General features: G+C 65.2%; 198 protein-coding genes, 5 tRNA genes, 1 other RNA gene and 1 riboswitch (1 of these 205 only partly in view). Of the genes, 76 read left to right on the top strand and 128 right to left on the bottom strand.

Going from position 1 to position 210,858, the window contains the following annotated elements; all coding sequences use genetic code 11:
• Positions 1 to 51: 51 nt before the first annotated feature.
• Positions 52 to 795, bottom strand: a complete 744-nt coding sequence (locus ACFQNJ_RS08515; RefSeq protein WP_382256029.1) for a hypothetical protein — start codon at positions 793 to 795, stop codon at positions 52 to 54.
• 166 nt (positions 796 to 961) lie between these two features.
• Between ACFQNJ_RS08515 and ACFQNJ_RS08510 the strand changes: the two genes are divergently transcribed.
• From ACFQNJ_RS08510 to ACFQNJ_RS08455, 12 genes are all read left to right on the top strand, one after another.
• Positions 962 to 2,482, top strand: a complete 1,521-nt coding sequence (locus ACFQNJ_RS08510) for a 3-hydroxyacyl-CoA dehydrogenase (RefSeq protein ID WP_382256026.1) — start codon at positions 962 to 964, stop codon at positions 2,480 to 2,482.
• Positions 2,483 to 2,520: 38 nt separating this feature from the next.
• The gene (locus ACFQNJ_RS08505) at positions 2,521 to 3,300 is read left to right on the top strand and encodes an oxepin-CoA hydrolase, alternative type (protein WP_382256023.1); all 780 of its coding nucleotides are present in this window, start codon (positions 2,521 to 2,523) and stop codon (positions 3,298 to 3,300) included.
• Positions 3,301 to 3,390: 90 nt separating this feature from the next.
• Positions 3,391 to 4,110: a Crp/Fnr family transcriptional regulator gene (locus tag ACFQNJ_RS08500; protein ID WP_374639876.1), complete on the top strand. Its 720-nt coding sequence runs from the start codon at positions 3,391 to 3,393 to the stop codon at positions 4,108 to 4,110.
• A gap of 124 nt (positions 4,111 to 4,234) precedes the next feature.
• Complete coding sequence (locus ACFQNJ_RS08495; protein WP_374639877.1) at positions 4,235 to 5,320, top strand: phosphotransferase; 1,086 nt, start codon at positions 4,235 to 4,237, stop codon at positions 5,318 to 5,320.
• A gap of 56 nt (positions 5,321 to 5,376) precedes the next feature.
• Entirely contained in the window at positions 5,377 to 6,636 is a 1,260-nt protein-coding gene (locus ACFQNJ_RS08490) for an acyl-CoA dehydrogenase family protein (protein WP_382256018.1), read from the top strand.
• Between the two features lie 47 nt (positions 6,637 to 6,683).
• A tRNA-Pro gene (locus ACFQNJ_RS08485) sits at positions 6,684 to 6,760 on the top strand.
• A 63-nt stretch (positions 6,761 to 6,823) separates the two neighbouring features.
• Positions 6,824 to 6,900: transfer RNA gene (locus ACFQNJ_RS08480), tRNA-Arg, on the top strand.
• A gap of 244 nt (positions 6,901 to 7,144) precedes the next feature.
• Positions 7,145 to 8,332: an ABC transporter substrate-binding protein gene (locus tag ACFQNJ_RS08475; RefSeq protein WP_382256016.1), complete on the top strand. Its 1,188-nt coding sequence runs from the start codon at positions 7,145 to 7,147 to the stop codon at positions 8,330 to 8,332.
• Between the two features lie 87 nt (positions 8,333 to 8,419).
• Positions 8,420 to 9,283 (top strand): branched-chain amino acid ABC transporter permease, encoded by an 864-nt coding sequence (locus tag ACFQNJ_RS08470; protein WP_382256048.1) that lies wholly within the window; start codon positions 8,420 to 8,422, stop codon positions 9,281 to 9,283.
• Between the two features lie 16 nt (positions 9,284 to 9,299).
• Positions 9,300 to 10,286 carry a branched-chain amino acid ABC transporter permease gene (locus ACFQNJ_RS08465; protein ID WP_382256013.1) on the top strand — a complete coding sequence of 329 codons (987 nt, stop codon included), beginning with the start codon at positions 9,300 to 9,302 and terminating at the stop codon, positions 10,284 to 10,286.
• Complete coding sequence (locus ACFQNJ_RS08460; RefSeq protein ID WP_382256010.1) at positions 10,283 to 11,044, top strand: ABC transporter ATP-binding protein; 762 nt, start codon at positions 10,283 to 10,285, stop codon at positions 11,042 to 11,044. The genes ACFQNJ_RS08465 and ACFQNJ_RS08460 overlap by 4 nt, the downstream gene beginning before the upstream one ends.
• A 2-nt stretch (positions 11,045 to 11,046) precedes the next feature.
• The gene (locus ACFQNJ_RS08455) at positions 11,047 to 11,760 is read left to right on the top strand and encodes an ABC transporter ATP-binding protein (protein ID WP_382256008.1); all 714 of its coding nucleotides are present in this window, start codon (positions 11,047 to 11,049) and stop codon (positions 11,758 to 11,760) included.
• A 1-nt stretch (position 11,761) separates the two neighbouring features.
• Here ACFQNJ_RS08455 and ACFQNJ_RS08450 read toward each other — a convergent pair whose 3' ends face one another.
• Positions 11,762 to 12,541, bottom strand: a complete 780-nt coding sequence (locus ACFQNJ_RS08450; RefSeq protein ID WP_382256006.1) for an IclR family transcriptional regulator domain-containing protein — start codon at positions 12,539 to 12,541, stop codon at positions 11,762 to 11,764.
• A 145-nt stretch (positions 12,542 to 12,686) separates the two neighbouring features.
• On the opposite strand from ACFQNJ_RS08450, the gene pobA reads away from it, so the two are divergent.
• Entirely contained in the window at positions 12,687 to 13,874 is a 1,188-nt protein-coding gene (pobA, locus tag ACFQNJ_RS08445) for a 4-hydroxybenzoate 3-monooxygenase (protein WP_382256003.1), read from the top strand.
• Positions 13,875 to 13,944: 70 nt separating this feature from the next.
• Positions 13,945 to 14,874, top strand: coding sequence for a CoA transferase (locus ACFQNJ_RS08440; protein WP_382256001.1), 930 nt, complete (start codon positions 13,945 to 13,947; stop codon positions 14,872 to 14,874).
• 62 nt (positions 14,875 to 14,936) lie between these two features.
• Here the strand turns inward: ACFQNJ_RS08440 and ACFQNJ_RS08435 are convergent, their stop codons facing one another.
• Positions 14,937 to 15,449, bottom strand: a complete 513-nt coding sequence (locus ACFQNJ_RS08435; RefSeq protein WP_382255998.1) for a bacteriohemerythrin — start codon at positions 15,447 to 15,449, stop codon at positions 14,937 to 14,939.
• Positions 15,450 to 15,658: 209 nt separating this feature from the next.
• Entirely contained in the window at positions 15,659 to 17,998 is a 2,340-nt protein-coding gene (locus tag ACFQNJ_RS08430; RefSeq protein ID WP_382255995.1) for a YgiQ family radical SAM protein, read from the bottom strand.
• 229 nt (positions 17,999 to 18,227) lie between these two features.
• On the opposite strand from ACFQNJ_RS08430, the gene ACFQNJ_RS08425 reads away from it, so the two are divergent.
• From ACFQNJ_RS08425 to ACFQNJ_RS08410, 4 genes are all read left to right on the top strand, one after another.
• Complete coding sequence (locus ACFQNJ_RS08425; RefSeq protein WP_382255992.1) at positions 18,228 to 18,782, top strand: bactofilin family protein; 555 nt, start codon at positions 18,228 to 18,230, stop codon at positions 18,780 to 18,782.
• Between the two features lie 79 nt (positions 18,783 to 18,861).
• Positions 18,862 to 20,538 carry an ExeA family protein gene (locus ACFQNJ_RS08420; protein ID WP_382255989.1) on the top strand — a complete coding sequence of 559 codons (1,677 nt, stop codon included), beginning with the start codon at positions 18,862 to 18,864 and terminating at the stop codon, positions 20,536 to 20,538.
• Between the two features lie 24 nt (positions 20,539 to 20,562).
• Complete coding sequence (locus tag ACFQNJ_RS08415; RefSeq protein WP_382255987.1) at positions 20,563 to 21,234, top strand: general secretion pathway protein GspB; 672 nt, start codon at positions 20,563 to 20,565, stop codon at positions 21,232 to 21,234.
• A gap of 12 nt (positions 21,235 to 21,246) precedes the next feature.
• Positions 21,247 to 21,888 (top strand): ABC transporter ATP-binding protein, encoded by a 642-nt coding sequence (locus ACFQNJ_RS08410; RefSeq protein ID WP_382255984.1) that lies wholly within the window; start codon positions 21,247 to 21,249, stop codon positions 21,886 to 21,888.
• A 19-nt stretch (positions 21,889 to 21,907) separates the two neighbouring features.
• Here ACFQNJ_RS08410 and ACFQNJ_RS08405 read toward each other — a convergent pair whose 3' ends face one another.
• A complete protein-coding gene (locus ACFQNJ_RS08405; RefSeq protein WP_382255981.1) occupies positions 21,908 to 23,233 on the bottom strand; it encodes a M16 family metallopeptidase in 1,326 nt (441 codons plus the stop codon).
• A gap of 16 nt (positions 23,234 to 23,249) precedes the next feature.
• A complete protein-coding gene (locus tag ACFQNJ_RS08400) occupies positions 23,250 to 24,650 on the bottom strand; it encodes a M16 family metallopeptidase (protein ID WP_382255978.1) in 1,401 nt (466 codons plus the stop codon).
• A gap of 65 nt (positions 24,651 to 24,715) precedes the next feature.
• On the opposite strand from ACFQNJ_RS08400, the gene ftsY reads away from it, so the two are divergent.
• Positions 24,716 to 25,774 (top strand): signal recognition particle-docking protein FtsY, encoded by a 1,059-nt coding sequence (gene ftsY / locus ACFQNJ_RS08395; RefSeq protein ID WP_382255975.1) that lies wholly within the window; start codon positions 24,716 to 24,718, stop codon positions 25,772 to 25,774.
• Positions 25,775 to 25,808: 34 nt separating this feature from the next.
• Here ftsY and ACFQNJ_RS08390 read toward each other — a convergent pair whose 3' ends face one another.
• Together ACFQNJ_RS08390 and ACFQNJ_RS08385 are read right to left on the bottom strand one after the other, a co-directional pair.
• Positions 25,809 to 25,994 carry a zf-HC2 domain-containing protein gene (locus ACFQNJ_RS08390; RefSeq protein ID WP_382255973.1) on the bottom strand — a complete coding sequence of 62 codons (186 nt, stop codon included), beginning with the start codon at positions 25,992 to 25,994 and terminating at the stop codon, positions 25,809 to 25,811.
• Between the two features lie 26 nt (positions 25,995 to 26,020).
• Positions 26,021 to 26,596: a sigma-70 family RNA polymerase sigma factor gene (locus ACFQNJ_RS08385; protein ID WP_382255971.1), complete on the bottom strand. Its 576-nt coding sequence runs from the start codon at positions 26,594 to 26,596 to the stop codon at positions 26,021 to 26,023.
• Between the two features lie 74 nt (positions 26,597 to 26,670).
• Here ACFQNJ_RS08385 and ACFQNJ_RS08380 point away from each other — a divergent pair, with 74 nt between their 5' ends.
• The 9 genes from ACFQNJ_RS08380 (at position 26,671) to ACFQNJ_RS08340 (ending at position 34,036) form a co-directional block, all read left to right on the top strand.
• On the top strand, positions 26,671 to 27,204 hold the full coding sequence (locus tag ACFQNJ_RS08380; RefSeq protein ID WP_382255968.1) for a TlpA family protein disulfide reductase: 534 nt from the start codon (positions 26,671 to 26,673) through the stop codon (positions 27,202 to 27,204).
• 133 nt (positions 27,205 to 27,337) lie between these two features.
• Positions 27,338 to 27,616 (top strand): BufA1 family periplasmic bufferin-type metallophore, encoded by a 279-nt coding sequence (locus tag ACFQNJ_RS08375; RefSeq protein ID WP_382255966.1) that lies wholly within the window; start codon positions 27,338 to 27,340, stop codon positions 27,614 to 27,616.
• Between the two features lie 36 nt (positions 27,617 to 27,652).
• Entirely contained in the window at positions 27,653 to 28,531 is an 879-nt protein-coding gene (gene bufB / locus ACFQNJ_RS08370; RefSeq protein WP_382255964.1) for an MNIO family bufferin maturase, read from the top strand.
• 13 nt (positions 28,532 to 28,544) lie between these two features.
• Complete coding sequence (locus ACFQNJ_RS08365; protein WP_382255962.1) at positions 28,545 to 29,399, top strand: HvfC/BufC family peptide modification chaperone; 855 nt, start codon at positions 28,545 to 28,547, stop codon at positions 29,397 to 29,399.
• Entirely contained in the window at positions 29,396 to 29,893 is a 498-nt protein-coding gene (locus ACFQNJ_RS08360) for a DoxX family protein (protein WP_374642933.1), read from the top strand. The genes ACFQNJ_RS08365 and ACFQNJ_RS08360 overlap by 4 nt, the downstream gene beginning before the upstream one ends.
• Positions 29,894 to 29,966: 73 nt before the next feature.
• Positions 29,967 to 31,145 carry an ABC transporter substrate-binding protein gene (locus tag ACFQNJ_RS08355; protein ID WP_382255959.1) on the top strand — a complete coding sequence of 393 codons (1,179 nt, stop codon included), beginning with the start codon at positions 29,967 to 29,969 and terminating at the stop codon, positions 31,143 to 31,145.
• Positions 31,145 to 32,794: an ABC transporter permease gene (locus ACFQNJ_RS08350; protein ID WP_382255958.1), complete on the top strand. Its 1,650-nt coding sequence runs from the start codon at positions 31,145 to 31,147 to the stop codon at positions 32,792 to 32,794. The genes ACFQNJ_RS08355 and ACFQNJ_RS08350 overlap by 1 nt, the downstream gene beginning before the upstream one ends.
• Entirely contained in the window at positions 32,791 to 33,441 is a 651-nt protein-coding gene (locus ACFQNJ_RS08345) for an ATP-binding cassette domain-containing protein (protein WP_382255956.1), read from the top strand. Before ACFQNJ_RS08350 ends, ACFQNJ_RS08345 begins: the two co-directional genes overlap by 4 nt.
• Positions 33,431 to 34,036, top strand: coding sequence for a CDP-alcohol phosphatidyltransferase family protein (locus tag ACFQNJ_RS08340; protein WP_382255954.1), 606 nt, complete (start codon positions 33,431 to 33,433; stop codon positions 34,034 to 34,036). Before ACFQNJ_RS08345 ends, ACFQNJ_RS08340 begins: the two co-directional genes overlap by 11 nt.
• Here ACFQNJ_RS08340 and phhA read toward each other — a convergent pair.
• The gene (phhA, locus tag ACFQNJ_RS08335) at positions 34,018 to 34,914 is read right to left on the bottom strand and encodes a phenylalanine 4-monooxygenase (RefSeq protein WP_382255952.1); all 897 of its coding nucleotides are present in this window, start codon (positions 34,912 to 34,914) and stop codon (positions 34,018 to 34,020) included. The genes ACFQNJ_RS08340 and phhA overlap by 19 nt on opposite strands.
• A gap of 2 nt (positions 34,915 to 34,916) precedes the next feature.
• Entirely contained in the window at positions 34,917 to 35,246 is a 330-nt protein-coding gene (locus ACFQNJ_RS08330) for a 4a-hydroxytetrahydrobiopterin dehydratase (RefSeq protein ID WP_382255949.1), read from the bottom strand.
• Between the two features lie 201 nt (positions 35,247 to 35,447).
• Between ACFQNJ_RS08330 and ACFQNJ_RS08325 the strand changes: the two genes are divergently transcribed.
• On the top strand, positions 35,448 to 36,389 hold the full coding sequence (locus tag ACFQNJ_RS08325) for a lysylphosphatidylglycerol synthase transmembrane domain-containing protein (protein ID WP_382255946.1): 942 nt from the start codon (positions 35,448 to 35,450) through the stop codon (positions 36,387 to 36,389).
• Here ACFQNJ_RS08325 and ACFQNJ_RS08320 read toward each other — a convergent pair.
• The gene (locus ACFQNJ_RS08320; protein WP_382255944.1) at positions 36,319 to 37,683 is read right to left on the bottom strand and encodes a TIGR04283 family arsenosugar biosynthesis glycosyltransferase; all 1,365 of its coding nucleotides are present in this window, start codon (positions 37,681 to 37,683) and stop codon (positions 36,319 to 36,321) included. The two genes, ACFQNJ_RS08325 and ACFQNJ_RS08320, sit on opposite strands and share 71 nt — an antisense overlap.
• Positions 37,680 to 38,723, bottom strand: coding sequence for a hypothetical protein (locus ACFQNJ_RS08315; protein WP_382255941.1), 1,044 nt, complete (start codon positions 38,721 to 38,723; stop codon positions 37,680 to 37,682). Before ACFQNJ_RS08315 ends, ACFQNJ_RS08320 begins: the two co-directional genes overlap by 4 nt.
• A 65-nt stretch (positions 38,724 to 38,788) precedes the next feature.
• Here ACFQNJ_RS08315 and ACFQNJ_RS08310 point away from each other — a divergent pair, with 65 nt between their 5' ends.
• From ACFQNJ_RS08310 to ACFQNJ_RS08300, 3 genes are all read left to right on the top strand, one after another.
• Entirely contained in the window at positions 38,789 to 40,951 is a 2,163-nt protein-coding gene (locus ACFQNJ_RS08310; protein WP_382255939.1) for an FAD-dependent oxidoreductase, read from the top strand.
• Between the two features lie 105 nt (positions 40,952 to 41,056).
• Complete coding sequence (locus ACFQNJ_RS08305; protein ID WP_382255936.1) at positions 41,057 to 41,734, top strand: DUF3047 domain-containing protein; 678 nt, start codon at positions 41,057 to 41,059, stop codon at positions 41,732 to 41,734.
• A 7-nt stretch (positions 41,735 to 41,741) separates the two neighbouring features.
• The gene (locus ACFQNJ_RS08300; protein ID WP_382255933.1) at positions 41,742 to 42,902 is read left to right on the top strand and encodes an FAD-dependent oxidoreductase; all 1,161 of its coding nucleotides are present in this window, start codon (positions 41,742 to 41,744) and stop codon (positions 42,900 to 42,902) included.
• On the opposite strand, the gene ACFQNJ_RS08295 is transcribed toward ACFQNJ_RS08300, so the two are convergent.
• The gene (locus tag ACFQNJ_RS08295) at positions 42,895 to 43,365 is read right to left on the bottom strand and encodes an RT0821/Lpp0805 family surface protein (RefSeq protein ID WP_374642908.1); all 471 of its coding nucleotides are present in this window, start codon (positions 43,363 to 43,365) and stop codon (positions 42,895 to 42,897) included. The two genes, ACFQNJ_RS08300 and ACFQNJ_RS08295, sit on opposite strands and share 8 nt — an antisense overlap.
• Positions 43,366 to 43,563: 198 nt before the next feature.
• Between ACFQNJ_RS08295 and ACFQNJ_RS08290 the strand changes: the two genes are divergently transcribed.
• Positions 43,564 to 44,775 carry an HD-GYP domain-containing protein gene (locus ACFQNJ_RS08290; RefSeq protein ID WP_382255930.1) on the top strand — a complete coding sequence of 404 codons (1,212 nt, stop codon included), beginning with the start codon at positions 43,564 to 43,566 and terminating at the stop codon, positions 44,773 to 44,775.
• Positions 44,776 to 44,796: 21 nt separating this feature from the next.
• Here ACFQNJ_RS08290 and ACFQNJ_RS08285 read toward each other — a convergent pair whose 3' ends face one another.
• Positions 44,797 to 45,960, bottom strand: a complete 1,164-nt coding sequence (locus ACFQNJ_RS08285; RefSeq protein WP_374642904.1) for an acyl-CoA dehydrogenase family protein — start codon at positions 45,958 to 45,960, stop codon at positions 44,797 to 44,799.
• Between the two features lie 110 nt (positions 45,961 to 46,070).
• Here ACFQNJ_RS08285 and ACFQNJ_RS08280 point away from each other — a divergent pair, with 110 nt between their 5' ends.
• The 7 genes from ACFQNJ_RS08280 to ACFQNJ_RS08250 all read left to right on the top strand — a co-directional run bounded on the left by ACFQNJ_RS08280 (position 46,071) and on the right by ACFQNJ_RS08250 (position 53,594).
• The gene (locus ACFQNJ_RS08280; protein WP_382255927.1) at positions 46,071 to 47,276 is read left to right on the top strand and encodes an acetyl-CoA C-acetyltransferase; all 1,206 of its coding nucleotides are present in this window, start codon (positions 46,071 to 46,073) and stop codon (positions 47,274 to 47,276) included.
• 21 nt (positions 47,277 to 47,297) lie between these two features.
• The gene (locus ACFQNJ_RS08275) at positions 47,298 to 49,457 is read left to right on the top strand and encodes a 3-hydroxyacyl-CoA dehydrogenase NAD-binding domain-containing protein (protein WP_382255925.1); all 2,160 of its coding nucleotides are present in this window, start codon (positions 47,298 to 47,300) and stop codon (positions 49,455 to 49,457) included.
• A 4-nt stretch (positions 49,458 to 49,461) separates the two neighbouring features.
• Complete coding sequence (fabG, locus tag ACFQNJ_RS08270) at positions 49,462 to 50,205, top strand: 3-oxoacyl-ACP reductase FabG (protein ID WP_382255922.1); 744 nt, start codon at positions 49,462 to 49,464, stop codon at positions 50,203 to 50,205.
• A gap of 153 nt (positions 50,206 to 50,358) precedes the next feature.
• The gene (locus tag ACFQNJ_RS08265; protein WP_382255920.1) at positions 50,359 to 51,984 is read left to right on the top strand and encodes a sensor histidine kinase; all 1,626 of its coding nucleotides are present in this window, start codon (positions 50,359 to 50,361) and stop codon (positions 51,982 to 51,984) included.
• Positions 51,981 to 52,370, top strand: coding sequence for a response regulator (locus ACFQNJ_RS08260; protein WP_382255917.1), 390 nt, complete (start codon positions 51,981 to 51,983; stop codon positions 52,368 to 52,370). The genes ACFQNJ_RS08265 and ACFQNJ_RS08260 overlap by 4 nt, the downstream gene beginning before the upstream one ends.
• 28 nt (positions 52,371 to 52,398) lie before the next feature.
• Positions 52,399 to 53,004 (top strand): chromate transporter, encoded by a 606-nt coding sequence (locus ACFQNJ_RS08255; protein ID WP_382255915.1) that lies wholly within the window; start codon positions 52,399 to 52,401, stop codon positions 53,002 to 53,004.
• Positions 53,004 to 53,594 carry a chromate transporter gene (locus ACFQNJ_RS08250; protein WP_382255913.1) on the top strand — a complete coding sequence of 197 codons (591 nt, stop codon included), beginning with the start codon at positions 53,004 to 53,006 and terminating at the stop codon, positions 53,592 to 53,594. The genes ACFQNJ_RS08255 and ACFQNJ_RS08250 overlap by 1 nt, the downstream gene beginning before the upstream one ends.
• Positions 53,595 to 53,600: 6 nt before the next feature.
• Here ACFQNJ_RS08250 and ACFQNJ_RS08245 read toward each other — a convergent pair whose 3' ends face one another.
• From ACFQNJ_RS08245 to ACFQNJ_RS08235, 3 genes are all read right to left on the bottom strand, one after another.
• Positions 53,601 to 54,836, bottom strand: coding sequence for a Yip1 family protein (locus ACFQNJ_RS08245; RefSeq protein ID WP_382255910.1), 1,236 nt, complete (start codon positions 54,834 to 54,836; stop codon positions 53,601 to 53,603).
• Positions 54,837 to 54,934: 98 nt separating this feature from the next.
• The gene (gene rlmB / locus ACFQNJ_RS08240) at positions 54,935 to 55,678 is read right to left on the bottom strand and encodes a 23S rRNA (guanosine(2251)-2'-O)-methyltransferase RlmB (protein ID WP_382255907.1); all 744 of its coding nucleotides are present in this window, start codon (positions 55,676 to 55,678) and stop codon (positions 54,935 to 54,937) included.
• Positions 55,679 to 55,710: 32 nt separating this feature from the next.
• Positions 55,711 to 56,400: an ABC transporter ATP-binding protein gene (locus ACFQNJ_RS08235; RefSeq protein WP_374640532.1), complete on the bottom strand. Its 690-nt coding sequence runs from the start codon at positions 56,398 to 56,400 to the stop codon at positions 55,711 to 55,713.
• Positions 56,401 to 56,450: 50 nt separating this feature from the next.
• On the opposite strand from ACFQNJ_RS08235, the gene ACFQNJ_RS08230 reads away from it, so the two are divergent.
• Complete coding sequence (locus tag ACFQNJ_RS08230) at positions 56,451 to 57,080, top strand: arylesterase (RefSeq protein ID WP_382256045.1); 630 nt, start codon at positions 56,451 to 56,453, stop codon at positions 57,078 to 57,080.
• 18 nt (positions 57,081 to 57,098) lie between these two features.
• Positions 57,099 to 58,169, top strand: coding sequence for a tRNA 2-selenouridine(34) synthase MnmH (gene mnmH, locus ACFQNJ_RS08225; RefSeq protein ID WP_382255905.1), 1,071 nt, complete (start codon positions 57,099 to 57,101; stop codon positions 58,167 to 58,169).
• Here mnmH and ACFQNJ_RS08220 read toward each other — a convergent pair.
• The 21 genes from ACFQNJ_RS08220 to ACFQNJ_RS08120 form a co-directional block, all read right to left on the bottom strand.
• Positions 58,158 to 59,351 carry a cystathionine beta-lyase gene (locus ACFQNJ_RS08220; RefSeq protein WP_382255902.1) on the bottom strand — a complete coding sequence of 398 codons (1,194 nt, stop codon included), beginning with the start codon at positions 59,349 to 59,351 and terminating at the stop codon, positions 58,158 to 58,160. The genes mnmH and ACFQNJ_RS08220 overlap by 12 nt on opposite strands.
• A 91-nt stretch (positions 59,352 to 59,442) precedes the next feature.
• On the bottom strand, positions 59,443 to 59,967 hold the full coding sequence (locus ACFQNJ_RS08215; RefSeq protein ID WP_374640529.1) for a phosphoribosyltransferase: 525 nt from the start codon (positions 59,965 to 59,967) through the stop codon (positions 59,443 to 59,445).
• Between the two features lie 55 nt (positions 59,968 to 60,022).
• Positions 60,023 to 61,411, bottom strand: coding sequence for an adenylosuccinate synthase (locus ACFQNJ_RS08210; RefSeq protein ID WP_382255899.1), 1,389 nt, complete (start codon positions 61,409 to 61,411; stop codon positions 60,023 to 60,025).
• 15 nt (positions 61,412 to 61,426) lie between these two features.
• Positions 61,427 to 62,590, bottom strand: a complete 1,164-nt coding sequence (locus ACFQNJ_RS08205) for an ATP phosphoribosyltransferase regulatory subunit (protein WP_382255897.1) — start codon at positions 62,588 to 62,590, stop codon at positions 61,427 to 61,429.
• A gap of 105 nt (positions 62,591 to 62,695) precedes the next feature.
• Positions 62,696 to 62,884, bottom strand: coding sequence for a DUF2065 domain-containing protein (locus ACFQNJ_RS08200; protein ID WP_382255895.1), 189 nt, complete (start codon positions 62,882 to 62,884; stop codon positions 62,696 to 62,698).
• A gap of 13 nt (positions 62,885 to 62,897) precedes the next feature.
• The gene (gene hflC, locus ACFQNJ_RS08195) at positions 62,898 to 63,791 is read right to left on the bottom strand and encodes a protease modulator HflC (protein WP_382255892.1); all 894 of its coding nucleotides are present in this window, start codon (positions 63,789 to 63,791) and stop codon (positions 62,898 to 62,900) included.
• A gap of 23 nt (positions 63,792 to 63,814) precedes the next feature.
• The gene (hflK, locus tag ACFQNJ_RS08190) at positions 63,815 to 65,158 is read right to left on the bottom strand and encodes an FtsH protease activity modulator HflK (RefSeq protein ID WP_382256043.1); all 1,344 of its coding nucleotides are present in this window, start codon (positions 65,156 to 65,158) and stop codon (positions 63,815 to 63,817) included.
• Positions 65,159 to 65,264: 106 nt separating this feature from the next.
• Complete coding sequence (hflX, locus tag ACFQNJ_RS08185) at positions 65,265 to 66,449, bottom strand: GTPase HflX (RefSeq protein WP_382255889.1); 1,185 nt, start codon at positions 66,447 to 66,449, stop codon at positions 65,265 to 65,267.
• A gap of 61 nt (positions 66,450 to 66,510) precedes the next feature.
• Complete coding sequence (gene hfq, locus ACFQNJ_RS08180) at positions 66,511 to 66,780, bottom strand: RNA chaperone Hfq (protein WP_374640545.1); 270 nt, start codon at positions 66,778 to 66,780, stop codon at positions 66,511 to 66,513.
• A 67-nt stretch (positions 66,781 to 66,847) separates the two neighbouring features.
• Complete coding sequence (der, locus tag ACFQNJ_RS08175; protein ID WP_382255886.1) at positions 66,848 to 68,200, bottom strand: ribosome biogenesis GTPase Der; 1,353 nt, start codon at positions 68,198 to 68,200, stop codon at positions 66,848 to 66,850.
• 37 nt (positions 68,201 to 68,237) lie between these two features.
• Entirely contained in the window at positions 68,238 to 69,374 is a 1,137-nt protein-coding gene (gene bamB, locus ACFQNJ_RS08170) for an outer membrane protein assembly factor BamB (RefSeq protein ID WP_382255883.1), read from the bottom strand.
• A 2-nt stretch (positions 69,375 to 69,376) separates the two neighbouring features.
• Positions 69,377 to 70,045: a YfgM family protein gene (locus ACFQNJ_RS08165; protein ID WP_382255880.1), complete on the bottom strand. Its 669-nt coding sequence runs from the start codon at positions 70,043 to 70,045 to the stop codon at positions 69,377 to 69,379.
• Positions 70,046 to 70,104: 59 nt separating this feature from the next.
• Positions 70,105 to 71,406: a histidine--tRNA ligase gene (hisS, locus tag ACFQNJ_RS08160; RefSeq protein WP_382255878.1), complete on the bottom strand. Its 1,302-nt coding sequence runs from the start codon at positions 71,404 to 71,406 to the stop codon at positions 70,105 to 70,107.
• A 59-nt stretch (positions 71,407 to 71,465) separates the two neighbouring features.
• The gene (gene ispG / locus ACFQNJ_RS08155) at positions 71,466 to 72,734 is read right to left on the bottom strand and encodes a flavodoxin-dependent (E)-4-hydroxy-3-methylbut-2-enyl-diphosphate synthase (RefSeq protein WP_382255876.1); all 1,269 of its coding nucleotides are present in this window, start codon (positions 72,732 to 72,734) and stop codon (positions 71,466 to 71,468) included.
• A 26-nt stretch (positions 72,735 to 72,760) separates the two neighbouring features.
• Positions 72,761 to 73,651 (bottom strand): RodZ domain-containing protein, encoded by an 891-nt coding sequence (locus ACFQNJ_RS08150; RefSeq protein ID WP_382255873.1) that lies wholly within the window; start codon positions 73,649 to 73,651, stop codon positions 72,761 to 72,763.
• Complete coding sequence (gene pilW / locus ACFQNJ_RS08145; protein WP_382255870.1) at positions 73,644 to 74,435, bottom strand: type IV pilus biogenesis/stability protein PilW; 792 nt, start codon at positions 74,433 to 74,435, stop codon at positions 73,644 to 73,646. The genes ACFQNJ_RS08150 and pilW overlap by 8 nt, the downstream gene beginning before the upstream one ends.
• Before the next feature lie 56 nt (positions 74,436 to 74,491).
• Complete coding sequence (rlmN, locus tag ACFQNJ_RS08140; RefSeq protein WP_382255867.1) at positions 74,492 to 75,658, bottom strand: dual-specificity RNA methyltransferase RlmN; 1,167 nt, start codon at positions 75,656 to 75,658, stop codon at positions 74,492 to 74,494.
• Between the two features lie 19 nt (positions 75,659 to 75,677).
• Positions 75,678 to 76,103: a nucleoside-diphosphate kinase gene (gene ndk, locus ACFQNJ_RS08135; protein ID WP_374640514.1), complete on the bottom strand. Its 426-nt coding sequence runs from the start codon at positions 76,101 to 76,103 to the stop codon at positions 75,678 to 75,680.
• 91 nt (positions 76,104 to 76,194) lie between these two features.
• Positions 76,195 to 77,367, bottom strand: coding sequence for a pseudouridine synthase (locus ACFQNJ_RS08130; RefSeq protein ID WP_382255863.1), 1,173 nt, complete (start codon positions 77,365 to 77,367; stop codon positions 76,195 to 76,197).
• Positions 77,333 to 78,025, bottom strand: coding sequence for an SMC-Scp complex subunit ScpB (scpB, locus tag ACFQNJ_RS08125; RefSeq protein WP_382255860.1), 693 nt, complete (start codon positions 78,023 to 78,025; stop codon positions 77,333 to 77,335). Before scpB ends, ACFQNJ_RS08130 begins: the two co-directional genes overlap by 35 nt.
• Positions 78,026 to 78,126: 101 nt before the next feature.
• A complete protein-coding gene (locus tag ACFQNJ_RS08120; RefSeq protein WP_382255857.1) occupies positions 78,127 to 79,116 on the bottom strand; it encodes an RluA family pseudouridine synthase in 990 nt (329 codons plus the stop codon).
• Positions 79,117 to 79,192: 76 nt separating this feature from the next.
• Between ACFQNJ_RS08120 and ACFQNJ_RS08115 the strand changes: the two genes are divergently transcribed.
• Both ACFQNJ_RS08115 and ACFQNJ_RS08110 read left to right on the top strand, forming a co-directional pair.
• Positions 79,193 to 79,990, top strand: a complete 798-nt coding sequence (locus ACFQNJ_RS08115) for an outer membrane protein assembly factor BamD (protein ID WP_382255854.1) — start codon at positions 79,193 to 79,195, stop codon at positions 79,988 to 79,990.
• Between the two features lie 165 nt (positions 79,991 to 80,155).
• On the top strand, positions 80,156 to 80,914 hold the full coding sequence (locus ACFQNJ_RS08110) for a PP2C family protein-serine/threonine phosphatase (RefSeq protein WP_382255851.1): 759 nt from the start codon (positions 80,156 to 80,158) through the stop codon (positions 80,912 to 80,914).
• Positions 80,915 to 80,980: 66 nt separating this feature from the next.
• Here the strand turns inward: ACFQNJ_RS08110 and zapE are convergent, their stop codons facing one another.
• From zapE to ACFQNJ_RS08075, 7 genes are all read right to left on the bottom strand, one after another.
• On the bottom strand, positions 80,981 to 82,078 hold the full coding sequence (zapE, locus tag ACFQNJ_RS08105) for a cell division protein ZapE (protein WP_374640507.1): 1,098 nt from the start codon (positions 82,076 to 82,078) through the stop codon (positions 80,981 to 80,983).
• Between the two features lie 13 nt (positions 82,079 to 82,091).
• Complete coding sequence (gene lpdA / locus ACFQNJ_RS08100) at positions 82,092 to 83,519, bottom strand: dihydrolipoyl dehydrogenase (RefSeq protein WP_382255847.1); 1,428 nt, start codon at positions 83,517 to 83,519, stop codon at positions 82,092 to 82,094.
• Positions 83,520 to 83,582: 63 nt separating this feature from the next.
• Positions 83,583 to 84,842, bottom strand: a complete 1,260-nt coding sequence (gene odhB, locus ACFQNJ_RS08095; RefSeq protein WP_382255844.1) for a 2-oxoglutarate dehydrogenase complex dihydrolipoyllysine-residue succinyltransferase — start codon at positions 84,840 to 84,842, stop codon at positions 83,583 to 83,585.
• 89 nt (positions 84,843 to 84,931) lie between these two features.
• Positions 84,932 to 87,811, bottom strand: coding sequence for a 2-oxoglutarate dehydrogenase E1 component (locus tag ACFQNJ_RS08090; RefSeq protein WP_374640504.1), 2,880 nt, complete (start codon positions 87,809 to 87,811; stop codon positions 84,932 to 84,934).
• Positions 87,812 to 88,111: 300 nt separating this feature from the next.
• Complete coding sequence (locus ACFQNJ_RS08085) at positions 88,112 to 88,486, bottom strand: ArsR/SmtB family transcription factor (protein ID WP_374640544.1); 375 nt, start codon at positions 88,484 to 88,486, stop codon at positions 88,112 to 88,114.
• A gap of 127 nt (positions 88,487 to 88,613) precedes the next feature.
• A complete protein-coding gene (locus ACFQNJ_RS08080; RefSeq protein ID WP_382255841.1) occupies positions 88,614 to 90,521 on the bottom strand; it encodes a propionate--CoA ligase in 1,908 nt (635 codons plus the stop codon).
• Positions 90,522 to 90,658: 137 nt separating this feature from the next.
• A complete protein-coding gene (locus ACFQNJ_RS08075) occupies positions 90,659 to 91,264 on the bottom strand; it encodes an isochorismatase family protein (protein ID WP_382255839.1) in 606 nt (201 codons plus the stop codon).
• Between the two features lie 195 nt (positions 91,265 to 91,459).
• On the opposite strand from ACFQNJ_RS08075, the gene ACFQNJ_RS08070 reads away from it, so the two are divergent.
• On the top strand, positions 91,460 to 92,005 hold the full coding sequence (locus ACFQNJ_RS08070; protein ID WP_382255837.1) for a C40 family peptidase: 546 nt from the start codon (positions 91,460 to 91,462) through the stop codon (positions 92,003 to 92,005).
• A 110-nt stretch (positions 92,006 to 92,115) separates the two neighbouring features.
• On the opposite strand, the gene lpdA (ACFQNJ_RS08065) is transcribed toward ACFQNJ_RS08070, so the two are convergent.
• Genes lpdA (ACFQNJ_RS08065) through aceE form a run of 3 tightly spaced genes read right to left on the bottom strand, consistent with a single transcriptional unit; the run spans position 92,116 to position 98,333 of the window.
• The gene (gene lpdA, locus ACFQNJ_RS08065) at positions 92,116 to 93,951 is read right to left on the bottom strand and encodes a dihydrolipoyl dehydrogenase (protein ID WP_382255834.1); all 1,836 of its coding nucleotides are present in this window, start codon (positions 93,949 to 93,951) and stop codon (positions 92,116 to 92,118) included.
• A 12-nt stretch (positions 93,952 to 93,963) separates the two neighbouring features.
• Positions 93,964 to 95,622: a dihydrolipoyllysine-residue acetyltransferase gene (gene aceF / locus ACFQNJ_RS08060; RefSeq protein WP_382255833.1), complete on the bottom strand. Its 1,659-nt coding sequence runs from the start codon at positions 95,620 to 95,622 to the stop codon at positions 93,964 to 93,966.
• A gap of 17 nt (positions 95,623 to 95,639) precedes the next feature.
• Positions 95,640 to 98,333, bottom strand: coding sequence for a pyruvate dehydrogenase (acetyl-transferring), homodimeric type (gene aceE / locus ACFQNJ_RS08055; RefSeq protein WP_382255832.1), 2,694 nt, complete (start codon positions 98,331 to 98,333; stop codon positions 95,640 to 95,642).
• Between the two features lie 160 nt (positions 98,334 to 98,493).
• Here aceE and ACFQNJ_RS08050 point away from each other — a divergent pair, with 160 nt between their 5' ends.
• The 3 genes from ACFQNJ_RS08050 (at position 98,494) to folD (ending at position 102,603) form a co-directional block, all read left to right on the top strand.
• On the top strand, positions 98,494 to 101,052 hold the full coding sequence (locus tag ACFQNJ_RS08050; RefSeq protein WP_382255829.1) for a PAS domain-containing sensor histidine kinase: 2,559 nt from the start codon (positions 98,494 to 98,496) through the stop codon (positions 101,050 to 101,052).
• Positions 101,049 to 101,675, top strand: a complete 627-nt coding sequence (locus tag ACFQNJ_RS08045) for a response regulator transcription factor (protein WP_374640497.1) — start codon at positions 101,049 to 101,051, stop codon at positions 101,673 to 101,675. Before ACFQNJ_RS08050 ends, ACFQNJ_RS08045 begins: the two co-directional genes overlap by 4 nt.
• Positions 101,676 to 101,745: 70 nt before the next feature.
• A complete protein-coding gene (gene folD / locus ACFQNJ_RS08040) occupies positions 101,746 to 102,603 on the top strand; it encodes a bifunctional methylenetetrahydrofolate dehydrogenase/methenyltetrahydrofolate cyclohydrolase FolD (RefSeq protein ID WP_382255827.1) in 858 nt (285 codons plus the stop codon).
• A gap of 3 nt (positions 102,604 to 102,606) precedes the next feature.
• Here the strand turns inward: folD and ACFQNJ_RS08035 are convergent, their stop codons facing one another.
• The 21 genes from ACFQNJ_RS08035 to rpsB all read right to left on the bottom strand — a co-directional run bounded on the left by ACFQNJ_RS08035 (position 102,607) and on the right by rpsB (position 123,962).
• Positions 102,607 to 103,083, bottom strand: coding sequence for a DUF4149 domain-containing protein (locus tag ACFQNJ_RS08035; RefSeq protein WP_382255824.1), 477 nt, complete (start codon positions 103,081 to 103,083; stop codon positions 102,607 to 102,609).
• Between the two features lie 5 nt (positions 103,084 to 103,088).
• Positions 103,089 to 103,565, bottom strand: coding sequence for a transcription elongation factor GreA (gene greA / locus ACFQNJ_RS08030; RefSeq protein ID WP_374640493.1), 477 nt, complete (start codon positions 103,563 to 103,565; stop codon positions 103,089 to 103,091).
• A 156-nt stretch (positions 103,566 to 103,721) separates the two neighbouring features.
• Positions 103,722 to 107,006 (bottom strand): carbamoyl-phosphate synthase large subunit, encoded by a 3,285-nt coding sequence (gene carB, locus ACFQNJ_RS08025; RefSeq protein ID WP_382255821.1) that lies wholly within the window; start codon positions 107,004 to 107,006, stop codon positions 103,722 to 103,724.
• Positions 107,007 to 107,033: 27 nt separating this feature from the next.
• Positions 107,034 to 107,396 carry a hypothetical protein gene (locus tag ACFQNJ_RS08020; RefSeq protein WP_382255819.1) on the bottom strand — a complete coding sequence of 121 codons (363 nt, stop codon included), beginning with the start codon at positions 107,394 to 107,396 and terminating at the stop codon, positions 107,034 to 107,036.
• A gap of 14 nt (positions 107,397 to 107,410) precedes the next feature.
• Positions 107,411 to 108,571, bottom strand: coding sequence for a glutamine-hydrolyzing carbamoyl-phosphate synthase small subunit (gene carA, locus ACFQNJ_RS08015; RefSeq protein WP_382255817.1), 1,161 nt, complete (start codon positions 108,569 to 108,571; stop codon positions 107,411 to 107,413).
• Between the two features lie 229 nt (positions 108,572 to 108,800).
• Positions 108,801 to 109,583 (bottom strand): TrmH family RNA methyltransferase, encoded by a 783-nt coding sequence (locus ACFQNJ_RS08010; RefSeq protein ID WP_382255814.1) that lies wholly within the window; start codon positions 109,581 to 109,583, stop codon positions 108,801 to 108,803.
• Complete coding sequence (gene rnhB / locus ACFQNJ_RS08005) at positions 109,580 to 110,209, bottom strand: ribonuclease HII (protein ID WP_382255811.1); 630 nt, start codon at positions 110,207 to 110,209, stop codon at positions 109,580 to 109,582. Before rnhB ends, ACFQNJ_RS08010 begins: the two co-directional genes overlap by 4 nt.
• Entirely contained in the window at positions 110,181 to 111,332 is a 1,152-nt protein-coding gene (gene lpxB, locus ACFQNJ_RS08000; RefSeq protein ID WP_382255808.1) for a lipid-A-disaccharide synthase, read from the bottom strand. Before lpxB ends, rnhB begins: the two co-directional genes overlap by 29 nt.
• Entirely contained in the window at positions 111,332 to 112,126 is a 795-nt protein-coding gene (gene lpxA / locus ACFQNJ_RS07995; RefSeq protein ID WP_382255805.1) for an acyl-ACP--UDP-N-acetylglucosamine O-acyltransferase, read from the bottom strand. Before lpxA ends, lpxB begins: the two co-directional genes overlap by 1 nt.
• 16 nt (positions 112,127 to 112,142) lie before the next feature.
• Positions 112,143 to 112,583, bottom strand: coding sequence for a 3-hydroxyacyl-ACP dehydratase FabZ (fabZ, locus tag ACFQNJ_RS07990; RefSeq protein WP_374640485.1), 441 nt, complete (start codon positions 112,581 to 112,583; stop codon positions 112,143 to 112,145).
• A complete protein-coding gene (lpxD, locus tag ACFQNJ_RS07985) occupies positions 112,580 to 113,632 on the bottom strand; it encodes a UDP-3-O-(3-hydroxymyristoyl)glucosamine N-acyltransferase (RefSeq protein ID WP_382255802.1) in 1,053 nt (350 codons plus the stop codon). Before lpxD ends, fabZ begins: the two co-directional genes overlap by 4 nt.
• Positions 113,633 to 113,644: 12 nt before the next feature.
• The gene (locus tag ACFQNJ_RS07980; RefSeq protein ID WP_374640542.1) at positions 113,645 to 114,103 is read right to left on the bottom strand and encodes an OmpH/Skp family outer membrane protein; all 459 of its coding nucleotides are present in this window, start codon (positions 114,101 to 114,103) and stop codon (positions 113,645 to 113,647) included.
• A gap of 59 nt (positions 114,104 to 114,162) precedes the next feature.
• Complete coding sequence (bamA, locus tag ACFQNJ_RS07975) at positions 114,163 to 116,463, bottom strand: outer membrane protein assembly factor BamA (RefSeq protein WP_374640483.1); 2,301 nt, start codon at positions 116,461 to 116,463, stop codon at positions 114,163 to 114,165.
• 13 nt (positions 116,464 to 116,476) lie between these two features.
• Positions 116,477 to 117,841, bottom strand: coding sequence for an RIP metalloprotease RseP (gene rseP, locus ACFQNJ_RS07970; protein ID WP_382255799.1), 1,365 nt, complete (start codon positions 117,839 to 117,841; stop codon positions 116,477 to 116,479).
• A 58-nt stretch (positions 117,842 to 117,899) separates the two neighbouring features.
• Positions 117,900 to 119,087 (bottom strand): 1-deoxy-D-xylulose-5-phosphate reductoisomerase, encoded by a 1,188-nt coding sequence (gene ispC / locus ACFQNJ_RS07965; RefSeq protein ID WP_374640481.1) that lies wholly within the window; start codon positions 119,085 to 119,087, stop codon positions 117,900 to 117,902.
• Positions 119,084 to 119,920, bottom strand: a complete 837-nt coding sequence (locus ACFQNJ_RS07960) for a phosphatidate cytidylyltransferase (protein ID WP_382255796.1) — start codon at positions 119,918 to 119,920, stop codon at positions 119,084 to 119,086. The genes ispC and ACFQNJ_RS07960 overlap by 4 nt, the downstream gene beginning before the upstream one ends.
• On the bottom strand, positions 119,913 to 120,662 hold the full coding sequence (gene uppS, locus ACFQNJ_RS07955; RefSeq protein WP_382255793.1) for a polyprenyl diphosphate synthase: 750 nt from the start codon (positions 120,660 to 120,662) through the stop codon (positions 119,913 to 119,915). Before uppS ends, ACFQNJ_RS07960 begins: the two co-directional genes overlap by 8 nt.
• Before the next feature lie 36 nt (positions 120,663 to 120,698).
• Positions 120,699 to 121,262 (bottom strand): ribosome recycling factor, encoded by a 564-nt coding sequence (gene frr / locus ACFQNJ_RS07950; RefSeq protein WP_374640477.1) that lies wholly within the window; start codon positions 121,260 to 121,262, stop codon positions 120,699 to 120,701.
• A gap of 47 nt (positions 121,263 to 121,309) precedes the next feature.
• Positions 121,310 to 122,020, bottom strand: a complete 711-nt coding sequence (gene pyrH / locus ACFQNJ_RS07945) for a UMP kinase (protein WP_374640476.1) — start codon at positions 122,018 to 122,020, stop codon at positions 121,310 to 121,312.
• A gap of 181 nt (positions 122,021 to 122,201) precedes the next feature.
• Positions 122,202 to 123,095, bottom strand: coding sequence for a translation elongation factor Ts (gene tsf, locus ACFQNJ_RS07940; RefSeq protein ID WP_374640475.1), 894 nt, complete (start codon positions 123,093 to 123,095; stop codon positions 122,202 to 122,204).
• Between the two features lie 114 nt (positions 123,096 to 123,209).
• Positions 123,210 to 123,962 carry a 30S ribosomal protein S2 gene (rpsB, locus tag ACFQNJ_RS07935; protein ID WP_382255789.1) on the bottom strand — a complete coding sequence of 251 codons (753 nt, stop codon included), beginning with the start codon at positions 123,960 to 123,962 and terminating at the stop codon, positions 123,210 to 123,212.
• A gap of 257 nt (positions 123,963 to 124,219) precedes the next feature.
• On the opposite strand from rpsB, the gene ACFQNJ_RS07930 reads away from it, so the two are divergent.
• Positions 124,220 to 125,446 carry an NAD(P)/FAD-dependent oxidoreductase gene (locus ACFQNJ_RS07930; RefSeq protein ID WP_382255786.1) on the top strand — a complete coding sequence of 409 codons (1,227 nt, stop codon included), beginning with the start codon at positions 124,220 to 124,222 and terminating at the stop codon, positions 125,444 to 125,446.
• A gap of 49 nt (positions 125,447 to 125,495) precedes the next feature.
• Positions 125,496 to 127,058, top strand: a complete 1,563-nt coding sequence (locus ACFQNJ_RS07925) for an NAD(P)H-hydrate dehydratase (RefSeq protein WP_382255783.1) — start codon at positions 125,496 to 125,498, stop codon at positions 127,056 to 127,058.
• A gap of 11 nt (positions 127,059 to 127,069) precedes the next feature.
• Here ACFQNJ_RS07925 and ACFQNJ_RS07920 read toward each other — a convergent pair whose 3' ends face one another.
• The gene (locus ACFQNJ_RS07920; protein ID WP_382255780.1) at positions 127,070 to 127,621 is read right to left on the bottom strand and encodes a YggT family protein; all 552 of its coding nucleotides are present in this window, start codon (positions 127,619 to 127,621) and stop codon (positions 127,070 to 127,072) included.
• Positions 127,622 to 127,694: 73 nt separating this feature from the next.
• Positions 127,695 to 129,959 carry a ribonuclease R gene (gene rnr, locus ACFQNJ_RS07915; RefSeq protein ID WP_382255777.1) on the bottom strand — a complete coding sequence of 755 codons (2,265 nt, stop codon included), beginning with the start codon at positions 129,957 to 129,959 and terminating at the stop codon, positions 127,695 to 127,697.
• Positions 129,960 to 130,007: 48 nt separating this feature from the next.
• Between rnr and ACFQNJ_RS07910 the strand changes: the two genes are divergently transcribed.
• A tRNA-Leu gene (locus ACFQNJ_RS07910) sits at positions 130,008 to 130,092 on the top strand.
• Positions 130,093 to 130,238: 146 nt separating this feature from the next.
• Positions 130,239 to 130,323 (top strand) — tRNA-Leu (locus tag ACFQNJ_RS07905).
• 94 nt (positions 130,324 to 130,417) lie between these two features.
• Here the strand turns inward: ACFQNJ_RS07905 and rimO are convergent.
• From rimO to ACFQNJ_RS07880, 5 genes are all read right to left on the bottom strand, one after another.
• On the bottom strand, positions 130,418 to 131,803 hold the full coding sequence (rimO, locus tag ACFQNJ_RS07900) for a 30S ribosomal protein S12 methylthiotransferase RimO (protein ID WP_382255774.1): 1,386 nt from the start codon (positions 131,801 to 131,803) through the stop codon (positions 130,418 to 130,420).
• 51 nt (positions 131,804 to 131,854) lie between these two features.
• Positions 131,855 to 132,400, bottom strand: coding sequence for a polyhydroxyalkanoate synthesis repressor PhaR (gene phaR, locus ACFQNJ_RS07895; RefSeq protein WP_374640466.1), 546 nt, complete (start codon positions 132,398 to 132,400; stop codon positions 131,855 to 131,857).
• A gap of 162 nt (positions 132,401 to 132,562) precedes the next feature.
• A tRNA-Val gene (locus ACFQNJ_RS07890) sits at positions 132,563 to 132,639 on the bottom strand.
• A gap of 30 nt (positions 132,640 to 132,669) precedes the next feature.
• Complete coding sequence (locus tag ACFQNJ_RS07885) at positions 132,670 to 134,991, bottom strand: RelA/SpoT family protein (protein WP_382255770.1); 2,322 nt, start codon at positions 134,989 to 134,991, stop codon at positions 132,670 to 132,672.
• 17 nt (positions 134,992 to 135,008) lie between these two features.
• Complete coding sequence (locus ACFQNJ_RS07880) at positions 135,009 to 135,929, bottom strand: alpha/beta fold hydrolase (protein ID WP_382255768.1); 921 nt, start codon at positions 135,927 to 135,929, stop codon at positions 135,009 to 135,011.
• Between the two features lie 65 nt (positions 135,930 to 135,994).
• Between ACFQNJ_RS07880 and ACFQNJ_RS07875 the strand changes: the two genes are divergently transcribed.
• A complete protein-coding gene (locus ACFQNJ_RS07875) occupies positions 135,995 to 136,765 on the top strand; it encodes a 3-hydroxybutyrate dehydrogenase (RefSeq protein WP_382255765.1) in 771 nt (256 codons plus the stop codon).
• 31 nt (positions 136,766 to 136,796) lie between these two features.
• Here ACFQNJ_RS07875 and ACFQNJ_RS07870 read toward each other — a convergent pair whose 3' ends face one another.
• Positions 136,797 to 137,546, bottom strand: a complete 750-nt coding sequence (locus ACFQNJ_RS07870) for an SIMPL domain-containing protein (RefSeq protein ID WP_382255762.1) — start codon at positions 137,544 to 137,546, stop codon at positions 136,797 to 136,799.
• Positions 137,543 to 137,860, bottom strand: a complete 318-nt coding sequence (locus ACFQNJ_RS07865; RefSeq protein ID WP_374640461.1) for a hypothetical protein — start codon at positions 137,858 to 137,860, stop codon at positions 137,543 to 137,545. Before ACFQNJ_RS07865 ends, ACFQNJ_RS07870 begins: the two co-directional genes overlap by 4 nt.
• 165 nt (positions 137,861 to 138,025) lie before the next feature.
• Between ACFQNJ_RS07865 and ompR the strand changes: the two genes are divergently transcribed.
• Positions 138,026 to 138,757, top strand: coding sequence for an osmolarity response regulator transcription factor OmpR (ompR, locus tag ACFQNJ_RS07860; protein WP_374640460.1), 732 nt, complete (start codon positions 138,026 to 138,028; stop codon positions 138,755 to 138,757).
• Complete coding sequence (locus ACFQNJ_RS07855; protein WP_382255757.1) at positions 138,757 to 140,211, top strand: sensor histidine kinase; 1,455 nt, start codon at positions 138,757 to 138,759, stop codon at positions 140,209 to 140,211. Before ompR ends, ACFQNJ_RS07855 begins: the two co-directional genes overlap by 1 nt.
• 19 nt (positions 140,212 to 140,230) lie before the next feature.
• On the opposite strand, the gene ispF is transcribed toward ACFQNJ_RS07855, so the two are convergent.
• Positions 140,231 to 140,728 (bottom strand): 2-C-methyl-D-erythritol 2,4-cyclodiphosphate synthase, encoded by a 498-nt coding sequence (gene ispF / locus ACFQNJ_RS07850; protein WP_382255754.1) that lies wholly within the window; start codon positions 140,726 to 140,728, stop codon positions 140,231 to 140,233.
• Positions 140,725 to 141,444: a 2-C-methyl-D-erythritol 4-phosphate cytidylyltransferase gene (gene ispD, locus ACFQNJ_RS07845; protein ID WP_382255751.1), complete on the bottom strand. Its 720-nt coding sequence runs from the start codon at positions 141,442 to 141,444 to the stop codon at positions 140,725 to 140,727. Before ispD ends, ispF begins: the two co-directional genes overlap by 4 nt.
• Positions 141,445 to 141,526: 82 nt before the next feature.
• Here ispD and mfd point away from each other — a divergent pair, with 82 nt between their 5' ends.
• Together mfd and ACFQNJ_RS07835 are read left to right on the top strand one after the other, a co-directional pair.
• A complete protein-coding gene (mfd, locus tag ACFQNJ_RS07840; protein ID WP_382255748.1) occupies positions 141,527 to 145,018 on the top strand; it encodes a transcription-repair coupling factor in 3,492 nt (1,163 codons plus the stop codon).
• 117 nt (positions 145,019 to 145,135) lie between these two features.
• On the top strand, positions 145,136 to 145,642 hold the full coding sequence (locus tag ACFQNJ_RS07835; RefSeq protein ID WP_382255746.1) for a DUF4405 domain-containing protein: 507 nt from the start codon (positions 145,136 to 145,138) through the stop codon (positions 145,640 to 145,642).
• Positions 145,643 to 145,649: 7 nt separating this feature from the next.
• Here ACFQNJ_RS07835 and ACFQNJ_RS07830 read toward each other — a convergent pair whose 3' ends face one another.
• Complete coding sequence (locus ACFQNJ_RS07830) at positions 145,650 to 146,267, bottom strand: NAD(P)H-dependent oxidoreductase (RefSeq protein WP_374640454.1); 618 nt, start codon at positions 146,265 to 146,267, stop codon at positions 145,650 to 145,652.
• Positions 146,268 to 146,338: 71 nt separating this feature from the next.
• Here ACFQNJ_RS07830 and ACFQNJ_RS07825 point away from each other — a divergent pair, with 71 nt between their 5' ends.
• From ACFQNJ_RS07825 to ACFQNJ_RS07815, 3 genes are read left to right on the top strand one after another with little or no spacing between them, the layout of a single operon-like run.
• Positions 146,339 to 146,941 (top strand): TetR/AcrR family transcriptional regulator, encoded by a 603-nt coding sequence (locus ACFQNJ_RS07825; protein WP_382255743.1) that lies wholly within the window; start codon positions 146,339 to 146,341, stop codon positions 146,939 to 146,941.
• Positions 146,942 to 146,948: 7 nt separating this feature from the next.
• Positions 146,949 to 147,674: a phosphoserine phosphatase SerB gene (gene serB, locus ACFQNJ_RS07820; RefSeq protein ID WP_382255740.1), complete on the top strand. Its 726-nt coding sequence runs from the start codon at positions 146,949 to 146,951 to the stop codon at positions 147,672 to 147,674.
• A gap of 58 nt (positions 147,675 to 147,732) precedes the next feature.
• Complete coding sequence (locus tag ACFQNJ_RS07815; protein ID WP_382255737.1) at positions 147,733 to 149,040, top strand: DEAD/DEAH box helicase; 1,308 nt, start codon at positions 147,733 to 147,735, stop codon at positions 149,038 to 149,040.
• Here ACFQNJ_RS07815 and ACFQNJ_RS07810 read toward each other — a convergent pair.
• Together ACFQNJ_RS07810 and ACFQNJ_RS07805 are read right to left on the bottom strand one after the other, a co-directional pair.
• Complete coding sequence (locus tag ACFQNJ_RS07810; protein ID WP_382255734.1) at positions 148,977 to 149,312, bottom strand: DUF6172 family protein; 336 nt, start codon at positions 149,310 to 149,312, stop codon at positions 148,977 to 148,979. The genes ACFQNJ_RS07815 and ACFQNJ_RS07810 overlap by 64 nt on opposite strands.
• 92 nt (positions 149,313 to 149,404) lie before the next feature.
• Positions 149,405 to 149,713 carry a hypothetical protein gene (locus ACFQNJ_RS07805; RefSeq protein WP_374640449.1) on the bottom strand — a complete coding sequence of 103 codons (309 nt, stop codon included), beginning with the start codon at positions 149,711 to 149,713 and terminating at the stop codon, positions 149,405 to 149,407.
• A gap of 77 nt (positions 149,714 to 149,790) precedes the next feature.
• Here ACFQNJ_RS07805 and ACFQNJ_RS07800 point away from each other — a divergent pair, with 77 nt between their 5' ends.
• On the top strand, positions 149,791 to 150,420 hold the full coding sequence (locus ACFQNJ_RS07800) for a 3'-5' exonuclease (protein ID WP_382255731.1): 630 nt from the start codon (positions 149,791 to 149,793) through the stop codon (positions 150,418 to 150,420).
• On the opposite strand, the gene ACFQNJ_RS07795 is transcribed toward ACFQNJ_RS07800, so the two are convergent.
• A complete protein-coding gene (locus tag ACFQNJ_RS07795) occupies positions 150,412 to 150,630 on the bottom strand; it encodes a DUF3820 family protein (RefSeq protein WP_374640447.1) in 219 nt (72 codons plus the stop codon). The two genes, ACFQNJ_RS07800 and ACFQNJ_RS07795, sit on opposite strands and share 9 nt — an antisense overlap.
• Complete coding sequence (locus ACFQNJ_RS07790; protein ID WP_382255728.1) at positions 150,627 to 151,451, bottom strand: alpha/beta fold hydrolase; 825 nt, start codon at positions 151,449 to 151,451, stop codon at positions 150,627 to 150,629. Before ACFQNJ_RS07790 ends, ACFQNJ_RS07795 begins: the two co-directional genes overlap by 4 nt.
• Positions 151,452 to 151,652: 201 nt before the next feature.
• Here ACFQNJ_RS07790 and ACFQNJ_RS07785 point away from each other — a divergent pair, with 201 nt between their 5' ends.
• Positions 151,653 to 152,651: a porin gene (locus ACFQNJ_RS07785; RefSeq protein ID WP_382255725.1), complete on the top strand. Its 999-nt coding sequence runs from the start codon at positions 151,653 to 151,655 to the stop codon at positions 152,649 to 152,651.
• 63 nt (positions 152,652 to 152,714) lie between these two features.
• On the opposite strand, the gene ACFQNJ_RS07780 is transcribed toward ACFQNJ_RS07785, so the two are convergent.
• Positions 152,715 to 153,917, bottom strand: coding sequence for an aminotransferase-like domain-containing protein (locus tag ACFQNJ_RS07780; protein WP_382255723.1), 1,203 nt, complete (start codon positions 153,915 to 153,917; stop codon positions 152,715 to 152,717).
• Positions 153,918 to 154,061: 144 nt separating this feature from the next.
• Here ACFQNJ_RS07780 and nth point away from each other — a divergent pair, with 144 nt between their 5' ends.
• Positions 154,062 to 154,697 carry an endonuclease III gene (nth, locus tag ACFQNJ_RS07775; protein WP_382256039.1) on the top strand — a complete coding sequence of 212 codons (636 nt, stop codon included), beginning with the start codon at positions 154,062 to 154,064 and terminating at the stop codon, positions 154,695 to 154,697.
• A gap of 7 nt (positions 154,698 to 154,704) precedes the next feature.
• On the opposite strand, the gene ACFQNJ_RS07770 is transcribed toward nth, so the two are convergent.
• From ACFQNJ_RS07770 to ACFQNJ_RS07695, 16 genes are read right to left on the bottom strand one after another with little or no spacing between them, the layout of a single operon-like run.
• A complete protein-coding gene (locus tag ACFQNJ_RS07770) occupies positions 154,705 to 155,973 on the bottom strand; it encodes a DUF445 domain-containing protein (RefSeq protein WP_382255721.1) in 1,269 nt (422 codons plus the stop codon).
• A gap of 25 nt (positions 155,974 to 155,998) precedes the next feature.
• The gene (locus ACFQNJ_RS07765; RefSeq protein ID WP_382255718.1) at positions 155,999 to 156,553 is read right to left on the bottom strand and encodes a histidine phosphatase family protein; all 555 of its coding nucleotides are present in this window, start codon (positions 156,551 to 156,553) and stop codon (positions 155,999 to 156,001) included.
• Complete coding sequence (locus tag ACFQNJ_RS07760) at positions 156,550 to 157,362, bottom strand: adenosylcobinamide-GDP ribazoletransferase (protein ID WP_382255715.1); 813 nt, start codon at positions 157,360 to 157,362, stop codon at positions 156,550 to 156,552. Before ACFQNJ_RS07760 ends, ACFQNJ_RS07765 begins: the two co-directional genes overlap by 4 nt.
• A gap of 12 nt (positions 157,363 to 157,374) precedes the next feature.
• A complete protein-coding gene (gene cobT, locus ACFQNJ_RS07755) occupies positions 157,375 to 158,433 on the bottom strand; it encodes a nicotinate-nucleotide--dimethylbenzimidazole phosphoribosyltransferase (RefSeq protein WP_382255713.1) in 1,059 nt (352 codons plus the stop codon).
• Between the two features lies 1 nt (position 158,434).
• Positions 158,435 to 159,898 carry a cobyric acid synthase gene (locus ACFQNJ_RS07750; protein ID WP_382255710.1) on the bottom strand — a complete coding sequence of 488 codons (1,464 nt, stop codon included), beginning with the start codon at positions 159,896 to 159,898 and terminating at the stop codon, positions 158,435 to 158,437.
• Positions 159,895 to 160,893: an aminotransferase class I/II-fold pyridoxal phosphate-dependent enzyme gene (locus ACFQNJ_RS07745; protein ID WP_382255708.1), complete on the bottom strand. Its 999-nt coding sequence runs from the start codon at positions 160,891 to 160,893 to the stop codon at positions 159,895 to 159,897. Before ACFQNJ_RS07745 ends, ACFQNJ_RS07750 begins: the two co-directional genes overlap by 4 nt.
• Entirely contained in the window at positions 160,890 to 161,864 is a 975-nt protein-coding gene (gene cbiB, locus ACFQNJ_RS07740; RefSeq protein WP_382255705.1) for an adenosylcobinamide-phosphate synthase CbiB, read from the bottom strand. Before cbiB ends, ACFQNJ_RS07745 begins: the two co-directional genes overlap by 4 nt.
• An 18-nt stretch (positions 161,865 to 161,882) precedes the next feature.
• The gene (locus tag ACFQNJ_RS07735; protein WP_382255702.1) at positions 161,883 to 162,275 is read right to left on the bottom strand and encodes a DUF1636 family protein; all 393 of its coding nucleotides are present in this window, start codon (positions 162,273 to 162,275) and stop codon (positions 161,883 to 161,885) included.
• Positions 162,276 to 162,303: 28 nt separating this feature from the next.
• Positions 162,304 to 162,873, bottom strand: a complete 570-nt coding sequence (gene cobO, locus ACFQNJ_RS07730; protein WP_374640025.1) for a cob(I)yrinic acid a,c-diamide adenosyltransferase — start codon at positions 162,871 to 162,873, stop codon at positions 162,304 to 162,306.
• A 12-nt stretch (positions 162,874 to 162,885) separates the two neighbouring features.
• Positions 162,886 to 163,677 carry an ABC transporter ATP-binding protein gene (locus ACFQNJ_RS07725; RefSeq protein ID WP_382255699.1) on the bottom strand — a complete coding sequence of 264 codons (792 nt, stop codon included), beginning with the start codon at positions 163,675 to 163,677 and terminating at the stop codon, positions 162,886 to 162,888.
• Positions 163,674 to 164,753, bottom strand: coding sequence for a FecCD family ABC transporter permease (locus ACFQNJ_RS07720; protein WP_382255696.1), 1,080 nt, complete (start codon positions 164,751 to 164,753; stop codon positions 163,674 to 163,676). Before ACFQNJ_RS07720 ends, ACFQNJ_RS07725 begins: the two co-directional genes overlap by 4 nt.
• Positions 164,750 to 165,634 (bottom strand): ABC transporter substrate-binding protein, encoded by an 885-nt coding sequence (locus ACFQNJ_RS07715; RefSeq protein WP_382256037.1) that lies wholly within the window; start codon positions 165,632 to 165,634, stop codon positions 164,750 to 164,752. The genes ACFQNJ_RS07720 and ACFQNJ_RS07715 overlap by 4 nt, the downstream gene beginning before the upstream one ends.
• A 5-nt stretch (positions 165,635 to 165,639) precedes the next feature.
• A complete protein-coding gene (cobU, locus tag ACFQNJ_RS07710; RefSeq protein ID WP_382255693.1) occupies positions 165,640 to 166,215 on the bottom strand; it encodes a bifunctional adenosylcobinamide kinase/adenosylcobinamide-phosphate guanylyltransferase in 576 nt (191 codons plus the stop codon).
• Positions 166,208 to 167,029: a cobalamin-binding protein gene (locus tag ACFQNJ_RS07705; protein WP_382255691.1), complete on the bottom strand. Its 822-nt coding sequence runs from the start codon at positions 167,027 to 167,029 to the stop codon at positions 166,208 to 166,210. The genes cobU and ACFQNJ_RS07705 overlap by 8 nt, the downstream gene beginning before the upstream one ends.
• Positions 167,026 to 168,348, bottom strand: a complete 1,323-nt coding sequence (locus ACFQNJ_RS07700; protein ID WP_382256034.1) for a cobyrinate a,c-diamide synthase — start codon at positions 168,346 to 168,348, stop codon at positions 167,026 to 167,028. The genes ACFQNJ_RS07705 and ACFQNJ_RS07700 overlap by 4 nt, the downstream gene beginning before the upstream one ends.
• A 41-nt stretch (positions 168,349 to 168,389) precedes the next feature.
• A complete protein-coding gene (locus ACFQNJ_RS07695; protein WP_382255688.1) occupies positions 168,390 to 170,255 on the bottom strand; it encodes a TonB-dependent receptor domain-containing protein in 1,866 nt (621 codons plus the stop codon).
• Positions 170,256 to 170,328: 73 nt separating this feature from the next.
• Positions 170,329 to 170,561, bottom strand: a riboswitch (cobalamin riboswitch).
• Between the two features lie 53 nt (positions 170,562 to 170,614).
• Between ACFQNJ_RS07695 and ACFQNJ_RS07690 the strand changes: the two genes are divergently transcribed.
• The 4 genes from ACFQNJ_RS07690 to ACFQNJ_RS07675 all read left to right on the top strand — a co-directional run bounded on the left by ACFQNJ_RS07690 (position 170,615) and on the right by ACFQNJ_RS07675 (position 172,380).
• Entirely contained in the window at positions 170,615 to 170,845 is a 231-nt protein-coding gene (locus tag ACFQNJ_RS07690; protein WP_374640019.1) for a DUF904 domain-containing protein, read from the top strand.
• Positions 170,842 to 171,240 carry a cell division protein ZapA gene (locus ACFQNJ_RS07685; protein ID WP_382255686.1) on the top strand — a complete coding sequence of 133 codons (399 nt, stop codon included), beginning with the start codon at positions 170,842 to 170,844 and terminating at the stop codon, positions 171,238 to 171,240. Before ACFQNJ_RS07690 ends, ACFQNJ_RS07685 begins: the two co-directional genes overlap by 4 nt.
• Before the next feature lie 95 nt (positions 171,241 to 171,335).
• A non-coding RNA gene (ssrS, locus tag ACFQNJ_RS07680) (6S RNA) lies at positions 171,336 to 171,516 on the top strand.
• A 48-nt stretch (positions 171,517 to 171,564) separates the two neighbouring features.
• Entirely contained in the window at positions 171,565 to 172,380 is an 816-nt protein-coding gene (locus ACFQNJ_RS07675; protein ID WP_382255683.1) for a sulfite exporter TauE/SafE family protein, read from the top strand.
• A gap of 142 nt (positions 172,381 to 172,522) precedes the next feature.
• On the opposite strand, the gene rraA is transcribed toward ACFQNJ_RS07675, so the two are convergent.
• Entirely contained in the window at positions 172,523 to 173,032 is a 510-nt protein-coding gene (gene rraA, locus ACFQNJ_RS07670) for a ribonuclease E activity regulator RraA (RefSeq protein WP_382255681.1), read from the bottom strand.
• Positions 173,033 to 173,293: 261 nt separating this feature from the next.
• On the opposite strand from rraA, the gene ACFQNJ_RS07665 reads away from it, so the two are divergent.
• The 4 genes from ACFQNJ_RS07665 (at position 173,294) to ACFQNJ_RS07650 (ending at position 178,931) form a co-directional block, all read left to right on the top strand.
• Entirely contained in the window at positions 173,294 to 173,758 is a 465-nt protein-coding gene (locus ACFQNJ_RS07665; RefSeq protein WP_382255678.1) for an SWIB/MDM2 domain-containing protein, read from the top strand.
• A 264-nt stretch (positions 173,759 to 174,022) separates the two neighbouring features.
• The gene (locus tag ACFQNJ_RS07660; RefSeq protein WP_382255675.1) at positions 174,023 to 175,798 is read left to right on the top strand and encodes an adenylate/guanylate cyclase domain-containing protein; all 1,776 of its coding nucleotides are present in this window, start codon (positions 174,023 to 174,025) and stop codon (positions 175,796 to 175,798) included.
• 98 nt (positions 175,799 to 175,896) lie between these two features.
• Positions 175,897 to 176,898, top strand: a complete 1,002-nt coding sequence (locus ACFQNJ_RS07655; RefSeq protein ID WP_382255672.1) for a phosphatase PAP2 family protein — start codon at positions 175,897 to 175,899, stop codon at positions 176,896 to 176,898.
• Complete coding sequence (locus tag ACFQNJ_RS07650; protein ID WP_382255670.1) at positions 176,895 to 178,931, top strand: hypothetical protein; 2,037 nt, start codon at positions 176,895 to 176,897, stop codon at positions 178,929 to 178,931. The genes ACFQNJ_RS07655 and ACFQNJ_RS07650 overlap by 4 nt, the downstream gene beginning before the upstream one ends.
• Before the next feature lie 21 nt (positions 178,932 to 178,952).
• Here ACFQNJ_RS07650 and ACFQNJ_RS07645 read toward each other — a convergent pair whose 3' ends face one another.
• The 4 genes from ACFQNJ_RS07645 to ACFQNJ_RS07630 form a co-directional block, all read right to left on the bottom strand.
• The gene (locus ACFQNJ_RS07645; RefSeq protein WP_382255667.1) at positions 178,953 to 179,591 is read right to left on the bottom strand and encodes a Crp/Fnr family transcriptional regulator; all 639 of its coding nucleotides are present in this window, start codon (positions 179,589 to 179,591) and stop codon (positions 178,953 to 178,955) included.
• Positions 179,592 to 179,603: 12 nt separating this feature from the next.
• Positions 179,604 to 180,311: a helix-turn-helix transcriptional regulator gene (locus ACFQNJ_RS07640; protein ID WP_374640010.1), complete on the bottom strand. Its 708-nt coding sequence runs from the start codon at positions 180,309 to 180,311 to the stop codon at positions 179,604 to 179,606.
• A gap of 131 nt (positions 180,312 to 180,442) precedes the next feature.
• Complete coding sequence (locus tag ACFQNJ_RS07635) at positions 180,443 to 182,140, bottom strand: thiamine pyrophosphate-binding protein (protein WP_382255665.1); 1,698 nt, start codon at positions 182,138 to 182,140, stop codon at positions 180,443 to 180,445.
• 35 nt (positions 182,141 to 182,175) lie between these two features.
• Positions 182,176 to 183,411: an MFS transporter gene (locus ACFQNJ_RS07630; protein ID WP_382255662.1), complete on the bottom strand. Its 1,236-nt coding sequence runs from the start codon at positions 183,409 to 183,411 to the stop codon at positions 182,176 to 182,178.
• A gap of 206 nt (positions 183,412 to 183,617) precedes the next feature.
• Between ACFQNJ_RS07630 and ACFQNJ_RS07625 the strand changes: the two genes are divergently transcribed.
• A complete protein-coding gene (locus tag ACFQNJ_RS07625) occupies positions 183,618 to 183,857 on the top strand; it encodes a hypothetical protein (protein WP_382255659.1) in 240 nt (79 codons plus the stop codon).
• Between the two features lie 14 nt (positions 183,858 to 183,871).
• Here ACFQNJ_RS07625 and ACFQNJ_RS07620 read toward each other — a convergent pair whose 3' ends face one another.
• From ACFQNJ_RS07620 to ACFQNJ_RS07565, 12 genes are all read right to left on the bottom strand, one after another.
• Complete coding sequence (locus ACFQNJ_RS07620) at positions 183,872 to 184,366, bottom strand: PaaI family thioesterase (protein ID WP_382255656.1); 495 nt, start codon at positions 184,364 to 184,366, stop codon at positions 183,872 to 183,874.
• 58 nt (positions 184,367 to 184,424) lie between these two features.
• Entirely contained in the window at positions 184,425 to 185,846 is a 1,422-nt protein-coding gene (locus ACFQNJ_RS07615) for a coniferyl aldehyde dehydrogenase (RefSeq protein WP_382255654.1), read from the bottom strand.
• Positions 185,847 to 185,905: 59 nt separating this feature from the next.
• Positions 185,906 to 188,317 carry a DUF1631 family protein gene (locus ACFQNJ_RS07610; RefSeq protein ID WP_382255652.1) on the bottom strand — a complete coding sequence of 804 codons (2,412 nt, stop codon included), beginning with the start codon at positions 188,315 to 188,317 and terminating at the stop codon, positions 185,906 to 185,908.
• Positions 188,318 to 188,521: 204 nt separating this feature from the next.
• Positions 188,522 to 191,131 (bottom strand): ATP-dependent chaperone ClpB, encoded by a 2,610-nt coding sequence (gene clpB / locus ACFQNJ_RS07605; protein ID WP_382255649.1) that lies wholly within the window; start codon positions 191,129 to 191,131, stop codon positions 188,522 to 188,524.
• 100 nt (positions 191,132 to 191,231) lie between these two features.
• Positions 191,232 to 191,984 carry a GNAT family N-acetyltransferase gene (locus tag ACFQNJ_RS07600; RefSeq protein ID WP_382255646.1) on the bottom strand — a complete coding sequence of 251 codons (753 nt, stop codon included), beginning with the start codon at positions 191,982 to 191,984 and terminating at the stop codon, positions 191,232 to 191,234.
• 15 nt (positions 191,985 to 191,999) lie between these two features.
• A complete protein-coding gene (locus tag ACFQNJ_RS07595) occupies positions 192,000 to 192,485 on the bottom strand; it encodes a molybdenum cofactor biosynthesis protein MoaE (protein WP_382255643.1) in 486 nt (161 codons plus the stop codon).
• Between the two features lie 2 nt (positions 192,486 to 192,487).
• Entirely contained in the window at positions 192,488 to 192,745 is a 258-nt protein-coding gene (gene moaD, locus ACFQNJ_RS07590; protein ID WP_382255640.1) for a molybdopterin converting factor subunit 1, read from the bottom strand.
• Positions 192,746 to 192,766: 21 nt separating this feature from the next.
• Positions 192,767 to 194,062, bottom strand: a complete 1,296-nt coding sequence (locus ACFQNJ_RS07585; protein ID WP_374639999.1) for a molybdopterin molybdotransferase MoeA — start codon at positions 194,060 to 194,062, stop codon at positions 192,767 to 192,769.
• 43 nt (positions 194,063 to 194,105) lie between these two features.
• The gene (gene mobB / locus ACFQNJ_RS07580; RefSeq protein ID WP_374639997.1) at positions 194,106 to 194,639 is read right to left on the bottom strand and encodes a molybdopterin-guanine dinucleotide biosynthesis protein B; all 534 of its coding nucleotides are present in this window, start codon (positions 194,637 to 194,639) and stop codon (positions 194,106 to 194,108) included.
• Positions 194,640 to 194,653: 14 nt separating this feature from the next.
• Complete coding sequence (gene thrC, locus ACFQNJ_RS07575) at positions 194,654 to 196,087, bottom strand: threonine synthase (protein WP_382255637.1); 1,434 nt, start codon at positions 196,085 to 196,087, stop codon at positions 194,654 to 194,656.
• A 1-nt stretch (position 196,088) separates the two neighbouring features.
• Positions 196,089 to 197,411, bottom strand: a complete 1,323-nt coding sequence (locus ACFQNJ_RS07570; protein WP_382255634.1) for a homoserine dehydrogenase — start codon at positions 197,409 to 197,411, stop codon at positions 196,089 to 196,091.
• A 107-nt stretch (positions 197,412 to 197,518) separates the two neighbouring features.
• Positions 197,519 to 198,745: a pyridoxal phosphate-dependent aminotransferase gene (locus ACFQNJ_RS07565; RefSeq protein ID WP_382255631.1), complete on the bottom strand. Its 1,227-nt coding sequence runs from the start codon at positions 198,743 to 198,745 to the stop codon at positions 197,519 to 197,521.
• A gap of 176 nt (positions 198,746 to 198,921) precedes the next feature.
• On the opposite strand from ACFQNJ_RS07565, the gene ACFQNJ_RS07560 reads away from it, so the two are divergent.
• The 3 genes from ACFQNJ_RS07560 (at position 198,922) to ACFQNJ_RS07550 (ending at position 201,883) form a co-directional block, all read left to right on the top strand.
• Positions 198,922 to 199,302 carry an Mth938-like domain-containing protein gene (locus ACFQNJ_RS07560; RefSeq protein ID WP_382255628.1) on the top strand — a complete coding sequence of 127 codons (381 nt, stop codon included), beginning with the start codon at positions 198,922 to 198,924 and terminating at the stop codon, positions 199,300 to 199,302.
• Positions 199,303 to 199,457: 155 nt separating this feature from the next.
• A complete protein-coding gene (locus tag ACFQNJ_RS07555; protein WP_374639992.1) occupies positions 199,458 to 199,934 on the top strand; it encodes a peroxiredoxin in 477 nt (158 codons plus the stop codon).
• A 188-nt stretch (positions 199,935 to 200,122) separates the two neighbouring features.
• On the top strand, positions 200,123 to 201,883 hold the full coding sequence (locus tag ACFQNJ_RS07550) for a PhoH family protein (protein WP_382255626.1): 1,761 nt from the start codon (positions 200,123 to 200,125) through the stop codon (positions 201,881 to 201,883).
• Between the two features lie 39 nt (positions 201,884 to 201,922).
• Here the strand turns inward: ACFQNJ_RS07550 and dnaB are convergent, their stop codons facing one another.
• The 8 genes from dnaB to ACFQNJ_RS07510 all read right to left on the bottom strand — a co-directional run bounded on the left by dnaB (position 201,923) and on the right by ACFQNJ_RS07510 (position 207,822).
• Positions 201,923 to 203,356 (bottom strand): replicative DNA helicase, encoded by a 1,434-nt coding sequence (gene dnaB, locus ACFQNJ_RS07545; RefSeq protein WP_374639990.1) that lies wholly within the window; start codon positions 203,354 to 203,356, stop codon positions 201,923 to 201,925.
• Positions 203,357 to 203,549: 193 nt separating this feature from the next.
• Positions 203,550 to 204,002: a 50S ribosomal protein L9 gene (gene rplI / locus ACFQNJ_RS07540; protein WP_374639989.1), complete on the bottom strand. Its 453-nt coding sequence runs from the start codon at positions 204,000 to 204,002 to the stop codon at positions 203,550 to 203,552.
• Positions 204,003 to 204,015: 13 nt separating this feature from the next.
• Positions 204,016 to 204,297, bottom strand: coding sequence for a 30S ribosomal protein S18 (rpsR, locus tag ACFQNJ_RS07535; RefSeq protein WP_234264856.1), 282 nt, complete (start codon positions 204,295 to 204,297; stop codon positions 204,016 to 204,018).
• A gap of 12 nt (positions 204,298 to 204,309) precedes the next feature.
• The gene (gene priB / locus ACFQNJ_RS07530) at positions 204,310 to 204,597 is read right to left on the bottom strand and encodes a primosomal replication protein N (RefSeq protein ID WP_374639988.1); all 288 of its coding nucleotides are present in this window, start codon (positions 204,595 to 204,597) and stop codon (positions 204,310 to 204,312) included.
• A 22-nt stretch (positions 204,598 to 204,619) separates the two neighbouring features.
• Positions 204,620 to 204,985 carry a 30S ribosomal protein S6 gene (gene rpsF / locus ACFQNJ_RS07525; protein WP_374639987.1) on the bottom strand — a complete coding sequence of 122 codons (366 nt, stop codon included), beginning with the start codon at positions 204,983 to 204,985 and terminating at the stop codon, positions 204,620 to 204,622.
• Positions 204,986 to 205,110: 125 nt separating this feature from the next.
• A complete protein-coding gene (locus ACFQNJ_RS07520; protein WP_382255620.1) occupies positions 205,111 to 207,231 on the bottom strand; it encodes a sodium:solute symporter family protein in 2,121 nt (706 codons plus the stop codon).
• Positions 207,228 to 207,491: a DUF4212 domain-containing protein gene (locus ACFQNJ_RS07515; RefSeq protein ID WP_374639984.1), complete on the bottom strand. Its 264-nt coding sequence runs from the start codon at positions 207,489 to 207,491 to the stop codon at positions 207,228 to 207,230. Before ACFQNJ_RS07515 ends, ACFQNJ_RS07520 begins: the two co-directional genes overlap by 4 nt.
• Positions 207,492 to 207,525: 34 nt before the next feature.
• Entirely contained in the window at positions 207,526 to 207,822 is a 297-nt protein-coding gene (locus ACFQNJ_RS07510) for a hypothetical protein (protein WP_382255617.1), read from the bottom strand.
• Positions 207,823 to 207,961: 139 nt separating this feature from the next.
• Between ACFQNJ_RS07510 and ACFQNJ_RS07505 the strand changes: the two genes are divergently transcribed.
• Positions 207,962 to 209,836, top strand: a complete 1,875-nt coding sequence (locus ACFQNJ_RS07505; protein WP_382255614.1) for a putative nucleotidyltransferase substrate binding domain-containing protein — start codon at positions 207,962 to 207,964, stop codon at positions 209,834 to 209,836.
• An 18-nt stretch (positions 209,837 to 209,854) separates the two neighbouring features.
• Here ACFQNJ_RS07505 and ACFQNJ_RS07500 read toward each other — a convergent pair whose 3' ends face one another.
• Positions 209,855 to 210,858 carry the 3' end of a 3'-5' exonuclease gene (locus ACFQNJ_RS07500; protein ID WP_382255612.1) on the bottom strand. 1,195 nt of this gene lie beyond the right edge of the window, so only the last 1,004 of its 2,199 coding nucleotides appear in the window; the start codon falls outside the window, past its right edge — the gene reads right to left on this strand; its stop codon occupies positions 209,855 to 209,857.

Below are 210,858 nucleotides of genomic sequence, written 5' to 3'. Positions count from 1 at the left end.
CGGCCGAAAGGGTCGACAACGGGGCGCGAATCGGCCCTCGAATGACCCGAATCACGCCGCAGTTGCCGCCATCTGAAAACTCGCGCATCTGCACTCGTCGCAACGAGCGTTGTGCAGACCTTCCCTAGCCTCATTGAGCACCTCTTCGGGAGAAGCATTGATGGCTCTCCACAGCGCCACCGCAGCCTGTCTGGCCTGCTCGTCGGTGGCTGGCTCGGTCAGCAGCATCGGCGAGATGCGCAGCACCGGATCACGATCGGTGTTCAGGCTCAGATCGAGAGGCTCGAGCTCCAGACGGGGCCGGGAGGCAGCCGCCGGCGCTGGCGCGCGGGGTTTGCGCACCACACTCGCCGGCTTAGAGGGCTCTGCCGAGCCAGTTGCCGACGCGCTCCCTCGCCGCGGCCTCGGAGGAACATCCGCCGAAGGCCGCCCTGCAGCCATCGGGGACGCCTGCGGGGAAGGCACAGACACCACCGGCGCCGCAGGCGCCGCCCCACCCGAGGCGTCGGCAGCCACCTGCGCTGGAGTGACCGGATCGGCCAAGAGCACATAGCGGCGGGAATAAGGCGCCGCGCAGCCCGCCTTGAGATGAATGGTGACGAAGGGCTCGTTGACGGGTACCGACGTCTGGATACGCAAGGACAGGTCCGCGTCGGGCGTGACCCGCTGTGTGCCGATGGTGACCTGCGTCACCAGCGTTTCACCGAAGAAGACTTCCGGCCGGATGCAGAGGCTGTCTTCGCTCTCGCCGGGCGCCAATGAAGCCTGGATGCGGACATCGAGCGGGCGTCCCATGACTGCGGCTCCACTGTGGCGGCCCAGCGTGACCGCCGGACTGCTCAGCGCAGTTGATAGCAAAATAGAGCCCAGCCAGAAATGGCGCACGTCAGATGTCCTTCCTTGTCGTGTTGGAACATTTTGTCATAGCTTGCGGCGCTTACCCGTTAACTAATACTTTGATATGAGCCCTATTTTCACCACAGTTGGGGTCGTCGGTACCGGCGCCATGGGTCGAGGCATCGCCCAGATGGCCGCCCAGGCCGGCAGCCAGGTGCTGCTGTTCGACATCCAGGCAGGCGCAGCCGAACAGGCGCGCACCGCACTCCGCACCACTTGGAACAAACTGGAGGAAAAAGGCAAGATCACCCCCGGCCAGTCCGAGAGGTGGGCGTCCCAGCTGCAGGTGACTGCTGCCTTGGGCGATCTCGCACCCTGCCGGCTGGTGGTGGAGGCCGTGGTTGAAAAGCTGGAGCTCAAACGCAGCCTGTTTGCCGACCTGGAAGGCATCGTGGCAGAAGATGCGGTCCTGGCCACCAACACCTCATCGCTGTCGGTGACCGCGATTGCCGCCCACCTGCGCCGGCCGGAGCGTTTTGCCGGCTACCACTTCTTCAATCCGGTGCCACTGATGCGGGTGGTCGAAGTGATTGCCGGGTTGAAAACCAGTGCCCAGGTCTGCCAGGCGCTCACAGACTACTCACGTCAGTATGGGCATACCCCGGTCACGGCTCAGGACACCCCGGGCTTCATCGTCAACCACGCCGGTCGTGGCTACGGCACGGAGGCTCTGCGGGTACTGGGTGAGCGGGTGAGCGACGTCGCGACCATCGACCGGATCCTGCGTGATCAGATGGGCTTTCGTCTGGGGCCTTTCGAGCTGATGGACCTGACGGCACTGGATGTGTCCCACCCGGTGATGGAGTCCATCTATCACCAGTACTATGAGGAGCCGCGGTACCGGCCCAGCGTCATCACGGCCCAGCGACTGGCCGGTGGCGTCGTCGGCAAGAAGGTGGGTGAGGGCTTTTACCGCTACCCCGAGGGCGTGGCCGAAGTGCCCCTCGAGCCTTCCGTGCCCGTGGTCCATGAGATGCCTCCGGTCTGGGTGTCCCCCAAGGCTGCCCGGCGTCAGGAGCTGTACCAGTTGCTCAAGCAGTTCGGTGCCAGCATCGAGACGGGCGCAGCACCCTCCTCGAACGCCCTGATCCTGGTGGCGCCGCTGGGACTGGATGTGACCACGCTGGCCGCGGTCGAGCGGCTGGACGCCACCCGCACGGTGGGCATCGACATGATGCTGGAGGACGGGGCCACCAGGCGACGCGTGCTGGCCACCAACCCGGCCACCCGCCCCGACATGCGTGATGCGGCCCACGCGCTGTTTGCCCGCGACGGCAAGGCCGTGAGCGTGATCCGCGACAGCGGCGGCTTTGTGACCCAGCGGGTGGTGGCGACCATTGTCAACATCGCTGCCGACATGTGCCAGCAGGGCATCTGCACGCCGCAGGACCTGGAGCTGGCGGTCACCCTTGGTCTGGGCTACCCCATGGGGCCCCTGGCCATGGGCGACCGCATCGGTCCCACCAACGTGCTGGAGATCCTGTTCAACCTGCAGACCGTCTACGGTGATCCCCGCTATCGCCCGTCACCCTGGCTGCGCCGACGCGGCGCACTGGGCCTGAGCCTGACACACGAAGAGATCTGAGACAGCGACCCACATACACCCCGAGGAGACACAAACACATGGGCGCCAGCCTCAAGACACACAGCCAGGGTCAGACCCTGGTGCTGACCATCAGCAACCCCGAGCACCGCAACGCGCTGGGACCGGACATCTATGCCGCCGGGGTGGAGGCCCTGTCGGTGGCGGAGTCGAACAGCGATGTCCGTTCGGTGGTCATTGCCGGCGAGGGCTCGCACTTCTGCGCCGGGGGCAACCTGCAGCGCCTGCTGGGCAACCGACAGCAGCCACCTCAGGTTCAGGCAGAGAGCATCGAGGGCCTGCACAACTGGATCGAGACCATCCGCGCCTTCCCGAAACCGGTGATCGCGGCCGTGGAAGGCGCCTGTGCCGGTGCCGGCTTTTCACTCGCGCTGGCCTGCGACCTGATCGTGGCGGCGCGCGATGCGGTGTTCGTGATGGCCTACAGTAACGTGGGGCTCTCACCGGACGGGGGCACCACCTGGAGCCTGATGCATGCCCTGCCCCGCGCCACCGCCATGCAGCTGTTGCTGGCTGGCGAACGGATCGACACGGGTCGTCTGCATCAACTGGGCGTGGTGACGCAGGTGAGTGATCCGTCCGCGGCCTTGGGCGATGCGCTGGCCCTGGGCGAAAAGCTCAATGCCCGTGCGCCCAATGCGATGGCCAGCATCAAGGAGTTGGCCAATGACGCCGTGACTGCGCCCCTGCACCAGCAGCTGGCGGCGGAGCGCGACCACTTCGTCCGCAACCTGCACCACGCCAATGGTGGCGAGGGGATTCAGGCTTTCCTGGATCGACGGCCCGCCCTTTACCGCTGAAGCTTCAGCCACAGTACTCAGATCAACCCGGAAGCCCAGGCGTCCCAAGGGCGACAGCCTGGTCACTTTCAGTCACTCAAAAGACAGCCAATGGATGAGCCGATTCTGACAATGGAAGAACGTGAAGCGATCAATGGTGGTCGCTGGTTCCAGAGTCTTTCCCCTTCCCTGCGACACGACATCCTGCGATGCGCCTACGTCAAGCGATTCAAGGACGGCGACCTGATCGTTGCCCGGGGCGAACCACCGTCGGAATGGACGGCGGTCGCCAAGGGTGCGGTGCGGGTGAGCTCGACCTCGCTGTCGGGCAAGCAGATCACCCTGACCTATGTGGAGCCGGGTGTGTGGTTCGGCGACGTGGCGATGTTCGACGGGGACCGACGCACGCACGACGCCTACGCCCACGGCCCGACGACGCTGCTCTGCGTGTCCCGCAACGATTTCCAGAAGATCCTGACCGTGCATGTGGAGCTGTACGAAGCGCTGATGCGCCTGCAGGCACGGCGTATCCGCACGCTGTTCGGACTGGTCGAGGACCTGAACACCCTGCCCCTGCGGGCTCGCCTGGCCAAGCAGCTGCTGCACCTGATGCGCAGCTACGGGGTCCCCTGCCTGTCCGACAGCAACGAGATGCGCATCGGCCTGCAACTGGCCCAGGAAGAGCTGGCCCAGTTGCTGGGGGCATCGCGCCAGCGCGTGAACCAGGAGCTCAAGTCGATGGAACGCGAGGATGCGATCCGCATCGAGCAAGGCGGCCTGGTGATTCGCAACCGCGACATGCTGATGCGCATCGCCGAAGCCGAAACCTGACATCCCGGCGGCGGCCGGGCTACACGGTGGCAGGAAATCGATTCCCAGCCACTTCCCTGAACCCACAGGCCGCCTCCCGCGGGACGTCACGTCCAGCCCGGGTGGGCCTGAGCCCTACCCGAGCATGAGCGACAACCAGCAATTCACCGGCACCCGTCCGGTCTCCGACCAGCACGCTTTCGACGTGGCAGCCTTGCAGTCCTGGCTGCAGCAGCACCTGCCCGGGTTTGCAGGACCTTTGAGCGTCGAGATGTTCAAGGGCGGCCAGTCCAATCCCACCTACAAGCTGTTGACGCCGGGCAAGGCCTACGTGATGCGCGCCAAGCCAGGACCGGTGGCCAAGCTGCTGCCGTCCGCGCACGCCATTGAGCGCGAGTTCCGCGTCATGAGCGCCCTGCGCCAGACCGACGTTCCGGTGGCCCAGATGCATGTGCTGTGCGAGGACGAGTCCGTCATCGGACGCGCCTTCTACGTGATGGAGTGCGTGGAGGGTCGCGTGATGTGGGACCAGTCGCTGCCCGGCATGAGCCGGGAGCAACGCGGGGCCATCTACGACGAGATGAACCGCGTCATGGCGGCGCTGCACTCGGTGCGCCCCGACGCGATCGGGCTGTCCGACTACGGCAAACCCGGCAACTACTTCGAACGGCAGATCGGTCGGTGGAGCAAGCAGTATGTGGCCTCCATCACGCAGCCGATTGCGGCCATGGACCAGCTCATGGAATGGCTGCCCCGCAACATTCCCGCCATGGCCCGGGACGAGTCCCTGGTGTCCATCGTGCACGGGGACTACCGGCTGGACAACCTGATGTTCCACCCCACCGAGCCGAAGGTGCTAGCCATCCTGGACTGGGAGCTGTCCACACTGGGTCATCCCTTGGCCGATTTCAGCTACCACTGCATGGCCTGGCACATTCCGCCGGGTGCCTTCCGGGGCATCGGGGGTCTGGACGTCCAGGCGCTGGGCATTCCCACCGAAGACGCGTACATCGCCCGCTATTGCGAGCGCACAGGCTTTGCCACCCCTGAGCAGCTGCGGGCCGACTGGAACTTCTACCTCGCCTACAACCTGTTTCGCCTGGCCGCCATCCTGCAAGGCATTGCCAAGCGGGTCGAGATGGGCACGGCCTCCAGTGCCCAGGCTGTCAGCTCAGCTGCCGGCGCCAGGCCGCTGGCTGAACTGGCCTGGTCCTTTGCCCAGCGTCTTTGACACGCCACCTCACCGAATCTCTCCCGGCGCCTGCCTCTCATCACAAGGAAACCACCATGCATTTCGACTACACCGACAAAGTCAAGGACATGCGCACGCGCCTGCTCGCTTTCATGGACGAGCACATCTACCCGAACGAGGGGCGCTTTTTTGCCGAGATCGCCGCCAACCGCGCCAAGGGCAATGCCTGGATCCCGACCACCATCATCGAAGAACTCAAGCCCAAGGCGCGTGAAGCCGGACTGTGGAACCTGTTCCTGCCGATGTCCAAACGGGCGCCGGAGGGTCTGAGCAACCTTGAATACGCACCCATGTGCGAGATCATGGGCCGAGTGCCTTTCGCGGCCGAGGTGTTCAACTGTTCGGCACCGGACACCGGCAACATGGAAACACTGGAGCGTTATGCCAGCGAGGAACTCAAGGACGAGTGGCTGGAGCCCCTGCTCAAGGGGGAGATCCGCTCGGCCTTCCTGATGACCGAGCCGGCGGTGGCCTCGTCGGATGCCACCAACATCCAGTGCGAGATCCGCCGGGATGGCGACCACTATGTCATCAACGGCCGCAAGTGGTGGTCGTCGGGTGCCGGCGATCCGCGCTGTGCGGTCTACATCGTCATGGGCAAGACCAACCCCGACGCCCCGCGCCATTCCCAGCAGAGCATGATCGTGGTGCCGGCCAACACGCCCGGCATCGAGGTGGTGCGGCCGTTGAGCGTGTTCGGATACGACGATGCGCCCCACGGTCACATGGAAGTGGTGCTCAAGGATGTGCGCGTCCCGGTGGGCAACCTGCTGCTGGGCGAAGGCCGCGGTTTCGAGATTGCCCAGGGGCGCCTGGGCCCGGGACGCATCCACCACTGCATGCGCTCGATCGGCGCGGCTGAGCGCGCGCTGGAACTGATGTGCAAACGTCTGAACCAGCGGGTGGCTTTCGGCAAACCGATTTCCGCCCAGTCCGTCTGGCATGAGCGCATCGCCGACGCCCGCTGCAAGATCGAAATGGCCCGTCTGCTCACCCTCAAGGCGGCCTACATGATGGACACGGTTGGCAACAAGGTGGCCAAGGCCGAAATTGCGATGATCAAGGTCGTGGCCCCGAACATGGCCTGCGAGGTCATCGACATGGCCATCCAGGCCCATGGCGGCGGCGGCGTGAGCGACGATTTCCCGCTGGCCTATTCTTACGCCAACCAGCGCACCCTGCGCCTGGCCGACGGCCCGGACGAGGTGCATCGCCAGGCGATTGCCAAGCTGGAACTGGCCAAGCACATGGCCATTCGTGCCGATGTGGACATGCCGGTGACGCGGGGCTGCTGAGGCTTCGGGAAGCGCCTCCTCCAGTCGGGTACAATCGATAACTTAGTCGGAGCGTAGCGCAGCCTGGTAGCGCATCTGCTTTGGGAGCAGAGGGTCGCGAGTTCGAATCCCGCCGCTCCGACCACCCCATAACGAAAGGCCCACATCCGTGGGCCTTTCGTCCTTCACGGCACAGCATCGTGTCCGTCTGCCCGTAGCTCAACTGGATAGAGCAGCTGCCTTCTAAGCAGCAGGTCGGGGGTTCGAGTCCCTCCGGGCAGGCCACCCCCTCCCCCATCACCAGACACACCCGAGCCTGACAAGGGTTTGTCCTGAGTTGCCGCCAGCAAATGTGCAATATAGTGCATTTAACAAATTGCACTATAGCGCATTCCTCTGTAGCGCAATGCCTGTTGATTTTGTTTACCCATCAATGATTGATGCTTGAAGTACGGGTAATTCACTATCGCCAGAACAGGCCTTTGGGGCCTACAGTGAATCGATCAAACACAACCACAGGAGACAGACCATGACGACCCGCCGCCTAGTCATCACCCGCAGTGCTGCCGTGATCGGAGCCGCCTCGACCGGGCTGTTGCTGCCCGAACTGGCACGCGCCCAATCCGACAAGGTCAGGGTGGGCTTCATGCTGCCGTACACCGGCACCTTTGCCCAGCTGGGGGTGGCCATAGAAAATGGCTTTCGGATGGCCCTGAACGAACAGGGTGGCAAGCTCGGCGGGCGTGAGGTGGAGTTCTTCAAGGTCGACGACGAATCCAACCCCGCCAAAGGCATCGAGAACGCCACCCGACTGGTCCAGAGGGACAAGGTGGACGTACTGGTCGGCACCGTGCACTCGGGCGTGCAGATGGGCATCCACAAGGTCGCGCGCGACACCGGTGTGCTCAACCTGATTCCGAACGCAGGCGTGCACGTGGCCACCCGCCAGCAATGCTCTCCCAACGTGTTCCGCACGTCGTTCTCGAATTCGCAGCCGACGCTGGCGCTGGGCAAGCCCATGATGGAACGCGGCCACAAGAAGGCGGTCTGGATCACCTGGAACTACGCTGCCGGCGATGAGGCCTTCGAGGGTTTCGAGAAGAGCTACACCGAAGCTGGCGGCACCATCATCAAGAAGCTGGGACTGCCGTTCCCCAACGTGGAATTCCAGGCCCTGCTGACCGAGATCGCCTCGCTCAAGCCCGATGCCGTGGCCTGCTTCTTTGCAGGCGGCGGTGCCGCCAAGTTCCTGCGCGACTACCACGCCGCCGGGCTGTCCAAGAGCATCCAGCTCTATGGCTCGGGCTTCCTCACCGAAGGTGTGCTGGAAGCAGCCGGGGAAGCCGCCAACGGCGTGCTGACCACCATGCACTACAGCGATTCGCTGGACACCCCGCGCAACAAGCAGTTCCGCCTGGAGTACGCCAAGACCTTCAAGCTTCAGCCCGATGTCTATGCGGTTCAGGGCTACGACACCGGTCTGTTGCTGGTCAAGGGTGCCAACGCCGTCAAGGGTGATCTGTCCAACAAGAAGGCGCTGTATGCCGCCATGGAAGGCGCCGAGATCGACAGCCCCCGTGGCAAGTGGACCATGAGCAAAGCCCACAACCCGATCCAGGACATGTACCTGCGTCGCGTCGAAAACAAGGAAAACAAGGTGATCGGCATTGCAGCCAAGGCTGTGGCCGACCCGGCGACCGGTTGCCGCATGGGCTGACCACGCCCCGCCCTGTGCCTCCTCGTGCCCACGCGCCCCGTCTCCGGGGTGCTGTGGGGATTGCTGCGCCTTTGCACCCTCCACCTGATGGATTTCGCCAACTTCCTGATCCAGCTGCTCAACGGCGTCCAATACGGGTTGCTGCTGTTCATGCTGGCCGCCGGCCTGACGCTGATCTTCGGCATCATGGGGGTGGTCAACCTGGCCCACGGCAGCTTCTACATGCTGGGCGCCTACATGGCCTGGTTCTTCACGGCCCAGTTCGACAGCCTCGTGCTCGCCATCCTGCTGGGAACCGTCCTGGCCGTGGTGTTTGGCTGGCTGCTGGAGTGGGGGCTGTTTCGCTTCTTCTACCACCGCGACCACCTGGACCAGGTGCTGCTGACCTTTGGCCTGATCTACATTTTCGAGGAAGTGCGCTCCATTCTCTGGGGTGATGACGTGCACGCGGTGCAGGTGCCCGAGCTGCTGAACTGGTCGATCCCGCTCACAGACACCCTCTCCTACCCGGTCTATCGCCTGGTGATGTCAGGGATCTGTGTATTGCTGGCTGTGGCGCTGTACCTGCTGATCAGCAAGACGCGGCTGGGCATGAAGATCCGCGCGGGGGCCTTCAATCGGGAAATGGCCGAGGCGCTGGGCATCAACATCCGTCTGATTCACGGCGTGGTGTTTGCGCTGGGCGTGGGCCTGGCTGCGATCGCCGGCATGATCGCCTCGCCCATTTCCAGCGTGTATCCGGGCATGGGCAGCTCGGTGCTGATCATGTGCTTTGTGGTGGTGGTCATCGGGGGGATCGGGTCGGTGCGTGGTGCCCTGGTGTCAGCCCTGCTGGTGGGTCTGGTCGACACCTTTGGCAAGGTGCTGGTGCCTCAGCTGGCTGGCATGGCGGTCTACATGCTGATGGCCGGCGTACTGCTCTACAAGCCCGAAGGGCTGTTCAAACAGTGAAAACGGACCGCATCCGATGAGCTCCCCCAAAGCCACCCTTGAAAAACTGCCGCGCGGTGTCCAGGTCTTGCTGGGCCTGGGTGCCCTGGCGCTGGCCGCCTTTCCGTTCGTCCCCATGGAAGGGCGTGACTTCTACCTGCAGATGCTCACGCAGATGATGATCCTGGCCATCTTCGCCATGAGTCTGGACCTGCTGCAGGGCGTCACCGGACTGGTGTCGCTGGGCCACGCCGCCTACTTCGGGTTGGCAGGCTACGCGCTGGCCTTCCTCACGCCAGCGGACAACCCGATTTCTTTGTGGTGGAGCCTGCCCCTGGCGGCCGCCGCTTCGGGCCTGGCGGCCCTGGTGATCGGCTTCTTCGTGGTCCGTACCCACGGCATCTATTTCATCATGGTGACGATGGCATTCGCCCAGATGATCTACTTCCTGTTCTTCGACAACAAGGCACTGGGCGGCTCGGATGGCATCTACGTCTACTTCAAGCCGGACGCCACCGCAGTGGGTCTGGACCTGGAGGACAAGACGCACTTCTACTACTTCACGCTGGTGGCACTGATCGGTGTCTATCTGCTGCTGCGCCGGATCCTGTTTTCGCCGTTCGGCCGCGCGCTCTCGGGCATCCGCGTCAACGAGCACCGCATGCGGGCCGTCGGTTTCGGCACTTTCGGCTACAAGCTGGCGGCCTTCACGCTGGCGGGCACGCTGGCCGGTGTCGCGGGTTACCTGTGGGCGGCACAGACCGGATTCGTGAATCCTGAGCTGATGGGGTTTCACATGAGCGCCCACGCCATCATGATGGTGATTCTGGGCGGCATGGGCAATTTTGCGGGAGCCATCGTGGGGGCCTTCGCGTTCGAATACGTGATGCATTTCTTCAAGGACCTGACCAAGCACTGGCAACTGCTGATGGGCACCTTCATTGTGCTGGTGGTGATCGTGGCGCCCAGGGGCCTGCTGGGCCTGGGTGAGCGCTTCGCTGCACGCAAGGGAGATCAGCCATGAGCGAGCTGCTGCTGTCTGCCCAGCACCTGACCAAGCGCTTTGGCGGTCTGGCTGCGGTCAACGACGTGTCGGTGGATCTGTACCGGGACCGGATTCATGCAGTGATCGGACCCAATGGTGCCGGCAAGTCCACGCTGACCAACCTGTTGTCCGGGGACCTCCCGCCGACGGCCGGGAGCATCCGACTCAATGGCGAGGAGACCGCCGGGCATGCTCCCGAATCCATTTCCCGGATGGGGCTGGGGCGCAGTTACCAGAAGACCAACATCTTCCTGCCCTTCACCGTGTGGGACAACGTTCGCCTGGCTGCCCAGTCGCGCGAGCGGCATTCTCCCTGGAACCCGCTGCACTGGGTCAGTTCGGCCCGTGGCCTGACCCGTGTCAACGAGCGGTGCGAGCGGGCCATTGAGCTCGCAGGCCTGACGCAACGGACCCACACGGTGGCGGCCACCATCAGCCATGGTGAGCAACGTCAGCTTGAAATTGCGATGACCCTGGCCACCGAGCCGACCGTGCTGCTGCTGGATGAGCCGCTGGCCGGCATGGGACAGGCCGAGGCCGAAAGCATGGTGGCACTGCTGCAGCGCCTGAAGAAGGATCACGCCATGATGCTGGTGGAGCACGACATGGATGCGGTGTTTGCGCTGGCGGACCAACTTACCGTGATGGTCAACGGACAGGTCATCGCCAGCGGTTCGCCGGTGGAGGTGCGCAACGATCCGCTGGTGCAGGCGGCGTATCTGGGGGAGGAGCACTGATCATGAGCACTCCCCTGATCCAAACCAGCGGCCTGAACACCCACTATGGGGCCAGCCACATCCTTCGGGGCATCGATTTCACGGTGGCCCAAGGCCAGACCATTGGCCTGATGGGGCGCAACGGCATGGGCAAGACCACCCTGCTCAAGTCCATCATGGGCATCGTCAAGCCCAGTGGTGGCAGCGTCGATATCAAAGGCAGGAACATGACCGGGGCCTCGCCCCATGACGTGGCGCGCATGGGCATTGCCTATGTCCCGGAGGGCCGGGGCATCTTCGGCAACCTCAGTGTCAAGGAAAACCTGCAGATGGCCGCGCGCCCCGGCACCCGGGGACAGCGCGAATGGACCTACGACCGGGTACTGGAAACCTTCCCACGGCTGGCCGAGCGTCTGGGCCATGGCGGACAGCAACTCTCCGGCGGAGAGCAGCAGATGCTGACGATTGGCCGCGCGCTCATGACCAATCCGGATGTGCTCATCCTGGACGAAGCCACCGAAGGGCTGGCCCCGCTGATTGCCCGCGAGATCTGGCGCATCTGCGGACTGATCCGGGAGTCCGGCATCAGCAGCATCATCGTGGACAAGAACTGGAAGCACGTGACCCAGATCACCGACCGCAACGTGATCCTGGTCAAGGGCGAGGTGGTGTTTGAAGGCAGCTCGGATGAGTTGCTGGCCAACCCGCGCCTGCTGGAGCAATACCTGGGCGTCTGAGTCAGAGCAGAGGCCGCAGCTCCCGTGCTGCGTCCAGCAGCAGCGGCAGCAGATCCTGACGCATGACGCCCGGGGCAAGCCGGTCAGGCGAGGCCACCACATTCAGGGCAGCCACCGTGCGCCCCTTCATGTCACGCAGCGGCACGGCCAGGGCATGGACACCGAGTTCGTGCTCTTCGCTGGCCACCGCAAAATCATCGTTTCTCACCCGGGCAATCGCTTGCCGAAAGCCCTTGGGATCGACCACGGTGCGCGGGGTCAGCCGAGGCAGTTCCCGGCCTTTCATCCAGTCAGCGAAGTCGGAACGAGACATGGCGGCCAGGAGCACCCGCCCGGTCGATGTCGCATGCACCGGCAAACGAGCCCCCAGATGCAGGCCATAGGCCATCAGGCGCTGCCCACCGACGGCCGCACTGCGCGCCACGATCACCACCTCATCACCATCAAGCACCACGGCTGAGAAGGATTCACGCGTCTGCGCCGCCAGCCGGTTGAGTGTGGGCTGCAGCAGCCTGGGCAGCCTGGCCGAAGCCAGATAGCTGCCGGAAAAGCGCAGCACCTTGGCCGACAGCCAGTAGTGCGTGCCGTCGGTGTCCAGGTAACCCAGGTACGCCAGCGTCAGCAGATGCCGGCGGGCCGCGGCACGGGTCAGACCCGCACGCTCGGCGGCCTGGGTGGCGTTGAGGCGCTGGCGCTCGGTGTCAAAGCTTTCCAGCACGGCCATGCCTTTGGCCATGCCTTCGATGAAATCAGCCCTGGCGATCTGACGGGTCTCGCTCATGGCCCGATTATGACGTGCCACCGATCCATGCGCGATCATCGCGCAAATGGTTCGCCCATCGCGCACAGCCTGCCTGTCTCCCTTGTCTGATGATCGCTGGCTTCCTACATTGCCGGTCAGGACATTCTTTGCCGGAGATTCGCACATGAGAACCCAAGTCGCCATCATCGGAGCCGGACCGTCCGGCCTGCTGCTGGGCCAGTTGCTGCACAAGGCGGGCATCGAGGCCGTCATCGTGGAACGCCAGACGCCCGAGTACGTGCTGGGCCGCATCCGCGCAGGGGTGCTGGAACAGGTCACCACCGACCTGCTGGACGAGGCCGGCGTGGGCCAACGCATGCACGCTGAAGGTCTGGTCCACACCGGCTTTGACATGCTGTTCAATGGCCAGCGTCACCGCATCGACCTGGAAGGCCTCACTGGCGGCAAGAAGGTGATGGTCTACGGGCAGACCGAAGTCACCCGTGACCTGATGGATGCCCGCCAGGCCGCCGGGCTGACCACCATTTACGAGGCTTCGAACGTTCAGGTGCTGGATTTCGACACGAAGACCCCCCGGGTTACCTTCGAGAAGGATGGCCAGACGCACACGATCGCCTGCGATTTCATCGCCGGGTGCGACGGCTTTCATGGGGTCTGCCGCGCCAGCGTGCCGCGCAACGCCATCCAGGAGTTCGAGAAGGTGTACCCCTTTGGCTGGCTGGGTCTGCTCTCGGACACGCCGCCGGTGCACCATGAACTGATCTACGCCAACAGCGATCGGGGATTTGCCCTGTGCTCGCAGCGCAGCCATACCCGCAGCCGCTATTACCTGCAGGTGCCCCTGACCGACAAGGTGGAGCAATGGTCGGACGAGGCCTTCTGGGCCGAACTCAAGCGCCGGCTGGACCCCGAGGCAGCAGAGCAACTGGTGACCGGGCCCAGCATTGAAAAGAGCATCGCGCCGCTGCGCAGCTTCGTCACCGAGCCGCTGCGCTTTGGCCGGATGTTCCTGGCGGGTGACGCGGGGCACATCGTTCCCCCCACGGGAGCCAAGGGCCTGAACCTGGCCGCGACCGACGTCAAGTACCTGTCCAATGCACTGATCGAGTTCTATCAGGACAAGACCGAGGCCGGCATCGACGGCTACTCGGCGCGTTGCCTCAAGCGCATCTGGCGTGCAGAGCGCTTCTCATGGTGGTTCACCTCCATCATGCACCAGTTCCCCGATGAGGGCGCCATCAATGCCAAGCTGCAGCAGGCCGAGCTCGACTACCTGATGCACTCGGAATCGGGCCTGCGGACGATTGCCGAGAACTACGTCGGTCTGCCGCTGGATTTCGGCCAGGCCTGAGTTGTCGCCGGTTTGATTCCGGCATCCGGGCCATGGCAGTACATTGACGTGAACGTCACCTTATACTGCCATGACCACATCCTCCCCCTCCCCCACTTCCGCCGCGTCTCCCCGTGCCATCAAACCGCTGCGCGGGGTTCGCGTGCTCAGCCTGGCGCTGAACCTGCCCGGGCCGGCCGCTTTAATGCGCCTGAAAGCCATGGGGGCCACATGTCTGAAGGCCGAGCCCCCTGCGCCCAAGAGCCTGCCACCGGGCACCAGCGGCGACCCGATGGGGCAATACAACCTCAAGGCCTACGCCACACTGCACGACGGCATCAAGGTGGTGACGATCGACCTCAAGAGCGAGAAAGGTCAGGCGCGGCTGCACAAGGAACTGGCCCGCACCGATGTGCTGCTGACCTCGTTCCGTCCATCGGCCTTGCAGAAACTGGGCCTGTCCTGGAAGGCCTTGCACAAGGCCTATCCCGCGCTGTCTCTGGTGGCCATCGTTGGGGCGCCGGGCGTGCGAGCCGAGGAGCCGGGTCATGACCTGACCTACCTGGCCGACGCCGGTCTGGTGACCGGGCTGGACCTGCCAGCCACGCTGTTTGCCGACATGGGCGGTTCGCTCATGGCCAGCGAAGCGGCCCTCAAGGCGGTGCTGATGCAGCGCAGCACCGGCAAAGGCAGCTTTCAGGAGGTGGCTTTGTCGGATGCGGCGGCCTGGCTGGCCTTGCCCCGCTCCTGGGGCCTGACGCAGCCCAAAGGCGCGGTGGGCGGCGCCCACGCCGGCTACCGGATCTACCGCTGCAAGGACGGCCGCGTGGCCATCGCCGCGCTGGAGCCACATTTCGCGGCGGCGCTGTGCGAGGTCGCTGGCGTATCCATGAAAGGAGTGGCTACGATGTTTCAACCCGCCACCCATGAGGCCATCGCGGCCTTCCTGGCGGGACAGACACGCCAGCAGCTGGACCGGATCGCGACCGCACACGACATTCCGCTGCACACGCTGGCTTGAACCATCCGGTCCAGCGTCCTGCGACGGCTTGCCACATGTCGGTGGCAAGCCCGATCAGCGGCTCAGTCGTCGCTGCCAAAGAGGCGCGCGAAGAAGCCCTTCTTTTTCTTCAGGTGCAGTTCGCGGATCAGCTCTTCCTTGATCTGCGCCTTCATGTCGACCTCACCCTGGCCCACGTTCTTGAGGTAAACCTTGACGGCGTCGGAATAGCTGCGATCGTCGTTTCGGATGTGGTTGAACAGCCAGCGTGAGAGCATGGCATGCAGCTCGGCGGCCACGTCCTCTCCCGCCTCAAAGCGCAAGCGGTAGTCCCCGACCTTGCGCGTAAACAGCTCGTGCACTTTCTTGTGCGGGCCGGCAAACATGTAGCCGGCGTCGGCCATGAGGGACTCCTCAAACGCAAAATGCGAGAGGGTGTAATCGACCATCTCGTCAATCACGGCCCCCACCGCAGCCCGGTCGTGGTGGTCGCGTGCGTCATGCAGCTGGTTGATGTATTCGACGATGCGCTTGTGCTGGCCGTCGATTTCACGGATGCCGGTTTCCAGGTCCGGTGTCCAGTTGAGATATGCCATGGTATCGGTCCCCTGACGGATGGCAGGGGCCACCCGAACAAGTGACGGATTGTGAGAGAAATCCCTGATCGCATCAGGGAAATCTGCCGTCTTCATGACATAACTCAATGGGATGGATGCGCGATGAGTACCTTATAGGTAACAAAGACAGAACCACCCGTCCCTTGTTGACCAGCGTCAGCACCGATTGCCGACGCCGACCCCGTGACTCAACGGGCACGCCCCTTGATGCCACTGCGGGGGGGCAAGCCGGTGTGCTGGGTCAGGATCTGACCCTTGACCGGTGCCTTCTTGCCTGTCGATGCCGCCGACCGGGTTGACGATGAGGCCTTGGTCGACCCCGCGCCGCCTGGCGTCGAGTTCTTGCGCCGCGCACTCTGGTAACTGCCGTCGGTGACGGGCTGGAAGGTCGGGATCAGGTGATGCTTGCCGTTGCCGATCAGGTCGGCCCGGCCCATGGCCTTGAGGGCATCGCGCAGCAGCGGCCAGTTGTTGGGGTCGTGGTAGCGCAGGAAGGCCTTGTGCAAACGGCGGCGTTTCTCACCGCGCACGATGTCCACGCGCTCAGCCCGGTCGTCGCGATGGATGCCACGCAGCGGGTTGAGGTTGGTGTGGTACATGGCCGTGGCGGTGGCCATGGGGCTGGGGTAGAAGGTTTGCACCTGGTCGGCGCGAAAGCCGTTCTTCTTGAGCCACAGCGCGAGATTCATCATGTCCTCGTCGCTGGTGCCGGGGTGCGCCGCGATGAAGTACGGGATGAGGAACTGCTTCTTGCCGGCCTCTTCGCTGTACTTCTCGAACATGGTCTTGAAGCGGTCGTAGCTGCCGATGCCGGGCTTCATCATCTTCGACAGCGGCCCGTTCTCGGTGTGCTCGGGCGCGATCTTCAGGTAGCCACCCACATGGTGCTGCACCAGTTCCTTGACGTACTCGGGGCTCTGCACCGCCAGGTCGTAGCGCAACCCGGAACCGATCAGGATCTTCTTGATGCCCTTGAGCGCTCGCGCCCGGCGATAGATCTTGATGAGCGGGTCATGGTTGGTGGTCAGGTTCTGGCAGATGCCCGGGTAGACGCAGCTGGGCTTGCGACAGGCGGCTTCGATCTCAGGGCTGCGGCAGCCCAGGCGGTACATGTTGGCGGTCGGGCCGCCCAGATCGGAAATCACACCGGTGAAGCCCTGCACCTTGTCACGGATCTCCTCGACCTCCTTGATGATCGACTCTTCGGATCGACTCTGGATGATGCGGCCTTCGTGCTCGGTGATGGAACAGAAGGTGCAGCCGCCGAAGCACCCGCGCATGATGTTCACCGAGAAGCGGATCATCTCCCACGCGGGAATCTTGGTCGCGCCGTCGTGGCGACCATGCTCGTCGGCGTAGGCCGGGTGCGGGCTGCGGGCATACGGCAGGTCGAACACGTAGTCCATCTCGGCCGTGGTCAGCGGAATCGGCGGTGGGTTGAGCCACACGTCACGGGCCGTCGCCCCTTCGCCATGCGCCTGCACCAGCGCACGGGCATTGCCGGGGTTGGTTTCCAGGTGCAATACGCGGTTGGCGTGGGCGTAGAGCACCGGATCACTCTTGACCTGCTCGTAGCTGGGCAGCCGGATCACGGTGCGGTCACGCGGCAGTTTGGCCACTGCGTGAACCCCTTGCGGCCGGTGGATGGTGATGGGCTTGACCTGGGGATCGGCCGGCGCGCCAGCGCCCTCTTCCTTGGCGCAGCTCTGACCCTGGGCCTGCGCCTGCTCGCTGGTGGTCTGGTACGGGTTGATGTGATCCTCGACGTGGCCGGGTGTATCGACCTCGGTCGAATCCATCTCGATCCAGCCGGCAGCGCTCGGGTCGCCCGGGCGGCGGATGAAGGCCGTGCCACGCACATCGGTGATGCTTTCCACCGGCTCGCGCCGCGCCAGACGGTGGGCCACCTCGACCAACGCCCGCTCGGCGTTGCCGTACAGCAGCAGATCGCATTTGCTGTCGACCACGATGGAGCGGCGGACTTTGTCGCTCCAGTAGTCGTAGTGGGCAATGCGCCGCAGACTGCCCTCGATCCCGCCGAGAACGATCGGTACGTCCTTGTAGGCTTCACGGCAGCGCTGGCTGTAGACGATGGCCGCGCGGTCGGGGCGCTTGCCGCCGACATCGCCGGGGGTGTAAGCGTCGTCGCTTCGGATCTTCCGGTCGGCGGTGTACCGGTTGATCATGGAATCCATGTTGCCGGCCGTCACGCCCCAGAACAGGTTGGGCTTGCCCAGCACCTTGAAGGGTTCGGCGCTCTGCCAGTCGGGCTGGGCGATGATGCCCACACGGAACCCCTGCGCCTCCAGCACGCGGCCGATCACGGCCATGCCGAAACTGGGGTGGTCCACGTAGGCGTCGCCAGTGACCAGGATGATGTCGCACGAATCCCAGCCCAGGCGCTCCATCTCCTCCCGGCTCATGGGCAGGAACGGCGCGGTGCCAAAACGCTTGGCCCAGTAAGGGCGATAGCTGTTGATTGGCTTGGCGTTGCGCGCGAAAAAGGAAACGTCGATGGGCGCGTTCATGGGAATGGATCGTGGAGGCAACCCTCAAGTGTAGGGTTTCGGGGCTTTCCACGGTGGCTTCAGGGTGAAGTGACGCCTGAGCCGCCAGGATTTATGGCCACCTGCCCGTCGCGCAGGCAACAGACGCAACGAATCGTACGGTTCAACTGGTTACCGGACTTACGGTACCGACCGGAATGTAAGCCCCTGCGGCCATAGCATGAACGCTCCAGTTTTTGAAGGAGATGGCATGGCACTGCATTTTGGAAAACGCGAGTCCGAGACAACCCTGAACAAGCCGCTGAACAGCGGCGTGGGCGTACAACGCTACGGCAGCACATCGACGGTTCAGGCCAGCACGGCGGCTGAAACCACACCTGCGCCCGCCGCAGCGACGGCCATGCCCACCGCTGCGGCACCCGAAAGTGGCGGCAGCAAGCTCACGGTGGGGCCGAACATCAAGCTCAAGGGCGTCGAAATCACCGATTGCGACACCCTGGTGGTCGAAGGTCTGGTGGAAGCGACCATGGATTCGCGGGTGATCCAGATCGCCGAACAGGGAGCGTTCAAGGGTTCGGCCGAAATCGACATTGCGGAGATTCACGGCGCTTTCGAAGGCAACCTGACGGTGCGCCAGAAGCTTGTGATCCACGCCACCGGGCGCGTCACCGGCAAGATCCGGTACGGCAAGGTGGTGATCGAGGAAGGCGGCCAGCTTTCCGGTGACATCGAATGCACGGCTTCGGTCCGAAGCGGCGGTGCATCGGCATCCGGCGCCAAACCGGCGATGGCACTGGCCGCCTGACGACTGTGATGGCAGGTCATCCGGCTGGCGACCTGCCTTCCACTCCCCCGGCCTGCCCACGCACCGGTATGCTTGAGGCATGTACGCCGGCTACTTTGGCCTTCAGCACGACCCATTTTCGATCGCTCCGGACCCGCGCTACCTCTTCATGAGTGCGCGCCATCGCGAGGCACTGGCCCACCTGCTGTACGGACTGCAGGGCAGTGGCGGCATTGTCCTGCTCACCGGCGATATCGGTACCGGCAAGACCACCGTCTTCCGCTGCTTCCTGGAGCAGGTGCCCGACTCCGTGCAGGTCGCCTATGTCTTCAACCCGAAACTCTCGGCGCTTGAGCTGCTGCAGACCATCTGCGATGAGTTCGGCATCGAGGTGTCGCCCGCTCACCCGGGACCCCGGACCATCAAGGACCACATCGACCCGCTCAACGCCTTCCTGCTGACGCTGCATGCGCAGGGACGACAGGCGATGCTGGTCATCGACGAAGCCCAGAACCTGTCGGCCGACGTGCTGGAGCAGTTGCGGCTGCTGACCAATCTGGAGACGGCCGAGCGCAAGCTGCTGCAGATCGTGCTGATCGGCCAGCCGGAACTGCGGGACCTGCTGCAGAAGCCCGAACTCGAGCAGCTGTCGCAGCGGATCGTGGCCCGATACCATCTGCAAGCGTTGTCAGCACAGGAAACAGGGCAGTATCTGGCCCATCGCCTGGGTGTTGCAGGATGGCAGGGCCCACTGCCGATGGCACCGCGGGTGATCAAGCGAATTCACCGTCTCAGCCAGGGCGTACCCCGACGCATCAACCTGCTCGCAGGGCGTGCCATGCTGGGCGCCTACGCCACCCAGCGTGAACGCATCACCGAAGCCATGGTGGATCAGGCCGCCCGGGAAATTTTCGACGGGCGTCCAGAGCACCCTGGCGGCTGGCGGCTCACATGGCGAATCACCCTCCCCGCACTGGGTCTGCTGCTCCTCGTCTCCCTCCTCCTCTCCCTCTTGGCCCTGGGGTGGATCAAGGCCCCCGAATGGATGCAGGACAAAGGTGGCGAACCGGCCGCGCTGCAACCAGACCCCAGCCCCATGGCGCAGCCAACCACACCTGAGGAACGGTCACCGACCAAAGCGACGCCTGCCCAGGCGGAAGACGCGCCCGGTGATATCGAAGCGCTCCTTGCCGCCAAGCTGTGGCAGGACGAAGCGCCGGCATGGCAAGCACTGGCGCCCTTGTGGGCGTGGACGCCCGACCCGGGTACCGACCCTTGCAAGCAAACGCTGGGGGCCGGTCTTCAGTGCTTCCGGTCAGACCGCATGACCCCGGAAGGACTCTCCCGGCTCAACCGGCCCGCCATCCTGACACTACGTCTGGCCGACCGGATGCCGCAGCGAGTGTTGCTCACCCGACAGGATGCCGATGGCCAGTTCTGGTTGGCCCATGCATCACGTCAGTGGCGTGTCTCGGCCAGCGAACTGGGCAGGATCTGGGATGGCTCCTACGCGACCCTGTGGCGCACCCCGCCAGGCACCCGCGAACGCATCGTCGACGCCCGTTTGCCCGAGCAGCGCCAGTGGATCGACACGCGGCTGGTGCAGTTGCAGCAAGCCGGTCACATCGCCAGCACTCACAACACGTACGAGCAGCGGCTGGTCGCTTTCCAGGAAAAGGCTGGTGTGGAGACCCACGGCAAAGCCAGTCCGATGACCCTGATGCAGCTGAACCAGGCCACCGGCGTCGATGAGCCCGTTCTGGTCAAGGCAGAATGACGCCGACCGTCCTGTCACCACCCCATGTCCTACATTCTTGATGCCCTCCAGAAGGCCAATGCCCAGCGACAGCAAGGCAGCGTGCCCGGACTCGACAGCGGGACCGTCTCAGCCGCCATGGCCCAGCCAGCGGCGCCCCGACGGTCATGGCCGTGGCTGGCGGCCGGCTTGGCCAGCGCCCTCCTGGCCGGACTGTCGATAGGGTGGTGGGGCAAGTCACAGCCGTTGGCCAGCCCGACACCTGCCGCCACGTCGGCGCCGATGCGATCCATCGTGCCCGCACCGTCATTGCCGCCGGCCGAGCGTGCGCCTGGTGCGGCTGATGCACCACCCGCGCCGTCCGCCGCCCCCGGAACACCTCCCCCGGTCAACAGCCGTGTCTTCGAGGCCAGCGGTCCGATTCTGGCCGCGCCTGCGGTGCCGGAAGCCCCCCCGCCCGCGCCCGCAGCGGGGACCACGCGCGCCCCGAGCAGCGGATCGGCGCCCATGGTACCTGCCGGTTCGGCCAGTGACACCGCTGGATTGAGTGTGTCGGGGTCCACCTACTCAGAGAATCCCCAGCATCGCATGCTCATCGTCAACGGGCAGGTGGTCCGCGAAGGCCAGGAGGTGCGACCGGGTCTTCGCCTGGAGGTGATCGGTCCGCGCAGCGCCATCCTGAATGAGGGTGGCCGCCGCTTCAACTTGAACTACTGACTGCCCGTGCCCATGACGTCGCTCTCGACCCCTTCTGCGCTGCTGTCTGCCCGCAGCCTGCGCTTCAGCTGGCCGGACAGCCCCACGTTATGGGCATCGGCACCGCTGGACCTGGACTTGGCCCCTGGCCTGAGCGTGCTGACGGGCGACGAGGGCTGCGGCAAGACCACCCTGTTGCGACTGCTGTCGGGTGAACTGCGGCCGCAGGCGGGGCAGATCCTGTGGCGTGGCCAGCCCGCCAGCCCGCAACAGCTGACGGCTGCCGTGGCGTGGACCGACCCGAAGACGACCACCCTCGACGCCACCCGGGTCTCCGACTATCTGGCCAGCCTGCCGGAGCGCCACCCCCGCACCGACATGGGATTGCTCAACGAGTTGCTGGACGGCTTCGGACTGCAGGAGCATCTGCACAAGACCTTCCACATGCTCTCCGCTGGCAGCCGGCGCAAGGTGTGGATGGCATCGGGCATGGCCAGCATGGCTCCCGTGGTGCTGCTCGACCAGCCCTATGCCGCGCTGGATGTGCCATCCATGCGCTTGCTCGATGAGTTGCTGCAGGATGCCGCGGACAGCACCCAGCGACTGTGCGTGGTCGCGGACTACGTGGCGCCCCCTGCCGTCCAGGGCGCCCGCGTCATTCCATTGGACGCCTGAATACCGCCTGACAGCCGCTTCAGCGGCCGCCCACCACCACCGTCACCATGCGATCGGGCTGCAGCACCCGCCCGAAGGCACGGGTCACATCCCCGACGGTCACCGCCCGTACCCTGTCCTTCCAGGTTTCCAGGTAATCCAGGGGCAATCCGTACCAGGCAATGTTGGCCACGTTATCGAGCAGCTTGCGGTTGCTGTCCAGCCTCAGTGCGAAGCCGTTGATCAGGAAGTCCTTGGCCGACTTCAACTCGTCTTCGGTCGGTCCCTGGGCAACAAACCGGGCCACCTCGTCGGTGGCTACCTTGACCGCCTCGTCGACCTGATCGGGCCGCGTGGTCAGCCCCAGCTGGAAAGCGCCCGCATGCAAACCCGGGGCAAAGTAGCTGTAAACGCTGTAGCTGAGGCCCCGTTTCTCCCGCACCTGCGTCGTCAACCGGGAAACGAAGCCACCGCCGCCGAGGATGTAGTTGCCGACGAACACCGGGAAGAAGTCCGGGTCATCTCGACGAATGCCGGGCTGACCAATGAGCACCTGCGCCTGGGCCGCGTCAAACGGCAGGCGACTCTCCACTGCGGCCTTCAGCGGCTCCACTTCCGGCACTTTTTCCAGGACCGGACAACCGTGCTCGCCGATGGCCGCCATCAATTCATCGACGATCTGGTTGGCCCGGCCGCGCTCCACAGCCCCCACCAGGGTGATCTGGGCCCGACAGGCGGCCACATGCCGGCGATAGAAGCGCTCGATGTCCGCCACGCTGATGGCGGTCAGGGTGTGTGGCCTGGCCTCCACACCGAAGGGGTGCTGGCCATACACCGCCGCGTAGAAAGCCCGTGCGGCGTGGGTGGCCGGTTGCGTTTCCGCCTCCTGCATGGCGGCCAGGGTCCGCTCACGCTCGCGCTGCCAGACCGGCTCGGGCCAGGCCGGCGCCGCCATCTGCCGCGCCGCCAAGGCCACCGCACGGCGCAGCAGCTCAGGTTCGGTCAGGGTACGCAGGCTCAGGCTGAAGCGCTCGGCCGATGCGCTTGCGCCAAACTGAGCACCCAGGTCGGTCCAGGCCTCGCCCAGCTGGTTCTCGTCCATGGCCGGCTGCCCGGCATGGGCGCGAACACCGGCCGAGAGCATGCCGGCCGTGGCGGACGCCAGACCGGCCTGCGCGGCAGGATCACGCCGACTGCCACCATCGACGTTGATCTGAACATCCAGCATCGGAATGCTCGGGCTTTCGACCAGGTAGACCTTGGCACCGCTGGCATGAACCCAATGCTGGATGGGAATGCCAGCCTGCGCCAAGCCGCACATCAGGGCGATCACGGCCGCCAAGCAGGTATGTCTCAGAATCTTCATGTGTGGCATCGTCGGATCAGTGGCGGGACGGCTGGGCGGCGGCGGGTTTGCGGGCACTGCCGTTTCGGCGAGCGGGGTCCGGCACCAGGACACCGGTGGTCAGGCGATCCGCCGAGAAGTGGCGGCGAGCCACCGATTGAACCTGATCAGGCGTGACCTCGCGCAGGCGCTGCAGCAGCACCGCCGACGAGTTGATGGGCATGTCGTTGATCCAGTACTGACCCAGCTCCCTGGCCTGGTTGAACACCGAGTCCAGCTTGTAGATTTCGCTGGCGGTCCACTGCGTCAGCACGCGTCGCAACTCCGCGTCACCCACACCCTCGCGGGCAATGCGGGCCAGTTCGTCCTTCAGGGCGTTGGCGGCCGCGTCAGGCGTGACGCCCTTGGCCGGCACCGCCGTCATCATGAACAGCTGGGGGCCCCGCCCCATCAGGCCGTAGGAGGCGCTGGCCCCATCGGCCACTCGCTGGCCATCGCGCCCCTCGCCCTGCACCAGCCGACGCTCCAGGCGCGACCCCTGATAGCCGTCCAGCAACGCGGCCAGCACCGTCAAGGCCAGCGCGTCCTGGGTGTCCGGGTCGCGCGAGGAAGGGTCTTTCATGCGTGGCACCTGCCATGCCAGCGCCACGACCGCCTGCTCGCTCGCTGCGCGGTACTCGACCTGCTTGGGGCCCTGCTGCACAGGCTCTTCCCGGGGCTTGCGGACAGGCAGCGGCCTGGCGGGAATCCGCCCGTAGATGGCCTCGGCCATCGTCCGCACGCGGTCCACGTCCACATCGCCGGCGATCACCACAGCGGCATTGCCGGGCACGTACCAGCGACGATGGAACGCCCTGACATCGTCCGGTGTCATCGCCTCCAGGTCGCTCATCCAGCCAATGACGGGTCGCCGGTACGGTGCCGCCGTGTAGATGGTGGCGGTCATCTGCTCGAACATGCGCGCGCGGGGTGATTCCTCCACGCGCTGGCGCCGTTCCTCCTTGATGACCTCGATTTCGCGACGGAATTCTTCATCGTCCCAGCGGTTGTTTTCAAAGCGGTCTGCCTCCAGGCGCATCACGGCTTCCAGGTGCTCGGCCGGCACCTGCTGGTGATAGGCGGTGGCATCGCGGCTGGTGAAGGCGTTCTCGCGGCCGCCAATCGCGGCCACCCGCCTTGAGAACTCACCAGGCTTGAGGCTGGGCGTGCCCTTGAACATCATGTGTTCCAGGACGTGTGCCACGCCTGTGGTGCCGTCCACTTCGTCCATCGCGCCCACCCGTACCCACAGCATGTGGGCCACCGTCGGGGCGCGACGGTCGGGCTGGACGATGAGCGTCATGCCATTGCTCAGGGTGAATTGCCGCGGACCCGTCTCAGGGGTCTGGGCCCTGAGCGGAGCGGCGGACAGGAACAGCAGCACCAGCGACAGGCGCATGACACCTGTCAAAAACGACGCGAATGGGTGTTTCATAGAATGATGAAGATACAAGAGATTCCAAAATGTTCTCGTTCTTCCGCAAGAAACCCCCTGCCCCGCCGCCATCCCCCGAGACTTCGCCTCCACCAGCGGCCGTTTCATCGCCCGCCCCCGAGGCGATTGTGGCCATCCCGCCACCCGATGTCCCTTCGATTCCTGAACCTGCACCGGTCTCGCCGCCCGCACGGCAAGGCTGGCTGGACCGCCTGAAGGCGGGACTGCGCAAGACCGGCAGCAGCATCGCCACGGTATTCACCGGCACCCGGATTGACGAAGCGCTGTATGAGGAGCTGGAGGCGGCGCTGCTGATGGCAGACACCGGGGTGAAGGCGACCGAACATCTGCTGACCGACCTGCGTCGCCGCGTCAAGGAAGCCAAAACCACCGATCCGGCCGCGGTCAAAGGCCTGCTGGCCGATGCCATGGCCGATCTGCTGACCCCCCTGCAGAAGCCGCTGGTCATTGGCGAGCATCAACCCACGGTCATCATGGTGGCGGGGGTCAACGGCGCCGGCAAGACGACCTCAATCGGCAAACTGACCCGCCATCTGGCCAGCGAGGGCGCTTCGGTGCTGCTGGCGGCTGCCGACACCTTCCGCGCCGCGGCCCGCGAGCAACTCGCCGTCTGGGCCGACCGCAACACGGTGGAGATCATCACCCAGCAAGGCGGTGATCCGGCGGCCGTGAGTTTCGACGCCGTGACCGCCGGCAAAGCCCGGGGCAAGGATGTGGTGCTGGTGGACACCGCCGGACGCCTGCCAACGCAGCTGCACCTGATGGAAGAGCTCAGGAAGATCAAGCGGGTGGTGCAGAAGGCGGATGGGACAGCGCCGCACGAGGTGCTGCTGGTCATCGATGGCAACACCGGTCAGAACGCCCTGACCCAGGTGAAGGCCTTTGACGACGCGCTGCAACTGACCGGTCTGGTCATCACCAAGCTGGACGGCACAGCCAAGGGCGGTGTGCTTTGCGCCATTGCCATGGAGCGGCCCGTGCCGGTCTATTTCATTGGCGTGGGTGAAAAGCTGGAGGACCTGGAGACCTTCAACGCCAGGGAGTTCTCGCAAGCCCTGCTGAGCTGACCCGCATCGCCTGCCCCGCCTGCACCACGACCGCTCATTCGTCGTCGGTGTAGTTACGCCACTGCCTCATCGCATTGCGCATGGTCAGCACCTGACGCTCGAACGTCGGGCAGGCTTTGCACATGACCATGTGCACCCGCAGCGCCGCGCGTTCGATCACCGGCAGATCACGATCCTCCCTGGCGATGACCAGAGCGGTCACCTCCTTGCAGTTGCGCATCAGAGGCATTTTTCTGAGCAGAGTGTTCATCGGGCGGCAAACCAGTTGAGTTCCAGACACTCGCGCAAGCGCAGGCGGGCACGGTGTAGCAGGACGTATAGGTTGGTCGGCGTCAGCGCCAGTTCCTTACAGATCTCCTCGCTGGACATCTCCAGCCACTCGCGCATGAGGAACAGCCGCCCTTGAACCGGGGGCAGCTTCTGGGTGCAGGCGTCCATCACGGCCATGAACTGGCGGCTCCTGAGGTCCTGCTCGGGGTTGCCCCAGTCGGCCGGCTTTTCGGCGAAGTGTCCGTCGATCCTGAAAGGCATCTGGTCCAGCGGGTCGGCACGGTCGTCGTCGGAACCGCTGTCGAGCGTGACCTCTCGCTGACGCTGGCGCAGAGCATCGATGATCTTGTGCTTGAGGATGCCGACCAGCCAGGTCTTGAGCTGTGACCGCGCTTCAAAGGCCAGCGGCTTGGCCAGGGCGGCGAGCAGTGTTTCGGACACCGCGTCCTCGGCCCAGGCGTCGTTGCGCAGTTGCAGGCGGGCAAAACGCATGAGGTAACCGCGTTGTGCGACCAGCTGTTGCTCGAAGTCGGAAGGGTTCGGTGGGGGCATGGTGCTTCTGTAAAGGATGCCAGTGTAAGGAATGGAGAAAGAAGTCGACCAAAGGTTCTCACCGGAGAAACCCCATGATCGCTTCAACTGCACGCGCAACCCTGTTCAACCGCCGGCATTTCACGCTGGCAACGCTGCTGGGCGCAAGCGCACCGGCATCCCTGTGGGCAGTCACTCCGGGCGGGTTGACGACGCCCGAACTGGAGGGCACCACGGCCGACGGACAGCGGCTGCAGCTCGCCGGCCTCAGGGGCCGGGTGGTGCTCGTGTTTTACTGGTCCACCGGTTGCGCGGTTTGCCGCGACAAGATGCGGGAGCTGCGGGCCAACCTGAAGGGATGGCAAGACGCGCCCTTCACCCTCTTTGGCGTGAACATGGACGAGCGCCGCCAGGACTGGCTCGACTACGAACGCCTGGTGGTCCAGTCCGTACAGGGCAACCAGCGATTCGCATCGGTCTGGGCCGGTGGCGCGGACTACCGCGACACCATGGACCGGCCGACCCAACTGCCCAGCGCGTGTTTGATCGACAAAGACGGACGGCTGGTGGACCAGTACCGCGGGCGGGTGCCGGCGCAGGCCTGGGACCGCATCGCCGACCTGATCTGAACCGGGCGACACACTTTTTTTCAGTGGCCCTGTAAGAACCGCGCCGCGCCACAGACTCACCCTCAACCCGCATGCGCTGCAACCGCTCGCTGCTGGTTGTGCCCCCCCAACCCCACTTCAAGGAGTTTTCACCATGAACCAACGCACCCTCATCACCTCCGCCGCCGCTTCGCTGATGTCGCTCGCCCTGCTGTCCTCCCCTGCGCTGGCACAGACGGCCGCCAAGGAAAAGTGCTACGGCATCGCCAAGGCCGGGCAGAACGACTGCGCCAACCTCGCAGGCACCCACTCGTGCGCCGGTCAGTCCAAGGTGGACAATGACAAGGGCGAATGGAAATACGTCGCAGCCGGCACCTGCAAGACCATGGGTGGCCTCTCGGCTGATGAAGCCAAGAAGGCCATGAAGTCCTGAGTCGCCCGGCTCCAACGTTTCGCAAAGCCCGCCACCATGACCGCACCCGCTCATCGGCACCCAGCCGCAGTGCCCAGCGTCGGCATTGGTTGGCGGCACCCCCATTACGCGGCGCTGCTCGAACAGCAGCCCGCTCTGGATTTCATCGAAGTCCATTCGGAGAACTTCTTCGCCCCCGGCGGTGCTGCAAGGTCGGTTCTGCTGGAAGGCCGCGGGCACTATGCCGTCAGCCTGCACGGCGTGGGTCTTTCGCTGGGCTCGGCCGCTGGTGTCGACCCTTGGCACCTGGACCAGCTGGCGCGGCTGGTAGAAGCTGTCGAACCGGTGCGCGTGAGCGACCATGCCAGCTTCGCACGCGGCCCCGGCCGGCACGCCAACGACCTGCTACCCGTGCCCATGAGCCGTACCGCGCTGGACGTGATGTGCGCCAACGTCAACCGCGTACAGGACCGTCTGCAGCGGCGCATCGCGGTGGAGAACCTCTCGGCCTATGTGCGTTGGCGGGGAGACGAGATGGACGAACCCGAGTTTCTGAACGCGCTTGCCCGGCGCACCGGCGGCCAATTGCTGGTGGACGTGAACAACGTGTATGTCAACGCCCTCAACGCGCAGCTGCGGGGCGAGAGCCCGGATCCGCTGCTCCACGCGCAACGCTGGCTGGAGGCCATCGAGCCGTCCCACGTGGCCGAGCTGCATCTGGCAGGCCATGTGCACTGCGGCGACATCGTCATCGACGACCACGGCAGTCGCGTGTGCGATGCCGTCTGGTTGCTGTACGACCATGCCGTGCAGCGCTTTGGCGCTGTGCCCACGCTGATCGAGTGGGACACCGACCTGCCCGACCTGCCCGACCTGCAAGTGCTGCTGGACGAAGCAGCCCGCGCCCGCGCGGTGGTGCAGGGCGAACCGTCCTGACCGAGGCAGCCGCATGAACACGCGCCCGTTGCAAGCGCTTGCGCAGCAGCAGAATGCGTTGCTGCAGGCCCTTTTTGTCCGTCCAAGCAACGCGGCGGCGCAGGCGGTGATTGCTGACCTTCACTGCCTGCTGCAAGTGCACGATGAGCAGACCAAGCGCGGCCTCGCCGCCTACCAGGCCAACAGCCATACCCTGGCCGAGCGCGCACTGCGCTCGGTCTATCCCGTGATCGCGGATCTGATCGGTCACGACAACTTCGTCGGGCTGGCGCGCGACCTGTGGCACGAGCACCCGCCGCAACATGGCGACCTGGCGCAATGGGGCGACGCCCTGCCCGCCTTCCTGGACGGCAACCCGCAGCTGGCCGACACCCCTTACCTGGGCGACGTGGCGCGCGCCGAATGGGCGCTGCACCGCGCCGCCAACGCCCCCGATGCAGCGCCGAACTTGCCCAGCTTTGCGCGCCTGGTGCACGAAGACCCGCAAGGCCTGGCGCTCGTACTGGCGCCCGGCACGGCCCTGATCGCCAGCCGCTATCCCGTGGCCAGCCTGGTCAACGCGCACCTGCACGGCACACCCACCCTCAGCGAAGCCGGCCAGCGCTTGCGCGAAGGCCATGCAGAACACGCCCTGATCTGGCGCCAGGGATGGCGACCCCGCATCAGCGGCATCGACGCTCCCACGGCCGCGCTGCTGACCGCCCTGCTGCAGGGTGCCGACCTACCAAAGGCACTCGACGCCACGACCCAGACCAACGGCGCCCACCCAGCCTTCGACTTCAGCGCCTGGCTGACCGCCGCCGTCACCGACGGCCTGGCGCTGGGCGTCCACCCTTTGAACCATTCCCATCTGGAGAACACCCCATGAACACTGCCTGGCTCAGCCCCGGTCTGCGCCTGTGGCGCGCCGTCACCACCACCCTGGACAGCGCCCGTCCGCTGGCGGCGCTCGCTTCACGCGTCTACATCGCCCAGGTCTTCTTCCTCGCGGGGTTGACCAAGATCCGCGACTGGGACACCACCCTGCTGCTGTTCACCGAAGAGTACAAAGTGCCCGTGCTGTCGCCCGAGGTCGCGGCGGTCATGGGCACAGCTGGTGAACTGGTGTTGCCGGTGCTGCTGCTGCTCGGCCTGGCCGGGCGGTTCGCGGCATTGAGCCTGAGCGTGGTCAACGCCGTGGCGGTGATCAGCCTCAGCGAAATCGCGCCCACCGCCCTTCAGCAGCACATCACCTGGGGCGTGCTGCTGGCGGCCCTGGCGCTTTACGGCGTGGGCAAATGGTCGATCGACTGCGGCTGGCTCAAACCCAACGTCGATCGATGGCTGAACCCCGCAGCCCATGCCCGCGCTTCCATCCATTAAGCTCAACCCACGCAACGACGGAGACCATCCTTTGACGAACAGCCAACTCTCCCGCCGACAAATTCTTCTGACCATGGGTGCTGCCATCAGCGCCACCGCGATACCGGCCTGGGCGCAGAGCGCCAACGCCGCGTGGGCCAACATCGAAAAAGCGGCCCGCGGTCAGACCGTGTACTTCAACGCCTGGGCCGGCAGTGACCGCACCAACGCCTATCTCCAGTGGGTGGCATCCGAAGTTCAGACCGCCTTCGGCGTCAAGCTCGAACACGTCAAGATCACCGATACCGCCGATGTGGTCAAGCGGGTACGGTCCGAGAAGAACGCCGGCCGCCAGGCCCGCGAAGGCACGGTCGACCTGGTGTGGATCAACGGCGAGAACTTCGCGGCGATGAAGGCCGATGGCCTGCTGCTGGCGCCTTGGGCCGAGCAATTGCCCAACTTTGCGAAGGTGGACACGGTGGGCAAGCCGACCACGCGCAACGACTTTTCTGTGCCGACCGACGGCCAGGAGTCGCCCTGGGGCATGGCCCAGTTCACCTTCTTCGCTGACAGTCAACGGTTGCCTGCACCGCCGCAAAGCATGAAGGAACTGCTGGCACTGGCCAAGCGACAGCCTGGTCGCATCACCTACCCGCGCCTGCCGGACTTCACCGGCACCACCTTCGTCAAGCAGGCCCTGATCGACACGGTGGCTGACCCGTCGGTACTGACGAAGCCGCCCGTGCCGGCCGAACTGGAGCGGGTAACCGCCCCCCTGTGGCGCTTTCTGGACGAACTGCACCCCCACCTGTGGCGCAGTGGCCGTCAGTTCCCGCAGAGCCCGGCGGCCATCCGGCAAATGGTGGCCGATGGGGAACTGCTGCTGGGCATGACGTTCAACCCCAACGAGGCGGCCAATGAAATTGCCGCCAGGCGGCTGCCGGCCTCGGTCAAGAGCTGGCAGTTTGCCCGTGGCACCATCGGCAACACGCACTTTGTCGCCATTCCTTATAACGCGCGTTCCCCCGAAGGCGCCCAGGTCGTGGCCAACTTTCTGCTCTCAGCCCGGGCCCAGGCCCGAAAGGCGGACATCACGGTCTGGGGCGACCCGACGGTACTGGATCTGACCCGCCTCAGTCCGAAAGAGCGGGCCGAGTTTCCGGTCCAGGCACTGCCGGGTCAGGTCGCCACGCCGGCGCCCACGCTGCCCGAGCCGCACGCCACCTGGGTGGATCCGGTGGAAAAGGAATGGGTCCGGCGCTACGGTCGGTGATGAGCCCACACCCGGGCTGGGTCGCGTCCCTGCTGCTGGCCGTGGTCTTGCTGCCGCTGCTGTCGGTGGCCTGGCTGGCCCTGGAGTCGCTGAACAATCCAACCGCTTGGTGGGCCCTGTGGACGGCGCCGCAAACCGTGTCGGCCGTGGCCCTGACCCTGTGGACCGGGCTGGCGTCGACGACGCTGGCCTGGTGGATCAGCGGCTGGCTGCTGGCCCAGGGGTTCATTCGGCATCGGCTGGCTGGCATGACCCGTGTGCTGCCGGCCATGCTGGCGACACCCCATGCGGCGCTGGCCATTGGCCTGTTATTCCTGGTGGCGCCCAGCGGCTGGGTGCTGCGAGCGATATCACCCTGGCTCACCGGATTCGAGTTTCCGCCACCCTGGCCCACCACACAAGACCCCTGGGGACTGGGTCTGATCGCCGCACTGGTGCTCAAGGAGGTGCCGTTTTTGCTCTGGACCGCTGCCACCCAGTTGCATCGGGACGATGTCCGCCGGCGCTGGCAGGCCGAGTTCAGTCTGGCAGAGACACTGGGGTATGCACCGGATCGCGCCTGGTGGCTTGTGGTCTGGCCGCAACTGGCTCCCCGCCTTTGGTGGCCCCTGATGGCCGTGCTGGCGTACGGACTGACCGTGGTGGACATGGCCCTGGTCATCGGACCGGCCAGCCCGCCGACGCTGGCCGTGCTGGCCTGGCAGTGGCTGCAGGACGCCGACCTCGCCGCGAACGCCCAGGGTGCGGCGGCGGGGGGACTGCTGGCGCTGCTGGTGCTGGTCACAGGACTCGGATGGCGAACGCTCATGCGAGCATCCTGGCGTCCGTTGGACGGCAGACGCGGTCGGGTGCCCACCCGGCACACGGACGACAGGACCGCACGTCCCGGCGGTGTCTGGGCCTGGCGGGCGATTCTTCTGATCTATGGGGCGATCGTGCTGGCGCTGGCGGTGGGGAGCGTCTCCGGTGTCTGGCCGTTTCCAGCCATGCTTCCCGAAGTCTGGACGCTGCAAGCCTGGATCACCGTCTGGTCCAGCGCCTCCACCGTGACCGATACGCTCCTGCTGGCTATCGGTTCCACCCTGCTGTCCCTCCTGTGGGCGGTCGCCTGGCTGGAGCTGGTGCCCCGCCGCTGGGACAGTGCGCTCAGACCCCTGCTGTACCTGCCGCTGGTCTTGCCCGGCGTGCTCTGGGTGGTGGGCCTGTACGGGCTGGTGCTGTGGCTGAGGTGGGAAGGACAATGGGCGGGAATGCTGCTGGCTCATACGTCCCTGGTCCTGCCCTACGTCCTGCTGGCGCTGTCACCAGCCTATCTGGGTTTTGATCCTCGATACCGCCACCTGGCCGAGAGCCTGGGACGCAGTCGCTGGGATTTCCTGTGGCGCATCAAATGGCCCTTGCTGCGTCACGCATTGGCGGCCTCGGTGGCCGTGGGCTTTGCCGTCAGCGTCGCCCAGTTCCTGCCGACGCTTTACGTGGGTGCCGGCCGCTGGAACACCGTGACCACCGAAGCGGTGACCCTGGCCGCCGGCGCGCAGCGCTCTCTCACCGGTGCCTATGCCTGGCTTCAGTTTGTGCTGCCGGTGCTGGGCTTTGCACTGGCCGCCTGGGTAGGACGACCGCGACGCTTTACAGTGCCCTCTACATGAGTCTTTACGTCCATATCGATCGTCTGGGAAGTGCCCACCGGACCCTCATCCGTGATCTTCGGTTGGAGGTACACCCGGGCCAGGTGCTCACCTTGATGGGCCCCAGCGGCTGCGGCAAGAGTTCGGTGCTCTCGGCCATTGCCGGCACCCTGGCCAGCGTGGCGGAGGGCCAGTCGGCGCTGTCCTTCGACGGCCGGATCGAGCTGGATGGGCAGGACGTCACCCGGCTGCCGACCGCCCGGCGCGGCATTGGCCTGCTCTTCCAGGACGATCTGCTGTTCGCTCACCTGACCGTGGCCGACAACCTGCTGTTCGCGGTTCCCCCTGGGCCCCACCCTGAGCGCAGGCTGGCGGTGGAACAGGCTCTGACCGAAGCAGGCCTGAGCGGGTTCGGTGATCGCGACCCATCGACCCTGTCGGGTGGTCAGCGCGCGCGCGTGGCCATGATGCGGGCTCTGCTGGCCCAGCCACGAGCCCTGCTGCTGGACGAACCTTTCTCCCGCCTGGACATGGCCTTACGCGCGCAGTTCAGGGCCTTCGTCTTCGATCACATCCGGACGGCGAACATTCCCGCGATCCTGGTCACCCATGACCGTGCCGACATCGCGGACCCTCGGTACACAGTGGACCTGGGCCATGCTGGATAAGGCGGCGCAAACTCTCCTTCGGCCCGTGATGGTGAGGACTGCCCGGGTGCTGTGCCGTCTGGGCGTGACGGCCGACGCCCTGAGCTGGACCGGGTTTGTGCTGGGCATGGGAGCGGCCGTGACCATTGCCAGCGGACAGTTCCTGGTGGGGCTGGCGCTGCTGCTGGCCTCGCGCCTGATGGACGGGCTGGATGGCGCGGTCGCACGAGCCACACAGCCGACCGACCGCGGCGGATTTCTGGACATCACCCTGGACTTTGTGTTCTACGCGTCCATTCCTTTGGCATTCGCGGTGGCGGACCCGGACGCGAACGCGCTGGCGGCGGCGGTGCTGCTGGCCAGCTTCATCGGCACCGGCAGCAGCTTCCTGGCGTTTGCCATCGTGGCCGAGAAACGCCGGTTGCAATCTCTGGCGTTCCCTGACAAGAGCTTCTATTTCCTCGGTGGCCTGACCGAGGCCACCGAGACCCTGGCGGCCTTCGTGGCCATGTGTCTCTGGCCCCAGTGGTTCGCCGAGATTGCCTACGGGTTCGCGGCCTTGTGCGTGATCACCACCGCGCTTCGTATCGGCTGGGGCTACGCGGCATTTCGCTGACGCTGCTGCCGATGGTAGGAGCCATCGCCGCGATGAAATACGCGGTCCTGCGCCAGCACATCTCCCGGCTGCAACTCGGGTCCGCGCAATGCGGCGTCATACAGGGGGGCAAAGTCGATGCGGGTGAAATCGAGCAACTCGTCCAGGTCGCGAATCACAAAGTAGGATTCCTGGAAATCGTCGATCCGGTAATGGGTCCTCATCACCCGTTCCAGATCGAACCGGATGCGGTTGGGCGACGGGCTTTCCAGGCAGAACTGAGACTCGGTGTAGGACGAGGCGATGCCGGCGCCATACAGTCGCAACCCATCCCCCTGTTGCAGCAAACCGAACTCCACCGTGTACCAGTAGACCCGAGCCAGTTGGGGCAGACAGCCAAGCTGTTGTGCCCTCAGGCCACCCTGGCCGTAGGCCTGAATGAAGTCGGCGATCGCGGGACTCATCAGCATCGGCACGTGACCGAAGACGTCGTGGAACACATCGGGCTCTTCCAGGTAGTCCAGCTCTTGCGGCCGGCGAATGAAGTTCCCTGACGGGAAACGCCGGTTCGCCAGATGCTCGAAGAACACATCGTCCGGCACCAGTCCCGGGACCGCCACCACCTGCCAGCCGGTGCGTTTCATGAGCACGTCCGAGAGTTCACGAAAGTCCGGAATCCGATCGGCACCGATGGGCAGGTCGCGCATGCCCTGGACAAACTCGTCGCAGGCACGTCCCGGCAACAGCCGTGTCTGACGCTCGAACAGTGTTTTCCAGGTCGCATGCTCGGCCTCGGTGTAGCGGTCCCAGCCCTGGTCGATGGTCCAGTCAGGGTTCTCGGGTCGCGCGGCTTCGCCGGCTGCCAATCCGTGCAGGGCCTTGTCCGTCAGTGCCTCCATGTTCAGGCTCCCGTGCGCATGGCCGCGTACACCTTGTCGGCCCGCTCGGCCCAATCCTTGTCGCGCGGCGACAGTCCACCGGCGTCGTGGGTGGTCAGGGTGATGTCGACCCGGTTGTAGACGTTGAACCACTCCGGGTGGTGGTTCATCGCCTCGGACACCACCGCCATCTGCGCCATGAAACCGAAGGCCTGAGCGAAGTCTTCAAACTGGAACAGGCGGCGTGCGCAGCCCTTCTCCAGGTTCAAGGTCCAATCGGGGTGCGCAGCGAAAGCGGTTTGGGCAGCGTTGTCGTCAAAGGCTTGCAATGTTGTCTCCTGGTGCGTGGACATGCAGACTGCATGCGGTGGCAGGTAGTGTGTCGGAGATCACAGGCAATTTGCATTCGTAATCCTCGCTTTCAACCCAGTCAATCCGCAAAATACTGCATTCAACAAAGTTTTTTATGAGTTTTTTTGCGCCGCATCGGTACATACCGCTGATTTCACCCCATCGCGGAAGGCGCTTGAGCCCCTGATATGCTGCGCCGGGTCATGAGCGCACGCGTCCTGCTCCGCACACTCTCCTTCTTGCTGCTGCTGGCGGTGCTGGTCTGGCTGTTCCTGCGGCGCCCGGAGGACCTGGTTCAACTGTCCGATCGCCTGAGCGACCTGCCGGGCTCCACCTGGCTGATGGTGTTTCTCCTGGGGCTGCTCAGTTACGTGCTGCGCCTGCTGCGCTGGCAGGTCCTCCTTCGGGTGCTTGGTCACCGTATCCCTGTGACCCAACAGTTGCCCATCTACATGGCTGGCTTCGGTCTGGCCATGACGCCTGGCAAGGTGGGAGAGACGATCCGCACGGCCTACCTGGCCCCCCTGGGGGTGCCCTACGGTGACAGCCTGGCCGCCTTCGTGGCTGAACGTTTGGTCGACCTGCTGGTGGTGGGGCTGCTGGCGTGCCTGGCCTTGCCCCTGGTCGCGTCTCACCCGATCTGGGTTCTCAGTGCGTGGGGCTTCGTGCTGTCGGCCTTCCTGGTGGCACGTTCCCGACTGCTGCCAGCGATGGCGGCCCGCATGGGAACGGGCAAGCTGGGCCAGACGGCCGACGAGGGTACCCGTGCACTACAGCGCCTGCTCTCGGGACGCCCCCTGTTCCTGGGGTGCCTGCTGGGCAGCCTGGCCTGGTCGGTGCAAGCCTCTGCCCTGCTGGTCGTGCTGAGTCATCTGGAACATCCGGTCCCGGTGCTTTCCGGCCTGGGCAGCTATGCGCTGGCCCTGCTGGCGGGCGCTGCCTCGTTCATCCCGGGGGGGCTGGGCGTGACGGAAGCGGCCATGCTGTGGCTGCTGGAGCGGCAGGGTGTGGACCTGCTGACTGCGGCAACGGCGGCACTGGTCAGCCGAGGCGTTCCCTTGTGGACCGGGGTCTTCACCGGTCTGCTGGCCCTGGCGGCCCTGGGCGTCCGCTCGACTCAGTCTGATCGGCCAACTCAGCCCTAGCGACTGCGCACCAACGCAGCCAGTCGGCTGGTTCGTCCACATCCCAGAGCATGGGCAACTCCTGCCAGCGCCAACCCCCTTCGCGCAGGCGCTCTCGCGTGACCTGCATGACCTCAGCTGTGCTCCAGGGCACATCCCGGAAGACGTCCGGCAAGGGCCTGCGCAGGCCCAGCAGCACATAGCCGCCGTCCTCGGCGGGCACGACGACCGCATCGGATGACTCCAGCGCATCGGCAGCCTGCTGAAGCATCCCCGGGGTAAGCACTGGCGCATCGGTACCGATCACGATCCATGGGAGATCGGGATTCGCTTCGAAATGAATCTGCATCGCGGTGAGCATCCGCTGCCCCAGATCCCCACCCGGCTGATCGCGGACATGCATGTCCAGTCGCTGACGCATGAGCACAAACAGGCGGTGGCCCGAGTCGGGTGCGCACCAGAGCGTGACAGATCCCAGCGCTGCGGCGCGTGCCGTGGCCACGGTGCGCAAAATGAAACCGCGCTGCGCACGGGCCGCGCCGGCCTTGCCCAACAGCGGTGCCAGACGGGTCTTGGCCAGTCCCGGCACCGGCGCTTTGGCCATGATCGCCAGCGCCGCCACCGACCGGGGGCGGTAGCCATACCGCAGCGCCAGGGTGCGCGGGTCCGCGCCCAACGCATAGGCCATGCGCAAGCGCCACATCAGGAGAATGGTCCGCCACAGCCCGTGTCGGTCCCAGCGGCGCCCCGATGTGGTGACGCAGGGGCGCAGGCAGGCTGGGGCCGACACCCGGCGCAGACGCGCGCTCAGCGCAACGTCTTCCATCAGGGGCTGCTCGGGAAAACCGCCGACCGCCTCAAACAGGCGACGGCACACGAACAGGGCCTGGTCGCCCGTGGCGATGCCCGTCAGACGTGAGCGCAGGTTCATCATCGCCGCCACCATGGGCAACAAAGCATGCGCGCCTTCGATGCGTACGTCGAACCGTCCCCAGTCGGCCCCCGCCGCCAGGGCTAGCCCGATGAGTTCATCGGCCTGCTCGGGCAGCCGCGTATCGGCGTGCAGGAACAGGAGGACATCGGCGCCAGCCGAAGCGGCAGCGCACGCGCCCGCGTTCATCTGCGACGAGCGACCACGCGGTGCCATCAACACCTCATCGGCCAGTGGCGCCGCCTGAGCCGCCGTGTCATCAGAGCTGCCCCCATCAACCACCACGACCCGCACGCCCCGGGCGCGCAATGACGCCAAGGCCTGCAGACGGGGAACCACGTGGTCGGCCTCGTCCAGCACCGGCAGCACAATCGCCAGCTTCATAGGCTCAAGGCCTCGCCAAGATCATCAAACCCCCTGCGTATCTTGCTCACCACATCCGGGTCAAGATAGTGGTCAACGCGCTCTCGCACATGACTGACCAGCCGGTCCTCGCTGCGCTGGGCCGACCAGTCCTCTCCATCAGCGCCGTCACGCACAGCCTGGCGGGACAGCACCCGCCACTTGGCGCACCAGGTCAGGGACCAGAGCCACATGGCAGCACGCAGTGGCAGATGCCATGATGAAGCGGCCCGCGCGGCGGATGGTTCCATGCCCATCGCCCACTGCCGGTAGAAGCCTGCCACTTCGTCGGCCTGCAGTTCACAACGGCTTTCGATGTCCCAGGTGGTGGAGGTGTAAAGCGTGGCGTGCGCCAGGTCCAGGCCAGGGTAGCTGTAGCGGCATTTCTCCAGGTCGACCAGAACCGCAAGGCCGTCCGGTCTTACGATGAAGTTGCCCGGATGCGCGTCGAAGGCCACCAGGGTCACCTCGGGCCGCTCTGGCTGGGCACACAGTGCCGCGAGGCCGGCCAGCTCGGCTTCGCGGCAGCGCGTCACCTCCTCATGCACCCCTGCCTGCGGCCACCACCCAGCCTGCTCGCGCACTTCATCAAGAAGCGCCTGCAAGGGGTCGGCGTCGGCCCGCAGCGGCGGCCTGGCAGCGGCCGGGGGCAGTGGCAGGCCGTGCAGGGCCGCCAGCGATTGCGCCAGCGCCGTCAGGTCCTCCGGCAGCCGGGCTGGCCTGCCCACGATCTCTTGGACCAGCAGGGCTCCCCGCGGCAAGTCATGCGAAGGAGGGAGCACACCGTGCAGCTGCGGGGTGGCTCCTCCCGCGGCGGCACGCGCAAAACAGGTCTGCTGATAGGCCAGGTTGTCCGGCGCCGTCAGCCCCATCTGGCTTTGTTTGGGCACCCGGGCCAGCAGCCCCGTGCCCTCCAGCCGGACATGGTCATGGGCCAGCCCCTTGTCAGGCAGCGACGTCAAACGCACGGCGGCCAGCGGATGACCGGCTTGCTCAAGGGCTGCACGCAGGGCAACGGGCAAGGGGTGTAAGAATGGGCGATGCACAGCGACTCAACAGCACCAAGACAATCACACAAGGATACGTCGTGAGTACCCGGAAAATCTTTCTGCTGGTCGTGCTGGTCGCGGGCATCGGCGCCTTTTTTGCCTTTGACCTCGGCCGATTCCTGAGCCTGGACTACCTCAAACTGAGCCAGGCGGCCTTTGCCGACCTGTACGCGCAGCATCCCTGGCAGGTGGCGGCCGCCTACTTCGCCATCTATGTGACGGCGACCGCGCTCTCCCTGCCCGGAGCGGCCATCATCACCCTGGCCGGCGGCGCCATCTTCGGCCTGCTCTGGGGCACGGTCATCGTCTCGTTTGCCAGCACCATCGGTGCCACCCTGGCCTTTCTGGTCTCGCGCTTCATCCTGCGCAGCACGGTCGAAAGTCGTTTCGGACAGCGCCTGGCCGAGATCAACCGCGGCGTCGAGAAGGACGGCGCCTTCTACCTGTTCACCCTGCGACTGATCCCGGTCGTGCCCTTCTTCCTGATCAACCTGCTGATGGGCCTGACCCGCATGAAGGCCTTCACCTTCTACTGGGTGAGCCAGATCGGCATGCTGGCCGGCACGCTGGTGTACGTGAATGCCGGCACCCAGCTGGCCAGGCTGGACTCGCTGCAGGGCATCCTGAGCCCTGCCCTGCTGGGCTCCTTCGTGCTGCTGGGCATCTTCCCGCTGATCGCACGGCGCATCGTCGAGGCGGTGCAAAAGCGCAAGGTCTACGCCCGCTGGCGCGGCGTCCGCCCCCGCACCTTCGACCGCAACCTGGTCGTCATCGGTGCTGGTGCCGGCGGCCTGGTCACCGCCTACATCGCCGCCGCCGTCAAGGCCAAAGTCACGCTGGTCGAAGCCCACAAGATGGGGGGGGACTGCCTGAACTACGGCTGCGTGCCCAGCAAGGCCCTGATCAAGAGCGCCAAGCTGGCGCACCAGATGCGCCACGGTGCGAACTACGGATTGAACGACACCGCCCCCACCTTCAACTTCAAGGCGGTGATGCAGCGCATCCACGACGTGATCCGGGCCATCGAACCGCACGACAGCATCGAGCGCTACAACGGCCTGGGCGTGGAGGTGCTGCAGGGCTATGCGAAGCTGGTCAACCCATGGACGGTCGAGATCGCGCTGAACGGAGGTGGCACCCAGCGCTTGACCGCGCGCAGCATCGTGATCGCCGCCGGTGCCCGCCCCTTCGTGCCACCCCTGCCGGGCCTGGACGACGTGGGCTACGTCACCAGCGACACGCTGTGGGACGAGTTTGCCAAACTGGACGAAGTGCCGCGGCGTCTGGTGGTGCTGGGTGGCGGCCCCATCGGGTCGGAGCTGGCACAGAGCTTCGCACGCCTGGGCTCGCAGGTGACGCAGGTGGAAATGGCACCGCGCATCATGATCCGCGAAGACGAGGAGGTGTCGGCCCTGGCCAAGGCCTCGCTCGAAGCCGATGGCGTGGTCGTGCTCACCGGCCACAGGGCCCTGCGCTGCGAACGGGTCGACGGGCAGAAGGTGCTGGTGGTCGAGCACGGCGGCACCGAGAAGCGCATTGCGTTCGACCAACTGCTGTGCGCGGTGGGCCGCAGCGCCCGCCTGACCGGCTATGGCCTGGAGGAGCTGGGCATCCCGACCCAGCGAACGGTCGAGACCAACGAGTACCTGCAGACCTTGTACCCCAACATTTACGCGGCCGGTGACGTGGCCGGTCCCTACCAGTTCACCCATGTGGCGGCCCACCAGGCCTGGTACGCAGCCGTGAACGCCTTGTTCGGCGACTTCAAAATGTTCAAGGCCGACTACTCGGTCATCCCCTGGGCCACCTTCATCGACCCCGAGGTGGCCCGCGTCGGCCTGAACGAGCAGGAAGCGAAGGAGAAGGGCATCCCCTACGAGGTCACGACATACGGCATCGACGACCTGGACCGGGCCATTGCCGATAGCGAGGCACACGGCTTCGTCAAGGTGCTGACCGTGCCAGGCAAGGACCGCATCCTGGGTGTGACCATCGTCGGCACCCACGCCGGCGACCTGCTGGCCGAGTACGTGCTGGCCATGAAACACGGCCTGGGCCTCAACAAGATCCTCGGCACCATCCACACCTACCCCACGCTGGCGGAAGCGAACAAATACGCCGCCGGTGAATGGAAGCGAGCCCATGTCCCGCAGCGCCTGCTGGCCTGGGTGCAGAAGTTTCACGACTGGAGACGAGGCTGACCCATGAGCACCACATCAACATGGCCTGGGAACTGGCTGTCTGCTTGTCTCTTGGGCCTGTCTGCCTCAGTCTGGGCAGATCAGACTGTCTCGCCTCCTCCCCTGGTGGGCCCCGATCGGCAGATCGGTCCCGGTTGGCGGGTCGTCGGGTTTCCCAAGAGCCACACCGACCTGCCCCTCACCCGGTATGAAGCGGGGACTGCCGACGGTGTGCCGGCCGTGCAGGTGCTGACCGATGCCTCTTATGGCATGCTGGTTCACGACCAGTTGCCGGGGATGCCGGGCCGGCTGCAGTGGCGCTGGCGGCTGGACCAGCCACTCGCCGGAGGCCGCCGCACACCCGATCTGTCCAGCAAGGAGGGCGATGACGCGGCACTCAAAGTCTGCGTCATGTTTGACCATGCGATCGATCGCATACCGTTCTGGGAGCGCACGGTGCTGCGCGTGGCGCGAGCAGTCAGCGCGGAGGCCCTGCCCGCCGCCACGCTTTGCTATGTTTGGGACAGCGCGGGCCCTGTCTCGCGCGAGGGCAGCAACCCCTATACCCGCCGGGTCCGCTACATCGTGCTGCAGGGGCGCGATGCACCACTGACCCGATGGATCACCGAAAACCGCGATGTCGCTGCCGACTTTGCCCGCCTGTTTGCCGACGAACTGCCCGATGCGGCCCGAACATCGCCAGAAAAGCTGCCCAAGGTCCGCACCGTGCTGATCGGGGCCGACAGTGACAACACCGGTGGGCGCAGCGCGGGCTGGGTGGCCGATGTTCAATGGCAGCGCTGACCCTGTCATGGCCAACCACAAGACTGGCGTGAAAAAGCTCGTTCTGCTGGGCGCCGGTCACGCCCATGTGCATGTGCTGTCGAGTCTGGCCAGGCAACGTCCCCGCGACCTGGAGGTCACCCTCGTCACCCCGCAGGACCACCAGACCTACAGTGGCATGGTGCCGGGCTTCGTGGCGGGTTGTTATGCCGGGCATGAGTGCCGGATCGCGCTGACGCCGCTGATGCGCTCCGCCGGTGTGCAATGGGTGGCAGGCCATTGCGCCGGGCTGCGGGCCGCAGAACAGATGGTGGACGTGTCCGTCCGCGCAGAAGCACCAGCCGACGCGGTGTCCTTGGACTACGACCTCCTGTCCATCGACACCGGCGCGGTTGTCGACCGCCTGCGCCTGGAGCAGGTGATGCCGGGGGCCGCAGAGCATGCCCTCATGCTGCGGCCGATCGACCGGTTCGTGCATCTCTGGCCGCAGGTGCTGGCGCTTGCCCGCCGTCGGCCCCTGCAGGTGGTGGTGGTCGGCGGTGGCGCTGCGGGTCTGGAGGTGCTGATGGCCGCCCGGCAACGACTGCTCAGGGATGGCGTGGCCGGGAGCCGGTTCACGCTGGTGACTGGCGGTGCAGAACCCGGCAGCAGCTATCCCGCTGGGGTTCGCCGGCGAATCTCCCGGCAACTGAAGGCGCACGGCATTGCGGTGGTACAGGACACCTGTATCGGTATGGACGCGGGACTGGTGCGAGTGGCCGGGGGCGGCGTCCTTCCGTGCGATGTGCCCATCCTGGCCATCGGCACCCATGCACCTGCGTGGTTGCTCAACAGCGGTCTGAACCTCTCACCCCAGGGACACATTCTGGTGAACGCGTTCCAGCAAAGCACCAGCCATGACAACGTCTTTGCGGCGGGTGATGTCGCCACCCGCGCAGATAGGCCCCATCCCAAGAGCGGGGTCTATGCGGTCAGAGCCGGCCCCGCGCTGGCCACCAACCTGATGGCCTGGCATGCCGGGGCACCCCTGAAGCCCCATCATCCGCCGTCAAGAACCCTGAATCTGCTCTCTTGCGGGTCAGGGCACGCGATCGCCAGCTGGGGACCCTTTCACGCAGAGGGGGCCTGGGCCTGGCGCTGGAAGGACCGCATCGACCGGGCCTTCATTCGTCGCTATTGCCTCAATTGACCACGCGCCAGCTGCCATCCGGCTGCCGGCACGCGGTGCCGTAGACGGTGTCAGGCTGACCCCCCACCACGGCACGCATGGTGTACTCGCGACACGGTGCGCCGGCACTCTCGTAAGTGCGGGTCGGCGTCACGACATATTCGTTGCGCGTGTCGGGGTTCACCCAGCCGCTGGACTGACCGGTGCGGGACGACTCCAGGATCTGTGCGGTGCGCATGCGGTCATTCCCATCCATGGAACGGCCCACATTGGCACCGATGTTCGCACCGATCATGGTGCCAATGATGGTGGCCACCGTCCGCCCCCGGCCGCCACCGACCTGAGAACCGACAGCCCCCCCCAGAACCCCACCGATGATGGTGCCCGAGGTCTCGTTGGGCCCTCCCACGGCACCGCAGCCAGCCAGTCCCACCACCAGGGCAACGGATGCCACCACGGGCACCGACAAACGCAGCAAGTTCATGAAATATCCCTCCAGAAAGACAACAACCAGGAAACGGAATGTGCACTCACACCTCTGAGCATCATCGTGCCCTTGCTGTTCCGGCATCCGTCATGAAGGAACGGTGATTCCTCACGATTTGGGGTTTCAAGTGTGTCGATATGTAATCAAATACACCTAGAATCCCCCCACCGCCTGCCAGGCGGTCGAGGTTCTCCGATGCTTGTTCCCCTGCCCCATGACCAGATCGAGATCGACACCCCTGTGCCGGTGACGATCCGGGACGGGCGCGGCCAATTGCTGTTGCGCAGCGGCGAAGTGGTCCGCAATGAGCGCGAGCGGGAGCTGCTGTACCTCCACGGACCGCATGTCGATGCCTCCGAGTACAAGGCCTGGCTGTACGAATACACCACCAAGCTCGATCGCCTGCTGCGCAGCGACAGCAACCTCAGCGACATTGCCAAGGCACGTCTGCCCAGTGACTTCAGGCGACATGGTCCGGCCAGTGAAGCCGATGATCCTGTGACTGCCTGGCCTGACCTGCACCACGCCGTCACCCTCCTGCAGCGCCAGGTCTCCGGCACACAGGACCTGATCCAGCGTCTGGATCAGGTGGAACAGCGGATGCAGGCTCTGCTGGAGGCAGAGCCCGACCGGTCCCTCTTCATGATCGTGCAGCTGCTGCAGGACCCACAGGTCGGCTATTGCGCGGCACACGCGCTGGCCACGGCGGCTGCCGTGACGATGCTGGCGCAAGCGCTGGTTCTGCCGCAGCCCGAACAGCAGGCAATGCGACGTGCAGCGCTGACCATGAACATTGGCATCAGCCGATTGCTGGACGAGCGCGCCAACCGCCCCCTCCCCGTCTCTGCAGCGCAGCAGCAGGCCCTGGACGAACATCCGCTGCGCAGCATGGTTCTGCTGCATCGCCTGGGCATCACCGACAACACATGGCTCGATCTGGTGCGTGATCACCACGAAATGCCGGACGGCAGCGGGTACCCTGCGCGAAAGCGTGGTCTGCCGCTCACCCAGCAGGTGCTGCGGCTGTGCGATGCCATGTTCGAACACCACAGCCAACGGCCAGGCATCACCGCCGGGACAGGCAACCTGCCGCCTGCAGCGCGCACGCTGATGCTGGATGACGCCGGCAAGCCTCACGCGCTGGGGGCCGCGTGGCTTCGGCGCCTGGGCCTGTACCTGCCCGGCAGCTTCGTTCAGCTGGCCAATGGTGAAATCGCGGCAGTGGTTCGCCGCGGCGCCAAGGCCACCGCCCCGAGGCTGCTCAGCCTGGTCAGCCGCCAGGGCTCGCCGCTCGGAGAACCCATGTCCAGGGACGGCGCCGACCCGGACCACGAGGTGCGCTCGGTGGTGCCGCGGGCATCCGTAAAGGTGAACATCGACCCCCGCAAACTGCTGGCCCGGATCTGAGCCCGGGCCGCATGCGGCGGATCAGCGCCCGCCCAGTCCCATCCCGCGGGAGATCACCTCCTTCATGATCTCGTTGGTGCCACCGTAGATCCGCTGCACACGGGCATCGGCGTAAGCGCGGGTGATGGGGTATTCCCACATGTAGCCGTAGCCACCGTGCAGCTGGACGCACTCGTCCATTACCTTGCACTGCAGGTCGCTGCACCAGTACTTGGCCATGCTGGCGGTCGCGGTGTCCAGCTTGTCCTGGCAGATCAGCTCGCAGCACTTGTCGACGAACACCCGTGCCACCTGCACCTCAGTCTGCAGTTCAGCCAGGGTGTAGCGGGTGTTCTGGTAGTTGGCCACCGGCTGACCGAACACCTTGCGGTCCTTCACGTACTGCACCGTCCAGTCGATGGCGGCCTGCGCCGCGGCCACGGCACCGATGGCGATCTGCAGGCGCTCCCAGGGCAGTTGCTCCATCAGGCAGATGAAGCCGCGCCCCTCGAAAGCCTGACCACCCAGCAGGTTCTCCGCCGGCACCTTGACGTTGTCGAAGAACAGCTCCGAAGTGTCCTGCGCCTTCATGCCCATCTTCTTCAGGCGTTTGCCCTTGGAGAAGCCCGGCATACCCTGCTCCACCAGCATCAGGCTGGTGCCCTTGGCCCCGGCCGCCGGGTCGGTCTTGGCCACCACGATCACCAGATCGGCGTGCCAGCCGTTGGTGATGAAGGTCTTGCTGCCGTTGAGCAGGTAGCTGCCATCGGCCTGCTTGATGGCCGTGGTCTTGACGCCCTGCAGATCACTGCCGGCGGCGGGTTCGCTCATCGCAATGGCCCCCACCATCTCGCCACTGGCCAGCTTGGGCAGGTACTTGCGCTTCTGCTCCTCGGTGCCGTAGTGCAGGATGTAAGGCGCCACGATTTCGCTGTGCAAGCCGTAGCCGATGCCCGTCACCCCCGCATGGGCGATTTCCTCCATCTGGGCCACCGAGTACAGCTTGTCGGCGCCGGCACCACCGTATTCCTCAGGCATGGTCATGCACAGAAAGCCGTTCTCCCCTGCCTTGCGCCACACCTCACGGTCCACATAGCCCTGCTCCTCCCACGCCTCATGAAAGGGGGTGATCTCCTTTTCCACAAAGCGGCGGAAACTGTCACGGAAGGCCTCGTGGTCGGCGTTGAACAGGCTGCGTTCGATCATGGGTGTCACCTTTTGGACTGAAGTGGATGATTTTTACAAAGCAAATGCTTGGCAAAAGTCTATACTGATCCGATCGATCCGACCACAGGGGCAGTTCCCCAGGAGACACCATGAGCGAAGCCTTCATCTACGACGCGATCCGCACGCCGCGGGGCAAAGGCAAGAAAGACGGCAGCCTGCACGAGGTCAAGCCGATCAACCTGTTGTCCGGCCTGCTGGCGGAACTGCAGCGCCGCAACGACCTGGACACCGCCGCCGTCGACGACGTGGTCATGGGCGTGGTCTCGCCCATCGGCGAACAGGGGTCGGTCATTGCCAAGGTCGCGGCGCTCAAGGCCGGCTGGGACTGGCGCTGTGCCGGTGTGCAACTCAACCGCTTCTGCGCCTCGGGCCTGGAGGCCGTGAACATGGCCGCCATGAAGGTGCGCAGCGGCTGGGAAGACCTGGTGGTGGCCGGCGGTGTGGAGAGCATGAGCCGCGTGCCCATCGGCTCCGACGGCGGCGCCTGGGCACAGGACCCTGAGACCAACAGCGCCACGCTCTTCGTGCCGCAGGGCATCGGTGCCGACCTGATTGCGACGCTCAACGGTTTTTCCCGGCAGGACGTGGACGCGTTTGCGCTCGAATCCCAGAGGCGCGCCGCCGCGGCCCGTGCCGCCGGTCACTTTGACCGCTCGGTCGTACCGGTCAGGGATGCCATGGACCTGCCCATCCTGGAAAAAGACGAGTTCATCAAGCCCAACACGACGATGGAAGGCTTGGCTGGCCTCAAGCCCGCGTTTGAGCAGTTGGGGGCCATGGGCTTTGATGCGGTGGCTCTGCAGCGCTACCCGCAGGTCGAGCGCATCCACCACGTACACCACGCGGGCAACTCGTCGGGCATCGTGGACGGTGCAGCGGCGATCCTGATCGGCAGTGAGTCTGCCGGCAAGACCCACGGCTTCACACCACGCGCTCGCATCGTGGCCGCCGCCCTGTCCGGCGCCGACCCCACCATCATGCTCACCGGCCCCATGCCCGCGGCGCGCAAGGCGCTGGCCAAGGCCGGCATGAGCATCGACCAGATCGACCTGTTCGAGGTCAACGAGGCCTTTGCCGCCGTGCCCATGAAGTTCATGCAGGAAATGGGCGTGCCGCACGAGAAGGTCAACGTCAACGGTGGCGCCATCGCGCTGGGCCACCCGCTGGGCGCCACCGGCGCCATGATCCTGAATACCCTGGTGGACGAGTTGCACCGCACGGGCCAGCGTTACGGGTTGGCGACCTTGTGTGTCGGTGGCGGCATGGGCATTGCCACCATCGTTGAACGCATCTGAACGACAGCGGAGACCACGCACATGATCACGAAAACCATCCGCTACGAACTGGCCAACGGCATTGCCACCATCACCTTCGACGAGCAGGGCTCGCCGGTCAACACCATGTGCCTGCAATGGCAGGACGACCTGGACGCCATCGCGGCGCAGGTGGCCAGGGACAAGGCCCAGCTCAAGGGCATCGTGCTGGCCTCGGCCAAGAGCACCTTCTTTGCGGGCGCCGACCTCAAGGGCGTGATGCGGTCGACCGCGGCCGACGGCCCGCGCGTTTTCAAAGAGATCGAACGCATCAAGAAGAACTTCCGCACCATCGAGACACAGGGCGTGCCGGTGGTGAGCTGCCTCAACGGCGCGGCGCTGGGCGGTGGATGGGAGGTGGCGCTGGTCGGCCACCACCGCATCGCCGTGAACAACCCCAAGGTCCAGTTCGGCCTGCCCGAAATCACCCTGGGCCTGATTCCAGGCGGTGGCGGCATCACCAAAATGACCCGCGTGCTGGGCCTGATGGCGGCGCAGCCCTACATACTGGAGAGCAAGCTGTTCGGCCCTGAGGAGGCCCTGAAGATCGGTGTGGTGCACGAACTGGTCGCCACAGCAGAGGAACTGCTGCCGCGTGCCCTCGCCTACATCGACGCCGCCCAGGGCAAGCCCGAGGCCTGCACCCATGTCTGGGACCGCAAGGATTACAAGATGCCCGGCGGCACGCCGAGCAACCCCAAGATCGCCGGCATGCTCAGCGTGGCCCCTGCCGTGCTCAAGCAGAAGACCCGCGGTCTCTATCCCGCGCCCGAGGCGGCCCTGGCCGCGATGGTCGAAGGCGCGATGGTGGACTTCGACACCGCCATGCGCATCGAAAGCCGCTACCTGGCCGGCCTGATGGTCGGACCTGTGGCGCGCAACATGATCAACACCTTCTTCTTCAACATGAACGCCATCAAGGGCGGGCAATCCAGGCCGAAGGACGTGGCGAAGTATCAGCCCAGGAAGGTCGGCATCCTGGGCGCCGGCATGATGGGCTCGGGCATTGCCTACGCGCAGGCCACCAAAGGCATCGCCACCGTGCTCAAGGACGTGAGCCTGGAGGCCGCCGAAATGGGCAAGGGCTACACCACGAAGCTCACCCAGAAGCGCGTCGACAAAGGCCAGATGAGCGCCGAGAAGCAGCAGGGCATCCTGAGCCTCATCACCCCCACCGCCAGCGCCACCGACCTCAAGGGCTGCGACCTGATCATCGAAGCCGTGTTCGAGCAGCGCGAACTCAAGGCCACCGTAACCAAGGAGGCCGAGCCCATGCTGGCCGAAGGCGGTTTCTTCGCCAGCAACACCTCCACCCTGCCCATCAGCGGCCTGGCCCAGGCCAGCGCAAAGCCGGCCAAATTTGTCGGCATCCACTTCTTCAGTCCCGTGGACAAGATGAAGCTGGTGGAGATCATCCGCGGCAAGGACACCGACGATGAAACCATCGCTCGCGCCTACGACTACGTGCAGGCGCTGGGCAAACTGCCCATTGTGGTCAACGACTCGCGGGGTTTCTACACCAGCCGCACCTTCGGCACCTTCGTGATGGAAGGCGCGGCCATGCTGGGCGAGGGCATCCCCGCCCCGGTGATCGAGAACGCCGCCATGCAGGCCGGCATGCCCGTGGGCCCGCTGGCGGTGCTGGACGAAACCGCGCTCAGCCTGTCGGTGCATGTGCTGGAGCAGACCCGCCTCGACTTCCAGAAGGATGGCAGACAGTATGTGGCCACGCCGGGCGAAACGCTGGTCGAGCGCATGGTCAAGGAACACAAGCGCCCCGGCCGTGCCGCCGGCGGCGGCTTCTACGACTATCCCGAAGGTGGCAAGAAGCACCTCTGGCCCGAACTCAAAACCCTGTTCGAGAAGCCGGGCCTCGAATGGAACCTGCAGGACGTCAAGGACCGCCTGCTCTATCGTCAGGCGGTGGAAACCGCACGCTGCCTGGTCGAAGGCGTGCTCACCAGCGTGCACGACGGCAACATTGGCTCCATCTTCGGCATCGGCTTCCCGGCCTGGACCGGCGGTGCGCTGCAGTTCATCTACGGCATGGGTTTAGACGCCTTCGAGAAGCGCTGCGCGGAGCTGGCCAACCGCTACGGCAGCGGCTTCGAGCTGAGCGAGGCGGTAAAGTCATCGCTTCGACAACACCAACCCCAGTACTGATTTCATGAAACGCCTCGAAGGAAAAGTCTGCATCATCACCGGCGCCGCACAAGGCATCGGCCTGGCCACCGCACTCAAGTTCGCGCGAGAAGGTGCCACCGTCGTCGTCTGCGACGTCAGGCAGTCAGCCGTTGACGAAGCCGTCAGGCAATGCCAGGCCGAAGGCGCCTCCACCGTCGGCTTCGTCATGGACGTCACCCAGCGCGACATGGTCGATGCCGTCGTGGCACAGGTGAAAGAGCGCTTTGGCCGCATTGACGTGCTGGTCAACAATGCCGGCATCACCCAGGATGCCCGCCTGCAGAAAATGACCCTCGAGCAGTTCGACAAGGTCATCGATGTCAACCTGCGAGGCGTGTTCCACTGCGCCCAGGCCGTGGCCGACCACATGGTCGCCCAGGGTGGCGGCGTCATTCTGAACGCATCCAGCGTGGTGGGCATTTACGGCAACTTCGGCCAGACCAACTACGCGGCCACCAAGTTCGGCGTGATCGGCTTCACCAAGACCTGGAGCCGCGAGCTGGGCCCCAAGGGGGTGCGCGTCAACGCGGTGGCGCCAGGCTTCATCAGCACGCCCATCCTGAGCACCATCCCCGAGAAAGTGATCCAGGAGATGGAGCACCGCGTGCCGCTGCGTCGGCTGGGGAAACCCGAGGAAATCGCCAATGTCTACGCCTTCCTGGCCAGCGACGAGGCAAGCTACATCAATGGCGCGGTGCTGGAGGTTTCCGGTGGCATGAGCGTCTGACATTGCCATCTGAGTGAAGGCCGGCGTGACTCAAATCACGCCGGCCTTCTTATTTTGGGTCCCGGTGGAACCCAGGGGATTGAGAATCGCTCACTTGTGTCGATATGACGACCTCTGGTAGCGGATTGCACGCCAACCTCCCTCCTGTTTCCGATGCACTCCGCCCCCCTCCCTGACACCGAAGCACAGCGTCTGGCCAAGCTGCACAGCTATGGTGTGCTGGATACCCTGCCCCAGACCGCCTTCAACGACATCGTGGCCCTGGCCTCGTCGATCTGTGGCACCCCGGTGGCCCTGATCTCCCTCATCGATCGGGACCGCCAGTGGTTCAAGGCCAAAACCGGCATCGACGTCGAACAGACCGGTCGCGACATCGCGTTCTGTGCCCATGCCATCCTGCAGCCACAACAGGTCATGGTGGTGGAAGATGCCCGCCAGGACGAGCGATTTCGCGACAATCCGCTGCTTGAAGGTGAGCTGGGCCTGCGGTTCTACGCAGGTGCCCCCATCGTGACCGACGACGGCCATGCCCTGGGGACCGTCTGCGTCATCGACACCCAGCCCAGGCAGCTCTCGCCCGCCGCCGAGGAATCCCTGCGAATCCTCTCCCGTCTGGTGGTCAACCTCCTGGAGCATGAGAAGGAACGTCACGCCGAGGAAGCCAGACAGCGCGAAGAGGCGCGTCGGGCCCGCGACGTTCTCATGGCGATGGCGGTGTCGACGCTCGACCTGATTGCCTACATCGACCGCGACGAGCGCTACCAGGCCGTGAACCAGACCTGGCTGACCTACTGGGGATGCGACGAGAGCAAGGTCATCGGCATGCACGTCCGTGATCGTGTCGGCCCGGCGGTCTATGAGAACGAAATCGCTCCCCTGATCAGGCGTGCGCTGTCGGGGGAACTGGTCAGGTATCAGCACCTGGTCCGGTTCCACGCGCGCGGCCCCCGGTTCATGGAGATTTCGCTGATGCCGGATACGGATGCCTCCGGAACCGTCAGGGGCCTGATCCTGCGCAGCCACGACATCCACCTTCAGCATGAGCGCGAACAGGAACTCAAGGAAGCCCTCTCTGCCCTGGAGCAGCGGACGCTCGAACAACAGCGATTCATCCAGGTGCTCTCTCACGACCTGCGAGAGCCTGTGAACGCTGTCCGCAACTTTTCGACCTTGCTGACCACCGACCACCTGCAGGAGCTATCAGCCCCTGCGCAGCGCTACCTCGGTTTTGTCACCAAGGGTGGCGAGCGCATGTCCCGCATGCTGGACGATCTGACCGACCTGCTGCAGCTGGATGGCTACACGCCAAAAGTGGTGGACATGGACACGCGCGCACTGGTGTCTCAGGTCATGGAAGAGCTGCATGAGGCCATCGAGCAAAGTGGTGCCCTCATCACCACCAGCCCGCTGGATACGCTGCGAGCCGACCCTGCCCTGCTGCGGATCGTCCTGTTCAACTACATCGGCAACGCCCTGAAGTTCCGGCACCAGGACCGGCCGCCCCAGATTCATATCGAGACGGTGCCCGTCGATGACGGCATGGAACTGAGCGTCACCGACCACGGCCTCGGCATCCCCGAAGACCAGCAAGCGGGCATTTTCGACATGTTCCGACGGCTGCACACCCGCCAGCGGTTCGACGGTGCCGGTCTGGGCCTGTCCCTGTGCCGACGCATCGCCCAACTGCACGGCGGGCGTGTTACCCTGCATTCCACCCTCGGGCGGGGAAGCCGTTTTGGCATCGTGCTTCCTCCGACCGTCCCCGGAGAACCTGCATGACCCCCATCGAACGCATCATCCTGGTCGACGACAACGAGGCCGACAACGTCTACCACGAGATCATGATCCGCAAGGCAGGATTCACCGGTCAGGTGCTGGTGTTCGAGACCGGCGTGCTGGCGCTCGACTTCCTGCGGTCGGACCCTCTGACGACGCCCAGCTGCATCTTCCTGGACATCAACATGCCGATGCTCGATGGCTTCGAAGTCGCCGAGGAAGCCACACCGCTGTTGGCGGGCAAGCCCACGGTCCTCCTCATGATGCTGACCTCATCGGACTCTCCAGCCGACCGTGCCCGGGCCGCGGCTCTGCCGGTCATCCAGGGCTATCAGACCAAACCGCTGACGGTGGCTTCCGTGCGGGAGATCCTCGAACGCGGTCTTTGAGCGGTCTGGGGCGCCCGATAATCGGTACATGCCCCTGGCCGCCCCCTTGCCCCCCGCCGACGAAGCCCCCTCAGCACCGAGATCGGTGCTGGACCTGTTCCTGGCCTTCACCTGGCTGGCCCTTCAGGGCTTCGGTGGCGTACTGGCCGTTGTGCAACGCGAACTGGTCGAGAAGAAGCGCTGGCTCACCCGCGAGCAGTTCATTGAAGACTGGGCGGTCGCCCAGATCATGCCGGGCCCCAACGTGGTCAACCTGTCCCTGATGATCGGGGGCCGCCACTTCGGCCCGCGCGGCGCGCTCGCCGCCCTCGCCGGCATGCTGCTGGCCCCTCTTGTGGTGGTCCTCATTCTGGCGGTGCTGTATGGCACGGTGGCCGAGCACCCGCTGGCGCAGGGCGCCCTTCGGGGCATGGGTGCCGTGGCCGCCGGTTTGATCACGGCGACCGGGATCAAGCTGGTGACGGCCCTGGATCGCAACCCGATGGGCCAGGCGGTCTGCCTGATCCTCGCCGTCCTGACTTTCGTGGCCATCGCCTTGTTGCGCTGGCCCCTGGCTTGGGTACTGGCCGGCATCGGCAGCGTGGCCTGTCTGTGGGCCTACCGTGTGCTGGGCAGGATGGAGGTCCTGCGGTGATGAGCTTTGGCTGGCCGGACTGGGCCTCGCTGTTCGCCCATTTCGCCTCGCTGTCGCTGCTGGCGGTCGGTGGCGCCATCACCACGGCACCCGACATGCACCGCTACCTGGTCGGCGAGCAAGGCTGGCTCAGCAACGAACAGTTCTCGGCCTCGATTGCGCTGTCGCAGGCGGCACCAGGACCCAACGTGCTCTTCGTGGCCCTGCTCGGGTGGAATGTGGGGCTGAATGCGGCCGGTGGACCGGCCGCAGGCCTGACCGCGTGGTGGATGGCCTTGCTGGGCGTACTGGTGTCCATGAGCGCGACACTGCTGCCCTCCTCGGTGCTGACTTACGCGGCCACCCGCTGGGCACATCGCAACCGGGAACTGCGCAGCGTCCGCGCGTTCAAGGCTGGCATGGCGCCGATCGTGATCGCCTTGCTCGTGGCCACGGGCTGGCTGCTCAGCGCAGCCCATGACCAGCCCGCCAGGGACTGGCCCTTGTGGCTGCTCACCGCGGCCAGTGTCCTGCTGGTCTGGAAGACGCGGCTGCACCTGCTCTGGCTGATCGCCGCCGGCGGCTGCCTCGGCGCCGCCGGACTCGTCTGAACCAGCTTACTTGTCGCGCTGCAAGCCCGCCAGCCCCTTGATGTCCAGGGCGGCACCGGCGGCCCTGACAGCATCCATGCCGGCGCCAGCTCCCTCGATCTCCACCATCACACCGTTGGGCAGCAGCATGGCCATCTCGCTGCGACCGCCGTCCTTGCTGTACTCCTCGCGGAAAGAAATGCCATCCTTCTGGTAGATGCGCTCAACCTCATCCTGGGTCTCGCGATTGACCGTCGAGGAGGCCCACGCACCCATGGCCATGGTCAGGGCCGGTACCGCGCCAATGTCCTGCACCCGCAACTCGACACCCTGACCGTCCTTGTCGTAACCGGCTGACACGCTGGAAAAACTCATGCCCATGGCCTGATCTGACCGTGCCTCCAGAGATTGCCGGGACATGCCCGCCAGCTTCTCGGGCACAAACCGCTGCAGCGCATCCGGTGCCAAGGGCTTGCCGCCCTGCCCCCCCAAGGCAGCCCCCATCATTTCGCCCAGCGCCTTGTTGGCGCCTGCCTGGTCACCCCGGGCCTGTGCTTCCTCCATCTTCTTGCCGGCCTCCTCCATCTTGCGCGCGGCCTCTTCCAGCTTGGCCGTGTCGACTGTCACCTCGCTGCCCGGCACCTTGAAAGTCACGTTGCCGTCCGAGCGCCCCATGTGGCCCATCATGCCCGGACCACCACCCGTGAACAGGGCGCTGACCGCTCCCATCACCAGGCCCGCGACCACGCCGCAAAGAATGAGCACTGCGGTGTATCCCACCGCCTTGCCCTCCGGTGCCTTCATCATCACGGGAATGCCGGTGTAGATCAGGTAGATCGAATACAGGGCCGCCAGCAGACCCAGCATGGAAAGAGCCGGCAGCAGATTGAAGATTCCGCCGAGCAAGCCCGCCGTGGAACCATAGGCCACCAGCTTGACGGCGTTGGGCAGGTTCTTCTCACCCTGGAAAGTCGGTGCCAGCGCGTTGGCAATCAAGCCCAGCACGTAAACCATCACCAGTGTCAGCACGAAACCGACCACCAGGTTGACCAGGCCCGTGACGATCGGGACCCGAAAGCTCATGCCGAAGCCACCCACCCCCACCAGGCTCAGGCCGATGAAGGTTGCCAGCGACGATACCGCCGCCAGATAGACCACATAGTTCTTGAACAGCCCCGGAACGTCCGATGGCTCCTGGGCAATCGTTTGCCAGGTATCCCTGGGCTTGAGCAAGATGTCCTGGACTCGCTGGACAAGGTTCATGACTCCACCTCCTGTGCTGGTTGATTAATCCTTACGGATTATGGTGTCCGGCACAGGAAATGGCCACCGCAGACATCCCCCCGGCGGGCGGCGTGCGATCAGCGGCGCTGGCGCAAGGCCTCGTACAGGCAGACGCCGCTGGCCACCGACACGTTCAGGCTCTCGACCGCCCCCTTCATGGGAATGCTGACGAGTTCATCACAGGTCTTGCGGGTGAGCTGGCGCATGCCCGGACCCTCGGCACCCAACACCAAGGCCACCGGCCCCTTCAGGTCCACCTCATACACCGTCCTGGGGGCATCGCCACTGGTTCCGATGACCCAGATGTTGCGTTCCTTGAGCTCGCCCAAGGTACGCGCCAGGTTGGTCACCATGAAATACGGCATGGTTTCGGCTGCACCGCTGGCCACCTTGGCCACCGTCGCGTTGATGCCCACCGCGTGGTCCTTGGGCGCGATCACAGCGTGGGCGCCAGCGCCGTCGGCCACACGCAGGCAAGCCCCCAGGTTGTGCGGATCGGTGACACCGTCGAGCACCAGCAGCAACGCCGGTTCACCGCTGGCCTCCAGCTGATCCAGCAGATCATCCAGCGATGTGGCCTGCTCGACCGCCTGCACCCGCGCGGCCACACCCTGATGACCATGACTGCCCGCCAGCTTGGCGATGCGCAGACCGTCGGCTTCGATCAGGCGAACACCCGCCTCGCGCGCGCGGTCAAGAAACTGTCGCATGCGCTGGTCGCGCCGTGACGCGTCGAAGTACACCTCGATGATGGACGCAGGCGCGGTCTTCAGACGCACACCCACGGCATGGAAACCGAACAGAACTTTGGGAGCAGACATGCCCCCATTATCCCCGCGACGCTGCCATGCGCTCAGTCGACGCTGGCCACCTGCCCCGCCTCGATGGTGATGCGGTGCTCGCAGCGGGCCGCGATCGCGCGGTCGTGGGTCACCAGAACCAGGGTGGTACCCAATTCGCGGTTGAGCTCGAACATCAGTTCCATCACCTTTTCGCCGGTGGCAAAGTCCAGGCTGCCGGTCGGCTCATCGGCCAGCAGCACCGCCGGGTGCACCACAAAAGCCCTGGCCAGGGCCACCCGCTGCTGTTCGCCACCCGACAGCACCTTGGGGTAATGCGACAGCCGCTGCCCGAGCCCCACGCGCTCCAGCATCCGGGTGGCGGCCTGGCGCGCATCCCGCCGGCCGGCCAGCTCAAGGGGCAGCATCACGTTCTCCAGCGCGGTCAGGTTGCCCAGCAGCTGGAAACTCTGGAAGACAAAACCGATCTTCTCTGCACGCAGGGCGGCACGCTGGTCCTCGTCCAGGGCAAAAAGATCCACCCCGTCGATGACCACCGCCCCTTTCGAGGGCACATCCAGGCCGGCGATGATGGACAGCAAGGTGCTCTTGCCGGAACCGGATGCCCCCACAATGGCCGCCGACTGCCCGCGACGCAGAGAAAAGTCGATGTCGCGCAGAATGTCGAGCGTGCCCGTGGCATCGGTGACGGACTTGAAGACATGCCGCACGGCAATGATTTCGTTGGCGGGCGCTGGTGTCATGACAGAGATGGAAGGTTCATGAAGTGAAACGACGACACTTTAACGTGACGATGGTGCTGACCCTGGGCGGCGGGGCATTCCTGCCAGTACGCGCCCAGAAACCCAAAGGAACCGGTGCCACCGGTCCCATTCTGGTGGTCGGTGACTCGCTGAGTGCCGAGTACGGCATCCGCCGTGGCAGCGGCTGGGTGGCACTCCTGCAAGAGCGCCTGCAGACACAGAAGGTTCCCGCCACGGTGGTGAACGCCGGCATCAGCGGGGACACGACCTCAGGCGGACGATCGCGCCTGCCGGCCCTGCTCAGCCAGCACAAACCAGCCATCGTGGTCATCGAACTCGGTGCCAACGACGCCCTGCGCGGTCTGCCACTGACCATGACACGCGAGAACCTCACCGACATGGTGCGACAGTCCCGCCAGGCGGGCGCGCGCGTACTGCTCGTTGGCATGGAGATGCCACCCAACTACGGCGCCCGCTACACCCAGGAGTTCCGCGACATGTTCACCAGCGTGGCCAAAGCCGAGAAGGTGCCGCTGGTGCCGTTCCTGCTGCGCGGCGTGGCCGATGCCCCCGACGCCCTGAGCCTGTTCCAGAGCGATCGCATCCACCCCAACGAAAAGGCCCAACCCATCCTGCTGGACAACGTCTGGCCTGAACTGCGCAAACTGCTGCAGACCTGAGGGCACCGATAATCGGGCATGCCCGTCAGAACCCTGCCTGCCACCGAAGCCCTGTCACGCCTGGGCGACTTCGACACCGTCATCGATGCCCGAACCGAGGACGAGTATGCCCTCGACCATGTGCCTGGCGCCATCAACTGGCCGACCCTGGACAACCAGGAGCGCATCGACATCGGCACGATGTACAAGCAGGTCAACGCGTTCGAAGCCAAGAAGCGAGGTGCAGCGATCGCGGCCCGCAACATCGCAGCCCACATCGAGCGTCATGTCCTGGACAAGCCCAAGGACTGGAAGCCGCTGGTCTACTGCTGGCGCGGAGGCAACCGCAGCGGCTCACTGGCGACCATTCTGGGAGCCATCGGCTTTCAGGTCACGCTCATCGAAGGAGGCTACAAAGCCTGGCGTGCGGCCCTGGTGGACGACATGCCCCGACTGGCGCAGCGCCTGAATTTCCGCGTGGTCTGCGGCCCCACGGGTAGCGGCAAGACCCGCCTGCTGCAGGCCCTGGCCGGCCAGGGTGCCCAGGTGCTGGACCTCGAAGCGATCGCCTGCCACCGCAGCTCGGTGCTGGGGCACATACCCGGGGTGCCACAGCCCAGCCAGAAAGCCTTCGACCGCCTGATCTGGGATGCCCTGCAGCGCTTCGACCCTGCCCGCCCCGTGTTTGTGGAGAGCGAAAGCAAGAAAGTCGGCAACCTGCGTGTGCCCGACGCCCTCATCGAAGCGATGCGCGGCAGTCCCTGCATCGACCTGCGCCTGCCCGACGAGGAGCGGGTGGCGCTTCTGCTCGAAGACTACGATTTCTTCGTGAAGGACACCGCCCACTTCTGCGAGCGGCTCAAGGCCCTTACCGAGCTGCGTGGACACGCGGTGGTCGACCGCTGGATTGAACAGGTTCAGGCGGGCCAGATCCCGGCGGTGGTGCTGGACCTGCTGGTCAGCCACTACGACCCTCTCTACATGGCATCCATCCGTCGCAACTTCCGGCAATATGACCAGGCGGACGTGATCGCCCTGCCCGACCGCTCAACCACAGCGTTGCAGGAGGCGGCCCGGCAACTCGTCACCGGCCAGGCCTCAGCCGTCTGACCGCATCGTCGACAGTGCCTGCGCCAGATCGGCCTTGAGGTCTTCCTCGCCTTCCAGACCGACCGCAAAGCGCACCAGCCCCCCTTTGTGAGGCCAGCGGGTAGCTGAACGGATGGCCGGGACATCGTAGGGAGCGCACAGGCTGATGGGGCCGGCCCAGCTCCACCCCAGCCGGAACAGCTGCAGCCGGTCACAGAAGGCATCCACCTGCGCCTGGCTGAAACGTTCTTCAAACACCACGCTGAACAGGCAGGCCGCCGCCCGCGCATCCCGCCGCCATGCCTCATGTCCGGGTGAGCCCGCCAGCGCAGGATGAAGGACTTGAGCCACCCCCGGCTGGGTCTGCATCCACGTCGCCAGCTCCCGCGTGGCAGCATCCTGGGCCTGATAACGCAGGGTCAAGGTGGGCAGGCCACGCAGCACCAGTTCGGCGTCGTTGGCGCCCACGCCCAAGCCCAGACGCATGTGGGTCAGCAAGACCTGCCGGTGCAGGTCTTCGTCCGCCGTCACCACCGAACCCATGAGCACATCGGCCCCGCCACTGGGGTACTTGGTCAGCGCCTGCATGGACACGTCCACACCGAGCTCGAAGGCACCGAACGCCAGCCCGGCGCCCCAGGTGTTGTCCAGCGCTGAAATGATGGGGCGTGAGCGCCCTTCATTGGCCCGACGGATCACAGCCACCAGCGCCGGAATGTCAGGAAATTCCAGGGTGATGGACCCCGGTGCCTCAATCCAGACCAGGCGCGTGGCCGGCGTGATCTTGGCCGCCAGATCGGCGGGGTCCATAGGGTCGTAGTAGCGGTGCTCGATGCCCCAGGCCTTGAGCTCCACACTGGCGAACGCCTTGTTGGGGCCGTAGGCGTTGTCGGGAATCAGCAGTTCATCGCCCTGCCGAAGAAAGGCCATGTCCACCAGGGACACCGCAGACAGACCGCTGGGCGCCAGTACGCAGTAGCGCCCTCCCTCGATGGTGGCGATCCTCTCCTCCAGAATGAAGGTGGTGGGTGTGCCATGGAGACCGTAGGTATAGCCGCTCTTGTCCTTCCAGTCCTGAGTCCGCAAGGCCTTCACATTGGGAAAGAACACCGTGGACGCCTTGTGCACGCCCGGCGCCACCGCGTCAAAGCCATCGGGTGCTCGGTAGGCATGATGGATCAGCTGGGTGGACAGGTCGGTCATGGCAGTGGTTCCAAATGAGGATGATCAATGACAAACGGCCCGCAAACGGGCCGCCATCTTCATGAGAGCAGGTGGTCGGAGAGCCTCAAGCTCATACCTTCCATTTCTCGATCAGTTGCGCCGGGCGCATGCTGTCGTAGCTTTCGAAGGGCTGATGGATCCAGGGGTTGGTCGGCAGAAATTCCACCGAGTAGTCTGGCGTGAACACCGAAACCGCCTTGGTCCAGATCACGGCACTGCGCAACTCGGTGATCGGCTGATAGTGGTTTTTCAGGGTGTCGATCACCGCACGCAGGGTATGACCCGAGTCCGCCAGGTCGTCGACCAGCAGGACCCGGCCAGCGATCTCGCCTTTGGGCGTCGTGATGTAGCGGGCAATGTCGAGCTGCCCCTGCACGGTCCCGGCATCGGCGCGGTAAGAACTGGTCGACATGATGGCCAGCGGCTTGTCGAAGATGCGCGAGAGGATGTCACCGGGGCGCATCCCGCCACGGGCCAGACACAGGATGGTGTCGAACTCCCACCCCGACTGGTACACCTTGATCGCCAGCTTTTCGATGAGGTTGTGGTACTCGTCGTACGACACGTACAGGTGTTTGCCGTCTTCGGTCAGCATGGGCGCTCCGCGGTGGGGGATGGTGGAATTCTGCAGAAAAACCGGGCCCTGGGTATCAGGCCTGGTACGGATGGCGGATCAGGATGGTGTGATCCCGATCCGGGCTGGTGGAGACGACGTGGATCGGCACGCCGGTGGTCTCCTGGATACGGTCCAGATAGCGCCGGGCGTTGGCCGGCAGGTCCTCGTAGCGTGTGACCCCCACCGAAGACTCGGTCCAACCAGGCAGCGTCTCATAGACCGGCTGGCAGCGGGCAATCTCGTCCGCGCCCATGGGCAGGATATCGATCTGCTCGCCGTCAAGTTCGTAACCCACGCAGAGCTTCAGCTCGGGCAGCCCGTCCAGCACATCCAGCTTGGTGATGCAAAGACCAGACAGTCCGTTGACCTGGGCCGAGCGCTTGAGCAGTGCGGCATCGAACCAGCCACAGCGGCGCGACCGGCCGGTCGTCACGCCCTTTTCGGCGCCCACGGTGCTCATGTGCCAGCCCGGCGTGCCTTCCTTTTCCCACTCCAGCTCGGTGGGGAATGGACCTCCGCCCACGCGCGTGCAATAGGCCTTGGTGATGCCCAGAACGTAATGCAACAGGCCAGGACCGACACCGGCACCCGCGGCCGCATTGCCGGCGACGCAGTTGCTGGAGGTGACGAAGGGATAGGTGCCATGATCGACGTCCAGCAAGGTGCCCTGTGCACCCTCGAACAGCAGATTGGACCCGGCCTTGTTCGCCTCATTGAGCTCGCGTGACACGTCGGCGATCATCGGCTTGAGCTGCTCTGCCTGGGCCATGGCTTCGGCATAGACCGGCTCGAACTGGATTTCGCCGTCCTTCATGTAGCCGGCCAGTTTCTCGTCCCAGACCATGTCGGCCGAATGCAGGAAGGTGGTCAGCACATGGTTGTGCAGAGCCAGCAGTTCACGCAGCTTGGCCGCAAAACGCTCGGGGTACTTCAAGTCCTGCACGCGCAATGCGCGGCGGGCGATCTTGTCTTCATAGGCAGGACCGATGCCTCGACCCGTCGTGCCGATCTTCTCGGTGCCGGCCTTGACTTTGGCCGCCTCGCGGGCGATGTCGATGGCCGCGTGGAACGGCAGGATCAGCGGACAGCCCTCGCTCACGCGCAGGCGCGATCGGACCTCGACCCCGGCTTTCTCCAGACCGGCGATTTCCTCGAACAGCTTGCCCACCGACAGCACCACGCCATTGCCGATGTAGCACTTGACCCCGGGACGCATGATGCCACTGGGGATCAGGTGAAGCGCGGTCTTGACCCCATTGATCACCAGCGTGTGGCCCGCGTTGTGGCCACCCTGGAAGCGCACCACGCCCTGGGCCGTTTCGGTCAGCCAGTCGACCAGCTTGCCCTTGCCCTCATCACCCCACTGGGTGCCCACCACGACCACGTTGCGCCCGGGTTGCACGGCGCTCTTGCTGTTCATCATCTCTGCTGATTCCGATTAGAGGGTTTTGAGGGTCCAGGCTCCGCTGGCGGGGTCTTTGACCAGTTCGCGGTCACACAGGAACTCGTCGACTTCGTGATCGTGGCCTGGCAGCGCACAAACCACGGTCTGTCCCTGCTGGCGCAATTCGGCAATGGCCTGACGCAGGCTGGCGTCGGTGCCCCAGGGCGCCCGGATGGCCGCCACCAGCGGACGGGGCGCGACCGCCGACACCAGTTCCTTGAGATCCAGACTGAATCCGACCGCAGGACGCTTGCGGCCAAAAATGGCGCCGACCTCGTCGTAGCGGCCACCCCGGGCCAGTTCCAGCGGCTCGCCACGTCGGCCACGCGCGAACACGGCAAAGCGCATGCCCGTGTAGTACGCGTAGCCGCGCAGGTCCGCCAAGTCGATGGTGACCGCCATGCCTCTGACCTGACTGGCCAGCCAGGAAAGGCTGTCCAGAGCCTCGTGCAAGGCCGGCGATGGCTGCAAGCGCTGGCGTGCCTCCTCAAGGATCGAGGCGTCGCCAAACAGGCGCGTCAGGGTGACAAGATCCCGTTGCACCGTGTGCGGCAAACCCTCGGACAGTGCGGTCAATGCCGACACATCCTTGGCGGCCAACGCCGTATGGATCGACAGAACGCGTGAGGGGTCCAGCGAGACGGGCGCCATGACCGCATCGATCACCCGGACATCGGCCATGTCCAGCTGAAGCCCATCGAGTCCGGCCGCCGCCAGACAGGCCTGGGCCAGCTCCAGCGCCTCAAGATCGGCCTCACGACCGCCATGACCGTAGATTTCGGCGCCGAACTGCAGAGGCTCCCGACTGGCACCGGGACGGTCCACCCGCGTATGCACCACTGGGCCACAGTAGCACAGGCGAGTGACCCCGAGGCGGTTGAGCAAATGGGCATCAATGCGCGCCACCTGCGGCGTGCTGTCCGCACGCAGCCCCAAGGACCTGCCTGAGAGCTGATCCACCAGTTTGAACGTGTGCAGACCCAGCGCTTCACCCGTGCCCGTCAGGAGCGACTCCAGGTGTTCCAGGAGAGGCGGCATGACGAGCTCATAGCCGTAGCCCCGGGCCGTATCGAGCAGGCTCCTGCGAAGTTCTTCGATGTGCCGCGCCTCGGAAGGCAGGACATCGGCAATGTGATCCGGGAGAACCCAGGCGGACATGGAAATTCAGGGGGCTGTTAAAAACGTGATTTTACCGGTGAAGTGGACGCAGATCCGCACCCGGATCGGCGGCAGGCTGTCGACCCGCCTGCTCAGCCCCGGCGGTCAGTTGCCGGACCACCACCAGACCAGCAGGCCCAGCGCCACGGTGACCAGCCCGTAGAAACGGATCTGGCCGTCCTGCAACCTCATCAACTCGGAAAACACACGGCGCCACAGACCCGGCGCGACGAGGGGCAGCAGCCCCTCGAAGACCAACACCAGCGCAAGGGCCGCCCAGAGGACGTCGTCCACCGACGCCGCTGGATCAGCGCTGCGTGGCAGGATTGCTGCCGCGCAGGGATTTGAAGAACTCGCTGGACGGATCCACCACCATCACGTCCGACTTCTTGGCGAAGCTGGCCTTGTAGGCATCCAGGCTGCGGTAGAACTGCGCGAACGCCGGATCGCGGCCGAAGGCCTCGTTGTAGACGGCGGCCGCCTTGGCATCGCCCTCACCCTTGATCGTCTGCGCCTGCTTGTAGGCTTCAGCCACGATGGTCTCGCGCTGACGGTCCGCCTCGGCACGGATCTTCTCGCCCTCGGCGAAACCGGTCGACCGCAGCTCGTTGGCCACGCGCTTGCGCTCGGCCTCCATCCGGTCATAGACCGAACGGGTGATCGTGTCGGCGTAGTCCACACGCGTGATGCGAACATCCACGACGTCAACGCCCCAAGGCTTCTGTTCGTCGCGCACCGCTTCCAGCACTTCCTTGCGGACATCCGCCATCAGCTGCTCACGCTGGGTGTTCAGCAGGTCCTTGAGGGTGCGCTTGTTGACTTCCTGCTGGAACGAGTTTCGCACCACGCGGTTGAGCTGAAGGGCACCGGCAGCCTCATTGAGACCCACATTGCGGATGTACGCCTGCGGATCGCTGATGCGCCAGCGCACATACCAGTCGATCACCACGCGCTGCTTCTCGGCGGTCAGCGTGGGTTCCGTGTCGTTGCTCTCCAGCGTCAGCAGACGCTTGTCGATGTAGGACACGTTCTGGAAAGGAGGTGGCAACTTGAAGTTCAGCCCGGGCTCGGTCACCACCTGCTTGATCTGTCCCAGCTGGAACAGCACACCGAACTGGCGCTGGTCGACAACGAACAGCATGGAACTGGCCAGGGCCAGTGCCACCAGAACCGACGAAACGAGAAATCCGATCTTGTTCATGATGAAGTCTTCTCCCTGCGTTTTCAGCGGCTCTCACGCTCACGCGAACGGGCGGAACCAGCCGCACTGCCCGTGGCAGGCGTCGACGGAGAGGTCGACGACGGGGGGGATACGGTCACCGGCGAAGTTGCCGGTGCCACCGCGCCAGCCGACTGGATGATCTTGTCCAACGGCAGGTACAGCAGATTCGATCCGGCCTTCGAGTCCACCATCACTTTGGTCACGTTGGTGTAGATCTCCTGCATGGTGTCGAGGTACATGCGCTCACGGGTCACCTGGGGCGCCTTTTGATACTCCGCCAGCACCGAGCTGAAGCGTTGCGAGTCACCTTGGGCCTGAGCCACGATGCGAGCCCGGTAGCCTTCCGCCTCTTCCAGCAATCGGGACGCGGTACCGCGGGCGCGCGGCACCACATCGTTCGCATAGGCCTCGGCCTCGTTCTTTGCGCGGTCCCGTTCCTGGCTGGCCTTGAGCACGTCGTCAAAAGCCGCCTGCACCTGTTCTGGCGGACGCACCCCGCCCTGCTGGAGGTTGACGCCGGCGATTTCGATGCCCACGTTGTAGCGGTCGAGAATGGTCTGCATGAGGTTGCGCACACGCGGCGCGATCTGGTCTCGCTCCTCGGCCAGGACCGCATCCATCTTCATCTTGCCAACCACCTCGCGCACGGCGGTCTCGGCCGCCTTCACCACGGCGGCATCCGGATCACGGCTCTCGAACAGGAAGGCCCGCGCGTCACTGAGTCGGTACTGCACCACAAACTTGATGTCAACGATGTTCTCGTCCTCGGTCAGCATCGACGATTCGCGAATGCCGGTGGCCGGAACGATGGTGTCCCTGCCCACGTCGACCGAACGCAACTGCGTGACAAAAACGGTTTCATGGCGCTGGACGGGATAAGGCAGTCGCCAGTTGAAGCCTGCGCCGACGGTGCTGTGGTACTTGCCGAACTGCGTGATCACCGCCTGCTGGCCTTCCTGCACGATGAAGAACCCCGTGCCCAGCCAGATCAGCACCGCCACACCGGCGATCAGCCCGACGCCAATGCCCGCCGATTTGGGGCTGGGGTTGAAACCGGGGCTTCCCCCTCCCTGACCACCACCGGATCTTCCGCCGCGACCACCCTGCCCGCTACCGAGCAAACCGCCGAGCTTGCGATTGAAGTCGCGCCAGAGCTCATCCAGGTCGGGCGGCCCCTGGTTCGGACCACCGGGGCGCTGGCCGCGCTGACCGGAGCGATCCGGCTCATCCTGAGCCTCTGGGCGAGGCCGCTGCTCCGGCGAAGCACCTTCGTCATCACCCCGACCCCAACGTGGATCGTTCAGGTTGAACATGCCCGGCATGCTGCGCTGCAGGCGAAACACCATCCTCTGCAACAGGGTGGCTTGGCTGGCCGGACGATTCATTTGCACATCCATGTGTAAGGATTTCCGTTCAGATCAGTGTCGGATCGATATTTGCCATTGTGCCCAATCACGGGCAACCGTCTTCACCATCGCCCTGATGGCCGCCGGACACAGGGGACTTGTCCTGGGCACTGGCCAGTGCGCGTTCAGCCAGCAGAGCCCGAAGCTCATCGAGGCCGACGCCCGTGCGTGCGCTCAGGAAAATACGAGGCACCTGCTGCCCGCCAAGTTCCACGCAATCGGACAATACCAGAGGCTGTCGGTCAGGTTCGACGGCATCGAGTTTGTTGAAGACCAGAACCTGTGGGATTTCGCCCGCGCCGATCTCCCGCAGGACCTCTTGCACCGAGGCAATCTGCTCCGGGTGTCCCGGATTCGAGGCATCGACCACATGCAGCAGCAGGTCGGCATCGGCGGCTTCCTGCAGCGTGGCGGCGAACGCATTGACCAGCCCGTGTGGCAGATCGCGGATGAAACCGACGGTATCCGACAGGGAAACCGATCGACCGGCCTCACCGAGATACAGCTGCCGGGTGGTGGTGTCCAGCGTGGCAAAGAGCTGGTCGGCCGCGTAAGCCCGCGCCTTGACGAGCGCGTTGAACAAGGAAGACTTGCCTGCGTTGGTGTAGCCCACCAGCGATATGTTGAAGGCGTCCCTGCGCTCGCGCTGGCGACGCTGCGTGGCCCGCTGGCGCTTGACCTTGTCCAGCCGGTCGCGTGTGCGCTTGATGGCATCGCCAATCATGCGACGGTCCAGCTCGATCTGGGTCTCGCCGGGGCCGCCCCGCATGCCAATGCCACCGCTTTGGCGCTCCAGGTGGGACCAGCGTCTGACCAGACGTGTCTGCAGGTACTGAAGCCTCGCCAACTCCACCTGCAGTTTGCCTTCGTGGCTGCGGGCCCGCTGGGCGAAGATTTCCAGGATGAGCAGCGTACGGTCGTTGACCGCCAGGCCCAGATGACGCTCCAGATTGCGCTGCTGGGCAGGGCTGAGCGCCTGGTCGAAAAGCACCTCCGTGGCGCCGGTGCTCTCTGCCAGCATGCGAATTTCGTCGGCTTTGCCTGACCCGACAAACAGCGCGGGGTCGGGGGCTCGACGCTTGCAGGCGACCCGACCAGCGACCGAATAGCCAGCAGTCTGAGCGAGCAGACCGAGCTCTTCGAGCTCACTGTCGAAATGTGGCAAACCGAAGTCCACACCAACAAGAATGACCGATGGCGTGGCGGACTTGGACGGGGCGGACTGGGTCAAAAGTATGCGTCAGGCCGCCACCACCGGACCGGTGTGCGGCCCGCTCTCGTGGGCTTGATGATCAGGAGGAAGCCGATTCGTCTTGCTGAGCCACGCTGAACTGGACAGGGCGACCAGGAACGATGGTGGAGATGGCATGTTTGTAAACCATCTGGGTGACTGTGTTGCGAAGCAGAACGACGTACTGGTCAAAGGACTCGATCTGGCCTTGCAGCTTGATCCCGTTGACCAGATAGATCGACACGGGCACATGCTCCCGGCGAAGCTGGTTGAGGAACGGGTCTTGCAAAAGCTGGCCTTTGTTATTGCTCACGATATGCTCCGTGTTCAGATAGAACGGGTTGATAGGACTCGCACAATACCACAGGCGGTCACCCGGTGCGCTGCCGACACCGGGTTCAGGTCTCTTCGTAAGGGTTGTGCGATGTCTTGAACTCGATGCGCAAGGGCGTACCCACCAGGTCGAAGGCCTTGCGGAACCGCCCTTCCAGGAACCGCCGGTAGACCTCCGGCACGTTCTCCAGCGAGTTGCCGTGGATCACGATCACCGGCGGGTTCATGCCGCCCTGGTGGGCGTAGCGCATCTTGGGTCGGTACATGCCTGTCTTGGGCGGCGCCTGGAAGGCCACCGACTCCTGCAGCAGTCGTGTGAGCATGGGCGTCGACATCTTGCGCATCGCAGAGGCATGCGCCTGGGCAATCGACTTCCAGAGCGGACCCAGGCCCTGTCGCTTGCGCGCCGAAATCAGATGAAGCGGCGCAAACTTGAGAAATGACAGGCGGTTCTCCACCTGCCGCTCCACCTGCTCGCGCTGATAGGCATCCACCGCGTCCCACTTGTTGATCGCCAGCACCACCGCGCGACCGCTCTCCAGGATGTAGCCCGCGATATGGGCATCCTGATCGGTCACCCCCTGGGTGGCATCGAGCAGCAACAGGACCACATGCGCACTCTCGATGGCTTGCAGCGTCTTCACAACCGAGAACTTTTCGATCGCCTCGAACACCCGGCCCTTGCGCCGCAGGCCGGCGGTATCGATGAGCTCGAACTTGCGGCCATTTCGCTCGAAAGGCACACTGATCGCGTCCCGGGTCGTTCCCGGCATGTCAAAGGCGACCAGCCTTTCCTCGCCCAGCCAGACATTGATGAGCGTGGACTTGCCGACATTGGGCCGCCCAGCCACGGCCAGTCGAATGGTCGCATCCGGCGCCTGAGCTTCGTCCAGATCGCCATCAGCACCGTCATCCTCGGGCAAAGGCAGCATGTCCAGCGCCTTGTCCAGCATGCTGCGGATACCCTGACCGTGTGCCCCGGAGACCGGAAACACCTCGCCCAAGCCCAGCTCGAAGAACTCCACCAGTTGCAAGCCCTGGGTCATGCCCTCGGCCTTGTTGGCCACCAGCAGGGTGGGCTTGCCGAGACGGCGCAAATAATTGGCGATCTCATGATCCTGGGCAGACAGCCCCGCACGTGCGTCCACCACGAAAATCACCACATCGGATTCGGCCACCGCCTGGCGTGTCTGCTTGGCCATTTCCCGATAGATGCTGCCTTCACCGGCATCGGGCTCAAAGCCCCCGGTGTCGATCACGATGAACTCTCGACTGCCTGCCCGTCCATTGCCGTAGTGACGATCGCGCGTCAACCCGGCGAAATCGGCAACGATCGCATCACGGGTGCCCGTCAGACGATTGAACAAGGTCGATTTGCCCACATTGGGCCGTCCGACAAGAGCAATGACAGGCTTCAAGAACAACCTTTCAGGTTTCGTAGATCAACAACCGCCATCATTGTGGCTGCCAGGCGTAGATGCCGCCATTGCGCGTCTGCACGATCAGCGACGGGCCTGCCAGCAAGGGAGCCCCGACGATGGGAGAACCGTCGGTGGACAACCGCGTCATCTCCGATCCATCCTCGCGCGAGACCAGATGCACCAACCCCGACGAGTCCCCGAAAGCCACCACCCTGCCCAAGGCCTGGGGTGCACCCAGATCGCGCCATTTCAGACGGTCATTGGTCCATGCGGGCTCTCCGTTGCTGCGCCGCCAGGCGCGCATCACCCCGTCACCGTCCGCTCCAAACACGAGATCCGCATCGCCATGCACCCCTGCCGGACCGCTGGCCACGCGGGTCCACACCAGGGTGCCGCGGTCGGCATCCACACAACCCACAGCAGCACCATAGGCCCGGACACACAGGTTGCTGCCCTGTCGGCTGAAGGGAGCCACGATGTCCACCAGACGTTCAACCTCATTGGTGCCTCTTGAGGTGGCCACCGTGGCCTCCCAACGGAAGCTGCCGTTGAGCGGATTGAGACCGGTCAGCCTGCCCGACAACCCAGCCACCAGCGTGTCCCCCACTGCGGTCAACACGCCGGGCTGCTGCAGCACCAGTGGCTCGCCAGGGCGTTGCTGCGACCACAGCCGAGCGCCCGTCCGTCCGTCATAGGCCAGGACGGTTCTCTCGCCCGTGAGGACAAACACGCGTTTGCCAGCCACCAGTGGTGTGCTGAAGGCCCGCGCCGGCAACCTGACCCGCCACAATTCACGACCATTGTCGATGGCCACCAGGTCATTGCGGGTCGTCACGACGGCCGCGGTATCCCCGTCGGAACCGACCCCGGTGGTGGCTGGCGCATCCAGCCGCATGCGCCAGAGCTCGCGCCCTGTCCCAGCATCGATGGAAAACACCTGATTGTCTGCGCCGGCCACGAACAGTCGGCCAGCCGCCACCGTCGGAACCGCTTGACCGGGGACACGCCCAACCTGGGCCGACCACACCAGCTTGGTGCCGATCAACGACGCCACGGGCGGCAGGTTGGCCGGCTTGGGGCGCTCTGCCGTCGACGAACAGGCGGCGAGCAACGCCGCACTGAGCAGCGCCGCCAAAAGTGACCGATAGGGACGCGAGGTCGCTTGTGCCATGTTCAGGGCTCCTTGGACGCGGTCAGGGCGGCCGCAGCCACCCCCAGGGAAGCCAGCTTGACCTCGACCAGTTTGCGGTACGGATTGCGTTCACCCAGCGACTTCCAGGCGCTCTCGAAGTGCTTGCGCGCCTCGTCCGGCTTGCCTTGGGCCAGCAGGATGTCTCCACGACGATCCTCGAACAGCCCCTGGAAGTCGGCGGGCACCTTGCCATCAAGCCGCTTCAGCGCCTGCTCGTGCTGCCCCGCCTCAAGCTCCAGGGCCGCCAGGCGCAAACGGGCCACCGCCTGATAGGCTTCATCGGCCCCCTTGTCCACCACCCAGCTCAACGCCGAGCGGGCAGCATCCTGCTTGCCCTGCTCGTGAAAGGCCTTGGCAGCCAGCAGCGCCCCCTGAGAGGCCTGCGTGGTCGAGCCGAAACCCTCCCTGAGCTTGCCAAGGGCATCCTCCAGCCGCGCCGTATCCCGTGCCTCGGCTGCGCGCTCCAGCTCGTCGTGCAGCACCGCCGCCTTGGTGGACTGGGAACGCTCCCAGTAACGCCAACCATTCCAGGCGGCCATCGCACCGAGCACGATGATCAGGACCCAGGTGATCAGGTTGCCATACTGGGCCCAGAAGTGTTTGATTTGGTCGAGCTGTTCCTGCTCTTCGAGGTCGAGGTGTTTGGCCATGATGTATTGGAGAACTTGCCCGGATTGTATGCAGGGGGCGTTGTACGGTCCGGCTTGGGTCAGTCGGCCTTCAATTCAGAGGCCCAGCCCGTTGCTTCGGACAAGGGACGCAGTCTCTGTTCCTCGGCACCCGGCGCTGCCCGATCACCTCGCAACGGCTTGAGGGCCACCATGCCCTGCTTCAACTCCTGCTCCCCAAAAATCAGGGCGAAACGTGCGCCACTGGCATCGGCCTTCTTGAACTGCGACTTCATGCTGCCCATGCCCTCAGGGCCACCGGCATGCATCAGCACGTTCACCCCCTGCTGCCGCAACTGGCGCAGCAGGCCCATGGCGACAGGCATCGCCGAGACTTCAGGGATCACCGCATAGGCGTCCGGCTGGGGTTGGCCGGGCAGACGTGCCTGCTCCTTGAGCAGTTCAAGAATGCGCTCCATCCCCAGGGCCCAACCCACTGCCGGAGCGGGCTTGCCACCGATCTGGGCAATCAGGCCGTCGTAGCGGCCGCCTGCACACACCGTGCCTTGCGATCCCAGCTGGGTCGTCACAAACTCGAAGACGCTGAGGTTGTAGTAATCCATGCCGCGCACCAGGCGTGGATTGATGCGGTAGGCGATGCCCTGGGCATCCAGCAGGGAACGCAGACGCTGGAAGTGGTCCAGGGATGCCTCACCCAGATAGTCCATGAGACGGGGTGCCGCGTTGACCATTTCCTGCATCGCGGGATTCTTGGTGTCCAGAATGCGCAAGGGGTTGCTGTGGAGGCGACGCCTGGCGTCCTCATCCAGCAAATCGGCATGAGCTTCCAGGTAGGCGATCAACGCCTGGCGATGCGCCTGGCGCTCGGCAGGCTGACCGAGACTGTTGATCTCCAACTCGATACCCGACAGACCCAGAACGGACCACAGATCGCACGCCATGGTGATCAGCTCGGCGTCGACATCCGGCCCTGCAAAACCCAGGGCCTCTGCCCCGAACTGGTGGAACTGGCGATAGCGCCCGCGCTGGGGCCGCTCATGCCGGAACATGGGCCCCATGTAGTACAGGCGCTTGCCTCCGTCGTACAGAAGGGAATGCTCCACCACCGCACGGACGACCCCGGCCGTGTTCTCGGGACGCAGGGTCAGTTGCTCACCGTTGAGGCGGTCTTCGAAAGAGTACATCTCCTTCTCGACAATGTCGGTGACCTCACCCAGACCGCGAACGAATAGGGCGGTCGGCTCAACGATGGGCGTTCTCAGATTGCGGTAGCCATATCGCTGCATGAGCGAACGAAGGGTCTCCTCCAGCCACTCCCAATGAGCAGAAACGGGAGGCGCAATGTCGTTCATGCCTTTGACGGCAACCAGTTTGTCAGCCATGGAAAAGTATCAGTTCAGGCCATCGGGCAGGCACTGGCGCGACGCCAGCACGGGCACGTTCAGGTGCCACTGCCAAATCGCCGTTGGATGTAGTTGTCAACAATTTGCTGGAATTCCTGCGCGATGGCATCACCTCGCAGCGTCATGGCCTTTTCGCCGTCGATGTAGACGGGGGCCGCAGGCGCTTCGCCGGTGCCGGGCAGGCTGATACCGATATCGGCATGCTTGCTTTCACCAGGACCGTTGACGATGCACCCCATGACCGCCACCTTGAGGCCTTCCACCCCGGGGTAGCGGCTGCGCCAGACCGGCATGGAGGTTCGCAGGTAGTCGTCGATCTGCTTGGCCAGCTCCTGGAACACGGTGCTGGTCGTGCGGCCGCACCCCGGACAGGCGGTCACGCTGGGGACGAAAGCGCGAAGACCCAACGCTTGGAGAATCTCGCTGGCAATGACGACTTCCTGCGTCCGGGACTCACCGGGCTGAGGCGTGAGAGATACCCGGATGGTGTCGCCGATGCCCTGCTGCAGCAGCACGGAAAGGGCCGCCGTCGAGGCCACAGCCCCCTTGGTGCCCATTCCCGCCTCGGTCAGTCCCAGATGCAAGGCGTAGTCGCAGCGTCTGGCCAGCTCCTGGTAAACGGCGATCAGGTCCTGCACGCCGCTGACCTTGCACGACAGCACGATGTTTCGGCCATCCAGCCCGATGGCCTCGGCCTTGGCTGCTGAATCGAGCGCGGATGTGATCAGCGCCTCATACATCACCTGGCGAGCATCCCATGGCTGAGCCCTTCGGGAGTTTTCGTCCATCAGGCGGGCGAGCAGTTCCTGATCGAGACTGCCCCAGTTCACCCCGATGCGGATGTGCTTGCCGAGTCGCGCGGCGATCTCGACCATCTGGGCAAACTGGCGATCGCCCTTCTCGCCCTTGCCGACGTTGCCCGGATTGATCCGGTACTTGGACAGGGCTTCCGCACAGGCGGGATGCTCGGTCAGCAGCTTGTGCCCGTTGTAGTGGAAGTCACCGATCAGCGGGACCGGAATACCCATCCGATCCAACTGCTCGCGAATGTAGGGCACCGCCCTCGCTGCTTCATCGTTGTTGACGGTGATGCGCACCAACTCGGAACCGGCCTGGGCGAGCTCCTTGACCTGGATCGCGGTAGCGATGGCGTCGGCCGTGTCGGTGTTCGTCATCGACTGCACGCGCACCGGTGCATTCCCACCCACGGTCACCTGGTGGCTTCCCCAGGAAACCACGCCCTGACGCGTGCGGCGCGCAGCGGCCACGCCCAAAGGGATCGGCGAAGCGACTGCCAAAGGGGCCATGTCCTGATTGTCCAGAGACGCCATCATTACTTCACCTCGAAGCGGGCCACGCTGTTTCGGGTCATCGGCGCGGTATCCAGAAGCTGGCCCCGGACCATCACGTCCACCTGATCGGCACGGCCAACCACCACCGAGTACGGGGGAGCATTGGAAAAATCCAGCACATCACCGGCAAGCATCATGCGCTTGACCACCACCGCTCCGCTGCCATTGACCACCTCCACCCACGAATCGCCTCTGGCTTTCAGCACCAGAAGCTGACCAGCGGTCTTCGCCTCAGGCGTCGGCGCCTCGGCGACCTGAGGCGCGCCGCTGATCGACACGGAAGGCGGCGACGACACGGACGCATCCGGCGCAGGGGCAGACGGCAGCAGGTCCGGCTGAGCCGGTGCCGCAGCGTTCGGGGAAACTGGAGCGGACGTCACAGACTCGACGACCACGGAGGGGGTGGAACCCGGCGTCTGCGTGACGGTCGCTTCACCACCGGACCGCTGAAACCAGCCAGACCAGCTCGACGGATCAGGCAAGAGCACCACCGCTGCTGCCGCGAGCACCAGAAGCCCACCGAGCCCCATGACCCAACGCGAACCCGAACCGGAACTCCCACCGCCAGTCTCGGGTGGCGGGGTCCTGAAGGGCGCGCTGATGGCCTTGGGGAACTGGCTCAGGTGAGGCTCTTCCGGCTGGGGAATTTCCTCCAGCACCGGCGCGGGATCCACCTTCAGGTGCCGGCAGACACTCGACGCCAGGGCACGGGCGAACGTCAAGTCGGGCAGATCGTCATAGCGGCCCGCCTCAAGCAGCTCAAGCTTTCGCACCGGCACCTTCAGCGCAGCCGCCAAGGCGGCTATGTGCAATCCCGCAGCCTCCCGGGCTTGCCTCAGACGCACAGGTGGCGAACCGGCAGTATCACTCATTGAAGGCTCCACGCCGATAGGCGGCCCACTCGGGCGACTGTGGGAAACGACGCCCCAGCTGCTGGGCCAACTGTTCGGCGGCCGTGCGTTCACCCAGGCGACGCTCGATGCGGATGCCCAACCAGAGGGATTGGGCATTGGCCATTTCGGAGTTGTTCAGCCGCCGGGCATAGAACTGCGCCTTCACGTCATCGCCACGGCGGTGAATCAGGTTCGCGAGGTTGTACGCGGTCACAGGATCGGCTGGGTCCAGCTCGTAGGCACGGGCCAGGGTGCCCTCGGCCTCGGGCAGTTGCCCCATGTTGATCTGGCAGACGCCCTTGAGCTTGAGGGTCTTGGCCTGTCCGCCGTAGGTCGGGCTGGCCAATGCCCGCGCGAAGAGATCTATCGCCTGCTGGTGACGCCCCTGACGGCACTGGAACCAGCCATAGTTGTGCAAGGCGTCCGGGTCGCGCTGGTTCAACTGCAATGCCCGCTGAAAGCTCTCTTCGGCCAAGCGGTTGTCGTTGAGCCTCATGTAGACCAGCCCACGCAGCACGTAAGCAGGACCAAACGTCGGATCCGCAGCCACCGCCTGCTTGATTTCATCAAGGGCGACGGTGGTTTTCCCCTGCTCGAAATAGCCGCTCGCAAGCTCGATACGCAGCCGGGCGCGCTTGCGGGCTTCCGGTTCGTCCGATTCGGTCATCGGTTCAGCGGAGGGACCGCTCACCGGGCTGCCAGCCCCTGTTGCACAGCCTGCCAGCACGGAAGCGATCAGCAACCCGCCGAGGACAGCGGTCATCCGTGACCACGGTGACATCGGGCGCCGCGGCTCAGTGGCGTGGGGTGAAACAGGGGTCATGCAGGATCCTCCTCGTTGCGGGAATGGCGAGCCAGTGGAACCACCCGGATCGGGTGAACGGAATCAACACGTCGCTGGGCAAGTCGCCGGGCGGCGTTGGTGCGATCCAGTACATCGCCTGCGAGCTGACCACAGGCTGCGTCGATATCGTCTCCCCGGGTTTTTCTGACCGTGGTGACGATGCCACCCTCATTGAGGATCTGACCGAACCTGAGAACGACCGGGCGGGGTGAGCACTTCAGACCGGAGTCCGGAAACGGGTTGAACGGAATAAGGTTGACCTTGGCCGGCACCCCCCTGCCCGCATGCTGGCGCAGCAGCGCCAGCAATTCCCGGGCGTGCTCGGGCTGATCGTTGACGCCATCGAGCATGCAGTATTCAAACGTGATGAAGTCCCTGGGGGCAGCCGGCAGATAGCGCAGACAGGCGTCCAGCAATTCGGCGATCGGGTACTTCCTGTTCAGGGGAACCAGCACGTCTCGCAAGGCGTCGTTGGTGGCATGCAGCGACACCGCGAGGGCCACCGGACAATCCTTGGCCAGGCGATCGATCATCGGGACGACACCCGAAGTGGAAACCGTCACACGACGGCGCGAGAGGCCGTACCCATGATCGTCCAGCATCACCCGCAGCGCAGGCACAAGCGCGCCATAGTTCTGGAGCGGCTCGCCCATGCCCATCATGACCACGTTGGTGATCACCCGATCGGCGGTGCCCAGGTGACGCCGCAGGTAGTGCTCGGCATACCAGAGCTGAGCCAGGATCTCACCGGTGGTCAGGTTGCGGGAAAAGCCCTGATGTCCGGTGGAGCAGAAACGGCAACCGACGGCACAACCCGCCTGCGATGACACGCACAAGGTGCCCCGGTCGTCCTCCGGGATGAAAACGGTTTCGACGGCATTGCCGTCGCCCACGTCAAAGAGCCATTTGATGGTGCCGTCGGCCGAATCCTGCCTGGAAAGGACCGGCAGTCCGGAGACGGTGCAGACCGATGGAAGCTTCTCGCGAAGGCTCTTCGCGAGGTCGGTCATTTCTTCAAACCGGGACGCACCCTTTTGGTGGATCCAGCGAAACAGCTGAACGGCGCGGAAGCGCTTTTCGCCCAGCTGTTCGCAAAAGCCGGCCAAGCCCTCGAGATCGAAGTCGAGCAGATTGACCGTCATGACATGGCGTTCGCGCAGATCAGCGCGAGTACACGTTCATGCCGGGGAAGAAGAAGGCTACTTCCACGGCTGCGGTTTCGGGAGCATCGGAGCCATGGACGGCGTTGGCGTCGATGCTGTCGGCGAAGTCGGCGCGGATGGTGCCAGGGGCTGCCTTCTTGGGGTCGGTGGCACCCATCAGGTCACGGTTCTTCAGGATGGCGCCTTCGCCTTCGAGCACCTGGATCATCACCGGGCCGGAGATCATGAAATCCACCAGATCCTTGAAGAAAGGACGCTCCTTGTGAACGGCGTAGAACTGCTCGGCCTCACGGCGCGACAGATGCGCCATACGGGCAGCCACGACCTTGAGGCCGGCAGCCTCGAAACGGGCGTAGATCTGGCCGATCACGTTCTTGGCAACGGCGTCGGGCTTGATGATGGACAGGGTACGTTCGATGGCCATGGTATTCCTTGGAATTGTGTGAGTAAAAGTGGTTCCTTGCGAGCTTTCGCAAAGCTTGCGATTCTACAACGGCGACAGGTTTTCCCCGTGTTCAGCGACCGGGACCACGACCGCCCTGACGACGAGGCCCGGGAGGCCGGCGCCCCTCCTGGTCGCGCTGTCGCTGCAAGGCATCCTGGCCGATGTAACCATAGGAGGTCTTCATCGGATCGGGCTGTCCCGCGGGTTTTCCGGCCGGCTTGCCAGCACCCCGGCCACGGCCAGTGCCTGCCGGCGCAGAACGATCCCCTCGCCCTCTGGAGGCCACAGGCCCCCTGCCCGCGCCAGGCCTGGCCGGTGCTGCAGGTGGCTGGGCGGGCATGCCCGCAGCCGCAGTCAGCCGAGCGATGTCCTGAGGGCCCAGCTCGACCCACGCGCCGCGCTTCAGACCACGGGGAAGCACCATGGCTCCGTAACGGATACGAATCAGGCGGCTGACCGCATGACCGACCGCCTCGAGCATGCGTCGGACCTCCCGGTTGCGGCCCTCGGCTATGGTGACCCGGTACCAGCAGTTGGCCCCGTCACCGCCACCGTCCTCGATGGAGCCGAACTGCGCCATGCCGTCGTCAAGCTGGACGCCATCGAGCAGACGGCGTTTTTCCTCGTTGGACAGGGCGCCAAGCACCCGCACCGCGTATTCGCGCTCAAGCCCGAAACGGGGATGCATGAGCCGGTTCGCCAGTTCACCCGAACTGGTAAACAGCAGCAAACCTTCAGTATTCAGATCCAGACGCCCGACGGACTGCCATTTGCCATGCTGCAGCCTGGGCAGACGACGAAACACAGTCGGGCGATTCTGGGGGTCGTCATGCGTGACCACTTCGCCAGCGGGCTTGTGATAGGCCAACACCCTCGGGGGCGGTGGTGCAATGCGAACACGCACCGGCTTGCCGTTGACCTTGATGCTGTCCCCATACTGGATCCGCTGGCCCACGTGAGCAGGCTCGCCATTGACCGAAATCCGCCCCTCCAGGATCATCTGTTCCATTTCCAGCCGCGACCCCATGCCCGCCTGAGCCAGCACCTTGTGCAGCTTGGGGGAGTCCGCCTGGGGCGCAAGGACACGCTTGAGCGGCCGCGCGTCGCCCTCCTGCTGCGCATCGAACTCGCCGCTGACCACCTCTTCGAAGCTCAGAGCCTCCTCGTCTGGAACCCCAGTTTCAACAGGCTTGGCTGAGTCAGCCATCTCAGGCTTGCGCGGGGTTTTCTTGGCCGGGTTCATCGTTAATCAGGCTCGGTTGTTCGGCTGGGCCGGGAGTATGGGGTTCTTCGCTGGCGGTATCAACGGGATCTGCGTCTCCCTCCATGGGCGGCAGAGAAGACGACAATGCTTCGAAATCCAGCCGATCCAGCGCGGACTCCTGCACGTCACCGCCTTCCAGCGGAGGCAGCCGATCAAGGGACGACAGCCCCAGATCGTCCAGGAACTGCCTGGTGGTGGCAAACAGGGCCGGGCGGCCCACGGTTTCGCGATGACCGATCACTTCAACCCAGCCCCTGTCTTCCAGTTGCTTGAGAATGGCCGAGTTGATGGTGACCCCCCGGATCTCTTCCATGTCGCCACGGGTGACGGGCTGACGGTAGGCAATGATGGCCAGTGTCTCCATCGTGGCCCGGCTGTACCGCGGCGGCTTCTCCGGGTGAAGACGGTCCAGGTAGGGTCGCAGCTCCGGCCTGCTCTGGAATCGCCACCCGGTGGCGACCTTCACCAGCTCCACACCGCGATGCGTCCACTCAGCCTGAAGCTCGGTCAGCAGGCGCTTGAGGGTGTCCGGCGAAACCTCGTCGTCAAAAAGCGTGCCCATGTCCTTCAGGGTCAATGGCTGCTGGGCACAGATCAACGCGGTTTCGAGGACGCGGCGGGCATCCGAGGTATTCATCGCGATGGACAGTTGAGTGGGGAGCAGGGCCTAGGTTCCGGCAGTCTGCGGACGCCGCCCGGTGGGCTGACAGGCCATGGGAGCGCTTCCGACAAAGTGCCTCAGCGCAGTTCTTCCCCATTGTAGCGGAGCCCTGCCGCATCCACTGCCTGCATCAGATCCGGCGGCAACCCCCACTCGAAAGCCAACGGCTCCCCGGTGACCGGATGCCGCAGCGCCAGCCGGAACGCATGAAGTGCCTGCCGGGCCAGACCCCATTGGGGGCGCCCCCCGTACAACACATCTCCCACGAGAGGATGCCCCAGCCAGGCCATGTGCACACGGATCTGATGGGTCCGCCCGGTATGAAGCCTACAACTCACCAGACAGGCCTGATCGTTGCTGCCGAGCATGGTCACCGTGGTTCTGGCCTGTTTGCCATCGGGCACCACCGCCATTCGCAGGCGATTGCGTGGATCCCTTCCGATCGGCTGCTCGACGTCGACGACCTCTTCGCGACACCACGGGGCATGAGCCAGGGCCAGGTACTGCCGCCCGACTTCACGCGCAGCGATGGCTTTGACCAGGGCGTCCACCGCCGGGCGTGACTTGCCGACCAGCATCAGACCCGAAGTGTCCTTGTCCAGTCGGTGCACGATGCCCGCCCGAGGAAGGGAAGCGGCGGCGGCATGGTACGCCAGAAGCCCATTGAGCAGGGTGCCACTCCAGTTGCCGGCCGCCGGATGCACCACCAGTCCGGCGGGCTTTCGGATGACCAGCAGGTGGTCGTCCTCATAGGCCACGTCCAGCGCGATCGGCTGGGGCACGAAAGCCAGCGTCTGCTGGGTCGGTCGCAACTCGACCATCAGCTCCTCGCCCACGGAGACCTTGCTCGCGGACTTGATCAGCGGGCTTCCGGCGCGGGAAACCGCACCGCTGGCAATCAGCTGCTGGAGGTACGATCTCGAAAACTCGGGAACCAGCGCCGCCAGCACCTTGTCCAAACGCTGGCCGTGCCATTGAGCGGGCACGGGACACACCCGCGTCTCGGGATCGGCCAAAGCCGGATCCTGTGCATCGACCTCGTCTTCTGGCGCTTCCTGAGCTGCCATACTCGCAGGGTCGGTCGATATAATTTCAGATGGCAAGAATCGATATTCCCGTTGAAAAGGTGAGCGAGTGATGCGTATGTCCAGATTATCGTCGGTCCCACTCGCGCTGGTTGCCGCGGCGGTGTTGCTGCAGGGTTGCAGCAGCACGCCAAAGGACGAGACGGCCAACTGGAGCCCCAACAAGATTTACAGCGAAGCGCAGGACGAGCGCAACTCCGGCAACTTCGACAAGGCGGTGGTCCTGTACGAGAAATTGGAAGGCCGCGCGGCTGGAACACCCCTTGCCCAGCAGGCCCAGCTGGACAAGGCCTTCACCCACTACAAGGCGGGTGAGCAGGCCCAGGGTCTGGCGGCCATCGACCGCTTCATCAAGCTGCACCCCGCCAGCCCGGCGATGGACTATGCGCTCTACCTCAAGGGCCTGATCAATTTCAACGACAACCTCGGACTCTTCGGCTCCCTGTCCCGCCAGGATCTGTCGGAGCGGGACCAGAAAGCGGCCAAGGAGTCTTTCGAGTCCTTCCGCGAGCTGGTGACCCGCTTTCCGGACTCACGCTATTCGGCCGACGCACGTGCGCGGATGACCTACATCATCAACTCGCTGGCGCAATACGAGGTTCACGTCGCCCGTTACTACTTCACGCGCGGCGCCTATGTGGCCGCGATCAACCGCGCCCAATCGGCAGTGGCCGAGTATGCCGATGCACCTGCCCTCGAAGAGGCGCTCTACATCCTGGTGCGGTCATATGATGCGTTGGGCATGACCGAGTTGCGTGACGATGCCCGTCGTGTCCTGACCGCCAGCTACCCTCGCACGGAGTACCTGTCGGGCGGATTCAAGCAGCGCGACGAACCTTGGTGGAAGCTCTGGTGACCGGCCAACTGTCAGGGGAACGCAAACGCTGACTTTCGCCGCCGGCTCCAGAATGTGTGCCTCAGACACCACACAGCGGTCCCGTGAGGACATGGAGTCCGGGGGAAATGTCAACTTTTGGCTACCATCACGGTAGTTACTCCTCATCACCAGACATCCCCTGACATGACCAAAGGCTATCGCATCACCGCATCCACCGGGATTCACCGCGGGGATCGCGACTACCAGCAAGATCAGGTCTGCCTGCTGCATCACGCCCGCAACCCAGGGTGCCTGCTGGCCGTGGTGGCCGACGGCATGGGTGGTCGCAGCGGTGGCCGCAAGGCGTCTGATCAGGTCATGCTCACGGCCCGCCAGCTGTTTGAGCGCTATGACCCGGAAACGGACGATCCCTCAAGCATGCTGCGGCAGATCGTTGAGGAATCTCATCTGGTGATCAAGTTGACCGCCGTGTCGGCCGAACAGGAACCCCACAGCACCATCGCCGCGTTTCTGATCAACCCGGGTGGTGACAGCCACTGGGTTCATGCCGGTGACTCCCGCATTTATCACTTCCACAACGGACGAATGGTGTTCCGGACCATGGACCACTCCTACGTGCAGACCCTGGTCAACCAGGGCGAGATCACCGAGGAGGAGGCACTGGATCATCCCCACTCCAATATCCTGATGGGATGCCTGGGGACCGACAACGATCCACCGGTCGACCTGCACGTGGTTCCGAAGCTGGCTCCCGGAGATGCCCTGCTGGCCTGCAGCGACGGGGTGTGGCACTACTTCACGCCGGAGGAGCTCTCCAGCACGATTGCCATGCTCACGCCCAGAGAGGCTTGCGAGTTCCTGATCCAGAAAGCACGCACCCGCGCCAAGGGCATGGGCGACAACCTGTCGCTCGTGATCGTCAAGCTAGACACCCTGAACTGAGCCAAGGACCATAAGGTACCTGCGGGCCCAGCGTCTGAGTCACACCGGCTCAGCTTAAAGGGCCATTCAGGTCAGGCCCGTGTCGACCGCGCGGTGTTCGAGGCTGAGGTATTCCTCTGACTGCATCTCGCCCAGGCGGGACACCGTGCGGGGGAACTCGTGCGACATCGGGCCTTCGAGGTACAACTGATCCGGCGGCACGGCGGCCGACATGACCAGCTTCACGCGGCGGTCGTAGAGCACGTCGATCAGCCAGGTGAATCGCCGAGCTTCCGAGGCCTGACGAACGGCCATCTGGGGCACATTGGACAGCAGCAGCGTGTGGAACTGTGTGGCGATTTCCAGATAGTCGTTCTGCGATCGGGGACCACCGCAGAGCGTGCGGAAATCAAACCAGATGACCCCGCCAGCACGTCGGATGGCCCGTATCTCCCGGGACTCGATCTGCATCACCGGATCCTGGTCATGCGCTTCCGCCAGTTGGGTGAACGTCTCTTCCATGGCGGCGTCGGCAGCCTCGCCCAGCGGGCAGTGGTACAGCTGGACATGGGTCAGCGTACGCTGACGGTAGTCCGTGCCGTTGTCCACGTTGATGATCTCCAGCCGCTGCTTGAGCAACTCGATGGCAGGGAGAATCCGGTCGCGATGCAATCCGTTGGGGTACAGGCCATCGGGGTGGAAGTTGGAGGTGGTCACGAAACCAACGCCCGCCTTGAACAAAGCGTCCAGCAGCCGGTGCAGGATCATCGCGTCGGTGACGTCGGCCACGTGGAACTCGTCGAAGCAGATGAGCTTGTAACGCTTGGCGATACGTCTTCCCAGTTCGTCCAACGGATTGACCGTGCCCTGCAGCTCGCGCAACTCGCGGTGCACCTCGCGCATGAACTCGTGGAAATGCAGCCGCGTCTTGCGCCGGATCGGAACCGCGTTGTAGAAGCAGTCCATCAGGAAACTCTTGCCGCGCCCCACCCCGCCGTACATGTAGACCCCTCGCGGGATCTCGGGTTTGACGAACATCTTCTTGAGCGCATTGGAGCGCTTCTGCTTGTAGTTCGTCCAGTCGACGGCACACCGCTCCAGCGCGGCAATGGCGCGTTGCTGGGCGGGATCGGTGGTGTAGCCACGCTCGGCAAGCGTGGCGTCGTAGGTGGCGCGGACCGACAAGGGCTGTTCCCGATCAGAAGTTCAGGGTGCGCTTGTCCACCGCCAGCGCGGCTTCCTTGGTCGACTCGGAGAGCGACGGGTGCGCGTGGCAGATGCGGGCGATGTCCTCGGCGGATGCCTTGAACTCCATCGCCATCACGGCTTCAGCGATCAGCTCGGACGCCATCGGGCCGATGATGTGCACCCCCAGGATTTCGTCGGTCTTGGCATCGGCCAGGATCTTGACGAAACCGGTGGTGTCGCCCAGCGCGCGGGCACGGCCATTGGCCAGGAAGGGGAACTGGCCTGCTTTGTAGGCCACCCCCTCGGCCTTGAGCTGCTGCTCGGTCTTACCGACCCAGGCGATCTCGGGGCTGGTGTAGATGACCCAGGGAATGGTGTTGAAGTTGACGTGACCATGCTGGCCGGCCATGCGCTCGGCCACCGCCACGCCCTCTTCCTCGGCCTTGTGGGCCAGCATCGGACCGCGCACCACGTCACCGACCGCCCACACGCCAGGCAGGTTGGTGCGGCACTCGTCGTCCACCACGATGGCACCGCGCTCGTCGAGCTTGAGACCCACGGCGTCGGGGTTCAGGCCAATGGTGTTGGGCACACGACCGATAGACACGATCAGCTTGTCCACGTCCAGCGACACGGCTTCGCCCTTGGCGTTGGTGTAGGCCACCGACACGCCCTTCTTGCCGTTCTTGACTTCGCTGATCTTCACGCCCAGCTCGATCTTCAGGCCCTGCTTGGTGAACACCTTCAGGGCTTCCTTGGCCACGCCCTCGTCCGCCGCGCCCAGGAAGGTCGGGAGCGCTTCAAGGATGGTGACTTCGGCGCCCAGACGACGCCACACCGACCCCATTTCCAGGCCGATCACGCCGGAGCCGATCACGCCCAGCTTCTTGGGCGTGGCGCCCACGCGCAGCGCGCCGTCGTTGGACAGGATGTTGACCTCGTCGAACTCGGCGCCCGGCAGTTGGCGGGCATTGGAGCCGGTGGCAATCACCACCTGCTTGCCGCTGATGACTTCCTCGGCAGCACCGGCAACCTTGATCTGGTAGCCGCCCTCGGCGGCGGCCACGAAGGAGCCACGGCCGTGGAAGAAAGTGACCTTGTTCTTCTTGAACAGGTACAGGATGCCGTCGTTGTTCTGTTTCACGACGCCGTCCTTGCGGGCGATCATCTTGGCCACGTCCATTGTCACCTTGCCGGTGCTGATGCCGTGGTCGGCAAAGTGGTGGTTGGCGTGCTCGAAGTGCTCGGACGACTGCAGCAGCGCTTTGGACGGGATGCAGCCGACGTTGGTGCAGGTGCCGCCAGGAGCGGGGCCACCAGCGGCGTTCTTCCACTCGTCGATGCAGGCCACCTTGAAGCCCAGTTGCGCTGCGCGGATGGCGGCGATGTAGCCGCCGGGGCCGCCGCCGATCACGACGACATCAAATGCTTGGGACATGTTCTTTTCCTGTGAGGTTGGACAAACGCCCCCGAAGGGGCGTTGATATCAAGGCTTGGCCGATCAGATGTCGAACAGCAGGCGGGCCGGATCTTCCAGCGCTTCCTTCATGGCCACCAGACCCAGGACGGCTTCGCGGCCGTCGATGATGCGGTGGTCGTAGGACATCGCCAGGTAGTTCATCGGGCGGATGACGATCTGGCCGTTCTCCACCACGGCGCGGTCCTTGGTGGCGTGCACGCCCAGGATGGCCGACTGCGGCGGGTTGATGATGGGCGTCGACAGCATGGAGCCGAAGGTGCCGCCGTTGGAGATGGAGAAGGTGCCACCGGTGAGGTCGTCCAGACCGATCTTGCCATCACGGGCCTTCTGGCCGAACTCGGCAATCTTCTTCTCGATGTCGGCAAAGCTCATCTGGTCGGCGTTGCGCAGAATCGGCACCACCAGACCACGCGGCGAACCGACAGCGATACCGATGTCGAAGTAGCCGTGGTAGACGATGTCGTTGCCATCGACCGAGGCGTTGAGCACCGGATACTTCTTGAGCGCATGCACGGCGGCCTTGACGAAGAAGCTCATGAAGCCGAGCTTGACGCCATGTTCCTTCTCGAACTTCTCCTGGAACTTCTTGCGCATCTCCATCACGGGTGCCATGTTCACTTCGTTGAACGTGGTCAGGATGGCGTTGGTGGCCTGCGACTGCAGCAGACGCTCGGCCACGCGGGCGCGCAGGCGGGTCATCGGCACGCGCTCTTCCGGACGGTCGCCCAGGTCAGGAGCCACGGTAGGCACCTGCGGCAGTACCTTGGTCGGCGCACCGGTCGGAATGGCCACCGGCGCAGCGACGGCCTTGGGCGCCGAAGCGGCAGCCAGCACATCGCCCTTGGTCACGCGACCGTCCTTGCCGGTACCTGCGACCGAGCCGGGCGCCATGCCGGCATCAGCCATCAGCTTGGCAGCCGCCGGCATCGCCACGCCGGCCTTGCTGGTGGACACGGCTGCTGCTGGAGCGGCCGCGGCCTGAGCCGGCGCGGCCGCGGCAGGGGCCGCAGCAGCCACCGGAGCAGCGGCACCGGCCACGGCGGCGGTGTCGATCTTGGCGATGACCTGGTCGGCGGCGACGGTGGCACCGTCACCCTGCACGATCTCAACCAGCACGCCACCGGCAGGTGCGGGGCACTCGAGCACGACCTTGTCGGTCTCGATCTCGATCAGGATTTCGTCGGCGGCGACAGCCTCGCCAGCTTTTTTCTTCCACTGCAGCAGGGTGGCTTCGGCCACGGATTCGGAGAGCTGCGGAACCTTGACTTCTACGATTGCCATGTTTGGTCTACCTGTATGGTTTCGAGGGGCGTGGCCCAGGCAGTGTCCCGGCCAGCGGCCGGGACGCAGGGCTCACAACACCGGATCGTTCATTTGGTGAGGATGAAGCCCTTGAGCTTGGCGAAGGCCGCTTCGATCAGGGCCTTCTGCTGGTCCTGGTGCAGGTGGGCGTAACCGACCGCCGGCGAGGCGGAGGCGGCACGACCGGCATAGCCCAGCTTCTGTCCATCGAGCATGTTCTCGTGGATCTGGTGCTGCACGAAGAACCAGGCCCCCTGGTTTTGCGGCTCGTCCTGGCACCAGACGATGTCGGTGGCGTTCGGGTACTTCTTGATCTCAGCCCCAAAAGCCTTGTGCGGGAACGGATAGAGCTGCTCGACGCGGATGATGGCCACATCGTCGGCACCCTTTTCCTCACGCTTCTTGACCAGGTCGTAGTAAACCTTGCCCGAGCAGCAGATCACGCGCTTGACCTTGTCGGCCTTCTTGATCACGGCCTCGTTGTTCTCGGGGATGACCGTCTGGAAGCCGCCCTTGATGAACTCGGACAGCGGAGAGGTGGCATCCTTGTTGCGCAACAGCGACTTGGGCGTCATGATGACCAGCGGCTTGCGCAGGTCACGGATCTGCTGACGACGCAGGACGTGGAAGATCTGGCTGGCCGTGGTCGGCTGCACGATCTGCATGTTCGTGTCGGCGGCCAGCTGCATGAAGCGCTCCAGGCGGGCCGAGCTGTGCTCCGGACCCTGGCCTTCGTAGCCGTGCGGCAGCATCAGCGTGATGCCGTTGACGCGGCCCCACTTTACCTCGCCGGAGGCAATGAACTGGTCGATGACGACCTGGGCACCGTTGGCGAAGTCACCGAACTGGGCTTCCCAGATCACCAGGGTGCTGGGATCGTTCGATGCGTAGCCGTATTCAAAGGCCAGCACAGCCTCTTCGGACAGGATGGAGTCGATCACCACGAACGGAGCCTGGTTGTCAGCCACATTCTGCAGCGGCACATAGGTGCCTTCGCTCCAGCGCTCACGGTTCTGGTCGTGGATGACGGCGTGACGGTGGGTGAAGGTACCCCGACCGCAATCCTCACCCGACAGGCGCACCGGGTAGCCACTGGCCACCAGCGAGGCGAAGGCCATGTGCTCGCCCATGCCCCAGTCGACATTGATTTCACCGCGGCCCATGGCGGCACGGTCGTCGTACACCTTCTTGACGAGCGTGTGGGCATTGACCGTGGCCGGAATCGTGGTGATCTTCTCGGCCAGCCGCTTCCATTCGGTGAGCGGAATGGCGGTATCGGCCTGGTCCGTCCACTTCTTGCCCAGGTACGGTGCCCAATCGACTGCGTACTTGCTCTTGAAGTTGGTGAGCACCGGATCGACCGTATGGCGGCCTGCGTCCAGTGCGGCCCGGTAGGCCTTGACCATCTCGTCGCCAAGGGTCTCGCCCAGGCCCTGTGCGGCCAGACGGTCTGCGTACAGCTTGCGCGTGCCGGGGTGCTGCGCAATCTTCTTGTACATCAGCGGCTGGGTCAGGCTGGGGGTATCCTGCTCGTTGTGACCCAGCTTGCGGAAGCAGATGATGTCGATGGCCACGTCCTTGCGGAAGGTCATGCGGAACTCGACAGCCAGCTGGGCGGCCAGCACCACCGCTTCCGGATCATCGCCGTTGACATGCAGCACCGGTACCTCGTAACCCTTGACGATGTCGGTGCAATACAGGGTCGAGCGAAGATCCCGGGGATCGGATGTGGTGAAACCGATCTGGTTGTTGATGACGATATGGACCGTGCCACCCGTGCGATATCCACGGGTCTGTGCCAGCGCCAGCGTTTCCTGGTTGACACCCTGACCGGCGAAAGCCGCGTCACCGTGGACCAGCACCGGCAGCACCTGGTTGCCATCCACATCGCCACGACGATCCATGCGGGCGCGGGCCGAGCCCTCGACCACCGGGTTCACGATCTCCAGGTGCGACGGGTTGAACGCCAGACTCAGGTGAACCGGACCACCGGCGGTGGACACATCCGAGCTGAAGCCCTGGTGGTACTTCACGTCACCGGCGGGCAGATCTTCCGGCGCGGTGTGATCGAATTCGGCAAACAGGTCCTTGGGCATCTTGCCCAGGGTGTTGACCAGCACGTTCAGGCGACCCCGGTGGGCCATGCCGATGACGATTTCCTGCACGCCCTTGGCACCGGCTTGCTGGATGACCTCGTCCATCGCGGCAATGAAGCTCTCCCCGCCTTCCAGCGAGAAGCGCTTCTGGCCGACGTATTTTGTGTGAAGGAAGCGCTCCAGCCCCTCGGCCGCGGTCAGGCGGTCGAGGATGTGCTTCTTCTTCTCGGCATTGAAGGATGCCTTGCTGCGGATCGTTTCCAGCTTTTCCTGCCACCAGCGCTTCTGCGCCTGGTCGGTGATGAACATGTACTCGGCCCCGATGGAGCTGCAGTAGGTTTCACGCAGGGCATTGAGCAGTTCGCGCAGGCTCATCACCTCCTTGCCAAAGAAGGTGTTGCTCGTGTTGAAGACGGTTTCGTAGTCGGCGTCGGTGAAGCCGTAGAACGCGGGGTCGAGCTCGGGAATGTGGTCGCGCTCGGTGCGCTTGAGGGGATCCAGATCGGCCCAGCGGGAGCCGACGTTGCGGTAGGCGGCAATGAGCTGCTGCACGGCCACGCGCTTGCGGCCGAGGTCAGAGTCTGCACCGGCAGCCACCACGACTTTGGTGCCACCCTGTTTGGCGCGCTCGGCAAAGGCGTTGATCACCGGCAAGTGGGGAACGTCACGCGCATCGGTGCCGTCGGAAGCCGGGACATGCTGGAGGGCGTCGAAGTAACCGCGCCAGTTGTCGGGCACGCTGCCCGGATTCTCCAGATATTTTTCATACATCTCTTCGACGTAAGGCGCGTTGCCCCCGAAGAGATACGAGTTGCCTTTGTAGGCAACATAGACGTTGCTTGTCTCGCTCATTGAACCGCTGACCTCCGCTTCCCTGAAGGAAGCATTAGCTGGTTGAAAAACCTCCCGCGACACGGCTGGACCGATTGGCGGATGCGACAGTGACTGGAAGGACCTGACTGCAGCCTGCAATTGTGCCACCGACGCGACATGGCCGGTTGGCTTTTTTTGGCAACCCGTACCGTTTGCAGGATTGATAGCAGGTCAGGCGCCTGGCACGCGGCGACCGAAGTTGGTCATCTCAGCCGTGCGCGGCAGCCACCTGGCCGCCTGTCGGCTGGCGACAACGCAGAGCCCTACCGAGGGGCCCGGTCAGGCGGAAATTCGGGGCGACAGGCGCTGGGAGGCCGGAACGGAACTCGGCTCGTCCATCTCGATGGCGATTTGTGTGCACACCGTCCGACACAGTGTCACCGCCCGTTCGCTTTGCACGCGATAGATCACCTGGGTGCCCTCCTTGCGCTTGGCCAGAACCCCGGCACGGTACAGGAGGTTGAGATGCTGGGACAGATTGGGCTGGGTGGTGTCGATTTCCTGCAGCAACTGTGACACCGACTTTTCCTTGTCGCACAGTGCACTGAGGATGCGCAGGCGCATGGGCGTGGACAACACCCCGAACAGCTCGGCAGCGAGCTCGAACACACGGACATTTTCGACGTTGCCGTCGGCTTCGATCATCTTGTCCATCATGCGGACCCTTTGTCTATATAAGCATGCATCATACTTACAAAGCCACCCGCGCACCAGCCAGAAAGCAACAGGCCACCCGATGGCGGCCTGTCACTGGAGGATCAGAAGCCCCCCGGACAAGAACTCAGCGGCTGGCGACCAGATCCTTGACCTGCTGCAGCGCGGCGGGGTCTTCCATGGTGGTGAGATCACCCGGATCGCGCCCCTCGCAAACCGCCTGAATGGCCCGTCGCAGCAACTTGCCCGAACGGGTCTTGGGCAGCACGGACACAAATTTCACCATGGCGGGGCGCGCCACGGCGCCGAGCTGGTCGTCCACCACCTTCATGATGGCCACCTCTTGAGCCTTGGCGGTCTCCGGCGTGTCCGCCTGAGCGGGGTCCTTGAGGACGGCAAAGGCCACCGCCACCTGTCCCTTGAGCTGATCGGCCACCCCCACCACGGCGACCTCCGCCACGTTCGGATGGCTGGAGATGCTCTCCTCGATCTCCCGAGTACCCAGGCGGTGGCCCGCCACGTTGATCACATCGTCGGTACGCCCCAGGATGAAGAAATAGCCATCCTCGTCCCGGATACCCCAGTCGAAGGTGCTGTACATGACCTTGTTGTGGATGCTGGACCAGTAGGTCTTGACATAGCGCTGATCATCGCCCCAGACGGTTTGCAGGCAGCCGGGCGGCAACGGGCCGTTGACCGCGATCACGCCCTTCTTGCCCGGCTCGGTAATCTCTTCGCCGGTGCCCTCGTCGATCAGGCGGACGTCGTAGCCATACACGGCCTTGCCGGGTGAGCCGAACTTGGTGGGTGCCTTCTCGACGCCGTTGCAGATGGCCATGATCGGCCAGCCGGTTTCGGTCTGCCAGTAGTTGTCGATGATGGGTTTCTTGATCGCGTCGGCAATCCAGGTGGCGGTCGGCTCATCCAGGGGTTCGCCCGCCAAGAACAGGGCCTTGAGGCTCGACAGGTCGTACTTGGTCAGGAAGGCAGGATCCTGCTTCTTGAGGACGCGGGCCGCAGTGGGTGCCGAGAACATCACCGACACCTTGTACTTCTCGACCAGGCTCCACCAGATGCCGGCGTCCGGGCGGATGGGCAGGCCTTCGTACATGATCGTGGCCATGCCGTTGATCAGCGGGCCATAGATGATGTAGCTGTGGCCCACCACCCAGCCGATGTCGGAGGTGGAGAAATAGGTTTCACCCGGCTCACCCATGTAGATGTGCTTCATGGAGGCGGCCAGCGCCACGGCGTAACCTGCCGTGTCGCGTTGCACACCCTTGGGTTTGCCGGTCGTGCCGGAGGTGTACAGGATGTAGCTCGGGTGCGTGCTGTCCACCCACTCGCAGGGCACCTGCGCGTCCATGACCTTGGCACGCTCAGCGCTGTAGTCCACGTCGCGGCCGGCAACAGACGCAAGGTCGGCCAGTCCGCGGTTGACCATCAGCACTTTCGCCGGCTTATGGCCAGCCAGCGAGATCGCCTCATCCAGGAGGTGCTTGTAGGGCACCACCTTGCCGCCCCGCATGCCGGCATCGGCACTGATGATGGCCACGGGCTTGGCATCGTCGATCCGGCTGGCGAGCGAGTGGCTGGCGAATCCACCGAACACCACCGAGTGGATCGCGCCAATGCGCACACAGGCCAGCATCGCGAAACAGGCCTCGGCAATCATCGGCATGTAAATCAGGACACGGTCCCCCTTCCCCACCCCGAGCCCTTTGAGGATGGCCGCCATGCGGTTGACCTCGGCATGCAGCTCCCGAAAGCTGTAGGCCTTTTCGGTGTCGGTCTCGGTAGAGACGAAGATCAGCGCGTTCTGATCGGCCCGGTCCTTGAGATGACGGTCCACCGCGTTGTGGCACAGGTTGGTCTGGCCGCCGGCAAACCAGCGGGCAAACGGCGGATTGCTGTAGTCGCAGACCTGATCAAACGGCTTGTGCCAGTCGATCAGCTGGGCCTGCTCACGCCAGAAACCGTCGCGGTCTTCAATCGAACGGCGGTGAAATTCGGCGTAGCTCTGGGACGTACTCATCTCGGTCTCCTGCGGGATGTCGGCAAACGCAAAACGGACCATGAAAAAACAGGCCCGAAACTGAATTCATAATTATGAATGTCAGACTTGCTGGAGACTGACAGGGCGTCCTTCTTCCGCCCTGCCGGATCAGGGCCTCACTTGATCAGCGCCTGAATATCCCGGAAAGCCGGATGCTGGGCCGTCCGCATCCACTCAAAAAGCACCATTTCGGTGGTCACCAGCTCGGCACCGGCCGACGCGAGCCGATCAAATGCCGCGTCCCGGTTGCGTTCGGTGCGCGATCCACACGCGTCGGTCACCACCCACACGTCCAGTTCCTCTTCAATGAGTTCAAGGGCTGTCTGCAACAGGCAAACGTGCGCCTCGCAACCGGCCACCACCACCGTCGCACGCTCCGGAGCTGAGGGCGCCTGCGGCTTCTGCAGATGCTTGGGCAGGCTGCGCGCGTTCCCTCCCGCCGGTCTCTGGGGCGGACGGAGGCATTCCACCAAGCCATCAGCCACGGCACTGAAATGGTGCTTGGTGACAGTGCGCTGGCACAACTCCCGCAGCGCCGGGATGTTCTGACCCAGCTTTTCAGGGACCTGCTCCGTCCCCCAGACGGGCACCTTCAACAGACGGGCTGCGTTGGCCAATCGCAGGGCGTTGGCCTGTACGAAAGCCGCATCGTGAATGGCGGGCATGAGTTTTTCCTGGTAATCGACCAGGACCAGTTGGGAATCGGCAGCATCGAGCAGCATGGCGCAGGTTTCTTGGATCGTTGATGGAATCTGACCTGATTGTGCCCTGACCCTCCGGTTCGGGGAAATGGCACCTGCGTGTTCCACCCACAGGCTGGACACGGATCGATGGCCTGACAAAAAGTCACGAAAAATCAATGGGCTCCCACCGTTTTCTCACTTGACTTGCAAAGAAGCCGGCATTAGGCTCGCGGAATGCGCAAAGTACTGATCAGTACCGTCATGGCGGCGGGAATGTTCGCGCCAGGTTTTTCCTGGGCGGAGCCCTCGCCCGCCTATCAGGACATGGACTCGCTCCTGGTGGAACGCGGCCTGATTGACAGACTGGCTGAAGCACGGGACGCCGCCAGTTTGCACGCGTCGCAACTGGTCATGAACGCCATGGGCTTTCTCGGGGTTCCCTACCGGTACGGTGGCAACAGTGCCGAAACCGGCTTTGATTGTTCAGGCTTTGTTCGCGCCGTCTATGAGCAGTCACTGGGCAAAATTCTTCCCCGACGTGCTGACGAACAGGCGGCCGCGACGCGTGTGATCGATCGGCATGAGCTCAAACCGGGTGATCTGGTGTTCTTCAACACGATGCGACGGGCATTCAGCCACGTCGGCATCTATGTGGGTGATGGCATGTTCATCCATTCGCCCCGCAAGGGATCCGAAGTCCGGGTGGAAGACATGAGAGGGGCTTACTGGCAGACCCGCTACAACGGTGCACGACGCGTGATCGACGGCGGGATCGAGTAGTCCGAGGCAGCCGGGTCGCTCGTTGCAGCGGCGCTGCCCAACCAGGCCAAGGAAAAGCCCCGGACGGTTTCCCGTCAGGGGCTTTTTGCTTCGGGCCGTGGCGAAGACGCTTACTTCTTGCTCGGCGGCAAATCGGTGCAGCTACCGTGCGCCACCTCCGCCGCCATGCCGATGCTCTCGCCCAGCGTGGGGTGCGGGTGGATGGTCTTGCCGATGTCCACCGCGTCGGCCCCCATCTCGATGGCCAGTGCGATCTCGCCGATCATGTCGCCCGCATGGGTGCCCACGATGCCGCCGCCCAGGATCTTGCCGTGGCCATGGGCCTCGGGCGAGTCGTCGAACAGCAGCTTGGTGAAGCCTTCGTCGCGGCCGTTGGCGATGGCGCGGCCCGAGGCCGTCCAGGGGAACAGGCCCTTCTTGACCTTGATGCCCTGCGCCTTGGCCTGATCCTCGGTCAGGCCCACCCAGGCCACCTCGGGGTCGGTGTAGGCGACGCTGGGGATCACGCGGGCGTTGAAAGCGGCCGCGGCCAGCTCCGGGTTGCCCTGCAGTTCACCGGCGATGACTTCGGCCGCCACGTGCGCCTCGTGCACCGCCTTGTGCGCCAGCATGGGCTGGCCCACGATGTCGCCGATGGCAAAGATGTGCGGCACGTTGGTGCGCATCTGGATGTCGACGTTGATGAAGCCGCGGTCGGTCACCGCCACGCCGGCCTTGTCGGCAGCGATCTTCTTGCCGTTGGGCGTGCGGCCCACCGCCTGCAGCACGAGGTCGTAGGTGCCTTCGCTCTTGCTGCCGTCCAGGCCCTCGAACTGCACCTTGATGCCATCGGGCGTGGCCGTGGCGCCCACGGTCTTGGTCTTCAACATGATGTTGTCGAAGCGGCCCTTGTTCATCTTTTCCCAGACCTTGACCAGGTCGCGGTCGGCGCCCTGCATCAGGCCGTCCATCATCTCGACCACGTCCAGGCGCGCGCCGAGCGTGCTGTAGACCGTGCCCATCTCCAGGCCGATGATGCCGCCGCCGACGATCAGCATCTTCTTGGGCACGCCCTTGAGCGCGAGCGCGCCGGTCGAATCCACGATGCGCTCGTCCTGCGGGAAGAACGGCAGTCGCACGGCCTGCGAACCGGCGGCGATGATCGCGCGCTTGAAGGCCACGACCTTCTTGGTGCCGGTCTTGTCCTGGCCGGTACCCGTCGTCTCTTCCACTTCGACGTGGTTGGGGCCAACGAAGGCGCCGTAGCCGCGCACGGTGGTGACCTTGCGCATCTTCGCCATGGCCGCCAGGCCGCCGGTCAGCTTGCCGATGACCTTTTCCTTGTGGGCGCGCAGCTTGTCCACGCTCACCGTGGGCTTGCCGAACTCGACGCCCAGGTCGCCGAGGTGCGAGACCTCGTCCATCACCGCCGCCACATGCAGCAGCGCCTTGGACGGGATGCAACCCACGTTCAGGCAGACGCCGCCCAGTTGGGCGTAACGCTCGACGATCACGACCTTGAGACCGAGGTCGGCGGCGCGGAAGGCGGCCGAATAGCCACCGGGGCCGGCGCCCAGCACCAGCACGTCGCATTCGATGTCGGCGCTGCCGCCGAAGCTGGCGGCCGCGGGGGCCACCACCGGCGCAGCGGCCGGGGCCGCAGCGGGTGCGGCGGCAGGCGCAGCAGCCGGTGCGGGGGCGGCGGCCGGTGCAGGAGTCACCGCGGCGCCCTCAGCGTCCAGCACCAGCACCACCGAGCCTTCGCTGACCTTGTCGCCCAGCTTGACCTTGAGCTCCTTCACCACGCCAGCGTGCGACGAAGGAATCTCCATCGAGGCCTTGTCGGACTCGACCGTGATCAGGCTCTGCTCGGCCTTGATGGTGTCACCCACCTTGACCAGCACTTCGATGACCGCGACCTCGTCGAAATCGCCGATGTCGGGAACCTTGATGTCCATGAGTGCCATGTTCCGGTTCCTTTACAGCAGCACGCGACGGAAGTCGCTCAGGATCTGGCCGAGGTAGGCGTTGAAGCGCGCGGCTGCGGCGCCGTCGATCACGCGGTGGTCCCAGGTCAGCGACAGCGGCAGCATCAGGCGTGGCACGAACTGTTTGCCGTCCCACACCGGCTCCATCTGGCTCTTGCAGACGCCGAGGATGGCGACTTCGGGCGCGTTGATGATGGGCGTGAAGTAACGGCCACCGATGCCGCCCAGCGACGAGATCGTGAAGGTGGCGCCGGACATGTCGGCCGGACCGAGCTTGCCGTCGCGCGCCTTCTTGGCCAGCTCACCCATTTCCTGGCTGATCTGCAGCACGCCCTTCTTGTCGGCGTCCTTGATGACCGGAACCACCAGACCGTTGGGCGTGTCGGCCGCGAAGCCGATGTGCCAGTAGTTCTTGTAGACCAGCGCATCACCGTCCAACGAACTGTTGAACTCGGGGAACTTCTTGAGCGCGGCGACCGATGCCTTGATCAGGAAGGCCAGCATCGTGACCTTGACGCCGCTCTTCTCGTTCTCCTTGTTGGTGGCCACGCGGAAGGCTTCGAGGTCGGTGATGTCGGCGTCGTCGTGGTTGGTGACGGCCGGGATCATGATCGCGTTGCGCAGCAGGTTGGCGCCGCTGATCTTCTTGATGCGGCCCAACTCCTTGCGCTCGATCGGTCCGAACTTGGCGAAGTCCACCTTGGGCCAGGGGATCAGGCCCAGCTCGGAGCCGCCGCCACCGCCCGACGCAGGGGCCTTGGCGGCCTGTGCCTTGGTCTGCAGGCTGCCGGCCATGACCGACTTGGTGAAGGACTGGATGTCTTCTGCCGTGATGCGGCCCTTCGGGCCCGAGCCCTTGACCTCTTCCAGCGGCACGCCCAGTTCGCGGGCGAACTTGCGCACCGACGGCGAGGCGTGCGGCAGACCCAGCGCCGGGGTGGCGGTGGGGTTGTGGGCGGGTGCGGCGGCAGCGGCGGGTGCAGACGCCGCAGCGACCGGAGCGGCCACGGCAGCGGGAGCCGCAGCTGGCGCAGCCACCGGAGCGGCGGCGGCCGGAGCCGGCGCTGCCACGCCCGCGACACCTTCCAGAATCGCCAGCAGGTCACCGATGTTGACCTTGTCGCCGACCTTGACCTTGAGTTCCTTGAGCACGCCAGCGTGCGAGGACGGGATTTCCATCGAGGCCTTGTCGGACTCGACCGTGATCAGGCTCTGCTCGACCTTGATGGCGTCGCCGGGTTTGACGAACACCTCGATCACCGCGACGTCCTTGAAGTCACCGATGTCGGGCACACGCACTTCGACCGGGCCCGTGGCTGCCGGTGCAGCCACCGGAGCGGCGACCGGAGCCGCCACAGGTGCCGGTGCCGCAGAGGAAGTCGCAGCAGCCGGCGCCGGAGCAGCGGCGTCACCAGCGGCTTCCACCACCAGCACCACCGAGCCTTCCTTCACCTTGTCGCCCAGCGCCACACGCATTTCTTTCACCACGCCGGCCGTGCTGGACGGAATTTCCATCGAGGCCTTGTCGCTCTCGACCGTGATCAGCGACTGCTCGGCCTTGACCGTGTCGCCCACCTTGACCAGCAGTTCGATGACCGCCACTTCGTCGAAGTCGCCGATGTCCGGGACTTTCACTTCGATCAGTGCCATGTTCTTGTCTCCGGTTATCAGGCGTACAGGGGGTTCACTTTGTCGGTCTTGATGCCGTACTTCTGGATCGCCTCCGCGACCTTGGCCAGCGGCAGCTTGCCTTCATCGGCCAGCGCGCGCAGGGCGGCGACCACGATGTAGTGGCGGTTGATCTCGAAGTGCTCACGCAGCTTGCTTCGGAAGTCGCTGCGGCCGAAGCCGTCAGTGCCCAGCACCTTGTACTCGCGGCCCTTGGGAATGAAGGGACGGATCTGCTCGGCGTAGTTCTTCATGTAGTCGGTCGAAGCGACCACCGGGCCGGCGTGGTTGGCCAGTTGCTGCGACACGAAGGGCACGCGCTGCTTCTCGGTCGGGTGCAGCAGGTTCCAGCGCTCGCAGTCCTGGCCGTCACGGGTCAGTTCGTTGAAGCTCGGGCAACTCCACACGTCGGCCTGCACGCCCCAGTCGGTGGCCAGCAGGGCTTGGGCAGCGATGGACTCACGCAGGATGGTGCCGGAGCCCAGCAGCTGCACGCGCTTGTCACCCTCGGCGCCGGGCTTGCACAGGTACATACCCTTGATGATCTGCTCTTCCGTGCCGGGCGTCAGGCCGGGCATGGCGTAGTTCTCGTTGAGCAGCGTCAGGTAGTAGAAGACGTTGTCCTGCTTCTCCACCATGCGCTTGAGGCCGTGGTGCAGGATCACGCCGACCTCGTGCGCGAAGGTCGGGTCGTAGCTGATGCAGTTCGGGATCGTGCCGGCCAGGATGTGGCTGTGGCCGTCTTCGTGCTGCAGGCCCTCGCCGTTCAGTGTGGTCCGGCCGGACGTGCCGCCCAACAGGAAGCCGCGGGCTTGCATGTCGCCGGCCGCCCAGGCCAGGTCGCCGATGCGCTGGAAGCCGAACATCGAGTAGTACACATAGAACGGCACCATGATGCGGTTCGAGGTGCTGTACGACGTGGCCGCCGCGATCCAGCTGGACATGCCGCCGGCTTCGTTGATACCTTCCTGCAGGATCTGGCCGGCCTTGTCTTCCTTGTAGTACATGACCTGGTCCTTGTCGACCGGGGTGTACTGTTGGCCCGCGGGGTTGTAGATGCCGACCTGGCGGAACAGGCCTTCCATGCCGAAAGTGCGGGCCTCATCCACCAGAATGGGGACCACGCGCGGACCCAGGGCCTGGTCGCGCAGCAGCTGGGTCAGGAATCGCACATAGGCCTGCGTCGTGGAAATCTCACGGCCTTCGGCGGTCGGCTCCAGCACGGCCTTGAAGGTTTCCAGCGAGGGCACGGTGAAGCTCTCGTCGGCCTTGGTGCGGCGCTTGGGCAGGTAGCCGCCCAGGGCCTTGCGGCGCTCGTGCAGGTACTGCATTTCCGGCGTGTCGTCAGCCGGCTTGTAGAACGGGATCTTGGGCAGCTCGCTGTCCGGAATCGGGATGTTGAAGCGGTCGCGGAAGTACTTGATGTCCTCGTCGGTCAGCTTCTTGGTCTGGTGGACCGTGTTCTTGCCTTCACCGGCCTTGCCCATGCCAAAGCCCTTGACCGTCTTGATCAGCAGGACAGTCGGCTGGCCCTTGTGGTTGACGGCCTTGTGGTACGCGGCATAGACCTTCTGCGGATCGTGACCACCGCGGCGCAGGGCCCAGATGTCGTCGTCGCTCATGTGCGAGACCAGTTCCAGCGCCTTCGGGTCGCGGCCGAAGAAGTGCTTGCGCACGTAGGCACCGTCGTTGGCCTTGAAGGCCTGGTAGTCGCCGTCCAGCGTCTCCATCATGATCTTGCGCAGGGCGCCGTCCTTGTCGCGCGCCAGCAGCGGATCCCAGTTGGACCCCCACAGCAGCTTGATCACATTCCAGCCGGAGCCGCGGAATTCGCCTTCAAGCTCCTGGATGATCTTGCCGTTGCCGCGGACCGGGCCGTCCAGGCGCTGCAGGTTGCAGTTCACCACGAAGATCAGGTTGTCCAGGTTTTCGCGCGCCGCCAGGCTGATGGCGCCCAGCGACTCGACCTCGTCCATTTCACCGTCGCCGCAGAACACCCAGACCTTGCGGTTCTCGGTGTTGGCGATGCCGCGGGCGTGCAGGTACTTCAGGAAGCGCGCCTGGTAGATCGCCATCAGCGGGCCCAGGCCCATCGAGACGGTCGGGAACTGCCAGAACTCGGGCATCAGCTTGGGGTGCGGGTAGCTCGACAGGCCCTTGCCGTCGACTTCCTGGCGGAAGTGCAGCAGTTGCTCTTCGGTCAGGCGGCCTTCGAGGTAGGCGCGGGCGTACACGCCGGGCGACACGTGGCCCTGGATGTACAGGCAGTCGCCACCATGGTTCTCGGATTCGGCGTGCCAGAAGTGGTTGAAGCCGGCGCCGAACATGTGGGCCAGCGAAGCGAAGGAACCGATGTGACCACCCAGATCACCACCATCTTCCGGGTTGTGGCGGTTGGCCTTGACCACCATGGCCATGGCGTTCCAGCGCATGTAGGCGCGCAGGCGCTCTTCGATCTCGATGTTGCCGGGGCAGCGGGCCTCTTCGGTTGGCTCGATGGTGTTCACATAGCCGGTGTTGGCCGAGAACGGCATGTCGATGCTGTTCTGGCGGGCTTCCTCGAGCAGCTGCTCCAGCAGGAAGTGAGCGCGCTCGGGGCCCTCTTTTTCAATGACGGCGGCCAGCGCCTCCATCCATTCGCGGGTTTCCTGGGCGTCGATGTCACCCTGGGGCTGGGGGGGGATCGCTGACATGTGCTGTCTCCTGTTCGTGGAAGACCGGCCCGATGGCCGGAGGATTGTCTGCCGGAATTCTCACACAATCCGATTGTGTTTTCAACATATGCTTATTGATTTTATATAGTGATATTTAAACCGGGATTGCACACCACCTCCTCACGTAGACTTCAGTTCAATGAACGCCGAGCGTCCCCCCTCAACTACCTTGGTCCAAAACGCGGAGAGCCGGCACTGGTGGAAACGCTGGTGGCGCCGGCTGCCACCCGCACGTCAGGACCGCTTTGCCACCCTGGCTCCCCTCCTGGCCGTCCTGCTGTTTCTGCTGGCCATCGCCGTGGCGATCACTTATCTGCGGCTGGAGGAGCTCGACCGGGAACAGGAAGCGGTGACCCGGGATGTCGAATACGCCCAGCAGCGCCTCAGGCTGCGCCTGCTGGAGAGACAGGAGCAACTGATGCGGGTGGCCCGGGAGATCTCGGACAGAGCCATCGAGGCATCCGAGTTCGAGTTCCAGGCCGACGCGCTCGTGAGCCAGTTCCCCGAACTGCAGGCCATTTCCTGGATTGACGCCCGTCGCAACGTGATCGCGGTACACGCTTCACCCAGCGCCCCGGCGCGAATGCAGCGGCTGCCCGGCTCGACGCTGACCGTCAGCGAGACCGATGGCTCCTTTGAACTGGCGCGTGATCTCAGCCAGCCGGTCTACTCCCGACCATTGGCCGAAGACGGGGCCATTCCATCGCTCATCGTCCAGGTTCCACTGACCGCACAGGGCCGTTTTGCAGGGACGGTCATGGGTGAGTACTCCATCGACGGGCTCCTGCGCTTTGGCATCCCACCGGAAGTCATGGCCCGATATGCCGTGGCCTTGATGGATGATCGTGATCGGGTGCTGGCCGGCAGCCTGCAGTCGCCCAACTCCGTACTGCGGCTGCTGCCCTGGTCAGACCAGCCGCTTGAACATGCCGTCCCCGTGTCACCGGTGGGCAACGGACTCATCCTCAAGGCTCAGGGCTACCGCACGTCCAAGGACATTGTCGGGACCGGGTTTTTCTGGGTGGTGGGTGCCCTGAGCGCGTTGACGGTCTGGATGCTGCTGGGCACCTGGCGACACACCCGACGCCGTGTCCAGGCACAACAGGCCCTGGTGGCCGAGACCAACTTCCGCCGCGCCATGGAGAACTCCATGCTGACCGGCATGCGCGCGCTGGACATGCAGGGTCGGATCACCTATGTCAACCCGGCGTTCTGCTCGATGACCGGCTGGACCGAGGCGGAACTGGTCGGCCGGACTGCCCCGTTCCCCTACTGGCCGGACGAGGATCAGGAGTTGCTGACCGCCAGGCTGGAAGATGAGCTCAACGGTCGATCGACCCCCGGTGGCTTTGAGGTTCGCGTCAAGCGGCGCGATGGCAGCATCTTCGATGCCCGGATGTACGTCTCGCCCCTGGTGGACCCCAATGGCCAACAGACGGGCTGGATGACCTCCATGACGGACATCACCGAACCCAAGCGGATCCGCGAGGAGCTCTCGGCCTCCTATGAGCGGTTTACCACCGTGCTGGAGTCCCTGGATTCCGCCGTTTCCGTGGCGCCGCTGGGCAGTGACGAAATGCTGTTCGCCAACAAGATGTACCGACTGTGGTTCGGCACCCGCGGACAAGGCCACCGCGAACTGGTGGAACTGGCAGGCAACCAACCCGGTCCGGCGGCCGACGATGGCGATGCCGTGGATGCCTTTGCCGGCATGCCGACCGACAGCCTGACCGACGCCGGCTCAGAGAACGCCGAGGTGTTCGTGCCTGAACTCGGACGCTGGCTGGAGGTTCGCACGCGTTACCTCACCTGGGTGGACGGACGTCTGGCACAGATGGTGATCGCCAGCGACATCACGGTTCGGCGAAACGCCGAAGAACAGGCCGCCCGCCAGACCGAACGCGCACAAACCGCCAGCCGCCTGATCACCATGGGCGAAATGGCCTCCAGCGTCGCCCACGAACTCAACCAGCCGCTGACCGCCATCAGCAACTACTGCAACGGCATGATCTCGCGGGTGCAGGAAAGCCGCATCAGCCAGGAGGATCTGCTCATGGCGCTGGACAAGACGGCCCGGCAGGCCCAGCGCGCGGGGCAGATCATCCAGCGCATCAAGGCCTTCGTCAAACGCAGCGAGCCCAATCCCAGCCTGTCTGATGTCGCCGTCATGGTGAGCAACGCCATCGAACTGGCCGACATCGAGCTGCGACGCCAGCAGGTGCGGCTGACGCCGTACGTGGCGGCGCGCCTGCCGCCGCTCATGGTCGATCCGATCCTGATCGAGCAGGTGCTGATCAACCTGCTCAAGAACGCGGGCGAAGCCATCATCCAGGCCGGACGACCGACGGGCTACCGCACGGTGGAACTGCGTGTGGCGCCTGCCCGTGAGGAAGAGCAGGATGTCGTCCTCTTCTCGGTGCGCGACTCCGGCAAAGGCGTTCCGCCGGAGATGATCGAGCGCATCTACGAAGCGTTCTACAGCACCAAGAGCGAAGGCATGGGCATCGGACTCAAGCTCTGTCGCAGCATTGTCGAGTCCCACCACGGTCGGATCCGCGTGGAGAACCTCTACAATGGGGACGAGGTGGTCGGATGCTGCTTCAGTTTCTGGATTCCCGTGAACTCCAGACTCCGGCCGGAAGCGGGTGAAACGGCCCCCGAGCCAGCGCGCCCTTCGGACACAGAAAGAGCGAGATGAGTTTGATTCCCAAAAAAGGCACCGTCTATGTGGTTGACGACGACGAGGCCGTCCGTGACTCCCTCCAGTGGCTACTTGAAGGCAAGGACTACCGGGTTCGCTGTTTCGAGTCGGCCGAGGCCTTCCTCAGTCGCTACGACGCCCGCGAAGTGGCCTGCCTGATTGCCGACATCCGCATGGGTGGCATGACCGGCATGGAATTGCAGGAGCGCCTGCTGGAGCGGCAATCTCCTCTGCCCATCGTCTTCATTACAGGACACGGCGACGTGCCCATGGCCGTCGAGTCCATGAAGAAAGGCGCCCTCGACTTCATCCAGAAGCCCTTCAAGGAAGACCAGTTGCTCGCGCTGGTGGAGCGGATGCTGGAGAAAGCCAAGGATGCCTTTGCCGTTCACCAGCAGGCTGCCAGCCGCGACGCACTGCTGTCGAAGCTGACCGGCCGCGAGGCGCAGGTGCTTGAGCGCATCGTCGCCGGTCGCCTGAACAAGCAGATCGCTGATGACTTGGGCATCAGCATCAAGACCGTCGAGGCCCACCGTGCCAACATCATGGAAAAGCTCGGAGCCAACACCGTGGCTGACCTGCTGAAGATTGCCCTGGGGCAGACCACCGCCAAGATCTGATCCCGAACGCCACCATCGACGCCCGCCCAACCGGCGGGCGTTGTGCTTTCAACGAACGACCAGGACCGCTATGACCGCTGCACTCATCGACGGCAACGCCCTCTCCCGCCAGCTTCGCGAAGAAGTCACCCACCGCGCCGCGGCCCTGAGGGCCAGGGGTCACACGCCCGGCCTCGCCGTGATTCTGGTCGGCGACAACCCGGCCAGCCAGGTCTACGTGCGCAACAAGGTCAAGGCCTGCCATGACACCGGCATGCATTCGGTGCTGGAGCAGTACCCGGCCACCATGACAGAGGCCGAACTGCTGTCCAGGGTCGAGGCACTGAACCACGATGACAGTATTCACGGCATTCTGGTGCAACTGCCTCTGCCCGATCACATCGACGCCCAGAAGGTGATCGAGGCCATCTCACCCGAGAAGGATGTCGACGGCTTTCACATCGCCAGCGCCGGCGCTCTGATGACCGGCATGCCCGGATTCTGGCCGTGCACGCCTTATGGCTGCATGAAGATGCTCGAGTCGATCAATTACGACCTGCGTGGCAAGCACGCCGTGGTCATCGGTCGAAGCAACATCGTCGGCAAACCCATGGCGCTGATGCTGCTTCAGAAGAACGCCACCGTGACCATCTGCCACAGCGCCACCCGGGACCTGAAGGCCCAGACGCTGCAGGCCGACGTGATCGTGGCGGCCGTGGGCAAACGCAACGTACTCACGGCCGACATGGTCAAACCGGGAGCAGTCGTCATCGACGTGGGCATGAATCGCAACGACGAAGGCAAACTGTGCGGTGATGTCGATTTCGCGGGGGTCAAGGAGGTGGCGGGCTGGATCACGCCAGTGCCTGGCGGCGTGGGCCCCATGACCATCACCATGCTGATGGTCAACACACTGGAATCGGCGGAGCGCCGGGCTGCTGCCGCTTGATCCTCAGGCTGGCGCGCGGCGGCTCAGACGCCACAGCACCGCGCCGGCACACAGCCACTGGGCCAGGACCAGCACGCTGCCCAGGCCGTGCCAGAACCGGAGATCGCCACCGCTGGCGCGAGCGGTGACGATCTTCTGGGCCACGCCAAACTCCTGCACCAGCGCCAGCAGCATGCCCAGCAGCACGAAGCCCATGGTGCCCAGGCTGCGCTGCATGCGATCCACATCCCTGCCGGCGTTTTCGGCCGTCGCATCAGCTGCACGAAAATGCGCCAGCGCACGTTCCTGCCTGAGCAGCATCAGAAGCCCGATGCCGATCACCAGGCCAGCGTAGCACTGGAACGAAAACAGCTGGGCGGCGACCGGCCCCGCCACCGCAGGACTGCCGAGTTTGGCAAACAGCGTGGGGACGGCCATGAAGCTCACCCCCGTGATGCCGCCCCACCAGAGGGCCGCCATGAAGATCGCCAGCCGCTGCATGAAAGTCACTCGTAGCGAACGGCCACGATCTCGTAACGGCGCACACCGCCCGGCGCTTGTACCTCGGCCACATCGCCCTCTTCCTTGCCGATGAGCGCGCGAGCAATCGGGCTGCTGATGTTGATCAGACCCAGCTTGAGATCGGCCTCATCTTCTCCGACGATCTGGTACGTGACGGCATTGCCGGAGTCCTCGTCCTCCAGGTCCACCGTGGCGCCGAAGACCACACGGCCACCCGCATCCACGGCTGCGGGATCGATGACCTGGGCCGCCGAGAGCTTGCCCTCGATTTCGGCGATGCGGCCTTCAATGAAGCCCTGACGCTCCTTGGCCGCGTCATAGTCCGCGTTCTCGCTGAGATCCCCCTGGGCCCGTGCGTCGGCAATCGCCTGAATCACGCCGGGGCGCTCAACGGTCTTGAGTTTGTGCAGCTCTGCCTTGAGTTGCTCGGCACCGCGCTTGGTGATGGGAAAGGTGGCCATTCGCTGGTCTCCTGAATCTGTTCGCCCTGTGGCATTCGACAAAAAGCAAACCGCCGATCGTTTCCGGTCGGCGGCTTCGTTGTCGGCATTATGCCCTGAAACCGCCTCGCCCACCGGGCCAGGCAGTCAGGGATTGCCCTTGTGGGGCGGAAGCGATCAGACCGAAAGCTCGGCGTGCATCTCCTGCACCGAAATGACCCCCAGCGTGTCCACATGCTGCATGCCTTCGACGGCCGCTTCCGCACCAGCGATGGTGGTAAACGTGGTCACACGGGCAAGCAGCGCCGACGTCCGGATCGCGCGTGAATCGGCGATGGCGTTGCGGCGCTCCTCGACCGTGTTGATCACGAGTGCGATCTCGTTGTTCTTGATCATGTCCACGATGTGCGGGCGACCTTCGGTGACCTTGTTCACCGTCTGGACCGGCACGCCGGCCTCGGCGATGGCCGCGGCGGTGCCACGCGTGGCCACCAGTTCAAAGCCCAGGGCCACCAGCTGGCGAGCCACCTCGACGGCGCGGGGTTTGTCACCGTTCTTGACGGTCAGGAACACCTTGCCCGACTTGGGCAGCTTGGTGCCTGCGCCCAGCTGGCTCTTGACGAACGCCTCACCGAAGGTCTTGCCCACGCCCATCACCTCGCCGGTGGACTTCATCTCGGGACCGAGGATGGTGTCCACACCCGGGAACTTGACGAACGGGAACACAGCTTCCTTGACGCTGAAGTACGGCGGATTGACTTCGGCACCGATGCCCTGCTGGTCCAGCGTCTGGCCGGCCATGCAGCGCGCCGCCACCTTGGCCAGCTGGATGCCGGTGGCCTTGGAGACGAAGGGCACCGTGCGCGAAGCGCGCGGGTTGACTTCGAGCACGAAGATCACGTCGGTCTTGACGCCGTTCTCTTCCTTCTCCTGGATCGCGAACTGAACGTTCATCAGGCCCACCACGTTCAGGCCCTGGGCCATGGCCGCGGTCTGACGCTTGAGCTCGTCGATCGTGGCCTTGGACAGGTAGTAGGGCGGCAGTGAGCAGGCCGAGTCACCGGAGTGCACGCCCGCCTGTTCGATGTGCTCCATGACACCACCGATGAACACGCGGCCGGCGCTGTCACGCACGGCGTCCACATCGCACTCGATGGCGTCGTTGAGGAAGCGGTCCAGCAGCACCGGCGAATCGTTGCTCACCTTGACCGCTTCGCGCATGTAGCGCTCGAGGTCACGCTGCTCATGCACGATCTCCATCGCACGGCCGCCCAGCACGTAGCTCGGGCGCACCACCAGCGGATAGCCCAAGGCTGCGGCTTTCTCCAGCGCCTCCGCCTCAGTGCGGGCAGTGGCGTTGGGCGGCTGACGCAGGCCCAGGTCGTGCAGCAGTTTCTGGAAGCGCTCACGGTCCTCGGCCGCGTCGATCATGTCCGGCGTGGTGCCGATGATGGGCACGCCATTGGCCTCCAGGCCCAGTGCCAGCTTCAGGGGCGTCTGTCCGCCGTACTGAACAATGACGCCGACCGGCTTCTCCTTGTCGACGATCTCCAGCACGTCTTCCAGCGTCAGCGGCTCGAAGTACAGGCGGTCGCTGGTGTCGTAGTCGGTGGACACGGTTTCCGGGTTGCAGTTGACCATGATGGTCTCGTACCCGTCTTCGCGCATGGCCAGTGCGGCGTGCACGCAGCAGTAGTCAAACTCGATGCCCTGGCCGATGCGGTTGGGGCCGCCACCGAGCACCATGATCTTCCTCTTGTTGGTCGGTTCGGCCTCGCACTCGCCGTCACCATGACCTTCGTAGGTGGAATACAGGTAGGCGGTGTCGGTGGCGAATTCGGCCGCGCAGGTGTCCACCCGCTTGTAGACCGGGCGCACGTTCAACGCCTTGCGGCGTTCGCGCACGGCGGTGTCGGTCGTGGCCAGCAGCTTGGCCAGGCGGCGGTCGGAGAAGCCTTTTTTCTTCAGACCACGCAGCGTGTCGGCGTCCAGGCTGGCCAGCGCGCCCTCACCCTTCTCGGCCACCAGCTTGTCCATGGCCATCTCGAGCTTGATGATTTCCTCGATCTGAATCAGGAACCACTTGTCGATCTTGGTGAACTGGTGCACCTCGTCCACCGACCAGCCGGCCGCGAAGGCATCGCCCACGTACCAGATGCGCTCGGGGCCGGGTTCACCCAGCTCGCGCTCCAGGGTCTCGCGGTCCTGGGTCTTCTCGTTCATACCGTCCACGCCGACTTCCAGACCGCGCAGGGCTTTCTGGAACGACTCCTGGAAGGTACGGCCCATGGCCATCACCTCACCCACCGACTTCATCTGGGTGGTCAGGCGACTGTCGGCGGTGGGGAACTTCTCGAAGGCGAAACGCGGGATCTTGGTGACCACGTAGTCGATCGAGGGCTCGAAGGACGCGGGCGTGGCGCCGCCGGTGATCTCGTTGCGCAATTCGTCCAGCGTGTAGCCCACCGCCAGCTTGGCCGCGACCTTGGCAATGGGGAAGCCGGTGGCCTTGGACGCCAGGGCCGAGGAACGGCTCACGCGTGGGTTCATCTCGATGACGACCATGCGGCCGTCCTTCGGGTTGATGGAGAACTGCACGTTGGATCCGCCGGTGTCCACGCCGATCTCGCGCAGCACCGCCAGCGAGGCATTGCGCAGGATCTGGTATTCCTTGTCGGTCAGCGTCTGCGCCGGCGCCACGGTGATCGAATCACCGGTGTGCACGCCCATCGGGTCCAGGTTCTCGATCGAGCAGACGATGATGCAGTTGTCCGCCTTGTCGCGCACCACTTCCATCTCGTACTCTTTCCAGCCGAGCAGCGATTCCTCGATCAGCAGTTCGTTGGTCGGCGAGGCTTCCAGGCCGCGCTTGCAGATGGTCTCGAACTCTTCCGGGTTGTAGGCGATACCGCCGCCGGTGCCACCCAAGGTGAAGCTGGGGCGGATCACGGTCGGGAAGCCGGTCATCTTCTGCACCGCCCAGGCCTCTTCCATGCTGTGGGCAATGCCAGAGCGCGCCGAGCCCAGACCGATCTTGGTCATGGCGTCCTTGAACTTCAGACGGTCCTCGGCCTTGTCGATGGCTTCAGGCGTGGCGCCGATCAGCTCCACGTCGTACTTGGCCAGCACGCCATTGCGCCACAGATCCAGTGCGCAGTTCAGTGCGGTCTGCCCACCCATGGTGGGGAGAATGGCAAAGCCACCCGGGCAGTTGGGGCGTTCCTTGGCGATGATCTTCTCGACCGTCTGCCAGGTGATCGGCTCGATGTACGTCACATCGGCCGTGGCCGGGTCTGTCATGATGGTGGCCGGGTTGCTGTTGATCAGCACCACCTTGTAGCCCTCTTCGCGCAAGGCCTTGCAGGCCTGTACGCCCGAGTAGTCGAACTCGCAGGCCTGGCCGATGATGATGGGGCCGGCACCGATGATGAGGACGGTCTGTATGTCTGTACGTTTGGGCATGGCGTTCGCTCGTGGCGTGGCGTCAGGTCAGGCCTGGCGCAGTTTGTCCAGTTGGGTCAGCAGAGCCTGGATGCGCTCTGCCGGCACGTTTTTCTGCATCAGCTGCAGCAGGCCGTCGCCTTCGATGATGGGACGCAGCACCTCGGCTTCGGCCGGGTAGAACGGCGCGTTCCAGGCAGCCAGTTCCGCATTGAAGGTCTCGTCGTCCCAGGTTTTTCCCTTGGCCAGCAAGGTCACCAGGGGCATGGCCTTGTTCTCGATGAAGGCCTTGCGGTAGGGCTTCTGCGCCCACCGCTGAGCGAACCAATCCTTGTGCGGCGGGTCCAGCGTCAGCATTCGCTTGGCGATGGCTTTCTCGATGGCGAAGACGGGAAAGCTGAAGAGCTTCATGCAGTGGTTCCTGCTCAGGCGCTGGCTCGGTCCTGCATCAGACCGATGAAGCGGTCGAACAGATAGCCAATATCGTGGGGACCGGGAGAAGCTTCCGGGTGTCCCTGGAAGCAGAACGCCGGCTTGTCGGTGCGCGCCAATCCTTGCAGCGTCCCGTCAAAGAGACTGACGTGGGTGGCACGAAGGTTGGCCGGCAGCGAACTCTCGTCAACCGCAAAGCCGTGGTTCTGGCTGGTGATGCTCACTCGTCCGCTGTCCAGATCCTTGACCGGGTGGTTGGCACCGTGGTGGCCGAACTTCATCTTGAAAGTCTTGGCGCCCGAGGCCAGGGCCATGATCTGGTGCCCGAGGCAGATGCCGAAGGTGGGCAAACCGCTGTCGATGATCTCGCGTGCGGCAGCGATGGCGTAATCGCAAGGCTGCGGATCGCCAGGGCCATTGGAGAGGAACACGCCGTTCGGCTTGAGCTTGAACACATCCGCCGCCGGCGTCTTGGCCGGCACCACGGTGATCTTGCACCCGCGCTGGGCCAGCATGCGCAGGATGTTCTTCTTCACACCGAAGTCGTAGGCCACGACGTGGAACTTGGGCGCAATCTGCTCACCGTAGCCGAAACCCAGTTGCCATTCGGTCTGCGTCCAGGCATAGGGATCAGCACTGCTGACCACCTGCGCCAGATCCTGACCAGACATGCTGGGAGCCGCCTGAGCTGCCGCGATGGCCTGGGCCCGGTGCGTGTCGTTGATGGCTTCGCCGGCGGGCAGGGCCAGGATGCAACCGTTCTGGGCACCCTTGGTGCGCAGCAGACGCGTCAGCGCACGGGTGTCCAGGTCGGCAATGGCCACCGTGCCTTCACGCTGCAGGTACTGCGACAGGGACTCTTCGCTGCGGAAATTGGAGGCCAGAAGTGGCAGGTCTTTGATGATCAGGCCGGCCGCATGGATGCGGCCGGCTTCCACGTCTTCACGGTTCACACCGGTGTTGCCGATGTGCGGATAGGTGAGCGTGACGATCTGCTGGCAATAGCTCGGATCGGTGAGGATTTCCTGGTAGCCGGTGATGGAGGTGTTGAACACGACCTCGCCGGTGGTCTGGCCAGTGGCACCGATGGAAATGCCGGTAAAGACCGTGCCGTCTGCGAGCGCGAGGATGGCTTTCGGGTGGACGGGAAGCACGGTGTTCTCCAGATGATGATGGGGCGCACCCACGCCCGCCGGGGCTCTGCCGGATCCGCTGGAATCCGTGCACCCGGTGGACCGGAAAGCCGGTCGACGGGAGAGTGGCGCGAGGCGTTGATGCCTGCACACCGGGGCGGACGCAAGCAGGGTGCGCCGATTGCGGGTAAACCTTGAAATTATAGCCCGAGGGATTACCCTGAATGATGTCCCGTATCGCAGAATCGATTCAGTCCGGCAAAGATGGGCCGGTCACCGCACTGGCATGAAGGCAGATGGCGGCGGCGGCGGCCACGTTCAGGGACTCCTCCCCACCGGGCTGCGCGATGCGCACATGCAGGCCAGCCCTTGCCTCCAGGTCGGCACTGACGCCCTGCCCTTCGTGCCCCATCACCCAGGCGCAGGGCCAGGGCAAGGTCGTCCGGTGCAGCCAATTTCCGCGATGCGAACTCGTGACCAGCAACGGTACCTTCAGGGCCTCGAGATCAGACAGCGACAGCCCCTCGACCAGGTGCATACCGAAATGCGCACCCATGCCCGCCCGGACCACTTTGGGTGACCAAAGCGCCGCGGTGCCCTTGAGTGCCAGCACCTGGCGAAAGCCGAAGGCGCCGGCACTGCGGAGAATGGAGCCCACATTGCCGGCATCCTGCAAGCGGTCCAGCACCACGGTCGCGACTTGCCCCTGCACTTGCGGCGCGGATGGCAGGCCCATCACAAAGCCCATGTGCGCCGCCGACTCGAGTCCACTGATGCCCTGCATCAGATGATCAGGCACCACCACGATCCGCTCGCAGGCCGCCCGGAGCTCATCCGTGGCCACCGACCACCCCTCCTCGGTGAACACGGCCAGCTCGGGGCGCCCGCCCCGGGCCAGCAAGGCGCGACACAGGTGGTCACCTTCCAGCCAGACCTGGCCTTGTTTGCGATAGGCGGTGCTGTCCTGGGCCAGTTGCCGCAAGCGCTTGATCAGGGCGTTGTCACGGGAAGAGATGTACTGAGGGTCGCTCATGCCGCCTCCCGGCCAAGGCATTGCGCCACGGGTGAAAACGTACGCCGGTGCTCCGGCAAGGGGCCCAGGCGTCGCAGGGCTTCGAGATGTTGCGCCGTGCCGTAGCCCTTGTGGCGGTCAAACCCGTAGTCCGGATGCCGTTCGTGCAATTCCATGAGCAAGCGGTCACGGGTCACCTTGGCCAGGATCGACGCCGCCGAAATGGCGGGCACCAGTGCATCCCCGCCCACCACGGCCTCGGCCATCACATCCAGGGAAGGAAGCCGGTTGCCATCGACCAGCACCTTGACCGGCTTGAGCCTCAGACCCTGGACCGCACGGCGCATCGCCAACATGGTGGCCTGAAGGATATTGAGCGAATCGATCTCGGACACGGAAGCCTGGGCCACACTGCAACACAGTGCCTTGGCACGGATCTCGTCGTACAGACGCTCACGCTGCCGCTCCGTCAGCTTCTTGGAATCGGCCAGTCCCTTGATGGGGGCCATGTCGTCAAGGATCACGGCAGCGGCCACCACCGGACCCGCCAGGGGACCCCGGCCAGCCTCGTCGACGCCCGCCAACAGCCCGGGACTGTCCCAGGCCAGGCTGGCCTGCTCAGGGCGCAAGAATTTTTTCGATCGCATCGGTCGCCAGTTGCACGGTGTCGCGTTTCAGGCTGTGATGGAGTTCGGTGAACCGTGCCTGTACAGCCTGCATTTTCGCAGGCTCTTCCAGCCACACCAATGCGGCATCCGCCAGCGCCTCGGGCGTCGCCGCATCCTGCAGCAGCTCAGGCACCACGAAGTCCCGCGCCAAAATGTTGGGCAAACCAACCCAGGGCTGCAGACGCTTGCGGCGCATCATCTGCCACGACAGCCAGTGCATGTTGTAGGCGATGACCATCGGCCGCTTGAACAGCGCCGCCTCCAGGGTCGCCGTCCCACTGGCGATCAGGGTGAGGTCGCACGCGCACAGCACATCGTGTGATTGCCCGGCCACCACGGTCAACGCTCCGCCCAGCGGGTGCGCTGCAGCGATCGCGTCAATCCGATCCTTCAGACCAGGGGCCGCCGGAATGACGAACCGTAGATCAGGACGACGAGCACGCAGCAGCACAGCGGCGCGCAAGAAACGATCCGCCAGATAGCGGACTTCATCGGCACGGCTGCCCGGCAGGATGGCCACCAGCGGCCCCTCCGGTGTCAGTCCCAGCCGCCGACGGGCCGCCCCTTGATCAGGCTCCATGGGAATCACCGATGCCAGGGGATGTCCGACAAACGTGGCGGCAATACCGTGTTCTGCCAGCAAGGCTGGCTCAAACGGGAAAAGGCACAGGACGTGCTCTGCCGCCGCCTTGAGCTTGAGCACTTTTTCCGGTCGCCAGGCCCAGATGGACGGACAGACGAAGTGCACCGTGGGTATCCCGGAAGAGCGCAGACGCACCTCCAGATCCAGATTGAAGTCGGGGGCATCCACCCCGATGAACACATCCGGGCGCTCCGCCCCCAACAGACGGTCACCGAGCTCACGCCGGATGCGCAGCAACTCGCGCAAACGGGGAAGCACCTCGATATAGCCCCTGACCGCCAGACGGTCGGAGGGCCACCAGGCGTCGAACCCCTGCTCCGACAGCCTCGGCCCGCCGACGCCCATCGACCGCAGTGCGGGCCAGCGTGCCTTCAAGCCCCGCAGCAACAGGCTGCCCAGCAGATCACCGGAGGCCTCCCCGGCCACCAGCGCAAGGAGGCGCGGGTCTGCCGTGGTCATCAGCGAACGATTCCGCGTTGCGGGTTCACCTGGTCAAGGAAGCCTGCCATCAGATCAACATCCTGCTGGGCCTCAGGAACCTCGGCGGCAAGCCCACCGATGCGCTGCCGCGCCAGATCCAGCGTCAGGTCATCGCGATACAGCGCCTTGTGCATGCGCTTGACCACCGCGATGCGCTCGGCCGAGAAACCGCGGCGGCGCAGGCCTTCGAAGTTCATGGAGCGTGCCTGCGCTGGCTGGCCCTGGCACATCACGAAAGGCGGCAGATCGGCAAACAGCAGCGAGCACATGGCTGTCATGGCATGGTCACCGATGCGCACAAACTGGTGAACGACGGTGAATCCGCCCAGAATCACCCAGTCGCCTACCTGCACATGCCCCGCGAGCTGGGAGTTGTTGGCAAAGATGGTCTTGTTGCCCACCACGCAATCGTGCGCCAGGTGGACGTAGGCCATGATCCAGTTGTCATCACCGACCACCGTCTTGCCCAGGTCACCGGGTGATCCGATGTTGAAGGTGCAGAACTCCCGGATGGTGTTGCGGTCGCCGATGATCAGTTCACAGGGTTCACCCGCGTACTTCTTGTCCTGCGGGATCGCGCCCAGCGAGTTGAACTGGAAAATCCGGTTGTCGCGGCCAATCGTGGTGTGACCTTCGATCACGCAATGGGCACCGATGGTCGTTCCGGCGCCAACCTTCACATGAGGGCCGATGACCGTGTAGGGACCGATCGACACCGAGGCGTCGAGCTCTGCCGCCGGATCCACCACGGCGGTGGGATGGATGTTCGCCATGAGCGGACTCCGCGCGTCAGGCGATCGTGCGCATCGTGCACATCAGTTCGGCTTCACAGGCCACCTCGTCGCCCACGCGCGAGGTACCCTTGAACTTGAAGATGCCCGCCTTCATGCGCTCGAGCGTCACTTCCATCACGAGCTGATCGCCTGGCTCCACCGGCCGCTTGAAGCGGGCCCCGTCGATACCGGCGAAGTAGTACACCGTGTTGTCGTCAGGGGTGACTTCCAGGGTCGCAAAGGCCAGCAGCGCCGCCGACTGGGCCATGGCTTCGAGCATGTAGACCCCCGGAAACACCGGACGATGAGGGAAGTGGCCGTTGAACTGCGGCTCGTTGATGGTCACATTCTTCAGGGCAACGATGCGTTTGCCCTTCTCCACCTCCAGCACCCGATCCACCAGCAGGATGGGATAGCGGTGCGGCAGTTGCTTGAGGATCTGGTGGATGTCCATCATGACTCGGTCTTCTTGTGTTGGGCTTGTGCAATGGCCTGCTCGACCGCCTTCAGGCGTTCGCGCAGCCGGTTGAGCTGTTTCAGGGAAGCGGCATTCTTTTCCCACGAGGCATTGTCATCGATGGGAAACATGCCAGTGTACTGGCCCGGCTCGCGGATCGACCGCGTCACGACCGAGGCGGCAGACACATGGACCCCGTCGGCCAGACTCAGGTGACCGAGCACGACAGCGCCACCGCCGACGGTGCATCCCGCGCCGATCTCGGCACTGCCCGCCACGCCCACACAACCGGCCATGGCGGTGTTCGCGCCGATCCTGACGTTGTGTCCGATCTGGATGAGGTTGTCGAGTTTGACTCCATCACCGATCACGGTGTCATCCAGGGCACCCCGGTCGACACAGGTGTTGGCACCGATCTCCACATCATGGCCGATGTGTACCGCGCCGAGCTGTTCAATCTTGACCCACCGCCCCTGATGGGGGGCAAAACCAAAACCATCGGCGCCAATCACCACACCGCTGTGCAGGATGCAGCGCTCACCGATCGAGCAGCCAGCGGCGACTGTGACCCTCGGGGCCAGGCGGGTCTGCGAACCGATCCGGACATCGCGTCCGAGGACGCAGTGCGCTCCAATGACAGCGCCATCGCCGACCTCGACGTTGGCCTCGATCACCGCGTAGGGTCCGACAAATACACCCACTCCCAGCCGGGCAGACGGATCAATCACCGCGCTCGGATGCACAACGGCAAGCGCTTCGGGCTCGTGAAGCCTGCGCCACCATTGCGTCAGCCGAGCGAAATAGTGATACGGATCGTCGGCGACGATGCAGGCGCCTCGCCCGGCGGCCGCCTGAGCCAGCGGATGGCCGACGATCAGGGCACCCGCCCGGGTGCTGTGCACTTGGGAGAGATACCTGACGTGGGCCACAAACGCCAGATCACCCTCTGCCGCCGTCGCCAGCGGAGCAAGACGATGAACGGGCGTCGACGGATCGCCTGTCAGCTGCCCACCCAGGGCATCAACGATGGCGCCCAAGGTTGTGGACAAGGCGACTCCGGTTTACTTGGCGTTGTTCAAAGCCTCGATCACCTTGTCGGTGATATCGAGCTTCGGATTGATGTAGGCAGCTTCCTGTACGATCAGGTCGTACTTCTCGTTCTCCGCAACCTGCTTGAGCACGCGGTTGACCTTCTCGAGCACCTGCTGCAGACCCTCATTGCGACGCAGTGACAGGTCTTCCTGGAACTCGCGCTGCTTGCGCTGGAGCTCGCGGTCCTGATCCACGAGTTGGCGCTGGCGGGACACACGCTGGCTTTCCGGCAGCGTCGGCGCTTCACGCTCGAGCTTTTCCGATGCCGACTTGACCTGTGCGGCCAGGGTCTGCAGCTCCTTCTCGCGCTTGGAGAACTCCTGCTCCAGCTTGGCCGTGGCGGCTTTGGCGGGCGTCGAGTCGCGCAGGATACGGTCGACATTCACGGCACCGATCTTCGCGCCTTGTGCGGCAGCGCCGGTTGCCATCAGGGCGGCCAGCGCCAGGACGGCGGCGGGCTTGACCCAGGATTGCAAGGACATCTTCATCAAAACGAGGTTCCGATCTGAAACTGGAATTTCTGGATTTTATCCCCGTCGAACTTTCGTATCGGGGTGGCGTAAGCAAAACGAAGGGGACCGATCGGCGAGATCCAGCTGATGCCCACACCGGCAGAGGCGCGGAGCTTGGAGAATTCAAAAGAATCGTTCTCGCCGTACACATTGCCGGCATCCGTGAAGAAGAACCAGCGCAGGGTGCGGTCGTTGCCCGCACCAGGGAAGGGGGCGATGAACTCGGCGTTGAAGACGAGATTCTTCGCGCCACCGACACTCACGCGCTCGCCCGTGGTGGACCCCAGGACGGCGGAGGTCGGGCCCAGGGTGCCCTGCTCGAAACCGCGCACGGAACCCAAACCACCACCATAGAAGTTGCGCAGGACCGGGAAGTCCTTGCCGCCCAGGCCTTTACCCAAGCCAACTTCGGTGTTGAAGGCGAAGGTGTACTGCTTGGTCAGGGGAATGTACTGCTGGAACTGGTAGCTCAGCTTGGCATACCGGCGTTCGCTGCTGAGGCCGAACTCGGTGTTGAACCGCTGATACCGGCCCTCGGTCGGCACCAGGGCGCTGTCGCGCTCATCGCGCGACCAGCCAATGGTTGCCGGCAGGTAGGTGCCCCCCTGGTCCAGGTAAGCCTCAGGCAGCTCGTTGCCTTCCACCACCGTCACGCGCTCGGCGCCAATACCGAAATACACGGTGTCCCGCTCGGTGAATGGCACACCAAACCGGATGCCGATGCCTGGCTTCTTGATCTCGTAGTCACCGCCCTGTGCGTCGTACGGACGGGTGGTCTTGTAGTAGAGGTCGAAGGTGCGCGACACACCGTCCTGCGTGAAGTAGGGATCGGTGGTGCTCAGCACGAACTGCTTGTTGAAGTCGCTCGTGTTCACATCCAGACCCAGGTAGTTGCCGGTACCGAACACGTTCTCGACGTTGATGCTCGCGATGAAGGACAGCTTGTCCGCCTGCGAGTAACCGGCACCGATGGACAGGTTGCCGGTGGGCCGCTCGGCCACCGTGACCGTCAGATCGACCTGATCATTGGTGCCCGGCACCGGTTCGGTGTCGATGCCCACCTGCGTGAAGAAACCCAGGCGGTCGATCCGGTCACGTGACAGGCGGATGCGGTCGCTGTCGTACCAGGCGGACTCGAACTGGCGGAACTCGCGGCGGATGACTTCGTCCCGCGTGCGGTTGTTCCCCACCACGTTGATCCGGCGGACATAGACGCGACGAGCCGGCTGGGCGCGCAAGGTGAAGGCCACCTGGTTGTTGACGCGGTCGATGGAGGGCACCGCTTCCACTTGCGCGAATGCATAGCCGAAGGAGCCAAAATAATCCGTAAAACGCTTGACCGTCGTGGACACGTCCTCGGCGTTGTAGGCCTCGCCCGCCCGGATGGCAATCTGGGACTTGAACTCTTCTTCCTTGCCGAGGTACTCACCTTCGAGCGCCACAGAAGACACCACGAAGCGGTTGCCCTCGGTGATGTTGATGGTGACCGACATCTCCTGCTTGTCCGGCGAGATCGCCACCTGGGTGGAGTCGATCTTGAATTCGAGATATCCGCGGGTGAGGTAGTACGAACGCAGGGTCTCCAGGTCGGCGTTGAGCTTCGCCCGGGAGTAGCGGTCGGACTTGGTGTACCAGCTGAGCCAGCCGCCGGTGTCCAGATCGAACAGGCCACGCAGGGTGCTTTCCGGGAAGGCCTGGTTGCCCACGATGCGGATGTCGCGGATCTTGGCGACATCGCCCTCGGTGACACTGAAGTTGAGGCTGACGCGGTTGCGGTCCGTGGGAGTGACCGTGGTCACCACCTGCGCGGCGTACATGCTGCGGTTGATGTACTGCCGCTTGAGCTCCTGCTCGGCGCGATCGGCCAGGGCCTTGTCGAACGGTCGACCTTCGGTCAGGCCCACATCGCGAAGCGCCTTCTTGAGCACTTCCTCGTCAAATTCCTTGATGCCGGAAAAACTCAGGTCGGCCACGGTGGGGCGCTCTTCGACCAGAATCACCAGCACATCGTCGGTCACCTGCAGTCGGACATCACTGAACAGGCCCAGGCCGAACAGGGAACGGATGGCCGCCGCGCCCTTGTCGTCGTTGTACTGATCACCAATACGAAACGGCAATGAAGCGAAGACCGTACCGGGTTCGACCCGCTGCAGGCCCTCCACCCGGATATCGCGCAAGGTGAACGGATTCACGGCCCAGGCGGGCAAGGCGGCCAGCAGACTGGCAGCCAAGGTAGACAGGGTCAGGCCGCGCAGCCCTTTTTTGATTGTTTTCATGGATCAGGTGTGGTCAGCCCGCCAATCGGGCCACGTCGTTGAACAGGGCGACAGCCATGAGCGCCATCAGAATGGCGACGCCTCCGCGCTGAAGGCGATCGAGCCAGACGTCAGAGACTGCTCGTCCGGTCAAACCCTCCCAAAGATAATACATCAGGTGTCCACCATCGAGGACCGGCAGCGGCAGAAGGTTCAGCACCCCCAGACTGACGCTGATCAGCGCCAGAAAGACCACGTACTGCGTCAGGCCCATGCTGGCCGACTTGCCGGCGTATTCGGCAATGGTCAGCGGTCCGCTGATGTTTTTGATGGACGCTTCGCCGATCAGCATCCGCCCCATCATCTTCAGGGTCAGCCAGGACACCTCCCAGGTGTGGTCCACTGCCCGGGCAAGTCCCTCCCAGGGACCATGCTGAACGGTGATCATCGCCGGCATGGCACCCACATAGGCGCCCACGCGTCCGACCCAGGTACCGTCCCGCTGCTCCGGCATGGGCGTCACTTCCAGTGTCAGGACCTGTCCGGCGCGCAGGACCTCCCAGCGCTGGCTCACGGGCTGCCCTTCCGTGCCGACCGACTCCCGAATCAGCTGGCGCAACTGCTGCCCGTCGGAAATACGCTGTCCGTTGACCTGACGCACGATATCGCCCGGCTGGAGTCCGGCCCGTGAAGCGGCGCCGTCGGCCATGACCTGCCCAATCTCGGGAGCGCTCCAGGGCGCAACGATGCCGATGCGCTGATACATCGTCGCGTCCGCCTCCTTCACATCCAGGCCAGACAAGGGAAGACGCACCTGCCGGGGCACGCCTTGTTCGGGCCGCCCGAGCGACAGCACGATATCCTCACCGTCCAGAGCGGCCTGGGTCAGGCGCCAGCGCAGATCTTCGAAGGAGCGGACCTCCACATCGACGCCCTCGCCGGCGGAAATCCGGCCGACCCACTCTCCGCCAGTCAGACCGGCCCGCTCTGCCATCGAGCCAGCCACCGGCTTGGCCAGCACCGGCTCCGGCTCCTGAACGCCCCACCAGTTGACCAGCGCGTACAGCAGGACAGCAAGCGCCAGGTTGGCCAGCGGCCCAGCCGCCACAATGGCCGCCCTGGAACGCAAAGGCTGGGTATTGAAAGCAAGATGCCTTTCCGCAGCATCGACTGGCGCTTCACGCTCATCGAGCATGCGCACATACCCGCCCAGGGGCAAAGCACCAATGACGAACTCGGTCGGACTGCCCGGACGACGCCAGGTGAACAGCGGCTTGCCGAAACCGATCGAGAACCGCAGCACCTTGACCCCGCAGGCCAGGGCCATGCGGTAATGGCCATACTCGTGAATGGCGATGAGCAGGCCCAGGGCCACCACAAATGCAATCACTGTCGTCATGCGATTTCGCTCCAGAGGATCCGTCGACGATGCACGGGATACGCCGGACGCATCCCGTTCAGACCGCGATCCTGCCCATCAATGCCCGCGCACGCTGACGTGCTTCTGCGTCGATGGCCAGCAGATCGTCCAGCCCTGCGGGCTTGGAGGGCAAATAGTCCTCCAGAGTTGCACGGTTGACCCGATGGATCTGGTCAAAACGCAGCTGGCCATCCAGAAAAGCCTGGACCGCCACTTCATTGGCGGCATTGAGCACAGCCGTGCTGCCCGGAGTGCCCGCCATGGCCTCCCACGCGAGCTTCAAGCCCGGGAAGCGATGCTCATCCGCCTGCTCGAAGGTCAGGGCCGACAGCGCCGTGAAATCCAGGGGCGCCGCGCCCGAGGCCATGCGCTCCGGCCAGGAGAGGCCGTAGGCGATGGGCACGCGCATGTCCGGTGTCCCCAGTTGTGCCACCACGGATCGGTCGTGGAACTGGACCATGGAATGAATGACGCTCTGGGGGTGGATCACCACTTCGATGCGCTCGGGGGGCATGCGGAACAGGTAGTGCGCCTCGATCACTTCGAGAGCCTTGTTCATCATCGTGGCCGAATCCACCGATATCTTGCGGCCCATCACCCAGTTCGGGTGCGCACACGCCTGATCGGGTGTCACGCTGGACAGGGTGGATGGGTCGCGCGCGCGGAACGGCCCCCCGGAGGCGGTGAGAACAATCTTCTCGACGCGGCGTGACCACGTCGCCGGATCATCGGGCAAGGACTGAAAAATGGCCGAATGCTCACTGTCGATCGGCAGGAGGGTACCGCCCCCGTGACGGACGGTCTCCATGAACAGGTCACCGCCAACCACCAGCGCTTCCTTGTTGGCGAGCAGGAGCCGCTTGCCCGCCTTGGCCGCCGCCAGTGCGGGAGCCAGCCCGGCTGCGCCCACAATGGCAGCCATGACCACATCGACATCCTGATCGCTGGCGATCTCGCAGATGGCCTGCGCCCCGCTGGCCACGTCGATGACCAGTCCGGCCGCACCAAGCCTCTCGCGCAGCTGAGCGGCGGCCTGCTCATCGGCCATCACGGCTCGCCGGGGCTTGAACCGCAGGCACTGCTCCACCATCAGATCGACCTGCCTGGCAGCGGACAGGGCATGGACCTCGAATCGGTCCGGATGCTGACCCACCACATCCAGGGTGTTGGTACCAATGGAGCCTGTCGAGCCCAGGACAGAAATGCGCAGTCGACGATCGGTCATGGCAATTGGGTGAACATGAGGGCCACAGGAAGAACCGGCAGCAGCGCATCCACGCGGTCAAGCACGCCCCCGTGCCCCGGCAGCAGGCCGCTGGAGTCCTTGACGCCGGCACTGCGTTTGACCAGCGATTCGATCAGGTCACCGATCACGCTCATGGCCGTCAGGGAGATCACCGCCAACGCCAGCCAGATCCAGCCATGCGCAAGCATGAGTCCGAAAATGCTGACGGAGTCGTCCTGACGCAATCCGTCGTACCAGATCCAGAATGCCGCCAGGCCACACACGCCGGCAAAGCCACTGTAGGCTCCTTCCCAGCTCTTGGCCGGACTGATGGTCGGTGCCAGCTTGCGACGCCCCCAGGTCTTGCCTCCGAAGTAGGCCGCAATGTCAGCCATCCAGACCAGTGTCAGGACGGACAACAGGTAGACCAGACCCATCTTGCGGGCCTCGACGAGGGCCAGCCACGCTGCCGCCAGAAGCAGGCACCCGCCCGCCAGGCGCAAGCCGGCGGGCCACATGCCCCACTGGGAGACACCCCGGGTCAGCAAGGTCACGGCAATGAGGGCCCAGACGCCACTGGTCACCATCCAGATGACCCACTGCACCTGATCCAGCACCGAAAACCACCAGAGAAGGCCCATGAGACCACCCAGACCCATGCCCACCGCCACCGACCAAGAGTCCTGAATGCCATTGAGCCGGCACCACTCCCAACCCGCGGCCGCGATCATCACCAGCGTGAGCAGGGCAAAGAACTCGATGCGGGAATGAAACAGGGCTGGCAGGAGAACAGCCAGCATGATCAAGGCCGTGATGATGCGCTGCTTAAGCATGCACAGAGGCCGTGGCGCCGACCACCTGCTCGGACGTTTTGCCAAACCGGCGCTCACGACGGGCGTAGTCGTTGAGCGCGCTATCGAGTTCGACCTCATCGAAATCGGGCCAGAGGCAACCAGTGAAATAGAACTCGGTGTACGCGCTCTGCCACAGCAGGAAGTTGCTGATCCGCATCTCCCCGCCAGTGCGGATCAGCAGGTCCGGATCGGGCACATGCGCCAGAGACAGTGCGGTGGACAGGCTTTCCTCGGTGATATCCTGCCCCTGCTGGGCGAGGCGCCGGGCCGCCTGGACGATGTCCCAGCGGCCGCCGTAGTTGAAACACACGTTGAGGATCATCCGGGTGTTGTCGGCGGTGGCACGTTCTGCTCGTGCCAGCCCTTGGGCCACGCGCTCCGACAGACCCTCGCGTTCGCCCGCAAAACACACCCGGATGCCGTTCTTGCTGAGCTTGGGCACTTCCCTGCTGAGCGCCATGGCCAGCAACTGCATGAGCCCCGACACCTCTTCCGGCGGACGATTCCAGTTCTCCGACGAGAATGCGAACACCGTCAGCACCGAGATGCCGCGGTCAAGGCAGGCCTGAACCACACGGCGCAAGGCGTCCACGCCTTGTTTGTGGCCGGCCACGCGCGGCAGATGACGTTGTTTGGCCCAGCGACCATTGCCGTCCATGACGATGGCCACATGATGAGGCACCCGGGAAAAACCGGGTGGCGAGGAAAGATGCTCAGACATTGAGGATGGGTGGATGGACTGCAGGCCGTCTGACGGTCAAACCGCCATGATGTCCTGTTCCTTGGAAGCCACCACCCTGTCGATCTCGGCAATCATGCGATCGGTGAGCTTCTGGATATCTTCCTGGGCACGACGGTCATCATCCTCGGACACCAGCTTGTCCTTGAGCAGCCGCTTGACGTGCTCGTTGGCATCCCGGCGCAGGTTGCGCACCGCCACCTTGGCATTCTCGCCTTCACCGCGAACCACCTTCGTCAGTTCCTTGCGTCGCTCCTCGGTCATCGGCGGCATGGGAACGCGGATCAGGTCACCCTGGCTGGCCGGGTTGAGTCCGAGGTCGGATTCACGGATGGCTTTCTCAATCTTGGCCCCCATGCCTTTTTCCCAGGGAGCCACGCCAATCGTGCGCGCATCCAGCAGAGAAAGGTTCGCCACCTGCGACAAGGGCAGCATCGAACCGTAGTACTCGACATGCACCGTGTCCAGCAACTGCGGGTTGGCACGCCCGGTACGCACCTTGGACAAGCTGGTCTTGAGCGCCTCGATGGACTGCTGCATCTTGTGTTCAGCGTTCTTTCGGATTTCTGGGATGCTGCTCATGAATGCTCCTGTACTTGCTGTGGGTTGGACCTGCGAGGCAGGCCGCATCAGACGTGAACCAGGGTGCCTTCGTCCCCGCCGAGCACGACGTTTCGAAGGGCACCCGGCTTGAAAATGGAGAAGACCTTGACCGGCAGCTTCTGGTCGCGGCACAGCGCGAAGGCCGTGGCGTCCATCACCTGCAGGTTCTTGACCATGGCCTCATCGAAGGAAATGGCCGAGTATCGGGTGGCCGACGGATCCTTTTTCGGATCGGCGGTGTAGACCCCGTCCACCTTCGTGGCCTTCAGGACGATTTCGGCACCGATTTCCGCCCCCCGGAGCGCAGCCGCCGTGTCGGTGGTGAAGAAAGGATTGCCGGTCCCTGCGGCAAACACCACCACCTTGCCCTCCTCGAGGTACTGCAATGCCTTGGGCCTGACGTAGGGTTCCACCACCTGCTCGATGGCGATAGCGGACATGACACGCGCCACGACACCCGCTTTCTCCAGGGCGTCTGCCAGGGCCAGAGAGTTCATCACCGTCGCCAGCATGCCCATGTAGTCGGCGGTGGCACGGTCCATGCCGACGGAGCCGCCTGCGACTCCCCGGAAGATGTTGCCGCCTCCGATCACGATCGCCACCTCGACACCCAGGCGCGTCACCTCGGCAATCTCCTCCACCATGCGCACGATGGTGGCACGGTTGATGCCGAAGGCATCGTCGCCCATGAGGGCTTCACCAGACAGTTTGAGGAGAATCCGTTTGTAGGCGGGCATGGGCAGGGTCCTGAAAGGGCGCGTGGGGATGGGCGGCTCAACTCTCAAGTGTACTCAGCCGCCAGGGTCTTCGGTGCCGGGATCCCGATCGACCTGAGCCATGTTGGCGGCTGCACACAAGACAACGGGCCTTCCGGCCCGTTGTCTGACTGGGTTCGGCTGGCACCAGGCCAGCGCGGTGTCAGGCGCCTTGGGCGGCAGCCACCTGGGCAGCCACTTCGGCGGCAAAGTCATCGACCTTCTTCTCGATGCCCTCGCCGACCACGTACAGGGTGAAGCCCTTGACGGTGGTGTTGGCGGACTTGAGGTACTGGCCCACGGTCTGCTTGCCATCGGCCGCCTTCACGAAGACCTGATCGAGCAGCGAGACCTCCTTGAGGTACTTCTGGACGGAGCCTTCCACCATCTTGGCCACGATGTCGGCGGGCTTGCCGGACTCAGCAGCCTTCTGCTCAGCCACCGAACGCTCCTTGGCGATCAGATCGGCCGGCACGTCGGCGGAAGACAGGGCCACCGGCTTCATGGCGGCAATGTGCATGGCGGTATCCTTGGCCGCCACGGCATCACCGTCGAATTCGACCATCACGCCAATGCGGGTGCCGTGCAGGTAGGACACGAGCTGCGAACCGCCGCTGTAGCGCTTGAAGCGGCGGAAAGACATGTTTTCGCCGATCTTGCCGATAAGACCCTTGCGCACCTCTTCCAGGGTCGGGCCGAAGCTGTCCTGGCTGTGGGCCAGACCACCCAGGGCGTCGACATCGGCCGGGTTGTTCTTGGCAGCCAGTTCTGCGGCCGCCTGGGCCATGGCCAGGAAGCTGTCGTTCTTGGTGACGAAGTCGGTTTCGCAGTTGACTTCGACCAGAGCACCGGTGTTGCCTTCAATGAAGCAGGCGACCACGCCTTCGGCGGTCACACGGGATGCGGCCTTGCCGGCCTTGGTACCCAGCTTGACGCGCAGGATTTCCTCGGCCTTGGCCATGTCGCCGTTGGCTTCGGTCAGTGCCTTCTTGCACTCCATCATGGGAGCATCGGTTTTGGCGCGCAGATCGGCGACCATGCTTGCGGTAATTGCCATCTTGTTTCTCCGGTTGCCCGCCGGGAATCTGCCCGGCTGAAGCGGTTGGTGATGAGGTGAAACGGCCTGCAAAAAAGGGGCTTCTAGAGCCCCTTTGGCGGCCCGAGAAAAGGATCAGGCGGAAGCTTCGTCGACCTCGACGAACTCGTCGCCACCTTCGGCTGCGGCCGACTTGACCACGTCCGCCACAGCATTGGCACGGCCTTCCAGGACGGCATCGGCCAGACCGCGGGCATACAGAGCCACGGCGCGGGCAGAGTCGTCGTTACCGGGAATCACGTAGTCGATGCCGACCGGCGAATGGTTGGTATCGACCACACCCACCAGCGGAATACCCAGCTTCTGGGCTTCGGCCACGGCGATCTTGTGGAAACCGACGTCGATCACGACGATGGCGTCCGGCAGAGCGGTCATGTCCTGGATGCCACCGATGTCCTTCTCCAGCTTTTCCATTTCGCGGGAGAACATCAGCTGCTCTTTCTTGCTCATGCTATCCAGACCAGCTTCCTTCTGGGCCTGCATGTCCTTGAGGCGCTTGATGGAGGTCTTGACCGTCTTGAAGTTGGTCAGCATGCCGCCGAGCCAACGCTGATCAACGAAAGGCATGCCGGCACGACGGGCCTCGGCGGCCACCGTCTCGCGCGAGGTGCGCTTGGTGCCGACAAACAGGATGGTGCCGCGGTTGGCAGCCAGCTGGCGCACGAAGTTTTGAGCCTCTTCGAACATCGGCAACGTCTTTTCGAGGTTGACGATGTGAATCTTGTTACGGGAACCGAAGATGAAGGGAGCCATCTTGGGGTTCCAGAAGCGGGTCTGGTGACCGAAGTGGACACCGGCTTCCAGCATTTCGCGCATGGAGATCGACATGGGAGTTCTTTCCAGAGGTTGGGACTAAAATCCAGCCCCGATCGATTGCACCATCTTGTGTGATGGGTGCAAGTGACACCCGGACGGGCTGGTTTGCGATTGACCTTGCGCCAGGAGCAAACGAATGTTCAGCCCATCAGACGCAAAGCCCGTCGATTATAGCACTGGCGATACGCGCCACCAATCCTTCCCCAGATGCACTCCCCTGCGCCAAGCCCCTGCCAGATGTTGCCCTCCTCTTCCTGGCGAGGCATTCAATGAGAATCGCTGTCGTTGGTGCCGGCGTGACCGGACTGGCCACCGCGCTGGAGTTGGCCGCCAGCGGACACCAGATCACCGTGTTTGATCGCCGGCAAACCGTGGCAGAGGAAGCCAGCTACGGGGGAACCGGTCTGAATGCACATGGCTTGCCTTGGCCATCGGGCAGGGGTTCCTCTGTACAGGCATGGGGGGTGTCACCGGGCGCTCACCCGCTGACTCGACTGTTCAGCCGGCATCCCCTTCAGCCGCCGGAGCAACTGGCCCAACTGGCGCGGATGCAGCGGGATCTGATGGCCCTGGGTGCGGACAGCATGGTCAGCAGGTTCTCTGCCACCTCGGTGGATCCCGACTCGTCCAAAGACCTGCTGGTGCTCTGGAAGGATGACAAGGCGCACGAACGAGCGCGTCCCACCCTGGACGCACTGGCCGATGCCGGCCTGCCACTGGCAGGCCTTGAGCCAGCGCAAATCCACAAACTGGAACCCGGCCTGAACCCGGACACCCCCCTGGCACGGGCGGCTCGCGTGCCAGAGGTGACCGTGGCAACCCCCCGACAGGTCTGCATGAACTGGCGCCAACAGGCGCTGGCCACGGGCGTGCGCTTTGCCATGGGGCACACCGTCCGGACGCTTCAGCCAGGCACCCCGGTGCGGGTGGGCTGGCAGACGGTCGACCAACGTCAGGGCGAGGAGATCTTCGACGCCGCAGTCCTTTGCGGCGGCGGGGCTGGCCTGGCGCTGCCCAGATCACTCGGACTGAAGTCGGGGATCTCACTGATGCGTGGCAGGACCGTCGTCGCCGCGTTGCGCGACCCGCTCCTGGCCCCCAGGGCAGCGATTCTGGATGCCGAACGACAGGTTCTGATCGTCCAGCATGGGCAGCGCCTGCGTGTGGCAGGAGGCTTTGGTCCCGCCAGGGCGCAGGAAGGACCCAGCCCTGCAAATGCCTGGCATCCGCTCTTCCAGACACTGGATGACTGGTTCCCGGGTGTCGCCGACGTGCGAGCCCGACAGGGCACGGTGCAAACCTGGGAAGGTGTGGTGGCCGTCAGCCGTGACGGTCGACCGATGATCGGGGCTACGTCGATGCCGGGTATCTGGATGAACATGGGGCACGGAACACAAGGCTGGGCCCTGGCCCCTGGCAGCGCACGCCTGCTCGAAGAGTTGCTGTCTGGCAAGACTCCTTCTCTGGACCCGAAGCTTTGCGCGGTGGAACGCTGACCCACCGGGTAACCGGGTGCGCAGACGAAAACGTATCATGGCGACTGCCATGCCGAACCTTCGCCAGATGCACCTGCTGCCGGATCCGGAACCCCACCCGCTGTATGGCGTGGCGGCCACGCGGGAGATCGAGTCCGCACTGAGCCAGACGCTGCCCCCGCACGAGCTGATGGCCCGCGCGGGACTCTCCCTGGCACAACTGACCCTGGCGCTGCACCCCCACGCCCGGACCGTGTGGGTGGCCTGTGGCCCGGGAAACAATGGCGGAGACGCCCTGATTGCCGCCTGCCATCTGGCACAGTGGCGCCAGCACAGCGGTGCAGGGCCCGCCGTGGTCATCACCCGTTGCCCGGGCGAGCAGACCCCGCCCGACACACGCTGGGCTCTGGGCAAGGTGCAGGACGCCGGCCTGCCCATCCACGAGGTTCCGCCCGACGAGTGGGATGTCGCGATCGACGGGCTGCTGGGCCTCGGGGTGCGAAGGGCTCCGACCGGACTGCTGGCGACGCATTGGGCGGCCCTTTTTGGTGCCGACCGTCCCGTGCTCTGCGTGGACCTGCCTTCTGGCCTTGATGCAGACACCGGACATTGGTGGAGGCCCGATGGGGTATCGCTGAGGCCCTCGAAAGCATCGAGAAACACACTCACCATGCTGACCGCCAAGCCGGGCCTGTTCACCGCCGACGGACGCGACGCCGCCGGCAGTGTCTGGCTGGCTCCCCTGTGTCAGGATTGGCCATCACCCCTGGCGCAGGACGCCACGCTGGGTGCCCACGACAGCCCCGCGACCGTGCGGCCGCACGCCTCGCACAAAGGTAGTCAGGGCGATGTGGTGGTGATCGGCGGACAAGGGATGCGGGGAACCGGCGTCGGCATGACCGGCGCGGGCGTGCTGGCGGCGCGGACCGCCCTGCTCTCGGGGGCCGGGCGTGTCTTTCTCGGACTGCTGGGCGACGCCGAGAGCAACCCCGGGTGGGATCCCGTGCAACCCGAGGTCATGCTGCGTGCGCCCGAAAAGCTCATCACCCGATCCGTGCTCGATGCGGCCGTCACGGTCTGTGGGTGCGGCGGCGGCGATGCTGTCATCCCGTGGCTGCCACAGATCTTGGACCAGGCCAGGCGCCTGGTGCTCGATGCCGATGCGCTGAATGCACTGGCTGGCGACAACGACGGTATCGTCCAACTGAACGCCCGGGCATCGAAAGGCTGGATCACGGTGCTGACACCGCACCCCCTGGAAGCGGCAAGGATGCTGGGCTGCAGCAGCGCAGACATCCAGAGGGACCGGTTGGCAGCTGCCCGGCGCCTGGCCGCCATCACCGGCTGCATCTGCGTCCTCAAAGGGTCCGGAACGATCGTGGCGGCGCAAGACAGGACACCCGTCATCAACCCGTCCGGCAACCCTTCGCTGGCGACCGCGGGGACTGGCGACGTGCTGGCAGGTCTGATAGGAAGCTACCTGGCGCAGCCGCACCAGGAGGGGGAAATGCCCTTCGACGTGGTGGCGCGTGCCGTGATGCAACACGGCCTGGCGGCTGACCGGATGGTCGCCCGGAAGTCAGCCTGCCCGATCACCGCAGGTGCTCTGGCGCAGGCACTCGGTCATCACTGACCGGCACCGCATCAGGCCAGCAACATCAACCCGACCTGAAGCAGCACGATCAGAAACAGCACGGACAGGTCCACGCCGCCAATCTGGGGCACGAACCGGCGGATGGGCCGCACGATCGGATCACACAGGCGGTGCAGCGTGGACATCAGCGGCGATTGGGGCTGCACCCAGGACATCACCGCGTAGACCAGCAGGATGACCATCAAGCCCTGCAAGGCGACCCTGGCCAGAAGCCTCAGGCCGACCACGACGATCGCCAGCATGGATGTCAGCGGCGAGGCTTCGGCGGGCACCGAAGACACGGCGAGTCCCAACCAGAGTCCTCCATAGGCAAACGCCAGCAACACAGCCGACATGAGGCTGCCCCAGTCGACGCGACCCTGTGCCATCGGTTTCGGCAGCACCCGGCGAACCGGCTGCACCAGCCAGTCGGTGATGGCCATGACAAACCGTCCGGGTTGCGCGGCCATATGGATACGCAGATGGTTCATCCAGGCGCGCAAGAGGGCGGCGCCGATCAGCAGGAAGAAAACCGTTTCGAGCAGGAAGAACAGGATTTGCATGGACAGGCGATGGTGAGTCACGACCCCGCAGGCCGAGGCAGGCGACAGTGTAGAGGCTGACCGCCGATCGCGCCTAGCGACGTGATTTGCGACTCCGGGGCGCCGCGCCGCCCTTGGAGCGCCCGTCCTTGCGAGCCGCCGCCTTGCGCACGGCCCCTTTGAGATCCTGCACGGCGCTGCTCGCCGGCGGCGCGCCCGAACGTTTGCGGCGACCGCTCTTGGAGCCTTCGGTGCCACCGACATCTGCGACCGGTCCGGCAGACTTGTCACGCATGGCGCGCTGAATCACGTCCTCGTCCCCGCGCACCAGCCGGAAATCAATCCGGCGCCCATCCAGATCGACACGACTGACCTGGACCTGAACGCGGGTACCCAGTGCGTAGCGGATGCCTGTGCGTTCGCCACGCAGTTCCTGGCGGGCCTCGTCAAAGCGGAAATACTCGCCGCCAAGCTCGGTGATATGAACCAGACCCTCGACATACATGGCATCGAGGGTGACGAACAGGCCGAAGCTGGTGACTGCCGTGACCAGGCCACTGAACTCTTCGCCGAGATGCTCACGCATGTACTTGCACTTGAGCCAGGCTTCGACATCACGGCTGGCCTCGTCCGCGCGCCTCTCGTTGGCACTGCAATGCAGCCCTGCTGCCTGCCACGCCTGCATCTCGGCGTTGAGCTTGCGAGAGGCGGCAGCCGCTGCCGGAGTGGCGCGACTGGCCAGCCGCTTGCTGAGCTTGGCGTGAGCCTCACCCGGCGTGGGCAAGGCCGGCAACTGATAGCGCTGCTTGAGCAGGATGGCCTTGATGACCCGATGCACCAGCAGGTCGGGGTAGCGGCGGATCGGGCTGGTGAAGTGGGTGTAAGCCTCGAAAGCGAGACCGAAGTGGCCCTGATTCACCGGCGTGTAGATCGCCTGCTGCATGGATCGAAGCAGCATCGTGTGGATCTGCTGCGCGTCGGGACGGTCCTTGGTCGCCTGCGCAATTTGCTGAAACTCCGATGGATGCGGGGTGTCACTGATGCTCTGGGGCACCCCCATCGCCTTGAGGTAGCTGCGCAGGGTCTCCTGTTTCTCGGGCGTTGGCCCCTCGTGCACCCGGAACAGGCCGGCATGCTTGCTCTGGCCGATGAAGTCTGCCGAACAGACGTTGGCCGCCAGCATGGCCTCCTCGATCAGCTTGTGGGCGTCGTTGCGGGTACGGGGAACAATGCGCTCGATCCGTCCGGATTCGTCGCAGACGATCTGCGTCTCCACGGTTTCGAAGTCCACCGCCCCCCGGGCCTGGCGCGCGGCCAGCAAGGCGCGGTAGACGTCGTGCAAATTCAGCAGAGAGGGCACCAGCGCCTTGCGGCCCTGGGCCTCGGGACCGCGGGTGTTCTGCAGGATCGCGGCCACCTCGGTGTAGGTGAACCGCGCGTGGCTGTGCATCACCGCCGGATAGAACTGGTAGGCGTGGATCTCACCCTTGGCGTTGATCAGCATGTCGCAGACCATGCACAAACGATCGACGTCCGGGTTGAGCGAACACAGCCCGTTGGAGAGCTTCTCCGGCAGCATGGGAATCACGCGGCGCGGGAAATACACCGACGTGGCGCGATCGTAGGCATCGATATCGATCGGCGAGCCGGTCTTCACATAGTGGCTCACATCGGCAATCGCCACCAGCAGACGCCAGCCCTTGCCGCGCCCCACCCGGGTCGGCTCGCAGTAGACCGCGTCGTCGAAATCACGTGCATCCTCTCCGTCGATCGTGACCAGTGCCACATCGCGCAGATCCACCCGCTGCCGTAGATCGGCCGCACGCACCGTGTCGGGCAAGGCACGCGCCTCTGCCAGGGCAGCATCGGAAAACTCGTGCGGTACACCGTACTTGCGAACCGCAATCTCGATCTCCATGCCAGGGTCATCAATCTCCCCCAGCACCTCCTTGACGCGGCCCACCGGCTGGCCATAGAGCGCCGGAGGCTCGGTCAGCTCGACCACCACCACCTGGCCGGGCTTGGCCGAGCCCGTGGCGCCTTTGGGGATGAGGACATCCTGGCCATAGCGCTTGTCTTCCGGTGCGACCAGCCAGACCCCGCTTTCCTGCAGCAGGCGACCAATGATCGGGGCGGCGGATCGTTCCAGGATCTCGGTCACACGCCCTTCGGGTCGCCCCTTGCGGTCGACGCGGACGATGCGCGCCTTGACCCTGTCTTTGTGAAGCACGGCCCTCATCTCGTTGGAGGGCAGGTAAATGTCGGGTTGCCCGTCATCGCGGACCACGAAACCGTGCCCGTCACGGTGTCCGGCAACGACGCCTTCGAATTCGGCCAGCAGGCTGTTTTTTTCGTTCACTATTGAATGTTTCTGATTTTTGACGCTATACTAGCGGTTTCCTGAGATGCCCAGGTGGCGGAATTGGTAGACGCACTAGTTTCAGGTACTAGCGCCGAGAGGCGTGGAGGTTCGAGTCCTCTCTTGGGCACCACCATCATAAAGGCTTGCCAGCGGTCACGCGGCAAGCCTTTTCACTTTTTGCGCCATCCACATCAAGGTCGCAACAAGCCACATCCGCCGACGCAGGGCCACGAAAAAAGGCCGCAAGGATGATGTAGAATAGCGGTTTCCTGAGAAGCCCAGGTGGCGGAATTGGTAGACGCACTAGTTTCAGGTACTAGCGCCGAGAGGCGTGGAGGTTCGAGTCCTCTCTTGGGCACCAAAACAATGAAGGCCTGCTGGATCACCAGCAGGCCTTTTTCTTTGTGACGTGGCGTTGAATGACGCGCCCCGCAGGGCCGCGTCACTGGTCCGGATCAGACAGGCATGGCCACCAGGTCATGACCTTCGGCGGCCACAATGCGCGCCTTGGTGAACTCACCCACCTTCAGGGTCTTGCTGATCTTCTGCGGTGGCAGGAGGCGCACCAATCCGTCGATCTCAGGCGCGTCTGCGTAGCTGCGCCCCACCCCACCCTTCTTGCCCATGCCCGGTGCCGAGTCCACCAGCACCTGCATGGTCGCCCCCACGCGGGCACCCAGCTTTTCAACAGACACCGCTTCAGCCACGGCCATGAACCGGGCGCGGCGCTCTTCGCGCACATCATCGGGCACGGCATCCGGCAAGTCATTGGCCGCCGCACCGTCTACCGGCGAGTAGGCAAAACAGCCGGCACGGTCGATCTGCGCCTCCTCGACGAAGTCGAGCAGATGCTGGAACTCGCTCTCGGTCTCGCCGGGGAAACCGGCGATGAACGTGCTGCGGATCACAATCTCCGGACAGATCTCGCGCCAGCGGGCGATCCGCTCCAGGTTGCGCTCACCGCTGGCGGGCCGCTTCATGCGTCGCAGCACGTCGGGGTGGCTGTGCTGCAGCGGGACATCCAGGTAAGGCAGCACCAGACCTTCGGCCATCAGGGGGATGATGTCATCCACATGCGGGTACGGATAGACGTAGTGCAGCCGGACCCAGGCACCGAAGCCCTTGGCCAACTCGCCCAGCTCGCGCACCAGATCGAACATGCGCGTCTTCACCGGCTTGCCGTCCCAAAAGCCCGTGCGGTACTTGACGTCAACGCCGTACGCCGAGGTGTCCTGGCTGACCACCAGCAGTTCCTTGACGCCCGCTTCAAACAGCTTGCGTGCCTCGGACAGAACGTCGCCGACAGACCGGCTGACCAGGTCGCCACGCATGGACGGAATGATGCAGAAGGTGCACCGGTGGTTGCAGCCCTCGCTGATCTTGAGATACGCGTAGTGGCGCGGCGTGAGCTTGATACCCTGCGGCGGCACCAGATCGACGAAGGGATCGTGCGGCTTGGGCAAGTGGCGGTGCACCGCCTCCATCACTTCATGGGTGGCATGCGGACCGGTGACCGCCAGCACGCTGGGATGCACCTGTTGCACCATGTTGCCGCCACCTTCACCCTCACGGGCGCCCAGACAACCGGTGACGATGACCTTCCCGTTCTCGGCCAGCGCTTCACCAATGGTGTCCAGGCTCTCCCTCACCGCATCATCGATGAAGCCACAGGTGTTGACGATCACCAGATCGGCACCGGCGAAGGTCTTGGATGTCTGGTAGCCCTCGGCGCTGAGTTGCGTCAGGATCAGTTCGGAGTCGGTCAGCGCCTTGGGGCATCCCAGGCTGACAAAACCGACCTTGGGCACGGAGGCGCCCGCGGGGACAGAAATATCGCTCATGGGGCAGGATTGTCTCAGACCCGCCCGGCAAGAGCCAGCGAGAGACGCTGGTCAGCGCTTGAGCCCGAAGGCAGACAGCATCTGTTCGCTGTTCTTCTGCATCTGTTCCTGCATCTGGGTGAAGGCGCTGCGCGACTGCTCCAGGTAGGTACCCATCATGCCCTGCATCATGGGCGACTGGACGTTCATGAACTGCTTCCAGACTTCCGGGTTGAGCCCCTTGGACTGCTCGGCCATTTTCTGCTGCAGGTCCATGAAGATCTGGACATTCTTCTCCAGGTAGGACCCCATGAAATCCTGCATGGCGTGGCCGTAGAAACGGATGATGTTGGCCAGCACCTGCTCGGTGAAGATGGGTACGCCAGCCGTTTCCTCTTCCAGGATGATCTGCAGAAGGATGCTGCGCGTCAGGTCATCGTTGGTCTTGGCATCCCGCACCACGAATGGCTCGTTGTCCATGACCAGGGACTTGACCTCGGCCAAAGTGATGTAGGAAGACGTGTCGGTGTCGTAGAGACGGCGATTGGGGTACTTCTTGATGACCCTCACGCCACCCTTGGAGGCATTGCTGTCGTCGGTGGCCTTGCTTTTGTGCACAGTGGACTTTCGCGAAGTTCTTACGGACCCCATACCGGGGTGGGCATGGGCCACATTCTAGAAAGTCCCACCGTGCACTGCAGCATGGGTTTTCCCTTGGGGCTGCACAGGGACCATCAAAGCAAAAGCCCCTTGCAGGCAAACCGTGCAAGGGGCTGGATTTGGTAGGCGCGATTGGATTCGAACCAACGACCCCCACCATGTCAAGGTGGTGCTCTAACCAACTGAGCTACGCGCCTTCGTAATCAACGAAGACCACAAGTATAGCATCATTTTCTGCGCACCGCACGCACGCCGGCCACATCGCTGAGCACCGACATGGCACGCGCGACCTGCCGCGCATCACTCACCTCGATGGTGAATGTCATCCAGGCGATGCCCTTGACCGACTGGGTCTGCACCCCGATGACATTCATCTTCTCGCGGGCGAACACATCCGAGATGTCACGCAGCAGGCCCTGCCGGTCCACCGCCTCGACCGCCACATCCACCGGGTAGACCGGGGGTTTGCCGTCGCGGGCCCCCGCGACCTGCCCACCCCACTGCACATCAATCACGCGGTCGGGGTTCTTGCGCTGAAGGTGCGCGAAATCGGTGCAATCGCTTCGGTGGATGCTGACGCCTTTGCCTCGCGTCACAAAGCCTCGAATGTCATCGGGTGGCGCCGGTTTGCAGCAACGGGCGAGCTGCGTCATGAGGGAATCGACACCCACGACCAGCACACCGCCGGGAGACGACGCGCCCTGCTTGCGCGGTTTGCGCAGCAGCACCTCGGGCTCGGTTGATCCCGCCTGCTCGGAGGGACGCAGAGCCGTTTCAATCGCACGCAGGGACAGTTCGTCCTTGCCCACCTGCTCGAACAGCTCCTGCGCGGACGACAGTCCCACCAGACTGGCCAGTTCGTCGTGCCGCAACGATGTCCTGCCCTCGCGCTGCAGAAGCTTTTCGACCGCCTCCCGTCCCCGGGCCACCGTCTCCTCCAGGGCCAGGGCGTTGAACCAGGCGCGCACCTTGCTTTTGGCCCGGTGACCCACCAGGTAGCCCAGTTCGGGGTTGAGCCAGTCTCGGGAGGGCCCGCCCTCCTTCGCGGCGATGATCTCGATGGTCTGCCCGTTCTGCAGCGGCGTGTTGAGCGTGACCATATTGCCGTCGACTCGCGCGCCCCGACAACGGTGCCCCAGGTTGGTGTGGACCGAATAGGCAAAGTCCACGGGCGTGGCCCCCTGCGGCAACTCGACGATGGCCGCATCAGGCGTGAGCACATAGATCCGATCCTCGAACAGCCCCTGGGCACTGCCGCTGAGATCGCGTTCCCACGCGAGCAGTTGCCGAAGCACGGCGATCTTGGCGTCGTACTCCGAGCTGGCCGACACGCCGGCGTAGCCCTTGGTGCCCGCCTCCTTGTAGGCCCAGTGCGCGGCGACACCATGTTCGGCGTGATCGTGCATGGCCTGGGTACGGATCTGGATCTCGAACGCCCTGCCCTGTTCATCGCGCACCACGGTATGCAGCGACTGGTAGCCATTGGGCTTGGGTTTGGCAATGTAGTCGTCGAACTCCTCGGGCACGGGTACGAAACGCGAGTGCACATGGGAAAGCACCGCGTAACAGTCCTCGATGCGGGGAACCACCACGCGCAGGGCACGGATGTCGAAGACCTGGTCGAAGCCCAGCGACTTGCCGCGCATCTTCTTGACGATGCTGTAGATGTGCTTGGGCCTGCCCTGGACCGAGGCATCGATGCCTTGCGCCTGCAAGGCCTGAGCCAGCTCCAGGCGGACCTGCTCGACGTGCTGTTCGCGCTCGACCCGCTTTTCGTCCAGCAGCCGGGCCACGTCCTTGTAGGTCTGCGGCTCCAGAAAGCGGAATGCCAGGTCCTCCATCTCCCACTTGATCTGCCAGATACCCAGCCGGTTGGCCAGGGGAGCAAACACATGCAGCGATTCACTGGCCACCTGCACGCCCGGATCGCCCTTGGTCCCGGCGTAGTACCGCAACGTCTGCAGCCGGGAAGCCAGCCGCAGCATGACCACCCGCAGGTCGCGGGAGAACGCCAGCAGCATCTTGCGCACATTCTCCGTCTGGCTGGCCGCCAGCTCGGACACCGGCTGCTTGCCCGGAGAGGTCACCGTCAAGGCCTGGTCTTGCGCCACCTGCCGTTCCTCGGCCTTCTTGGCCTGCGCCTGCGCCGCCTTGATGCGGGCCTGGTGTTGCAACTGCACCAGCTTGGTGGTTTCCAGGGCCAGCGCGGCGTAGTTCTCACCGAAAGCCTTGGCAATCACCTCCTGCGGCCGGTTCAGGTGCTGGCAGGCATAGACCAGGTAGGACGCGGCTTGCATGGCCTCGGAACCTCCGATGCCACGCAGGATGTCGGCCACCGCATCCGCGTGAGCCAGGATGTTCTCGCCCGTGTCCAGGGACTCGCAAGCCAGCAGCGGTTCGGCAAACGCCCGCGCACGGGCCAGCGCCTGGTGGTCGTTGGGCAGGCTGCCGGCGGTGGCCGCCACGATGGCGGACGTGCCCTCAGCGCCTGGGGGGGCGTGCGCCGACGGCAAGTCGGCTCGCACGAATTCGTTGCTGATCGATTTCATGGGTATCTGTCAGGGATTCAATCCAGCAGGAAATGCCGGACGACATCGGTCTGTTCGTCATTCACCAGCGTGGGGGCATGGCCCACACCGGCAAACTCCACCAGTCTGGCCCGGGGGCCACGTGCGGTCATCTGGGAGGCGGTCTCCATCGACAGCAAATCGGATTGGGCGCCCCGCAAGAGCAAGGTGGATGCGGTGATCTGGTCGTACAGGGTCCACAGCAAGGCCTCGCCCTGGGCTGCGGCCTGCCGGGCGGCCGCTTCGTCCTGGCTCACCAGCGCCCGCACAGGCAGGGCGATGGCCGGGTCATAGTGCAACCACCAGCGTCCTTCACGCTGGCGCAGCATGGGGCGGGACAGGGCCTGCCACTGCTCGTCGGTGTGGGGACCGAATCCAGATGAGATGGAAGCCAGGTAATCCATCGCTTCCCGCTCGGTGGCGAACGAGGGATTGGCGCCCAGGTAGCCGGCGATCCGCTGCAGCGCCTCCCAGCGGATGGCTGGACCCACGTCATTGAGCACCAGGCGACGCAAGCCGATGTTCGGCTGGGCGGCCAGGGCCATGCCAATGAGTCCGCCCATGCTGGTACCCACCCAGTCGATGTTCGCCTGGGGGTGGCGCTGCCGCAGATGGGCGAGCAATTGCGCCATGTCGGCGGCGTAGGTAGGCACCTGATAGGCCATCGGATCGGCCAGCCAGTCGCTCATGCCCCGGCCCGCGACGTCGACGGCCACGACCCTTGCCTGGCCTGCGATCGATCGGGCCAGGCTGTCGAAGTCACGCCCCTGGCGCGACAGGCCATGGACGCAGATCACGATGTGGTCATCGCGATCCGATGACCAGTCCCACCAGGCCAGGCGGCGCCCACCTCCGCCCAGCGCTCCTGGCCCGGACACGGTCAGGTGATTCAACCGGGGCTCCCTGTCCAGCCGCTGCATGTGGTGACTCCGTGATAATGATTCGGTTGCTGTTCAACCTATCGTAATGGAACTGGAGATTACCGATGCTCAAGAACAAGACCGCCCTCGTCACCGGGTCCACCAGTGGCATCGGCCTGGGCATTGCCAAAGCCCTGGCGCGTCAGGGCGTCAACATCATCCTCAACGGGTTTGGTGATGCGGATTCCCCCAAGGCGGAGATTGCCGCGCTTGGGGTCAAGGTCGACTACCACGGTGCCGACATGAGCAAGCCCTCGGACATCGAGGACATGATGAAGTTCGCGGCCGATCGTTTCGGGCGGGTGGATATCCTGGTGAACAACGCCGGCATCCAGCATGTGGCCCGGATCGAGGACTTTCCCGTGGAGCGCTGGGACGCAGTGCTGGCCATCAACCTGACCAGCGCGTTCCACACCACCCGGCTGGCGCTGCCAGCCATGCGCGCCGCCAACTGGGGCAGGATCATCAACGTGGCCTCGGTCCATGGCCTGGTGGCGTCGGCTGAGAAGTCGGCCTATGTGGCGGCCAAGCACGGCATCGTGGGTCTGACCAAGGTCACAGCCCTGGAAAACGCCACCACTGGCGTGACCTGCAACGCGATCTGCCCGGGCTGGGTGCTCACGCCCCTGGTGCAGAAACAGGTGGACGCCAAGGCCGCCGCGCTGGGCCTGAGCAATGAGGAAGCCACCAAGTTGCTGCTGGGGGAGAAGGAGCCATCGATGCAGTTCACCACGCCGGACGAGTTGGGCGAACTGGCCGTCTTCTTCTGCTCACCCGCCGGCAACAACGTGCGTGGCGTGGCGTGGAACATGGACGGTGGCTGGGCCGCGCAGTAAGCCCGAACCCGGATCGTCCGTCCTGGGCAGTTCACCGCAGGTTGATGCTGCCGCTCACCGTCACCTGCACCGTGGCCTTGCCGGCCTCCACCGGCACGGCCGCGTCGGCCTCCATGGCCTTCTCGGCGCGCGCCATCATCATCACAGGCCTGGGTTGTCCGTGGCCACCATCCACACTGCTCACGGAAACCTGGCGCAAGGAGTAGCCGGCGAAACCGAAGGCCTTGGCGATCTCATCGGCCTTGCCGCGGAACTGGGTGATCGCCTCTCGCTGAACATCGGATTCCAGTTGCTGCCTCGCCTGGCGCGACAGGGAAAAACTGCTGCCACTGACCACCAACGGCGCCAGACTGGCTGCGGTCCGGGAAATCAGACCAAAGTCGCGCCCTTCGAGCACCAGTTCGGCCTGGCCCTGCCATCCGGTGATGCGGCCATTGTTGCCATATCGCGGATGCAGCGCGAACTGGCCGGTCCGGACCTCCATGGACTGCGGTTTGGCCTTGGCGCGCGCCGCCTCCAGCGAGGCATCCAGGGCCGCACGGATCTGGGCCTGCACCTGCCCGGGGTCCGCCCCCTCCCTGGTCACAGCCAGTTGCATGGTCAGCCAGTCCTGCGGCACCTCGCGAACCGCAGATGCATTCAGATGAACCACCTGCCCAGATTCGGACGTGGCCAGCGCCTCTTGAGCCAGCACCGGGTTCGCCAACACGAGGCCAGCCGTGAGCACAGCGCCACCCACCGCCGACCAGGCCGATCGGCGTTTTGACCATTTCAGCATCATCTCAGGGAATCCTCTTGGGCACGGCTGCGCAACATGTCGCGCATCTTGCGCCGCTCATCGTCGGACAACCGGTACGGTGCCGCCTCCGCCGAGGGCGTGTCGGCCCATGGCTGCCGAAGGCTCTCGCGCAAGCGGCGCCCCGGCGCTTCCTGGGACAGCGGCATGGGCACCATCACCGAATTGAGCGCCTGACCAGCGGGCGGCAGCGAAACGATGGCCGGCGAAGGTACAGCACCCGGCGACCGATCACTGGCCCAACCGGACAACGGAAGGGCCAGGGCAAGTCCTGCGGCAATGGCGGTCAGCTTCATCATGGCTCAAGTATGCGGATCTGGAGGATTGTGTGATGAGCGTCCGGTAAACGGATCAAGGCCAGGGGCAACATGTGTAACATGCTGTCAGCGGAAGAAAAAACAAGCCGCGACAAGGACTTGCAGCTGCCACAATCGGGTTTGTTACATTTTTGGAGAGTTGCTGCCATGCCACAAGCCACGCCCCGCCCCAACAAGATCCTGGTTGTCGACGACGATGTGCGCATCCGTGACCTTCTGCGCCGTTATCTGATGCAGGAAGGTTTCGAGGTGATGCTGGCGGAGGATGGCAAGGCCCTGAACCGGGTGCTGCAGCGCGAATCCGTGGACCTGATTGTGCTGGATCTGATGATGCCCGGCGAAGACGGTCTGTCCATCTGTCGTCGCCTGCGCGCCAACGGCGACCGAACCCCGATCATCATGCTCACCGCCAAGAGCGAGGATGTGGACCGCATTGTGGGCCTGGAGGTGGGTGCCGATGACTACCTGGGCAAACCCTTCAACCCGCGTGAACTGCTGGCCCGCATCCACGCCGTGCTGCGCCGCCGCCCGCCGGCAGAGGTGCCGGGCGCTCCCTCGCAAGAGGCCGAAACGGTCAGGTTCGGCCCCTTCGAGTTCGACCTGAGCCTGCGCACCCTGCGCAAGGATGGTCAGGACCTGCCGCTGACCACGGGCGAATTTGCCATGCTCAAGGCACTGGTTCGTCACCCGCGTCAGCCGCTTTCCCGCGAAAAGCTGGCGCAACTGGCCCGCGGCCGGGAGTTCGAGCCGTTCGACCGGAGCCTGGATGTGCAGGTCTCCCGCCTGCGCAAGCTGATCGAGGAGGATGCCTCCTCTCCACGCTACCTGCAGACCGTCTGGGGCGTGGGCTACGTATTTGTGCCGGACGGTAACGCCTGATGGTCGAAGAGTCCCAGGTCGCGTTCGAAACCGCGCCCACGCCGCTGGAGACCGCGCCAGCACCCCTGGAGGTTCGCCCCCCCAGGGAGGTGAGCCTGTTCTGGCGCACGTTCTTCCTGCTGGCGATGCTGCTGCTGGGCTGTTTCGTGGCCTGGCTGCAAACCTTCCGGGCGCTGGAGTTCGAACCCCGGGTCCTTCAGAGTGCCCAGCAGATTGCCTCGCTGGTCAACCTCAGCCGGGCCGCCCTGGTGCACTCGGACTCGATCGCCCGCGTGTCTCTGGTCAAGACGCTGGCCGACGAGGAGGACGTGCGGATTGCGCCCCGGGAACCGTCGGATACCTATCTGTCCTATGACACCGATTCCCTCACGCGCAGTGTGAGCCAGCGCCTGAAAGCAAGGCTGGGTGAGGACACCATCGTGGCGCGCGAAGTCAATGGCACGCCGGGTTTGTGGGTCGGCTTCACCATTGATGGTGACCCCTACTGGCTGCTGACCGATCCGTCGCGCCTGGGCATCGTGACCGGCAAGACCTGGCTGATCTGGCTGGCCACCGGTGCAGGCCTGTCGCTGGCGGGCGCCGCCATCATTGCCCGCCTCATCAACAACCCGCTCAAGAAGCTGTCGTTCGCGGCCAGCCGGGTGCGTGAGGGCGACTTCAGCTCAAGCAAGCTGAACGAAACCGTGGCCACCAGCGAGATCCGCGAGGTGAACATCGGCTTCAACCGGATGGCCCAGCGCCTGTCCAAGATCGAACAGGACCGCGCACTGATGCTGGCGGGCATCTCGCACGATCTGCGCACGCCCCTGGCCCGACTGCGCCTGGAAACCGAAATGAGCGTGGACGATCCCCAGGCGCGCGAGCACATGGCGGCGGATATCGACCAGGTGAACGCCATCATCGATAAATTCCTGGACTACGCCCGGCCGGACCAGATCAAGTCCGAGTCGGTGAACCTGAACCAGGTGGTGGATGCGGCCATCTTCTCGCTGGGCAACGACCCGAACCTGGCGGTCACCACAAGGATTCCGCCAGACACCATGGTCATGGGCGATGCGGTTGAACTCCAGCGCATCTTCACCAACCTGATGGAGAACGCGCAACGCTACGGCCGGGAACCGATCACTGGTGTCTGCCGGGTGGAGATTGCTGCCAAGGCCAAGGACAACTGGATCCTGGTCAAGCTGCGCGACCACGGCAAAGGTGTGCCGCCCGAATTGCTGCCCCAATTGACGCAGCCGTTCTTTCGCGGTGATGCATCGCGCAGTTCGGCCAAGGGAACCGGTCTGGGGCTGGCCATCGTGGAGCGCGCCGTTCAGCGACTGGGGGGCAGGTTTGCCCTGGCCAACAGCAGCACCGGCGGGCTGGCCGCACACATGAAGCTTCGCAAGGCGCGCCCGGACAAAGCGGGCGATCGGCAGGACCCGGAAGAAATGCCGGCCCAGACCACCTGAGCCCAAGGCAGGGTTGGGTTCAGGCTCGCAAGGCCAGCAGGACCACCGCGCGCGCCTCGATCGACAGACCCTGCCCGACCGGACCGAGCCGTTCCGCGGTCTTGGCCTTGACGTTGACCATGGCCGGCGCGACGCCCAGCACCTGCGCGATGCGCGCCACCATGCCGGGAATGTGTGGGGCGAGCTTGGGTGCCTGCGCAGTCACGGTCGAATCGACGTTGCCAATCTCGAAGCCCGCTTCGCGTACGCGGCGCGCGGCCTCGGCCAGCAGCACAGCCGAGTCGGCACCCCGAAAGCGCTCGTCGGTATCCGGAAAATGCCGCCCGATGTCTCCGAGTCCGGCTGCTCCCAGCATGGCATCGGTGATGGCATGCAGCAGCACATCGGCGTCCGAGTGGCCGAGCAGCCCCATGTGATGTGGAATGTGGACTCCCCCGATGACGAGTGGACGACCCGGCACCAGGGCGTGGACATCCCAGCCCTCGCCAATGCGCAGGGGAAAGACGGCAGTGGTCATGTACGGCTCCGGAGGATGGCTTCGGCCAAGGCGAAGTCTTCGGGATAGGTCACTTTGAAATTGGCCGCACTGCCCGGCACCAGACGGGGTGCGTGCCCGGCCAGCTCCATGGCACTGGCTTCGTCGGTGATGCCGGAAAAGCCGGTGGCGGCATGTGCCTGCAGCGCCTGGCGCAAGGCACCGATGCGGAACATCTGTGGGGTCTGGGCCAGCCATTTGTCGCTGCGATCGACCGTGGCCGACACCCGGCCATCGATCGAGGCCTTGAGGGTATCCGGCAAAGGCAAGGCCAGGAGACCACCGACCGGGTCGTCCAGGCACGCATCAAGCAAGGCATCGATCTGGCGCGGCGTGATCAGGCAACGGGCAGCGTCATGGACCAGTACCCAGTCCTGCGGACTTGCCCCCTGTGCCAGTAGGTGCGTCAGCCCGTTGAAGACCGACTCGGCACGTGAAGCGCCACCCACGTGCGCCAGGGCGATGTGCGAGTCATCCACGGCCAGAAACCGGTCGCCAGGCGCCAGCACCACCAGCACCAAGTCGATGCGCGAACAGGCCCGAAAGGCACCCAGGGTGTGCAGGACCAGCGGCACGTCGAGCAGTGGCTGGTATTGCTTGGGCAGAAGGGATCCGGCCCGGGATCCCGTCCCGGCGCAGGGAATCAGCGCATGGCAGCGTGTGGTGGGACGGGTGGCAATGTCGGAGTGATCGGTCATGGTATGACCCGCATTCTAAAATCTTGATACTCACCCCCCGCCCACGACGGACGGGGGGTTTTCGTCATTCACGCACGCACCCATGGACCTGCCCAAGCTGATCCCCGGCAAACGTTTCGCCCTGCCCCGCCCCGCCGGCGCCGCCGACGCCCTGCTGCTGGCGCGCCTGGCACGCCGCGAAAAGGATGCCGGCCGTTCCACTGCCATCGTGACCGCAGACGCCACCGATGCGCAGCGCCTGCTGGACGAAATGGCGTTTTTTGCGCCGGAGCTGCGCTGTGCACTGTTTCCGGATTGGGAGACGCTGCCCTACGACAGCTTCTCGCCGCACCAGGACCTGATCAGCGAGCGTCTGGCCACCCTGTGGCGCATCCAGCAGCACGACAAGGAGACCGGGGCCGATGTGGTGCTGGTGCCGGCCACCACCGCGCTGTACCGGCTGGCACCGCCCTCCTTCCTGGCGGGCTACACCTTTCATTTCAAGGTCAAGCAGAAACTCGACGAGGCCAAGCTCAAGGGGCAGCTGACCCTGGCGGGATACAACCACGTCACGCAGGTCGTCAGCCCTGGCGAATACGCGGTGCGCGGGGGTCTGATCGACCTCTTCCCCATGGGCTCGCCCGTGCCCTACCGCGTCGACCTGTTCGATGACGAGATTGACAGCATCCGGACCTTCGACCCCGACAGCCAGCGAAGCCTTTACCCCGTACCCGAGGTCCGGCTGCTGCCCGGCCGTGAGTTCCCCATGGACGAAGCGGCCCGAGCGCGCTTTCGCAGCCGCTGGCGCGAACTGCTGGAAGGCGACCCGACCAAGAGCCGCATCTACAAGGACATGGGCAACGGCGTCGCCACCGCCGGTATCGAGTACTACCTGCCCCTGTTCTTTGACGAGACGGCCACCGTCTTCGACTACCTGGGCGGGCAGGCCACCGTGGTGCTGCACGGCGATCTGGAGCCGGCCTTCCAGCGCTTCTGGCAGGACACGCAGGACCGCTACCGGGTGATCAAGGGCGATCCCGAACGTCCGGCCCTGCCGCCCGAGAGCCTGTTCCTGTCGGCCGAGCAGTTCTATGCACTGGCCAACACCCACGCGCAGCTGGCCGTGCGGCCAGCGGTCGAAGACATCGCCGACAACGCTTTTGCACAGAAGCTGCCCGACCTGACGGTGGTACGGGGCGCCGAGGACCCGCTGGCACGGCTGCAGGCGCACCTGCGCCAGAGCCCTCACCGCTTGCTGCTGCTGGCCGAGAGCGATGGCCGCCGCGAGAGCCTGCTGGACTTCCTGCGTGCCAGCGGTCTGAACCCGCCAGTGTTCGACTCGCTCGGCGATTTCCTGGGCAGCGAGGAAAAGGTCGGCATGGCGACGGCTGCGCTGACCAGCGGATTTGCCTGGCAGGAAGAAGCGGTCGATCTGGTCACCGAGACCGAGCTGTTTGCTGCCGGACCCACCACCCGCCGACGCAAGAAGCAGGAACAGGTCAGCGATGTCGATGCGCTGATCAAGGACCTGAGCGAGCTCAACGTGGGCGACCCGGTGGTGCACACCCAGCATGGCATCGGCCGATACCGGGGCCTGGTGAACCTGGACATGGGGGAAAAGAATCCGGACGGCAGCCCTCTGCTGCAGGAGTTCCTGCACCTGGAGTACGCCGACAAGGCGGTGCTGTATGTGCCGGTAAGCCAGCTGCAACTGATCGGGCGATACACCGGCGTGAGTGCGGACGAGGCGCCACTGCACAAGCTGGGCAGCGGCCAGTGGGAGAAGGCCAAGCGCAAGGCGGCGGAGCAGGTCCGCGATGCCGCGGCCGAGCTGCTGAACATCTATGCACGCCGCGCGGCACGACAGGGCCATGCCTTCCGCTTCAGTGCCCAGGACTACGAGCAGTTTGCGAACGACTTCGGCTTTGAGGAAACCGCGGACCAGAAGGCCGCGATCCACGCGGTCATCCAGGACATGATCAGCCCCCAGCCCATGGACCGCCTGGTCTGCGGCGACGTGGGTTTCGGCAAGACCGAGGTCGCTCTGCGCGCCGCGTTTGTCGCGGTCACCGGGGGCAAGCAGGTGGCGTTTCTGGCGCCGACCACGCTGCTGGCCGAACAGCACTACCAGACCCTGGTCGACCGCTTCGCCAAGTGGCCGGTGAAGGTCGCCGAGATGAGCCGCTTCCGCTCGCAGAAGGAGATCACGGCCGCCATGAAGGGCATCAGCGATGGCAGCGTGGACATCGTGGTCGGCACGCACAAGCTGCTGTCCGAGAAGACCCAGTTCAAGAACCTGGGCCTGCTGATCATCGACGAGGAACACCGCTTTGGCGTGCGCCACAAGGAAGCGATGAAGCAGTTGCGTGCCGAGGTGGATGTGCTCACCCTGACCGCCACCCCCATCCCGCGAACCCTGGGCATGGCGCTGGAAGGGCTGCGTGACCTGTCGGTCATCGCCACCGCACCGCAGCGCCGGCTGGCCATCAAGACCTTTGTGCGCAACGAGGGCAACGGCGTGATCCGCGAGGCGGTGCTGCGCGAGCTCAAGCGCGGGGGGCAGGTCTATTTCCTGCACAACGAGGTGGAGACCATGGAGAACCGCCGGCAGGCGCTGGAGAAGCTGCTGCCCGAGGCGCGCATTGGTGTGGCCCACGGCCAGATGCCCGAGCGCGAACTGGAGCGGGTAATGCGCGACTTTGTGGCCCAGCGCTTCAACCTGCTGCTGTGTTCGACCATCATCGAAACCGGCATTGACGTGCCGACAGCCAACACCATCGTGATGGCCCGGGCCGACAAATTCGGTCTGGCCCAGCTGCACCAGCTGCGCGGCCGCGTGGGGCGCAGCCATCACCAGGCCTACGCCTACCTGCTGGTACCCGAGATCGAGGGCCTGACCAAGCAGGCGGCCCAGCGGCTGGACGCGATCCAGCAGATGGAAGAACTGGGCAGCGGCTTCTACCTGGCCATGCACGACCTGGAAATTCGCGGTGCCGGCGAGGTACTGGGCGAAAACCAGAGCGGCAACATGCTGGAAGTGGGCTTCCAGCTTTACAACGAAATGTTGTCCGAGGCGGTGAAGTCGCTCAAGGCCGGGCGTGAACCGGACCTGCTGTCCCCCCTGTCGGTGACGACCGACATCAACCTGCATTCGCCGGCCCTGCTGCCCAATGACTACTGCGGCGACGTGCACCTGCGCCTGTCTTTCTACAAGAAGCTGGCCACCGCGAAGACCACCGACCAGGTGGACAGCCTGCTGGAGGAGATCGTGGACCGCTTCGGCAAGTTGCCGCCGCAGGCGCAGACGCTGATCGACGTGCACCGGTTGCGGGTGATCTCGCAACCCTACGGCGTGGTCAAGGTGGATGCCGCACCGGGGGTCATCAACATCAGCTTCCGCCCCAACCCGCCGGTGGAGCCCATGCGCATCATCGAGCTGATCCAGAAAAACAAGCACATCAAGCTGGCGGGCAACGAGAAGTTGCGCATCGAACGCGCCCTGCCCGATGTGAAGGACCGGGTGCAGATGGTGCGGGATGTGCTCAAGGCGCTGGGACAGCCCATCCGGACGGAGCCAACCGCAGCCACCTCTTGATCTGCATCAAAAAGAGGAGCAGTAGGACAGCGCGTTCACGTGCCGTTCACGTTCGGGTGACGAAACTTCATGTCAGGTCCGCAGCATAGCGGCATCGACACAGAAGGAGCAGAAACCATGAACCTGAACCCCCACCGCCCCTGGATCACCCCGCTGGTGATCGGTGCTTTCCTGATCAGTGCCGTCACGGGTGTGCTGATGTTCTTCCATCTGGACAGCGGCCTGAACAAGACGGTGCACGAGTGGCTGAGCTGGGCCATGGTGATCGGCGTCGGCCTGCACGTGCTGCTCAATGTCACGGCGTTCAAGCGCTACTTCACCCAGACGACTGGCCGCTGGGTGATGGGATCCATGGCCTTGATCCTGGCACTGAGCTTCATTCCCGCAGGGGGCAGTGGCGGCGAACCCGGGTTCGCACCGCCGGTGCGGGCGCTGGCACAGGCGCCCATCACCGTACTGGCCCAGGTGGCCGGCACGAGCACCGAGGAGGTGAAAGCCAGGCTGCAGGCGGCGGGCTTAACCGCCACCAGCGACAGCCAGTCGGTCGCCGACCTGGTGGGAGGCGACCTGCGCAAGCAGGTGGGTGCACTGAGCCAGGTGGTGGCCACACCTGCGCAGCACTGAAAGCCCCTCAGCGCGATGCTGCCAGACTGGCTTGCGCTGCGGGAAGGCGTGCGGCATCGGTCTGCCCCTGCGCCCTCACCTGCGCCAGCCAACTCTCCCGTTGCGCGGCGCTGGACTTGTGCACCGGGCCGATGCGGGTCATGTCCACCGGCTTGAGTCCGCAGAACTTCAGGGTGCTTCGCACCAGCGAATTGGCGGTGGGGTCGCCCTGGATGAAACGGAGATAGAAGCCCGGCGAATCGGTGGTCATGATGACCCGGGCGCTGCGCCCGGCCAGCAGCCCCTCGGGCATGCCGTTGGGTTTGTAGCGGAAGGCCCAGCCCCGCTCCAGAGTGCGATCGAAGAAGCCCTTGAGCAAGGCCGGCATGGAGCCCCACCAGACCGGGGTGACAACCACCAGGCGCCTGGCGCCGGCGATCAGGGATTGGGCACGCTGCAGATCTGGCTCCAGGGACTGGTGCTCGTGATAGCCCACCCGCAGAATGGGGTCAAAGTGCAGGTCGCGCAGCGCCAGCACCTCCACCCTGGCCCCGCCAGCCCTCAGCCCTTCGGCGTGGCTTTGCGCCAGCGCCGCACACAGGGATGAGGGATCGGGGTGGCCGTCAATGATGAGCACATCCGCCATGACACACCTGCCTTTCCGTTATCTTTACATTGTCAACATCGAAAACTGGAGTCTCCGCTAGAATCTTTCCTGTGTCAAGATCCGCTGCACCACCACGTCCCTACCACCACGGCAACCTGCGTCAGGCCCTTCTGGAGGCGGCCATGGGCATGCTGACCGACACACCCGCATCGCAGTTGAGCCTGCGGGAAGTGGCCCGGGCTGCCCAGGTCAGCCACACGGCGCCCTACCACTACTTCACGGATCGGCAAGGTCTGATCCGGGCTGTCGGCGTGGAGGCCATGCGACGCCTGCTTCAGGCGCAATGCGCGGCGGCTCAGGCACAGGACGCGCCGCGCGAGCGTCTGCTGGCGCTGGGCCATGCCTATGTGCGCTTCGCCGCGAACGAACCCCATGCCTTTGCATTGGTGTTCGACCCCCAGTACTGCCAGCCCGGCGCCCCCGCGGAGGACATGGCCCCGCTGATTGCCGACAACGAAGCCCTGTTGGCCCGTTGCGTGCAAGAGGCACAGCAGGTTGGCGCGCTGCCGCCTGGCGACCCGGAACCGATCGCTACCGCCTTGTGGGGCACGGTGCACGGCCTGGCCCAGCTGGTGATGGCCGGTCATGTCCCCCTGCTGCAAGCCGAGGCCGCACTGGGTGCCTTGCTGCCGCCGCCAGTGCATCCGCAATAATCGCGGGATGACTTCCGCCACCGAATTTGCACCCGGCCTCGTGGTCCAGGGTTTCACGCCCCCCCTGCGCCTGCAGGATTTCAAACTGATCGCCTTCGACATGGACTCGACGCTCATCAGCATCGAGTGCGTGGACGAGATCGCCGATGCCGTGGGTCGCAAGGACGAAGTGGCTGCGATCACCGAGGCCGCCATGCGTGGCGAGATCGCCGACTACAAGGAAAGCCTTCGCCGCCGCGTGGCCCTGCTCAGAGGGGTTACTGTGGCCGACATGGAGCAGGTGTACGTCGAGCGCATGCGCATCAATCCTGGCGCGGCTGAGCTGATCCGCGCCTGCAAGACCGCCGGTCTGAAGGTCTTGCTGGTGTCTGGCGGTTTCACGTTCTTTGCGCATCGCGTGCGGGACACGCTGGGCATCGACTTCGTGCGCGCCAACGTGCTGGAGGTCAGGAGCGGCCCCAACTGCGGTGAGCTGACTGGCCACATGGTCGACCAGCCCTGGGGGGACATCTGCGATGGCGCCGAGAAGCGCCGAACCCTGCTGGAAGTGGCATCGCTGCTGGGTATCGAGCCTTCGCAGTGCATCGCCATGGGCGATGGCGCCAACGACCTGCCCATGATGGGTGCGGCAGGCCTGTCGGTGGCCTATCACGCCAAGCCCAAGGTGCGTGCCCAGGCCATGGTGGCCATCAACGAAGGTGGGCTGGATCGCCTGCTGGAAGTGCTGCGCTGAGTTTTCACCAAGCCCCAGCATCTGGCAAGGCGCCCGATGACGGACACCGGAACCTGCCATGACGTTTGAATCCCTGGGGCTGTCGCCCTCTTTGGCCACTGCCGCCGCCACGCTGGGCATCAAGAACCCCAACGACATCCAGCGTGAAGCGCTCCCGGTGGCGCTGCGCGGTGACGACCTGCTGGCCACGGCACGCACCGGCAGCGGCAAGACCGCCGCCTATGCCCTTCCCCTGCTGCAACAGCTGCTCCACCGGCCCCCGCCCAGGGGCCCCCGTCGCACAGCAGCCCTGGTGGTGGTGCCCACGCGTGAACTGGCTCATCAGGTGGGCGAGCTGCTCGATGCACTCAAGCGCGCGCTGCCCCACCCGCCACGCGTGGTGGTGGCGGCTGGCGGCGTATCGATCAACCCCCAGATGATGGCCCTGCGTGGAGGGGCGGATCTGGTGGTGGCCACGCCGGGGCGTCTGCTGGACCTGGTGCGGCACAACGCCCTGCGCCTGGATGCGGTGGCCCATGTGGTGCTGGATGAAGCCGACCGTCTGCTGGACCTGGGTTTTGCCGACGAGCTGCGTGAGGTCATGGGCTTGCTGCCCGCCCAGCGGCAGACCCTGATGTTCTCCGCCACCTTCCCGCCAGCCCTCCAACACCTGGCCACCACGATGATGCGCTCACCGGTGCAGGTCGCCATGAATGAATCGGAAAGCGAGACCGATGAGCCCATCCGGCAGCGCGCCATTCTGGTCGATGGCGTCCGGCGGGCTGTGTTGTTGCGTCACCTGATGACACAGGAGCGATGGCCGCAGGTGCTTGTCTTTGTCGCCACCCAGTACGCTGCCGATCATCTGGCCCGCAAGCTTCACCGGGATGAGTGCTACGCGACCTCTTTTCATGGCGGCTTGAGCCAGGGGGCCCGCCAGCAGACGCTGCGGGAGTTCAAGGAAGGCCGCTGGGATGTGGTCGTGACCACCGACCTGGCGGCCCGTGGCCTGCACATCGACCAGCTGCCCGTGGTGGTGAACTTCGATGTGCCACGCTCTGCGGTGGACCACACCCACCGGATTGGCCGCACGGGCCGGGCCGGTATGGCGGGTCTGGCCATCACCCTGGTGACACCGGCCATGCTGCCGCAATGGTCCCTCATTGCCAAGCGGCTGAATCTGCAGATACCGCTGGAGCAACTGCCTGGCTTCGAGACCACGGAGCCCGTGCCGGAACCCGCGCCGGGCGGTGGCGGCATCAAGGGTAAGCGCCCCAGCAAGAAGGACAAACTCAGGGCGGCAGCAGCGGCCGCCGCTGCGGCTCAGTCGTCGACGGGATCGGCTGCCTCGGCGTCTGCCCACGGGGCACCTGCCACCCGCGGCTGACGCTGGGCGGGCTTGGCCAGCAGCTCCACGTAGCACTGGAGGGCGCCCTCCTGGGCCAGCGTGTCCAGCCGGCTGATGAGCTCGCCAGGATGCAGGATCTGGGCGCTGTCCTTGTCGGCACCAAAGCGGCAGTCAAAGTCCCAGAAATCGGCACCCGCCGGCAAGTCACGGCGCCGCTCACGGCGCATGTATCGGCGGATGTCGTGTTTGACCGCATCCAGTACGCGATCGGGATGCTTGCCCTCGGGGCGAAGGGCGTAGGTTTTTCTCATGGGGATGTCCTTGCGGGGGTGGTGCGCCCAGGAAGGACGGTGACCGGAGCCGGGATTATCAACCACCCTGCCCTGTGGGCCACCCAAAGCTCTCAGGCATCCGGCACGATTTGATAGCCACCCTCGTCCAGATGCCGATGGGGGCCCCAGACCGCCTCCAGCGCGGCCGACTCTGCCTGCTGCCACAACTCCAGCACGGTGCGTTCGTCCAGCGTCAGGGCCTCGGGATCGGGTTGCTCGCCGTGCAAGGCCTGAAGGCGCTGGACAGCGGCGTGGACGGGTACCACCAGGGCAGCATCCCCCAGGGATGCTTCCAGCGCCAGGCGAAAGCGCCGCTCGGCGGCCGCACGCTCGGCGGTCGAAGATCCATCAGGGACGTAAAGTTTGAGGGTATAGGTCATGCGGGCAGGATGGGCTCGTCCAGCAACGACGGGCGGTCGGGCGTTGCACAATGGATCATTGTCCGCCAAGACCCCACATGACCCCGCGCCCGCACCTGCCGACCCCGAACAAGGACGAGATCGCCTCCCTGCCGGCCTTCCCACTGCTGGGCCTGGACCGGATCACGCTGGTCAACAACGCGCAGGGGGCCCGAGAGGCGGCTGCGGCGCTGCGGGACCACCCGCACTGGGGCTTTGACACCGAAAGCAGGCCCACCTTCTTGAAGGATCAGGTGTCCGACGGCCCTCATGTGGTTCAGCTGGCGACCAGCGATCGCGCCTGGGTGTTTCAACTGCACGACCCCGGGTGCCGTGACGTGGTTGCGCAGTTGCTGGGGCATGAGGGACACACCAAGGCCGGTTTCGGGCTGCGCGACGACCGCCAGCGCATCATGGCCAAACTGGGGGTGTCCGCGGCCAAGGTGCTGGACCTGAACCACGTCTTTCGGGAGAAGGGCTATCGAAAGGACATGGGCGTGAAGGCAGCGGTGGCCGTGCTGTTCGGCCAGCGGTTTGCGAAATCGAAGAAGGCGGCCACTTCCAACTGGGCAGCCCGGCAACTGAGCGACGGGCAGATCCTGTATGCAGCCAACGATGCATGGGCGGCCGCTCTCGTGCATCAGGCACTCATGGCGAACACCTCCACGCCCGCCGGCGACTCAGCGTAGGCGTGCCCGCAGGGGTTTGAGCAGATCACCCAGACCGTTGTGGTCGATCTCGTGCATCAGCTGCAGCAAGCGACCGATGTCACCCGCCGGAAAGCCTTCGCGGGCAAACCAGTTGAGGTAGTTGCCCGGCAGGTCAGCAATCACCGTGCCCTTGTGTTTGCCGAAAGGCATCTGCACGGTCAGCAGGCGTTCCAGGTCCTCCGGCTTCATCCGAGGCGCCCTTCATCGAGCCACTGCCGCACTGCCCCGTTAAACTCGGCGGGCTTCTGCAGCATCAGCCAGTGCCCGGCATCCAGGCCCCGGACGGCACTTCCGGGGGTGTTCTCCAGCGCCGCGAGCCAGCGCTTGGAGTGGAACATGAAGGGCTTGCGCCGGCCATAGAAAAACAGGATCGGGATCCGGGGGCCGAACACCTTGTCCACGCGGGCCACGCCGCGCAATCCGCCAAAGGCCTTGAACCACTGCATGGCGTAGGGGTAGTTCATCTGCCAGCCGATCGATGAAGGATCGGTGCGACAACCGATGGTCCTGGCCATGAAGCGGGTGAGCCGATTGGCCAGACCCGGCCACCATGCGCCCAGCTTCCAGGCCATGGCCAGCCACAGCTGGTAGCCGGCGATGTACAGCTTTTCCCGTAGCGACAGCGCAGACAGGTAAGCCCCGGAATTGGTGTCCCCGATGTCGGCCCCCACCACGCGCGACACCCGCGCCGGGTGGCGGGCAGCGAATTCGTACCCGAAGAAGCAGCCCCAGTCGTGCAGGACGAGGATCACGGGCTCCCCGGGGCTCACCGCATCCACCACGGCGCACACCAGGTGACACATTTCGTCGACGCTGACCGGCCGCGGGGGCTTGCCCAGGTCATAGCCGGGCAAGGCGAAGCGGACACAGCGATAGCGGTCGGACAACGCAGCCACCGTGCCGTTCCACAACGCCGGCGAATCGGGCCACCCGTGGAGAAACACGACCACCGGCCCCTCGCCTTCCATGGTCACGGACAGACCTTCAATGTCGATGCGATGCACGCTCATGGGCTTCCTCGTGTGCGGAGATTTGAGCAGGGATGGTAGCGCGCACCAGGACAAGGCAGGTCGCGCACTTGTCAGGTGCCCGCGATGAGCCTTGGAGGCCCGCCAAGTTGTCACAAGATGTGGCACGGGGATTGCGTAAGGGTTGGACAGTCCTGTCTCTGCAGGCGCTCGTCCTTTCCTTATCGCTACTGGAGTCGCTTCATGTCCCTTCCCCGCTCGTCCCGCCTGGCCGTCGCCGCTGCCCTCGCGTTTGCCGGTGTTTCAGCACACGCCCAAAGTTCGGTGTCCCTTTACGGTCTGGTCGACATGAGTGTCGGCCGCACGCAGGCTCCCGGCGGAAAGGCCGTCAACGCCGCCGACAGCGGCAAGCTGACCACCAGCTACTGGGGCATGGGCGGCAAGGAGGACCTTGGTGGCGGTGTCTCTGCCGTGTTCAAGCTGGAAAGCTTCGTGCGCGTGACCACGGGTGCCACGGGCCGCTTCGATGGCGATCCGATGTTCTCGCGCTCTGCCTCCGTGGGCCTGTCCAGCAACAGCCTGGGCACGGTCACGTTCGGCCGCAACACCACCGCCCTGTTCGTCTCCACGCTGATGTTCAACGCGCTGGGCGACTCGTTCGGCTATTCCCCCAGCATCCGCCATTACTTCACCAGCGGTACGACCACCGGTGACACCGGATGGAGCGATTCGGTGGTGTACGCCAGCCCATCCATTGGTGGCTTCCGGTTCGGCGCATCGGCGGCCTTCAAGACCACGGACGCCGCCACCGACGGCCGCAACGTGGGCGTGAACCTGGGTTACAGCGCAGGTCCGCTGTCGGCCGCGCTGGTCTATCAGGATGTGAAGAAGGACGGCGCCAGCAGCGCCATCGACAACACCCGCACGGTGCAGGCCGGCGCCGCCTACGACCTGGGCGTGGCCAAGCTGTACGCTCAGCTGGGCACGGTGGACAACAAGTCCAAGGACACTGGCTACGACATCATCGGCTTCGGCGCCCGGGTTCCCGTGGGCAAAGGTGCCGTCGTCGCGCAGCTGGGTCGCCTGTCGCCCGATGCGGGTGCCGATCGCACCACGTTCAGCACGGGCTATCTGCACAACCTGTCCAAGCGCACCGAACTCTATGGCGTGCTGATGAGCGACAAGCTCGACGGCGTGGGCACGGGCAAGAACTTTTCGGTGGGTATCCGTCACCGGTTCTGACCAGGCCCGGTGGCCGCAGGGCCAGGCGCCTGTCCCTGCGTCACGCTCCCAAGCCGACTTCGGTCAGAGCGCTGCCTTGAGACGGGCCACGCCTTCGCGGATGCGATCCACGCCGACGGTGGCGAAGCTCAGGCGCAGGGTGGCGTGGTCCGGGTGGTTCGTATAGAACGGCGCACCGGGTACAAAGGCCACGCCCTGGTCAATGGCCCGCTTGGCCAGCTGGCCACCATCGGCCGTCTTTCCGCCAGCGCCCGTCAGACGGGCCCAGACGAACAGCCCCCCCTGCGGCTGCACGAAACTGATGGCGTCGCCCAGATCGCTGCGCAATGCATCGCCCATGGCGGCGGCGCGTTCGGCGTAGACCGCACGCACCTTGGCCAGGGTGGCGGGCATGCGGCCCGCCTTGAGGTACTGGGCGGCCGTCGCCTGGGCAAAGGTGCTGGTGTGGGCGTCGCTGAACTGCTTGCACATGGTGGCCTTGGCCAGCAGCTCGGCCGGGCCCACCATCCAGCCCACGCGCAGGCCAGGACTCAGCACCTTGGACAGGCTGCCGCAGTGCACCAGGTGGTCCCGGCTGCCGGGGACCTGAGCGGACAGGGCCAGCAGGCTGGGCGGCGGGGCTTCGCCGAAGTACAGGTCACCGTAGGGATCGTCCTCGACCACCAGCACCTGGTGCTGCACCGCCAGTTCCAGCACCCGCTTGCGGCGCTCCAGGCTGAGCATCGCACCGCTGGGGTTGCCGAAGGTGGGAATCAGGTAGATGAACTTGGGCTTGTGCTCGACGATGAGGCGCTCCAGCGCGTCGGTCTGCACACCATCGCCATCGACCGGGGCCGTGACCAGATCGGCGCCATAAAGGCGGAAGCACTGGATGGTGGCCAGGAAGGTTGGCCCCTCGACAATCACCTTGTCACCGGGCGAGACCAGGGTCTTGCCCAGCAGGTCCAGCGCCTGCTGGCTGCCGGTGGTCACGATGAGGTCATTGGCACCCACGCCCTGGTTGCCCTTGCTGGCCATGAACGCCGCCAGCTGCTCGCGCAGGGGCTGGTAGCCCTCGGTGGCACCGTACTGCAGGGCTGCGCCGGCTTCTTCGGTCAGGGCGGCGTTGACCGCCTCGCGGATGCCATCCACATCGAACAGGGCGCTGTCGGGAAAACCACCGGCAAAGCTGATGATGCCGGGTTTGCCCAGCAGCTTGAACAGCTCGCGGATGGCAGAGGTCTCGACGTTGTTGAGGCGGTCGGCAAAGGGCGTGGTGAAGGGCATGGCGGCGTCCGTGTGCGGTTCAGGGAAATCGACAATCTGCCATTGTCGCCAATTTGTGCGCAGGATTCGTGCGCTGCCGGCGCGGCCGCTAGACTTGCCACACCGCTCCACGACCACCCACCGGCCATGACCGACGCCAAGCCCATGACCACGGCCCAGATCGAGGCCTTTTTTGCCACCCTGCAGGCGGCCAATCCGCTGCCGGTGACCGAGCTCGAATACACCAGCGTGTTCGAATTGCTGACCGCCGTGCTGCTGTCGGCGCAAGCCACGGACGTGGGCGTCAACAAGGCCACGCGCCGGCTGTTTCCGGTGGCCAACACACCGCAGAAAATCCTGGCCCTGGGCCTTGAGGGTCTGGAGAGCTACATCAAGACCATCGGGCTGTACCGCAGCAAGGCGAAGCACCTGATGGAAACCTGCCGCATCCTGGTGGAGCGCCACGGCGGCGAGGTGCCTCGGTCGCGCGAGGCCCTCGAGGCGCTGCCCGGGGTGGGCCGAAAGACCGCCAACGTCGTCCTGAACGTGGCCTTCGGTGAACCGACCATGGCGGTGGACACGCACATCTTCCGCCTGGGCAATCGCACGGGCCTGGCGCCGGGCAAGACGCCACTGGCGGTGGAACAGGCCCTGTTGCGGCGGATACCGGCCAAGTACCTGGTCGACGCGCACCACTGGCTGATCCTGCACGGGCGCTATGTGTGCCAGGCGCGCAAGCCCCTGTGTGCGCAGTGCGCGGTGTCTTCGGCCTGCAACTTCCGCCACAAGACACCGGGCTGAGCCGCGCTCAGCGCAACCAGGCCTGCGTGGCTGCGTGCAGCAGCAGGCCGACGAGGCCGCCCACCAGGGTGCCGTTGATGCGGATGAACTGCAGGTCACGACCGATGCCGGCCTCCAGCACATCACTCATCTCCTGCGCATCCCAGGCGTGCACGCGCTCGGCCACGAAGTCCACGATGGCCGGGCGGCTGCGGTCGAGCACGGACAGAATGGCCTGTCGCACCTGCCGGTTCAGCCCGTCGCGCAGCGCCGCGTCCTGCGCCAGCTGGCGGGTCAGCCCGCCCAGGACCGTCTCCACATGGACTTGCAGGCGGCTGTCGGGCTGGCGGGCATCGTCGCGCAGCCGCTGCATCAGCTCATGCCACCAGGCCTGGACCGGCTCCTCCCAGCGGGGCTGGGCGAGCCAGGCATCGCGCCATGTCCGGGCCTGCGCCTGCCACTCGGGATCGTGCTGAAGCCGTTCGGCCGTCTGGGCCATCCAGGCGTCAAAACGCAGCCGCCATTCATGCTGGGGATCCTCGGCCACCTCCTGCAGCATGCGGGTCAGGGCCGAGACCAGTTTGCGGGTCGCCAGACGGGCCGCCACCTGGTCGAGCCCGACGTACTTCAGCTTGGACAGTTCGCGCGCCATGGCATCGGTCAACCGCTCCTGCACGCTGTCGCGGGCAGCCCATGCGGCCAGCTCGCCCAGCAGGCCATCCAGCCAGCGCTGATGGTGCCGGTGCTCGGTCAGGGCCAGCAGGGCCTGGCCACCCAGCGTGGCCACATCGACCTCCCGCAGAAGGCGGCGTGCCAGACTGGACACCCACTGGCGCATGGGGGCCTGGTCGATGGCGGCCAGCAGGTCCGGGACCGCGTCGCACACCCAGGCGGTCAACTTGCGGCGGTGCTCCGGCAGGTCCAGCCAGCGGGTCAGATCACCGACCGTGTCCCAGCGCGAGAGCGCGGCATCGACGCGATCTCCGGTCAGGAAGTGCTGATCGAGAAACATTGCCAGGCGCGTGCCCAGCCGGTCCTTGTTCGCGGCGATGATGGCGGTGTGCGGAATGGGCAAGCCCAGCGGATGCCGGAACAGGGCCACGACCGCAAACCAGTCGGCCAGGGCACCGACCATCGCGGCCTCAGCCGCCGCAGCCACATATCCCCAGGCGGGATGCCGGTGTTCCATCATCGTGGCCAGCACGTAGGTGCCGGCCGCGGCCAGCAGCAGGGCCAGTGCCACGGCCTTCATGCGGGCCAGCGACCATGGTGCCGTGGCTTGCGTGTCGGTGCTCATGCCCATGTTGTACCGCACCCGGCGCTCAGATATCCAGACACACGCCTCCGCCGGGCAAGGGAGCCTCGCGAGGCCACTGTCCCACATCGGGAATCGGCATGGCGCCACCCTGGACGATGTAGCTCACTGCACGGATCACGCCCGCATGGGTGACCCACACGGCATGCGCCGGTTCTGCGGCCTTGAGCTCCTGCAGGGCCACGGCCACGCGATCGAGCAGCATCTGTGTGGATTCGACACCGCCAAACCGGTGATGCGCGAAGTCGGCCATCCATTCATCGAAGGCCGGGCGAGGAATGCTGTCCCAGGGCTGCAGCTCCCAGCGGCCGAAGTGCATTTCGTTCAGGCGCTCATCCACGGTGGCTTGGGGGATGTCCTCTCGCAGCGCACGCAGCGCATCGGCCAGCTGCTGTGCCCGGCCCAGTGCCGACACACGCCAGATGGCTCCGACCGGCAATCGGGCCGTCCAGTGCCGGGCTGCATCAAGCGTCAGGTCCGGATCCGCGGGGACATCACTGCCGCCGTAGCACAGGCCGTCGGGCAGCTGTACCCGGGCATGCCGCAGCAGCCACAGTTTCATGCGCCGCCCTGCCCCACCGCCAGGGCCAGACCCAGATAGAAGCCGATTTCGCAGACCTGTTGCGTGCCACCGAGACCGTCGCCGGTGAAGCCCTGAAGACGCCGGTGCAGCAAACGCCACATCCAGCCCAGACCCAGCAAGGCGCCAGCCACCGCCCCCAGCCAGTGCGCACCTGGCTGCAACCACCAGAGCAAGGCCAGCACCGGCAACCACCAGGCCAGCCCGGCCAGCAGTCCCGACACGCTGATGCTCTCGGCCAGCGGTTTGGACTTGGATTGCGGCGTGTCGCCCACATGGGGCAGCGTCAGGATGACCAGCAGGGGCATGAAACGTGATGTGACGTGGGCACCCAGCAAGGCCAGCACCGCCAGCCAGGCCGAGGTCTGGGCCAGCAAGGCCAGGATGGCCACCTTGGACAGCAAGGCCAGCACCAGCGCCACCGAGCCGTAGCTGCCGATGCGCGAGTCCTTCATGATCTCCAGGGCCCGCTCCCGTGTCAGCCCGCCGCCCAGTCCGTCGGCGGTGTCGGCCAGGCCATCCTCGTGAAACGCGCCGGTGAGCAGGACGCTGAACACGGTGCTGAGCACGGCCGCCACCCAAGGCGTCGCCGGCTGTGCCGGCAAGCCCTGCATCAAGGCCCAGAACACCGCCGCCGACAACAGTCCCACCACCCATCCCACGCCGGGAAAGTGCGCCGCGCTGGCCCGCAGCATGGCGGGCGAAAAGCCCACCCAGGCCGCCAGCGCACCGGTCACCGGTATACGCGTGAAGAACTGCAGGGCGATGAAGAAATGCCGCACGAAGCTCATGACATCAAGGCATCACCGCACCGCAGGCTCTGCGGCCTCCTGACGCGACACACCGGCCGATTCAAAGCTGGCCATCTCGCGCAGGATGGCACAGGCGCTCTGCAACAGCGGCCAGGCCAGTGCTGCCCCCGAGCCTTCGCCCAGACGCAGGCCCAGGTCCAGCAGGGGCTCGGCCTTGAGATGCGCCAACATCAGCGCATGGCCACGCTCGCCGGACTGGTGGGCGAACACGCAGCGCTGCAGCACCGCCGGTTGCAGCTTGCTGGCCACCAGCACCGCCGAACTGGCAATGAACCCGTCCACCACGATCACACGCCGCTGGGCGGCCGCCTCCAGCACCGCACCCGCCATGGTCGCGATCTCGAAGCCGCCGAAGGTCGACAGCACAGCCAGCGGATCACGGGCATCGGGGTGTCGCTCCAGCACCTGTCGCAGGATGCCAATCTTTCGCTGCACCGCAGGCGCATCCAGGCCGGTCCCGGCGCCCGTGCAATCGACGATGTCCATGCCCGTCAGCCGGCTCATGATCAGGGACGCCGCCGACGTGTTGCCGATGCCCATCTCGCCCAGCAGCAAGGCATTGCCTGGCAGCTCACGGACCAGGGCGGCGCCGCTGGACAGGGCCACGTGGCATTGCGCGTCGCTCATGGCGGGCTGCTCCAGGGCGTCGGCCGTGCCGGGTGCCACCTTGCGGATCAGCAGACCCGGGCGTTCGACAAAGTCGTGCCGTACGCCGCAGTCGACCACGGTCAGACCGATGCCATGCTGGCGGGCCAGCACACTGACCGCGGCACCACCGGCCAGAAAGTTTTCCACCATCTGCCAGGTGACATCGCTCGGATAAGCCGACACCCCGCGCGCCGCCAGTCCATGGTCACCGGCAAACACCACCAGCTGGGGGTCCTTGAGCGCGGGCGCCTCGGTCCCCAGGGCCAGGCCGATGGCCTTGGCCAGTCGCTCGATCTGACCGAGAGACCCCAGCGGCTTGGTCTTGTTGTCCAGCAAGTGCTGCAGACGGGCCGCCAGGGCGGTCTGAGTGATGTCTTCGAGAACGGGAACGGTATAGGGCATGTCAGTCCTTTCGGATAAGTTCATCGAGCACACCGGGCTCGACATGTTGTTCGAGAAAAGCGGCCAGGCCGTCGAACACGGTCTCCAGCGTGGGCGCACGGGCACCAAACAGGGCTTGCAGCACGGCAGGGTCTTCGAAAAGACCGTGCAGGTAGCAGCCCAGCACATGACCACCGATGTTCTGCCAGGCCAGACCGGGAATCACCTCCCGCGCCACATCGCCCTTGGCGGCCATGGCCGGGTGCTGGGCAGTCAGACCGTGATGGATCTCGTAGCCGGATGCGGTCATGCCGGAAAGCGCCGACCAGGCGCCCTCGACGCGCCCAAAGGTCGCTGTCGTCCGGCGCACGGTCTTCTCGGCCTCGAAGGCGGTCACCAGCGGCAGCAGGCCCAGACCAGGGGCATTGCCATGGTCCATGGGTTCGATGCCTTGCGTGTCGACAAGGGCCTCGCCCAGCATCTGCAGGCCACCGCAGATACCCAGCACGCGGCCCCCGCGCGCGGCATGGGCCGTGACCGCCTGATCCAGCCCCTGCGAACGCAACCAGGCCAGGTCAGCCGCCGTGGCCTTGGAGCCTGGCAGGATGATCCAGTCCACCGCCGCGCAGTCGGCCGGCGTGCGCGCCCAGACCAGACGCACACCGGGCACGTTCTTGAGGGGCTGAAACTCGTCCAGGTTGCTGATGCGTGGATAGGCCACCACGGCGATGGTGGTCGATACCGCCCCGGCTGCGCAGGTGCGGTCATCGAAGACGCCATCCTCCTCCGGCAGACCGTGCTGCCACCACATCGGCAGCGTGGCCACCACCGGCACACCGGTCAGGTCTTGCAGCATCTGTGGTGCGGGTGCGAGCAATGAGGCATCCCCCCGGAACTTGTTGAGGACGAAGCCCCTGATCAGGGCACGTTCTTGCTCAGGCAGCAAGGCCCAGGTACCGTAAAGATGGGCAAAGGCACCACCTCGGTCAATGTCGGTGACCAGCAGGCACCGCGCCTGCGCATGGCGGGCGACGCGCATGTTGACGATGTCGCTGGCGTGCAGGTTGATCTCGGCCGGCGATCCGGCGCCTTCGATCACCACCACATCGTTGTCAGCGCGCAGCGCATCGAGCGCGGCCGTGATGTGGGGCCAGACCTTTTCGCTGCGGCCGCGCCAGGGCATGTCGCTGAGTTCGCGACTGACCTCGCCCATCAGCACCACCTGGCTGCGCGTGTCGGCCTCGGGCTTGAGCAGCAGCGGGTTCATGCGCACATCAGGCTCGGCATTCGCGGCGAGGGACTGGAAGTACTGTGCAGATCCCATCTCTCCACCGGCCACCACCCTGGCGTTGTTGCTCATGTTCTGGGCCTTGAACGGGGCCACGCGCAACCCTTGCCGGGCGTAGTGGCGACACAACGCCGTCGTCAGCCAGCTCTTGCCGGCACCGCTGGTCGTGCCCAGCACCATCACGCATCGTGCGCTCATGACAATACCTCCCTGGCTGGCATGCGGTCCAGCGCCGCTTCAAGCGCCGCCAGCGCGTCTGGCGGCTGGGCACTCAGGCGCCACCAGCCGGACAAACCGAACGACGTGGCATCGCGCAGCTTGATGCTCGCCTCACGTAACCCGCCAACGTCCAGGGGCTGCGGCGGGCGGGCGCACAGATACGGGGTCACGCTGGGCAGGACACGCCATCCCCGCTGCTCAAGCAGTTGGACCAGGCGATCCTTCCATTGAACCAACCGCTCGCGGCTGTCGGTCACCCAGTCCTGCACTTCGTCCAGCGTCCAGGCCTGCAGCATGGCCTGAGCGTGGGCGCCCACCGGCCATGAGGGCGCCAGCGCCTCCAGCGACCGCAGGGCCGTGTCATCGGCCTGCAGCGGGGCGATCACATACGCACCCCGGATGCCGGTCATGCCCAGCGCCTTGTTGGGCGACCACATCTGCCAGCAGCGGTGGCGATCACCGGCCGACAGCGCCGGCTCGCCCACCAGGCGCAATGGCGCATAAGCCGCATCCAGCACCACCGCCATCCACGGCAAGTCCAGCAGGCTGGACGCCATGGCGGGGGACTCGTTCTGGCCCAGCGGACTGCCCGGGTCGCACAGCCAGGCCATGTCGGCGGCCGATGGCTGGGACACCCGCGGCAGGCCCCAGGCCTGGGCCGCATGCGCGTAGTCGCCGTAGCAGTGTTCGGGCATCCAGACCCGGCGGGCCCCTTCGCGGAAACGCCAGGCCGTGAAGCGCTGGATGAACTCGCTGGCGCTGCCGGCGATCAGGATGCGCCCGGGATCAACCTCATGCAGGCGGGCCAAATGCTCCCTCAGGTGCCAGTAGCCCGGATCCGGGTAGTGGGTGGCATCGGCGGCGTGCACCTGCTCCAGCACCAACGGGCAAGGCCCGCAGGCGTTCGCGTTGCTGGAAAAGTCCCAGCGCGCTGCACCCAGTGCATCGGTCCCGCCATGAATGCGCGGACTCATCTGCGGATACCCCACGACCACAGGAGCACCCAAAGCGACAGCAGGGCCAGCATCCCGACCACCCGCGCACACCGGTCCAGCGCCCGCTGGGTATCAGCCGCCGTCGGTGCCCGGCCCTGCGCATTCAAGGCGTACACCTGTGGCTTGACCAGACGGATACCCAAACCCACCGCCAGTGCCCCCATCGGCCAGCCCCCGTTGGGTGACGGGGTCAGTCGCGCATTGGCCACCACCGAGGGCCAGCTGCGCCACCAAGAAGGGAGCATGATCATGGCGGCCGTCAGTCGCGCGGGCACCCAGGACATCACGTCGTCCACCCGTGCGGCCCACCGGCCGGCCCACGTCCAGTCGCGGCCGGACCGTACGCCGTGGTAGCCCCACATGGCATCGGCCGTATTGGCAAAACGGTAGAGCGCCGCCCCCGGCAGACCGGCCACGGCAAACCAGAACAGCGGGGCGACCACCGAATCGTTGAGGTTTTCAGCGAGTGTGGAGACTGCGGCCTCACGCACCTGGGTCTCGCTCAACGCAGTCACATCCCGGCTCACCAACCAACTCACGCGCTGGCGACCAGCTTCCAGCGATTCGGCCAGCGCAGCTTCCACCGCACGCACCTCGTCGCGCAGCATGCGCCAGGACAGCATGGGCTTGAGAAGCGCGCCCAGCAGCACCGCGTGGACCAACGGGTCCAGGGTTTGCATCGCCCACCCAGCGGCCCACGCCAGAGCGGCAACCAGCGCCGCGCCCGAGCACCAGCCGAGCGCACCCTGCCAGAACTCGACCCCCGGCCGGGGTACCGCGCCGGCCGCGCGTGAGACGCGACGTCCAACCGCCTCCAGATAGTGCCCCATGGCCACCACCGGATGCAGCCGCGCCGGGGGTTCGCCGAACAGCACATCCAGCACGAGCGCAACCAGCACCGCGCCCGCCAGCGCGGCGGCGTCGGGGGTCAGCAGGCCGAGGACGCTCATATTGCACTCATGCCCGGTTCACGCCGCACTGCCTGGAGGAAACAGGACCGGGGGCAGGCGGCAGAGCATGCCGTTGCGCAACAGGGACGGCCGGAAATCCCGGGCCAAGGTGCCATCGGGCGATTGATGGTGCAGCACAGCGCAGTCCAGCAACTGCCGGGCAGTGTCGGTCGCCGGGCTCAGGTCTCCGAACTGGTAGCTGTATTTACCTGGCGCCTGAAAGGCCACCGTACAGGCGCGGGAGCATCCGGCCGTGCAAGCCACGCCGCGCACACGCACCGCCGCCCAGGCTGGGTTTTCGCCAAAGGCCTGCTCGGCCTGCACGGTCTCGAACAGGATGTCGCCGGCGGCCCGCTGATCGCGCGGGCTGTCGGCCGGGCGGCACGTGGTGCAGATGATGAGTTCGGTCATGGAGGGAGCCTGTGTGGGGTGGGTCCTGTCAATCCTCAATGCCCCGCTGCGCGGGGATGCCAGCCTTGAACGCATGTTTGACGAGCGTCATCTCGGTCACGGTATCGGCGAGCTCGACGATTTCGGGCGGGCAGCGACGGCCGGTCAGGCAGACGTGGACATGGCCGGGCCGCTCGCGCAGGGTCTGTACCACGCCGTCCAGCGGCAGCCAGCCGTAGATCAGCGGGTAGGTGATCTCGTCCAGCACCACCAGGAAATGCTCGCCAGCCAGGATGGTCGCGCGTGCCCTCTCCCAGCCATCGCGCGCCAGCTGAGCCGAGCGTTCCAGGTCCTGGCTCTTCCAGCTGAAGCCGTCACCCAGGCCTTCGATGGGGATACCGATCTGCTCGAACATGCGGTGCTCACCAAAGCGAGCGGTCGGCACCTTCATGAACTGGAAAATCTTCACGGCCTTGCCGCGGCCGTGAGCGCGCAACGCCAGGCCGAAGGCCGCGGTACTCTTACCCTTGCCGTCACCGGTGTTGACGATGACCAGGCCGCGCCGTTCGCCCTCGGGCTTTTCGTAGGGCTTCTCGCTGGGTGGGGTTTCAATCTGCATGGAAAAACTCCGTCAGGGGCGCAGGCGCGGCAGCACGACCCACTGCCCCTGGAGTTGGTGAACAGTGATGCGCTGGTCGAACACGGCCTCCAGCGCGCGGTGAGTCGTTTCGTCGGCACACGGCCCTTGATGCGTCACGCGGCCTTGCGCCATGACCACCAGTTCGTCAGCGTGCAGCGCCATGGCGATTTCGTGCAGCACGCTGACGACCGTTTTGCCTTCGCGCACCAGGGCCTGCACCACATCCAGCCAGTCGGCCTGGTGCGGCGGGTCCAGGTTGGCCAGCGGCTCGTCCATCAGCAGCACTTGCGCCTCCACCGCCAGGGCGCGGGCCAGCAGCACACGCTGGCGCTCGCCGCCCGAGAGCTGACCGAGCGATCGCGCTCGCCACTCCCAGGCCTGGGTGGCACGCAAGGCGCGCTCGACGGCGGCGCGATCGGCCTCGCTGGGGGCGCTGAGCCAGGCCTGGTGCGGCAGGCGACCGAGCATGGCCACATCCCATACCGTCAGGTCGTCGGCGCTTCCTTCGTTCTGCCCCAGCCAGGACAGTTGCTGCGCGCGCTGGCGGCTGGACCAGTCGGCCAGCGAACGACCCAGCAGCGCCACGCTGCCGCGGTGTGGCAGCAGGCCGGCCAGCGCCTTGAGCAGGGTCGACTTGCCCGCGCCGTTCGGGCCGACGATGCAGGTCCAGCGCCCGCTCGGCAGCGCCAGCGTGATGTCGTGCAGGATTGCGGCCTCTCCCAGGCGTGCCGACAGATCGCGCGCCTCCAGGGCCGCTGCGGGGGCATGCACTGCCGCAGTCACAGCCCTCCTCCTCGCGACACGCGCGTACTGCGCTGCATCAGCCACAACAGATAGCCGCCACCCAGCACCGCCGTCAGCACGCCCACCGGCAGCTCCTGCGGCGCGATCAGCCAGCGCGCCAGCGTGTCGGCCGCCATCAGCAGGGCACCACCCATGCAGCTGGCCAGCAGCATCAGACGGCTGCTGGTGGTCTTGACCAGCGAACGCACCAGGTGAGGTGCGGCCAGGCCAACGAAGGCGATCAGGCCGGTCTGCGCCACGGCGGTGCCGGTGGCCAGGGCCAGCACACCCACCAGCGCCGCACGCATGGGGCCCAGCGGCAGGCCCAGGCTGCGCGCCGTGGCATCGCCCAGGCTCAGGCCGTCGAGCACGCGCGCCAGCAGCCAGGCCGCCAGCGTGCACAGCACCCACACGCCCGCCATCAGGCCGGCGGCGGTCCAGCCCACAAAGCTGGTGGACCCCAGCATGAAGGCCTGCATGGCCTGCAGCGATTCGGGCGAGAACAGCAGCACCAGATGGGTCATGGCGCCCAGCACCACGCCCACCACCACACCAGCCAGCAGCAGGCGCAGCGTGTGCTGCACACCGCGCGAGAGCACCAGGGTCAGCAGCACCGCCAGCACCGCACCGCCGAAGGCCGCGCCGGTCAGCCCCAGGCGCACCCAGACGCTGCTGGAAAACACGCTCACCGCGACGCCGCTGTTCATCATGCTGGCGCCCAGCATGCCGCCCGCACCCCCCATGGCCGCCAGCGCCAGCGCCACGCCCAGCGAAGCACCCGAGGCGCTGCCCAGCAGAAAAGGGTCGGCCAGCGGGTTGCGGAACAGGCCCTGCGCCACGGCCCCGGCCAAACCCAGCAGCGCACCCGCCCCCCAGGCACCCAGGGTGCGCGGCAGGCGGATGTCGAACACGATCTGCTGCGCCATGGCGGTGGCGTCCGGGTCCAGGTCCGGGTTCAGCAGCGGGCCGAGCAGGTTCTCGAAACCGGCACTGCCCACGCAGACGCCAAGCGCGGCCAGCAGCACCGCCGCCAGCAACAAGGCGGCGACGAGCCAGGACGCTTTACGAGCGTTCATGGACGAGCCGCCCCTTTGCTGACCGCGGGCGCCCTGGACGCCAGGCAGCGAGCCATGATGCGCGCGCCCTCGGCCATGCGCGGCCCCGGGCGCACCAGGGTGTCGGACTCGTCGGCCGGAAACACGCACAGGTGCTGCCCGCGCATCGCCCGCAGGCTGTGCCAGCCGGGTCGCTGCATCATGCCGTCCACACTGCGCTCGCCCACCATGATCAGGTCCGGGTTGGCGCGCACGATGTATTCGGGATTGAGCTTCGGGAAAGGCCCGAGCGAGGCCGGCACAATGTTCTTCACCCCCAGACGCGTCAGCGTCTCACCGATGAAGGAGCTCTCCCCTGCCGCATACGGCCCGGGGTTGACCTCGAAATACACCCGAGTCCCGCGTACCCCGGCCGGCAGCGACTGGGCCGCCGCCATGACCGCCGCATCGATCGCGCGCCAGATGCGCTGCGCATCCTGCACCTCCAGCAACTGGCCGATCTTGAGCATCACCCGCTGCACGTCAGCATGGGTCTTGGGCTCCAGCGCCACCACCTTCACCCCGAGCGCGCGCAGGCGGTCACCCGCCCGCGAAGACGTGGCCATCAGCACCACATCCGGTCGCAGCGCCACGATCTGCTCAATGTTCGGGTCCAGTCCGCCGCCCACCCTGGGCAGAGCCTTCACGGATTCAGGCCAGTTGGTGTAGCGGTCCACACCCACCAGGCGCTGGCAATGCCCCAGCTCGCACACCGTCTCGGCCAGCGAGGGCAGCAGGCTCACGATGCGCTGGGGTGCGCGATCGAAAGTCACCACCGCACCCCGATCATCGGTGACCTGCAAAGCGGCCAACGCGGGCAAGGCGAGCAGCGTGCAGGCGAGTATCGCCAGGTGCTTGAGCATCCGTTTCATACAGCGTCCTTCAACGTCAGCGGCAAACCAGCGGCCATGAGCGTCACACGCCCGCAAGTCGCCGCCACCTGCTGGTTGAGCCGGCCCAGCGCGTCCACAAAGGCGCGCACTTCACGGCCCATCGGAATCACGCCCAGTCCGATCTCGTTGCCGACCAATACCACCGGACCAGGCGCCTCGGCGATCGCCGCGCACAGAGCTTCACCCGCGGCGATCACGGCCGATTCAGCAAGCGCCTGTGCCGGGTCGGCCGGCATCATCAGATTCGTCAGCCACAGCGTCAGGCAGTCGACCACGATCAGCGTGTGCCCATCGCTGTGCTGTCGCAGTGCATCGGCCAGCGCCAGCGGCTCTTCGACCGTCACCATGCCCGGTACCCGAGCTGCCCGGTCGGCCTGGTGGCGCGCGATGCGTTCGCGCATCTCCTCGTCCCAGGCCTGACCGGTGGCGACCATCACAGCCCGGCGTCCCGACGCAGACGCCAGCCAGTCCCGGGCCAGCAACTCCGCGCGGCGCGACTTGCCACTGCGCTGGCCGCCCAGGATGAACTCTGTGCGTGCCACCTCAACCATGGGCCACCATCCACGCCTTGACGATACGGTGCATCTGCTCCACCCCGTCGGTCAACGCCGCCGGTCCGGGCTGCAGGATGTCGGCCGACTTGATCTCGAACAGTTGTCCGGTCTTCACGGCCGGCACGTCCTGCCAGCCGGTGCGCGCCGCCACCTTTTCGGCACGGAACTTCTTGCCGCACCAGGAGCCGATGACGATGTCGGGCGCACGGCGCACGATCTCGGCACCATCGGCAATGATCCGGTTCTTGCCCAGGGACTGCACCGCCAGCTCGGGGAACACGTCGTCACCACCGGCGATGCCCATGAGCTCCGACACCCAGCGGATGCCGCTGATGTGCGGTTCGTCCCATTCCTCGAAGAACACCTTCGGGCGCCGCTTGCCTGCGGCTTCCAGTTCGGTCACCTCAGCGCGAATGACATCCAGTCGCTGGCGCATGGCCGCGATGCGCGCCAGGCCCACATCGGCGCAACCCACCATCGCCGCCACCTGATAGAGCATGGAGAAGATTTCCTCGACGCTGCGCTGGTTGAACACCGTCACCTGCACCCCGGCGCGGATCAGGGCCGCCGCGATGTCGGCCTGCAGGTCCGAGAAGCCGAGCACGCAGTCGGGGTGCAGCGCCAGGATCTTGTCGATCTTGGCGTTCAGAAAGGCGCTGACCTTGGGCTTCTCATCGCGCGCGCGGCGTGGCCGCACCGTGTAGCCGCTGATGCCCACGATGCGCGCCTCCTGCCCCAGCAGGTACAGCCACTCGGTCGTCTCCTCGGTCAGGCAGACGATGCGTTGAGGTCCGGGCCGTTCAGACGTCATGCAGCCTCCGGCAGAAACAGCTGGGCGGTCGCTTCAGGATTCGAGGTAAACCACGCGTGGAAGTAACTGGCCCGCACAGGGCCTTGGCGATAGATCGCCTCCGGACGGCCAAACCGGCTGCCGGGTGCGGTGTGCGCCACCGGCACCAGGGGTGTTGCGGTCACCGAATAGTGGAAGGTATGACCACGCAGCTCACCCCGCGCCGTGTCCCAGCACTGCGGGCCGAGGGCGGCCAGGCGCGGCTGCATGGCCACCTCACCGGGCAGCAGCCCCCACATCGGCACCCGTGTGCCGTCGAGCAGCGTCAGTGCGTCGAACAGCGGCATCATGCCGCCGCACTCGGCCCAGACCGCCTTGCCCGCCGCGATGTGCGCCGCCAGCGCAACGCGGCATCGTGTGCTGCCCGCCAACGCTTGCGCATGCAACTCCGGATAGCCCCCCGGCAGCCAGACCGCATCGCAGTCGGGCACCAGCTCATCGGCCACCGGCGAGAAGAACACCAGCTCGGCCCCCAGCGCCCGCAGCGCGTCCAGATTGGCCGGATAGGTGAAACAGAAGGCCGCGTCGCGCGCCACGGCCACCGTGCGCCCTTGCAGCAACGGCACCACCGCGCGTGCGGGCTGCGCCTCAAACGACACCGCCCAGCGCTGCCAGCCCGTGGCGTCCAGCCGACCCAGCGGCGTGGCCGACATCGCATCGGCCAGCGCATCCAGGCGCGCCATCGCATCGGGCAACTCGGAAGCCACCGTCAAGCCCAGATGACGCTCCGGCAAGGCAAAGTCCGCGTCACGCCGCAAACCGCCCAGCCAGCCGGCGTCGATACCACCGGGCTCAACACCCAGGTCGTCACCGCGCACCGACGCCTGCAGCATCTTCTCGTGTCCGTCACTGGCCACGCGGTTGGCCAGCACCCCCGCCCAGGGCAGGCCAGGGCGGTAGTGGCGCAGGCCGTGCACCAGCGCCCCAAAGGTGCCGGCCATGGAGCCGGCGTCGATCACCGCCAGCACCGGAATGCCCAGCTTCACCGCCAGATCGGCCGCGCTCGGCTCGCCGTCGAACAGCCCCATCACCCCTTCGATCAGGATCAGGTCGCTGTCCAACGCCGCCTCATGCAGCCGGGCTCGGATGTCCGCCTCGCCGTTGAGCCACAGGTCCAGGTTGTGCACCGGGTGCCCGCTGGCCAGCTGGTGCCAGTGCGGATCCAGAAAGTCCGGCCCGCACTTGAACACCCGCACCCGCCGGCCCTGCCGCGCATGCAGGCGCGCCAGCGCCGCCGTGACCGTGGTCTTGCCCTGGCCAGAGGCCGGGGCCGCCACCATCAGCGCCGGACAGACCGGTGCGCTCCCTTGGGCCAATGCGCTCACCGCGGCGACCAGGTCAGGCCCAGGTAAAAGGTGCGACCTGCCGTCGCATAGCCCAGCACCGACTCGTAGGCCTTGTCGGTGGCATTGTCCACGCGGGCCAGCAGCGTCCAGTCGCGGGCGATGCCGGTGCTGGCGGTCAGGTTCAGCAGGGTATAGGCCGACAGCGCCTGCGTGTTGGCGGCATCGTTGTACCGCTTGCCCACATGCTGCACCTCGCCGCCCAGGCGCCAGGCGCCCAGCGCGGTGTCGGCCGTCAAGGTGGCCTGCGTCTCCGCGCGGCGCGCCAGCAGCTTGCCCGTCTCCTGGTTCTTCGGCCGCATCAGATCCAGCGAGGCGCCCAGGTTCACCACACCGGCCTTGGTGCCCCCGGTCAGGGTGACACCGCTGTAGCGCGCCTTGCCGGTGTTGCCATAGCAGCCCGCATAGGTGCCCACGCCGTTCACACAGCTGCCGGGGCCGGCGATGTAGTCGATCAGGTCCTTGACCTCGTTGCGGTAGACCACCACACCCGCGCGATCTGCGCCCGACTGCCAGCGCAGCCCGGCCTCCAGATTGCGGGCGGTCTCGGCCTTCAGGTCGGGCGTGCCGTAGATGCTGAAGCGCTGGAACAGCGTCGGCACACGAAAGGCCGTGCCCGCCGAAGCCGTGGCCCGCAGGTTGGGCGTGATGGCAAACCCGTAGGCCAGCGACCCGGTGGACTCGCCACCGAACTCGCTGTCATCGTCATGACGTGCGTTGACCTGCAGCGTATGGGCGCCCGCGCGCCAGCCGTAACCCACGGCCAGCGCATTCTGGTAGCGGTCCGTGCGCTGCGGCGTGGTGCTGCCGTTGCGCAGATCGTCCTCGCGCCGCTCCAGATCCACACTCAGCAGACCCTGCCCCAGCTTGAGCTCATTGCGCAGCAGCCAGGTACTGACCTGCGTCTCGGTCAGGTAGGGCGACGGCGACGTTTCGTAGCGGTCGGTGCCACGGGTGACGCCCACGCGGGTGTTCCACACCTCGTTCCAGCGGGCGGCCCAGTTCAGGCCCACGGTCTGCAGGTGGTGCTTGCTCTGGTCGTCGTTGCCCGGGGTAAAGGCGTCGTAGCCCGCCTTCTGCCGGCTGTCCAGCACCGTCAGATCCAGCTTCTGGTCCTTGGCCAGCTTCCAGCCCACGCGGCCCGAGAAGCTTTCGTTGCGGTACCCGTCGCGGTCCGGGTTGCCACTGGGCTTGGCGTTGAAGCCGTCGCTGCGCTCGGCGCCCAGGCCCAGCGCATAGTCCACCGTGTCCGATCCGCCGCGCAAGGAGGCATTGAGTTCACGGGTGCTGTGCGAACCCACGCCCACCCGCACGCTGGGAAAGAATCCCTTTTCACCTTCGCGGGTGAAGATCTGGATCACACCGGCCAGCGCGTCGGAACCGTAGATGGCGGCGGCCGGGCCTCGCAACACCTCGATGCGATCAACCTGCGACAGTGGAATCGCGTTCCAGGTCGCACCACCAGTGGACTGGGAGTCGATGCGCACACCATCCACGAACACCGCCGTGAAGCGGGTCTCTGCACCGCGCAGGTACACGCTGGTGGTGGTGGCCGGACCTCCGTTGCGCGTGACCAGGATACCCGGCACACGCGCCAGCACGTCCGCCAGGGCGGCGGCCCCACTGCGGTCAATCTCATCGCGGTCGACCACCGTCACATCGGCCACCACATCGGTGATGGGTTGCTCCGAGCGCGTGGCGGTGACCACCACCGTGCTCAGGGAGGCGACCACCTCGGGAGCTGGCTGGTCGGCTGCGTGGGCCAGGGAAACGCACAGGGACGAGCCCGCCACGATGGCAGGCGACAGCGCGGCCGCAGCGGCGCGCAGGGTTGGCTTCTTCATGAAATGAGAACAGACAGGTAGGTCCTCACCGCCTTCCCCGACGGTGCATGGACGTCACGGACACGCCCATGCGGGCGCGGCCACCGTGTTGGCCGGTATCCGGGCTGGCAGAAACAACCTCCAGCGGCCTTCCCAGATGCCCAGGCATCCAGTGACCGTGTGTGGAAGCGGAGCGCAAGCGCTCGTCTGCTTACCGTTGCGGGGGCAGCGCAGGTTAGGTCGGCCCGGTGTGGACTTTCCCTCCTGCTTCCCGTTGAACTGCGGCGTGAGATCCACACCGCGAGCACCAACCTGATCATTGTAAGCCCGGTCTGCTTGCGGCAACCCTACAATGGTCGGGTCCAACCTTCTGCGACACCATGGCCGATCTCAAGCACCTTGACCAGATCACAGAGCGCGTAGAGCGCCTGTTGCTGCGGCACGAAGAGCTCCAGCGCACCAACCAGCTGCTGATGGAGCAGGTGCAATCCCTGCAGCACGAGCGCGACTCCCTCAAGTCTCGCCTGCAGGCGGCCCGTGGACGCATCGACGCCCTGCTCGAACGCCTGCCGCCCATGGCCGAGGAATCTGCCTCCGGGGGTGATGCATGAACAGCCCGGTCAAAAGCCCCGGCAAGCAGATCGAGGTCCAGATCATGGGTCAGAGCTACCTGCTCTCCTGCCCACCGGGCGGTGAATCCGCCCTGCTCGATGCCGTCGAGCGCGTGGACACCGCCATGTGCCGCATCCGCGACGCCGGCAAGGTCAAGGCGCGCGATCGCATCGCGGTGCTGGCCTCGCTGAACCTGGCCTTCGAGCTGTCGCAGAAGGAAAGCCAGTTGCTGCAAGCCAGCCAGACCGTGCCTTCAGCCGCCGTTCCGGCCGCACCTGCCGTTCAGCCCGCGAACGACGCGGGGGCCTTGGTGGATGCCGCCACCAACGCCCGCTTGCAAGATCTGGTGCGGCGGCTCGATCAGGCCCTGGGCAGCGACGGCCAGTTGCTCTGACCGCCTGCCTGACGACGCGACACATTCCGTTGGTCGGTCACCGGCTTTTTTTGTCCCTGCACCGCGATGCGTCATCGCTGGCGCCCTACAATTTGCACTGTCTGCGGTGCGCGCCGGGCTTTATATTTCCTTGAACCAATGCTCTTTGAGCCCGGGCTTGGTACATTGCGTGGCTGGTGCGAGCGTCTCGCGTCAGATGAACCCGAAGCCCCGCTGCCCTCGCCCACCTGAACCCCCGGTTCAGGATGACGGTCCGGTGGCATTCGCAGACACCTTATTCCCCACACCCTCCCTCTGCCGCTTCTCGGCACCCCCCTCTTCCCCATGCTTGAGCCACTTCTGATCGTCGAGCTGGCCGCCCTTGGCCTGTGCACCGGTTTCCTCGCAGGCCTCTTGGGCATCGGTGGGGGCATGATCATGGTGCCGTTCATCACGGCCATCCTCACCAACCGGGGCATTGCGCCGGATCTGGCGGTCAAGGCGGCCATTGCCACGTCCATGGCCACCATCATCTTCACCTCCGTCTCCAGCGTGCGCGCGCACCACAAGCGCGGCGCCGTGCGCTGGGACATCGCCCGCAAGCTGGCCCCCGGCATCGTCCTGGGCGCAGCGCTGGCCAGCCTGGGGGTGTTTGCCATCCTCAAGGGCTCGTGGCTGGCGCTGCTGTTTGCGGCCTTTGTGGGCTTCTCGGCCACGCAAATGCTCAAGGACAAGAAGCCAAAGCCCAGCCGCACCCTGCCCGGCACCGCCGGCCAGCTCAGCGCCGGCGGCGTCATCGGCTTCCTGTCGGGCCTGGTGGGCGCGGGCGGCGGCTTCGTCAGCGTGCCCTTCATGACCTGGTGCAACGTGCCCATTCACAACGCCGTGGCCACCAGCGCGGCCCTGGGCTTCCCCATTGCACTGGCCAACGGCATCGGCTACGTCATCGCCGGCCAGGGCGTGCAGGGCCTACCGGCCGGGTCCTTCGGCTACGTGTACCTGCCGGCCCTGGCGGTGATTGCGGTGGCCAGCGTGCTCATGGCACCGGTGGGCGTCAAGGCTGCGCACGCGCTGCCGGTCAAGTCACTCAAGCGCGTGTTCGCAGGCATCCTGTACGTGCTGGCCGCCTACATGCTCTACAAAGGCATCAGCAGCCTGTAAAAAAAGCAAACAGCAGATGGGGCGTGCGGCGGGCCCAGGGGCGATTTGCTGACGCGCGCAGCGCGGCTGATGAGCCCATGGGCCTGCTGCACGCCCTATCTGCCGAGCGCCACCCCCTCAGCCTGTGGATCAGGCCAACAAATCAGACCAGCGCCCTGTCGGCAACAACGATGCCATCCTCGTCGGCATACAGCCAGTCGCCCGGCCGCACCCACACCCCCTGAAGCTGCACCGCCACATCGCGCAGGCCATCCACCTTGCGCTCGGTGGGCAAGGGCATGCTCGCCAGCGCACGGATGCCCACCTGGCTCTGCGCCAGCTCGGCCACATCGCGCACACAGCCATCAATCACCACACCTGCCCAGCCGTTGCGTGCCGCCGCCGCACCGAGGTTGCCGCCCAGCAGCGCCCGCCGCAGCGACCCGCCGCCGTCCACCACCAGCACACGGCCCTGCCCCGGACTCTCCACCGCCGCCTTCACCGGCGTGTTGTCTTCAAAACACTTCACCGTCACCACCGGCCCGGCAAAGCGGCGCACGGCACCAAAGTCCCGAAACACCGGCGGCAGCACGCGAAACGCACCACTGCCATCGCCCTTGTGGGCATCGCACAGATCACACGTGGCCGGGATGGGGGAAACAACATCGTTCATGACGGACAGACACTCCTTGGCATGAGGAAAAAACCTTGGTCAACACGAGCATCATGCCCGCCTCTGACGCACGCCTTGCACCATCAGAGCGCGCAAGTGTTGTTTTCATCGTCACAAACCGCCGTTTTCCCTCTGAAAAGCATGCAAAAACTGACCGTTCCACCTTGGAATGGCGCATCAACTCCATTAGCATGCAAGGCACCAGTGAGAAAGCGCGTTTTCCGCTGGTGCAACGTTCACTTCTAGAAGGAAAACCCGATCATGGCAACTGCAAAGAAAGCTCCTGCAAAGAAAGCCGCCGCTCCGGCCAAGAAGGCGGCAGCAGCCCCCGAAAAGAAGGCCGCTGCACCGGCCAAGAAGGCAGCCGCTCCGGCCAAGAAGGCCGCAGCCCCTGCGAAGAAAGCCGCTGCGCCGGCCAAGAAGGCGGCCGCCCCCGCCAAGAAGGCTGCTGCCAAGAAGGCCGCGCCCGCCAAGAAGCGCACCCCCAACGCCGCCTTCATGAAGGCCATGACCCCCAGCGCCGCCCTGGCCGCCATCGTCGGCGCCAACCCGCTGCCGCGCACCGAGGTCACCAAGAAGGTGTGGGAATACATCAAGAAGAACAAGCTGCAGGATGCCGTCAACAAGCGCATCATCAAGGCCGACGCCAAGCTCAAGGAAATCTTCAAGAAGGCCGAAGCCAACATGTTCGAAATGACCAAGATGATCAACGAACACCTCAAGTGATCGTTGCCGCATCCATGGCACCGCCCCACGGCGGTGCCTGACGCGAACAGAGAAGCCGGCGCAAGCCGGCTTTTTTCTTGCTTGCCTGCCAGGCACGCGTTCGTCGGCCAGGGAGTACCGCCGACCTACTGCCATGTCGCCCGTGTCAGTTACAGAGTCACACATTTGTGCGAGACTGCGCCTCAAGAGCTTTACCTTTTTTTAGGCATGACAGCACCCCCACCCCCAAGCGACACTTCGCCGATTGACTGGAGGGATGACGCCTTGAAGTTGGAAGCGCCTGTACCAGTCCAGCACAACAAGGTCGTTCTGGTCATGGACCTGGTCGAGTCCGTCCGGCTCATGGCCGCCAACGAGGCGTTCGTGGTGTCGGCCTGGCACGGCTTCCTGCAGCACGCGCAAGACAAGGTCTTGCCGGCCTGCAGCGGTCGGCTGGTCAAGAGCCTGGGTGACGGACTGCTTGCCGAATTCGATCGTTCGGCCGATGCCGTGAAAGCGGCCTATGCCATGCACCGGTACTTTGACCGGACCAATGAGCGCCTGCCCCCCGAGGCACGCCTGCACCTGCGTGCGGGCATCCATGCCACCCACCTCTACATCGACACCCATGACGTGTTCGGCCACGGCGTGAACCTGGCCGCACGCGTCACTGCATTGGCCGCCCCAGGCGAGACAGTCATCACCGCCAGCGTGCGGGACACCGTCGTGGACGGTATCGACGGAGAAGTAGAAGATATGGGCGAAAGCTACCTCAAGCACTGGCCCGAGCCGGTGCGCACCTGGCGCATCTGGCCGGCCAACGACACCGCCCCGGTGGCGCGAGCGGCCCCGCAAAGCCCAGTGCATGAGGACCTCAGACCCACCATTGCGGTCATTCCCTTTCAGGGTCGTGGCGCGGCGCCGGAGCACCAGGTCGTGGGCGAACTGCTGGCCGACGGCGTCATCGGGCAGCTCTCGCGCAGCCACCACCTGCGCGTCATCTCGCGCCTTTCCACCGCCGCCTTCCGCGACCGCGAGATTGATCTGGTCGACATCCAGACCCGGCTGGACGCCGGCTACGTGCTCAGCGGCAGCTACGTGGTCATGGGTGACCGCATTGTGGTCATGGCCGAACTCACCGATGCGCGGCGCAGCGATGTGGTGTGGGCGGACCGGCTGACCGGCGAGGTCATGGACCTGCTGCAGCCCGAGAGCCAGCTCATCCTGCAGATCGTCGATGCCGCCACCCAGGCCCTGCTGGACAACACGGTGCAGCGCTCACTCATCCTGCCGCTGCCGCAACTGGAGAGCAATACCCTGCTGCTGGGGGGCATTGCACTGATGCACCGCTCCACGGCGCGCGATCTGGACCGCAGCCGCGAACTGCTGGACGCCGTGACCGATCGGCACCGACGCGTCGCCTCGCCCTGGGCCTGGCTGTCCAAGTGGCACATCCTGCAGGTGGTGCAGGGTCGATGTGCCGATCCAGGCATTGAGTTTCGCCGCGCGATCGAAGCTGCCGACCGTGCGCTGGACCTGGAACCCAACAGCTCCATGGCTCTGGCGATCAAAGGCCACGCCATGTGCCACCTCGGGGGGGACCTTGACGCGTCAAGGCGACTTCTCACAGATGCCACCCAGGTAAACCCCAACGACCCAATGGCCTGGCTCTACTCGGGCTTCTGGTCAACCATGTGGGGCAACCCGGAGGATGCTGTCAGCGAGTCGGACAAAGCTCGTGCATTGTCCCCCATGGATCCTCAGAAGTTCTATCTGGACATGTTGGCTGCCAACAGCTACCTGGTGGCCAATCGCCACGAGGAGGCCATTGCGCTCTGCGTTTCATCGCTCAAGCGCAACCGCTATCACGCCTCCACCCTGCGTGTTCTTCTGACGGCACAGGTGGAGTCGAACCGGATACAGGATGCGCAGGAAACCTACAAACAGATTCGGGCGATTCAACCTGACCTGACCTTGCGCAGCTTCCTTGCCTACTCATCTCAAAGCACACTTCGCATTCGCGGCGCTGCGGCTCTCAAGGCAATGGGGCTTCCTGATTGATAACTTTGGAGAACGGTATGAGCGGTATGAGCGGTATGAGCGGTATGAGCGGTATGAGCGGTATGAGCGGTATGAGCGGTATGAGCGGCATGAGCGGCATGAGCTCAGGATGGATTGCATCTGATGCTGTGACGGTCAGCCGCTTCGCCACCAGCGGCCCGTTCGAAGGCCCCGTCGTGGATCCCGCCACCCATCCCTTCGATCAGCCCGACAACCTGCGCCTGTGGGCCGATGAGCCCCGCGTCACCGCCATCTTCACCGAGCTGGCGCAGGGGCTGTCCTTTCCGGCCGAGCGCCGGACCGAAAAGGCCGGCCTGGCCTACACCGACCTGGACGCCCGCACGCCGCGCCGCCAGGCCCTGCTGATGCTGCGCGCGCCCGACCGCGCCATCCTCAACCGCCAGATGGAACTGGTGGCCGCCTATGCCGACCTGCGTGGCGACCGGGGGGCCGAGATCCTGGCCCAGATGGCGCCGCCGGTCGATTTCTGGGCTGGCGTGATCGGCCTGCAGGCCCACCGCCACAAGAAGACGCTGCAGGTGATGGACCTGGCCTTCAGCCTGGCCGTGCACGTGGAAATGCGCTTCAAGCACATGTTTGCCGTGGTGCGTCCGGTGGAACTGTCACCACAGATCCAGCCCATGATCGCCACCCCCGGCCATGGCGCCTGGCCCAGCGGCCATGCCACCGAGGCCTTCATCATGGCCCATGTGCTCGCCAGCCTGCTCAAAGCCGCCCGGCCCGGGCGCAAGCACCACAAGGGCAACGAAGCCACCGAGGTGCAACTGCAGCGCCTGGCCGCCCGCATCGCCGTCAACCGCACCGTGGCCGGCGTCCACTACCCGGTGGATTCGGCCGTCGGCCGCATGCTGGGCACGGTGCTGGGCCAGTTCCTGGTGGCCCGCGCCCAGGGTGGCCAGATGCGCGAACACGGCTTTGACGGACTCAAGTTCCACGGCCCTGACGGAGAGCCGCTGGACTTCGAACCCCAGCAGCCGCTGGACAGCGGTGCCGGCAGCGTGCACGGCAAACCGCACCGCATCGACGCCGGCCCGCTGCTGTCGTGGCTGTGGCAGGACGCCATCAAGGAATGGCAATGAGCCGCCGCCAGCCCCCACGCGCGGCGGCTGGCTGGTCGCCGCTGCCCAAGGGCCGCTTCACCGGCATCGACTGGTCGGCCCCGGGCGCATTCACCCACAGCGACCCTTACCTGGCCTGGGCCGAAACCAGCGGCTTTGCGGGCTTTCGCCCCTCGCTGCAGGAGAAGGAGCCGCCGTGGCTGCCGCTCATCATCGAACTGAGCCCCGGCTGCACGCTGGAAGACCTGCTGCGCGCCAGTGACGAAGACTGGATGCAGGTGCCCCGCATCTACCAGCAGCTGCCGTTGTCGACACACTTCTGTACCGCGCGGGTGCGCAAGGGCTTTTTCCGCCACCTGGGCAAGCCCGGGCCGCTGCGCGACGCGGTGGGCCGCTACGAGCTGGGTTTGCCAGTCGGCCCCTTTGCGCACGCCTTGCCACCCCAGGCCCGCGCGCGACTGGGCAACCGTCCCGTCACCCCGCGCAAGGACCGGGTAGCCGGTCCGGTCATGGCCATCATCGACAGCGGTCTGGCCGTGGGCCATGTGGATTTTCTGGATGCCCAGGGGCGCTCCCGCGTGGCGGCCTACTGGCGCCAGGATGAAACACAGGGGCCGCACGGGCGTGCCGCCGCCACCCGCAAGTCCGTGCCGCTGGACCCGCACCGCGCCGGCCCCATGCCGGACGACATCGGCTACGGCCACGAGCTGGACCAGAAAGCCATCAACCAGGCCATCCTGCGCCACACCCGCCAGGGCCGCCTCGACGAGGATGCCCTGTACCAGTGGCTGCAGATGTGGGAACTCAACCACAACGCCCACCACGGCACACACGTCAGCAGCCTGGCGGCAGGCCCCACGGTCTATGCCCGCACCCTGGGCACCGAGGACACCCCGCCCGACTGGCAGCCGGCCCATGACCCGGCCAGCCATGCGGCCCTGGTGATTGCCCAGCTGGACTGGGCCAGCATCGCCGACACCTCCGGTGGGGCGGTCAACGTCAGTGTGCTGGACGCCCTGGCCTACGTGCTGACCCGCTGCGCCGACGAGGCCGCGATCACCGTCAACCTCAGCTGGGGCACCCTGGCCGGCCCGCACAACGGCAGCAGCGTGCTCGAAGCGGCCATGGACCAATGGCTGCAGGCCTGCCAGGGCCGGCTGACGCTGGTCATGCCCGCGGGCAATGCCTACCAGGCCCGCACCCACGCCAACCAGACCCTGGACAAAGGCCAGTCGTTGCCGCTGCATTGGCGAGTACAGCCCGACGATCACAGCCAGAGTTTTCTGGAGCTGTGGGTGGGCAAGGAACCCGGCACGGGTTCGGGCAACCCCCAAGCCCTGGCCAACCTGGAGGTGGTGATCCAGCCCCCGGGCGCGGCAGCCCCCCTGCCCCCCATCCGCCTGGGTGAATCGGGTGTCTGGCCCGACGCGCAGTTGCCCCGCTGCGCGGTCATTTTCCCGCACCGCAGCGCGCTGGGCCACCCCGGCACCTGCGCGCTGGTGGCCCTGGCCCCCACCGCCAGCTGGTACGACAAGGACGTGACGCTGACGCCAGCCGGCCGCTGGCAGGTGACGATCACCAACCGGGGCCCGCACCCCGTGGTGGTGGACGCCTATGTGGAGCGCGATGACGTGGCCCTGGGCGCCCCCACCGGCGCCCGTCAGTCCTACCTGGAAGACGCCGACTACGACCTCAGCGGCAACATCGGCAGCTTCATCGACCACCCCGACAACCCGACACCCATCCGCCGCAGCGGCACCTTCAATGGCCTGGCCACCGCGCGGGACGTGGTCACGGTGGGAGGCATCCGCTATTTCGCCAGCAGCACCGATCCGGCCGCACGCTACAGCCCGCGCATCCCCGATCCGGACGCCAGCCGCACCGAACGCGCCGGCGTGCGCAAGCTGCCATTGCGGCTGGCCATCAGCGACGACCATGCCACCCTGTGGGGTGTCCGCGCAGCCGGTACGCGCAGCGCTGCCGCCGTGCGGCTGGTGGGTACCAGCATGGCCGCGCCGCAGGTGGCGCGCGATCTGCTGGACAAGGGCGTTTGATGTGGGGCCGAGACCGGCGCGTCACCAGCGCGCCGGCAGCGGCTTGAGCAGCCAGATCCAGCGCTCGCGCACGTCGATGTAGCCGCCGGTCTCCAGGTCCTTGAGCAGGCGGCTGACCATCTCGCGGGAACAGGCCAGATGCTGGGCCAGTTGCTGGTGGGTCACCCGTTCGTTCAGGCGCCGGGCGCCTTGCGCGTCGGGCTCCAGCGCCATCTGGTTGAGCAGTCGCACCAGGCGGCCGTACACGTCGATCAGGGCCACGCTGCGGGCGCTTTCGGTGGCCATGCGGGCGCGGCGGATGAGCCGGGCCATCATCTCCAGCGCAAATTCGGGGTGGACGGCAATGTAGTCCAGCAACACCTGCCGGGTGATGACGGCGCAGGTGCTGGGTTCCAGCGCCTCCACATTGGCCGAGCGGGGCCCACCGTCCAGGGACATTTCTCCCACGTACTCCAGCGGCCCATAGACCCCCAGGGTCAGTTCCTTGCCATGACCGTCGGCCAGGAAGGCGCGCAGCTTGCCCTGCTGCACGATGTAGAGGGAATCCCCCGTTTCGCCTTCCTGGATGATCAGGGCGCCGCGACGGTAGCGGCGTGACACACCCTGCGCCGCCAGGGCCTCGATGTGGGGGGAAGTCTCTGGCGGCAGGGTGTCGGACATCGGCGGGGGAAATCAGGGCTGGGTGAACTCACCTCCATTGTGCGCGACGGGCGTGATCACCCGCAAGGCAGGTACCACCGGCGGCAGCGCATTGACGCGCAGCAGCAACTGGCGGATGCTGGTGCAGCCGGTTTTCTCGCGCAGGGCCTTGATCTGGCTGCGCACCGTGGACTCGGCCACCCGGTTCTGGCGCGCAATCTCGGGGATCTCCATGCCCGAGCACAGGGAAATGAGCACCGATTCCTCGGTCGGGCTCAGGCTCTGGTTGCGGGCAAACATGCGCACCGCAAGGTTGTCGCAGGTACTCTGGCGTGACAGCAGAATCAGGACGTTGGGGTTATCGGTTTCCAGCGGGTGGCTCAGAGGCACAAAAGCCATCGACAGTTCGCGGTTGCCACGGGTAAACAGCAGAAGGCGGCGCTGGCCGCGCTGGGCCTGTTCCATGGCCGCCTGGATCTGGGCGGTGATGTCGATGGTGGCCCCCATCAGAACGCCGTCGTGCGCCAGTAGCGTGCGGCCGCTGGCCAGTTCATGGCGGGCCAGGTGGTTCACGTGGTGCAGTCTGCCCTGGGCATCCACCACCATCAGGCCGTAGTCCACCTCATCCAGCACACGGTGCAGCTGGGCGGGGTCCAGCCCGCTGCCGTGGCTGGTGTCAAACCCGGTGTGAAAGGGGGCGCGGTGGGCGTTGCTGCTGAGCTTTTCTTGTGCGGTCCACATGTTGATTTCCTCCGTTGGTTTGTTGAACTGATGGAGGAACTGTAGGCCGCAAGGGCTACGCGCTGACGTACGCCATTACCCGCCACTTTGTGATCCATTCACAATCCCGGGAAATACCCGGGCGGCATGCCTTATGCCCTTGGAGCGTGGCGAATGGACGACAGCGTGGCCCGTGTGGTGAGAACTTCCGCATCCAGCATCACCTCGATGAGGGTGCCGGTGTCGGCCGCCAGGGCGCGCTGCAGGGCGCCTTCGAACTGGGCGGTGGCCTCGACCCGTTCGGCCGCATAGCCGTAGGCACGGGCCAGGGCGCAGAAGTCGGGGTTCTTCAGGTCGGATCCGCTGACGCGGGCCGGGTACTCGCGCTCCTGGTGCATGCGGATGGTGCCGTAGGTGCCGTTGTTGAGCAGCAGGATGATGGATTTGGCGCCATGCTGCACGGCGGTGGCCAGTTCCTGTCCGTTCATGAGGAAGTCGCCATCGCCCGCAATGGTGAAGACCGTGCGCCCCGTCATGATGGCCGCGCCGATGCCGGCCGGCACGCCGTAGCCCATGGCGCCGTTGGTGGGCGCCAGCTGCGTCTTGTGCCCCTTGACCAGGCCGTGGTAGCGGTAGAAGCGGTGCAGCCAGCTGGCGAAGTTGCCCGCACCGTTGGTCAGCACCGCATCGGCCGGCAGGTGACTCTGCAGGGTGTGGATGATGGCCGGCATGTCGATGGGGCCGGGCAGCACGGTGCCGTAGTTGCCCACGTCGATGTTGGCCAGGTAGTCGGCATGGCAGGCGGCCGCCCAGTCTGCCCAGGGCACGGATGGGGGCGCCGTCAGCACCTCCAGGCTGCGCGCGGCGGCGTTCATGGTGGCGTTGATGGCCAGCACGGGCTGGTACACCCGGCCCAGCTCCTCGGCGCTGGCGTGGATGTGCACCAGCTTCTGTGCCGGCAGCGGCGCCTGAATCAGGGTGTAGCCGCCGGTGGTGGACTCACCCAGGCGCGGGCCGATGGCCAGCAACAGGTCGCTCTCGCGGATGCGGCGGGCCAGGGCCGGGTTGATGCCCAGACCCATGTCCCCGGCGTAGAGCGGGTGGTGGTTGTCAAAGGTGTCCTGGAAGCGGAAGGTGTTGGCCACCGGCAGCTGCCAGTTCTCGGCAAAGCGCTGCAGCGCCGCGGCGGCCTGCGGTGTCCAGCCGCCCCCGCCGGCCAGCACCAGCGGGCGCTGCGCCTGCAACAGCAGGCTGCGCAGGTCCCGCAGGGCACCTGGGTCGCTCCAGGCCTGCACCGGCTCCACCCGCGGCAGGGGCTGCGCCTCCACACTCTGCGTGAGCATGTCTTCGGGCAGCACCAGCACCACCGGGCCGGGTCGACCGTTCATGGCGGTGGCAAAGGCCCGGGCCACGTACTCGGGGATGCGGCGCGCGTCGTCGATGCGCTCCACCCGCTTGGCCATGCCCTTGGTGCTGGGACCAAAGAAGACAGCGAAATCCACCTCCTGGAAGGCCTCGCGGTCGCGCGCATCGCTGGCCACATCGCCCACGAAGAGCACCATGGGCGTGGAATCCTGGAACGCCGTGTGCAGGCCGATGGAGGCGTTGGTGGCTCCGGGGCCGCGCGTCACAAAGCAGACGCCGGGCCGGCCTGTCAGCTTGCCCTGCGCCTCGGCCATGAAGGCCGCCCCGCCCTCCTGGCGGTTGATGACGAAACGGATCTGGTCGGCATGGGCGTGGAAACCGTCCAGCACGGCCAGGTAGCTCTCGCCCGGCACACCAAACGCGTGGGTGACGCCCTGGGCGATCAGACATTCGACGAGCAGGTGGCCGGCAAGCTTCTGGGTCATGGTCAGGGAAGGGTTGGGTGGTGGATTCAAGGGGTTCAATGGGCCTGGGTGCGCTGGCCCACGCCCACGGCGGCGTACACCGACACGAGCAGCACCAGCGCGGCACCCGCCAGGGTGGCAGCGTACCAGCCGTGGTCCATGAGCACGCCAAAGATGAGCGGCGAGACCGCAAAACCGGTGTCCAGGCCGGAATAGACCGTGCCGTAGACTCGGCCGGTGGCGCCCTTGGGCGTGGCCTTCTTGATCATCATGTCGCGGCTGGGCCCGCCCACCCCCACGGCGAAGCCGGTGATGGCCAGGCCCACCATGGTGCCGGTGGCGCCCAGCCATCCGGTGGCACAGACCAGCAGCAGCAAGGCCCCGCCCGTCATGGAAAACGCTACAACGCGGTCACTGGACCAGTGCCGATGCTGCCCCCAGGTGGCCACAAAGCCGCCCACGAACATGCCCACGGCGCCGCAGAGCATGTAGGCGCTGATGGTCAGCGTGGCGGCCTCCACGCTCACCCCATGCACCGCCTTGAGAATGGACGGCGCAAAGCTCTGCACCACCGCCAGCGTCATGGTCGAGAGAAAGAAGAAGGCAAAGCACCACCAGACCACCGGCAGCTTCAGAAAGGCCAGATCGGAACCGCCTGGGGCATCGGCGTGACGCACCACCACCTGGGTGCGCAGGCGGTCGCGCTGCCAGAACAGCACGGCCAACACCCCCACGTAGAACACCGCAGCGGCCTGGTAGGCGGTGCGCCAGTCGGCCATGGCGGTGATGCCCACCAGGAAGGCCGGCGCCAGCGCCCAGCCCAGATTGCCGGTCAGCCCGTGGGCGCTGAAGGCATAGCCCAGCCGTGCGGCGGACACCCGCTGGTTGAGAATGGTGAAGTCGGCCGGGTGAAAAGGCGCATTGCCCAGCCCCGCCAGCGCGGCCACCAGCACCAGACCGCGGTAGCCGGTGGCCATCGATGCCGCCAGCGAGGCCAGCAGAAAACAGCTGACGGCGGCGAACAGCACCGGACGTGCGCCGATGCGGTCCACCACAAAGCCTGCCATGGCTTGGCCGATGCCTGAGATGACGAAGAAGACGCTCATGAGCAGGCCGACATCGGCATAGCTCAGCCCGAAATCCCGGATGAACACCGGAAACAGCGGCGCCAGCAGCAAATGCGAGAAATGCGAGGTGCCATGTGCCAGCCCGACCAGGCCGATGATGGCGGCGTCGTCCTTGAGCGGCACCGGATTGGCCGGCGGGATGGCACCCATGGCGACGGTGCTCATCGCGCACCGCCTTGGGGCACATATGAAGCCAGGCAGGCCCCGACACGGTTCATCCGGGCACGGATGAGGACAGAAAACGCAGAAATCATGGGTTGGCCTTGAACTTGCTCACAGCCGAGCATAGCCGGCATGTCAAATGCATGTCACGCAATCCGTGGATGATGCCGGCCATGTCACACCGAGCGCCGAGCACAGGGAGAACAATCATGATGCAAACCAACCGATCCGCCGCCTGCCTGGCCAAGACCCGCCGGGCCTGGGATGTGCTGCCCTACCCCCAGCTGGTGGGAAGGCAGGCCCACACGCTGATGCTGCTGGCCAATGGCCGCCGAAGCCTTCGGGAGCTGTCGCTGCTGGTGGGCGACGACGTGACGCCCATCGCCCACGAACTGCTCAGCGAAGGCCTGCTGCAGGAGCAGCCGATCGAGGTGCCCGCGGCCGATTGAATGGCGGTGGCTGCTCACAGGATGTTGAGCACGCCCAGCGGGTCTTTCGCATCTCCATCGTTGATCAGCGGTCCGCGCTTGAAGACGCCGCTCACCCGCAGCGCGGGCTCGCCATTGGCGGTCACCAGCGCCTGCCCGAACAGCATGTTGCGGGTGGTGCGCAGCACCTGGCCCTCACCCTGTACCCAGGCCCCCAGTGGCGCGGCACCCATGTAGTCCACCTGCAGGCTGATGGTGGGCAGAAACCGCCGCTCCAGCCCCGGCTCATACATGGCGGCGCAAGGGATGAGCATGTCGGCAAAGGTGGCGAGCATGCCACCGTGACAGATGCCCAGGGGGTTGGTGTGGTGCGACTGCACGCGGAAACCCACCTGCACCCGCCCGTCGATCAGGCGGGCGTACAGAGGACCGTTGTGGGCCACGAAATGTCCACCCACACTGACCACCCTGAACCCCTCGGGGATGTCAATGGCGTCGGTGGGGGGCAGCAAGGTATCGGGAGCGTTCATCCCGCCAGATGCTAGCGGGACGAACCCGGGCCGTCGGTCCAATGGGCGACAGGCGCCGTCAGAGCCAGCGCTTGAGCAGGCCGATCACTTGCCGAAAGCGCTGTCCATAGGGCGGATAGAACAGATGCCCCATGGCCAGGCGCGACTGCACGAGCACCGACTTCTGGTGTGTGAAGCGCAGGAAGCCGGTTTCGCCGTGATACGCCCCCAGGCCGCTTTCCCCAACGCCGCCGAAAGGCAGGTTCTCGTGGGCAATGTGCATGAGCGTGTCGTTGACGGTGACGCCGCCACTGACCGTGCGGGCGAGTACCTGGTCGCGCGCAGCCGTGTCGTTCCCGAACCAGTAAAGGGCCAGCGGGCGTGGCCGGGCGTTGATGAAGGCGATCGCCTCCTCCGCGGAATCGCAGGGCATCACTGGCAGGATGGGGCCAAAGATCTCCTCCTGCATCAGGCGACTCTGCTCGGCCGGCGCAAACACCAGCGCAGGACGCATCTGCCGGGCATGACCTTCCCCGGCGTCCGGCACCGCAGCCTCCACCACCCGGGCACCTTGTGCCCGTACCTCGGCCAGCAGGTCCTGCAGGCGTGCGTGATGCCGGTCACTGACGATGGCGGCGTAGTCCTGGTTGCCCCGCAGCGTCGGGAAGAGACGGGCGACCGACGCCTGCCAGGCCTGCTCGAAGTCAGTCTCCAGCCCACGGGGCAGCAGCACATAGTCGGGGGCGATGCAGGTTTGCCCGGCGTTGAGCAACTTGCCATGCACGATCTTGTCGGTGACGGCCGCCAGATCGGCCGAGCGGTCGATGATGCAGGGCGACTTGCCGCCCAGCTCCAGCGTGGTGGGCGTCAGGTGGCGCGCGGCCGCCTCGGCCACCCGGCGGCCCACCGCCGTGGACCCGGTGAAGAACAGGTGGTCGAAGGGCAGCGCGGCAAACTCGGCCGCCACGTCGGCCCCCCCCAGGAAGACGGCAAACTCGTCGGCGGCAAAGCGCTGGTGCACCAGCTGCGCCATCAGGGCAGAAGTGTGCGGCGTCAGTTCGCTGGGCTTGAGCATGACGCGGTTGCCGGCGGCCAGGGCCACCAGCGCAGGCCCCAGCGCCAGCTGGATCGGGTAATTCCATGGCGCGATCACGCCCACCACGCCCAGCGGCTGGCGCTGGATGCGTGCCTTGGCCGGCTGCAGGTAGATGGGGGTGGACACCCGCTGCGGCTTCATCCAGCGCGGCAAATGGCTGCGCAGCTGACCGATCATCGCGCGCAGCACGAACAGGTCGGCCACCTCCGTCAGATCCGGCGACCGCACCCCGAAGTCCGCCTGCACCGCATCGCACAGTGCTTGGGCGTTGTCCTCGATGAGTGCGCGCACGCGCTCAAGCCGGTCCCGCCGGACCGACAGGGGAACATCCACCTGGAGGCGGCTGGCTTGGTACTGGGCGTCGAAACTGGCGCGCAGGGGGAGATCGGGAGGGGTTTGGCTCATGGGCGGATGGTACGACCTGGAACCGATCCCGGCTAGGGTCGCCAGTCCAGACCCCAGACTCAGGCGGGTTGCGCCTGACGGGCCGACACCACCGCCTTGAGGGCCTCGGGCACCACCGCCCTGACCTCCACCGGCCTCAGCCAACCCTTGGCCAGCAGCTTCTCGCAGCTGCGCCGCGTCATGGTGTGGGCACGCCCGCCCCGGCTGGTGAACATGAACAGGCTGGCCTTGGTGCTGGCCCACATGAGCTGCGCCCGAAGCCATTGCCCATCGGAGTGCAGGTCCACCCAGTCACCCGGGCGCAGGCTGGCCAGCACCGCCGTGGCATTGACCGCGTCATGGGATTCGGCTTGAAGCTCACCGGCCACGCTGTCACCGGTCACCTCATCCAGTTGGTCGTGCTCGGTGGGCAAGGTGTCCTCAAAGCCCGCCGACGCCAACTCCCGCACGCCGAACCAGGGCTGCGCCGGGATGCGCGGCTTCTGCTGCTCAGGGGTGGCGGGTTCGAGCAGCGCGGGCGCTGAAGTCTCCACCTCCACTTCCAGCGGGATCGGCCCGGACGCGGTTTCGGCCCGCGCCCGCAGGCGCCGCAGCTTGAGCACCGGTTCATGCAGCTTGAGCAGCGCGTCGAAAAAGGCCGCCGTCTCGTCGGGCGTCTTGCCCAGCAGGTCCAGCCCCCGCCGCAGGGTCTGGATCATGCCAGGCACGATATCGAACAACTGCTTGGGCTGGCGCAAGGTGACCTCACGCCGTGTGCTCCAGAGCAGCTGGCTGATCACCTTGCGAAAACCCAGCGGATCAGGCCCTGCGTCAGGGTGGGTCAGCTGTGCCGAGGCGATCACCAGCGACCAGGATCCATACAGGAAGTCAAGAACGATGCCCGGGACGTTGTAGATGTCGGGACGGTGGCTGATCTCCCAGGCGATCTGGTCGGCCAGTTCCTGTCGGGCTTCGGCAAAGCGCAGCGCCTCCAGCTGGCGCTGACGGCGCGCTTCGTCCTCGGCATCGGCATCGACCCAGCGCTGCTGGAGATCGGCCAGGGCCTGCGCGAAAGGCTCCGGATCGGCACTGGCGCTGGCATTGAGCTGTTCCACCTGCTGGCGGACCGGCTCGAAAAACTGCTCGAACTCGGGTGAAAACTCGTCGTTGTAGCGGAAGCTGCGCTGGGCGACGCTCTCGATCAGGCGGCGCGCCGGGTGGTCGTCCTGGCTGAAGTAGCGAGGCTCAGCCATCGCCAGGCGCAACAGGGCCGGCTCCAGCGCCACAACGGCCTCGCGCACGGGCGCGAGCAGCAGCGGATCGCTGGCCACCTGGTTGACCAGCTTTCGGACCACGTCCAGACCGACCGCCTGTGCCACCTTGTCGGCCTGGTGCTTGAGTTCCAGCAGCACCCGGGAACGCTCATGCGGCGCGGCGTAGGTGCCCCAGCGCTCGGGGCTGAGTTGCGAGCCGATGCCCAGTTGCCTGGCAGGCCGGTCCACCACCGGCAGATCCCGGTACTGGTTGCGCTCGCGCTCGATGGCTTCCTCGTCGATCGCCGGCCAGCCGTCGTGCGCGTCGACCCGCGTCAGCTCGCGCCGGACCTGCTCGTAGTAGGCGTTGTCCAGGGCATCATTGAAGACGCCCTGCTCGCCGGCCAGGAAGGCCTGCATCACATCATGCTGTAGGACAGACTGTTCGCGCGCGAGGTCGCCCATGCGCATCGCCATGGACGCAGCCGCCGGCGCCGGCTCACCCGGATAGCTCAGGCGCCCCCATTGACTGCCTCCCTGCCCTTCGTCGAATCGGCTACCAGAGGACAGTGGCGCCAACCGGGAACCCGGTGCATCCGCCACCAGACGGACGCGGTAGCCCGCTTCCTGCACATTGGCACGCTGCAGCATCAGTGCCACCTGCTCATAGAGGCGGCACAGCTCCCTGCCAAGCACGGGAGCCACTTGCTGGAGCCAGAGCGAGCGAATCTGCCCGTCGATCTCCAGCTCGGACATCAGGTCGCGCAGCACGCGCACGAACACGGAGGGCCGCAGCGGATTCTTTTCGGCATGAACGGTTTCCAGCCCGATCAGCGAGCTGATGCGCGCATCCACCATGGCCAAGGCCTGTTCGACCACCGGCATCAGGGCCTGGAGCAGCTTGGCAGACTCCAGCGACTCGTTGACCGCGGTGTCGTCCACCAGGGCCAGCAAGGATGAGTCGGACAGGCGCGCCAAGGCCGAAGTCTGGCTGTCCACATCGCCCTGGCGCAATGCCTGCTCCAGCCGACGGGAATACTGGGTGGTCAGCGGTGTGCGCTTTTGCTGCAGGCTCCACCAGGCACGCCCGGCCAGATCCCGGGCCGCCACCTCACGCCCCTGGTTCTCGGCTTCCTGCAGGGCCGAAACGGCCGTGTCCACGCAGCGCCCGAGCAAGGGCGGCACCTCGCGCAGGACCAAGGCGTAACACTGTTCGAGCAGGGAAGAATCGACCGGCATGGGGCAACGAGGGGGTCCACCAGAAGGCGCGTGAACAATCTCACAGGTTATACCTTCTGATGCGCCTCATTTCCATGCGAAGTCGTTGGACCGCCACAGGGATGGCGCCGATCGGCCGGGATCAATTGCAAGTAATTGTTACTTTAGTTGCAACAAGATGTCTGCCACCAGCAGGGGATGACCTGCTGGTGGTTCGGCAGGGCTTCAAGCCATCGGGACCGGATCGCCAAACTCGAACACGCCCGGGTTGCGCACCGGGTCCACCCCCACCGGAATCACCGATTTGGGCGGATAGCGGCCCTCCAGCAGCAGCTTGGAGAGCGGGTTCTCGATGCGCTGCTGGATGGCGCGCTTGAGTGGACGGGCGCCGAACACCGGGTCGAAACCGACCTTGGCCAGTTCGCCCATGGCAGCAGCCGAGACGTCCAGGCGCAGGTCCATCTTCTGCAGGCGGGCCTGCAAGGCCTTGAGCTGGATCGCGGCGATCGACTCGATGTGCTTGGCGTCCAGGCCGTGGAACACCACCGTCTCGTCGATGCGGTTGAGGAACTCGGGCCGGAAGTGGTTCTTGAGCTCACCCCAGACGGCGTCCTTCACTTCCTCGTAGCTGTCGCCCACCATGGACTGGATCAGGTGCGAGCCGATGTTGCTGGTCATGACGATGACCGTGTTCTTGAAGTCCACGGTCCGGCCCTGACCATCGGTCAGGCGACCGTCGTCCAGCACTTGCAGCAGCACGTTGAACACATCCGGGTGGGCCTTCTCGACCTCGTCAAGCAGTAGCACAGAATACGGCTTGCGGCGCACGGCTTCCGTCAGGTAACCGCCCTCCTCGTAGCCCACGTAGCCGGGCGGCGCGCCAATCAGGCGGGCCACCGAGTGCTTCTCCATGAACTCGCTCATGTCGATGCGCACCAGGTGCTCTTCGCTGTCGAACAGGAAGCCCGCCAGCGCCTTGCACAGCTCGGTCTTGCCGACACCGGTGGGGCCCAGGAACAGGAAGGAACCGGTCGGCCGGTTCGGGTCGGACAGGCCCGAGCGCGAGCGGCGGATGGCGTTGGCCACGGCACTGATCGCCTCGTCCTGGCCGACCACGCGCTCGTGCAGCTTGGTTTCCATCTGCAGCAGTTTGTCGCGCTCGCCCTGCATCATCTTGGACACAGGGATGCCGGTGGCGCGGCTGACCACCTCGGCGATCTCTTCGGCGCCCACCTGGGTACGCAGCAGCTGGCGCGTGGCGCCCTCAGTGCCCTTGCCGGCTTCCTTGGCCTGAGCCTCCTTGAGCTGCTTTTCCAGTTCCGGCAGCTTGCCGTACTGCAGCTCGGCCACCTTGTTGAAATCGCCCTTGCGCTTGAGTTCCTCGATCTGCAGTTTGGCCTTCTCGATTTCTTCACGCACCTGGGCGCTGCCCTGGGCCTGCGCCTTCTCGGATTTCCAGATCTCTTCCAGGTCGGCCGCCTCCTTCTGCAGGCGCTCGATCTCTTCCTCGATCAGTTCCAGCCGCTTCTGCGAGGCCTCGTCGGTCTCCTTCTTGATGGCTTCGCGCTCGATCTTGAGCTGGATCAGCCGACGGTCCAGCTTGTCCATGACCTCCGGCTTGGAGTCGATCTCGATCTTGATCTTGGCCGCGGCTTCGTCGATCAAGTCGATCGCCTTGTCGGGCAGGAAGCGGTCGGTGATGTAGCGGTGGGACAGCTCGGCCGCGGCGACGATGGCCGGATCGGTGATGTCCACGCCGTGGTGCACCTCATACTTCTCCTGCAGGCCGCGCAGGATGGCGATCGTCTGCTCCACCGTTGGCTCGTCGACCAGCACCTTCTGGAAGCGCCGCTCCAGCGCAGCGTCCTTCTCGATGTACTTGCGGTATTCGTCCAGCGTGGTCGCGCCGATGCAGTGCAGCTCGCCGCGCGCAAGCGCGGGCTTGAGCATGTTGCCGGCGTCGATGGCGCCTTCGGCCTTGCCGGCGCCCACCATGGTGTGAATTTCGTCGATGAACAGGATGATGCGTCCCTCGTCCTGCGCCACCTCTTTCAGCACCGACTTCAGGCGTTCCTCGAACTCGCCGCGGTACTTGGCACCGGCCAGCAGGCCGGCCATGTCCAGCACCAGCACGCGCTTGTCGCGCAGGGTCTCGGGCACCTCGCCGTTGACGATGCGCTGCGCCAGGCCTTCGACGATGGCCGTCTTGCCCACGCCGGGTTCGCCGATCAGCACCGGGTTGTTCTTGCTGCGGCGCTGCAGCACCTGGATGGCGCGGCGGATCTCGTCGTCGCGGCCGATCACCGGGTCGAGCTTGCCCTGGCGGGCCCGCTCGGTCAGGTCCAGGGTGTACTTCTTCAGCGCCTCGCGCTGGCTCTCACCCTCGGGCGAATCCATTTTCTGACCGCCGCGCACGGCCTCGATCGCGGCCTCCAGGCTCTTGCGACTCAGGCCGTTTTCGTTGGCGATGCGGCCAATGTCACCCTTGTGATCCGCCGCCGCCAGCAGGAACAGTTCGCTGGCAATGAAGGCATCGCCGCGTTTGATGGCTTCCTTCTCGGTGGCCTGCAGCAGCTTGATCAGGTCCGGGCCGGGTTGCACCTGCTCCTGGCCCTGCACCTCGGGCAGGCGGTTGACCGCGTCTTCGGCGGCTTTGCTCAGGCCGGGGACGTTGACGCCCGCACGCTGCAGCAGCGACTTCGGACCGTCCGTCTGGCGCAGCATGGCCAGCAGCAGGTGGGCGGGTTCGATGTAGGCGTGGTCCTTGCCCAGCGCGAGGCTCTGGGCTTCGCCCAGGGCTTCCTGGAACTTGGTGGTGAGTTTGTCGAGGCGCATGGATAGAGGCTCCCGTGATCTTGAACTGACCAGCATGTAGCGACCGGTGGCCGCATTTCAAGATCTGACACGAAGATGCCGCCTGCGCCTTTGCGTCAGATCAACCGGTTTTCCAGTAGGCGTAGGTCCAGGCGGTCGTCATGCCCGCCCGGCGGTACAGCGCCAGCGCCGGCGTGTTGGCCGCATCCACCTGCAGGAAGGCACGCCGGATATCCCGGCGCTGTGCCGCCAGTGCCATGGCCCGGATCAGCCGGCCAGCCAGCCCCTGTCCACGGTGGCTGGCCGCCGTGCGCAGACCGTGCATGCTCAGCCAGCCCTGGGCAAAACTGGCGGCCCCGCAAGCCAGTGTCCGGCCATCATGCCGAAGGCTGGCAAACAGCGTGCCCTCAGCACGGGCCAGCGCACGCGAGCGGTAGGCACCATCCACCGGATCCAGACCTTCGCCCAGAAACATCGCCATCCAGGCGCTATCCGGCCGCTCTTCCAGCGACACATCGTCGGCACGCTCGGCCAGTGCCAGCAGACCGTCCAGGGATCCGATCTGGGTGAGGGTGGGTTGCTCGCGCCGGAAACCGGCCGTCGCCAACCACGGCCACCAGGCCTCGAACGACGGAATTTCCGGCAACCGAAAAGCCGGCCGCAATCCTGCCATCCGGTAGTGGCGCGCGATGCTGTCAATCAACGCAGGATCATGTGCACCGTGGTGCAGCGGCACGGCGCTGTGGGCACGGCCGACCGTGCCGGGATCCAGCGGAAGCAGCCAGCCCGACAGGGTTTCGATTCGCTCGGGCGCCACCGCTGCCAGCGTGGCCCGCTCGATCGCCTCGATATCGGCGGATGGCAGCGTGGTCACGAAGTGGCCCCGGGCTCAGGCATTGCTGGCGCTGATGCCCCAGCGCGCCAGCGCAGCGTCATCGCTGACGCGCGCATCCACCCATCGCGCACCTTCGGGCGTCTGTTCCTTCTTCCAGAACGGTGCCTGGGTCTTGAGGTAGTCCATCAGGAACTCGCAGGCCTGAAAGCTCTGCCCGCGGTGGGCCGAAGTCACCACCACCAGCACAATCTGGTCCAGGGGCTGCAAGGGGCCTACTCGGTGGATGACGCGCGCGCCCAGGATGTCGAAGCGGCGGAACGCCTCATCGATCATGGCCTCAATGGCCTTCTCGGTCATGCCCGGGTAGTGCTCCAGCTCCATGGCCGACACGGGCTGGCCGTCGTTGCGGTCTCGCACCGTCCCCACGAAGCTGCAGACCGCGCCCACCCCCTTGTGGTCCGCGCGCAGTCGAGCCACCTCGGTGGACAGGTCGAAGTCCCCGGTCTGGATGGATACGCGGGCATTCGGACGACTGCTCATGCTCAACCTCCGGTCACTGGCGGGAAGAAGGCCACCTCGGCGCGGTCAGGCAGGGCCGCCGATTCGTCGCTCATGGTCTGGTTGAGGGACACCCGGACAGCCCGACCCCGGGCCAGCGCCTCGGCGTAGCACCCTCCGCGGGCAATCAGCTCGTCCCGCAGTTCACCGACGGTGGTGGCGGTCGTCTGCAGTGCCTCGCTGCCGGTGCCCAGGCTCTCACGAATGGAGGCAAAGTAACGCAACTGGATCGATCGGGTCATGTCGTGCAGTCTCGGGTCAGGTCAGGCCAGCAGGTCGGCAAAGGAAATGTAGGGAACCAGGTCGCCGTGGGCAATGGTGGCGCCGGCCGGGTTGTCCACCAGGCCATCGCCCCAGGCAGCCGACGTCAGGACACCGGAACTCTGGTTCTGGAACAGGTCGAGTCCGCCATTGGCGTTGCGGCGCACGCGCAGGAACTCGCGGCGCTTGTCGGCCTTGGGCAGGTTGAAATGGGCCGGCAGCATCACCGGGCGGAAGGCGGGCTTGTAGTGCCCTTCGGACGCCCCCTGCAGCTTGAGCAGGAAGGGTCTCACCAGCAGGAGAAAGGTCACGAAGCTGGACACCGGGTTGCCGGGCAGCCCGATGAAATGGCAGTCGGTCCGCTGCTCATCGCCGGCACCGGCATCCCGATGAACCCGGCCATAGGCAAAGGGCTTGCCCGGCTTCATGCCAATCTGCCACAGATCCAGGCTGCCCAGTTGCTGCACCGCAGGCTTGATGTGGTCCTCTTCGCCCACCGACACGCCGCCACTGGTCAGGATGAGGTCGTGATGATCGGCGGCGGTCTTCAATGCCGCCAGGGTAGCGTCGCGGCGGTCGGGCACAATACCCAGGTCACTGACCTCACAACCAAACCGCTGCAACAAGGCCCGCAGGAAGAACCGGTTGGAGTTGTAGATGGCGCCGGGCTTCATCTCAGCAGGGGGCACATCACCCGGCATCACCAGCTCGTCACCGGTGGAAAACAGCGCCACGCGCGGGCGTGCATGCACCGTCAGCCATGCCCGGCCGATGCCGGCGGCCAGACCGATGGAGGCCGGCGTCAGCCGCTGCCCCCTGGCCAGCACGACCTTGCCCCGGGACACATCCTCACCGGCGCGGCGGATCCACTGGCCCAGGGCAGGCAAGACATCGATGTGAACGGCGTGCAGGTCTCCCCCGACCTCGCGGGTCTCCTCCTGCATGACGATGGCATCGGCACCCGCGGGAACCGGCGCACCCGTGAAGATGCGCGCGCAGGTGCCCGGCTGCAGGGGACCACCGGCATGCCCGGCCGCGATGCGCTGGGAAACCGGCAGGACAACGCCAGGCTCGGTCACGTCGGCCACCCGCAGGGCGTAACCATCCATGGACGAATTGTCCTGGGGAGGCACATGAAGATCCGAGACCAGATCCTCGGCCAGCACGCGATGATCGGCGTCGAAGGTGGGCACCTGCTCGGTTCGGGCCAGTGGCTCGACATGGCCAAGCAGATCCGCCAGCGCCTGATCCAGTGCCATCAAGGGGGTTCGGGGGTGCTTGGGCGCAGCTGCGTTCATGGGTCTCTCGCGTTGGACGTGGTGTCACCCCGCTGGCCAGGCGTCAGAGATAGGCCTGCGGGTCGTACTCAAACCGCTGTTCATTGTCGGTCAGCCAGGCGGCGACCGCATCGGGATCGTTCAAATCCAGCACTGGCCGGCTGGTGGGCTCGGGCAACTGCTGCGGCGCATCGGTGGCAATGGCGACGACAAATGGATCGTCAGGGTAGCGCACCGGCTTACCGACCTCGGGGCGCCAGACTTCGATCTTGAGCAGATTGCTTTCCTTGAAGCCTTCCACGAGCACCCAGTCCACACCCGGATGAAGCGCGCGGATGAGCTCATGGGCGCTCAGGCGCTGGGGCTGCTCGAAGGTGCGAATGATGGCCATGCGCTGCGACGACGCGGCCACCACCTCGTAGGCGCCCGCCTCGCGATGGCGCCAGGTGTCCTTGCCCGGGTGGTCGATGTCGAAGCCGTGGTGCGCGTGCTTGACCACCGACACCCGCAGCCCACGCAGGCGCAGCGCAGCGATCAGCTGCTCGACCAGCGTGGTCTTGCCCGAACCGGAGTAACCGGCGAAACCCACCACCTTCATGGCGCCACGGTCCTTCAGACCTGCGGGCAGCGCTCGCGGATGTAGCGCTTGACCGCCTCCACGTCGGCGGCCATGACCTGCACCCGCTTGGGCAGGGACTCGATGCCGTCGAACCGTGCCGGGCGCACGGGGTCGCGCCCCAGGGCCTCGCGGATGGTTTCGGCGAACTTGATCGGCAACGCGGTCTCCAGCACCACGATCTGCTCACCGGGGCGACGAAGCTCTCGCGCCACCTTGACCCCGTCGGCGGTGTGGGTGTCGATCATCACGCCCTGCTGCTCGAACGTGGCCCGGATGGTCGCCAGGCGGTTGGTGTGCGTGCTCTTGCCGCTGGCAAAGCCGTACTTCGTGGCGGCTTGGGCGAACAGCGGATCGGCGCCCAGGTCAAAGCGGCCGTGCAGGCGCAGCTCGTCGTCAAACAGCCTCTTCGTGCGCGCGGCGTCGCGGCCCAGGAGATCAAACACGAAACGCTCGAAGTTGCTCGCCTTGGAGATGTCCATCGAAGGGCTGGAGGTCTCGTAGGTGTCGGCACTGCCCCGAACACGGTAGGTACCGGTGCGGAAGAACTCGTCGAGCACGTCGTTCTCGTTGGTCGCGACGATCAGGCGGTCGATGGGCAGGCCCATCTGCCGCGCCACATGGCCGGCGCAGACGTTGCCGAAGTTGCCCGACGGCACGCAGAAGCTGACCTTCTGATCGTTGGACGTGGTGGCGTAGAAATAGCCGGCGAAGTAGTACACCACCTGGGCCAGCAGACGCGCCCAGTTGATCGAGTTGACCGTGCCGATCTTGTACTGACGCTTGAAGTCCAGGTCGTTGGACACCGCCTTGACGATGTCCTGGCAGTCGTCGAACACGCCCTCGACGGCGATGTTGTGAATGTTCTCGTCCATCAGGCTGAACATCTGTGCCTGCTGGAACGGGCTCATGCGGCCGTGTGGGCTGAGCATGAACACGCGCACGCCCTGCTTGCCACGCATGGCGTACTCGGCCGCGCTGCCGGTGTCGCCGCTGGTGGCACCCAGGATGTTCAGCTGCTCGCCTCGGCGCGCCAGTTCGTACTCGAACAGGTTGCCCAGCAGCTGCATGGCCATATCCTTGAAGGCCAGTGTCGGGCCGTTGGACAGCGCTTCGAGCTGCAGGCCATCTTCCAGCTTCGTCAGCGGCACGATCTCCTTGGTGCCGAACACCTCGGCCGTGTAGGTCTTTGCGCAAAGCGCCTTCAGGTCGTCGGCCGGAATATCGTCGATGTAGAGCGACAGCACTTCGAGCGCCAGCGCGGCATAGCCCTGCTCGGCCAGCACCGAGCGCCAGCGCGTCAGGGTGGCGGCATCGACCTGCGGATAGGCCTCGGGCAGGTAGAGGCCGCCATCGGGTGCCAGGCCTTCAAGCAGGATTTCACAGAAACGCTTGCGGTCCGGGTGGCCGCGGGTCGACAGGTACAGCATCTCAGTTCAGCTCTTCTTTTCGGATGCGGGTGATCGGCGCCAGCACGCTGGGCAGTGCCTGCATCTGCGCGATCACATCGTTCATCGTGCCCTCACGCGTGTCGTGCGTGAGGATGATCAGGTCGGTGGAGGTCGAACCCTCGCCGCCCACCTCATCGGCTTCGCGCTGCAGCACCGCGTCGATGCTGATGCCGGCGCCGGCCAGCAGGCCGGTCACCTGGGCGAGCACGCCGGCCTGATCGGCGACGCGAAGGCGCAGGTAATAGCTGGTGACGACCTCGCTCATGGGCAGCACGGCCATGTCGCTCATGGCATCGGGCTGGAAAGCCAGGTGCGGCACGCGGTTGAGGGGATCTGCGGTGTGCAGGCGGGTGATGTCCACCAGGTCGGCAATCACAGCCGAGGCGGTGGGCTCGCTGCCGGCGCCCTTGCCGTAATACAGCGTCGTGCCCACGGCATCGCCGTGCACGACGACCGCGTTCATCGCCCCTTCGACATTGGCAATCAGGCGCTTGGCCGGGACCAGACTGGGGTGCACGCGCAGTTCCACACCCTTGGCCGTGCGCTTGGTGATGCCCAGCAGCTTGATGCGGTAGCCCAGCTGCTCGGCATAGCGGATGTCGGCCGCACCCAGCTTGGTGATGCCCTCCACATAGGCCTTGTCGAATTGCACCGGGATGCCGAACGCAATGGCGCTCATGAGCGTGGCCTTGTGCGCCGCGTCCACGCCTTCGATGTCGAAGGTCGGGTCGGCTTCAGCGTAACCCAGGCGCTGCGCCTCCTTGAGCACCACGTCGAAGTCCAGTCCCTTGTCCCGCATCTCGGACAGGATGAAGTTGGTCGTGCCGTTGATGATGCCGGCAATCCACTGGATGCGGTTGGCGGTCAGGCCTTCGCGCAGGGCCTTGATGATGGGAATGCCACCGGCCACCGCGGCCTCGAAGGCCACCATCACACCCCTGGCCGACGCGGCGGCAAAGATCTCGGTGCCATGCACCGCCAGCAGCGCCTTGTTGGCCGTGACGACGTGTTTGCCGGCGGCAATCGCTTCAAGCACCAGCGCCTTGGCGATGCCGTAGCCGCCGATGAGTTCGATAACGATATCGATGTCGGGGTTGGCAATGACCTGCCGGGCGTCGTTCACCACCTGGACGTCAGGGCCGACCACGGACTGCGCACGCGCCACATCCAGGTCGGCCACCATGGTGATCTCGATCCCGCGGCCGGCGCGGCGCTGAATTTCCTCCTGGTTGCGCTTGAGCACGTTGAACGTGCCGCTGCCCACAGTGCCAATGCCCAGCAGGCCTACTTGGATCGGTTTCATGCTTGTCTCATTCCAGAAATAACACGGGTGCGGGATCGCACCCCCTCATGTTGCCGGCAACCCGGTCGGCAATGGATGCCCAACCGTGCCAGCATGGATGCCACGGCTCAGGTGCCGTGGCGGTGTCGCCACTGCTCCAGGAACTTGGCCAGGCGGTTGATCGCCTCGCGCAGGTCGTCCTCGTGCGGCAGGAAGACAATACGGAAGTGCTGGTTGTCCGGATAGTTGAAACCCGACCCCTGAACCAGCATCACCCGTGTGGCGCGCAGCACTTCCATGAAGAACTGACGGTCGTCCTCGATGGGATACATCCTGGGATCGAGCTTGGGGAACATGTACAGGGCCGCCTGCGGCTTGACACAACTCACCCCTGGGATCTGGGTGATCAGCTCATAGGCCAGATCGCGCTGGCGGCGCAGCCGCCCACCCTCCTTGACCAGGTCCTTGATGCTCTGGTAGCCCCCCAGCGCGGTCTGGATCGCCCACTGACCCGGCACGTTCGAGCCGAGCTTGAGGTTGGCCAGCATGTTCAGGCCTTCAATGAAGTCCTTGGCAATCTCCTTCGGGCCGGACAGCACCATCCAGCCAGCGCGGTAGCCGCAGGAACGGTAGGCCTTGGACAGGGAATTGAAGGTCAGCGTCAGCACGTCGGTCGACAGGCTGGCCATGGCGGTGTGCGTCACGCCGTCGTACAGCACCTTGTCGTACACCTCATCGGCCAGCAGCACCAGGCCGAACTCGCGGGCCAGCGCCACGATGCCCTGGAGCAGTTCGTCGCTGTAAAGCACACCGGTGGGATTGTTGGGGTTGATGACCACGATGCCCTTGGTGCGCGGCGTGATCTTGGCCCGCATGTCGGCCAGATCAGGCTGCCAGCCGTTGTCCTCGTCGCAGCGGTAGTGCACCGGCGTTCCGCCGGACAGGCTGGTCGCTGCCGTCCACAGGGGATAGTCCGGTGAAGGTACCAGCAGCTCGTCGCCATTGTCCAGCAGCGCATTGGCGGCCATCACGATCAGCTCGCTGGCACCGTTGCCCAGGTAGATGTCTTCCAGGGTCACGCCGACCACCCCCTGCTGCTGGGTGTAGTGCATGACCGCCTTGCGCGCCGCAAAGATGCCCTTGCTGTCCGAATAGCCCGCCGAATTGGGCAGGTTGCGGATCATGTCCTGCTGGATTTCCTCGGGCGCATCAAAGCCGAACGGCGCCAGGTTGCCGATGTTCAGCTTGATGATCTTCTGGCCCTCGTCCTCCATCTGCTTGGCCGCGTCGACGATCGGGCCCCGAACGTCGTACAGCACATTGGCCAGCTTGGCGGATTTCTGGATGGTCTTCAAGGTCCCTCCGGTCGGGGTGTCGGTCAGGTCTTATGGGGCAGGCTCGGCGGATCCCGAAAGGCAGCGCTATAGTACGAAGACAGACGCGGGCCTCATGGGGAAACCTCCAATTTGAACACAGTTCGGGGAACCACTTTTCCCTTGGACCTCCGGCCGCACCCCCCCGCCAGCCCACCATGAAACTGCACGCCGACCGACCCGACCAATACAGCATCACCTCCTACGGCGAGGACTGGATCGCGGTCAATGGACAACGCCACGCCGGATCGCTGATCATCTCGTCCGACACGGGGGTGCGTTCCTGGTCGTGCCCCAGCTTCGAGCAGATTGCCGAGGCGCACTTCCAGGAACTTCTGCTGCCGGCCACTCCCGTCCCGGAGCTGGTGCTGTTCGGCAGCGGCCAGCGCCTGCGCTTCGTGCACCCGGCGCTGCTGCGCGGCCTGATCGGCCAACGGATCGGTGTCGAAACCATGGACACCGTGGCGGCCTGCCGCACCTTCAACATCCTGGCGGCCGAGGGTCGACGAGTGACAGCGGCCCTGCTGGTCGGCGCCTGACAGCCCGGCGATCCGGTATTGACCCGGTGTTCAGGGTAAAATACTGGATTGCTTCCTGCCGTGCCGCCTTCGGCAGCCCAGCCTGCGGTGACCGCGCACGATGCAACCGGGAAGCCAACGAATCTCCACCAACTCACGTCAGGGGCACTCGCAGCATGGCAGTCGTTGTCAACAAACCCATACCCGAATTCGAAGCCCAGGCCACCGGTGGCATCAAGGTCAGCCACCAGTCGCACCTGGGCCAGACGCTGGTGCTGTATTTCTACCCCAAGGACAACACCCCAGGCTGCACCACCGAGGCCATGCAGTTCCGCGACAAGTACAAGGACTTCGTCAAGGCGGGCGCCCTGGTGTTCGGTGTCTCCCGCGACAACATGAAGTCCCACGACGACTTCAAGGCCAAGCTGGAACTGCCCTTCGAACTCATCGCCGACACCGAAGAGAAGATGTGCCACATGTTCGGTGTCGTCAAGAACAAGATCATGTACGGCAAGAAGGTCAAGGGCATCGAGCGCAGCACCTTCCTGATCGGTGCCGACGGTATTCTCAAGCAGGAGTGGCGCGGCCTGAAGGTGCCGGGTCACGTCGAAGAGGTGCTCAAGGCCGTCAAGGCACTCAAGAAGTCCGCCTGATACCCGGGCGATGCCGATACGCCACGGAGCGCTTGGCGTGTCACGGGAGTCATGCATAATGGTTTCATGACTTCACGAAGTCTGATTGCCCTCTCATCCCCCAGCGCCTCCAGCGCTGCCCCAGAAGCCGCCCGGTTGTCCCGGCGGCTTTTTGTTTGCCCGAACGCTGGCTGACCGGCCCCAGATCCATGCCCCTGCCCCCCGCCCCCACCAAACGCGCTGCCCTGCTCTCTCCGGAGGACTATCACCTGAAGGCTGTGGCCGACGAAACGCCGGCGCCCGCCACTGTGCCCGCGCCAGCGGCGCCTGCAGCGACGGCGCAGACCACCGGCCGATCACGCACACGCACCGCATTGCCCAAGACAGAGACCGCGCCGGCGGCCACGCCAGCGCCGGCCCGGGGGCGCCGCCATGGAGCAGAGTCTGGCGGCAAGACATCGCGAAGAAAGCCCGAGGACGCGCCAGCACGCGCACAGGCTGTCATGGAAGCCACGGTGGCCGCGCCTGCGCCTGTGCCTGCCCGGCGCAAGGCCGCCAGCACCCGATCTGCCGGCCAGGGGCCGGCGCGCCTTTTCGTGCTGGACACGAACGTGCTGCTGCACGACCCGATGAGCCTGTTCCGCTTCGAAGAACACGACATCTTCCTGCCGATGATCGTGCTGGAGGAACTGGACGGCCACAAGAAAGGCATGACCGAAGTGGCCCGCAACGGCCGCCAGACCAGCCGCAACCTCGACGCCCTGGCGGCCCAGGCCGGAGGCGACATGGCCAAAGGTCTCAAGCTGTCGGCCACCGGCCATCACGCCGCGCGCGGTCTGCTGTTCTTCCAGACCGAGCCGCTGCTCAATGACTTGCCGGCCAGCCTGCCCCAAGGCAAGGCGGACAACCAGATCCTGGGGGTGGTACACGCACTGCGCCAGAAGCACCAGGACCGCGAAGTGATTCTGGTGTCCAAGGACATCAACATGCGGGTCAAGGCGCGTGCGCTGGGCCTGGCCGCCGAGGACTACGAGAACGACAAGACGCTGGATGATGGCGAGCTGCTGTACTCCGGTGCCCTGGCCCTTCCCCAGGACTTCTGGACCCGCCAGAGCAAGACCATCGAAAGCTGGCAAAGCGGCAGCCACACCTTCTATCGCGTCAGTGGTCCGGCCGTGGGGCAGTTCCACATCAACCAGTTCGTGTATTTCGAGGCACCCGGCGAGCCCTCGCTCTATGCCCGGGTGACCGAGATCCGGGACAAGACGGCCGTCCTCAAGACGCTCAAGGACTACACCCACCTGAAGAACGCCGTCTGGGGCGTCACCAGCCGCAACCGCGAGCAGAACTTCGCGCTGAACCTGCTGATGGACCCGGAAATCGACTTCGTCACGCTGGCGGGCACAGCCGGCACCGGCAAGACGCTGATGGCCCTGGCCAGCGGCCTGACGCAGGTGCTGGACGAGCGCCGCTATACCGAAATCATCATGACACGGGCCACCGTCAGTGTGGGCGAGGACATCGGCTTCCTGCCCGGTACCGAGGAAGAAAAGATGGGCCCCTGGATGGGCGCGCTCGACGACAACCTGGAGTTCCTGGCCAAGGGTGACGTCGGCGGGGCCGGCGAATGGGGGCGCGCCGCCACCAACGAACTGATCCGCAGCCGCATCAAGGTCAAGAGCATGAACTTCATGCGCGGCCGTACGTTCATGAACAAGTACGTCATCATCGACGAGGCGCAGAACCTGACGCCCAAGCAGATGAAGACACTGATCACCCGGGCGGGACCTGGCACCAAGATCATCTGCATGGGCAACCTGGCCCAGATCGATACGCCCTACCTGACCGAGGGTTCGTCCGGCCTCACCTACGCCGTGGACCGCTTCAAGGGCTGGCCGCACGGTGGCCACATCACCCTGGCCCGTGGGGAGCGTTCACGTCTGGCGGACTTCGCCAGCGAAGTCCTGTAAGCCGCTTGCGCCACCGAAACGGCGGCGCAAGCTGGCACATCAGAAGTCGTCGGTGCCGCCCGCCAGGCTCTCGAAGCGGGTGAGCATGTTCAGGAAGGCCAGCTTCACGGTGCCGGTGGGGCCGTTACGCTGCTTGCCGATGATGATCTCGGCCACCCCCGGCTCCTTGCAGGTCTCGCGGTTGTAGTACTCGTCGCGGTAAATGAACATGATGATGTCCGCGTCTTGTTCGATGGCGCCGGATTCGCGCAAATCGGACATCATGGGGCGTTTGTCGGTGCGTTGCTCGACCGAGCGGTTGAGCTGGGACAGGGCAATCACCGGGCACTGCAACTCCTTGGCCAGCATCTTGAGGCCCCGCGAGATTTCGCCGAGTTCCGTTGCCCGGTTGTCGCCACCGGCGGCGCTGGAGCCGCTCATCAGCTGCAGGTAGTCGACGACGATCAGGCCCAGCTTGCCGCACTGGCGGGCCAGACGCCGCGCATTGGCCCGCAGTTCACTGGGCGTCAGTCCCGGCGTCTCGTCAATGTGCAGCGACACCGTGCGCAGCTTTTCGATGGCTTCCGTCAGGCGCGGCCATTCGTCGTCGGTCAGCTTGCCAGTCCGAAGGTGACCCTGGTTGATGCGACCGATGGAACCGACAATACGCACCGCCAGCTGGGCGGCGCCCATTTCCATGGAGAACACGGCAACCGGCAAGCCCTCATTCAGGGCCACGTGCTCGGCAATGTTGATGGCAAACGCGGTCTTGCCCATGGAGGGACGGGCGGCCAGCACCACCAGGTCGCCGGCCTGCAGACCCGAGGTCATGCGGTCCAGATCGACAAAGCCGGTCGGCACGCCGGTGACGTCGTTGGGGTTGTCGGCCATTTCCTGCACACGGTCGAGCAGGTCGACGACCAGCTTGTCCATGGACTGGAAACCCTCCTTCATCCGCGAGCCTTCCTCGCCGATGTGGAAGATCTTCTGCTCGGCCTCGTCCAGGATCTTGGCCACCGGCCTGCCCTGCGGGTTGAAGGCCGAGGTGGCGATCTCGTCGCTGGCCGCCACCAGCTTGCGCAGGATGGCGCGTTCCCGGACGATTTCGGCGTAGCGGCGGATGTTGGCCGCACTGGGCACATACTGCGCCAGCGAGTTCAGATAGGCCAGACCACCCGCCTCTTCGGCCTTGCCCTGGTTCTGCAGGTGCTCGAACACCGTGACCACGTCGGCCGGCTTGCTGGCATTGACCAGCGTGGCCACCGACGAAAACACCAGACGGTGCTCATAACGGTAGAAATCCGAATCGTTGATCAGGTCGGCCACCCGATCCCAGGCCGCGTTGTCCAGCAACAGGCCTCCCAGCACGCTGGACTCGGCCTCGATCGAATGCGGTGGCACCCTCAGCTGGGCGATCTGGCGGTCGGCACTGAAGCCGCCATCTTCAAAGCCGGGTTCGAAAGGGGACAGGGAGCTGGAGAAGGCGTCGGACATGGCTGCAGGTCAAAACCCGATGGTACGGTGCGATCCGCCCGTTGTCAGGGGACAAGTCTGTGGATAAACGGTGCAACGGCGGTGGGCATCCGGTGTGTCGACCACCGGTAGCGCCCAGCCATGAAAAAAGCCGCCAGCCCGGAGGCGGCGGCTTCATGGCAACCCGGCCAAGACGGCCGGACTGCGGTGGTGATCAGGCGGTCTCGCCGAGCACCGTGACGTTGACGTCGACGTTCACGTCGGTGTGCAGGTGCACCTGGACCGTGTAGTCGCCAACCATCTTGAGAGGGCCGTTGGGCATGCGGACCTGGGCCTTGGCCACGGCGAAACCCATCTTGACCAGCTCTTCGGCCACGTCGTGGTTGGTCACGGAACCGAACAGGCGACCGTCCACGCCGGCCTTCTGGGTCAGCTTGACGGTGGCGGCGGCAACCTTCTCACCCAGGGCCTGGGCTTCAGCCAGCTTGGCGGCCGCGGCCTTTTCGAGCTCGGCGCGGCGGGCTTCGAAGTCGGCGATGGCCGACTTGGTGGCACGGCGTGCACGGCCGGTGGGGATCAGGAAGTTGCGGGCGTAGCCGTCCTTGACCTTGACCACATCACCCAGGGCACCCAGGTTGATGACTTTGTCGAGAAGAATGATTTGCATGTCAGTTTCCCTTTCAGACGCGGTGCTGGTCGCTGTAGGGCAGCAGGGCCAGGAAGCGGGCACGCTTGATGGCGGTGGTCACCTGGCGCTGGTAGATGGCGCGGGTGCCGGTCAGGCGGGCGGGGATGATCTTGCCGTTTTCGGCGATGAAGTCACGCAGGACGTCCACGTCCTTGTAGTCGACTTCTTCCACGCCAGCCACGGTGAAGCGGCAGAAGCGCTTGCGCTTGAACAGCAGCGACTGGGTGTTGCGCTTGGGGCGCTTGTCTTTGTTGAAACGCTTGGGTGCAGCCATGATGGGCCTCTCCTATGTTTTGCTGAATGCTTGGATATGGAACACGACGCCTTTGCCGTTGCGGGCGTTGCCCAGGAACCCTTCAAACCTGCAAACCGAATCGAGTCCTTGTCTGGACAGGGTTTCGGCCATGGCACCGAAGGCAACCGCCTTCACCTGCAGCTTCACGGTTCTTGGGGTATCCAGCTCGGTGACCATGGACTCGTGCTCAAGCACGAGGTTCAGGGCCGGTATGCCTGCCGGCGTGTAGCGCAGGTTCTGCACCTGCACCACCGACGCGGTCAAACAGAGCTGGTTCACCCGTTCAGGCTGGGCTGGCGCCTCAGGCCGAAGCCTGCTCCTGCTGGGCCTTGCGAGCTTCTTCGCGCTCGACCGACTTCATCATCGAGGAAGGACCGGTTTCGGCCTTCTTCTTCTGGACGGTCAGCTGGCGCAGCACGGCGTCGTTGAACTTGAAGGCGTGCTCCAGTTCAGCCATCACAGCCTGGTCGGCTTCGATGTTCAGGCACAGGTAGTGGGCCTTGGACAGCTTGTTGATCTGGTAAGCCAGTTGGCGGCGGCCCCAGTCTTCAACACGGTGGATCTTGCCGTTGCCGGCCGTGATCATGCCCTTGTAGCGCTCCAGCATGGCCGGAACCTGTTCGCTCTGATCCGGGTGGATCAGCAAAACGATCTCGTAATGACGCATGGACTCTCCTTGTGGATTGAACAACCGCTCCCGGCGTCGGACGGGATGCGGCAAGGCAAGCCCAACATTGTAGCAATTTCAGGTCAGCGTGACAAATCCGCTTCCGACGGGGCCATGCTGTGGCGTCAGAGGGGGCGGTCGTCCTTTGCCCCGCCCGCCTTGCCCGGCAACCGGATGCCCTCGACGAGGGCCCGGGTCGCCCCGTCCGGGCGTGGCGAGACCAGACTGACGAGAATGATCACGGCAAAGCCGACCGGCACGCCAAACACGCCGGCGGAAATGGGCTGGATACCCCACCACAGCTCCACGGGTGACGTGATGCCGAAGACAGCGCGCAGCCAGGGCTGCGTGGTGGCCATGTAGTAGAAGGTCATGGCCAGGCCAGCGATCATGCCCAGGGATGCGGCCAGGCCGTTGGCCCGCTTCCAGAAGATACCCAGCACCAGGGCCGGAAAGAAGGCCGCGGCCGCAAACGAGAACGCCGCCGACACCAGGAAAAGGATGTCGGCCGGCTTCTGCGCCGCCACGTAGGCCGCCATGAGCGCCACCACCAGCAGGAGCACCTTGGAGATCGTGACCCGCCGGGCCGTGGAGGCGTTCGGGTCGATCATCTTGTAGTACAGATCGTGGGACAGGGCACTGGCAATCGTCAACAGCAGGCCATCGGCCGTGGACAAGGCCGCCGCCAGCCCACCGGCGGCCACCAGGCCCGAGATCACGAATGGCAGCCCTGCGATCTCGGGCATCGCCAGTACCAGAATGTCGCCGCCGATGGTCAGCTCGTTGAGCTGCAGCTTGCCATCCTGGTTGACATCGTTGACCGACAGGAGCGCCGGATCCACCCGGTTCCAGGTGCTGATCCATTGGGGCAGCTGGTCCATGGGCGTGCCGACCAGCCCGTGAAACACCTCGAACTTGATCATCACCGCCAGCGCCGGCGCCGTGAAGTACAGCAGGCAGATGAACAGCAGTGACCAAGCCACCGATTTGCGCGCCTCCTGGACATCGGGCACGGTGTAGTAGCGCATGAGGATGTGCGGCAGCGCCGCCGTGCCCACCATCAGGCAGAACACCAGGGCCAGGAAGTTGCGTCTTGATTCTTCGTATTCCCGACGCTCTGCCAGGCTCCCCTGCGGATCGCCGGTGAAGGGGATCGCATGCGGGGGCATGCCATTGAGGGGCTTGGACTTGGTGTCGGCCTCCTGTTTCTGACGCGTCCACAGTGCGACCGCCGCATCCACATCCCGGGGCAGCATGGCCAGCTGCCGCTCTGCCGCCGCCGTCTGGGACAGAGACGCGCCCTCCTGCCTCAGACGGCTGAGCCGCTCCTCGGCCTGCTGACGGTCGGCCAACATCGCGGCGGCCGGGTCGCTGAGCTTGTCGGCCAGTTCCTGGGCACGCTGGCGGTAGATGTCGCGCACCTCCACCTCGGTCGGATCATGGGTGAGCAGGCGCTCTTTGGCCGTGACCTTTTCCAGCTGGAATCCGTAGATGGCCTGTGGCACCGGCACACCGGTCTGCTTGACCGACAGCCACAGGACCGGTACCAGGTAGGCAATGATGATCACGATGTACTGGGCGACCTGGGTCCAGGTGACCGCGCGCATGCCCCCGAGGAAAGAGCACACGAGGATGCCCCCGAGACCCAGAAAGATGCCCAGTTCGAAGGCCACACCCGTCAGGCTGGCCGTGATCAGACCGACGCCGGAAATCTGTGCCACCACGTAGGTGAACGAACAGAGGATGGCGGCGGCAATGCCGAGCAGGCGCGGCAGGTGGCCGCCATAGCGCTCACCCAGGAAGTCCGGAATGGTGAACTGGCCGAACTTGCGCAGGTACGGGGCCAGCAGCAGGGCCACCAGGCAATAGCCTCCGCTCCACCCCATGACGAAGGCCAGTCCGTTGTAGCCGGTGAGGTACAGCGTGCCAGCCATGCCCATGAAGGAGGCGGCAGACATCCAGTCGGAGCCGACCGCCATGCCGTTGTAGATCGCCGGCACGCGCCGACCGGCCACGTAGTACTCGGTGGCGTCGGTGGTCCGGCTCATGATGCCGATGCCGGCATAGACCCCGATGGTGACCATCAGGAAGATGGAACTGATCCACTCCCGGGACAGGCCGAGCTGTTCCAGCACGGCCAGCATCACCACCAGCAGGATGAAGCCCGCCGTGTAGACCTGGTACACGCGGTCAAGCTGCCGCTTGAAGCTGGGTCCCGAATCGGGTGGACGTCGCCAGAGGCTCACGCGCGATCCCTCCGCTCCTGCTCCTCCAGGGCCTTGTCCAGGCGCCCCATGGCCACCGCATAGACGGTGATGATGATCCCGTAAATCAGCAAGCTGCCCTGCGCCGCCATCCAGAAACTGAAGGGCCAGCCGAAAAAGGTGAAATCCAGTTCACGCGCAAAGAAGCTGACGCCAAAGGTGACCAGGAACCACAGCACCAGCAGGCCCAGCGTGAGGCGAAGCGTGGTCCGCCAGTAGCGGATGCGCTGTTGGACGCTCATGCAGCAAACGCCTTCCCGTTGAGGAGACAGGCCATCACCGGCAAGCCTCCGGTCCGATCTCCAAACAGTGCCCGATCTTGGCGACCGTGATGAGCACCCAGGCCAACGCCAGCGTGGCGAAGGTGAGCACCGACACATGACGGTCCAGGATCGCGCGGGGCAACAGCCAGCGCATGAGCCGCACGAAAGGGCTGCCCACGGCCCGAAGCAGCTGATAGAAGACGTTGCGCTGGCGTCCCTGCCCCGCCATCAGCCCGACCACCCCCTGCCCCAGGAGGGATAACAGGGCGACCTCGACGATGACTTTGGCGGACACAAGAAACAGGAGCATGGGATTGGCCACAGGGTCACGCCATTCTGAGTCGGGCGCTGACTGAATTCTTACATTGGCGATCGGGACTTCACTGATGCAGGTCAAGGCGTGCGGTGGTAGACCTTGAGCAAACAGACTCAACGTGTAGCATGCCAGAATGGACCAAACTACCAGCAGCGCAACACCCTTTCCCGCCGACAGGCTGTCTGGTCACCGTGTGTTCGGACAGCTCGCGCCCCAGGACCAGGCGCTGATTGCGGCGGGTGCGCGGACCGGACAGCATCAGGATGGCGACATCGTCGCCGACCGCGATGGGCTTCACGAGTGCCTTCATTGGGTACTCGACGGACAGGTGACGCTGCAGGATTCGGAAGGCAAGGCGCTGCTGGAACTGGGCGAAGGCGAGTGGTTTGGTGGCGGCATGGGGGCGGCACTGCCGGTATCGGTCGTGGTCGCCAAAGGACCGTGCCAGGTCGCCCTTCTGGACCTGTCAGTCCTTTCGGATGTCGCTTTGCGGGCACCGGCCCTGCTGCATTTCCTGCCGCAGCATCACGGGCACGCGAATGGCCCAGCGGGCAGCGTGGCGACCCGCAGCGGTGGCGACCCGGCCCTGAACCTGATGACGACGCCTGTGCGTTCGCTGATCAAGCGTCCGCCCATCACGCTCAGCCCGCAGACCACGATCCGGGATGCGGCCCAGGTCATGAGCGAACAGCGGGTGTCCTCGGTGCTGATCACCGAACGCGATCACCTGTTCGGGCTGGTGACCGACCGCGACTTGCGCAACCGGGTGATTGCGGCGGGGATGGACACGTCCAGGCCCATTGCCGACATTGCCACGCTGGCGCCCATGACCATCGATGTGCAGAACCCAGCCTTTGACGCGCTGCTGCTGATGGCGCGGCACAACATCCACCATGTGCCGGTGCTCGACGGTCAGCGCATCGCGGGCATGATCACGGCCACCGATCTCACCGAGCAGCACAGCACCTCGGCGGTGTACCTGGCGGGCGACGTCTACAAGCAGAAGACGGTGGAAGGCCTGCAGTCCATCAGTGCGAAGGTGGGCCGGCTGCAGCAGAACCTGGCGGCCGCCGAGGCCTCGGCGTACAGCACGGGGCACATCGTCACGGCAATCACCGACGCGATCACCTGCCGGCTGCTGCAGTTGGGTGAGGCACAACTGGGGCCGCCGCCGGTCGACTACGTGTGGGTGGCGGCCGGGTCCCAGGCGCGCAACGAGCAGACCGCCAAGTCCGATCAGGACAACTGCATGGTGTTGGACGACAGCTATGACCCGGCGCAGCACGGCGAGTACTTCCGTGCCCTGTCGCAGTATGTGTGCGATGGCCTAAATGCCTGCGGCTACGTCTACTGCCCGGGAGAAATGATGGCGATGACCGATCAGTGGCGCCAGCCGCGTCGACGGTGGGCCGACTATTTTGCCCGATGGACCGGACAGCCGGACCCGAAAGCGCTGATGCTCACCTGCGTGTTCTTCGATCTGAGGGCCGTCTACGGGCAATCGGCGCTGCTGGACGGCCTGCGTCAGGACGTCCTGGCACAGACCCGGGGCAACACGATCTTCCTGGCCTACATGGTGGGCAACGCGCTGACCCACCAGCCCCCGCTGGGCATGTTCAAGGGCCTCTCCACCATTCGCAGTGGCGAGCACAAGGGCACGATCGATCTGAAGCACACCGGGGTGGTGCCCATCGTCGATCTGGCCCGGGTGTATGCCCTGGCGGGGGGCGATCCGGCCGTCAACACGCACGATCGCCTGCTCGGTGCGGCGGCCGGTGGAGCCATCAGTGAAGACAGCGCACGGGATCTGAGGGACGCACTGGAGTTCCTGGCCTTCACGCGCATCCAGCATCAGGCCAGGCAGATTGCTGCAGGCCAGAGGCCCGACAACTTCCTCAACCCCGACGACATCTCCAGCTTCGAGCGCAGCCAGCTCAAGGATGCGTTCGGGGTGGTGCAGTCGCTGCAGGGCGTTTTGGGCCAGCGCTATCAGGCCGGCCGCTTCTGACGCCTTGGGCGACGCCGCTCAGTACTTGAGGCGGGCGTAGTAGGTCTTCTCGGCGGCTTCCCGGGCCTGTCCCAGCGTGTGGATGCCTTTTTCGGCCAGCAGCGGGATCAGGCGCAGCAGCACCTCGGCGGTGACGATGGCATCACCCAGAGCCGTGTGGCGGCCGATGATGGTGATGTTGAACCGCTCCGCAATCGCCTCCAGTCGGTGAGAGTCCTGATGGGGATGAACCACGGCCGATAGCAGCAGCGTGTCCAGCACCGGATGGTCGAAGCTCAGCCCGGTGCGCTTTTCCTTGAGCTGCAGGAAGCGCATGTCGAAGGCGGCGTTGTGGGCCACCAGCACCGTGTCCTGGGCGAAGGCGTGAAACGCGGGCAAGACCTGGTCGATCGTGGGCTGGCCCACCACCATCTCGGGCTGGATGCCATGAATCGGAATGCCTTCCGGCGGGATCGGACGCTGCGGATCCACCAGCTGCTCGAAGCACTCCTGCCGCAGCAGCTTGTTGTTGACGATGCGCGCGGCACCGATCTGGATGATCTCGTCCCCCTGTGACGGATTGAGGCCCGTGGTCTCGGTGTCGAAGACCGTATAGACCAGGTCCACCAGCCGCCGGTCGTCCAGACTGCGGGTGAGCTCGGTGGACTTGAACAGATCGAAGTCGTAGTACTCCGGTCGGCTGCTGACCTGCAGCACGGCAGCCACCGCTTGCTGTGCCTGCTCCACCGACGTGGCCACCGGCAGCAGGAACCGGAAGAAGGCCTCGTGCCGCTGGCGTTCGCGCTCGAACCAGAACGCGCCGTTGTGACGGTCAATGACGTCGCGAACACTCAGGCGGGTGCTTTCGCCTCCCACCGTCATGGCATCCATTTCCCAGCTCATCACGGTTTCGGTGCTCATGGCCTGACCGGACCAGACGAGGTCCAGATGCGCCTTGCCCTTGGTGGATGGGTCGGGCGCCAGCCGCAAGTGCAGCACCCGGACACCGAACTCGTCGCCCAACCTGCCAGCCAGATAGACCA

It is taken from the genome of Hydrogenophaga bisanensis (assembly GCF_042665135.1).
Lineage (GTDB): Bacteria > Pseudomonadota > Gammaproteobacteria > Burkholderiales > Burkholderiaceae_C > Hydrogenophaga > Hydrogenophaga bisanensis.
The sequence above is the reverse complement of the archived record's forward strand: the minus strand, read 5'-3'. Positions and strand labels throughout refer to the sequence as shown.

What these genes read in the sequence shown, in the direction of transcription:
- ACFQNJ_RS07615 (WP_382255654.1), bottom strand. Translation starts at nt 185,846, where the DNA reads ATGAGCCAAACCCCTCCCGATCTCCCCCTGCGCGCCAGTTTCGACGCC.
- lpdA (WP_382255834.1), bottom strand. Translation starts at nt 93,951, where the DNA reads ATGGCACTCATGGACATCAAGGTTCCCGACATCGGCGATTTCGACGAG.
- ACFQNJ_RS07505 (WP_382255614.1), top strand. Translation starts at nt 207,962, where the DNA reads ATGGACCAAACTACCAGCAGCGCAACACCCTTTCCCGCCGACAGGCTG.
- ACFQNJ_RS08020 (WP_382255819.1), bottom strand. Translation starts at nt 107,396, where the DNA reads ATGAAGCTCTTCAGCTTTCCCGTCTTCGCCATCGAGAAAGCCATCGCC.
- ACFQNJ_RS08165 (WP_382255880.1), bottom strand. Translation starts at nt 70,045, where the DNA reads ATGGCCAAACACCTCGACCTCGAAGAGCAGGAACAGCTCGACCAAATC.
- ACFQNJ_RS08255 (WP_382255915.1), top strand. Translation starts at nt 52,399, where the DNA reads ATGCCCCTGGCCGCCCCCTTGCCCCCCGCCGACGAAGCCCCCTCAGCA.
- ACFQNJ_RS07570 (WP_382255634.1), bottom strand. Translation starts at nt 197,411, where the DNA reads ATGAAACCGATCCAAGTAGGCCTGCTGGGCATTGGCACTGTGGGCAGC.
- ACFQNJ_RS08440 (WP_382256001.1), top strand. Translation starts at nt 13,945, where the DNA reads ATGACCACATCCTCCCCCTCCCCCACTTCCGCCGCGTCTCCCCGTGCC.
- ACFQNJ_RS08385 (WP_382255971.1), bottom strand. Translation starts at nt 26,596, where the DNA reads ATGCCCCCACCGAACCCTTCCGACTTCGAGCAACAGCTGGTCGCACAA.
- ACFQNJ_RS08435 (WP_382255998.1), bottom strand. Translation starts at nt 15,449, where the DNA reads ATGGCATATCTCAACTGGACACCGGACCTGGAAACCGGCATCCGTGAA.
- ispD (WP_382255751.1), bottom strand. Translation starts at nt 141,444, where the DNA reads ATGACCGATCACTCCGACATTGCCACCCGTCCCACCACACGCTGCCAT.
- ACFQNJ_RS07610 (WP_382255652.1), bottom strand. Translation starts at nt 188,317, where the DNA reads ATGCCGGTCGATTCTTCCCTGCTCGAACAGTGTTACGCCTTGGTCCTG.
- ACFQNJ_RS07555 (WP_374639992.1), top strand. Translation starts at nt 199,458, where the DNA reads ATGGCAGTCGTTGTCAACAAACCCATACCCGAATTCGAAGCCCAGGCC.
- ACFQNJ_RS07585 (WP_374639999.1), bottom strand. Translation starts at nt 194,062, where the DNA reads ATGAACGCAGCTGCGCCCAAGCACCCCCGAACCCCCTTGATGGCACTG.
- ACFQNJ_RS08300 (WP_382255933.1), top strand. Translation starts at nt 41,742, where the DNA reads ATGGCCAACCACAAGACTGGCGTGAAAAAGCTCGTTCTGCTGGGCGCC.
- ACFQNJ_RS07800 (WP_382255731.1), top strand. Translation starts at nt 149,791, where the DNA reads ATGACCCCGCGCCCGCACCTGCCGACCCCGAACAAGGACGAGATCGCC.
- ispG (WP_382255876.1), bottom strand. Translation starts at nt 72,734, where the DNA reads ATGGCCCCTTTGGCAGTCGCTTCGCCGATCCCTTTGGGCGTGGCCGCT.
- phhA (WP_382255952.1), bottom strand. Translation starts at nt 34,914, where the DNA reads ATGGAGGCACTGACGGACAAGGCCCTGCACGGATTGGCAGCCGGCGAA.
- clpB (WP_382255649.1), bottom strand. Translation starts at nt 191,131, where the DNA reads ATGCGCCTCGACAAACTCACCACCAAGTTCCAGGAAGCCCTGGGCGAA.
- ACFQNJ_RS07685 (WP_382255686.1), top strand. Translation starts at nt 170,842, where the DNA reads ATGAACAGCCCGGTCAAAAGCCCCGGCAAGCAGATCGAGGTCCAGATC.
- ACFQNJ_RS08075 (WP_382255839.1), bottom strand. Translation starts at nt 91,264, where the DNA reads ATGCTGCTCGATGCTGCCGATTCCCAACTGGTCCTGGTCGATTACCAG.
- ACFQNJ_RS07770 (WP_382255721.1), bottom strand. Translation starts at nt 155,973, where the DNA reads ATGAGCACCGACACGCAAGCCACGGCACCATGGTCGCTGGCCCGCATG.
- uppS (WP_382255793.1), bottom strand. Translation starts at nt 120,662, where the DNA reads ATGTCTGAGCATCTTTCCTCGCCACCCGGTTTTTCCCGGGTGCCTCAT.
- ACFQNJ_RS07620 (WP_382255656.1), bottom strand. Translation starts at nt 184,366, where the DNA reads ATGAACGCTCCCGATACCTTGCTGCCCCCCACCGACGCCATTGACATC.
- ACFQNJ_RS07695 (WP_382255688.1), bottom strand. Translation starts at nt 170,255, where the DNA reads ATGAAGAAGCCAACCCTGCGCGCCGCTGCGGCCGCGCTGTCGCCTGCC.
- bamA (WP_374640483.1), bottom strand. Translation starts at nt 116,463, where the DNA reads ATGAAAACAATCAAAAAAGGGCTGCGCGGCCTGACCCTGTCTACCTTG.
- ACFQNJ_RS08375 (WP_382255966.1), top strand. Translation starts at nt 27,338, where the DNA reads ATGAACCAACGCACCCTCATCACCTCCGCCGCCGCTTCGCTGATGTCG.
- pilW (WP_382255870.1), bottom strand. Translation starts at nt 74,435, where the DNA reads ATGACCGCTGTCCTCGGCGGGTTGCTGATCGCTTCCGTGCTGGCAGGC.
- bufB (WP_382255964.1), top strand. Translation starts at nt 27,653, where the DNA reads ATGACCGCACCCGCTCATCGGCACCCAGCCGCAGTGCCCAGCGTCGGC.
- bamB (WP_382255883.1), bottom strand. Translation starts at nt 69,374, where the DNA reads ATGGCACAAGCGACCTCGCGTCCCTATCGGTCACTTTTGGCGGCGCTG.
- ACFQNJ_RS08280 (WP_382255927.1), top strand. Translation starts at nt 46,071, where the DNA reads ATGAGCGAAGCCTTCATCTACGACGCGATCCGCACGCCGCGGGGCAAA.
- ACFQNJ_RS08215 (WP_374640529.1), bottom strand. Translation starts at nt 59,967, where the DNA reads ATGCTGACCGAAGACGGCAAACACCTGTACGTGTCGTACGACGAGTAC.
- lpxB (WP_382255808.1), bottom strand. Translation starts at nt 111,332, where the DNA reads ATGACCACGGCAGACCCGCGCCTCCTTGCGCTGGTGGCCGGGGAGGCC.
- mobB (WP_374639997.1), bottom strand. Translation starts at nt 194,639, where the DNA reads ATGAAGGTGGTGGGTTTCGCCGGTTACTCCGGTTCGGGCAAGACCACG.
- dnaB (WP_374639990.1), bottom strand. Translation starts at nt 203,356, where the DNA reads ATGTCCGACGCCTTCTCCAGCTCCCTGTCCCCTTTCGAACCCGGCTTT.
- ACFQNJ_RS08365 (WP_382255962.1), top strand. Translation starts at nt 28,545, where the DNA reads ATGAACACGCGCCCGTTGCAAGCGCTTGCGCAGCAGCAGAATGCGTTG.
- ACFQNJ_RS08295 (WP_374642908.1), bottom strand. Translation starts at nt 43,365, where the DNA reads ATGAACTTGCTGCGTTTGTCGGTGCCCGTGGTGGCATCCGTTGCCCTG.
- ACFQNJ_RS07960 (WP_382255796.1), bottom strand. Translation starts at nt 119,920, where the DNA reads ATGCTTAAGCAGCGCATCATCACGGCCTTGATCATGCTGGCTGTTCTC.
- ACFQNJ_RS08120 (WP_382255857.1), bottom strand. Translation starts at nt 79,116, where the DNA reads ATGGCAGCTCAGGAAGCGCCAGAAGACGAGGTCGATGCACAGGATCCG.
- ACFQNJ_RS08230 (WP_382256045.1), top strand. Translation starts at nt 56,451, where the DNA reads ATGGTGCTGACCCTGGGCGGCGGGGCATTCCTGCCAGTACGCGCCCAG.
- ACFQNJ_RS07810 (WP_382255734.1), bottom strand. Translation starts at nt 149,312, where the DNA reads ATGAGAAAAACCTACGCCCTTCGCCCCGAGGGCAAGCATCCCGATCGC.
- ACFQNJ_RS07790 (WP_382255728.1), bottom strand. Translation starts at nt 151,451, where the DNA reads ATGAGCGTGCATCGCATCGACATTGAAGGTCTGTCCGTGACCATGGAA.
- hflC (WP_382255892.1), bottom strand. Translation starts at nt 63,791, where the DNA reads ATGAACAAGATCGGATTTCTCGTTTCGTCGGTTCTGGTGGCACTGGCC.
- ACFQNJ_RS08265 (WP_382255920.1), top strand. Translation starts at nt 50,359, where the DNA reads ATGCACTCCGCCCCCCTCCCTGACACCGAAGCACAGCGTCTGGCCAAG.
- ACFQNJ_RS08325 (WP_382255946.1), top strand. Translation starts at nt 35,448, where the DNA reads ATGAGCGCACGCGTCCTGCTCCGCACACTCTCCTTCTTGCTGCTGCTG.
- cobO (WP_374640025.1), bottom strand. Translation starts at nt 162,873, where the DNA reads ATGCAGATTGAAACCCCACCCAGCGAGAAGCCCTACGAAAAGCCCGAG.
- rseP (WP_382255799.1), bottom strand. Translation starts at nt 117,841, where the DNA reads ATGACGACAGTGATTGCATTTGTGGTGGCCCTGGGCCTGCTCATCGCC.
- folD (WP_382255827.1), top strand. Translation starts at nt 101,746, where the DNA reads ATGACCGCTGCACTCATCGACGGCAACGCCCTCTCCCGCCAGCTTCGC.
- ACFQNJ_RS08220 (WP_382255902.1), bottom strand. Translation starts at nt 59,351, where the DNA reads ATGACCGACCTGTCCACCCAGCTGATCCATCATGCCTACCGAGCACCC.
- ACFQNJ_RS07690 (WP_374640019.1), top strand. Translation starts at nt 170,615, where the DNA reads ATGGCCGATCTCAAGCACCTTGACCAGATCACAGAGCGCGTAGAGCGC.
- ACFQNJ_RS08045 (WP_374640497.1), top strand. Translation starts at nt 101,049, where the DNA reads ATGAGTTTGATTCCCAAAAAAGGCACCGTCTATGTGGTTGACGACGAC.
- ACFQNJ_RS08360 (WP_374642933.1), top strand. Translation starts at nt 29,396, where the DNA reads ATGAACACTGCCTGGCTCAGCCCCGGTCTGCGCCTGTGGCGCGCCGTC.
- rraA (WP_382255681.1), bottom strand. Translation starts at nt 173,032, where the DNA reads ATGAACGATGTTGTTTCCCCCATCCCGGCCACGTGTGATCTGTGCGAT.
- scpB (WP_382255860.1), bottom strand. Translation starts at nt 78,025, where the DNA reads ATGAATACCTCGGATGCCCGCCGCGTCCTCGAAACCGCGTTGATCTGT.
- pyrH (WP_374640476.1), bottom strand. Translation starts at nt 122,020, where the DNA reads ATGCCCGCCTACAAACGGATTCTCCTCAAACTGTCTGGTGAAGCCCTC.
- ACFQNJ_RS07655 (WP_382255672.1), top strand. Translation starts at nt 175,897, where the DNA reads ATGAGCTCAGGATGGATTGCATCTGATGCTGTGACGGTCAGCCGCTTC.
- rimO (WP_382255774.1), bottom strand. Translation starts at nt 131,803, where the DNA reads ATGAGCGATATTTCTGTCCCCGCGGGCGCCTCCGTGCCCAAGGTCGGT.
- greA (WP_374640493.1), bottom strand. Translation starts at nt 103,565, where the DNA reads ATGGCCACCTTTCCCATCACCAAGCGCGGTGCCGAGCAACTCAAGGCA.
- hisS (WP_382255878.1), bottom strand. Translation starts at nt 71,406, where the DNA reads ATGGCTGACAAACTGGTTGCCGTCAAAGGCATGAACGACATTGCGCCT.
- ACFQNJ_RS08460 (WP_382256010.1), top strand. Translation starts at nt 10,283, where the DNA reads ATGAGCGAGCTGCTGCTGTCTGCCCAGCACCTGACCAAGCGCTTTGGC.
- ACFQNJ_RS08290 (WP_382255930.1), top strand. Translation starts at nt 43,564, where the DNA reads ATGCTTGTTCCCCTGCCCCATGACCAGATCGAGATCGACACCCCTGTG.
- aceF (WP_382255833.1), bottom strand. Translation starts at nt 95,622, where the DNA reads ATGGCACTGATCGAAGTGAAAGTCCCGGACATCGGCGACTTCGACGAA.
- ACFQNJ_RS07870 (WP_382255762.1), bottom strand. Translation starts at nt 137,546, where the DNA reads ATGATGCTGAAATGGTCAAAACGCCGATCGGCCTGGTCGGCGGTGGGT.
- rpsR (WP_234264856.1), bottom strand. Translation starts at nt 204,297, where the DNA reads ATGGCTGCACCCAAGCGTTTCAACAAAGACAAGCGCCCCAAGCGCAAC.
- ACFQNJ_RS08405 (WP_382255981.1), bottom strand. Translation starts at nt 23,233, where the DNA reads ATGAAGATTCTGAGACATACCTGCTTGGCGGCCGTGATCGCCCTGATG.
- rpsF (WP_374639987.1), bottom strand. Translation starts at nt 204,985, where the DNA reads ATGCGTCATTACGAGATCGTTTTGCTGATCCACCCGGATCAGAGCGAA.
- ACFQNJ_RS08085 (WP_374640544.1), bottom strand. Translation starts at nt 88,486, where the DNA reads ATGGACAAGATGATCGAAGCCGACGGCAACGTCGAAAATGTCCGTGTG.
- ACFQNJ_RS08205 (WP_382255897.1), bottom strand. Translation starts at nt 62,590, where the DNA reads ATGTCCGCCTGGGTTCTCCCGGATCACATTGCCGATGTCCTGCCTTCC.
- ACFQNJ_RS07595 (WP_382255643.1), bottom strand. Translation starts at nt 192,485, where the DNA reads ATGAGCAGTCGTCCGAATGCCCGCGTATCCATCCAGACCGGGGACTTC.
- ACFQNJ_RS07645 (WP_382255667.1), bottom strand. Translation starts at nt 179,591, where the DNA reads ATGTCCGACACCCTGCCGCCAGAGACTTCCCCCCACATCGAGGCCCTG.
- mfd (WP_382255748.1), top strand. Translation starts at nt 141,527, where the DNA reads ATGGACCTGCCCAAGCTGATCCCCGGCAAACGTTTCGCCCTGCCCCGC.
- ACFQNJ_RS07885 (WP_382255770.1), bottom strand. Translation starts at nt 134,991, where the DNA reads ATGAAATCGATCAGCAACGAATTCGTGCGAGCCGACTTGCCGTCGGCG.
- ACFQNJ_RS08110 (WP_382255851.1), top strand. Translation starts at nt 80,156, where the DNA reads ATGACCAAAGGCTATCGCATCACCGCATCCACCGGGATTCACCGCGGG.
- tsf (WP_374640475.1), bottom strand. Translation starts at nt 123,095, where the DNA reads ATGGCAATTACCGCAAGCATGGTCGCCGATCTGCGCGCCAAAACCGAT.
- ACFQNJ_RS07980 (WP_374640542.1), bottom strand. Translation starts at nt 114,103, where the DNA reads ATGGCAACCGGCGCTGCCGCACAAGGCGCGAAGATCGGTGCCGTGAAT.
- ACFQNJ_RS07865 (WP_374640461.1), bottom strand. Translation starts at nt 137,860, where the DNA reads ATGATGAAGCTGACCGCCATTGCCGCAGGACTTGCCCTGGCCCTTCCG.
- pobA (WP_382256003.1), top strand. Translation starts at nt 12,687, where the DNA reads ATGAGAACCCAAGTCGCCATCATCGGAGCCGGACCGTCCGGCCTGCTG.
- ACFQNJ_RS07925 (WP_382255783.1), top strand. Translation starts at nt 125,496, where the DNA reads ATGCCGAACCTTCGCCAGATGCACCTGCTGCCGGATCCGGAACCCCAC.
- ACFQNJ_RS08090 (WP_374640504.1), bottom strand. Translation starts at nt 87,811, where the DNA reads ATGAGCGAGACAAGCAACGTCTATGTTGCCTACAAAGGCAACTCGTAT.
- rplI (WP_374639989.1), bottom strand. Translation starts at nt 204,002, where the DNA reads ATGCAAATCATTCTTCTCGACAAAGTCATCAACCTGGGTGCCCTGGGT.
- ACFQNJ_RS08115 (WP_382255854.1), top strand. Translation starts at nt 79,193, where the DNA reads ATGTCCAGATTATCGTCGGTCCCACTCGCGCTGGTTGCCGCGGCGGTG.
- rpsB (WP_382255789.1), bottom strand. Translation starts at nt 123,962, where the DNA reads ATGTCGATCTCCATGCGCGAAATGCTGGAAGCCGGTGTCCACTTCGGT.
- ACFQNJ_RS08080 (WP_382255841.1), bottom strand. Translation starts at nt 90,521, where the DNA reads ATGAGTACGTCCCAGAGCTACGCCGAATTTCACCGCCGTTCGATTGAA.
- ACFQNJ_RS07515 (WP_374639984.1), bottom strand. Translation starts at nt 207,491, where the DNA reads ATGAGCGTCCAACAGCGCATCCGCTACTGGCGGACCACGCTTCGCCTC.
- ACFQNJ_RS08050 (WP_382255829.1), top strand. Translation starts at nt 98,494, where the DNA reads ATGAACGCCGAGCGTCCCCCCTCAACTACCTTGGTCCAAAACGCGGAG.
- ACFQNJ_RS08495 (WP_374639877.1), top strand. Translation starts at nt 4,235, where the DNA reads ATGAGCGACAACCAGCAATTCACCGGCACCCGTCCGGTCTCCGACCAG.
- serB (WP_382255740.1), top strand. Translation starts at nt 146,949, where the DNA reads ATGACTTCCGCCACCGAATTTGCACCCGGCCTCGTGGTCCAGGGTTTC.
- ACFQNJ_RS08450 (WP_382256006.1), bottom strand. Translation starts at nt 12,541, where the DNA reads ATGAGCGAGACCCGTCAGATCGCCAGGGCTGATTTCATCGAAGGCATG.
- nth (WP_382256039.1), top strand. Translation starts at nt 154,062, where the DNA reads ATGACCACGGCCCAGATCGAGGCCTTTTTTGCCACCCTGCAGGCGGCC.
- ACFQNJ_RS07795 (WP_374640447.1), bottom strand. Translation starts at nt 150,630, where the DNA reads ATGAAGCCGGAGGACCTGGAACGCCTGCTGACCGTGCAGATGCCTTTC.
- ACFQNJ_RS07780 (WP_382255723.1), bottom strand. Translation starts at nt 153,917, where the DNA reads ATGCCCTTCACCACGCCCTTTGCCGACCGCCTCAACAACGTCGAGACC.
- ACFQNJ_RS08465 (WP_382256013.1), top strand. Translation starts at nt 9,300, where the DNA reads ATGAGCTCCCCCAAAGCCACCCTTGAAAAACTGCCGCGCGGTGTCCAG.
- ACFQNJ_RS07805 (WP_374640449.1), bottom strand. Translation starts at nt 149,713, where the DNA reads ATGACCTATACCCTCAAACTTTACGTCCCTGATGGATCTTCGACCGCC.
- ACFQNJ_RS07750 (WP_382255710.1), bottom strand. Translation starts at nt 159,898, where the DNA reads ATGAGCGCACGATGCGTGATGGTGCTGGGCACGACCAGCGGTGCCGGC.
- ACFQNJ_RS08330 (WP_382255949.1), bottom strand. Translation starts at nt 35,246, where the DNA reads ATGTCCACGCACCAGGAGACAACATTGCAAGCCTTTGACGACAACGCT.
- ftsY (WP_382255975.1), top strand. Translation starts at nt 24,716, where the DNA reads ATGTTCTCGTTCTTCCGCAAGAAACCCCCTGCCCCGCCGCCATCCCCC.
- fabG (WP_382255922.1), top strand. Translation starts at nt 49,462, where the DNA reads ATGAAACGCCTCGAAGGAAAAGTCTGCATCATCACCGGCGCCGCACAA.
- ACFQNJ_RS07815 (WP_382255737.1), top strand. Translation starts at nt 147,733, where the DNA reads ATGACGTTTGAATCCCTGGGGCTGTCGCCCTCTTTGGCCACTGCCGCC.
- fabZ (WP_374640485.1), bottom strand. Translation starts at nt 112,583, where the DNA reads ATGATGGACATCCACCAGATCCTCAAGCAACTGCCGCACCGCTATCCC.
- ACFQNJ_RS08420 (WP_382255989.1), top strand. Translation starts at nt 18,862, where the DNA reads ATGTACGCCGGCTACTTTGGCCTTCAGCACGACCCATTTTCGATCGCT.
- ACFQNJ_RS08010 (WP_382255814.1), bottom strand. Translation starts at nt 109,583, where the DNA reads ATGAGCGACCCTCAGTACATCTCTTCCCGTGACAACGCCCTGATCAAG.
- aceE (WP_382255832.1), bottom strand. Translation starts at nt 98,333, where the DNA reads ATGTCAGCGATCCCCCCCCAGCCCCAGGGTGACATCGACGCCCAGGAA.
- ACFQNJ_RS08070 (WP_382255837.1), top strand. Translation starts at nt 91,460, where the DNA reads ATGCGCAAAGTACTGATCAGTACCGTCATGGCGGCGGGAATGTTCGCG.
- ACFQNJ_RS08350 (WP_382255958.1), top strand. Translation starts at nt 31,145, where the DNA reads ATGAGCCCACACCCGGGCTGGGTCGCGTCCCTGCTGCTGGCCGTGGTC.
- odhB (WP_382255844.1), bottom strand. Translation starts at nt 84,842, where the DNA reads ATGGCAATCGTAGAAGTCAAGGTTCCGCAGCTCTCCGAATCCGTGGCC.
- ACFQNJ_RS07785 (WP_382255725.1), top strand. Translation starts at nt 151,653, where the DNA reads ATGTCCCTTCCCCGCTCGTCCCGCCTGGCCGTCGCCGCTGCCCTCGCG.
- ispC (WP_374640481.1), bottom strand. Translation starts at nt 119,087, where the DNA reads ATGACCGATCGTCGACTGCGCATTTCTGTCCTGGGCTCGACAGGCTCC.
- lpxA (WP_382255805.1), bottom strand. Translation starts at nt 112,126, where the DNA reads ATGGCGAACATCCATCCCACCGCCGTGGTGGATCCGGCGGCAGAGCTC.
- ACFQNJ_RS08130 (WP_382255863.1), bottom strand. Translation starts at nt 77,367, where the DNA reads ATGAACCCGGCCAAGAAAACCCCGCGCAAGCCTGAGATGGCTGACTCA.
- ACFQNJ_RS07650 (WP_382255670.1), top strand. Translation starts at nt 176,895, where the DNA reads ATGAGCCGCCGCCAGCCCCCACGCGCGGCGGCTGGCTGGTCGCCGCTG.
- ndk (WP_374640514.1), bottom strand. Translation starts at nt 76,103, where the DNA reads ATGGCCATCGAACGTACCCTGTCCATCATCAAGCCCGACGCCGTTGCC.
- ACFQNJ_RS07735 (WP_382255702.1), bottom strand. Translation starts at nt 162,275, where the DNA reads ATGACCGAACTCATCATCTGCACCACGTGCCGCCCGGCCGACAGCCCG.
- ACFQNJ_RS08340 (WP_382255954.1), top strand. Translation starts at nt 33,431, where the DNA reads ATGCTGGATAAGGCGGCGCAAACTCTCCTTCGGCCCGTGATGGTGAGG.
- mnmH (WP_382255905.1), top strand. Translation starts at nt 57,099, where the DNA reads ATGCCCGTCAGAACCCTGCCTGCCACCGAAGCCCTGTCACGCCTGGGC.
- rnhB (WP_382255811.1), bottom strand. Translation starts at nt 110,209, where the DNA reads ATGCGATCGAAAAAATTCTTGCGCCCTGAGCAGGCCAGCCTGGCCTGG.
- ACFQNJ_RS08400 (WP_382255978.1), bottom strand. Translation starts at nt 24,650, where the DNA reads ATGCGCCTGTCGCTGGTGCTGCTGTTCCTGTCCGCCGCTCCGCTCAGG.
- carB (WP_382255821.1), bottom strand. Translation starts at nt 107,006, where the DNA reads ATGCCCAAACGTACAGACATACAGACCGTCCTCATCATCGGTGCCGGC.
- ACFQNJ_RS07640 (WP_374640010.1), bottom strand. Translation starts at nt 180,311, where the DNA reads ATGTGGACCGCACAAGAAAAGCTCAGCAGCAACGCCCACCGCGCCCCC.
- ACFQNJ_RS08390 (WP_382255973.1), bottom strand. Translation starts at nt 25,994, where the DNA reads ATGCGCAACTGCAAGGAGGTGACCGCTCTGGTCATCGCCAGGGAGGAT.
- ACFQNJ_RS07550 (WP_382255626.1), top strand. Translation starts at nt 200,123, where the DNA reads ATGCCCCTGCCCCCCGCCCCCACCAAACGCGCTGCCCTGCTCTCTCCG.
- ACFQNJ_RS08425 (WP_382255992.1), top strand. Translation starts at nt 18,228, where the DNA reads ATGGCACTGCATTTTGGAAAACGCGAGTCCGAGACAACCCTGAACAAG.
- hflK (WP_382256043.1), bottom strand. Translation starts at nt 65,158, where the DNA reads ATGGTGTTTCGCCTGCAGCGCAGCATGCCGGGCATGTTCAACCTGAAC.
- ACFQNJ_RS07875 (WP_382255765.1), top strand. Translation starts at nt 135,995, where the DNA reads ATGCTCAAGAACAAGACCGCCCTCGTCACCGGGTCCACCAGTGGCATC.
- ACFQNJ_RS07705 (WP_382255691.1), bottom strand. Translation starts at nt 167,029, where the DNA reads ATGACGTCTGAACGGCCCGGACCTCAACGCATCGTCTGCCTGACCGAG.
- ACFQNJ_RS07630 (WP_382255662.1), bottom strand. Translation starts at nt 183,411, where the DNA reads ATGAGCACCGTCGCCATGGGTGCCATCCCGCCGGCCAATCCGGTGCCG.
- ACFQNJ_RS08505 (WP_382256023.1), top strand. Translation starts at nt 2,521, where the DNA reads ATGGGCGCCAGCCTCAAGACACACAGCCAGGGTCAGACCCTGGTGCTG.
- ispF (WP_382255754.1), bottom strand. Translation starts at nt 140,728, where the DNA reads ATGACCACTGCCGTCTTTCCCCTGCGCATTGGCGAGGGCTGGGATGTC.
- ACFQNJ_RS07560 (WP_382255628.1), top strand. Translation starts at nt 198,922, where the DNA reads ATGAAACTGCACGCCGACCGACCCGACCAATACAGCATCACCTCCTAC.
- ACFQNJ_RS07635 (WP_382255665.1), bottom strand. Translation starts at nt 182,140, where the DNA reads ATGACCCAGAAGCTTGCCGGCCACCTGCTCGTCGAATGTCTGATCGCC.
- ACFQNJ_RS08345 (WP_382255956.1), top strand. Translation starts at nt 32,791, where the DNA reads ATGAGTCTTTACGTCCATATCGATCGTCTGGGAAGTGCCCACCGGACC.
- ACFQNJ_RS08515 (WP_382256029.1), bottom strand. Translation starts at nt 795, where the DNA reads ATGGGACGCCCGCTCGATGTCCGCATCCAGGCTTCATTGGCGCCCGGC.
- ACFQNJ_RS07665 (WP_382255678.1), top strand. Translation starts at nt 173,294, where the DNA reads ATGGCAACTGCAAAGAAAGCTCCTGCAAAGAAAGCCGCCGCTCCGGCC.
- ACFQNJ_RS08490 (WP_382256018.1), top strand. Translation starts at nt 5,377, where the DNA reads ATGCATTTCGACTACACCGACAAAGTCAAGGACATGCGCACGCGCCTG.
- ACFQNJ_RS08245 (WP_382255910.1), bottom strand. Translation starts at nt 54,836, where the DNA reads ATGAACCTTGTCCAGCGAGTCCAGGACATCTTGCTCAAGCCCAGGGAT.
- ACFQNJ_RS07625 (WP_382255659.1), top strand. Translation starts at nt 183,618, where the DNA reads ATGATGCAAACCAACCGATCCGCCGCCTGCCTGGCCAAGACCCGCCGG.
- ACFQNJ_RS07930 (WP_382255786.1), top strand. Translation starts at nt 124,220, where the DNA reads ATGAGAATCGCTGTCGTTGGTGCCGGCGTGACCGGACTGGCCACCGCG.
- ACFQNJ_RS07880 (WP_382255768.1), bottom strand. Translation starts at nt 135,929, where the DNA reads ATGCAGCGGCTGGACAGGGAGCCCCGGTTGAATCACCTGACCGTGTCC.
- ACFQNJ_RS08500 (WP_374639876.1), top strand. Translation starts at nt 3,391, where the DNA reads ATGGATGAGCCGATTCTGACAATGGAAGAACGTGAAGCGATCAATGGT.
- ACFQNJ_RS07715 (WP_382256037.1), bottom strand. Translation starts at nt 165,634, where the DNA reads ATGCTCAAGCACCTGGCGATACTCGCCTGCACGCTGCTCGCCTTGCCC.
- ACFQNJ_RS07765 (WP_382255718.1), bottom strand. Translation starts at nt 156,553, where the DNA reads ATGAAACTGTGGCTGCTGCGGCATGCCCGGGTACAGCTGCCCGACGGC.
- rlmB (WP_382255907.1), bottom strand. Translation starts at nt 55,678, where the DNA reads ATGTCTGCTCCCAAAGTTCTGTTCGGTTTCCATGCCGTGGGTGTGCGT.
- ACFQNJ_RS07920 (WP_382255780.1), bottom strand. Translation starts at nt 127,621, where the DNA reads ATGCAAATCCTGTTCTTCCTGCTCGAAACGGTTTTCTTCCTGCTGATC.
- ACFQNJ_RS07855 (WP_382255757.1), top strand. Translation starts at nt 138,757, where the DNA reads ATGGTCGAAGAGTCCCAGGTCGCGTTCGAAACCGCGCCCACGCCGCTG.
- ACFQNJ_RS08235 (WP_374640532.1), bottom strand. Translation starts at nt 56,400, where the DNA reads ATGACACCAGCGCCCGCCAACGAAATCATTGCCGTGCGGCATGTCTTC.
- ACFQNJ_RS08410 (WP_382255984.1), top strand. Translation starts at nt 21,247, where the DNA reads ATGACGTCGCTCTCGACCCCTTCTGCGCTGCTGTCTGCCCGCAGCCTG.
- ACFQNJ_RS07720 (WP_382255696.1), bottom strand. Translation starts at nt 164,753, where the DNA reads ATGAACGCTCGTAAAGCGTCCTGGCTCGTCGCCGCCTTGTTGCTGGCG.
- ACFQNJ_RS08355 (WP_382255959.1), top strand. Translation starts at nt 29,967, where the DNA reads ATGGGTGCTGCCATCAGCGCCACCGCGATACCGGCCTGGGCGCAGAGC.
- frr (WP_374640477.1), bottom strand. Translation starts at nt 121,262, where the DNA reads ATGAGCAGCATCCCAGAAATCCGAAAGAACGCTGAACACAAGATGCAG.
- cobT (WP_382255713.1), bottom strand. Translation starts at nt 158,433, where the DNA reads ATGCCCTATACCGTTCCCGTTCTCGAAGACATCACTCAGACCGCCCTG.
- ACFQNJ_RS08275 (WP_382255925.1), top strand. Translation starts at nt 47,298, where the DNA reads ATGATCACGAAAACCATCCGCTACGAACTGGCCAACGGCATTGCCACC.
- thrC (WP_382255637.1), bottom strand. Translation starts at nt 196,087, where the DNA reads ATGCTGTACCTGTCGACCCGCGGCCACCCGGACCGCAAGCGTTTCTGT.
- cbiB (WP_382255705.1), bottom strand. Translation starts at nt 161,864, where the DNA reads ATGAGCGTCCTCGGCCTGCTGACCCCCGACGCCGCCGCGCTGGCGGGC.
- cobU (WP_382255693.1), bottom strand. Translation starts at nt 166,215, where the DNA reads ATGGTTGAGGTGGCACGCACAGAGTTCATCCTGGGCGGCCAGCGCAGT.
- ACFQNJ_RS08285 (WP_374642904.1), bottom strand. Translation starts at nt 45,960, where the DNA reads ATGATCGAACGCAGCCTGTTCAACGCCGACCACGAGGCCTTCCGTGAC.
- lpdA (WP_382255847.1), bottom strand. Translation starts at nt 83,519, where the DNA reads ATGTCCCAAGCATTTGATGTCGTCGTGATCGGCGGCGGCCCCGGCGGC.
- ACFQNJ_RS08320 (WP_382255944.1), bottom strand. Translation starts at nt 37,683, where the DNA reads ATGAAGCTGGCGATTGTGCTGCCGGTGCTGGACGAGGCCGACCACGTG.
- rlmN (WP_382255867.1), bottom strand. Translation starts at nt 75,658, where the DNA reads ATGACGGTCAATCTGCTCGACTTCGATCTCGAGGGCTTGGCCGGCTTT.
- ACFQNJ_RS08250 (WP_382255913.1), top strand. Translation starts at nt 53,004, where the DNA reads ATGAGCTTTGGCTGGCCGGACTGGGCCTCGCTGTTCGCCCATTTCGCC.
- ACFQNJ_RS08430 (WP_382255995.1), bottom strand. Translation starts at nt 17,998, where the DNA reads ATGAACGCGCCCATCGACGTTTCCTTTTTCGCGCGCAACGCCAAGCCA.
- ACFQNJ_RS07510 (WP_382255617.1), bottom strand. Translation starts at nt 207,822, where the DNA reads ATGCTCCTGTTTCTTGTGTCCGCCAAAGTCATCGTCGAGGTCGCCCTG.
- ACFQNJ_RS08035 (WP_382255824.1), bottom strand. Translation starts at nt 103,083, where the DNA reads ATGCAGCGGCTGGCGATCTTCATGGCGGCCCTCTGGTGGGGCGGCATC.
- ACFQNJ_RS08415 (WP_382255987.1), top strand. Translation starts at nt 20,563, where the DNA reads ATGTCCTACATTCTTGATGCCCTCCAGAAGGCCAATGCCCAGCGACAG.
- ACFQNJ_RS07700 (WP_382256034.1), bottom strand. Translation starts at nt 168,348, where the DNA reads ATGGTGGCGGCCCCGGCCTCTGGCCAGGGCAAGACCACGGTCACGGCG.
- ACFQNJ_RS08455 (WP_382256008.1), top strand. Translation starts at nt 11,047, where the DNA reads ATGAGCACTCCCCTGATCCAAACCAGCGGCCTGAACACCCACTATGGG.
- ACFQNJ_RS08475 (WP_382256016.1), top strand. Translation starts at nt 7,145, where the DNA reads ATGACGACCCGCCGCCTAGTCATCACCCGCAGTGCTGCCGTGATCGGA.
- ACFQNJ_RS07835 (WP_382255746.1), top strand. Translation starts at nt 145,136, where the DNA reads ATGAACCTGAACCCCCACCGCCCCTGGATCACCCCGCTGGTGATCGGT.
- ACFQNJ_RS08470 (WP_382256048.1), top strand. Translation starts at nt 8,420, where the DNA reads ATGGATTTCGCCAACTTCCTGATCCAGCTGCTCAACGGCGTCCAATAC.
- moaD (WP_382255640.1), bottom strand. Translation starts at nt 192,745, where the DNA reads ATGACCCGATCGATCCAGTTGCGTTACTTTGCCTCCATTCGTGAGAGC.
- ACFQNJ_RS08260 (WP_382255917.1), top strand. Translation starts at nt 51,981, where the DNA reads ATGACCCCCATCGAACGCATCATCCTGGTCGACGACAACGAGGCCGAC.
- ACFQNJ_RS07675 (WP_382255683.1), top strand. Translation starts at nt 171,565, where the DNA reads ATGCTTGAGCCACTTCTGATCGTCGAGCTGGCCGCCCTTGGCCTGTGC.
- ACFQNJ_RS08150 (WP_382255873.1), bottom strand. Translation starts at nt 73,651, where the DNA reads ATGAGTGATACTGCCGGTTCGCCACCTGTGCGTCTGAGGCAAGCCCGG.
- ompR (WP_374640460.1), top strand. Translation starts at nt 138,026, where the DNA reads ATGCCACAAGCCACGCCCCGCCCCAACAAGATCCTGGTTGTCGACGAC.
- ACFQNJ_RS08380 (WP_382255968.1), top strand. Translation starts at nt 26,671, where the DNA reads ATGATCGCTTCAACTGCACGCGCAACCCTGTTCAACCGCCGGCATTTC.
- ACFQNJ_RS07830 (WP_374640454.1), bottom strand. Translation starts at nt 146,267, where the DNA reads ATGGCGGATGTGCTCATCATTGACGGCCACCCCGATCCCTCATCCCTG.
- ACFQNJ_RS08510 (WP_382256026.1), top strand. Translation starts at nt 962, where the DNA reads ATGAGCCCTATTTTCACCACAGTTGGGGTCGTCGGTACCGGCGCCATG.
- ACFQNJ_RS07745 (WP_382255708.1), bottom strand. Translation starts at nt 160,893, where the DNA reads ATGAGTCCGCGCATTCATGGCGGGACCGATGCACTGGGTGCAGCGCGC.
- ACFQNJ_RS07760 (WP_382255715.1), bottom strand. Translation starts at nt 157,362, where the DNA reads ATGAGCTTCGTGCGGCATTTCTTCATCGCCCTGCAGTTCTTCACGCGT.
- ACFQNJ_RS08210 (WP_382255899.1), bottom strand. Translation starts at nt 61,411, where the DNA reads ATGATGAACAGCAAGAGCGCCGTGCAACCCGGGCGCAACGTGGTCGTG.